The organism is Butyrivibrio sp. ob235 (genome assembly GCF_900109475.1).
Classification (GTDB): domain Bacteria; phylum Bacillota; class Clostridia; order Lachnospirales; family Lachnospiraceae; genus Butyrivibrio.
Map to the genome: position 1 here is coordinate 57,672 of NZ_FOBE01000002.1, position 230,686 is coordinate 288,357.

At 42.8% G+C, this 230,686-nt stretch carries 191 protein-coding genes, 6 tRNA genes, 1 riboswitch and 1 other annotated feature (2 of these 199 only partly in view); of the genes, 178 read left to right on the forward strand and 19 right to left on the reverse strand.

Annotation, left to right across the window (positions count from 1 at the left end; genetic code table 11):
* The 25 genes from buk to BMW61_RS02895 all read left to right on the forward strand — a co-directional run.
* On the forward strand, positions 1–283 hold the 3' end of the coding sequence (buk, locus tag BMW61_RS02780) for a butyrate kinase (RefSeq protein ID WP_091819704.1). Its footprint begins 785 nt before the window's first position; 283 of the gene's 1,068 nt are visible here — the last part of the coding sequence; its start codon lies beyond the left edge, outside the window; its stop codon occupies positions 281–283.
* Positions 284–428: 145 nt separating this feature from the next.
* On the forward strand, positions 429–2,033 hold the full coding sequence (locus tag BMW61_RS02785; protein WP_091819705.1) for a response regulator transcription factor: 1,605 nt from the start codon (positions 429–431) through the stop codon (positions 2,031–2,033).
* Between the two features lie 3 nt (positions 2,034–2,036).
* Positions 2,037–3,371, forward strand: coding sequence for a sensor histidine kinase (locus BMW61_RS02790; RefSeq protein ID WP_044959890.1), 1,335 nt, complete (start codon positions 2,037–2,039; stop codon positions 3,369–3,371).
* 150 nt (positions 3,372–3,521) lie between these two features.
* A complete protein-coding gene (locus tag BMW61_RS02795; RefSeq protein WP_026499421.1) occupies positions 3,522–4,625 on the forward strand; it encodes an ABC transporter substrate-binding protein in 1,104 nt (367 codons plus the stop codon).
* 110 nt (positions 4,626–4,735) lie between these two features.
* Entirely contained in the window at positions 4,736–6,220 is a 1,485-nt protein-coding gene (locus BMW61_RS02800) for a sugar ABC transporter ATP-binding protein (RefSeq protein WP_091819972.1), read from the forward strand.
* A 3-nt stretch (positions 6,221–6,223) separates the two neighbouring features.
* Entirely contained in the window at positions 6,224–7,309 is a 1,086-nt protein-coding gene (locus BMW61_RS02805) for an ABC transporter permease (RefSeq protein ID WP_022760808.1), read from the forward strand.
* Positions 7,310–8,344 carry an ABC transporter permease subunit gene (locus BMW61_RS02810; RefSeq protein WP_091819707.1) on the forward strand — a complete coding sequence of 345 codons (1,035 nt, stop codon included), beginning with the start codon at positions 7,310–7,312 and terminating at the stop codon, positions 8,342–8,344.
* Positions 8,341–9,378, forward strand: coding sequence for an ABC transporter substrate-binding protein (locus BMW61_RS02815; RefSeq protein ID WP_091819709.1), 1,038 nt, complete (start codon positions 8,341–8,343; stop codon positions 9,376–9,378). Before BMW61_RS02810 ends, BMW61_RS02815 begins: the two co-directional genes overlap by 4 nt.
* Positions 9,379–9,554: 176 nt before the next feature.
* Positions 9,555–12,122 (forward strand): preprotein translocase subunit SecA, encoded by a 2,568-nt coding sequence (secA, locus tag BMW61_RS02820; RefSeq protein ID WP_022760811.1) that lies wholly within the window; start codon positions 9,555–9,557, stop codon positions 12,120–12,122.
* A gap of 107 nt (positions 12,123–12,229) precedes the next feature.
* Positions 12,230–13,372: a peptide chain release factor 2 gene (gene prfB, locus BMW61_RS02825; RefSeq protein WP_026499424.1), complete on the forward strand. Its 1,143-nt coding sequence runs from the start codon at positions 12,230–12,232 to the stop codon at positions 13,370–13,372.
* Between the two features lie 76 nt (positions 13,373–13,448).
* Positions 13,449–13,579: a sequence feature (ribosomal protein L10 leader region), on the forward strand.
* A gap of 23 nt (positions 13,580–13,602) precedes the next feature.
* Positions 13,603–14,199, forward strand: a complete 597-nt coding sequence (gene rplJ / locus BMW61_RS02830; protein ID WP_022760813.1) for a 50S ribosomal protein L10 — start codon at positions 13,603–13,605, stop codon at positions 14,197–14,199.
* A gap of 47 nt (positions 14,200–14,246) precedes the next feature.
* Entirely contained in the window at positions 14,247–14,624 is a 378-nt protein-coding gene (rplL, locus tag BMW61_RS02835; RefSeq protein WP_026526331.1) for a 50S ribosomal protein L7/L12, read from the forward strand.
* Positions 14,625–14,832: 208 nt separating this feature from the next.
* The gene (gene rpoB, locus BMW61_RS02840) at positions 14,833–18,693 is read left to right on the forward strand and encodes a DNA-directed RNA polymerase subunit beta (RefSeq protein ID WP_022760815.1); all 3,861 of its coding nucleotides are present in this window, start codon (positions 14,833–14,835) and stop codon (positions 18,691–18,693) included.
* Positions 18,694–18,761: 68 nt separating this feature from the next.
* Positions 18,762–22,457 (forward strand): DNA-directed RNA polymerase subunit beta', encoded by a 3,696-nt coding sequence (gene rpoC, locus BMW61_RS02845; protein ID WP_091819974.1) that lies wholly within the window; start codon positions 18,762–18,764, stop codon positions 22,455–22,457.
* Positions 22,458–22,678: 221 nt separating this feature from the next.
* A complete protein-coding gene (gene rpsL / locus BMW61_RS02850; protein WP_022760817.1) occupies positions 22,679–23,098 on the forward strand; it encodes a 30S ribosomal protein S12 in 420 nt (139 codons plus the stop codon).
* Between the two features lie 174 nt (positions 23,099–23,272).
* Positions 23,273–23,743, forward strand: a complete 471-nt coding sequence (rpsG, locus tag BMW61_RS02855) for a 30S ribosomal protein S7 (protein ID WP_022760818.1) — start codon at positions 23,273–23,275, stop codon at positions 23,741–23,743.
* Between the two features lie 48 nt (positions 23,744–23,791).
* Positions 23,792–25,906: an elongation factor G gene (gene fusA / locus BMW61_RS02860; RefSeq protein WP_022760819.1), complete on the forward strand. Its 2,115-nt coding sequence runs from the start codon at positions 23,792–23,794 to the stop codon at positions 25,904–25,906.
* A gap of 168 nt (positions 25,907–26,074) precedes the next feature.
* Entirely contained in the window at positions 26,075–27,265 is a 1,191-nt protein-coding gene (gene tuf / locus BMW61_RS02865; RefSeq protein ID WP_022760820.1) for an elongation factor Tu, read from the forward strand.
* A 28-nt stretch (positions 27,266–27,293) separates the two neighbouring features.
* Positions 27,294–27,551, forward strand: coding sequence for a hypothetical protein (locus BMW61_RS22370; RefSeq protein WP_242876594.1), 258 nt, complete (start codon positions 27,294–27,296; stop codon positions 27,549–27,551).
* A gap of 29 nt (positions 27,552–27,580) precedes the next feature.
* Positions 27,581–27,901, forward strand: a complete 321-nt coding sequence (locus BMW61_RS22375; RefSeq protein ID WP_278295524.1) for a methyl-accepting chemotaxis protein — start codon at positions 27,581–27,583, stop codon at positions 27,899–27,901.
* 235 nt (positions 27,902–28,136) lie between these two features.
* Positions 28,137–29,351 carry an LL-diaminopimelate aminotransferase gene (locus tag BMW61_RS02875; protein ID WP_091819976.1) on the forward strand — a complete coding sequence of 405 codons (1,215 nt, stop codon included), beginning with the start codon at positions 28,137–28,139 and terminating at the stop codon, positions 29,349–29,351.
* Positions 29,352–29,438: 87 nt separating this feature from the next.
* Entirely contained in the window at positions 29,439–31,037 is a 1,599-nt protein-coding gene (locus BMW61_RS02880; protein ID WP_091819710.1) for a CTP synthase, read from the forward strand.
* A 75-nt stretch (positions 31,038–31,112) separates the two neighbouring features.
* Entirely contained in the window at positions 31,113–32,714 is a 1,602-nt protein-coding gene (locus tag BMW61_RS02885) for a glycosyltransferase (RefSeq protein WP_175475077.1), read from the forward strand.
* A gap of 400 nt (positions 32,715–33,114) precedes the next feature.
* Positions 33,115–33,447: a hypothetical protein gene (locus BMW61_RS02890; protein ID WP_022760825.1), complete on the forward strand. Its 333-nt coding sequence runs from the start codon at positions 33,115–33,117 to the stop codon at positions 33,445–33,447.
* Positions 33,448–33,614: 167 nt separating this feature from the next.
* Positions 33,615–34,883: a UDP-galactopyranose/dTDP-fucopyranose mutase family protein gene (locus BMW61_RS02895; RefSeq protein WP_091819714.1), complete on the forward strand. Its 1,269-nt coding sequence runs from the start codon at positions 33,615–33,617 to the stop codon at positions 34,881–34,883.
* Between the two features lie 82 nt (positions 34,884–34,965).
* Here the strand turns inward: BMW61_RS02895 and fliD are convergent, their stop codons facing one another.
* Positions 34,966–36,261, reverse strand: coding sequence for a flagellar filament capping protein FliD (fliD, locus tag BMW61_RS02900; protein ID WP_022760827.1), 1,296 nt, complete (start codon positions 36,259–36,261; stop codon positions 34,966–34,968).
* A gap of 365 nt (positions 36,262–36,626) precedes the next feature.
* Between fliD and rpmG the strand changes: the two genes are divergently transcribed.
* From rpmG to BMW61_RS02980, 16 genes are all read left to right on the forward strand, one after another.
* Positions 36,627–36,776, forward strand: a complete 150-nt coding sequence (rpmG, locus tag BMW61_RS02905; RefSeq protein WP_022760828.1) for a 50S ribosomal protein L33 — start codon at positions 36,627–36,629, stop codon at positions 36,774–36,776.
* 54 nt (positions 36,777–36,830) lie between these two features.
* Positions 36,831–37,052: a preprotein translocase subunit SecE gene (secE, locus tag BMW61_RS02910; protein WP_022760829.1), complete on the forward strand. Its 222-nt coding sequence runs from the start codon at positions 36,831–36,833 to the stop codon at positions 37,050–37,052.
* Positions 37,053–37,061: 9 nt separating this feature from the next.
* Complete coding sequence (nusG, locus tag BMW61_RS02915) at positions 37,062–37,715, forward strand: transcription termination/antitermination protein NusG (protein ID WP_022760830.1); 654 nt, start codon at positions 37,062–37,064, stop codon at positions 37,713–37,715.
* A gap of 173 nt (positions 37,716–37,888) precedes the next feature.
* The gene (gene rplK, locus BMW61_RS02920) at positions 37,889–38,314 is read left to right on the forward strand and encodes a 50S ribosomal protein L11 (protein ID WP_022760831.1); all 426 of its coding nucleotides are present in this window, start codon (positions 37,889–37,891) and stop codon (positions 38,312–38,314) included.
* A 14-nt stretch (positions 38,315–38,328) separates the two neighbouring features.
* Positions 38,329–39,018: a 50S ribosomal protein L1 gene (gene rplA, locus BMW61_RS02925; RefSeq protein WP_022760832.1), complete on the forward strand. Its 690-nt coding sequence runs from the start codon at positions 38,329–38,331 to the stop codon at positions 39,016–39,018.
* Between the two features lie 125 nt (positions 39,019–39,143).
* Entirely contained in the window at positions 39,144–40,574 is a 1,431-nt protein-coding gene (locus BMW61_RS02930) for a CapA family protein (RefSeq protein WP_091819715.1), read from the forward strand.
* A gap of 113 nt (positions 40,575–40,687) precedes the next feature.
* A complete protein-coding gene (locus BMW61_RS02935; RefSeq protein ID WP_091819717.1) occupies positions 40,688–41,716 on the forward strand; it encodes a glycosyltransferase in 1,029 nt (342 codons plus the stop codon).
* A 149-nt stretch (positions 41,717–41,865) separates the two neighbouring features.
* A complete protein-coding gene (locus BMW61_RS02940) occupies positions 41,866–43,005 on the forward strand; it encodes a YncE family protein (protein WP_139176181.1) in 1,140 nt (379 codons plus the stop codon).
* Positions 43,006–43,100: 95 nt separating this feature from the next.
* Positions 43,101–44,168 (forward strand): histidinol-phosphate transaminase, encoded by a 1,068-nt coding sequence (hisC, locus tag BMW61_RS02945; protein ID WP_022760836.1) that lies wholly within the window; start codon positions 43,101–43,103, stop codon positions 44,166–44,168.
* A gap of 193 nt (positions 44,169–44,361) precedes the next feature.
* Positions 44,362–47,784, forward strand: coding sequence for an Ig-like domain-containing protein (locus tag BMW61_RS02950; protein WP_091819720.1), 3,423 nt, complete (start codon positions 44,362–44,364; stop codon positions 47,782–47,784).
* A gap of 90 nt (positions 47,785–47,874) precedes the next feature.
* A complete protein-coding gene (locus BMW61_RS02955; RefSeq protein WP_242876596.1) occupies positions 47,875–48,393 on the forward strand; it encodes a COG2426 family protein in 519 nt (172 codons plus the stop codon).
* 54 nt (positions 48,394–48,447) lie between these two features.
* Positions 48,448–49,356, forward strand: coding sequence for a class I SAM-dependent DNA methyltransferase (locus tag BMW61_RS02960; protein ID WP_022760839.1), 909 nt, complete (start codon positions 48,448–48,450; stop codon positions 49,354–49,356).
* 20 nt (positions 49,357–49,376) lie between these two features.
* On the forward strand, positions 49,377–51,506 hold the full coding sequence (locus BMW61_RS02965; protein WP_026499435.1) for an NAD(+) synthase: 2,130 nt from the start codon (positions 49,377–49,379) through the stop codon (positions 51,504–51,506).
* A 207-nt stretch (positions 51,507–51,713) separates the two neighbouring features.
* Entirely contained in the window at positions 51,714–52,982 is a 1,269-nt protein-coding gene (locus BMW61_RS02970) for a leucine-rich repeat protein (RefSeq protein WP_091819722.1), read from the forward strand.
* A gap of 13 nt (positions 52,983–52,995) precedes the next feature.
* Complete coding sequence (locus tag BMW61_RS02975) at positions 52,996–54,225, forward strand: hypothetical protein (protein ID WP_091819723.1); 1,230 nt, start codon at positions 52,996–52,998, stop codon at positions 54,223–54,225.
* 70 nt (positions 54,226–54,295) lie between these two features.
* Positions 54,296–55,816 carry a hypothetical protein gene (locus BMW61_RS02980; RefSeq protein ID WP_091819725.1) on the forward strand — a complete coding sequence of 507 codons (1,521 nt, stop codon included), beginning with the start codon at positions 54,296–54,298 and terminating at the stop codon, positions 55,814–55,816.
* A 2-nt stretch (positions 55,817–55,818) separates the two neighbouring features.
* Here BMW61_RS02980 and dapF read toward each other — a convergent pair whose 3' ends face one another.
* Positions 55,819–56,682, reverse strand: coding sequence for a diaminopimelate epimerase (gene dapF, locus BMW61_RS02985; RefSeq protein WP_091819726.1), 864 nt, complete (start codon positions 56,680–56,682; stop codon positions 55,819–55,821).
* Positions 56,683–56,874: 192 nt separating this feature from the next.
* On the opposite strand from dapF, the gene BMW61_RS02990 reads away from it, so the two are divergent.
* From BMW61_RS02990 to BMW61_RS03000, 3 genes are all read left to right on the forward strand, one after another.
* Positions 56,875–57,327 (forward strand): ACT domain-containing protein, encoded by a 453-nt coding sequence (locus BMW61_RS02990; RefSeq protein WP_022760845.1) that lies wholly within the window; start codon positions 56,875–56,877, stop codon positions 57,325–57,327.
* A gap of 44 nt (positions 57,328–57,371) precedes the next feature.
* Complete coding sequence (locus BMW61_RS02995; RefSeq protein ID WP_091819728.1) at positions 57,372–58,577, forward strand: homoserine dehydrogenase; 1,206 nt, start codon at positions 57,372–57,374, stop codon at positions 58,575–58,577.
* 138 nt (positions 58,578–58,715) lie between these two features.
* Positions 58,716–60,035, forward strand: coding sequence for an aspartate kinase (locus BMW61_RS03000; RefSeq protein WP_022760847.1), 1,320 nt, complete (start codon positions 58,716–58,718; stop codon positions 60,033–60,035).
* Between the two features lie 171 nt (positions 60,036–60,206).
* On the opposite strand, the gene BMW61_RS03005 is transcribed toward BMW61_RS03000, so the two are convergent.
* A complete protein-coding gene (locus tag BMW61_RS03005; RefSeq protein WP_091819730.1) occupies positions 60,207–60,932 on the reverse strand; it encodes a hypothetical protein in 726 nt (241 codons plus the stop codon).
* 136 nt (positions 60,933–61,068) lie between these two features.
* Here BMW61_RS03005 and BMW61_RS03010 point away from each other — a divergent pair, with 136 nt between their 5' ends.
* The 5 genes from BMW61_RS03010 to BMW61_RS03030 all read left to right on the forward strand — a co-directional run bounded on the left by BMW61_RS03010 (position 61,069) and on the right by BMW61_RS03030 (position 68,509).
* Positions 61,069–61,572, forward strand: coding sequence for a DUF6106 family protein (locus BMW61_RS03010; RefSeq protein ID WP_022760849.1), 504 nt, complete (start codon positions 61,069–61,071; stop codon positions 61,570–61,572).
* Between the two features lie 12 nt (positions 61,573–61,584).
* Positions 61,585–63,039 (forward strand): IMP dehydrogenase, encoded by a 1,455-nt coding sequence (gene guaB / locus BMW61_RS03015; protein WP_091819731.1) that lies wholly within the window; start codon positions 61,585–61,587, stop codon positions 63,037–63,039.
* Between the two features lie 175 nt (positions 63,040–63,214).
* Positions 63,215–65,881, forward strand: coding sequence for a sensor domain-containing phosphodiesterase (locus tag BMW61_RS03020; RefSeq protein WP_091819733.1), 2,667 nt, complete (start codon positions 63,215–63,217; stop codon positions 65,879–65,881).
* Between the two features lie 61 nt (positions 65,882–65,942).
* Positions 65,943–67,604 carry a glutamine--tRNA ligase/YqeY domain fusion protein gene (locus tag BMW61_RS03025; protein WP_022760852.1) on the forward strand — a complete coding sequence of 554 codons (1,662 nt, stop codon included), beginning with the start codon at positions 65,943–65,945 and terminating at the stop codon, positions 67,602–67,604.
* A 35-nt stretch (positions 67,605–67,639) separates the two neighbouring features.
* The gene (locus BMW61_RS03030) at positions 67,640–68,509 is read left to right on the forward strand and encodes a DUF2225 domain-containing protein (RefSeq protein WP_022760853.1); all 870 of its coding nucleotides are present in this window, start codon (positions 67,640–67,642) and stop codon (positions 68,507–68,509) included.
* 81 nt (positions 68,510–68,590) lie between these two features.
* Here BMW61_RS03030 and BMW61_RS03035 read toward each other — a convergent pair whose 3' ends face one another.
* Complete coding sequence (locus BMW61_RS03035) at positions 68,591–68,920, reverse strand: hypothetical protein (protein WP_044959893.1); 330 nt, start codon at positions 68,918–68,920, stop codon at positions 68,591–68,593.
* A 156-nt stretch (positions 68,921–69,076) separates the two neighbouring features.
* On the opposite strand from BMW61_RS03035, the gene BMW61_RS03040 reads away from it, so the two are divergent.
* The 55 genes from BMW61_RS03040 to BMW61_RS03305 all read left to right on the forward strand — a co-directional run bounded on the left by BMW61_RS03040 (position 69,077) and on the right by BMW61_RS03305 (position 132,834).
* Positions 69,077–69,679, forward strand: coding sequence for a TetR/AcrR family transcriptional regulator (locus BMW61_RS03040; RefSeq protein ID WP_022760855.1), 603 nt, complete (start codon positions 69,077–69,079; stop codon positions 69,677–69,679).
* A gap of 79 nt (positions 69,680–69,758) precedes the next feature.
* Complete coding sequence (locus BMW61_RS03045; protein WP_022760856.1) at positions 69,759–70,685, forward strand: carbohydrate kinase family protein; 927 nt, start codon at positions 69,759–69,761, stop codon at positions 70,683–70,685.
* A 78-nt stretch (positions 70,686–70,763) separates the two neighbouring features.
* Positions 70,764–72,296, forward strand: a complete 1,533-nt coding sequence (gene malQ, locus BMW61_RS03050) for a 4-alpha-glucanotransferase (RefSeq protein WP_091819979.1) — start codon at positions 70,764–70,766, stop codon at positions 72,294–72,296.
* A 79-nt stretch (positions 72,297–72,375) separates the two neighbouring features.
* Complete coding sequence (locus tag BMW61_RS03055; protein WP_091819734.1) at positions 72,376–73,956, forward strand: extracellular solute-binding protein; 1,581 nt, start codon at positions 72,376–72,378, stop codon at positions 73,954–73,956.
* Between the two features lie 44 nt (positions 73,957–74,000).
* Positions 74,001–74,552, forward strand: coding sequence for a DJ-1 family glyoxalase III (locus BMW61_RS03060; RefSeq protein ID WP_022760859.1), 552 nt, complete (start codon positions 74,001–74,003; stop codon positions 74,550–74,552).
* 9 nt (positions 74,553–74,561) lie between these two features.
* On the forward strand, positions 74,562–75,146 hold the full coding sequence (locus BMW61_RS03065) for a CYTH domain-containing protein (protein ID WP_091819736.1): 585 nt from the start codon (positions 74,562–74,564) through the stop codon (positions 75,144–75,146).
* A gap of 249 nt (positions 75,147–75,395) precedes the next feature.
* On the forward strand, positions 75,396–76,844 hold the full coding sequence (tig, locus tag BMW61_RS03070; RefSeq protein ID WP_022760861.1) for a trigger factor: 1,449 nt from the start codon (positions 75,396–75,398) through the stop codon (positions 76,842–76,844).
* A gap of 157 nt (positions 76,845–77,001) precedes the next feature.
* Positions 77,002–77,604, forward strand: a complete 603-nt coding sequence (gene clpP, locus BMW61_RS03075) for an ATP-dependent Clp endopeptidase proteolytic subunit ClpP (protein WP_022760862.1) — start codon at positions 77,002–77,004, stop codon at positions 77,602–77,604.
* A gap of 2 nt (positions 77,605–77,606) precedes the next feature.
* Positions 77,607–78,881, forward strand: coding sequence for an ATP-dependent Clp protease ATP-binding subunit ClpX (gene clpX / locus BMW61_RS03080; protein ID WP_091819737.1), 1,275 nt, complete (start codon positions 77,607–77,609; stop codon positions 78,879–78,881).
* Positions 78,882–78,932: 51 nt separating this feature from the next.
* On the forward strand, positions 78,933–79,547 hold the full coding sequence (gene yihA, locus BMW61_RS03085) for a ribosome biogenesis GTP-binding protein YihA/YsxC (RefSeq protein ID WP_022760864.1): 615 nt from the start codon (positions 78,933–78,935) through the stop codon (positions 79,545–79,547).
* Positions 79,548–79,569: 22 nt separating this feature from the next.
* A complete protein-coding gene (locus tag BMW61_RS03090; protein WP_091819739.1) occupies positions 79,570–80,211 on the forward strand; it encodes an HdeD family acid-resistance protein in 642 nt (213 codons plus the stop codon).
* A 22-nt stretch (positions 80,212–80,233) separates the two neighbouring features.
* Positions 80,234–80,530 carry a hypothetical protein gene (locus BMW61_RS03095; protein WP_091819741.1) on the forward strand — a complete coding sequence of 99 codons (297 nt, stop codon included), beginning with the start codon at positions 80,234–80,236 and terminating at the stop codon, positions 80,528–80,530.
* Between the two features lie 183 nt (positions 80,531–80,713).
* Entirely contained in the window at positions 80,714–83,431 is a 2,718-nt protein-coding gene (locus BMW61_RS03100) for a hybrid sensor histidine kinase/response regulator (RefSeq protein ID WP_091819742.1), read from the forward strand.
* Between the two features lie 26 nt (positions 83,432–83,457).
* Positions 83,458–85,107: an ABC transporter substrate-binding protein gene (locus BMW61_RS03105; RefSeq protein ID WP_139176182.1), complete on the forward strand. Its 1,650-nt coding sequence runs from the start codon at positions 83,458–83,460 to the stop codon at positions 85,105–85,107.
* Positions 85,108–85,109: 2 nt separating this feature from the next.
* Positions 85,110–85,421: a metallophosphoesterase family protein gene (locus BMW61_RS22380; protein WP_242876598.1), complete on the forward strand. Its 312-nt coding sequence runs from the start codon at positions 85,110–85,112 to the stop codon at positions 85,419–85,421.
* 17 nt (positions 85,422–85,438) lie between these two features.
* Entirely contained in the window at positions 85,439–85,654 is a 216-nt protein-coding gene (locus BMW61_RS22385) for a hypothetical protein (protein ID WP_242876600.1), read from the forward strand.
* A 127-nt stretch (positions 85,655–85,781) separates the two neighbouring features.
* On the forward strand, positions 85,782–88,370 hold the full coding sequence (gene clpB / locus BMW61_RS03115) for an ATP-dependent chaperone ClpB (RefSeq protein ID WP_022760868.1): 2,589 nt from the start codon (positions 85,782–85,784) through the stop codon (positions 88,368–88,370).
* Between the two features lie 112 nt (positions 88,371–88,482).
* Entirely contained in the window at positions 88,483–88,665 is a 183-nt protein-coding gene (locus tag BMW61_RS03120; RefSeq protein ID WP_022760869.1) for a DUF4250 domain-containing protein, read from the forward strand.
* A gap of 237 nt (positions 88,666–88,902) precedes the next feature.
* Positions 88,903–93,219, forward strand: coding sequence for an endo-1,4-beta-xylanase (locus BMW61_RS03125; RefSeq protein WP_091819746.1), 4,317 nt, complete (start codon positions 88,903–88,905; stop codon positions 93,217–93,219).
* 184 nt (positions 93,220–93,403) lie between these two features.
* Positions 93,404–94,129 (forward strand): CpsB/CapC family capsule biosynthesis tyrosine phosphatase, encoded by a 726-nt coding sequence (locus BMW61_RS03130; protein WP_022760871.1) that lies wholly within the window; start codon positions 93,404–93,406, stop codon positions 94,127–94,129.
* 78 nt (positions 94,130–94,207) lie between these two features.
* Complete coding sequence (locus BMW61_RS03135; protein WP_091819748.1) at positions 94,208–94,933, forward strand: YveK family protein; 726 nt, start codon at positions 94,208–94,210, stop codon at positions 94,931–94,933.
* Between the two features lie 94 nt (positions 94,934–95,027).
* The gene (locus BMW61_RS03140; RefSeq protein ID WP_022760873.1) at positions 95,028–95,891 is read left to right on the forward strand and encodes a polysaccharide biosynthesis tyrosine autokinase; all 864 of its coding nucleotides are present in this window, start codon (positions 95,028–95,030) and stop codon (positions 95,889–95,891) included.
* 10 nt (positions 95,892–95,901) lie between these two features.
* Positions 95,902–96,363, forward strand: coding sequence for a DUF5011 domain-containing protein (locus tag BMW61_RS03145; protein ID WP_139176184.1), 462 nt, complete (start codon positions 95,902–95,904; stop codon positions 96,361–96,363).
* Positions 96,364–96,365: 2 nt separating this feature from the next.
* Positions 96,366–97,442: an LCP family protein gene (locus tag BMW61_RS03150; protein WP_091819749.1), complete on the forward strand. Its 1,077-nt coding sequence runs from the start codon at positions 96,366–96,368 to the stop codon at positions 97,440–97,442.
* A gap of 13 nt (positions 97,443–97,455) precedes the next feature.
* Positions 97,456–98,238: a class B sortase gene (locus BMW61_RS03155; protein ID WP_091819751.1), complete on the forward strand. Its 783-nt coding sequence runs from the start codon at positions 97,456–97,458 to the stop codon at positions 98,236–98,238.
* Between the two features lie 141 nt (positions 98,239–98,379).
* Positions 98,380–99,114, forward strand: a complete 735-nt coding sequence (locus tag BMW61_RS03160) for a hypothetical protein (protein ID WP_091819752.1) — start codon at positions 98,380–98,382, stop codon at positions 99,112–99,114.
* Between the two features lie 101 nt (positions 99,115–99,215).
* Entirely contained in the window at positions 99,216–100,589 is a 1,374-nt protein-coding gene (locus BMW61_RS03165) for a sugar transferase (RefSeq protein ID WP_242876602.1), read from the forward strand.
* A 97-nt stretch (positions 100,590–100,686) separates the two neighbouring features.
* The gene (locus tag BMW61_RS03170; RefSeq protein WP_091819754.1) at positions 100,687–101,895 is read left to right on the forward strand and encodes a UDP-N-acetylglucosamine 4,6-dehydratase; all 1,209 of its coding nucleotides are present in this window, start codon (positions 100,687–100,689) and stop codon (positions 101,893–101,895) included.
* Positions 101,896–101,989: 94 nt separating this feature from the next.
* Entirely contained in the window at positions 101,990–103,027 is a 1,038-nt protein-coding gene (locus tag BMW61_RS03175; RefSeq protein ID WP_091819755.1) for an aldo/keto reductase, read from the forward strand.
* Positions 103,028–103,110: 83 nt separating this feature from the next.
* A complete protein-coding gene (locus BMW61_RS03180) occupies positions 103,111–103,908 on the forward strand; it encodes a hypothetical protein (protein WP_091819757.1) in 798 nt (265 codons plus the stop codon).
* 41 nt (positions 103,909–103,949) lie between these two features.
* Positions 103,950–104,180 (forward strand): hypothetical protein, encoded by a 231-nt coding sequence (locus BMW61_RS03185; protein ID WP_091819759.1) that lies wholly within the window; start codon positions 103,950–103,952, stop codon positions 104,178–104,180.
* 190 nt (positions 104,181–104,370) lie between these two features.
* Positions 104,371–105,243, forward strand: coding sequence for an Rpn family recombination-promoting nuclease/putative transposase (locus BMW61_RS03190; protein ID WP_091819760.1), 873 nt, complete (start codon positions 104,371–104,373; stop codon positions 105,241–105,243).
* Positions 105,244–105,487: 244 nt separating this feature from the next.
* Positions 105,488–106,315, forward strand: coding sequence for a glycosyltransferase (locus tag BMW61_RS03195; RefSeq protein ID WP_139176188.1), 828 nt, complete (start codon positions 105,488–105,490; stop codon positions 106,313–106,315).
* On the forward strand, positions 106,312–107,187 hold the full coding sequence (locus tag BMW61_RS03200; RefSeq protein WP_091819766.1) for an ATP-grasp fold amidoligase family protein: 876 nt from the start codon (positions 106,312–106,314) through the stop codon (positions 107,185–107,187). The genes BMW61_RS03195 and BMW61_RS03200 overlap by 4 nt, the downstream gene beginning before the upstream one ends.
* 114 nt (positions 107,188–107,301) lie before the next feature.
* Positions 107,302–108,180: a WaaS/CpsH family glycosyltransferase gene (locus tag BMW61_RS03205; RefSeq protein WP_175475078.1), complete on the forward strand. Its 879-nt coding sequence runs from the start codon at positions 107,302–107,304 to the stop codon at positions 108,178–108,180.
* A complete protein-coding gene (locus tag BMW61_RS03210) occupies positions 108,177–109,235 on the forward strand; it encodes a CapA family protein (protein ID WP_091819770.1) in 1,059 nt (352 codons plus the stop codon). The genes BMW61_RS03205 and BMW61_RS03210 overlap by 4 nt, the downstream gene beginning before the upstream one ends.
* A gap of 4 nt (positions 109,236–109,239) precedes the next feature.
* Positions 109,240–110,139, forward strand: coding sequence for a glycosyltransferase domain-containing protein (locus tag BMW61_RS03215; protein WP_091819771.1), 900 nt, complete (start codon positions 109,240–109,242; stop codon positions 110,137–110,139).
* 35 nt (positions 110,140–110,174) lie between these two features.
* The gene (locus BMW61_RS03220; RefSeq protein WP_091819773.1) at positions 110,175–111,329 is read left to right on the forward strand and encodes an EpsG family protein; all 1,155 of its coding nucleotides are present in this window, start codon (positions 110,175–110,177) and stop codon (positions 111,327–111,329) included.
* Positions 111,330–111,401: 72 nt separating this feature from the next.
* Positions 111,402–112,553 carry a glycosyltransferase gene (locus tag BMW61_RS03225; RefSeq protein WP_091819775.1) on the forward strand — a complete coding sequence of 384 codons (1,152 nt, stop codon included), beginning with the start codon at positions 111,402–111,404 and terminating at the stop codon, positions 112,551–112,553.
* Positions 112,546–113,961: a lipopolysaccharide biosynthesis protein gene (locus tag BMW61_RS03230; protein ID WP_091819777.1), complete on the forward strand. Its 1,416-nt coding sequence runs from the start codon at positions 112,546–112,548 to the stop codon at positions 113,959–113,961. The genes BMW61_RS03225 and BMW61_RS03230 overlap by 8 nt, the downstream gene beginning before the upstream one ends.
* Before the next feature lie 562 nt (positions 113,962–114,523).
* The gene (locus BMW61_RS03235; RefSeq protein ID WP_091819778.1) at positions 114,524–115,426 is read left to right on the forward strand and encodes an AAA family ATPase; all 903 of its coding nucleotides are present in this window, start codon (positions 114,524–114,526) and stop codon (positions 115,424–115,426) included.
* Positions 115,427–115,516: 90 nt separating this feature from the next.
* A complete protein-coding gene (locus BMW61_RS03240) occupies positions 115,517–116,038 on the forward strand; it encodes a cysteine hydrolase family protein (RefSeq protein WP_091819780.1) in 522 nt (173 codons plus the stop codon).
* 86 nt (positions 116,039–116,124) lie between these two features.
* Entirely contained in the window at positions 116,125–117,276 is a 1,152-nt protein-coding gene (locus BMW61_RS03245) for a FecR domain-containing protein (RefSeq protein ID WP_091819782.1), read from the forward strand.
* A gap of 124 nt (positions 117,277–117,400) precedes the next feature.
* Positions 117,401–118,726 carry an FxLYD domain-containing protein gene (locus BMW61_RS03250; RefSeq protein ID WP_091819783.1) on the forward strand — a complete coding sequence of 442 codons (1,326 nt, stop codon included), beginning with the start codon at positions 117,401–117,403 and terminating at the stop codon, positions 118,724–118,726.
* The gene (locus tag BMW61_RS03255; protein WP_091819784.1) at positions 118,723–119,334 is read left to right on the forward strand and encodes a VanZ family protein; all 612 of its coding nucleotides are present in this window, start codon (positions 118,723–118,725) and stop codon (positions 119,332–119,334) included. Before BMW61_RS03250 ends, BMW61_RS03255 begins: the two co-directional genes overlap by 4 nt.
* A 155-nt stretch (positions 119,335–119,489) precedes the next feature.
* Positions 119,490–120,602, forward strand: coding sequence for an SH3 domain-containing protein (locus BMW61_RS03260; RefSeq protein WP_091819785.1), 1,113 nt, complete (start codon positions 119,490–119,492; stop codon positions 120,600–120,602).
* A 3-nt stretch (positions 120,603–120,605) separates the two neighbouring features.
* On the forward strand, positions 120,606–121,595 hold the full coding sequence (locus BMW61_RS03265) for a LacI family DNA-binding transcriptional regulator (protein ID WP_091819787.1): 990 nt from the start codon (positions 120,606–120,608) through the stop codon (positions 121,593–121,595).
* A 258-nt stretch (positions 121,596–121,853) separates the two neighbouring features.
* Entirely contained in the window at positions 121,854–124,160 is a 2,307-nt protein-coding gene (locus tag BMW61_RS03270; RefSeq protein ID WP_175475079.1) for a glycogen/starch/alpha-glucan phosphorylase, read from the forward strand.
* 101 nt (positions 124,161–124,261) lie between these two features.
* Positions 124,262–125,386, forward strand: coding sequence for a hypothetical protein (locus BMW61_RS03275; protein ID WP_091819788.1), 1,125 nt, complete (start codon positions 124,262–124,264; stop codon positions 125,384–125,386).
* 158 nt (positions 125,387–125,544) lie between these two features.
* Complete coding sequence (locus BMW61_RS03280; RefSeq protein WP_175475080.1) at positions 125,545–127,752, forward strand: RNA polymerase sigma factor; 2,208 nt, start codon at positions 125,545–125,547, stop codon at positions 127,750–127,752.
* Positions 127,753–127,917: 165 nt separating this feature from the next.
* Positions 127,918–129,066, forward strand: a complete 1,149-nt coding sequence (locus tag BMW61_RS03285) for a hypothetical protein (RefSeq protein ID WP_091819791.1) — start codon at positions 127,918–127,920, stop codon at positions 129,064–129,066.
* A gap of 111 nt (positions 129,067–129,177) precedes the next feature.
* Positions 129,178–130,311, forward strand: coding sequence for a hypothetical protein (locus BMW61_RS03290; protein ID WP_091819792.1), 1,134 nt, complete (start codon positions 129,178–129,180; stop codon positions 130,309–130,311).
* Positions 130,312–130,472: 161 nt separating this feature from the next.
* Positions 130,473–131,654, forward strand: coding sequence for an acetyl-CoA C-acetyltransferase (locus BMW61_RS03295; RefSeq protein WP_022760903.1), 1,182 nt, complete (start codon positions 130,473–130,475; stop codon positions 131,652–131,654).
* 60 nt (positions 131,655–131,714) lie between these two features.
* Positions 131,715–132,329, forward strand: a complete 615-nt coding sequence (locus tag BMW61_RS21760; RefSeq protein ID WP_175475081.1) for a hypothetical protein — start codon at positions 131,715–131,717, stop codon at positions 132,327–132,329.
* Positions 132,330–132,474: 145 nt separating this feature from the next.
* The gene (locus tag BMW61_RS03305; protein WP_091819793.1) at positions 132,475–132,834 is read left to right on the forward strand and encodes a hypothetical protein; all 360 of its coding nucleotides are present in this window, start codon (positions 132,475–132,477) and stop codon (positions 132,832–132,834) included.
* Positions 132,835–132,992: 158 nt separating this feature from the next.
* Here BMW61_RS03305 and BMW61_RS03310 read toward each other — a convergent pair whose 3' ends face one another.
* Entirely contained in the window at positions 132,993–133,595 is a 603-nt protein-coding gene (locus BMW61_RS03310; protein WP_091819794.1) for a TetR/AcrR family transcriptional regulator, read from the reverse strand.
* A gap of 166 nt (positions 133,596–133,761) precedes the next feature.
* Here BMW61_RS03310 and BMW61_RS03315 point away from each other — a divergent pair, with 166 nt between their 5' ends.
* Complete coding sequence (locus tag BMW61_RS03315; protein WP_091819796.1) at positions 133,762–135,894, forward strand: efflux RND transporter permease subunit; 2,133 nt, start codon at positions 133,762–133,764, stop codon at positions 135,892–135,894.
* Between the two features lie 98 nt (positions 135,895–135,992).
* Positions 135,993–139,244 carry a hypothetical protein gene (locus tag BMW61_RS03320; protein ID WP_091819797.1) on the forward strand — a complete coding sequence of 1,084 codons (3,252 nt, stop codon included), beginning with the start codon at positions 135,993–135,995 and terminating at the stop codon, positions 139,242–139,244.
* Positions 139,245–139,363: 119 nt separating this feature from the next.
* Here BMW61_RS03320 and BMW61_RS03325 read toward each other — a convergent pair whose 3' ends face one another.
* Positions 139,364–140,227: an ROK family protein gene (locus BMW61_RS03325; RefSeq protein WP_022760908.1), complete on the reverse strand. Its 864-nt coding sequence runs from the start codon at positions 140,225–140,227 to the stop codon at positions 139,364–139,366.
* 95 nt (positions 140,228–140,322) lie between these two features.
* Here BMW61_RS03325 and BMW61_RS03330 point away from each other — a divergent pair, with 95 nt between their 5' ends.
* The 4 genes from BMW61_RS03330 (at position 140,323) to BMW61_RS03345 (ending at position 144,342) form a co-directional block, all read left to right on the forward strand.
* Positions 140,323–141,708 carry a replication-associated recombination protein A gene (locus tag BMW61_RS03330; protein WP_091819799.1) on the forward strand — a complete coding sequence of 462 codons (1,386 nt, stop codon included), beginning with the start codon at positions 140,323–140,325 and terminating at the stop codon, positions 141,706–141,708.
* A 32-nt stretch (positions 141,709–141,740) separates the two neighbouring features.
* Positions 141,741–143,552 (forward strand): DUF5722 domain-containing protein, encoded by a 1,812-nt coding sequence (locus tag BMW61_RS03335; protein WP_091819800.1) that lies wholly within the window; start codon positions 141,741–141,743, stop codon positions 143,550–143,552.
* A gap of 119 nt (positions 143,553–143,671) precedes the next feature.
* Positions 143,672–144,187: a DUF4364 family protein gene (locus tag BMW61_RS03340; protein WP_026499475.1), complete on the forward strand. Its 516-nt coding sequence runs from the start codon at positions 143,672–143,674 to the stop codon at positions 144,185–144,187.
* 82 nt (positions 144,188–144,269) lie between these two features.
* Positions 144,270–144,342 (forward strand) — tRNA-Thr (locus BMW61_RS03345).
* Positions 144,343–144,425: 83 nt separating this feature from the next.
* Here the strand turns inward: BMW61_RS03345 and BMW61_RS03350 are convergent.
* From BMW61_RS03350 to BMW61_RS03360, 3 genes are all read right to left on the reverse strand, one after another.
* Positions 144,426–145,727: a tyrosine-type recombinase/integrase gene (locus BMW61_RS03350; protein ID WP_091819802.1), complete on the reverse strand. Its 1,302-nt coding sequence runs from the start codon at positions 145,725–145,727 to the stop codon at positions 144,426–144,428.
* A 168-nt stretch (positions 145,728–145,895) separates the two neighbouring features.
* A complete protein-coding gene (locus BMW61_RS03355; protein ID WP_091819803.1) occupies positions 145,896–146,732 on the reverse strand; it encodes a toprim domain-containing protein in 837 nt (278 codons plus the stop codon).
* A 119-nt stretch (positions 146,733–146,851) separates the two neighbouring features.
* The gene (locus BMW61_RS03360) at positions 146,852–147,151 is read right to left on the reverse strand and encodes a DUF6291 domain-containing protein (protein WP_091819805.1); all 300 of its coding nucleotides are present in this window, start codon (positions 147,149–147,151) and stop codon (positions 146,852–146,854) included.
* Between the two features lie 208 nt (positions 147,152–147,359).
* On the opposite strand from BMW61_RS03360, the gene BMW61_RS03365 reads away from it, so the two are divergent.
* Complete coding sequence (locus BMW61_RS03365; protein WP_175475082.1) at positions 147,360–147,980, forward strand: helix-turn-helix domain-containing protein; 621 nt, start codon at positions 147,360–147,362, stop codon at positions 147,978–147,980.
* A 49-nt stretch (positions 147,981–148,029) separates the two neighbouring features.
* Here the strand turns inward: BMW61_RS03365 and BMW61_RS03370 are convergent, their stop codons facing one another.
* Positions 148,030–149,262, reverse strand: a complete 1,233-nt coding sequence (locus BMW61_RS03370) for a hypothetical protein (protein ID WP_091819808.1) — start codon at positions 149,260–149,262, stop codon at positions 148,030–148,032.
* Positions 149,263–149,339: 77 nt separating this feature from the next.
* A riboswitch (cyclic di-GMP riboswitch) is annotated at positions 149,340–149,414 on the reverse strand.
* A gap of 132 nt (positions 149,415–149,546) precedes the next feature.
* Between BMW61_RS03370 and BMW61_RS03375 the strand changes: the two genes are divergently transcribed.
* Positions 149,547–149,711, forward strand: a complete 165-nt coding sequence (locus BMW61_RS03375) for a helix-turn-helix domain-containing protein (RefSeq protein WP_175475083.1) — start codon at positions 149,547–149,549, stop codon at positions 149,709–149,711.
* Here BMW61_RS03375 and lepB read toward each other — a convergent pair.
* Positions 149,701–150,360: a signal peptidase I gene (gene lepB / locus BMW61_RS03380; RefSeq protein ID WP_091819809.1), complete on the reverse strand. Its 660-nt coding sequence runs from the start codon at positions 150,358–150,360 to the stop codon at positions 149,701–149,703. The genes BMW61_RS03375 and lepB overlap by 11 nt on opposite strands.
* A 502-nt stretch (positions 150,361–150,862) precedes the next feature.
* On the opposite strand from lepB, the gene BMW61_RS03385 reads away from it, so the two are divergent.
* From BMW61_RS03385 to ltrA, 7 genes are all read left to right on the forward strand, one after another.
* Positions 150,863–152,929 (forward strand): leucine-rich repeat domain-containing protein, encoded by a 2,067-nt coding sequence (locus BMW61_RS03385; protein ID WP_175475084.1) that lies wholly within the window; start codon positions 150,863–150,865, stop codon positions 152,927–152,929.
* A gap of 241 nt (positions 152,930–153,170) precedes the next feature.
* Positions 153,171–154,790: a type IV secretory system conjugative DNA transfer family protein gene (locus tag BMW61_RS03390; protein WP_091819812.1), complete on the forward strand. Its 1,620-nt coding sequence runs from the start codon at positions 153,171–153,173 to the stop codon at positions 154,788–154,790.
* 1 nt (position 154,791) lies between these two features.
* Positions 154,792–155,727, forward strand: a complete 936-nt coding sequence (locus tag BMW61_RS03395) for a DUF5688 family protein (protein WP_091819814.1) — start codon at positions 154,792–154,794, stop codon at positions 155,725–155,727.
* Positions 155,728–155,729: 2 nt separating this feature from the next.
* Positions 155,730–155,963, forward strand: a complete 234-nt coding sequence (locus tag BMW61_RS03400; RefSeq protein WP_091819815.1) for a DUF3847 domain-containing protein — start codon at positions 155,730–155,732, stop codon at positions 155,961–155,963.
* A 107-nt stretch (positions 155,964–156,070) separates the two neighbouring features.
* Positions 156,071–157,711, forward strand: a complete 1,641-nt coding sequence (mobQ, locus tag BMW61_RS03405) for a MobQ family relaxase (RefSeq protein ID WP_091819816.1) — start codon at positions 156,071–156,073, stop codon at positions 157,709–157,711.
* Between the two features lie 2 nt (positions 157,712–157,713).
* The gene (locus tag BMW61_RS03410; protein WP_091819818.1) at positions 157,714–158,682 is read left to right on the forward strand and encodes a PD-(D/E)XK nuclease family transposase; all 969 of its coding nucleotides are present in this window, start codon (positions 157,714–157,716) and stop codon (positions 158,680–158,682) included.
* A 640-nt stretch (positions 158,683–159,322) separates the two neighbouring features.
* Positions 159,323–160,717: a group II intron reverse transcriptase/maturase gene (ltrA, locus tag BMW61_RS03420; RefSeq protein ID WP_091819819.1), complete on the forward strand. Its 1,395-nt coding sequence runs from the start codon at positions 159,323–159,325 to the stop codon at positions 160,715–160,717.
* A gap of 72 nt (positions 160,718–160,789) precedes the next feature.
* Here the strand turns inward: ltrA and BMW61_RS03425 are convergent, their stop codons facing one another.
* Together BMW61_RS03425 and BMW61_RS03430 are read right to left on the reverse strand one after the other, a co-directional pair.
* Positions 160,790–162,049, reverse strand: coding sequence for a type II toxin-antitoxin system HipA family toxin (locus tag BMW61_RS03425; RefSeq protein ID WP_091819821.1), 1,260 nt, complete (start codon positions 162,047–162,049; stop codon positions 160,790–160,792).
* Positions 162,042–162,356, reverse strand: a complete 315-nt coding sequence (locus tag BMW61_RS03430; RefSeq protein WP_022760919.1) for a helix-turn-helix domain-containing protein — start codon at positions 162,354–162,356, stop codon at positions 162,042–162,044. Before BMW61_RS03430 ends, BMW61_RS03425 begins: the two co-directional genes overlap by 8 nt.
* A 108-nt stretch (positions 162,357–162,464) precedes the next feature.
* On the opposite strand from BMW61_RS03430, the gene BMW61_RS22895 reads away from it, so the two are divergent.
* From BMW61_RS22895 to lgt, 24 genes are all read left to right on the forward strand, one after another.
* On the forward strand, positions 162,465–162,626 hold the full coding sequence (locus tag BMW61_RS22895) for a DUF6718 family protein (RefSeq protein WP_334292846.1): 162 nt from the start codon (positions 162,465–162,467) through the stop codon (positions 162,624–162,626).
* A 772-nt stretch (positions 162,627–163,398) separates the two neighbouring features.
* The gene (locus tag BMW61_RS22390) at positions 163,399–164,496 is read left to right on the forward strand and encodes a GNAT family N-acetyltransferase (RefSeq protein WP_242876603.1); all 1,098 of its coding nucleotides are present in this window, start codon (positions 163,399–163,401) and stop codon (positions 164,494–164,496) included.
* 122 nt (positions 164,497–164,618) lie between these two features.
* Positions 164,619–165,173, forward strand: a complete 555-nt coding sequence (locus BMW61_RS03440) for a hypothetical protein (protein WP_091819822.1) — start codon at positions 164,619–164,621, stop codon at positions 165,171–165,173.
* Positions 165,174–165,480: 307 nt separating this feature from the next.
* Positions 165,481–166,551 (forward strand): hypothetical protein, encoded by a 1,071-nt coding sequence (locus BMW61_RS03445; protein WP_175475085.1) that lies wholly within the window; start codon positions 165,481–165,483, stop codon positions 166,549–166,551.
* A gap of 201 nt (positions 166,552–166,752) precedes the next feature.
* The gene (locus BMW61_RS03450) at positions 166,753–167,001 is read left to right on the forward strand and encodes a hypothetical protein (RefSeq protein WP_091819825.1); all 249 of its coding nucleotides are present in this window, start codon (positions 166,753–166,755) and stop codon (positions 166,999–167,001) included.
* Positions 166,937–167,338 carry a hypothetical protein gene (locus BMW61_RS03455; protein WP_139176198.1) on the forward strand — a complete coding sequence of 134 codons (402 nt, stop codon included), beginning with the start codon at positions 166,937–166,939 and terminating at the stop codon, positions 167,336–167,338. The genes BMW61_RS03450 and BMW61_RS03455 overlap by 65 nt, the downstream gene beginning before the upstream one ends.
* Before the next feature lie 157 nt (positions 167,339–167,495).
* Positions 167,496–169,433 (forward strand): RNA polymerase sigma factor, encoded by a 1,938-nt coding sequence (locus tag BMW61_RS03460; protein WP_091819828.1) that lies wholly within the window; start codon positions 167,496–167,498, stop codon positions 169,431–169,433.
* Positions 169,434–169,514: 81 nt separating this feature from the next.
* Positions 169,515–170,201, forward strand: coding sequence for a zinc ribbon domain-containing protein (locus BMW61_RS03465; protein ID WP_091819830.1), 687 nt, complete (start codon positions 169,515–169,517; stop codon positions 170,199–170,201).
* Positions 170,202–170,221: 20 nt separating this feature from the next.
* Positions 170,222–170,749 carry a zinc ribbon domain-containing protein gene (locus BMW61_RS03470; RefSeq protein ID WP_022762744.1) on the forward strand — a complete coding sequence of 176 codons (528 nt, stop codon included), beginning with the start codon at positions 170,222–170,224 and terminating at the stop codon, positions 170,747–170,749.
* Positions 170,750–170,751: 2 nt separating this feature from the next.
* Positions 170,752–172,206 (forward strand): zinc ribbon domain-containing protein, encoded by a 1,455-nt coding sequence (locus tag BMW61_RS03475; protein ID WP_175475086.1) that lies wholly within the window; start codon positions 170,752–170,754, stop codon positions 172,204–172,206.
* A gap of 33 nt (positions 172,207–172,239) precedes the next feature.
* Entirely contained in the window at positions 172,240–173,043 is an 804-nt protein-coding gene (locus BMW61_RS03480) for a YARHG domain-containing protein (protein ID WP_091819986.1), read from the forward strand.
* Between the two features lie 48 nt (positions 173,044–173,091).
* Positions 173,092–173,955: a YitT family protein gene (locus BMW61_RS03485; protein WP_091819833.1), complete on the forward strand. Its 864-nt coding sequence runs from the start codon at positions 173,092–173,094 to the stop codon at positions 173,953–173,955.
* 12 nt (positions 173,956–173,967) lie between these two features.
* A complete protein-coding gene (locus BMW61_RS03490; protein WP_022762748.1) occupies positions 173,968–174,594 on the forward strand; it encodes a flavin reductase family protein in 627 nt (208 codons plus the stop codon).
* Between the two features lie 9 nt (positions 174,595–174,603).
* Positions 174,604–176,037: an MBOAT family O-acyltransferase gene (locus BMW61_RS03495; protein WP_091819834.1), complete on the forward strand. Its 1,434-nt coding sequence runs from the start codon at positions 174,604–174,606 to the stop codon at positions 176,035–176,037.
* A 90-nt stretch (positions 176,038–176,127) separates the two neighbouring features.
* Complete coding sequence (locus BMW61_RS03500) at positions 176,128–177,159, forward strand: hypothetical protein (protein ID WP_091819836.1); 1,032 nt, start codon at positions 176,128–176,130, stop codon at positions 177,157–177,159.
* Between the two features lie 91 nt (positions 177,160–177,250).
* On the forward strand, positions 177,251–179,128 hold the full coding sequence (locus BMW61_RS03505; protein ID WP_091819837.1) for a hypothetical protein: 1,878 nt from the start codon (positions 177,251–177,253) through the stop codon (positions 179,126–179,128).
* Positions 179,125–179,586 (forward strand): hypothetical protein, encoded by a 462-nt coding sequence (locus BMW61_RS03510; RefSeq protein ID WP_091819839.1) that lies wholly within the window; start codon positions 179,125–179,127, stop codon positions 179,584–179,586. Before BMW61_RS03505 ends, BMW61_RS03510 begins: the two co-directional genes overlap by 4 nt.
* Before the next feature lie 66 nt (positions 179,587–179,652).
* The gene (locus BMW61_RS03515) at positions 179,653–180,288 is read left to right on the forward strand and encodes an endonuclease III domain-containing protein (protein ID WP_026671380.1); all 636 of its coding nucleotides are present in this window, start codon (positions 179,653–179,655) and stop codon (positions 180,286–180,288) included.
* Positions 180,289–180,299: 11 nt separating this feature from the next.
* On the forward strand, positions 180,300–181,127 hold the full coding sequence (locus BMW61_RS03520; RefSeq protein ID WP_022762754.1) for a putative ABC transporter permease: 828 nt from the start codon (positions 180,300–180,302) through the stop codon (positions 181,125–181,127).
* 14 nt (positions 181,128–181,141) lie between these two features.
* Complete coding sequence (locus BMW61_RS03525) at positions 181,142–182,428, forward strand: M18 family aminopeptidase (RefSeq protein ID WP_091819840.1); 1,287 nt, start codon at positions 181,142–181,144, stop codon at positions 182,426–182,428.
* Positions 182,428–183,720, forward strand: coding sequence for an SseB family protein (locus BMW61_RS03530; protein ID WP_091819841.1), 1,293 nt, complete (start codon positions 182,428–182,430; stop codon positions 183,718–183,720). Before BMW61_RS03525 ends, BMW61_RS03530 begins: the two co-directional genes overlap by 1 nt.
* A gap of 82 nt (positions 183,721–183,802) precedes the next feature.
* Positions 183,803–184,690, forward strand: a complete 888-nt coding sequence (locus BMW61_RS03535) for a chemotaxis protein CheX (RefSeq protein WP_091819843.1) — start codon at positions 183,803–183,805, stop codon at positions 184,688–184,690.
* Between the two features lie 22 nt (positions 184,691–184,712).
* Entirely contained in the window at positions 184,713–185,075 is a 363-nt protein-coding gene (locus tag BMW61_RS03540; RefSeq protein ID WP_022762758.1) for a response regulator, read from the forward strand.
* Between the two features lie 32 nt (positions 185,076–185,107).
* Positions 185,108–185,860 carry a prolipoprotein diacylglyceryl transferase gene (lgt, locus tag BMW61_RS03545; RefSeq protein ID WP_022762759.1) on the forward strand — a complete coding sequence of 251 codons (753 nt, stop codon included), beginning with the start codon at positions 185,108–185,110 and terminating at the stop codon, positions 185,858–185,860.
* A 1-nt stretch (position 185,861) separates the two neighbouring features.
* On the opposite strand, the gene ymfI is transcribed toward lgt, so the two are convergent.
* Positions 185,862–186,608 (reverse strand): elongation factor P 5-aminopentanone reductase, encoded by a 747-nt coding sequence (gene ymfI, locus BMW61_RS03550; protein ID WP_091819844.1) that lies wholly within the window; start codon positions 186,606–186,608, stop codon positions 185,862–185,864.
* A 135-nt stretch (positions 186,609–186,743) separates the two neighbouring features.
* Here ymfI and trxB point away from each other — a divergent pair, with 135 nt between their 5' ends.
* The 3 genes from trxB to BMW61_RS03565 all read left to right on the forward strand — a co-directional run bounded on the left by trxB (position 186,744) and on the right by BMW61_RS03565 (position 191,607).
* Entirely contained in the window at positions 186,744–187,679 is a 936-nt protein-coding gene (trxB, locus tag BMW61_RS03555; protein WP_022762761.1) for a thioredoxin-disulfide reductase, read from the forward strand.
* 312 nt (positions 187,680–187,991) lie between these two features.
* Complete coding sequence (locus tag BMW61_RS03560; RefSeq protein WP_242876604.1) at positions 187,992–189,311, forward strand: C40 family peptidase; 1,320 nt, start codon at positions 187,992–187,994, stop codon at positions 189,309–189,311.
* A 250-nt stretch (positions 189,312–189,561) separates the two neighbouring features.
* On the forward strand, positions 189,562–191,607 hold the full coding sequence (locus tag BMW61_RS03565; RefSeq protein ID WP_091819846.1) for an alpha-glucuronidase family glycosyl hydrolase: 2,046 nt from the start codon (positions 189,562–189,564) through the stop codon (positions 191,605–191,607).
* 43 nt (positions 191,608–191,650) lie between these two features.
* Here the strand turns inward: BMW61_RS03565 and hpf are convergent, their stop codons facing one another.
* Complete coding sequence (hpf, locus tag BMW61_RS03570) at positions 191,651–192,181, reverse strand: ribosome hibernation-promoting factor, HPF/YfiA family (RefSeq protein WP_022762764.1); 531 nt, start codon at positions 192,179–192,181, stop codon at positions 191,651–191,653.
* A 502-nt stretch (positions 192,182–192,683) separates the two neighbouring features.
* Here hpf and BMW61_RS03575 point away from each other — a divergent pair.
* From BMW61_RS03575 to BMW61_RS03635, 13 genes are all read left to right on the forward strand, one after another.
* Complete coding sequence (locus tag BMW61_RS03575) at positions 192,684–193,862, forward strand: acetyl-CoA C-acetyltransferase (RefSeq protein ID WP_022762765.1); 1,179 nt, start codon at positions 192,684–192,686, stop codon at positions 193,860–193,862.
* A gap of 128 nt (positions 193,863–193,990) precedes the next feature.
* The gene (locus BMW61_RS03580) at positions 193,991–194,785 is read left to right on the forward strand and encodes an enoyl-CoA hydratase-related protein (protein WP_022762766.1); all 795 of its coding nucleotides are present in this window, start codon (positions 193,991–193,993) and stop codon (positions 194,783–194,785) included.
* Positions 194,786–194,804: 19 nt separating this feature from the next.
* The gene (locus tag BMW61_RS03585) at positions 194,805–195,680 is read left to right on the forward strand and encodes a 3-hydroxyacyl-CoA dehydrogenase family protein (RefSeq protein WP_022762767.1); all 876 of its coding nucleotides are present in this window, start codon (positions 194,805–194,807) and stop codon (positions 195,678–195,680) included.
* A gap of 115 nt (positions 195,681–195,795) precedes the next feature.
* Entirely contained in the window at positions 195,796–196,956 is a 1,161-nt protein-coding gene (locus BMW61_RS03590) for an acyl-CoA dehydrogenase (RefSeq protein WP_022762768.1), read from the forward strand.
* A 54-nt stretch (positions 196,957–197,010) separates the two neighbouring features.
* Positions 197,011–197,802 carry an electron transfer flavoprotein subunit beta/FixA family protein gene (locus BMW61_RS03595; protein WP_022762769.1) on the forward strand — a complete coding sequence of 264 codons (792 nt, stop codon included), beginning with the start codon at positions 197,011–197,013 and terminating at the stop codon, positions 197,800–197,802.
* 46 nt (positions 197,803–197,848) lie between these two features.
* On the forward strand, positions 197,849–198,895 hold the full coding sequence (locus BMW61_RS03600; protein ID WP_022762770.1) for an electron transfer flavoprotein subunit alpha/FixB family protein: 1,047 nt from the start codon (positions 197,849–197,851) through the stop codon (positions 198,893–198,895).
* A gap of 597 nt (positions 198,896–199,492) precedes the next feature.
* A complete protein-coding gene (locus tag BMW61_RS03605) occupies positions 199,493–199,672 on the forward strand; it encodes a hypothetical protein (RefSeq protein ID WP_091819847.1) in 180 nt (59 codons plus the stop codon).
* Between the two features lie 173 nt (positions 199,673–199,845).
* Positions 199,846–204,276, forward strand: coding sequence for a hybrid sensor histidine kinase/response regulator (locus BMW61_RS03610; protein ID WP_091819849.1), 4,431 nt, complete (start codon positions 199,846–199,848; stop codon positions 204,274–204,276).
* Positions 204,277–204,279: 3 nt separating this feature from the next.
* A complete protein-coding gene (locus BMW61_RS03615; RefSeq protein WP_091819850.1) occupies positions 204,280–205,041 on the forward strand; it encodes a response regulator in 762 nt (253 codons plus the stop codon).
* Positions 205,042–205,073: 32 nt separating this feature from the next.
* Entirely contained in the window at positions 205,074–206,174 is a 1,101-nt protein-coding gene (gene mtnA, locus BMW61_RS03620; RefSeq protein ID WP_091819852.1) for an S-methyl-5-thioribose-1-phosphate isomerase, read from the forward strand.
* Between the two features lie 133 nt (positions 206,175–206,307).
* Positions 206,308–208,830: a DUF342 domain-containing protein gene (locus BMW61_RS03625; protein WP_091819854.1), complete on the forward strand. Its 2,523-nt coding sequence runs from the start codon at positions 206,308–206,310 to the stop codon at positions 208,828–208,830.
* Between the two features lie 3 nt (positions 208,831–208,833).
* Entirely contained in the window at positions 208,834–209,976 is a 1,143-nt protein-coding gene (locus BMW61_RS03630) for an HD domain-containing phosphohydrolase (protein WP_022762776.1), read from the forward strand.
* 103 nt (positions 209,977–210,079) lie between these two features.
* On the forward strand, positions 210,080–210,322 hold the full coding sequence (locus BMW61_RS03635; RefSeq protein WP_022762777.1) for a hypothetical protein: 243 nt from the start codon (positions 210,080–210,082) through the stop codon (positions 210,320–210,322).
* Positions 210,323–210,411: 89 nt separating this feature from the next.
* Here BMW61_RS03635 and BMW61_RS03640 read toward each other — a convergent pair.
* Positions 210,412–210,485, reverse strand: a tRNA-Arg gene (locus BMW61_RS03640).
* 324 nt (positions 210,486–210,809) lie between these two features.
* Here BMW61_RS03640 and BMW61_RS03645 point away from each other — a divergent pair.
* The 10 genes from BMW61_RS03645 to BMW61_RS03690 all read left to right on the forward strand — a co-directional run bounded on the left by BMW61_RS03645 (position 210,810) and on the right by BMW61_RS03690 (position 218,469).
* Entirely contained in the window at positions 210,810–211,967 is a 1,158-nt protein-coding gene (locus BMW61_RS03645; RefSeq protein WP_091819855.1) for a THUMP domain-containing class I SAM-dependent RNA methyltransferase, read from the forward strand.
* Positions 211,960–213,009 carry an N-acetylmuramoyl-L-alanine amidase gene (locus BMW61_RS03650; protein WP_091819856.1) on the forward strand — a complete coding sequence of 350 codons (1,050 nt, stop codon included), beginning with the start codon at positions 211,960–211,962 and terminating at the stop codon, positions 213,007–213,009. The genes BMW61_RS03645 and BMW61_RS03650 overlap by 8 nt, the downstream gene beginning before the upstream one ends.
* Positions 213,010–213,041: 32 nt before the next feature.
* On the forward strand, positions 213,042–213,641 hold the full coding sequence (rdgB, locus tag BMW61_RS03655; RefSeq protein ID WP_330363845.1) for an RdgB/HAM1 family non-canonical purine NTP pyrophosphatase: 600 nt from the start codon (positions 213,042–213,044) through the stop codon (positions 213,639–213,641).
* Between the two features lie 25 nt (positions 213,642–213,666).
* On the forward strand, positions 213,667–214,158 hold the full coding sequence (locus tag BMW61_RS03660; protein ID WP_091819858.1) for a metallophosphoesterase family protein: 492 nt from the start codon (positions 213,667–213,669) through the stop codon (positions 214,156–214,158).
* Between the two features lie 414 nt (positions 214,159–214,572).
* Positions 214,573–215,100, forward strand: a complete 528-nt coding sequence (locus BMW61_RS03665; protein WP_091819859.1) for a nitroreductase — start codon at positions 214,573–214,575, stop codon at positions 215,098–215,100.
* Positions 215,101–215,308: 208 nt separating this feature from the next.
* Positions 215,309–217,870, forward strand: coding sequence for a hypothetical protein (locus tag BMW61_RS03670; protein ID WP_091819860.1), 2,562 nt, complete (start codon positions 215,309–215,311; stop codon positions 217,868–217,870).
* Between the two features lie 178 nt (positions 217,871–218,048).
* Positions 218,049–218,122: transfer RNA gene (locus BMW61_RS03675), tRNA-Arg, on the forward strand.
* A gap of 7 nt (positions 218,123–218,129) precedes the next feature.
* Positions 218,130–218,203, forward strand: a tRNA-His gene (locus BMW61_RS03680).
* An 83-nt stretch (positions 218,204–218,286) separates the two neighbouring features.
* Positions 218,287–218,358 (forward strand) — tRNA-Gln (locus BMW61_RS03685).
* 38 nt (positions 218,359–218,396) lie between these two features.
* Positions 218,397–218,469 (forward strand) — tRNA-Lys (locus tag BMW61_RS03690).
* A gap of 136 nt (positions 218,470–218,605) precedes the next feature.
* On the opposite strand, the gene BMW61_RS03695 is transcribed toward BMW61_RS03690, so the two are convergent.
* Positions 218,606–219,043, reverse strand: a complete 438-nt coding sequence (locus BMW61_RS03695; protein WP_091819862.1) for a tyrosine-type recombinase/integrase — start codon at positions 219,041–219,043, stop codon at positions 218,606–218,608.
* Between the two features lie 161 nt (positions 219,044–219,204).
* Between BMW61_RS03695 and BMW61_RS03700 the strand changes: the two genes are divergently transcribed.
* The 5 genes from BMW61_RS03700 to BMW61_RS03720 all read left to right on the forward strand — a co-directional run bounded on the left by BMW61_RS03700 (position 219,205) and on the right by BMW61_RS03720 (position 223,892).
* On the forward strand, positions 219,205–219,579 hold the full coding sequence (locus BMW61_RS03700) for a nucleotidyltransferase domain-containing protein (protein WP_091819863.1): 375 nt from the start codon (positions 219,205–219,207) through the stop codon (positions 219,577–219,579).
* Positions 219,560–219,997: a HEPN domain-containing protein gene (locus tag BMW61_RS03705; protein WP_091819865.1), complete on the forward strand. Its 438-nt coding sequence runs from the start codon at positions 219,560–219,562 to the stop codon at positions 219,995–219,997. The genes BMW61_RS03700 and BMW61_RS03705 overlap by 20 nt, the downstream gene beginning before the upstream one ends.
* A 382-nt stretch (positions 219,998–220,379) precedes the next feature.
* A complete protein-coding gene (locus BMW61_RS03710) occupies positions 220,380–221,762 on the forward strand; it encodes a hypothetical protein (protein ID WP_091819867.1) in 1,383 nt (460 codons plus the stop codon).
* 134 nt (positions 221,763–221,896) lie between these two features.
* The gene (gene pgeF / locus BMW61_RS03715; RefSeq protein WP_175475087.1) at positions 221,897–222,673 is read left to right on the forward strand and encodes a peptidoglycan editing factor PgeF; all 777 of its coding nucleotides are present in this window, start codon (positions 221,897–221,899) and stop codon (positions 222,671–222,673) included.
* Between the two features lie 49 nt (positions 222,674–222,722).
* Positions 222,723–223,892: an acyltransferase family protein gene (locus BMW61_RS03720; protein ID WP_091819870.1), complete on the forward strand. Its 1,170-nt coding sequence runs from the start codon at positions 222,723–222,725 to the stop codon at positions 223,890–223,892.
* Between the two features lie 30 nt (positions 223,893–223,922).
* Here the strand turns inward: BMW61_RS03720 and BMW61_RS03725 are convergent, their stop codons facing one another.
* Positions 223,923–224,267: a winged helix-turn-helix transcriptional regulator gene (locus BMW61_RS03725; protein ID WP_022762520.1), complete on the reverse strand. Its 345-nt coding sequence runs from the start codon at positions 224,265–224,267 to the stop codon at positions 223,923–223,925.
* A 217-nt stretch (positions 224,268–224,484) separates the two neighbouring features.
* Here BMW61_RS03725 and BMW61_RS03730 point away from each other — a divergent pair, with 217 nt between their 5' ends.
* Both BMW61_RS03730 and BMW61_RS03735 read left to right on the forward strand, forming a co-directional pair.
* Positions 224,485–225,225 carry a class I SAM-dependent methyltransferase gene (locus tag BMW61_RS03730; RefSeq protein WP_091819872.1) on the forward strand — a complete coding sequence of 247 codons (741 nt, stop codon included), beginning with the start codon at positions 224,485–224,487 and terminating at the stop codon, positions 225,223–225,225.
* Between the two features lie 57 nt (positions 225,226–225,282).
* Positions 225,283–226,050: a YdcF family protein gene (locus BMW61_RS03735; RefSeq protein WP_022762518.1), complete on the forward strand. Its 768-nt coding sequence runs from the start codon at positions 225,283–225,285 to the stop codon at positions 226,048–226,050.
* A 56-nt stretch (positions 226,051–226,106) separates the two neighbouring features.
* Here BMW61_RS03735 and BMW61_RS03740 read toward each other — a convergent pair whose 3' ends face one another.
* Positions 226,107–227,420, reverse strand: a complete 1,314-nt coding sequence (locus BMW61_RS03740) for a 1-acyl-sn-glycerol-3-phosphate acyltransferase (RefSeq protein ID WP_091819873.1) — start codon at positions 227,418–227,420, stop codon at positions 226,107–226,109.
* A gap of 158 nt (positions 227,421–227,578) precedes the next feature.
* Here BMW61_RS03740 and BMW61_RS03745 point away from each other — a divergent pair, with 158 nt between their 5' ends.
* Both BMW61_RS03745 and BMW61_RS03750 read left to right on the forward strand, forming a co-directional pair.
* Positions 227,579–228,865 carry an alpha-amylase family glycosyl hydrolase gene (locus BMW61_RS03745; RefSeq protein WP_091819875.1) on the forward strand — a complete coding sequence of 429 codons (1,287 nt, stop codon included), beginning with the start codon at positions 227,579–227,581 and terminating at the stop codon, positions 228,863–228,865.
* 122 nt (positions 228,866–228,987) lie between these two features.
* Positions 228,988–230,686: the 5' portion of an InlB B-repeat-containing protein gene (locus BMW61_RS03750; RefSeq protein WP_091819876.1), read on the forward strand. Its footprint extends 1,343 nt past the window's final position; the window shows 1,699 of its 3,042 coding nt (coding positions 1–1,699); its start codon is at positions 228,988–228,990; its stop codon lies beyond the right edge, outside the window.

Consider the following 230,686-nt stretch of genomic DNA (forward strand, 5'->3'; position numbering starts at 1 on the left):
GAGAGATGAGGGCAATGAGAAGGCAAAGCTCGTTATCGATGCATTCCTTTTCCAGCTTGCTAAGAACATCGGATCCGAAGCAGCTGTTCTCGACGGTAAGGTTGATCAGATCATCATCACAGGTGGTATTGCATACAATGCTGCACTTATGGATAGATTGACAGATAAGGTTAAGTTTATTGCACCTGTTACTGTTTATCCCGGAGAGGATGAGCTTCTTGCACTTGCTCAGGGCGCCCTTCGCGTTATGAACGGTGAGGAAAAGGCTAAGATCTACGAGTAAAACGAGCCCTCATAGCCTTCCCCTGGGGGGAAGGTGTCAGCGAAGCTGACGGAAGAGGGGTGAATTGACCCTTCCGGGTGTCACACCTGGAAGGGTTTTTATCTTATAGGAAATGTCTCCGAAATTCCTATTTTTTGGAGGAAACATGAAAGTTTTTTTGGTGGAAGACGAGTTTGTCGTCAGAGAAGGAATTAAAAATAATATAGACTGGGAAGTACATGGCTACGAATTCTGCGGCGAAGCGGGAGACGGTGAAGTGGCCTATCCCATGATTCAGAAACTCCAGCCGGATATCGTGATCACAGATATCAAGATGCCCTTTATGGATGGGCTGACTCTTAGCAGAATGATAAAGGAGCAGTTTCCCTGGATAGAGATAATTCTTCTTACGGGTTACGAAGATTTCCAGTTTGCCCAGGAAGCTATAAGGATAGGTGTGTCCAGCTACCTTAGTAAGCCCATAAGCGGTGAAAATCTATTAAAAGAGATTGATAATCTTGCTGAGAAAACAAGAGAAAAGCGCCGTGAGCGTGAAGTGAAAAAGCGCTATGAAGAAGAAATGCTGGAGCGCACTGAGTACGACAGACAGGAACTTTTCGCAGATCTTGTGGCAGGCACCAAGGGACTGTCTGAGATTCTTGACAGAGCTAAAAAGCTTTCACTCGACCTTACTTCCATAAGATATAACGTGATTCGTCTAAAGGTTTGGTCTACCCGCCATGATGCCTACGAGTATTCCCAGAGTGTTGTGGAAATTGAGAAGGGTGTAAGGGGCATTGCGGAAGAGGCAGGTGCTATTTTCTTTGATCTTGGAATCGAGGGTGCGGCACTCTTGTTCAAGGGTGATGACGATGAATCCATTGGTGCGAAAATCGAAGAAAGCATGCTCAAAATGAAGAAGCTTTTCGAGAAGTACCATCATATAAAATATTTTGGAGGTGTTGGACAGTGCGTAGGACGAGTTTCGGATATCCCGATATCTTTTTCCTGGGCCAGCAGAGCCTTCGCTCACATGTATTTGACAGATGACAACGGCTTTTTGATAGGTCAGGAGGACATGCTCCATCCCCAGCAGGAGGATGTGGTTTTGTCGGAAATTGACCCGAGACATATAGACAGAAGGCTGATAAGAGAGTTCCTCAGAAGAGGCGATACCACTGAGGCTGAATTTTTCATAGAAGAGTTCATTAACGGAATGGGAAAAGGTGCGATTCGCTCAACTCTTCTTCGTCAGTATATTGCGATGGATGTCTATTTCTGTGTTACGGACTTTATGGAAAATGAGCTTCACTGTGAGGAGAAGCCGGAGATACCCGTTCCCGATGTCCTTGCGGATGAGGAAAAGACGCAGCAGTATATGGTCCGCATAGTAAAAAATGCTGCGGCTTTAAGGGAAAATGATAACAAGGGACATTATCGCGACGTTGTAAACGAAGTGATGAATTATATAGAGGAGCATTACACGGAGGAGGATCTGTCGCTTAATACACTTGCCGCGCACGTTAACTTTTCACCTAATCATTTAAGTGCAGTTTTCAGGCAGCAGACAGGTCAGCCGTTTATCAAATATCTCACCGACTATCGTATGAATGCTGCGAAGGAGCTTCTCAGCAGTACATCCAAAAAGAGCAACGAGATAGGGCTCATGGTGGGATATAAGGATCCTCATTATTTTTCGTATTTATTTAAAAAGACTCAGGGGGTTACACCTACTCAGTACAGAGGCGGTAATCGCACGGAGGAGAATTAGTTGATGGAAAACGGATTGAGCAGACGGTCGGTTAGCGGAAAATCCAAGCTGGCCAATCAGATAAGAATTTCATATGTGATACTGCTCCTTCCGAGCATCATTTTCATGGCGTACGCTTTTTATAATATGTGGACGATCAATGAGCGATACAAAGACATGCTAAGTTCGGTGGTGGCGGCCAGTGAATTCAGTCTTGATTTCAAAGAGGACTTTGATTACGAGACCTATTTGCTCATTGTTGGAAACGTAGCGCTTGCGGATTCCAAGATACCGGAGTATTTGTCCGATGCCAGGGAAGTTGTTGAGAGGCTCGAGGATTACACTGATACCAAGGATAACAGGAAGCGTCTTGAGAGCGCACAGAAATACCTTAACAACCTCGAGACTTATATTGATCGAATCGAAGATAATATGAACTACGAGGACAGGTACGAGGCAAATATCACGATCTGGGAGAATGATGTCCAGATTGTAACGTCGCTTTTGCAGGAAACCATCAATGAGTACGTCTACTATGAAAACAGACAGCTTCAAACGGCTCAGCAGGAGACCAGTCAGTTCTATTTTGATATCGTAAAAATCTCAACCGGTTTGTTTGCATTTATCGTTATCTTCATTATGGTTATGTCTTTCTGGGGGCCTTTGTGGATTACAAGGCCTATCGAGGAGCAGGTAAAAAATGAGCAGAAGCAGCTGAGAAAAGCGGAGTTTGAGCTTTTGCAGGCGCAGATAAATCCTCACTTTTTGTATAATACGCTCGATGCTATTGTATGGTCCGCGGAGGCCGGTAATCAGAAGCAGGTTGTGAGCATGGTCGGAAGTCTTTCCGACTTTTTCAGAAGCTCACTAAATAAAGGTAAAGAAATTGTTACCATCAGGGAGGATCTGCAGCACGTCAGGAGTTATCTTGAGATTCAGCAGATAAGGTATCAGGATATCCTTTCGTATGAGATAGATGTTCCGGAGACGATTTATGACTATGTGATTCCGAAAATCACAATTCAGCCGGTGGTAGAAAATGCGCTCTATCACGGAATTAAGAACAGGCGAGGCGGCGGCAAGATAATAGTTACCGGCGGAGATCTGGGTGAGTTTATCCAGATCACTGTAAAGGACGATGGTATGGGCATCTCCGATGAGAGACTTGTATCGATCAGGGAAAATCTGAAAAGTGACAAGCCCGAGGATAATACAATTTACGGTCTCTACAATATAAATGAGAGAATCAGGCTGTCGTTTGGTGATGAGTACGGTGTGGGAATTGATTCCACGGAAGGTGTCGGGACTATTGTAAATATTCGCCTCCCGAAAATCTTAACCGAAATCATAAAAAAATGAACTTAAATAAAATTTACATAAAAAAATCAACTTCAATGCATTTTTTATTCAATGGCTTTTTTTACTAAAAAAATTAGAATAATACTTGTCGGGGACATAAGGGTTCCCACAGCTATTAACTTTCATATTTTTTTAGGAGGAAAAAAAGTTATGAAAAGAAAAGTATTGTCAATGGTAATGGCATCAGCAATGGCACTTAGCCTTGTTGCATGCGGTGGCGGCGCAAAACAGGAAGCTCCTGCAGAGTCTGCAGCAACAGAGACTCCCGCAGCTGAAGAGACAACAACAGAAGAGCCCGCAGCTGAAGAGACAACAGCTGAAGAGACAACTACAGAAGAGCCCGCAGCTGAAGAGACAACAGCAGCATCTGGCGACCTTATCAAGGTTGGTATCATCAACAACGATCCTAACGAGTCCGGTTATCGTACAGCTAACGATGCTGACTTAAAGGCAATGTTCAATGAGGCAAACGGCTATGATGCTAAGTTTGCTTACAGCTTAAAGAATGATGAGCAGATCACAGCAGCTCAGGGCTTTATCCAGGACGAAGTTGATTATCTTCTTCTTTCCGCAGCTGACACAGCAGGCTGGGATTCAGTTCTTCAGGATGCACAGGCAGCAGGTGTAAAGGTTATTCTTTTCGACCGTACAATCGATGCAGATCCTTCACTCTATGAGGCTTCTATCGTTTCTGATATGGCTAAGGAAGGTGAGATGGCAGTTGAGTGGCTCGCAGGTCAGGGACTTGATGAGTACAACATCATCCACATTCAGGGTGTTATGGGCTCAGCAGCTCAGCAGGGACGTTCCGGAGCTCTTAGCGACAAGGTTGACGCAGAGGCATCATGGAACCTCGTTACACAGCAGACAGCTGAGTGGAATGCAGAGAAAGCTCAGCAGATCGTTCAGTCAGTTATCGATGCAGGCACACCTTTCAACGTAATCTATGCAGAGAACGACGATATGGCTAAGGGTGCAGTTGCAGCTCTTGACGCAGCTGGTATCTCTCACGGCGTTGGCAAAGACGTAATCGTTATGGGTTATGACTGCAACAAGTGGGCACTTGAAGAGCTTCTTGCTCAGAACTGGAACTACGACGGACAGTGCAATCCTTTCCAGGCTAGTTACATCGATGAGATCATCAAGACTCTTGAGAGCGGCGGCACACTTTCAGAGAAGACAATCATCATGGATGAGAAGGGCTTCGATGCTACAACAATTACACAGGATGACGTAGACAAGTACGGAATCTAATAGTTGATTTATTGAGCGGTGCGGAATGTCCGCACCGCTCTTTCTTTTGAAATGGAGTAAGTAGAAAAAAGGAAAGAGGTAAGTCAGTGGAAGATAACAGAGTTTTGGAAATGCGAGGCATAGTAAAAACCTTCCCGGGTGTTAAGGCTTTGCAGAATGTGGACTTTTCTCTGAATAAAGGTGAGATTCATGCGCTTATGGGAGAAAACGGCGCAGGAAAATCAACCCTGATAAAGGTTCTCACGGGTGTTTACAGTAAGGATGCAGGTACCATCACTCTTGAAGGAAAGGGTGAAGTAGCAATTCACTCACCCCAGGATGCCCAGAAAAATGGCATCAGTACAGTGTATCAGGAGATCACACTTTGCCCTAATCTTACTGTTGCCGAGAACATGTTCATAGGGCGCGGAGAAGGTAAGATAACAAATTGGAAAAAAATGAATGAGGAGGCGGACAAGCTTCTTCAGTCACTGGAAATACCTGCCAAGGCAAAGCAGCAGCTTTCAAACTGCTCCATCGCGGTTCAGCAGATGGTTGCAATTGCAAGGGCGGTAGATATGGATTGTAAGGTGCTTATCCTCGATGAGCCTACATCATCACTTGATGAGCAGGAGGTTGAAAAGCTTTTCGGTCTCATGAGAGATCTTAAAGCCAGAGGCGTAGGTATCATTTTCGTAACCCACTTCCTTGATCAGGTTTACGAAGTTTGTGACAAGATAACGGTTCTTCGTGACGGTCAGCTTGTCGGGGAATATGAGATCAAGGATCTGCCCAGAGTTCAGCTGGTTGCCAAGATGCTTGGTAAAGAGATGGATGACCTCTCGGATATTAAGGGAGAGGGCGGAAGCTATGAAGGTGCGGATGCCGATGAACGTGTATTTGAGGCATCGGAGCTTCAGAGTAATGCAGGAATCAAGCCCTTTGATTTCTATATTAAAAAGGGTGAGGTCAACGGATTTACCGGACTTCTCGGTTCCGGAAGAAGTGAGTGCGTAAGAGCTATTTTCGGAGCAGACAGAGTTCTTAACGGAACTGTAAAGATGCACGGAAAAGAGGTTAAGATCAGCAAGCCGCTCGATGCCATGAAGCATGGAATTGCTTACCTTCCTGAGGACAGAAAAGGTGACGGTATAATCGGTGATCTGTCTGTTAAGGAAAACATAATCCTGGCACTTCAGGTGCTTACCGGATTTTTCAAGCCCTTCAGCAAGGCTCAGGTAAATGCGTTTGCTGAGGAGTACATAAAGAAGCTGAACATAAAGACAGCTTCGGTAGACACACCTATAAAGTCTCTCTCCGGAGGAAATCAGCAGAAGGTTATCCTTGCGAGATGGCTGCTTATGCATCCTGAGTATCTTATTCTTGATGAGCCTACGAGAGGTATCGATGTAGGAACCAAGGTTGATATTCAGAAGCTTGTTCTTGAGCTTGCAAAAGAGGGTATGAGTGTTACTTTCATTTCTTCGGAAACAGACGAGATGCTCAGAACCTGCTCAAGACTTGTGGTTATGAGAGACAGAAAGGTTGTAGGGGAACTCAGTGGCGGTGACCTTACACAGAATAAGATAATGAGTACAATCGCGGGGGATAAGTAAGATATGAGTAAAACAGCAAATAAAGATGAGAGCTTTTTCAAAAAGCTCGTTGGAAATCAGTTGTTTATACCGATCCTGGCACTTCTTCTCCTGGCGGTAATAAACCTGATCAATGATCCGGGATTTTTCAAAATAACTCTCGGAACTAACAATGCAGGTAATCCGGTTCTCTCCGGATACCTTATAACAATTCTGGACTACGGCTCAGAGCTTGGTATTCTGGCTATAGGCATGACACTGGTTACAGCTGCTTCAGGCGGACAGGATATTTCTGTCGGCGCTACAATCGCTATTGCTGGTTCTGCTATGCTGAGAGTTCTGTGCGGCGGTACTTCAAGACCTACAGAGCTTGCGGCACCAATCATTGTTGCATTCCTTGTAGCTTGTGTAGTAGGAATGCTCTGTGGAGCTTTTAACGGAATGTTGGTTGCGGTATTCAAGATTCAGCCCATGATAGCGACGCTTATACTGTTTACGGCCGGACGCTCCATCGCAGCGTGGATCAACAACAATGAGCTTCCTATTGTTCCGGATCCCAAGTTCGCATACTTTGGAAGTTTCATTCCCGGAATTCCGGTTCCGACAACAGTTTTCATTGTTATTGCATGCATCATTGTAATCGCACTTGTGCTTAAGTTTACAAACCTCGGTCTTTATACCCAGGCAGTTGGTATCAACGAGAATTCTTCAAGACTCAACGGTATCAATCCTACATTTATAAAGTTCCTCAGTTTTGTTATTCTTGGACTCTGCGTGGCAGTTGCAGCACTTATCAAGGTCAGCAGACTTTCAACCATCAATTATTCCGTTATTGCAAAGGACATAGAGATGGATGCAATCCTTGCGGTTGCACTTGGCGGAAATGCACTTTCCGGCGGTAAGTTTAATATGTGGGCTTCTATTTTGGGAGCATATGTAATTCAGTTCCTTACAACAACTCTCTATAAATTCAACGTTCAGTCGGATGCTCTTGCAGCATACAAGGCAGTAGTCGTTATCGTACTTGTTGTGTTCTCTGCTCCGACAGTGAGAGATTATATGAAGCAGCTTACCAAGAAGGTCGCGCCTGCGAAGAAGGAGGTGGCCTGAATGAGCGGTTCAAAGAAAAATATTTTCGGGAAGATGAATGATACTTCTCTTCTCCTTACTATTACTATAGTGATTTTCTTCCTTATGTATATCGGAGCTATTGTGTTCCAGGGGGGTGCTTTCACAAAGCCCCAGATGTTCTTTAACATCCTGAATGCAAATGCGGCTCTCATTATTACAGCATGCGGAATGAGCGTGGTTATGATCTCCGGCGGAATCGATATTTCAGTCGGCGGTGTCGTTGCTCTTGTATCCATGTGCTGCGCGGTTTATCTTGATTATCACGACGGAAGCATCATCGGATCAATACTTATAGCTCTTGGCATCGGTATTGCTTACGGCTTAGTTCAGGGCTTCCTTGTAGCTTATCTTGATATCCAGCCTTTCATCGTTTCCCTTGCAGGTATGTTCTTTGCAAGAGGTATGACAACTATTGTTAACACAGCTCCTTTCAATGTTGCTGATGATGAGTTTACAGCCCTTAAGCTTACAAGAATTATTATTCCCGGAATGGGAACCACGAACAAAAAGGGCATTTATGTACCTGCCTATGTAGAAATCGGTGTAATCGTTGCGCTGATAGTTGTAGCCGTTTTGTTTATTGCTCTTCGCTGGACAAAACTAGGCCGCAGTTTTTACGCAGTGGGCGGCAACAAGCAGAGCGCACTTATGCTTGGCATCAATGTAAAGAGAACAAAGTTCCTTTCACACATGATCTGCAGCGTTCTCGCAGGTATCGGCGGTTATGTTTATTTCCTCCATGTTGGTTCAGGTTCAGCCAGCCATGCGATGGGTATGGAAATGAACGCTATCGCATCATCAATCATCGGTGGCACAATGCTTACCGGTGGTGTGGGAAATATTATCGGAACACTTTTCGGAGTGCTCTCACTTAGTACAATTCAGAACATCGTTTCGTCAGCAGGTCTTGACCAGGCTTGGTGGACCGGTATCACAATCGCAGCGATGCTCTGCATATTCCTTCTGATCCAGAGCGTGGTTATGGCTCAGAAAAAGAAAGCATTAAAAGCATGAAAAAGATTGCCACACTACTTACCTTACTGCTCCTCCTGCCGGCTCTTGCAGCCGGCTGCGGGAGCAGTGCCATTAAAGAAGAAAGCACAGATGAAACCGTTGAAGAAGATCTCATAACTGTGGGATTTTCACAGCTTGGCGCGGAATCCGACTGGAGAAATACCAATACAATCTCCATGCAGGAGGCCTTCACCAGGGATAACGGTTTTAATCTTGTATATAAAAACGGACAGCAAAAACAGGCTAACCAGATAACTGCAGTCAGGATGTTTATTCAGCAGGGCGTCGATTATATCGTGCTTGCTCCCGCAACAGAGACAGGATGGGAATCAGTTCTGACGGAAGCCAGAGACGCAGGAATACCTGTTATTCTAGTGGACAGAAGAGTTGATGTAGCAGATAAAACACTCTTTTCCTGCTGGGTTGGTTCGGACTTCGAGCTTGAAAGTAAGAAGATGACCGAATGGCTAAGGAAATTAACTGAAGTACGAAACATCTCACCTGAGGAGCTTCATATAGTAAATATCCAGGGGACGATGGGATCCACCGCTCAGATCGGAAGAACCAGGGGACTGGCCAATGCAGCAAGGGAGAACGGCTGGGATCTCATAACAGAGGTCAGCGGTGACTTTACTGAAAATAAAGGCAGAGAAGTTATGGCTGCAATGCTCAAGGGGTATGACAACATCAACGTGGTTTACTGCGAGAACGACAATATGGCTATAGGTGCAATAGACGCCTTGGAAGCGGCAGGAAAACGCGTGGGACCCAATATAAAAAACGGAGAAGTAATGGTGGTCTCTTTTGATGGCGTGAATGAAAAGTCCCTTGAATATTGCAGAGAAGGAAAGATATCCTGCATAGCAGAGTGCAACCCGCTCCACGGTCCCAGAGTCCGGGCGCTTATTGAGGCTCTGGACAAAGGAGAGACTCCGGAAACCTTCAACTATGTTGATGAGAAGATATTCAGTTCTCTTAACACGGTAAAGAGTGTTACTGTGGATGGCATAGAGTATTCGGTTGAGGAGCCCTGAGAGGGCGTTCCCAAAGGATGACGGAGCCTGTTTTGGCGTTGCTGTCATGTTTTATGTTGATAATATTTTTGTTATTTGTTAGAATGTCATGTGAGATTTTGTCTTTATTAAAGTAGGAGGCGAATCAGAGGCCTCCTACTTTTTTACATGTAATTATTTAAACGGAGTGTTAAGAAATGAGCATTATTGATAAGATCATCGGTACACACAGCGAGAGAGAGCTTAAGAGAATCCAGGGAACTGTAGATAAGATCGAGAGTCTGCAGCCTGAGATGAAGAAGCTTTCTGATGAAGAGCTGAAGGCTAAGACCGATGAATTCAAGAAGAGACTTGAGAGTGGGGAGACGCTGGACGACATTTTGCCCGAGGCATATGCCACTGTTCGTGAGGCAGCATGCAGAGTACTCGGTATGGAACATTTCCGCGTTCAGCTTATAGGTGGAGTTATTCTTCATCAGGGTCGTATCGCAGAGATGCGTACCGGTGAAGGTAAGACCCTTGTGGCTACCCTTCCTTCATATCTTGATGCACTTGCAGGTAAGGGTGTTCATGTTGTAACGGTCAACGATTACCTTGCTAAGCGTGATGCTGAGTGGATGGGAAAAGTTCATGAGTTTCTCGGATTGACTGTCGGTGTTGTTCTTAACAGCATGAACAGTGAGGAGAGACAGGCAGCTTATAACTGCGACATCACTTACGTTACCAATAATGAACTTGGTTTCGACTATCTTCGTGATAATATGGCTATTTACAAAGAGCAGTGCGTTCTTCGCGGACTTAATTACGCCATCATCGATGAGATTGACTCAATTCTTATTGACGAAGCCCGTACACCTCTTATTATTTCCGGTCAGAGCGACAAGTCCACAAAGCTCTACGAGGCTTGCGACATCCTCGCTAAGCAGATGACTCGCGGTGCTGATATGGAAGAGTTCTCCAAGATGGATGCCATCATGGGTATCGAGCAGGAGGAGTCCGGAGATTTCATAGTTAATGAGAAGGATAAGCTTGTAAACCTTACTGCACAGGGTGTTGCTAAGGTTGAGAACTTCTTCAGAATAGATAACCTTGCTGATCCCGAAAACCTCGAGATCCAGCACAACATAATCCTTGCTCTTCGCGCAAACAACCTTATGGCGAAGGATCACGACTACATTGTTAAAGATGATGAAGTACTTATCGTCGATGAGTTTACCGGTCGTGTAATGCCCGGACGTCGTTATTCAGATGGTCTCCACCAGGCTATCGAGGCTAAGGAGCATGTAAAGGTTAAGAGAGAATCCAAGACACTTGCTACCATTACTTTCCAGAACTTCTTTAACAAGTTCGAGAAAAAGTGTGGTATGACAGGTACTGCTCTTACAGAGGAGCGCGAGTTCCGTGATATCTACGGAATGGACGTTATAGAGATTCCTACCAACAGACCTGTTATCCGTAAGGACCTTCAGGATGCTGTTTACAAAACAAAGAAGGAGAAACTCAATGCTGTAGCTGATGCTGTTCAGGCAGCTCATGAAAAGGGACAGCCTGTTCTGGTTGGTACCATAACAATTGAGTCTTCAGAGGAAGTAAGTAAGCTCCTTAAAAAGAGAGGAATCCCGCACAACGTATTGAATGCGAAGTTCCATGAGATGGAAGCACAGATTGTCGCAGAGGCAGGAAAACACGGCGCTGTTACAATCGCTACCAACATGGCAGGACGTGGTACCGATATTAAGCTTGATGACGAGGCACTTGCAGCCGGCGGTCTTAAGATTGTGGGTACAGAGCGTCATGAGAGTAGACGTATAGATAATCAGCTTCGTGGACGTTCAGGACGTCAGGGAGATCCCGGTGAATCAAAGTTCTATCTTTCACTTGAGGATAACCTTCTTAGACTGTTTGGTTCAGAGAGACTTATCTCCATGTTTAATTCCCTTGGTATTCCGGAGGGACAGGAGATTGAGCATAAGGCTTTGTCAAAAGCAATCGAGTCAGCTCAGAAGAAGATCGAGGATAACAACTTCGGTATTCGTAAAAATCTTCTTGAGTATGACCAGGTTAACAATGAGCAGAGAGAGATCATCTATGACGAGCGCAGACGTGTTCTTAACGGTGACAGCATGCGTGATACTGTTTATAAGATGATTACGGATATAGTTGAGGAGGCTGTGGAGACAGTAGTAGGAGAGGTGACCGATTCCGATGAGTGGAATCTTACAGAGCTCAATGAGCTTCTGCTTCCTACGATTCCGCTTAAGAAGATCAATCGCGGACGAATCAACAAGCTTACCAAGAACGGCCTTAAGCAGCAGCTCAAGGAAGAGGCAGTTAAGCTCTATGAGGAAAAAGAAGCGGAGTTCCCGGAACCCGAGACAATCCGTGAGATCGAGCGTGTAATTCTCCTTAAGGTTATCGACAGAAAGTGGATGGACCACATTGACGATATGGATCAGCTTCGTCAGGGTATCGGCCTTCAGGCTTTCGCTCAGAGAGATCCTAAGATTGAGTATAAGCTTGCCGGTTTTGAGATGTTCGATGAGATGACACGTAACATCAAGGAAGATACCGTAAGACTTCTCTTCCACGTTCACATCGAAGAGAAGGTAGAGCGTGAGCAGGTTGCAAAGGTAACAGGTACCAATAAAGACGATAGCGCTGCGAAGGAACCCGTTAAGCGTATGGAAGCCAAGGTTTATCCCAACGATCCATGCCCTTGCGGAAGCGGTAAGAAATTTAAAAACTGCCACGGCAGAATGCAGTAACAATTACTGCCTTCCCCTTTTTAAGGGGAAGGTGGCCGCGAAGCGGCCGGATGAGGTTTATCTTGGATGGAATTATAATCCAAGTTTTTTTATGGAAGGATTCAAGTATGGTAATTTTAGATCAGATGAAGGTTGAACTCTCAAACCTGAGGGGGACTCTCGACGAGGTGACAGGTTCACTTGACCTTGATTCAAAGAAGAAAATGATCGAAGAGCTTTCCCGTGAGATGGAAGAGCCTACCTTCTGGGATGATGCTGAGAAGGCCAACAAGAAGACAAGAAATCTTAAGAACATGCAGGATCTTGTTGCAGAGGTAGAAGGTCTTCACAAACAGTACGACGATATGATGGATCTCATCGACCTTCAGAATGAAGAGGGTGTTGATGATGACGATATGGCTGCAGAGATCAGGTCAGAGCTTGATCAGTTTGAAGATACTCTTGAGAAAATCCGTATCAGTAACCTTTTGAACGGACCTTATGACAAATATGATGTAATCCTCAGACTTAATGCAGGTGCAGGTGGAACAGAGGCTTGCGACTGGGCATCAATGCTCTACAGAATGTACACCAGATGGGCTGAGAGAAAGGGCTTCTCAACAGAAGTTCTTGACTATCTCGATGGTGATGAAGCCGGAATCAAGTCGGTTACATTCCAGATTTCAGGAACTAATGCTTACGGACTTCTTAAGTCAGAGCACGGTGTTCACAGACTTGTTCGTATCAGCCCGTTCAATGCACAGGCTAAGAGACAGACATCATTCGTTTCCTGTGATATCATGCCTGATATTGAGGAAGATGTAGATATCGACATTAACCCTGATGACCTTAGAATTGATACATATCGTTCAAGTGGTGCGGGTGGACAGCACATCAATAAGACATCATCTGCTGTGCGTATCACACATATTCCTACAGGTGTTGTAGTTGCTTGTCAGAATGAGCGTTCTCAGTTCCAGAACAAGGACAAGGCAATGCAGATGCTGAAAGCAAAGCTCTTCATTATGAAACAGGAAGAGCAGGCAGCGAAGCTTGCAGGTATCAGAGGTGAGGTAATGGATAACGCATGGGGAAGTCAGATCAGATCCTATGTCCTTCAGCCTTACACAATGGTTAATGATACTCGAACAGGTTTTAAGGCGTCTAATGCTGACGGAGTTCTTGATGGGGATCTTGATCCGTTCATCAATGCGTATCTTAAGTGGCTCGCAACCGGTGGTAAGCCTGTTGGAGACACAGAAGAAGAGTAACATCAAATATTAAGAAACTGATTATAAACTTTTGAAAAAAGTTGTTGACACAGTTGTATTATTGTGTTAATCTACTCAAGGTCGTTATGACCAGCCGAAGACAGTAGGTGTCATTTGATGACGTAAGCACAGCGCCTACCGAGGAAAAAGTTTTAATATGACTTTTATGCCTCTTGTCTTTGTGATAAGAGGTTTTTCTTTGGCGGTAAATTCTATAAGGAGGTAAAAAGATGGCAAAGGTTGAATTAAAACAGCCCGTAGTAAAAGAGATTTCTGAGAAAATTCAGAACGCTCAGGCACTCGTACTTGTAGATCACCGTGGTTTAACTGTTGCTGAGGACACAGAGCTTCGTAGAAAGCTTCGTGCTGAGAACGTCAGCTACAAGGTTTACAAAAATACGATGATGAACTTCGCATTCAAGGGCACAGATTTTGAGCAGCTTTCAGATCTTCTTAACGGACCCAGCGCACTCGCTATTTCCGAGACAGATCCTGCAGCTCCTGCACGTGTGCTCTGCGATTTCGCAAAGAAGGCAAAGGCACTTGAGATCAAAGGTGGTGTGATCGAGGGCAAGCTGTATGATGCAGAGGCACTCAAGGAGATCGCAAACATCCTTCCCAAGGATCAGTTGCTTTCCAAGTTGCTTGGTTCTATGCAGTCACCTATCACAAACTTCGCTCGCGTTATTAAGCAGATCGCTGAGAAGAAGGCTGAGGGCGGTGAAGAAGCAGCACCTGCAGCAGAAGCAGCTCCTGCAGAGGAGGCTCCCGCAGCAGAGACAGCTGAGGCTCCTGCTGAAGAGGCAGCAGCAACAACAGCTGAGTAATATTTTAATTTTGAAAACAAACTTATTTTTAATGGAGGTAAATAATAATGGCAAAGTTATCTACAGCAGAGATTATCGATGCAATCAAAGAGTTATCAGTTCTTGAGCTTAACGATCTCGTTAAGGCTTGTGAGGAAGAGTTCGGCGTATCAGCAGCAGCAGGTGTTGTTGTAGCAGCAGCAGGCGGCGCAGCAGCAGGTGCTGAGGAAGAGAAGACTGAGTTCAACGTAGAGCTTACAGAAGTAGGTCCTAACAAGGTTAAGGTTATCAAGGTTGTTCGTGAGATCACAGGTCTTGGTCTTAAGGAAGCAAAGGATCTTGTAGACAATGCTCCTAAGATGATCAAGGAAGGCGCTTCTAAGGAAGAGGCTGATGACATCAAGGCTAAGGTTGAGGCTGAGGGTGCTAAGGTTACTCTTAAGTAATCCATCACTTATGAATTTACTGAAGGGAAGATACGTAGGTATCTTCCCTTTTTCGTTTCAAAAAAATAGATAAAAAAATTACTTGACGCGCGAAAAAGCTTGTTGTACAATGGATGATGCACTATTGTGGAGTGGTGGGCTTTTGCGCGCTTTTTTAGAGTACAACAGCTCAGCAGCCAAATAAAAAATAAGAACGGGGTGAATGTCAATGGAAAAAAACAGATTGCATCCTAGTGGTACTGGTAAGAATGTACGTATGAGTTTCCAGCGCCAGAAGGAAGTCCTGGAGATGCCGAACCTGATCGAAGTTCAGAAGAACTCCTATCAATGGTTCCTTGACGAGGGCCTTAAAGAGGTCTTTGACGATATCTCTCCTATTGAAGATTACAGCGGTAAGCTGAGTCTTGAGTTTGTTGATTTCAAGCTTTGTGAAGATGAAATCGATAAAAACAAGAACACAATCGAGAAATGTAAAGAGAGAGATGCAACTTTTGCAGCACCGCTTAAGGTTATGGTCCGTCTTAACAATAAGGAGAGCGGAGAGATCGCAGAGCATGAGATTTTTATGGGTGATCTTCCTCTTATGACAGCAACCGGAACCTTCGTTATCAACGGAGCAGAGCGTGTAATCGTCAGCCAGCTTGTACGTTCCCCCGGTATCTATTACGATATTACTCGCGATAAGATCGGTAAAAAGCTTATCGCATGCACCGTTATTCCTAACCGTGGTGCATGGCTCGAGTATGAGACCGATTCCTATGACGTATTTTATGTAAGAGTAGACAGAACCAGAAAAGTACCGGTTACTGTCCTGATTCGTGCGCTTGGAATCGGATCCAACGAAGAAATTTTAGACCTGTTTGGTGATGAGCCCAAGATCCAGGCTTCATTTACAAAGGATCCCTCGACTGATTACCAGAGTGGTCTTCTTGAGTTGTATAAAAAGATTCGTCCCGGCGAGCCTCTTAGCGTAGAAAGTGCAGAGAGCCTTATTACAGCTATGTTCTTTGATGCAAGAAGATATGATCTTGCAAAGGTTGGACGTTATAAGTTCAATAAGAAGCTTCACTTCAAGAACAGAATTAATAAGCAGATTCTTGCAGAGGATGTTATCGATGAGAACACAGGCGAGATGATTGCAGCTGCAGGCACAAAGGTTGATCGTGCTCTTGCAACTGACATTCAGAATGCAGGTATTCCTTATGTTCTTATTCAGGGCGAGGAGCGTAATATCAAGGTTCTTTCTAATATGATGGTTGATATTACAAGCTTTATCGATTGTAATCCTGAAGAGCTCGGAATTACTGAGGATGTTTATTATCCTGCACTCAGAGATATTCTTACAGAGTATGCTGATAAGGATCCTGAGAGCCTTGCTGACGTTATCAGAAAGAATGTAAACGAGCTTATTCCTAAGCACATTACTAAGGAAGATATTCTTGCTTCCATTAACTATAATATGCACCTTGAATATGGTATTGGCCATGACGATGATATCGATCACCTTGGTAATCGTCGTATCCGTTGTGTTGGTGAGCTTTTACAGAACCAGTACAGAATTGGTCTTTCCAGACTTGAGCGTGTTGTTCGTGAGCGCATGACAACTCATGACGCAGATGAGATCTCAGCACAGAGCCTTATCAACATCAAGCCTGTACAGGCTGCTGTTAAGGAGTTCTTCGGATCTTCACAGCTGTCACAGTTCATGGATCAGAACAACCCTCTTGGTGAGCTTACACATAAGCGTCGTCTTTCAGCACTTGGTCCCGGCGGTCTTTCAAGAGACAGAGCAGGATTCGAGGTTCGAGACGTACACTATACTCACTACGGACGTATGTGCCCTATTGAGACTCCTGAAGGACCCAACATCGGTCTTATCAACTCACTTGCAAGTTATGCAAGAGTTAACCAGTATGGTTTCGTGGAGGCTCCTTATCGTAAGGTAGATCGCACGGATCCTCAGAACCCTCGTGTAACTGATGAGGTTGAGTATCTTACAGCGGATGAAGAAGATAATTTCCATGTAGCTCAGGCTAACACACCTCTTGATGAGAACGGCTATTTCAAGAAGAATAATGCTTCAGGCCGTTACAGAGAGGAGACTTCCGAGTATCCGAAGACAATGTTTGAGTACATGGACGTATCACCGAGAATGGTATTCTCAGTTGCTACAGCGCTTATTCCTTTCCTTGAGAATGACGATGCTAACCGTGCTCTTATGGGATCAAACATGCAGCGTCAGGCAGTACCGCTTCTTACAACAGAGGCACCTGCAGTAGGAACAGGCATGGAGCAGAAGGCAGCTGTTGACTCAGGTGTTTGCGTAGTTGCTAAAAAAGATGGTGTTATCGACTTTGTTGACAGCAAACTTATTCAGATGACTTATGATGACGGTGAGAAGGAAGAGTATCACCTTATCAAGTTCCAGAGAAGTAACCAGAGTAACTGCTATAACCAGAGACCTATAGTATTCAAGGGTGACCATGTTAAAGCTGGTCAGGTTATCGCTGATGGTCCTTCCACTTACATGGGTGAGCTTGGTCTTGGTAAGAACCCTCTTATCGGATTTATGACATGGGAAGGTTATAACTACGAGGACGCTGTTCTTCTTAGTGAGAGACTTGTTCGTGACGATGTATTCACTTCTATTCATATTGAAGAGTATGAAGCAGAAGCTCGTGAGACAAAGCTCGGACCTGAAGAAATAACAAGAGATGTTCCCGGTGTCGGCGATGAAGCACTTAAGGATCTTGACGATCGCGGAATTATTCGTATCGGTGCAGAGGTTCGTGCGGGTGATATCCTTGTAGGTAAGGTTACTCCTAAGGGAGAGACAGAGCTTACAGCAGAAGAGAGACTCCTTCGTGCCATCTTCGGTGAGAAGGCACGTGAGGTAAGAGATACATCACTTAAGGTTCCTCACGGTGAGTATGGTATCGTTGTTGATGCCAAGGTATTCACAAGAGAGAATGGTGATGAACTCAGCCCTGGTGTAAACCAGGCAGTTCGTATTTATATAGCACAGAAGAGAAAGATTTCAGTCGGAGATAAGATGGCTGGTCGTCACGGTAACAAGGGTGTCGTTTCCCGCGTGCTTCCTATTGAAGATATGCCGTACCTGCCTAACGGACGTCCGCTGGATATCGTGCTTAATCCTCTTGGCGTGCCTTCTCGTATGAATATCGGACAGGTCCTTGAGATTCACCTTTCACTTGCTGCTAAGGCTCTTGGATTCAATATTGCAACACCTATTTTTGATGGTGCTAACGAGAAAGATATACAGGCTACTCTGACCATGGCTAACGATTATGTAAACAGCTCATGGGAAGAGTTTGAAGAGAAATATAAAGATTCTGTTGATCCCGAGATCATGAAGTATCTATATGACAACAGAGATCACAGAGAGCTTTGGAAGGGTGTTCCGATCCACACAGATGGTAAGGTGCAGCTTCGCGACGGACGCACAGGTATTCCGTTCGATTCACCGACCACTATCGGACACATGCATTACCTTAAGCTCCATCACCTTGTTGATGATAAGATCCATGCACGTTCAACCGGCCCTTACTCACTGGTTACACAGCAGCCTCTTGGCGGTAAGGCTCAGTTCGGTGGACAGCGTTTCGGAGAGATGGAAGTTTGGGCTCTTGAGGCTTATGGCGCAGCTTATACACTTCAGGAGATCCTTACAGTTAAGTCTGATGACGTTGTTGGTCGTGTTAAGACTTACGAAGCTATCATTAAGGGTGATAATATCCCTGAACCCGGAGTACCTGAATCCTTCAAGGTTCTTTTGAAGGAACTCCAGTCACTTGGTCTGGATGTACGCGTACTTCGCGAGGATAATACAGAGGTTGAGATCATGGAGTCAGTTGATTACAGTGATTCTGACTACCGCTATGAGATCGAAGGTGAGGTTAACCGAGATTACGATCGTGAGAATCTTGCTGAGAACGGTTATCAGACACAGGCTTTTGATGAAGACGGAGAGCTTGTGACTGAAGATGAAGACGGAGCAGCTTTCGAGGAAGAATTTGATGCTGCAGACGGTCTTGATGACAACTTTTAATATGCGGTAATAAAGTAACTGCAATCATGTAAACAACAGAAAAGAGGTTACGAATGTCTGATTCTACAATGAATAAAGCAATAAACGATGCTTCAAGCGGAAGATCTTCAGCAGCACCGACATATCAGCCAATGACTTTTGACGCAATTAAGATTGGTCTCGCTTCTCCTGAGAAGATCAGAGAGTGGTCACATGGCGAAGTATTAAAGCCTGAGACAATCAACTATCGTACACTTAAGCCTGAGAGAGACGGTCTCTTCTGTGAGAAGATTTTCGGACCCACAAAGGATTGGGAGTGTCACTGCGGAAAGTATAAGAAGATTCGTTACAGAGGTGTTATCTGCGACCGTTGCGGCGTTGAGGTAACAAAGAGCAGTGTTCGTCGTGAGCGTATGGGCCACATCGAGCTTGCTGCTCCTGTATCACATATCTGGTATTTCAAGGGTATTCCCAGCCGTATGGGCCTTATCCTTGATCTTTCACCCAGAGTACTTGAGAAGGTTCTCTATTTCGCATCATATATAGTTCTTGATGCAGGTGAGACTAACCTTGAGTACAAGCAGGTTCTTTCAGAAAAAGAGTATCAGGATGCTCGTGAAGAGTGGGGCGGAAAATTCCGTGCCGGCATTGGTGCAGAGGCTGTAAAAGAGCTTCTTATGAGCATCGATCTTGAGGCAGAGTATCAGGAACTCAAGGAAGGCCTTGATACTTCAAGCGGACAGAAGAAACAGCGTATCATCAAGAGACTTGAGGTTGTTGAGTCTTTCCGTGAGTCAGGTAATGATCCGTCATGGATGATTCTTGACTGCATACCGGTAATTCCTCCGGATCTTCGTCCTATGGTTCAGCTTGATGGTGGACGTTTTGCAACATCAGATCTTAATGATCTGTATCGTCGTATCATCAACCGTAATAACCGTTTGAAGAGACTCCTTGACCTTGGAGCTCCGGATATTATCGTAAGAAACGAGAAGCGTATGCTTCAGGAGGCAGTTGATGCCCTTATAGATAACGGTAGACGTGGAAGACCTGTAACAGGCCCCGGAAACCGTGCGCTTAAGTCACTTTCAGACATGCTTAAAGGTAAGGGCGGTCGTTTCCGTCAGAACCTCCTTGGTAAGCGTGTTGACTATTCAGGACGTTCAGTTATCGTCGTAGGCCCTGAACTTAAGATATATCAGTGCGGACTTCCTAAGGAAATGGCTATTGAGCTTTTCAAGCCCTTCGTTATGAAAGAACTTGTTTCCAGAGGAATCTCACAGAATATAAAGAATGCCAAGAAGCTTGTTGAGAGACTTGATGAGCAGGTATGGGATGTGCTTGAGGATGTAATCAAAGAGCACCCTGTAATGCTTAACCGTGCTCCCACACTTCACAGACTTGGTATTCAGGCGTTTGAGCCCATCCTTGTAGAAGGTAAAGCTATTAAGCTTCATCCACTCGTATGTACGCCTTTCAATGCGGACTTCGACGGTGACCAGATGGCTGTACATCTTCCGCTGTCAGTTGAGGCACAGGCAGAGAGCAGATTCCTTATGCTTGCTCCCAATAACCTGCTTAAGCCTTCAGATGGTGGCCCTGTAAACGTTCCTACTCAGGATATGGTCCTTGGTATCTACTATCTTACACAGGAGCGTGAAGGTGCTAAGGGCGAGGGTAAGTTCTTCAAGAGCATTGATGAAGCTATCCTTGCATATGAAAATGATTACATTACACTTCAGTCAAAGATTACTATCCGTGTAAGCCGTAAGAACGAGAACGGTGAGGAAGAATCAGGACTTGTTGAATCTACACTCGGAAGATTCCTGTTTAATGAGTTCATTCCTCAGGATCTTGGATTTGTAGATCGTTCCGTACCGGAGAACAAGTATAAGCTTGAGATCGACTTCATGGTTGGTAAGAAGCAGCTGAAGAAGATTGTTACAAATATGATCAATACTCATGGAACATTTGCTACAGCAGAGGTTCTTGATAAGATCAAGTCTACAGGTTATCACTACTCAACAAGAGCTGCCATGACTGTATCAATCGCAGATATGACAGTGCCTCCGCAGAAGCAGGAGATGCTTGATAAGGCTCAGGCAGTAGTTGATGAGATTGCAACAAATTACCGTCGTGGTCTTATGACAGACGAAGAGCGTTATCGTCTTGTAGTTGAGACTTGGATGGAGACAGATAAACAGCTTACAGATGTACTTCTTAAGGGACTTGATAAGTACAACAACATCCACATGATGGCTGATTCCGGAGCCCGTGGTAGTGATCAGCAGATCAAGCAGCTCGCAGGTATGCGTGGACTTATGGCTGATACAACAGGTCGTACAATCGAACTTCCTATCAAGTCAAACTTCCGTGAAGGTCTGGATGTTCTGGAGTACTTCATGTCAGCGCATGGTGCTCGTAAGGGTCTGTCAGATACAGCTCTTCGTACAGCCGATTCCGGATACCTGACACGTCGAATGGTTGACGTATCTCAGGAGCTTATCATTCGTGAGCTTGACTGTAGTGAAGGAAAGGCTACTATCCCCGGAATTACCGTTAAGGAATTCAAGGATGGTAAGGCTATGATTGAGCCTTTAGAGGATCGTATCACAGGAAGATATACATGTGAGGATATCAAGGATAAGGATGGCAATATCATTGTTAAGAAGAATCACATCATTACTCCCAGCCGTGCTAAGAGAATTCTCAGTGAGGGTGTTAACAGTAATGGTGATCCTGTAACAAAGGTTAAGATTCGTACAATCCTTACCTGCCGTTCACACATCGGTATCTGTGCTAAGTGCTACGGAGCAAACATGGCAACAGGTGAGCCTGTTCAGGTTGGTGAGACAGTTGGTATTATCGCTGCTCAGTCAATCGGTGAGCCCGGTACACAGCTTACCATGAGAACCTTCCATACCGGTGGTGTTGCCGGTGGCGATATCACACAGGGTCTTCCCCGTGTTGAGGAACTTTTCGAGGCAAGAAAACCTAAGGGACTTGCTATTATTTCAGAGCTTGATGGTACAGCTACCATTAAGGATACAAAGAAAAAGCGCGAGGTTATCATCACAAACAATGAGACCGGAGAGTCCAAGGCATATCTCATTCCTTACGGATCCAGAATCAAGGTTATGGATAACGAGCAGGTTGAGGCCGGTGACGAGCTTACAGAAGGTAGTGTAAATCCTCATGATCTTCTTAAGATCAAGGGAATCCGTGCAGTTCAGGATTATCTGCTCCGCGAGGTTCAGAGAGTTTATCGTCTGCAGGGTGTTGATATCTGCGATAAGCATATCGAGGTTATCGTTCGTCAGATGCTCAAGAAGGTTCGTATTGAGGAGAGCGGAGATACAAACTTCCTTCCCGGAACACTTGTTGACGTACTCGACTTTGAGGATGACAACGAAAGACTTATCAGCGAAGGCAAAAAGCCCGCTGAAGGCAAGCAGGTTATTCTTGGTATCACCAAGGCAGCGCTTGCAACCAACTCATTCCTGTCAGCAGCTTCATTCCAGGAGACCACAAAGGTTCTTACAGATGCAGCTATTAAGGGTAAGGTTGATCCGCTTATCGGACTTAAGGAAAATGTTATTATCGGTAAGCTGATTCCTGCAGGTACAGGTATGAAGCGTTATCGCAACACAGCGCTCAATACAGATGCAAACTTCAAGGATCCCGAGAAGCTCATCTTAAAGAAGCGTTTTGATGATGACGATGAGATTATTACTGACCTCGACACAGATGCAGAAGAAGTAGTTGTAGCTGATGATGAGGAGTAAGTACTTTTCGAAATTATGAAAAGTATATAAAATAGTGCAATTTTAATTAGATTGTGCTTGACAAGGTAAATTTATATATTTATACTTAAAAACTGTGCGACGAGCGAGAGGGTAACTATGCCCTTTCGCTTGATGCATGTCGGTGATTGCGGGTTTTCTCATGTCAGGAGATAACTTGTTTATCATAAATGTTTTACCAATTAATACAGGAGGTGAAAGGAATGCCAACATTTAACCAGTTAGTTCGTAAAGGTCGTCAGACTTCCGAGAAGAAGTCTACAGCTCCTGCGCTTCAGAGAGGTTTCAATTCTCTTCACAAGAAGGCAATTGATACATCTTCTCCTCAGAAGAGAGGCGTATGCACAGCAGTTAAGACCGCTACACCTAAGAAGCCTAACTCTGCTCTTAGAAAGATCGCCAGAGTACGTCTTTCAAACGGTATCGAGGTAACAAGCTATATCCCCGGAGAAGGTCACAACCTTCAGGAGCATAGCGTAGTTCTCATCCGTGGCGGAAGAGTTAAGGACCTGCCTGGTACAAGATATCACATTATCCGTGGAACTCTTGACACAGCAGGTGTTGCAGACCGTAAGCAGGCTCGCTCCAAGTACGGCGCAAAGAGACCTAAGGCTGCAAAGTAATCTAAGTAACTATCATAACAAGATCTAATTTTTATTAAGTGTTGGTACTTTTTTTCATATTTAATATATAGAATTAAGAGAACCGCACGTACACTAAAATTAGTGAGTACCTATGATCTATAGTAAACAGATGAAGACTGACACTCATCTGCGATTCTAAAGGAGGGAAGAACCGTGCCGCGTAAAGGACATATTGTAAAACGTGACGTATTAGCGGATCCTTTATACGATAACAAGGTTGTAACCAAGCTTATCAACACAGTTATGCTTGATGGTAAGAAGGGTGTTGCACAGAAGATCGTATATGGTGCATTCGCACAGGTAGAGGAGAAGGCTGGTAAGCCTGCTCTTGAAGTATTCGAGGGTGCTATGAACAACATCATGCCCGCTCTCGAGGTAAAAGCTAGACGTATCGGTGGTGCTACATATCAGGTACCGATCGAGGTTCGTCCGGACAGACGTCAGGCTCTTGCACTTCGCTGGCTTGTAACATTTTCTCGTAACAGAGGCGAGAAGACCATGGTTGACAGACTTGCATCAGAGATTCTTGATGCATTCAACAACACTGGTGCATCTGTAAAGAGAAAAGAGGATATGCACAAGATGGCAGAAGCAAACAAGGCATTCTCACACTACAGATTCTAATAGAATTTTGGTGTCGGAAACGTCGATTATTATTAGGAGGATAAACCTTTGGCTGAAAGACAATATCCATTGGAGAGAACCAGAAACATCGGTATTATGGCTCATATTGATGCCGGTAAGACTACTCTTACAGAGCGTATTCTTTATTACACCGGTGTTAACTATAAGATTGGTGAGACCTACGAAGGTACTGCTACCATGGACTGGATGGAACAGGAGCAGGAGAGAGGTATCACAATCACATCTGCAGCTACAACATGCCATTGGACACTTCAGGAAAACGGAAAGGTTAAGCCCGGTGCTCAGGAGCATCGTATCAACATTATCGATACTCCCGGCCACGTTGACTTTACCGTTGAGGTTGAGCGTTCACTTCGTGTACTTGATGGCGCTGTAGGCGTATTCAGTGCAAAAGAAGGCGTTGAGCCTCAGTCTGAGAACGTTTGGCGTCAGGCTGATGGATTTAATGTTCCTCGTATGGCATTCATCAACAAGATGGATATCATTGGAGCAAACTATTTCGGAGCTGTTGAGCAGATCAGAAATAGACTTAAGAAAAATGCTATCATGATCGAGATCCCAATCGGAGCTGAGGATCAGTTCCAGGGTATAATCGACCTTTTTGAGATGCAGGCTTATATCTATAATGATGATAAGGGTGAAGATGTAACAATCGGAGAGATTCCTGCAGATCTTAAAGATGATGCTGAGCTTTATCATGGTGAGCTTGTTGAGAAGATCTGTGATCTTGATGACGAGCTTATGATGAAGTATCTCGAAGGTGAAGAGCCTACTAAGGAGGAGCTTAAGGCTGCTCTTCGTAAGGCTACTTGTGAGTGTAAGGCTTTCCCTGTATGCTGTGGTTCTGCACACAGAAACCGTGGTATCCAGAAGCTTATCGATGCTGTTATCGAGTTCATGCCTTCACCTGTTGATATCCCTGCTTGTAAGGGTACTGACATGGATGGCAACGAGGTTGAGGTTGAGTCAACAGATGATGGCCCGTTCGCAGCTCTTGCATTCAAGATTGTCAGCGATCCTTTCGTAGGAAAGCTTGCATTCTTCCGCGTATATCGTGGTACAGCAAATTCAGGTTCTTATGTACTTAACAGTACTAAGGATAACAAGGAACGTCTTGGACGTATCCTTCAGATGCACGCTAACAAGCGTTCAGACCTTGATAAGGTTTACTCAGGTGATATCGCTGCAGCTGTTGGTCTTAAGAACACAACTACAGGTGATACACTCTGTGATGAGAAGAACCCCGTAATCCTTGAGTCTATGGAGTTCCCGGATCCCGTTATCGAGCTTGCTATCGAGCCTAAGACCAAGGCTGGTCAGCAGAAGCTTGACGAAGCTCTTATGAAGCTTGCTGAAGAGGATCCTACATTCAGAGCACATACAAACTCTGAGACAGGTCAGACTATCATCGCTGGTATGGGTGAGCTTCACCTTGATATCATCGTTGACAGACTTCTTCGTGAGTATAAAGTAGAGGCTAACGTTGGTGCACCTCAGGTTGCATACAGAGAAGCTCTTCTTAATGCTTGCGATATTGAAAGTAAGTATGCTAAGCAGTCCGGTGGACGTGGTCAGTATGGTCACTGTAAGGTTCGTTTCGAGCCTATGGATGCCAACGGAGAGAACCTTTACCAGTTCGATAGCGAAGTTGTCGGTGGATCTATTCCTAAGGAATACATCCAGCCTATCAGCGAGGGTATCGAAGAGGCTATGAAGGCAGGCTCTCTCGGCGGATTCCCGGTTGTTGGTGTACATGCAACAGTTTATGATGGATCATACCATGAAGTCGATTCTTCAGAAATGGCATTCCACATTGCCGGATCTATGGCATTCAAGGATGCTATGGCTAAGGGCGGAATGGTTCTTCTTGAGCCCATCATGAAGGTTGAAGTTACAATGCCCGAAGAGTACATGGGTGATGTTATCGGTGACGTTAACTCACGTCGTGGACAGGTTGAAGGTATGGACGACATGGGCGGTGGAAAGATTGTCAGAGCACATGTTCCGCTTGCTGAGATGTTCGGATATGCTACAGACCTTCGTTCAAGAACTCAGGGTCGTGGTAACTACTCTATGTTCTTCGAGAAGTATGCTCCTGTTCCGAAGAACATCCAGGAGAAAGTACTTTCTAACAAAAATTAATAAATAAATTAAGGGCGGCAACGATTTCTAACGAAATCGTGCCACAAAGCCCTTGTTTATACTATTTTATGCTTGATTTCAAGTGTAAATTTTAATATAATCGATATAGTCGGTTATTATGAGAAAAAATGTTGAAGTAACATTTTTATTTAAGGAGGATATTTAAAAATGGCAAAAGCTAAGTTTGACAGAAGTAAGCCGCACGTAAACATTGGTACAATCGGACACGTTGACCATGGTAAGACAACTCTTACAGCAGCTATCACAACTGTTCTTGCAGACAGAGGATTCAGCCCTGCTGTTGCTTTCGATCAGATCGATAAAGCACCCGAGGAAAAAGAGCGTGGTATCACAATCAACTCAGCTCACATCGAGTATGAGACAGCTACAAGACACTACGCACACGTTGACTGCCCTGGCCACGCTGACTATGTAAAGAACATGATCACAGGTGCTGCACAGATGGATGGTTCTATCCTCGTTGTTGCTGCTACTGATGGTGTTATGGCTCAGACAAGAGAGCACGTTCTTCTTGCTCGTCAGGTAGGTGTTCCTTACATCATCGTATTCATGAACAAGTGCGATATGGTTGATGATCCTGAACTTCTTGACCTTGTTGAGATGGAGATCAGAGACCTTCTTACAGAGTATGAGTTCCCTGGAGATGATATTCCGATCATCCGTGGTTCTGCACTTAAGGCTCTTGAGGATCCTAAGTGTGAGTGGGGCGATAAGATCATGGAGCTTATGGATACAGTTGATTCTTACATCCCTGAACCTACTCGTGAAACAGATAAGCCTTTCCTTATGCCTGTTGAGGACGTATTCACAATCACAGGTCGTGGAACAGTTGCTACAGGTCGTGTAGAGAGAGGTCACCTCAACCTTAACGACGAAATCGAAATCGTTGGTATCAAGGAAGAGTCTTCTAAGTCTGTATGTACTGGTATCGAGATGTTCCGTAAGACTATGGATTACTGTGAAGCTGGTGACAACGTAGGTCTTCTTCTTCGTGGTGTAGACCGTGACGGTATCCAGAGAGGTCAGTGTATCACAAAGCCCGGTTCTGTAACTTGCCACAAGAAGTTCACAGCAGAGGTTTACGTTCTTACTAAGGACGAGGGTGGACGTCATACACCTTTCTTCAACAACTATAGACCTCAGTTCTACTTCAGAACAACTGACGTTACAGGTGTTTGCAATCTTCCCGAGGGTACAGAGATGTGCATGCCTGGTGACCACGTAACAATGTCTATCGAGCTTATTCACCCCATCGCTATGGAGCAGGGTCTTAAGTTCGCTATCCGTGAGGGTGGACGTACAGTTGGATCAGGTAAGGTTGCTACAATCGTTGAGTAATTACATAGCCTTGAGCTAACCGCATAAAATGCAAATAGAGCAGTCCTTCGTGTTCGCACGAAGGACTGTTTTCTATGTGAGGCTTAACAGCAAGCAAAACAAAGAAACGATAGATGAGATTCAGGATGCTGCAAAAAAGCAGCAGGAAGATGCAGAAACAATCAAAAAAATCGGAGAACAGATAGCCGACAAACTTGTAGATGCAAACGAATCTATGGAAGCGCTTTCTGAGAAGGTAATATCTACTGCTGAATCCTCAGGCAGATTTCACAATCTGTCACTTTAACAGCGGAAGCAATACAGACTCAGACGGAGATGAACTCGAATATTACCGCGGCGCTTGAAAATATTGAGCACCAGTCAAGACAAATGCGCAAGAATTCAGATGATGTTTCAGAGAATGTCAGTGATGGTAACAGACTTGTAAAACAGCTTCGTGCAAAGTCCGATGAATCCTCGACAATAAATGCAGAAACAGCGGAAATGACATCAAACCTTCAGCAGTCAGCAGGAACGGTTAAGGATATAGTAGATACCATTCTTAGCATTTCAGGACAGACCAATCTACTGGCACTCAATGCTTCCATAGAAGCGGCCAGGGCAGGAGCGACAGGAAAAGGATATGGAGACCACTAAAGATATCCTTCATGAGATTTTGAAAATCAGCAAATCGGGAAAATAAATAGCCGTAGGGAGTGATAGATATAACCTCAAAATGGGCGTAATAAGTGTCTTGACAATCGCTCTAAACAGTTGTAAATTAAATCGGTAAAGGCAAAGGCGTCTTGGAAGTGTGTTCCGAGACGCCTTTTTTCTGTTTAATGAAAAGAAGAGCAGTCAGCACTTCATTATTATTGTAGAAAGGTTTATCATGGCGAGCATAAATAATAATTATCTTAAGCTTCCCGGAAGCTATCTGTTTTCAACAATCGGAAAAAAGGTAAAGGAGTATTCGGAGAATAATCCGCATGCTGAGATTATAAGACTTGGAATAGGCGATGTTACACAGCCTCTTGCACCTGCAATTATTTCAGCACTTCACAGTGCAGTTGATGAAATGGGAAATGCAGACACTTTCAGAGGTTATGCTCCGGATCTGGGATATGATTTCCTGCGAAATGCGATATCTGAGAAGGATTATAAGGCTCGTGGATGTAACATAGAGCCGGATGAGATTTTTGTATCAGACGGTGCTAAGAGCGACTGCGGAAATATTCAGGAGATTTTCAGTACGGATAATAAGATCGCTGTATGTGATCCGGTTTATCCTGTCTATGTTGATTCCAATGTTATGGCTGGAAGGACAGGGGAGTATGATCCTCAGGCAGAGCGCTTTAAAGATGTTATTTATATGAAGTGCACCAAAGAAAATGGCTTTGTGCCGGAACTTCCTGAGGAGGTGCCAGATCTCATTTATTTGTGTTTCCCCAATAATCCTACGGGTATGGTGATGAATAAAACTCAGCTGCAGGAATGGGTTGATTATGCACGTAAAAATGATTCAATTATCCTATACGATTCTGCATATGAGGCGTATATATTGGAGGACGATGTTCCGCACAGTATTTATGAGTGTGATGGGGCAAAAGAGTGTGCGATCGAGTTCAGGTCATTTTCCAAGACAGCAGGCTTTACAGGCTTAAGACTTGGCTACACAGTTGTTCCGAAGGAACTGACTGCAGGCGGTGAAAAGCTATGGCCGCTCTGGGCAAGGAGACACGGGACAAAGTTTAACGGAGCTCCTTATATTGTTCAGAGGGCCGGCGAAGCAGTATATTCAGCTGAAGGAAGAAGTCAGGTAAAAGAGCAGATAGCTTATTATATGGAAAATGCGAGAATAATAAAGGATGGACTGGTGGAGGCCGGATACGAAGTTTACGGAGGAATAAATGCTCCTTACATCTGGCTTAGGACACCTGATGAAATGACCAGCTGGGAATTCTTCGACTACCTCCTTGAAAAGGCAAATGTTGTAGGGACACCCGGATCGGGATTTGGTCCTTCCGGAGAGCATTATTTCAGACTGACAGCATTTGGTAGCAGAGAAAATACAAGAAGAGCGATAGAGCGTTTTAAGAAGCTTTGATTATTTGAATAATATTGACCATACACCGAGGATACAGCCTAAACTGATACTTCGGTGTAATGTTTTTTATGATAGAAGGGAGAGGATATGGCTAAGTACATTTTTGTAACAGGGGGAGTTGTTTCAGGACTTGGAAAGGGAATTACTGCGGCATCGCTGGGAAGACTATTGAAAGCAAGAGGCCTTAAGGTGGCAGCACAGAAGCTGGATCCATATATTAATGTGGATCCGGGAACCATGAGCCCTTATCAGCACGGTGAGGTTTATGTCACGGAAGACGGTGCCGAGACAGACCTTGATCTTGGACATTATGAGAGATTTATCGATGAGGATTTAAATAAATATTCCAACCTTACTTCGGGAAAAGTTTACTGGAATGTGCTTAATAAAGAGAGACGTGGTGAATACCTTGGATCTACAGTTCAGGTTATTCCTCACATCACAAATGAAATCAAGAATTTTGTGTACCGCGTAGGCAGAGAGACTGATGCGGATATAGTAATCACCGAGATTGGTGGTACAATTGGTGACATTGAGTCACAGCCTTTCCTTGAAGCTGTAAGACAAATATCTTTGGAAGTAGGAAGAGAGAACAGTCTCTTCATACATGTTACGCTTGTTCCTTATCTTCACGGCTCTGATGAGCACAAATCAAAGCCCACCCAGCACTCTGTTAAGGAACTGCAGGGAATGGGCATAAATCCTGACATTATTGTACTTAGATGCGATGAACCGCTTGAGGACAGCATTTTTCAGAAGATATCACTGTTCTGCAACGTCAAGGAGGACTGCGTAATTGAAAATCGTACCCTTGGCAGTCTGTATGAAGCGCCGCTCATGCTGGAACAATCGAAGTTCTCAGAGGTAGTTTGCAGAGAACTCGGACTTGATGTTCCCAAACCCGAACTTGATGAGTGGAAACAGATGGTCAGCATGATAAAAAACAGGAACAAGGAAGTAAACATAGGACTTGTAGGAAAATATGTAAAGCTTCACGACGCATATCTCTCCGTTGCCGAGGCTCTTACTCATGCGGGATTTGCATTTAATGCGCATATAAACATCGAGTGGATTGACTCGGAAGAGCTCGATGAGAATAACTACGAGGAAAGGTTGAAGAATCTCCATGGAATTATTGTGCCGGGAGGTTTCGGGGACAGAGGCATAGGTGGAATGATACTTGCGGCAAAATATGCAAGAACGCACAATGTTCCTTACTTTGGAATATGTCTTGGAATGCAGATCGCCGTAATAGAATATGCAAGAAATGTTGCGGGAATTGAAGATGCTTGCTCGGGAGAGTTTTCACATGCATCGGAGCATAAAGTCATTGATTTCATGCCGGGGCAGTCAGATGAAGTAGATAAGGGCGGTACACTCAGACTTGGCAGCTATCCTTGCTGTATCGTAGAGGGTACTCTTATGGAAAGATGCTATAAAGAGAGCCTCATCAATGAGAGACATCGTCACAGATACGAGTTTAACAATGATTACAGAGAAGTGCTCTCGGGAGCCGGTCTTTGCCTATCCGGATTTTCACCGGATGAAAAACTCGTTGAAACTGTGGAAGTAAAGAATCATCCATTTTATATTGGTGTTCAGTATCATCCTGAGTTTAAGTCCAGACCCAACAGACCTCATCCGATTTTCAGAGAATTTATAAGAGCATCACTTGAGACAAAGTAAATCTCTTGAAAAAAGCTTATCACTTTAATATAATTATTTTGACTATTTATCGTGATTTGCTTTTTGGAGATGTATATGGAAGCTCATGCTAAACAAGTTGAACGTGAATCAGCGGAATCATATATTTTGCGTGCGGGCGTCTTCGAGCAGGAAGGCAGCAGCGTGGATGAGTATGCGGTTTTGATAGAAGGACTCAGGGCTCACTATGACAACTATGAGCTGTATTTTATGCTTGGTCTGTATTACAGGTATCGTAATGCAGATCAGGCATTTTTGTGTTTTGAGAACGCTATCAGATATTGCGATGAACCTGAGGATGAAAAAATAATCCGTGACGCTATTGAAGGAATAAAGGACAGGGCCAGGGTTCGTGGGACTTCGATAGTAATTGTATCCTATAATGATTTTGAACTTTGCAGGGAGTGCATAAGAGCCATTAGGAGATATTATCACAAGGATGATATAGAGATAGTTGTAGTGGATAATGCCTCGACAGATGAAGCTCTTCTTAGATATTTGCGGGAGCAGAAGGAAAAAAACAAGAAATTTATTTTGATCGAAAATGATAAAAATGAAGGTTTTCCTGCCGGGTGCAACAAGGGACTGGAAGCTGCTAATTCGGAAAATGATGTATTGTTCTTAAACAACGATGCAGTACTTATGCCCAATGCACTATTCTGGATGAAAATGGGACTCTATGCCGATAAGAGAAACGGAGCATCCGGGGCGGTTACAAACTGTGCGCCTTCTCAGGAAGTGTCAATGGAATCACTACAACCTTATCTGCAAAATGCTCCGATGGATGAGACAAGACCAATAACCAGTATATCTTCGGATGTCAAAGAACACCGATGGTGGCGTACAATAAGCCTGGATTCGGCTCTTGAAACCGCAAAAAGTTATGCGAAGGATCACAATGTTCCGATGTGGAATCCGTTTGAGGTAAGGTGCAGACTTACAGGATTTGCCGTGCTGCTTCGAAGAGAAGCTCTGAATAATGTGATGATGAAGGATTCAGAGGAAAGGAAATGGCTCTTTGATGAGCGCTTTTCTCCCGGGTACTTTGAAGATGATGATCTCGGGATACGTCTTTGCCTTGCGGGTTACAGACAGATTCTGTGTCATAACGCATTTATATATCATCATGGCGGAAGCGGTTTTGCTGATAAAACAGATGCGATGGAGGCTTCCAGGGAGAAGTTCAAGGAAAAGTGGGGCTTTGATATATGGAATTATACCCTCCTTGAGGAAGATAAGATGAATGCGCTTATGTCTGCGATTGCTGAGAGTGATAAAAGAGTTTCAATTGATGAAGATGCCGGTGCAAGCAGAAGTCAGACGGATCTAAAGCTTTATAACCGTGTGCTTAGAATATTGGATATCAGTGCCGGGATGGGAACTACGTTGTCTGCGATAAAGTATCAGATGCCTGACAGCTTTACCGCCGGAATAACTAACGTAGATGTTTTTGCCGGACTCTCTAAATATATGGCTGATGACATGATTTCAGGAAACCCTGAACTGGTGACTTTCCCATGGCCTGAACACAGCTTTGATTTCATTATTCTGGGAGATATTCCGGCGTCTGCTTCTGATCCGGAGAAGCTTCTTAGGAAACTACATGTTTATCTAAAGGAAAATGGCCAGCTAATAAATGTTGTTGGGGAAACTGATTGATTTTGGCGTTATTTTACACACGAAAAAACGAAATAATAATTCGAAATATTTTTGAAAATTTGTATGTAATTTCGTTAAATATTTTGAAAATTACAAATTTTTCTAAAAATATATTTCAAATATTGTCGGATGAGTGAAATCTCAAAGACGAAAAAATGTGCATGGGTTTTGAAATAGTTATAAAAAATTCAGAATCCATGCACTTTTTGGCAACATGACCAAAAAACGCAGATAAATTTATTGAATATTATCACAAAATTTAAGAAAAAAATAAGTGACGAAAAAACGTTCATACGTTATACTTGTAAATGCTACAGAAGTATCTGATTGCATTTTATTATTACTATTGTGGCCAGGTAAGGAGACCTGAAATAAATATTACGGATAGGAGGTATATGTAATGACAAAAGCTGAGATACTTAAGAGAGAAATTTTAGCACAGTATAAGAGTGTCAGACAATTCGCGATTGATATGTCGATTCCATATAGCACATTGGTAACAGCACTTGACAGAGGTATTGAGGGCATGGCCTATGGTACCGTTATTCGTATGTGCGACAAGCTCAACCTTAATCCTGTTGATTTCAGCACACTGGAGAAGGGAACAGATCTTGGAAACAAGATTGTAGAGAATCGTGTGATGCAGCAGTATGTTAAGCTCAACAAGGTTGGCCGCAAAAAGGTGCTTGATTATATGAGCGACATGACAGCCCTTGAAAAATACCAGGCATAAGATTTACCGTTTATATTATGAAGATTACCGGCCCGGAAGGAAATCCTTCCGGGTTTCTATTTGCCCTGAAATATGATACTATTTCAAGTGTCCTGTCATGATGGTGGGATTGTGCCGCATACTTAGTTATCTTCTGCGGTATTATGTACATGGTTTTGGAGGGAAAAATGAAATACGATTATTTGATAGTTGGAGCAGGACTTTTCGGCTGCGTTTTTGCACATGAGATGGCAAGAGAAGGCAAGAATGTTCTTGTAATAGATAAAAGAGACCATATCGGCGGCAATATTTATACTGAAAACAGAATGGGAATTAACGTCCATAAGTACGGAGCCCACATTTTTCATACATCCGACAAGAAGGTATGGGAATACATAAACCGCTTTGCTGAGTTTAACCAGTATATAAACTCACCTGTGGCGGTATATCACGACGAACTTTATAACCTTCCTTTTAACATGAATACTTTCAGCAAGCTCTGGGGAATCAGAACACCTGATGAAGCCCGTGCCATTATTGATGAGCAGGCAAAGAAGGAAGTGAAACGTATCTTGAAGGAGCGCGCTGCAAATGGCGATGAGGCAGCAGCAGAACAGCTCGATGTGGCAGCGGCCAGTGGAGAGGATATTCGCGAAGGCTTTGAAGCAGCTAATCTAGAGGAGCAGGGACTTTCTCTTGCCGGCAGAGATGTATTTGAGAAGCTTGTTAAGGGCTATACTGAGAAACAGTGGGGTAAGGACTGCAAGGAACTTCCTGCATTTATTATAAGAAGACTTCCATTCAGATTTATCTATGATAACAACTATTTTAATGACAGATATCAGGGAATCCCAATGGGAGGCTATACCGGCGCTATTAAGAAGCTTCTTCTTTTGGAGCCTTCAGATGTTGCATCTGAAAATAACCTGACCGGAAGCATAACTGTAAAGACTGAAACTGAATTCAAGAATTTCGTGAAAATGGATGGAGATGTACCTGCAAAACCTTTCGAATCGACTGATGGGGATACTTTTGACAGGATCCTATACACAGGTATGATAGATGAATTCTTTGGATATAAGCTGGGTAATCTCGAGTACAGATCTCTCAGATTTGAGACAAAGGATCTTCCCGATAATGATAACTATCAGGGAAATGCAGTTGTAAACTATACAGAGCGTGAAGTGCCCTATACCAGAATTATTGAGCACAAGCACTTTGAATTCGGTACCGGCAAAGGAACCATCATCACAAAAGAGTATCCTGCGGACTGGAAGCCCGGTGATGAGCCTTACTATCCGATGAACGACGAGAAAAACAACAAGCTTTTTGAAGATTATAAAAAGCTCGCTGATGATTTCGGTGACGTTCTCTTTGGAGGCCGCCTTGGTCAGTACAAATACTACAATATGGATCAGGTCATCGCCGCCGCATTGGAAATGGTAGAAGGAATGTGAAAATAAAAATAGGTGCACAATAAATCGATTATGCGTAAGCAACGAGATTTATTGTGCACCTATTTGTTATTTGAACGGACTGTTAACAATAATTGTTAAACATCATACCACTGTATTCGCTTGTGATATATGGCGACGGTGTGTTGCTGCCGTGCGGATCCTTGTAATTGAATACGGGTCTCTCTACATACTTCATTGGATCTATAGATATTTCATCGGTCTTTTGGATAAGCGCTTTTGCAAAATCCATGAGTGGATGTAGGACTTCCTTGGGAGGACCTTTTGCGGATTTTTCTCTCAAAAGCCCTGAATCGTAATCGATTCGTCCGTTTTCATTTAGGGAAATACCATAATTATCCATCTTTGTCAGATGCTTTTCGGCAATTGCTATGGTTTCTCCGACCAGCTTGGTGCTCTTGAATCCGGCATCGTGAACATCACTGACACTGTCTATAAATCCGTTGTATCCGTTTATAAGGGAGCGGACATTTTCTACGAGAGCATCATTCTCATCCTCTATACTGATCGAGACGGGAGATGCGGGATCTGTTGCGCCTCTAAGAGTGATATCAAATTCATTTCCAACCGTAAATCTGTTGGAAGAGGAACTGTGCTCCGTGCCATTCAGATAAAAATGTGCGTTTGTAGGTTCCTGTGCTATCAGGTTAAGCCCAAAATAGGATACACTGTGCGGATTCTCTGAGATTTGAGATTCGCTTACTTCGAAGCGATGCGTATGTCCGGGCTTAAGACCGGTATCGCTCGAACCGATAATCAATGTGGTTCTTCCTTGTGCATCCTCCTGCATACCGGCAATAAGTCCGATGCCTGCTTTATTAATAAGACGGGAAAGCTTAGCCTGAATATCATGATTGGTGTTGCCATCCCGAATGCTATATTGGAATTCGTAGTCATGACCGTTTATGCTTACATTAAATGCGTAGCTTCCTTTGGGGAGAGCAACCTCTTCATCGGGTACTAGGAAATGACCGGCATTGATCTGATTCGTTGCGAGGTGATCAACACCGATTGTAAATTCGGATGTGTTTCCTTGGCCTTTTCCTACATATTCAACAGCTACCTTATCAGGATTTGATGAAATAGCTGATTTTTTGCTAAGAGCTGCATCTTCTTCGCCGCTGATTGCATCCAGCTGACTTCTAAGAGTCCGGGCATGCTCTTTAATGCCCACGGCCTCAGCCTGAGCATTATCATCCTGTTTTAAAACATGAAGAGGGGATTTTCTGTTGATCCGTGCGATGGATTTGTAGACACTCTGCAGTTCGCTTTTCTTATGCTTGTCTACATTCGCATTCTCTTTTGCGACGTATGTTGACGCGAAATGATTATAAGCTTCATTAACACTAATGCCTGCCATGCTGCCCCTCCTTTCTTCCTTGATGTCGTGCGAGTGCTTCTGCCATTCCTTTGGCAACCGACACGAGGGCATACAAAGACATGTTTTATTACCTTAACATTATCATCCCCTAGTCAATAGCGTCAATTAAATAAGTATAAACATATTCTTAAAATAGAAGAAAGTCGGTTAAGAATATTTACTAATTGACCGATTACGTTAACGGTTGTATTATAAGTAGGTGCATATAGCAGATAATTTATAAAAAGATGTTGACTCAGCAGGAGACCTATGCTATATTATACAAGCGACAGAAATTTAGGTCTTTTTTTTATGCCTTAAAATAGGCGGTAAACCTTTTAGAATAACGCACGGAGGAATGAACAATGCGTACAAGAATCACACTTGCTTGCACAGAGTGCAAAAACCGTAACTACGACACAACAAAGGATAAGAAGACACATCCTGACAGAATGGAGATCAAGAAGTACTGCCCTTTCTGCAAGAAGCACACACCGCACAAGGAGACAAAGTAATTCTACTATAATATAGGTAGAGGAAGTCCTTGAGTTGAAGGGAGTTTAGTTGATATGAGCGAAAATAATGCTGCAAAGAATGCACAGGAGAGCAAAGTATCTGCTTTTATTAGAGGTATTAAGGCTGAGTTCAATAAGATCATGTGGCCTACAAGAGAGGATATTTACAAGCAGACAACTGCTGTAGTTATCATTTCTGTTATTATTGGTGCTCTTATAGCTGTGTTTGACTATGCTTTTGGTTATTTGATTAACTTCATCACCAAGATTGGATAAAGGAGTGTTATGGCAGAAGAGATGCAGAATGAAAATGAACTCGATCTGACTATGGGATCAGCAGAGGAGAGCACTAACGAGGCTGCTGAAGCTGTAAACGAGACTGCTGAAGGCAGTGAGGAATCCGCAGAGGCTCCTGCTCATGAGAATGCCCATTGGTATGTTGTTCATACATATTCAGGCTATGAGATGAAGGTTAAGGCTAACCTTGAGAAGACTATTGAGAACCGTCATCTTGAGAATCAGATATTTGAGGTTCGTGTACCGCTTCAGGATGTTGTTGAGATGAAGAATGGCGCACGTAAGACAGTAAGCCGTAAGATGTTCCCCGGCTATGTTCTTGTAAACATGGACATGAATGACGAGACATGGTATGTGGTTCGTAATACCCGAGGTGTTACAGGCTTTGTAGGACCCGGAAGTAAGCCGGTGCCGCTGTCAGATGCAGAGATCAAGCCGCTTGGAATCAAGACAGAGAATATGACTGTCGATTTCGGTGTAGGCGACGAGATTGCTGTTGTTGCCGGCGTATGGAACGGTACAGTTGGTATCGTACAGCGTATGGACTTCGGTAAACAGAGTGCTACAATCAATGTTAATCTGTTTGGCAGAGAGACTCCTGTTGAGATTGGTTTCTCAGAAGTTCGTAAGGTGACAAGCTAATATATAATAATTTTGGTATATTGTAGAGCAATCTACTATATATAGATGAGTTGAAATTAAGATATTTCAATTCATGGGAACTGGAGTGGGAGCATTTGTGTATTGCTTTCATATGAGAGCGCGGAAATGCACATGGAATGCGCCTGACCACATTATTTCTAGGAGGTGCCATTATGGCAAAGAAAGTCGAAGGATACATTAAGTTACAGATCCAGGCTGGTAAAGCAACACCAGCACCCCCGGTTGGACCGGCACTTGGTCAGCATGGTGTAAACATCGTTGAGTTCACAAAGCAGTTCAACGCTAAGACAGCTGACAAGGGTGATGTCATCATTCCTGTTGTCATCACAGTTTATGCAGACAGAAGTTTCACATTCATCACAAAGACTCCGCCTGCAGCAGTTCTTATCAAGAAGGCATGCAACATCCAGAAGGCTTCTGGTGTTCCGAACAAGAACAAGGTTGCAACAATTTCTAAGGATAAGATCAGAGAAATTGCAGAGACAAAGATGCCTGACCTGAATGCAGTTGATATCGAAGGTGCTATGAGCATGATCGCTGGAACTGCACGCAGCATGGGTGTTGTAGTAGAAGACTGATGGAGGACTGAGAGATGAAACACGGAAAGAAGTATGTTGAAGCTGCTAAGCTCATCGACAGAGCACAGCAGTATGAAGCTGCAGAAGCAATCTCTTTAGTAAAGAAGTCTGCTACTGCAAAATTTGATGAGACTGTTGAAGTACACATTCGTACAAGCTGCGACGGTCGTCATGCGGATCAGCAGATCCGTGGTGCGGTTGTTCTTCCGCACGGAACAGGTAAAACTGTTAAGGTTCTTGTATTTGCTAAGGGAACAAAGCTTGACGAGGCACAGGCTGCCGGCGCTGACCATGTAGGTGGCGAGGAGCTTATTCCTAAGATTCAGAACGAAGGTTGGCTTGACTTTGACGTTGTAGTTGCTACACCTGATATGATGGGTGTTGTAGGACGTCTTGGTAAGGTTCTTGGACCTAAGGGTCTCATGCCTAACCCGAAGGCTGGTACAGTAACAATGGATGTTACAAAGGCTATCAACGATATCAAGGCTGGTAAGATTGAGTACCGTCTTGACAAGGCTAACATCATCCACTGCCCTATCGGAAAGGCATCTTTCACAGAAGAGCAGCTTGAGCAGAACTACACAGCTCTTATGGATGCTATTGTTAAGGCTAAGCCTTCAACAGTTAAGGGTCAGTACCTTAAGAGCATCTCACTTGCTACAACAATGGGCCCTGGTGTCAAGGTTGTATCAAACAAGTATTGATAAGTTATATACCAATATGATGTTATCAGAAAGCACAAAATCGCAAGATTTTGTGCTTTTTCTTTGCAAATATGCTATTCTAGAAGCGAGGAGACGAACAGGGAGTTATTCTCTGCGCTATAGGTATGAAAAAAGAACAATTAGACTATCAAAATGAGAAAACCGGATTTTTTGCAGGTGCAAACAAGGCTGTAATAGCTTTTGTATGCGCTTTTTTAGTTACTGTTTCAATTGGTGGAGTCGCACTTCTTAGCATGAAAGCAGGGAAGACTACAAAAACTGTAGAAGCGGATGTTTTTGAAGAGGAGACAGTAGCTGCAAGGCTTCCGTTTTCAGAGAAGCGTTCGGATGATATAGGTGGAACTGCTGATGTTAGTCTGCAGGGTGAGGCTACCGCAGCGGATAACGCTCTTGCTGATGGTGAAAATGATACTGAGATTGTTGCGAGTGAAGAAACAGCGGAAGGTTCCGGAGAGAGTGGAGATGAATCCCAGAATGATGAGAGCAGCGAAGGAGCAGATGACGCTGGAGAGGCTGTGGAGAGTACAGGAGAAACTTATATTTCAGGAGCAAATTGGGAGTACAATATAACGCCTGCCAACTCGGATTATGTCTCCCTTGCTTTTGCAGGAGATATCCTCTTTGACCCGGGGTATGCAATTATGAACAAAATCCGCCAGAATGGAGGCGGAATAGAGGGTGTGATAGGTGGAAGCCTTCTTTCATATATGCGCGGTGCCGATATTATGGTAGTAAATAACGAGTTTCCATATTCCAACAGAGGAACTCCGATAGAAGGAAAGACCTTTACCTTTAGGGCTGATCCGTCATCGGCAGCGCTGCTTAACCAGATGGGAGTTGATGTAGCTACACTCGCAAACAACCACGCATATGACCATGGGGAGCAGGCGCTTCTTGATACACTTTCCACCTTAGATAGTGTCGGGGTTGCCAGAATAGGCGCAGGCGCCAATCTTGAGGAGGCTTCACATCCTGTTTACTACACGTCGAGTAATGGTATAAAAATAGCTATTATATCCGCTACAGAGATTGAAAGGATAGACAATCCTGACACAAGAGGTGCCACAGATACATCGCCCGGAGTTTTCAGATGTCTTGATATAACAAAGCTCCTTAGTCGAATTAAGGAGGCAAAGGCTGCCGGTGCATATACGATAGTATGTATCCACTGGGGAACTGAGAATGATGAAACTATTGACTGGTGGCAACAGAAACAGGGACCGGAGATTGTTGCAGCAGGGGCGGATCTGATAGTTGGAGCTCATCCGCATATATTACAGAAAATAGGATATATAGATGGCGTTCCGGTTATATATAGTCTTGGTAATTTTTTATTTAATTCCAAGGATCTTAATACAGGACTTCTACGCGTTAATATCTATACCGACGGACACACAGGTCTGCAATTCGTGCCCTGTGTGCAAAGCGGCTGTACAGTTAACGAAGCCACAGGCGAACGGAAAACCGCAATCCTTAACCACATGCGTGAAATGTCACCTGGTGTTGCCTTGGATGAAAACGGCTTTATTCAATAGACAGGTTTTGGATATATATTCCTAGGCAACCGTTATCATTGACATAAAATGGCTTTTTGAGTAATATATAAGTGAAATATTGTCGGTATTTCGCAGATTATGAGGGATAATTTATGATTACTGTAAGCTTGTGTATGATCGTTAAGAACGAAGAGGATAAACTGGCTACCTGTCTGGATTGTCTGAAAGATCTTGTTGATGAGATGATCATCGTTGATACCGGTTCAACTGATAGGACCAAAGAGATTGCGGAATCTTATGGGGCCAAGGTGTTTGATTTTGAATGGACCGGCAGCTTTTCGGATGCCAGGAACTATTCCTTTGAGCAGGCTACATGTGATTTCATCTATTCTGCGGATGCTGATGAGACGATAGACGAGGAAAACCAGGAACGCTTCAGACAGCTCAAAGAGGATATTGATGAGCTGAATATTGATGTTGTTCAGATGTATTATTGCAATCAGCTTAGCCATAATACTGTATATAATTATGACAGAGAGCTTAGACCTAAGCTTTTCAGAAGAATTCGTAAATATGTGTGGCACGATCCGATCCATGAGATGATAAAGCTCGATTCCACTGTCTGCAACAGTGAAGTTGAGATTAAGCACAATCCGACAGAAGATCATGGACAGAGAGATCTGGCTGCTTTCAGAAGGGCTATCAGAGAAGGTGAGTACATCAGTAAGCGCCTTCACAACATGTATGCTAGAGAACTTTACATGGTTGGAACGAATGAGGACTTCATGCTTGCCAAGGAGTTCTTCGAGGAGTCGATTGAGGACAATGGTCGCGACCTTGACCAGATAAAGGAGGCGGCATGTGTCCTTGCACACATAGCGGTTATTGATGGGAAAGCTGAGGAGATACTGAAGTACTCCTTGAAGGATCTCACGACCATTCCTTCAAGTGAGATGTGCTATGAACTTGGAAGTTATTACAGAAACAAGGGAGATCTCGTAGAGGCAATAGTTTGGTATTATAATGCTGCGTATGAGACCTCACCGATTCTTGATATTCACCGCGGAGGAGATATGGCTCTCCATAAGATTGCTGAGTGCTACCGTGAGATGGGTAATCTGGAGCAGGCGGAGGATTATGAAAATGAAGCTAATCACTGGGTAGTTCCGGATCCCGGTTGAATAAGCTCATAAGAGGTTATTTTGGGGAAAAGATATTTCTTTTTCATCGAGTTATATTTGTTATTAAAAAAGCTGCTGAAAAAAAGCAGCTTTTTATCTTATGGGAAATTACACCGTAATTCCTAATAAATATGTTTTTGGGTGTAAGTATGGAAATAAAGAAGAATTTTATAAAAGCTGAATTATATAAGGCACTTTCTGTTATAGTGCTGATTCCTTCTATTTTTCTGGGTACAGGTCTTGCTGCAGGATGCAGTAAAACGGGAAATGGACAGGTGACGATAACGAATACTGAGAAAGATTATGACACTGTTGAAACTGCGGATTTTAGGCCTGAAGACGGCTACTTAAAAGAATCTGAGGAAGTTTTGATGCAAAGCGGAGATGTAGAAAGCGATCAGAGTTTGCAGGAGGGTGAGAATGCTTTCAATACAGAATTTTCATTAAGTGTTCCGACCTTTGTTACTAGGATTGACGATAAATGGTTTATTGTGGATTGCTATCACGATCAAATTATATATAACGACAATATGACAGCGCCGCTAAATGAGTGGCGGGTTCTGACTAAAGAAGCAAAGCAGCCTCATACGATTGCAGGAGATGGCAGCGTTATTCTGGTTGATGATACAGAGAATAACAGAGTCCTTGTGTATGAAAAGAGAGGCGATTCCTATGTGAATACTCAGCTTTTTAATGATATTGGGAAAAGACCTCATTATACAGTTTATGATGAAGAGGATAAAGCCTTTTATGTATGGAGCTCGACAACCGGTGAGATGTACATTTTCAGGCATGCTGCGGACGATACGAAGATGTACCTGACAGAGATAAGGGATGCGGGTACAAAGGACACCTATATCAGGTCATTTTACATTGATGGCGGAGAGATTTATTTTGTTTCCGGAATAGGCTCTGACGGACAGGCATCGGGGATACTGGTGTGTGATAAGCATAGCTTTGAGATTAAGGAAAAGATAGAGGTCCCGGATGATATGGCGGGAATGGTGGCTCTTAGAAAGGATGGAGGATACTTCTACATAACAGTTTCGACCGATATAACAGGCAATCAGGATGCAGCCACCATGATAAGGACCAAGGATCTTCACGGGCTTTTAAGCGGCGATTACGAGGAGATTTACAGTGAGTATTTTGTTGGCGGAGGGACTCCATATAATATCACCAGGGTTGGGGATACTTTGTATCTAACGGAGCACAGGGTTCCGGGGCATTCTGTGTGGAGCTATAAGATTGAAAATGATGAAATAACGGATGTTCAGGCGTTGTACTAAAAGTACGGAAGTAAAAGAAAAATTTTGGCTTGCACTTTTATGCTTTAGCGTGATAATATGTTAAAGTATCATAAACAACAGAAATGGAGCGAGTTATGAGCTGGGAAAAATCCGTAAGAAGAGTAAATCCGTATGTTCCGGGCGAACAGCCCAAGAATAAAAACATAATAAAGCTAAACACAAATGAGTGTCCATATCCGCCGGCACCGGCTGTCAACACTCTTATTGAGAATATGAAATATGAGGATATGAGACTTTATCCGGATCCGGAGGCCGAGGTACTTGTGGAGGCACTCTCAAGATATTATGACGTTCCTGAGGATCAGATATTTGTAGGCGTTGGATCGGACGATGTGTTATCGATGGCGTATCTTACGTTCTTTAACTCGGATAAGCCGGTTTTGTTCCCGGATATCACTTATTCGTTCTATGATGTCTGGGCGGAGCTATACAAGGTGCCCTACGAGCAGATTCCGCTTGATGAGAACTTTAAGATACGATTCGAAGACTATTATGAGGAAAATCATCCCAATGGAGGAGTGATTATTGCAAATCCAAATGCACCGGTGGGAATATTTGAACCTGTGTCTGAGATTGAGAAGGTAATAGCTCACAATCCTAATTCTGTCTGCATAGTTGACGAGGCATATATCGATTTTGGCGGAGTGAGCGCACTTCCGCTTATTGAAAAATATGACAATGTTCTTGTGGTGCAGACTTTTTCCAAATCCAGGGCTATGGCGGGAATGAGAATAGGATATGCCTTCGGTTCGAAGAAACTCATAGGATATCTGAAGGATGCGAAATTTTCCTTCAATTCTTACACCATGAACAGACCATCACTGGAGCTGGGCGTAGCTGCAATCAAGGATGATGTATACTTCAAGGAGACCTGCGCGAAAATCATTAATACCAGAGAGCGGGTAAAGAAGGAACTTGCAGAGCTGGGATTTACATTCCCTGATTCCAAGGCCAATTTCATCTTCGCTAAGCATGATAAGGTGAGCGGTGAAGAGTTATTCCTTGCCCTAAAAGAAGCAGGAATTTACGTAAGACACTGGAATGCCGAAAGGATAGCTGATTATCTCAGAATCACCATCGGAACGGATGAAGAGATGGATAAGCTTGTAGCATTTTTGAAGGATTATCTCTCAGAAAAATAGCATATTGCAAATAAGGACTGCCGGTATAAAAGCCGGCAGTTTTTTATTACATAGAAAACACCTATGTAATAAAAAATCGTTTACTAAAATCTAATAGAAAGTTTAGTCCTAATTAATTGAAAAGCCGCCCGGGGTTTGCGAAGATTAATATGAAGTATGCTAACCAAACTATACCCTAAAGGACTGACATGATATGAAAAAACGTTCGTTTTTTAACAACTTAATAAGTAAAATAATGATTCCGATTTTGTGTCTGACGAGCTTTACAGGTACTTTTCTAACCCAAAATGTGACTGCACAGGCAGCGGATAAAGGATTTACCTGTTTTGGAACAAGGCTTATAGGAAATCCGGGTGTAGGAAAATCATGGGCATATCTTTATTATGGGAAATATGATGGTCAGCCTGTAAAATATCGCGTACTTCGAATGGACACAACTGATTTTGGTGGCAGGACTATGCTTCTGGACTGTGACAGCATACTTTATAAAGAATCATTTAGTCATCCTACGCGTTCATATCATGATTTAAACAGTGATTATTTTTTACACAATCGAAGTGTGTTTACAGCTATGGAAGAATCAGCAATAGCTGCAAGTGTGAAGGCAAATACGACTACAGGTGACACGGTGATAACATCAAGACAATTTACACCGTTAAATGGAGAGCATATATTTAAGCTCGATGTGGCTGAGTTAAATAATAGTTTATATGGTTTCAATTCGTCATCTTCAGGTAATGCGGATGTTAAAAGAGCAAAAAGCGGAGCAGGACAAACTCAATGGTTAACAAGATCCATATGCATAGCTACAAGAAATAGTGCTACTTGTGGCTATGATATGTTGGTTACATCTAGCGGATCTTTTTCACATTTTGATGGTAGCTATGCGGGGGTAAGTCCTGCATTTAATATTGACCTGAATTCTGTATTATTTACATCTCGTTGTAACAGCTCTGGCGGATTATCAGGACCATATGAGTATAAACTCACACTTAGAGACAGTGACATTGGTATTGAATTTCCTACCACTGGTACGATAACTCAAAACGGTGATATTCTTTCAATTCCATATAGACTTACAGGAAGTAAGGCCGGGGATGTAAACCAAATATCAATTCTTATAACTAGTTCAGAGCTGCCATCAAGTGGTGTATTAAATGATTATACCGGAACCTGCAAATACTATGGCAAATTAGAGCCGGTAGGTGGTGTTGTTTCGACAAATGGAAGAGTTACTTTTGATACAAACAATTTACCAAGTACTTATGATAGCAGTACAGATAAAATATATTATTTGGCGGAGATTGTAAAAGGAGATCATGAGACAGATTACGCCGGCACTCCTCGTTTAATTGATGGGCCAATACATGCTCATAATTGGGTGATTAACAAGGCACCTGAGGATACTGCAAAAGTAAAATGTACTGTGGCTGGCTGCCCATACACTCAAGGCAGTGAATATACCGCAACTATAAGTGTTTCAGATGAAAGTAAACCCTATGATGGAACGCTTGTTACGGCTCAGGTCACTAAAGATAGCGATTTTCCTGATGAAATAGAAGTAAGTGAACCCAAGTACAAGATTCGAGGGGCGACATCTGATCTTGCCGGGCCGCCCAGTGATGCCGGTGAATATACAGCATATGCCACTGTTTCTGATGGGACTAGTGCGAATACTGTGACGATCACTAAGGACTTTGAAATAAATCAGGTCACTATTACGAGTGATGATCTGGCTCTATCCCCAACCCATTTTGATTATGATGGAAGCAGTAAGGCACCCAGAGTGATTGTTACAAAAGGGAATAAAGTTCTTACTGAAGGTACAGATTATACTGTGACCGGCGAACGAAGTGCAACCGATATAAACGAATCACCGGGATATGAAATAACTGTAACCGGGAGCGGCAATTATACGGGGACAGGTAGTAAGTCATGGATTATACTCAAAGGAGTTCCAATCATAACAACTCCTCCTGTGGCATCTGAAATTGAGTATGGGCAGTCACTGGCAGATAGTGTGCTTTCAGGCGGCGTAGGAAATGTTCCCGGAACTTTTACATGGGCTGAGCCTACGATAAAACCCGCTGTTTCTGACAGCGAGGTGACGGAATATATGGTTATTTTTACACCTGATGATACAGTCAGTTATGTTGGGACAGCTACAACATATTTAAAGGTTAAGGTAAATAAAGCGCCTTCCAACTATATAACCAGACCTACAGGAAAACATCAGGATAGCAGCGAAAGGGAGGTAGAACTTGCAAATCCGGGAAACACCTCCGATGGAACCCTTTTGTACGCACTGGGGACAGATGCAGTTACCGCGCCTGCTGCAAGTGATTTTTCTACTACTATACCCAAGGCTAAAAATCCGGGAACGTATTATGTATGGTACAAGATCGTGGGCAATTCTAATCACAGAGACAGTGCTCCGGAATATGTTACTACAGTTTTAATAGGTAATGCCCCGAGGATTATAACTCCTCCTGTGGCATCAGAGATTGATTACGGGCAGTCACTTGCAAGCAGTGTACTTTCAGGCGGAGTCGCTAATGTTCAGGGAACGTTTGCATGGGCAGAACCTACGACAAGACCTGAAGTTTCAGATAGTAACTACACTGAATATCTGGTGATTTTTACTCCTAATGATAGGATCAGCTATATAGGAACTGATACTGCCCGCGTCAGGGTTAAGGTCAATAAAGTACCATCGAATTATATAACCAGGCCTACAGGGAATCAGTTGATCAGCGGCGACCTTGATGTAGCACTTGCTAATCTTGGGAGTAGTGCCGAGGGCACAATTCTGTATGCGCTTGGTACGGATGATACCACACCTCCGGATAGCAGTGCTTTTTCGACAAATGTTCCAAAGGCCAAGGGGGCAGGGACTTACTATATCTGGTACAAGATAGTGGGAGATGCGAACCATAAGGATAGTGCCCCGGAGTGCATAACCACAACCTTAGTAGAAAAAGTGGACCCGGAGAACGCGGTCAATAAACCTGCAATAGATAAGGAAATTGCCGAGACCAATACAGATAAAACAGATGTAAAGGATACCAAGTATTATATCCTTGCAGCAAAGCTTAAACCTAAGGGAAAGACGCTGAAGCTTTCATGGAACAAGATTCCGGAAGCGGAAGGGTACATGATATACGGGTCACCATGCGGAATACAGATGGAATATATCACCACCATCAAGAACAATAAAAAGACTTCATGGTCTCCGAAGAAGGTCAAGAAGGATAGGTATTATAAATACCTGGTTATTGCTTATAAGATGGAAGGAGACACGATAAATAGGATCAGTACCTCCAAGTCCGTTCATGCGCTGACATGCTCAAAGAGGCGTGGCAATCCGACCAGTGTCCAGGTGAAAAAAAGGAAGTACAAGATAGAAAAGAATGAAATAGTAAAGATTTCGGCATCCTTCAAGTATGATAAAAAGGTAAATATTCACATAGCGAAGTTCAGGTATGAGACCGACAGACCGGACGTAGTAAGAGTGGATAAAAAAGGCTTTATTCAGGGGCTTAAACCCGGTAAAGCCTGGGTATATGTATATGCCCAGAACGGAGTGGGTAAGAGAATAAGAGTAACTGTAAAGTGAAATAAAACTTGATGATAAAGCAGCCTTTTGGTAAAATTGTGCCTTGGAGTGTTTTGATTTAAGGTGATTTTTATCGGAAAGGCTGTTTGTATGCTTAGTTTTTTTAAAACATCGTTAGTTGGTCAGTATATTTTTGTATTTTTGCTTTCAATGGTTCCGCTTGTTGAACTTCGTGGTGCGGTACCGGTAGCGCATGGCTTTACGCTTACATCAACAGGTTTTAATCTTATCCTTGGATATATCATTATAGCTGTTGGAAATATGATCCCTATGCCTTTTATCTTCTTCTTTGCAAGAAGACTTCTTGAGTGGGGAAAGGACAAGCCTGTAATCGGTGGATTCTTTAACTTCTGCCTCACGAAGGGTGAAAAGGGTGGAATGAAACTTCAGGAAAAAGCAGGCGGCGGACTTTACTGGGCTCTTCTACTTTTCGTAGGAATCCCGGTTCCGGGAACAGGAGCATGGACAGGTACTCTTGCAGCTTCTATCCTTGACATGGATTTTAAAAAGAGCGTTCTTGCGGTTATAGGTGGAATAGCTTTAGCAGGAATAATTATGAGCCTGGTTAGCTTCCTCAGCATTGGAGCAATATTGGGATTTGCAGGTTGATAATGGCAGAACGTATTTGCTAGAATAAGGTGTAGCACATAATAGGAGATAATTATGGAAGCCTATACCGATTTTGCAAAAGTATATGATGAGTTTATGGACGAGACCCCATATCACGATTGGGCTGCGTATATATCGCGGCTTATTTCGGGATATGGGATTTCTGTTCCTTACAAGAAAAAAAGTGAGGACCCCACGCAGGAAGACGGGGCAGAAAGTCAGGATATTGACGCCCCCACCTCACAGCCGGGAGAAGAGGAAGAAGAGGACAAAGAGGCACTACTTCTGCAGGAGCAGAACCTGGTGGTAGAGCTTGGCTGCGGCACCGGCAGCTTTACCGAGGAGATGGCTAAACTTGGCTATGATATGATAGGCATAGATAACTCCGGAGAAATGCTGGGAATAGCCAGAAACAAGATGGAAAAGGCGGGACTTGATATCATGTACCTTGAGCAGGATATGTGCGAGCTTGATCTTTTCTGCACCGCAGGGACGATAGTCAGCGTTTGCGACAGCATAAACTATCTCATTGAGGACGAGCAGATACGGAAGGCATTCACGAAGGTGAATAATTATCTGTATCCAGGCGGACTGTTTTTATTCGATTTCAATACCCTGCACAAATACAGAGATGTTATCGGAAACGTGACAATTGCGGAGAACCGTGAGGACTGCAGTTTTATCTGGGAAAACTTCTTCGACATCGATACAAATATAAATGAATATGATCTCACACTTTTCGTGAAAAAAGATAAGAGTGGCGACAAGGAAGAGGAACTCTTTGAGAGATCTATAGAGACGCACCTTCAGAGAGGGTACACTTTAGATGAGATGAAAGCATTTATCGAACAGGCGGGGATGAGCTTCATAACCGCAATAGATGCGGATACGCACGATCAGCCAACAGAGGATAGCGAACGAATCTACGTGCTTGCGAGAGAGCATGGTAAGTTAATGAACTAATAGAGGAGAATACATAAACTATGAAAGACGGATTTATTAAGGTGGCAGCAGCCACTCCGAAGATCAGGGTCGCTGACCCTTTTTATAACGCTGACAGAATAATGGAGCAGATGGATGAAGCGGTGAAAAAGGGTGCAAAGATAGTTGTTTTCCCTGAACTTTGTGTGACAGGATATACCTGTGGAGATTTGTTCCTGCAGGATGCATTACTCAAGGGAGCAATGAAGGCACTTGGCAAAATTGTAAGCCATTCCGAAGACCTTGACGCCGTATTTTTTGTGGGAGTTCCTTTTGAATACGACGGCAAGCTCTACAATTGCGCTGCCGTTATCAATCAGGGCGAGATATGCGCGATGATCCCCAAAATAAACATTCCTAATCACGGGGAATTCTATGAGAGAAGATATTTTGAGAGTGGGGCTGATTTTAATGAGACAGTCTACGTGTCCGCAGAGAATCTTTTTAATGATTATGTCGGAGGTTCTAAATATTCCGACTATGACGGGGATGATGAAGACGACGATGAGGATGAGGACGATATCGACAGCTTCGACTTTGGAAGAGAGATAATTGATCTGTCAGAAGTGATGCACGGACTGAAGATAGGCTGCGAGATATGTGAGGATCTGTGGGTGCCGGACACACCTTCCACAGCCTATGCGCAGCAGGGAGCGACCATAATTGTGAATCTCTCGGCGTCGAATGATCTTATCGGAAAAGACTCCTACAGAAGAAGCCTCGTGCAGGCTACGAGCGGACGACTTATCGCAGGCTATGTATATGCTTCTGCAGGTGAGGGAGAGTCGACCCAGGATCTTGTTTTCGGCGGACATAATATCATAGCCGAGAACGGAACAATTCTTGCCGAGCAGACACTTTTTGAAAACGGAATCACTTACGCTGACATTGATATAAACAGAATCCTTCATGAGAGACAAAAGACCACAACCTTTGTTACAAAGCATAGTGAAGATGATTTTGAGACAGCTGAGTGTGATATAGAATTTACAAAGACAAAGCTGGATAGAAAATTCCCCAGAAAGCCCTTTGTGCCTTCATCTGAATTCGAGCGTGCAAAGAGATGCGAGCAGATTCTTTCCATACAGGCAATGGGACTTAAAAAGCGTCTGGAGCATACAGGCTGCAAAACAGCTGTAATTGGTGTTTCCGGCGGACTTGATTCTACACTGGCACTCCTTGTCACAGCGAGAGCATTTGATTCGCTTGGTCTTAAGAGAAGCGGAATTATTGCAGTTACAATGCCCTGTTTTGGGACAACAGACAGAACTTATAACAATGCATGCAGCCTTGCGAAGGCTCTCGGAGCAACACTTCAGGAGGTAAATATCAAGAAGGCTGTGACCCAGCATTTCAAGGATATAGGACAGGATCCAGATAAGCACGATGTCACCTATGAAAACAGCCAGGCGAGAGAGCGCACACAGGTGCTTATGGATATTGCGAACATGAAGGGCGGAATGGTCATTGGAACCGGTGATCTTTCCGAACTTGCTCTTGGATGGGCGACCTATAACGGCGACCACATGTCAATGTACGGTGTTAACGCCGGTGTTCCGAAGACGCTTGTAAGGCATCTGGTTAAATACTACGCAGATACCTGCCCGTTTGTGATTTCTGTTCCAAATAAGAAAGGTGAGAAGACAGCAGCTAAAACCTCAAAGAAGACTTCAGCAAAAGAAGCAAAGACTTCGGAAGTAAAGACAGTAAGAGAGGTTCTTCTTGATGTCCTTGATACGCCTGTAAGCCCCGAGCTTCTTCCGCCTACTGACGGTAAAATCTCACAGGAGACAGAGTCCATTGTGGGCCCTTACGAGCTGCATGACTTTTTCCTGTATTACATGTTGAGGTGGGGATATTCCAAGGAGAAAATCAGAAGAATTGCTTATCTCGCTTTTTCAGAGGGTAAAAAGAAGAGCTCAAAGAAGAGTGCGGGAGAGGTGGAAGACGGTGAGGAGATATACGATCATGCCACAATAAACAAGTGGCTTGATATATTCTGCAAGCGCTTCTTCACGCAGCAGTTTAAGAGAAGCTGTCTGCCTGACGGACCGAAGGTCGGATCGGTGGCTGTTTCTCCGAGAGGCGATCTCAGAATGCCATCCGATGCAAGTTTTGCGCTGTGGATGTGAGATAAAGAAGGCTTTAGAAATATCTTATAAATACTTCGAATAGAAACTTTTTAAAGCCTTAATAAAAAATTAAATAAGTCTGAAAAATGATGGCATGAACCGTGACAAAAAAATTGTCATTGTCAATGCAACTATAAGTAATGAAAAAATCCCTGCAATCTGAAAAAATAAGATTGCAGGGATTTTTTGTAATGGAGGGCGCAATCCATGATAAGAAAAGTGTTAGGGAAATATATTGCGGCTGTACTTTGTGCGTCAGTAATACTGAATTCATTTGGGATGGAGACGGCAGCTGCCGTGCCATCATCTTATGCTGATTATGTAAAGACAGATGGTAATTATGCAAGTCATTTGACGGGTATTTACAAAGAAGGATATAACCAGGTAAAAGTACTGGCAGGCGGAGAACTATGGGATTGCGGAACTAAATATATTCCGGGGGCCTATGCCTATGCCTTCGATCATCCGGCGACATTTGTTGATTATAACAAGGGAATATCTGCGGATAAAGGCGCGAAGACCCTTTCTAAGGCGGTGTCAATTGCTGCAAGTGTATCCGGAAGTACTAGATTTGAGATAGCGCTGGGACTCTATGACAAGGTAATGGCAGCTGTCTCCTATGACAGAAACGGGGTTAACGGAGCACAGTCAGCTTATGAGGCTCTTGTCCTCGGAAAAGCGGCATGCACAGGCTATGCTGCATCCTACAAGCTTTTGTGCGATTTAAGAGATATTCCATGCTATATGGTTACGGGAACTGCAAGTAATGCAGGAGGAAGCGAAAGACATGCCTGGAACATTATCCAGCTCGATGATGGAGAATGGTATGAGGTAGATGCTACCTGGGATGACAGCCTTGGAAGACATGACTTCTTTGGTCTTACAACCAAGCAGATGAAGAGCTACAAGGTAGCGAATCAACATACCACACATATCAGAGATACTGTTGCTACAGCAGATGTAAGCGGTTCCGATATGGAGACCTTCAAGAAAGAACTGGAAGTAATCTATGGAACCATTCCAACAGCCAATGGCACGCAGTATAGATATGGCAATGTTTTTGTAGAAAAAGACGGACTGACTTATTACATAACCAGCAAATCGAAAAAGACAGCAAGACTTATCGGGATAAGTGATAAGAAAAAGAATAAGAAGGCAGAAATAAAGCTGGAGACCGTAACATTTAAAGGGAAAAAATACAAGATTACAGAAATTGGGAAAGGTGCTTTAAAGGGTGCCAAAGCTAAATCGGTAACACTTGGTGCAAATCTTAAATCAATAGGAGATGAGGCTTTCAGTGAGTGCAGAAATCTTAAGGTTATAAAAGTAAAGTCAAAGAAAATTACATATGTCGGCGAGAATGCATTTTATGGTACACCTGAAAAAGCAAAATATAATTTCCCTGGGGGTAAGAAAAAGAAGTACAGGGAACTGTTTATAGCAGCGGGTGCTTCGGAGAATGCAAAATTTGAATAAGGGGGATCTGCTCATGAAGAAAAGACTCACAGGTGCGCTGATAATTTGTGCGATGTGTCTGCTTTTACCGTTTTCCGCAAAGGCTAAGACGAAAGAAGCGGATGTAAAGGATGCGCTTTATACTGACGGTTTTGAAAAGGTAAGCGACTACGAAAAGTACGCTAATGAAGATGCATCCGTTAAGGATAGTCTTGTGTGGATTGAGGGAAGAGGCATTTCCTATAATGAGAAGGCAAAATCCATTATTATAAGAACAGTGAATGGTGAATGGGCAGCTTATTGCGGCGAAAGCGGAACGTCAAGCTTCTATGCGCTTGCAGCACAGGCAGTTGACAAGGATCTTCGCGTTTTCGGAAAATACACCGGGACTTCTCAAAATCTCGGCATCCCTGAAGTTAGCTTCATAAATTCGGATATTTATGCGGGCTTTTACAGAATGGAAAGCACCGATAATTCCTACAGACTTTCATTTTGCGACTATGCTGTGGAAAAAAACGCTCTGGACAGTGAATACACATATGGGGAAGCTACATTTAAGACCTCATCAGCTTTTAAAACCGAGGAGTCAACGGATACACTTTATATATATTACTCCGATAAAATTCCTGCCTTTCTGCTTGCTCATACCGATGACTTGACGGATTCTGCTTTCGATAAAATTTCCGATGATGAGCTTCTGGAGACCTTTGCGGATGTTTATCTTGAGAGCTCCGAAAAACTTATCAGCAGAAAAGAAGTGCAGATTGGTGGAAGAAAGGGGCTGATTTGTGAGTCGACCTTCACAGTTGAGGATGTGTCCTGTCCGATGAATCTGTACAGTTATATGACCGTCATTGACAGACGCTTTTATTACTTTGGCAACACCGAACCCTACCTTTCAACCGAGACTTTTAAGAACATTCTTATGGAGGTTGTAAGTGATATCACAATCAAAGGCGATAGTAATTCGGTATCAGGAGCTGTAAATAAGATTCCAACGAAGGAAGATCTGGTGGGCGATTATCTTATGACCTATGAGACAGTGACAGCTTCCGGTGAGACAAACACAAATACCGCTGACAATAAGATGACGATGGCAGATCTTGAGGATTATGATGAGAGCACCGGTGTCTATGCATATTCGGGTGATGGCTTTGCTATAGTCCTTACCTTTGAATTCGATCAGAAAGGAAAGGTTGTGTGTCACGGCACAGTAACCTATGATGATGCTGTTTCTTCAATTCTAGGAAAAAAGAAAGACTGATTGGCACATTTCATGACAAAAATGTTATACTTTACATTAAGAAGATTGGTTTTCTTGTGGGGTATAACAAATGAATATTTCTGAAAAGCTTGATTTTCTAATGAACATCACAAATACGCGCAATTCAGCGCTTGGCAAGGCTCTCTCGTTTGATCCTTCTTACATTAGCAGGATCAGATCAGGGAGCCGTGGCATTCCCAAGAGCCAGCCTTTTTCAAGGCCTGTGGCGGCTTACTTTTCCAGAAACATAAAAGACAGGTACCAGCTCGAGACACTCTCAAAAATGATCAGGGGAGATGAGTATGTGCCCATCGACGAGGATGAGCTTGAGAAACTGATCTATAACTGGCTTCAGGATGATCTTAGCAAGGATGAACGCGGCGGTTCCATGTCCGGACTAATCGACGATATTACGCAGATGCTGGAAAGTTATGACAAGGCCAGACCGGATATGTTTGATGCGCCGGCTTCTTTTGGAGCGTCTGCGGAGAGCGACGAGAGAGTCATCCCGGTGGGAGTGTTCTATGGGAACCAGGGGAAACGTGACAGTGTAAAAAGATTCCTCTCATCGCTTCTTATGCAAAAAAGGCCATTCCTGCTTTATCTGTATTCGGATGAGGATATGAGCTGGCTCTACGAAAATCCTGTTTTTGCCAGAGAGTGGACGGGGCTTCTGGTAAGCCTTATTAAAAGCGGCTCACATATACAGATAATACATACGATAGGACGCGAATTTACGGAGATGATGGAAGCGATAAGAAAGTGGCTTCCTCTATATGCAATGGGTGCCATTGAGCCCTATTACTGTCCTAAAATGCGTGACAAGATATACAGACGATCTCTGTTTATAGCCAAGGGATATTCTGCACTTATTTCGACCTCTGTGGGTGACAAAACAGAGGGGATGGTAAATTTCCTCGTGAGAAATACAGAGGCGGTATCTGCGCTTGAAGCAGAGTATCAGAATTATCTTGGCATGTGCAGACCTCTTATGAAGATGTACGTTTCTAAGGACAGGGAAAGGTTTACGGATATTCTGCTTGGTGAAAATGCAGTGGCGGGGAAATTTTTCCTGTCAAGTCCCGCGCCGTCACTCTGGACCATGCCTAAAGATATAGCAGCAGCCATAGCTAAGAGGGCAAAGAGCATTGATGTTATAAATGTCTCCAAGGCACTAAACGAAAATATGATAAGAGTGCTGGAAGGGGGAGGGGAGATTACCGAAATGATCGCGCTCCCCGATAAGGACAAGCTGATGGCGAATGGTGCACCGCTGCCGCTTGCCGATATGTACGGAAGCGCGGATTACAGATATACCGGTGATGAATACTTAAGACATTTAAAGCATGCAGCTGAGTTGTCGGAAAAATACGAGGGCTACAGAATTATAGCTGTGAATCAGATTCCATCTTCAATTATCATGATGACTCATCTCGATTCGGATACGATAATAGCAGGTGCAAGTGCGCCTACGACGGTATTCCATATATCGCACCAGCAGTTTTCCTATGCCTTCTATGAGTACCTTGAGCGCATAGAAAAAGACAGCCCTCATCATAACGACAAAGCACTGTCTTCATATCTTGAATAGTTTTAGACGTCTCCTTCAAAAACTGTGGTGGCGGGACCTGTCATGTAGACTACATTTTCTTCTCTGTCCCACTTGCAGTTTATCTCGCCGCCTCTTACGTGAACGGTGATATTATCGGAGGTGTGATCGTTTAAAACGCAGGCAACAACTGTTGCGCAGCAGCCTGTACCGCAGGCGAGAGTCTCACCTGTGCCGCGCTCCCATACACGCATATGGACGTTCTCTCTGTCATCGATGGTTACGAATTCAGTGTTGATGCAGTTGGGGAAGAACGCGTGGTGCTCAAATCTGGGGCCGATTTTTTCAAGATCGAGTGAATCAAGATCGGTGCCTCTGTTCAGGAAAACTACGGCATGAGGATTACCCATGGAAACACAGGTTATGTTGTAATCCTTATCAAGAACTTTAATGGGGTAGTTTACAACCTGCTTACCTGCCATGACCTTCTCATCGGGAAGAGCTACCGGAATTTCAGCAGGTGCGAGGATAGGCGCACCCATGTTGACGCGAACCTTTGTGACCATGCCATCTTCGGTCTTGAGATCAAGATATTTAATCTTTCCACCGCTGATGATGCGAAGCTTTTTCTTATCGGTAAGACCTTTGTCATAGACGAACTTGGCAACGCATCTGATGCCGTTACCGCACATCTCGGAGTAGGAGCCGTCTGCGTTATACATCTCCATCTCGAAGTCAGCAAGGTCACCTGCTTTGTTTATAAAAATAACTCCGTCTCCGCCGATACCGAAGTGTCTGTCGCTGAGGAGTCTCACAAGCTCGGGTTTTTCTTTTTTGGGAATGTCCTCACGGCTTCCGTCAATATAGATGTAATCGTTGCCGCAGCCGTGCATTTTAGTAAAGTGCATATATGAAAATCTCCATTTCTTAAGCAATAAATACAACATTGATTATACGCTTGATTTTTTTATGATGTCAAAAAACTTTTTCGATTTAATTCGCGAAAGTACTTGCTATTAAAATTCTTCTGTGATAATATCGTTCGAGGGCGCACAAATGTCCGCGCCACAAAAACACCATAAAGCAAGGAAATATCGCTTATGAGAGAAGAAACAGGATACTACGTGCTCAAAAAGCAGGCAGTTCCGGAGGTTTTGCTAAAGGTTCTCGAGGCTAAGAAGCTGATAGATACCGGTAAATGCAAGACAGTCAACGAGGCAGCAGAACGCCTGGGAATCAGCCGTAGTTCATTTTATAAGTACAAAGATGATATCTATGAATTTCATGACAGTCTTCAGGGTACCACTCTTACACTAAATCTGCAGATGGATGATGAGCTCGGAGTTTTATCCGAAGTGCTCCGGATAATCTCAAAGTGCGGAGCAAACATTCTGACAATACATCAGGCGATACCGTATAACGGAGTTGCAGCGCTGTCTGTAGGTATTCAGGTTTTACCCACCACAGGGAATATAACGGATATGCTTACTAAGCTCGAGAAGCAGAGCCGTGTACATAAGGTGCAGATAATCGGCAGAAGCACCGAAGTCTAGCAGCCTACATTTGAAAAAATTTATCTATTTAGGAGGAAGTCGAAATGGCAAAGATTGCAGTATTAGGATACGGCACGGTTGGAAGCGGTGTCGCAGAGGTTCTGGATGTAAACGGAGCCTGCGTTGAGGATAGTGCCGGTGAAAAAGTTGAGATCAAATATATACTGGATCTTAGGGATTTTCCGGGAGATAAGCATGAGAGTCAGGTAGTACACGATTTTGATGTAATCTTAAATGATCCTGAGATTGAAGTTGTTTGTGAGACAATGGGAGGCATTGAGCCTGCTTTCACTTTTGAGAAGAAGGCACTTGAGAGTGGCAAGAGCGTATGCACTTCCAACAAGGAACTCGTTGCAGCGCACGGACCTGAGCTCGTAGAGCTTGCAAAAAAGAACAATGTAAGCTATCTGTTTGAAGCCAGTGTTGGCGGCGGAATACCGGTTCTTCGTTCCATGAATGATTCCATTCGCCACGAGAGACTTGATTCCATCACAGGTATCTTAAACGGAACAACCAATTATATCCTGACCAAGATGGATCAGGAGGGAGCCGATTTTGATGCAGTGCTTAAGGTGGCTCAGGATAAGGGCTATGCTGAGAGAAATCCCGAGGCTGACATCGAGGGACATGATGCCTGCAGAAAGACCGCAATTCTTGCTTCCATTATGAGCGGTCAGTTTGTAAAGCACGACGATATTTATACAGAGGGAATTACAAAGATTACAGGTGAAGATTTCGAGTATGCGAGAGAGCTCAACATGGCTATCAAGCTTCTCGGAAGCTGCAAGAGAGAGGACGGCAAGTTCTTTGCGATGGTTGCTCCTTTCCTTATTCCTTTTGACAATTCACTTTCAATGGTAAACGGTGTATTCAATGCCATTGATGTTCACGGAAATATGCTCGGCGATGTAATGTACTACGGTAAGGGAGCAGGAAAAAAGGCTACTGCTTCCGCAGTTGTAGCAGATGTAATTGACATTGTCCGTCACAAGGGTAAGCACATCGACTGGAACCTCAGAAATGTTCCCGCAGAGGTTGCACCGATAAATGATGATATCAGGAATTTCTTTGTGAGATGCGATGCTTCGGCAGAGGCCGGCGCAAAAGAGCTTTTCGGAGATGTAAAGCAGGTTAAGTCAGATAAGGTTAGCGGCGAGTTCGCATTTATTACACCTGAGATGACTGAGAAGGACTTCAAGGAAAAGTATGAGAAGCTCAGAGGAGTGAGGAGCTATTTGAGATTGTTGTAATTAAAACCCCTCATCCGGCGCTGCGCGCCACCTTCCCCCAGAGGGGGAAGGCAAGAACAATAAGCCTTCCCCTTGGGGGGAAGGTGTCAGCGAAGCTGACGGATGAGGGGGAATATAAACAGAGGAGTGAGTGAAGAAATGAGCAAGGTAGTGAAATTCGGCGGCAGTTCCTGCGCCGACGCAAAGCAGTTTCAGAAGGTAGCAGATATCGTAAAGAGTGACAAGGAGCGCAAATATGTTGTTGTATCTGCGCCCGGTAAGAGAACCAACCTTGATACCAAGGTTACGGATATGCTCTATCAGACCTATGAACTTGCTGAGAACGGAAAAGACTTTTCAAAGGAACTTGCAGCAATCGAGGCAAGATTCAATGAGATCATAAAGGGACTTAAGCTTAAGATGTCCTTAAAGGAAGAGTTTGCCGAGATCGAGAAGCAGTTCAAGAAGAAGGCAGGAAGTGATTATGCCGCTTCAAGAGGTGAGTACTTAAACGGTAAGATCATGGCACAGTACCTGGGCTTTGAATATATTGATCCCGCTGAAGTTGTTCTTTTTGATGAGGATGGTTCCTTTGATGCAGAGATAACTAACAGAAGAATGCAGAAGCGTCTGGCTAATATCGAGTATGCTGTTGTATCCGGTTTTTACGGTGCTTATGAAGACGGCAGAATCAAGACCTTCTCAAGAGGTGGTTCAGATATCACAGGTTCCATCATCGCACGTGCTATTCACGCTGACGTATATGAGAACTGGACAGATGTATCCGGATTCCTTGTTGCGGATCCCCGAATCATCGACAGACCTGCTCCGATCCAGACAATTACTTATACAGAGCTTCGAGAGCTCGCATACATGGGTGCTTCCGTCCTTCACGAGGATGCGATTTTCCCCGTAAGAAAAGAGGGCATTCCGATCAATATCAGAAACACCAACAGACCTGAGGACAGCGGCACCTGGATCGTTGAATCCACTGCTAAGAAGTCCAAGTTCACAATCACAGGTGTTGCCGGAAAGAAAGGCTTCTGCTGTGTGAACATCTCTAAGGATATGATGAACTCAGAGGTTGGATTTGTGAGAAAAGTTCTTCAGGCATTTGAAGATCAGAATATTTCAATCGAGCATGTTCCTTCAGGAATCGACACTATGACAGTGTTCGTTGCCCAGGATGAGTTCATCGACAAGGAACAGGCTGTTGTTTCAGAGATCCACCGCCTGGCTAAGCCTGATCTTCTTGAGATTGAGTCAGACCTTGCGCTTATCGCAGTCGTTGGTAGGGGAATGAAGAGACAGCGCGGAACCGCTGCAAGAATTTTCTCCGCACTTGCACATGTCAATGTAAACTGCCGAATGATCGATCAGGGTTCATCCGAGCTTAACATTATCATCGGTGTTGAGAACAGAGATTTTGAGAAAGCCATCAAGGCTATTTATGATATCTTTGTAGTAACACAGCTGTAATATAATCCCCTCATCCGTCAGCTTCGCTGCCACCTTCCCCCCCAAGGGGAAGGCAATAAAAAACCTTCCCCCCCAAGGGGAAGGCAATAAAAAACCTTCCCCCCAAGGGGAAGGCAATAAAAAAGCCTTCCCCCTCTGGGGGAAGGTGGCGCGAAGCGCCGGATGAGGGGGTTATTGCATCAAAAATCTTATGAAGTCCGCACCTACATCCGTTCTCTCACTTGAAACCGCAAGCCCCACGATGGGTGAAACTCCCGGGTAAAAGCCCATTGCGGTAAGGTGAGGATTATCATTCAAAACAATTCCTACAGGAATCAATTCGGATTTAACATTCTCATTTTTCACATACTCGCCGGTATCCATGTCATATTCACCGTTGCTGTTATAATCAGCTGTATCAAAGTAATAAACGGCGTCACCGAAACTCTTTAATTCTTCTTCACTGAAACATTCCCTAAGATCCAAAAACAGTTCGCTCTTTGCATAGTTATCGAATACGTCCTTATCGGCCATGAGCACATCGAGATCATGAGCTGCTATCATTGCGTAGAGTCTCTCTGAATTAGCTACTGTGTAACTGTCCGGATTCTCGATGTTTATGACTGAAGATGAATCTATAAGTACGTTATATTGTGATGTGTCGATTTTTTCATACTCAGCAAATTCGTCATGCAGAAGCGTTGCATCCTGAGTGTTTGCCGCATTTACTATGGTGACGGATATGGCATCGGGTTTTCTTGTAAGGATTTCCTTTGCAAAGGAAGCAATACCGATAATCACTATCAAAGCTACGATGACGTGAATTTTGTAGTAATCCCAAAAATAATCCCAGTGAGCCTTAAAGCCCATGCCTTTCAAGGCTTGCCACTGGTGTCTCTTCTCTTCGTTGATATTCATTTTTTCATATACTCCATCCAAATTTAATTAGGTCACCCGCAATATTTTTTTAAATATGTTTAAAACTATTATTGACGGGAGAATACACTTAATATATCATAACGTTTAAAAAATATGGAAGGAAAAGTGCAATATCATGATGAATGACAACAGTTATGTGGAATGTATGATTGCGGGAAAACCCAGACCGTTAGTGGTTTTTCTTAAATATCTTATGATTATTATGGCTGTTTTTTCTTTTATTATCAGCTTTCTTGGTGGCGGTATACTTTTCATGATAGTATTCATTGGATGCGCCGTCGGAGCATATTTCGCGACTCTGAATGCATCAATAGAGTATGAATATCAGTATTGTGAGCGTGAAGTTACCGTGGACAAAATTCTCAATAAGAGCAGAAGAAAAAGAATAGCAACTTTCGCTACAGAGCGTATCGATGCGCTTGCTCCGTCTAAGTCTTATCATCTTGACGAATATCGCAGACAGGACAAATACAGAACACTTGATTATTCATCCGGTGCGGGTGAAGATTCAACTTACACAATGTACTATGATGGCAGGGAGAAGGTAATTCTCGAGCCTAACAGAGAACTAGTAGACGCTATTAAAAACGTAGCACCCCGTAAAGTATTCATGGATTAAAAGGAGAGAAAAATGGGACAGATTATTGGCGAAGGAATTACTTTTGATGACGTACTTTTGGTTCCTGCATATTCGCAGGTAGTGCCTAACATGATTGATGTAAGCACAAACCTTACTAAGAAGATCAGACTCAACATTCCTATGATGAGTGCAGGAATGGATACCGTAACAGAACACCGCATGGCTATTGCAATGGCACGTCAGGGCGGTATCGGTATTATCCATAAAAATATGTCAATCGAAGATCAGGCCGATGAAGTTGATAAGGTTAAGAGATCTGAAAACGGCGTCATCACTGATCCATTTTCTCTTTCTCCCGATCACACACTTGCTGATGCAGACGCTCTTATGGCTAAGTTCAGAATTTCCGGTGTGCCGATCACAGAGGGCAGAAAGCTTGTTGGAATCATAACCAACCGCGATCTTAAATTCGAGCAGAACTTTGATCAGAAGATCAGAGACATCATGACAAGTGAGAATCTTGTAACTGCCAAGGAAGGAATCACTCTTGAGGAAGCAAAGCAGATCCTTGCGAAGTCCAAGAAGGAAAAGCTTCCTATCGTTGACGATGATTACAATCTCGTTGGACTAATCACTATAAAAGATATTGAAAAGACAATAAAATATCCTCTTTCAGCAAAGGACGATCAGGGTCGTCTTCTCTGCGGCGCAGGTGTTGGAATCAGTGCCAATGTTCTTGACAGAGTAGGTGCTCTTGTAGACGCTAAGGTTGATTGTGTTGTTCTTGATTCAGCTCACGGCCATTCAGAGAACGTTCTTAAATGCCTCAGAATGATTAAGGAAAAGTTCCCGGATCTTCAGGTTATTGCTGGTAACGTTGCAACTGCGGCAGCTACCAAGGCTCTTATCGAGTCAGGCGCAGATGCTGTTAAGGTAGGTATCGGACCCGGTTCCATCTGCACAACTCGTGTTGTTGCTGGTATCGGTGTTCCTCAGGTTTCAGCTATTATGGATTGCTACTCAATAGCTAAGGATTATGGTATTCCGATCATCGCAGACGGAGGTATCAAGTACTCAGGAGATATCACAAAGGCAATCGCAGCAGGCGGCAGTCTTGTAATGATGGGTTCAATGTTTGCAGGCTGTGATGAGGCTCCCGGTGAGTTCGAGCTTTTCCAGGGAAGAAAATACAAGGTTTACCGCGGAATGGGTTCTATCTCAGCTATGGAGAACGGTTCAAAGGATCGTTACTTCCAGGAAGGCGCAAAGAAGCTTGTTCCCGAGGGTGTTGAAGGACGTGTTGCTTACAAGGGAACAGTTGAGGACACAGTATTCCAGCTTATCGGCGGTCTCCGTGCAGGTATGGGTTACTGCGGATGCGAGACAATCAAGGAACTTAATGAGAACGGTAAATTTATAAAGATGACAAGCGCTGCACTTAAGGAGAGTCATCCTCATGATATTCATATCACGAAGGAAGCTCCGAACTATAGCGTGGATGAATAAACCTATACCACTTAGCGAGGTTCTTTCGAGCTTAGTGGGATGGAGTTGTTCTGGCGAACGTAGTGAGAGCAGAACTTCCTATGTCTTCCCCCAAAAAATGGGGGAAGGCTTTTTTTATGTTCTCTTTATAGAATAGTGATATAATAGAATTTACAAATATCTGAAGGAGACAGCTTTGGATCGAGATACCAGGAAAAATCCCGGCAATTTCATAAGGCTTAAGGATAAAGAACTCCGCAGGTGGCAGGACAGCTTCGCAGCTATGGCAGGAGTGTATTTATGCTGCCTCGATTCCTCGGGAGAGAAGATTACCGATTTTTCGGGTGATCTTCTTGAACTTCCGACAATAAAAAAGGCTGTTGATGAAATTCATATAAGGAACATTTTTCAGAGAGTTACGGAGGGTGAGCTTGAGGATCAGGCGGTTGAGCGAACCATGATTCCAAATCTCCGAGTGGCGGCGGTTGCAGCCAAGCTCGACGGACAGCCGCAGCTCGTCTGGATAGTATGTGCCATCTTAAAGGATGCCGAGTATGAGCCCGATCTCTACACAGAGCAGCCTATTACAGATTTTTCCTATATTACAAGTGAAAAGAAATTCTATAATTCCCTGGATTTCCTTAGGGTTACTTCGGTTGCACTTGTCGGCGCACTCAAATCCGAGAATCAGGCTGCCGCTTCGACAGCTGAGAATTTCAAGCGCTCGGAGGATTTCAAGCTATCGTTCCACAGAGCGGAACTGATGACAGAGATAGTATCACTTCTCGACAGTGATGATGAAATAGAAGATATCATGCTGAATATCTTAAAGAAGATATGCGAATATCTTGATATCAGCAATTCTTTCATTTGCCGCATGCATTCCGAGGACGACCTCATGGATATCGTTGTGCAGTGGACGGGGCAGGGTGTTTTCAGGCTCTTCGAAGAGGAAAAGGATTTGGATCCCTGCTGGTTTATCGGCCATCCTCAGATGATAGCGGTTTCTTCAAGTACGACAATGAACTCCGGTGAAAAGGAACAGCTGCAGGACCTTGGAATCAAGGCCGTTGTTTCCGTACCGATCATGATTTCGGATCAGACTCCTTTCTATGCATGTTTTGCAGAGACGAGGGAGGATAACCGTGGTAAAGACTGGCTTGTAGACGACATCAAATTCATAAATGATTCAATAAAAATTCTTCAGAATATCATTACAAAGAGAATTCAGAAGAACTCTATCGCCAGTTCTTTCCAGTCGCTGGAGGCGGTTCTTGATAATGTGGGAAGTTCGATCTATGTGCGCTGTATGAAGACCGATGAACTTCTATTTGCAAACAGAAGTCTTCGCAAGCACTTTGCAAAGGAGCTTCAGAAGAATAAGCTCAAGGATCTGTTTGAAGGCAATATTCCTCCGCGTTCCCACAGCGGAAATTATGAAATCTATTACGATGAGAAGGACAGATGGTACGACCTTTACTATACAAGGATCAAGTGGGTTGATGACAGACTTGTTTCACTTTGTGCCATCTATGAGATAACCGAGAAAAAGATTTATCAGAAACGTATAGAACAGCAGGCATACACTGACTTCCTTACAGGACTTTTTAACAGATTGTGCTGTGAGAGAGATCTGGTCACATATATCGAACAGGCTAAGAAAAAGGGCACTAAGGGTATGCTGATGTACCTCGATCTCGATGATTTCAAGAAAATCAATGACGGTTTGGGACACCAGTATGGCGATATTTTGCTTCAGGATATTTCCACCGCAATAAAGAATATCGATGGTGTGCAGAATTCCTGCTACCGCATGGGTGGAGATGAGTTTGTAATTATCGTTCCTCCTGAAAGCTACGATAAACTGGACAGTATTCTGGAAGAGATACGCCGCGCTTTTGCCACACCCTGGTACCTAAAGGACGGCGACTACTACTGCACCATGAGTATGGGTACCGTCGAGTTTCCGACTGCCGGAGATACGGTGGAGGAACTTATAAGAAAATCGGATATAGCGATGTACGAAGCTAAGAAATCAGGAAAGAACAGGATTTCTCAGTATTCGGAAAGCATAGATGCTTCCACCATAAGGCGCCTTGATATGGAAAAAGCTATGTACAAGGCTGTGGAGGACGGATGCAAGGAGTTCTCGGTGCATTTCCAGCCGCTTATGGATATCAAGGGTAAGAATCCCAAAGTTGTTGGGGCGGAAGCTTTTGTCAGATGGAACAGTGCCATACTTGGCGCGGTTAGCCCGTCGGAGTTTATTTCCCTTGCGGAATATCTGGGACTTATAAATCCCATCGGAGAACACGTATTTAGAGAGGCAGCGAAGTGCTGCGGAAAATGGAGTAAGAAGCTTCGAAGGAAGATCAGCATCCATGTGAATATGTCCGTGGTTCAGCTGATGCAGCCTGACATCGCCGGCAAGCTTAAGACGGCAGTTGAAGAGGCAGGGATAGAGCCTTCGCAGATGGTCCTTGATGTGACAGAGGCTCTCACTATGAATAACACGGAGCGTACAAAAGGAGCGATGGAAAAGATAAGCGAGATGGGAGTTCGGCTATCTCTTGATGATTTCGGAACGGGCTACAGCTCCATAAACGGACTTCGCGCGCTTCCTTTTGCCACGGTCAAGGTCGACAGAACCATATCTTCACAGCTTGAAAAAGAGGAGTATGCTAAGTCGCTTATTGTCTCACTCATGGATCTCTCCGGGGCAATCGGTGCCAGTGTATGTGTCGAGGGTGTTGAAGAGAAGACTCAGATCGACATCTTAAAAGGACTTAAGGTTCCGCTTGTGCAGGGTGAGTATTTCGGAAAACCCATGCCCGCGGAGGAGTTTGAGAAAAAGTATATTTGATGATAAAATGAACTATGTATAGTCTGAGGGGAAACATTATTAGAAAGTTGGAAATAGAAACATGTCAGAAGAATCAAGAAATTTTATTGAGCAGGAAATCGATAAGGACTTAAAGGAAGGGGTATACGACCACGTTGTTACCAGATTTCCTCCGGAGCCAAACGGCTTTTTACATATAGGACACGCTAAGAGTATTCTCTTAAACTACGGACTTGCCAAGGAATACGGCGGTAAGTTCAACATGAGATTTGACGATACTAACCCCACCAAGGAGAAATCCGAGTTCATGGATGCCATTATCGAGGACGTGAACTGGCTTGGGGCTGATTATGAGGACAGACTTTTCCATGCATCCGACTATTTTGACAAGATGTATGAGAACGCAGTTAAGCTTATAAAAAAAGGCAAGGCATACGTATCTGAGCTCACAGCAGAAGAGATGCGTGAGTACAGAGGAACTCTCACAGAGCCCGGAAAAGATGATCCCAACAGGGACAGAAGTGTTGAAGAGAACCTTCGTCTTTTCGAGGAGATGAAGAGCGGAAGCGTGCCGGATGGTGCGATGACACTCAGAGCCAAGATTGATATGGCATCACCTAACATCAACATGCGTGATCCGATCATCTACAGAGTTGCGCACATGACTCATGCGCGTACAGGCGACAAGTGGTGTATCTACCCTATGTACGATTTTGCTCATCCCATCGAGGACGCTGAGGAAGGAATCACACATTCCATATGTACACTTGAGTTTGAGGACCACAGACCTTTATATGACTGGGTGAAAATCGAGTGCGAATATGAGAATCCTCCGCGTCAGATTGAGTTTGCAAAGCTTTATCTGCAGAACGTTGTTACTGGTAAGAGATATATCAAGAAGCTGGTAGAGGACGGAATTGTAGACGGATGGGACGATCCGAGACTTGTTTCCATCGCAGCTCTGAGAAGACGCGGATTCACACCCGAGTCAATTCAGAAGTTTGTAGAGCTTTGCGGTATAAGTAAGGCTAATTCCACAGCTGATTATGCGATGCTTGAGTACTGTATCCGTGAGGACTTGAAGCCTAAGGCTAAGAGAATGATGGCGATCCTCGATCCGGTTAAGCTTATCATTGATAACTATCCGGAGGGACAGGTTGAGATGCTTCCTATCGAGAACAACAAGGAAGCACCCGAGCTCGGAAACAGAGAGATTCCGTTTGGAAAAGAGCTTTGGATTGAGCGTGAAGATTTCATGGAGGAGCCTCCGAAGAAGTACTTCAGACTTTTCCCCGGAAACGAAGTTCGTCTGATGAATGCGTATTTTGTAACCTGCACCGGATGCGTCAAGGATGAAAACGGAGTGGTGACTGAAATTCACTGCACCTATGATCCCGAGACAAAGGGCGGAGACAGCCCGGACGGCAGAAAGGTTAAGGGTACTATTCACTGGGTATCAGCTGAGAAGTGCGGAGAGGCAGAGGTTCGCCTTTATGAAAATATCATAGATGAGGAAAAGGGTGTATATAACGAGGACGGATCACTTAACCTCAATCCCAATTCCATCACCGTGATTAAAAATGCGAAGCTGGAGCCTGAGCTTATGGAAGCCAAGGCTTATGATAAATTCCAGTTTGTGAGAAACGGATTCTTCTGTGTGGACAGCAAGGATTCCAAAGACGGGGCACCTGTTTTCAACCGTATAGTTTCTCTTAAGAGTTCTTTTGTTTTACCTAAAGCGTAACTTTTTAATTTTTTCTATTGATGAGGGGTAATATCATGGGATTTTTGGATGGATTAAAGAAGTTTGGTCTTGGTGCATTAGAGGATGAAGAACTATATGAGGATCCCAAAAAGAAGGTTGCAGCCAAGAAGGAAGAACCCAAGAAGGCTCCGGTAGTAATAAACGAAGAGACTCTTCTTTTTGATAAAGGCTATACCTGCCCTATCTGTGAGGCTAAGTTCAATGTAAAGACGCTTCGCTCGGGTAAGGTAAGGATGAAGAGCCAGGATGTGGATCTTCGCCCGGTTTACGATGAAATGGATCCCAGTAAGTATGAGATCGTAACCTGCCCTGAATGCGGTTATTCGGTAATGGCAAGGTACTTCGGCAATCTTACAAAGTTCCAGATTGATGAAGTAAAAAGTAAGATAAGTGCAAATTATAAAAAGCAGCAATTCAGTGAAACAACTTACACTTATGAAGAAGCACGCATGCGCTATGAACTTGCCATAGCAACAGCCATGGTCAAGAAGTCCAAGAATTCGGAGAAGGCATATCTATGCCTTAAGATGGCATGGCTTATAAGAGGCGAGACAGAGCATCTTGATCCTGCAGCTCCCGATTATGAGGCGAAAAAGAAGAAGAATGAGGCAGAGGAGAAGGAACTCCTTAAGAAGGCTCTCGATGGTTTCGTAATTGCAAGGCAGAGCGAAACTCAGATCGCCGGAATGGATGCGACCACTACCGATTATCTCATGGCAGCCATTGCTATGGAGGTTGAAGATTTTGATCTTGCGAACAGAATGATATCTAATATTATCGGTTCCAGGGTTGCTAATTCCCGTATCAAGGAAAAGGCAAAGGATCTTAAAGACCTTGTGGCAGAAGCAAAGAAAAAAGCAGAAGCAGCCGCTCCCGCTGAATAAGCTGTGCCACTTTGGCAGATATACTGATAAAAAATACCCTCCGCTACGAACATGTAGCGGAGGGTTTATTGCTGCAGTAGTTTACAGAGCACCGTCCATCTTCTTGAGGTCGTTAATGTCGTCATCCTCATCATCATCGAAGAATTCCTCAGTTTTATCGGGAACACTTTCTTCCTCTGAAGAAGCTTCCTCTTCAGATTCCTCCTCTGAATCGCCGAGATTTACATAGCGACGTTTAAACGGGCTTCCGGTATCATCATCTTCGAAATCATCGATATCTTCGAAGTCGTCAAATTCATCAAAATCATCAGTAAGAACGCTGTCCTTCTGAGTAAGATAGTAATAAACACCGGCTGCTGCAGCTCCCAGAGCAGCTGCAAATAATACTACTTTTCCGAAATGCTTAGCCATTGTACCCTCCTCGTAAGAGAATTTCATATTGCAAAATTTATTTTAATACAAATCGTCAGATAAGAAAAGCATTTGTCAGCAAAATGTTGTAAAAAGAGACGTGAAATGCTATATTGAAATGGACTAGTCCGGTCAATTTTAGGAGACGCGTTTTTAATGAACGAGAAATTTTTTGATCTTAAGAAGGAAAAACAGGATCGTATCATCAACGCTGCGCTTAGAGCCTTTGCTCTCGGCGGTTATCTCCATGCCAGTACGGACGATATCGTTAAGCTGGCAGGAATCAGCAAGGGGCTGATTTTTCATTATTTTGAGACCAAGCTGGGACTTTACCAGTTTGTGTACGATTACAGCATCCGCGTTATCAATTTGGAGATACGCGCCGCTGTATCAGGTGATATCACCGACTTTTTCACTATAAGAGAGGAAATTGAAAAGGTATTATCTGTCTGCATGCAGCAGTATCCGTATATTCAGCTGTTTTTATACAAAGCGGAAGCCGAAGATACACCGGAGGCAGCATCTGCGATTCTTCAGACCAGAGAAGGTTACGAAGCAATGATACAGAGCATTTTGGACAGAGGTGACATCACAAGATTTAAGCCGGGCGCCAACTATCAGCTTGTCGGTGACATGATTCAGATGATAAATAAAGAGATTTTGGAGAGAATGTTCAGAGAGGGAATTTTTCAGCCGGAGGATTATTTTGAAGAGGTTATGAAACATATGAACATGCTTAGAGCAGTTACATATGATTAATCATAAAAATTTTGCCTGTTAGGAAATCGTTTTTCTGACACTCCTATCAGGTACATTATCCTATACAAAGGAGGCACACATGGGAAAATTCGTCGTAGCAGGTATCACGCAGGTTGAGACAATTGTCAGAGTTAATAAGGTCCCAATTGAGTATGCGCCGCTCACAACAGAGGTCAATTCCATTTATACCGGACTTGGCGGCGATGCTTATAATGAGTCCCTGGCGCTCAGATGGCTTGGTGATGAGGTTGAATTCATGTCCATCATCGGAAGGGATAAGTCCGTTGAAGATCTTAACCCTCCGGGGAGCAAGATTGAACTCTCTACAAAATATGTTGTGCAGATGATGGAGGAAACTCCGAACTGTGTAATTCTCTATGACAAGGAACGCAGAAGACAGATATTCGAGGATATCAAGGATCTGCGCGACAAAGTTTATGACATGTCAATGTTTGCACCTCTTGCGGGTTGGGCAGACATGGTAGTTCTTGCGAATGCGAATTTCTGCAGACCTTTTGCCGTAGCTGCAGCTGAGTGCGGGAAAAAGGTAGCGGTTAACATCCGTAATTTCTGCAGGGAAAAGGAAAAATACAACAGAGATTTCCTGGATGCGGCTACTATTCTGTATTTCTCGGATGATCAGCTCGAGGAAGATCCTTATGATTTCATCCGCGGAATAAGTAAGACCTACGGTACCGAGATCATCATCATGGGCCGCGGTTCCAAGGGTGTTATCCTGTTTGATAAAAAGGGTGAATTCATTGCCGATTACAAGACCGTTAAGACAAATGAAATCGTCAATACGGTGGGTGCCGGTAATGCGCTGTTTTCGTGCTTTTTGCACTATTACCAGGAGACCGAGGATTCGGTCAACTCCATCAAGAATGCGCTTTTGTTCTCATCCTACAAGATCGGATATATGGGAACTTCAAACGGCTTCATGACAACCGAACAGATGGAGCAGTGGCGTAATCTTATCTGGGGAATCAGAGACAACGGACTATGATAATAACTCTTGCCTTCTCCTTTGGAGAAGGTGTCAGCGGAGCTGACGGATGAGGGAAAAAAGAAAAGGATAGAAAAAATGGCAAAAAAAGTAAAAAACAAAAGAAGGTGCGGCGTACTGATGCCTGTATTCAGCCTTCCTTCTAAGTACGGCATCGGAACATTTTCCAAGGAAGCATATGAATTTGTGGATTTTCTTGAAAAATCCGGACAGAGCTATTGGCAGATACTGCCGCTTGGTCCCACAAGCTACGGAGACTCTCCGTATCAGTCTTTCTCAACCTTTGCGGGAAATCCGTATTTTATCGATCTTGAGAAGCTGATAGAGATGGGCTTTTTGAAGAAGGACGAGGTTGATAAGGTAAACTTCGGAAACAGCGAGGAGTTTGTGGATTATGAGAGACTTTTCAAGGCTCGTGATCTTACACTTTACACCGCTTATGTTAACAGCGGTCTCTCCGAAAACAGCAAGAAAAAAGCGAAGCCTGCGCTTAAAAAAGAGTTTGAAGCCTTTGTGAAGAAGAATTCGGATTGGCTTTCTGACTATGCTCTTTATATGGCACTTAAGAAGCGCTATGACGGCCTTAGCTGGAATGAGTGGCCGGAGGATATCAGGCTCAGAAAAAAGGAAGCACTGGAGACTGCAAGAGAAAAGTATGCTGACAGAATCGGACTCTATGAGTTTGAACAGTATATTTTCATGAAGCAGTGGTTTGAACTAAAAGCCTATGCTAATTCGAAGAATATAGACATTATCGGTGATATCCCGATTTATGTCGCCTTTGATTCGGCTGACACCTGGGCAAATCCCAAGCTTTTCCAGCTGGATAAGAAGAACCTTCCGATAGCGGTTGCCGGTTGCCCTCCGGATTCTTTTTCAAGAACAGGACAGCTTTGGGGCAATCCCTTATATAAGTGGGATTATCACGAGAAGACCGGCTTTAAATGGTGGATTAAGCGCATAAAGAGCTGCTATGAGCTTTATGATGTAGTCAGAATTGATCATTTCCGCGGTTTTGATGAATACTATTCCATCCCGTTCGGCGAGCCTACTGCTGAGAACGGAACTTGGGTGAAGGGCCCGGGTTACAAGCTCTTTGATGTTATGAAAAAAGAGCTCGGTAACTGCAGAGTGATTGCGGAGGATCTGGGATACCTGACTCCTTCTGTTATTGCGCTGGTTAAGAGAACCGGATTCCCGGGAATGAAGATTCTGCAATTTGCATTTGACGCCAGAGAAGAGAGTGATTATCTGCCGCATAACTATGTGCAAAACAGCATAGTATATACGGGAACGCATGATAATGATACAACTCTCGGTTGGTTTAATACGATACCAAGGGAAGACAAGCGTTTTGCCAAGAAGTATCTGAATATTAAGAGTAACAAGGGCGTTGTTTGGGAGTTTATTCGTGCTACTTTTGCAAGTGTATCCGAAACAGCGATAATTCCCATGCAGGATTATCTCGAACTCGGAAGTGAGGCGAGAATAAATATTCCCTCGACTCTCGGTAAGAACTGGACCTGGCGCATGAAGAACGGTGTGCTTACCGATGAACTTGCGGAAAAGATGCTTGATATGGCAAAGACTTACGGAAGAAGTGCTTTATAAAAGTATAGCGAAATTGTTTTGACTGTAGATGATAAATGCTCCGAGCTAAGGTGAATGTGACTTAATGTGAGGACTTACTATGAGTAGATTATCCCGGGCAATAAGCGTATTTTTAACGGTATCATTTTTGACTGTTACTGTGGGCTGTGGTGCACTTGGTGAGCAGCAGACGGTTGAAAACGATGATAATCAGGTAGACGTTAATTCCATAACCTGTATGGTGTGGGATCGTGACAACATGCCTGAAGGTTACACAGCTGATGATAATACGCTCGCTAACTGGATAAGAGCCAAGGTAAAGGATGAGTGTGGCATAGATGTTCATTTTGTAAGCGTGGGAAGATCCACTTCTGATGAAACCATCAAGAAGATGGTCGATGAGAACATAGCGCCGGACATTGTTTTCACATATTCATCCTCTGTGTTCGGATATATGACAAAGCAGGGCAAGGTTGCGGATCTAACCGAATCACTGTCAAAGTACGGTCAGAATATTGAGAAATACATCGGTGATATTCAGTATATGGGTTCCTATAATGATCTTCAGGTTGCTGTAATGAAAAGGAGAGGCTTTAAGTCCCCAAGGCATACCGCCTATATCAGAAAAGACTGGTGTGATGCGCTGGGAATCAGTGTGCCTAAGACCAAGAAGGAACTTATATCTTATTTGTATGCTGTAAAAGAGCAAAATCCCGGAGGAGTGGATGGCGTAATTCCCTGGGCTATGGGCGGAGATGTTCATTCTGAACGTTTTTATCAGGGCTTTGTCGGTTCCTATGTGGAGAATCTTTCGGAGAGGGATGCATTCATCTATTCCGAGAGATATATGGTTGTGGCTGAAGGGGCAGTAGAAGGACTGAGAGTACTAAACAAGCTCTACAATGATGGGATTATCTCTCTGGATTTTACTGCAGATTCGGATAATTCAAAATATGTTGCGGATGCAGAGGCGGGAAAGGTCGGCTTTTTGGTGGATGATTCGGCCAGCCCTTTTACTTATGTATCTATTTTGAAGGAAAAGGATCCTACTATAGAACTTGATCCGATTCTGTGTTTTGATCTTCCCGGGGGAGGGTACAGAAATGTGGCGGAGCCGGATTACGGAATGTATGTGATGGTTCCTGCTACCAGTAAGGATAAGACAGATGCGGTTGTGAAATATCTCAACTGGCTTGCAGATCCTGCTAATGCCGAGATGGTAAACTTTACACCGGATCATGAAGATACTGAATCTGGCGCAGCTATGACCATGTCAAAGGAGCATCTGTTCTCGCGCGGCTATTCCGGGACGCCAGGTGATTACTGCATAGTAAATGAACATTTTGATTTTGTTGATGACAAGGAAGCTCAGGTGTCTCTGTGGACGGAAAATTGCGGATGGGAAACACCGGACTGGTTTGAGAATTACTATGATGTATGTGTGACGGATCAGTTTACATTCCCTACCTGCAGCAGTGTGCTTGAATCCGAGGTGAAATATCAGGTTGATCTCGATGTGGCGCTGGTGGAATATGCGTATAATCTGATATGTTGTCCCACAAGTGAATTTGACAGGACACAGCATGAGGAGTACTCGAGATTGCTGGATCTTGGGCTAAAAGAAGTTCTTGATGAGAGAGCATCAAGCTATGACAGCGGTGAGCTGAGGCTTGGTAAGTGATAGAAGTTTTTGAAAATGTTTTTTGACAGTTGGAGGATATGAGAATGGCTGATATTGCAATTTTTCTTGCAGACGGATTTGAGGAGATAGAGGCTCTTACAGTGGTTGACCTGTGCAGACGAGCCGGACTTAATATTGACATGGTATCAGTTATGGAGGGGCTCTCCGTTACCGGATCCCACGGAATTGAGGTGAAAGCTGATAAGCTTTTGTCTGATGTTAAGTTTGATGCTATGGATATGTTAGTTCTTCCCGGAGGAATGCCCGGAACCACAAACCTTGAAAAGACAGAAAAGCTTATGGAACAGGTTCGCGTTTTTGATGCGGCGGGCAAGTATATCAGCGCTATATGCGCAGCACCCGGCGTGTTCGGAAGAGCAGGACTTTTAAACGGCAGGAAGGCATGTGTTTTCCCGGGACTTGAGGGAGAACTTAAAGGTGCCGATGTGCAGATGACGGAGACTACAGTCGATGGACATATTTTGACAAGCAGGGGAATGGGAACAGCTATTCCTTTCGGACTCGCTATTGTTGAGCGCTTCTGCGGCAAAGAGGCAGCAGACGAACTCGGAAAAAAGGTTGTATTCAGGCTGTAGGATTAGAATATGGGACTTGAGATTGAAAGAAAATTTACAGTTAAGAAATTGCCCGAGAATCTGGAAAAATATCCTGTACATATTATTGAACAGGGGTATCTTAGTGTTGTGCCCGCAATTAGGGTAAGACGCGAGGATGATAGATATTATATGACCTATAAAAGTTACAAGGGATTCGGAATATCCGGGCAAAACGATCCGGAAAGCGTAGCTTGTGACAATACCGACGTTCAAAAGGACATAGGCAAAATTGAATATAACCTTCCGCTTGATAAAGACTCATATGATCATCTTGTGGAAAAGGCAGACGGTAATGTAATCAGGAAAAAGAGGTATATTATCCCTGTAAATGAGGATGCGTTTGAAGATGGTTTTTTGAGGAGGAATTCCGAAACAAGAGAAGCATTTGAAAGCGGAGATATTAAGATCGAACTGGATGTTTTCGGAGCACCATTCGATGGCAGAATTCTGGCTGAAGTGGAGTTTCCAAGCGAAGAAGCGGCAGCAGCCTATTGTATGGCGGACTGGTTTGATGAGGATGTTACCGGTGACGTCAGATTCAGCAATGCACATATGAGTACGGAGAAGGTGTGAGACTATTCTGAAACACCTCAAAAATCAAGCATTTGAGACTCTTTTTGTGAATTGCAAATTAATATGGAAAATAAATCAGACCTGTGCTATAATCTTTAGGCGACTGTGCCGAGGTAAGTAGCACAGGTCGTTTTATATATCACAATCTGAGTTGTGTACATTAATTTGTAGCTATTTTAAATCATTCGATTTGTAGATACGGATAGTTACAACGATTTTATATGTAGTAATAGGAGGAATTACGTAAAGATGAGCGTATCAGTAGAAAAGCTCGAGAAGAGCATGGCTAAGCTTACAATCGAAGTTGCAGCTGAGAATTTCGACAAGGCAATCGACAAGGTTTACAACAAGCAGAAGAACAAGATCCAGATTCCCGGATTCCGTAAGGGTAAGGCACCCCGTCATATGATCGAGCGTATGTACGGTAAGGAAGTATTCTTCGAGGATGCTGCTAACGAGGTTATCAACGAGGAGTATCCCAAGGCTGTTGATGAGTGTGGTGAGGACGTTGTTTCCAATCCCGATATCGAAGTATCACAGCTTGAGGCAGGCAAGCCTTTCATCTTCACAGCAACTGTTGCTCTTAAGCCTGAAGTTAAGCTTGGCAAGTACAAGGGTGTTGAGGTTGAGAAGATGGATCTTGACGTAACCGAGGACGAGATCAATGCTGAGATCGATCAGGAGCGTAATAGAAACGCAAGAACAATCGAGGTTACAGACCGCAAGGTTGAGGATGGCGATATTGTAACTCTTGATTTCGAGGGATTTGTTGACGGAACTGCTTTCGAGGGCGGTAAGGGTACAGATTATCCTCTTACAATCGGTTCAGGTTCTTTCATCCCCGGATTCGAGGAACAGCTTGTAGGCTTCGAGATCGGTACAGAGGGTGAAGTTAATGTTAAGTTCCCTGAGGATTATCATTCAGAGGATCTTGCAGGAAAAGATGCTACCTTCAAGTGTACAGTTAAGGCTATCAAGACCAGAGAGCTTCCTGAGCTTAACGATGAGTTCGCAAGCGATGTTTCTGAGTTCGAGACAGTAGCTGAGTACAAGGAAGATGTTAAGAAGAAGCTTGCAGAGCGCAAGGAAAACGAAGCTAAGGCTAAGCGTGAGGATGAGGCAGTTAAGGCTGTTATCGAGGACGCTGAGATGGAGCTTCCTGAGAAGATGATCGAAACACAGCAGAGACAGATCGTTAATGACTTTGCTCAGAGACTTCAGTATCAGGGCATGAACATGCAGCAGTACATGCAGTACACAGGCAACACTGTTGATCAGATGATGGAGCAGGTTAAGCCTCAGGCTGTAGAGCGTATCCAGTCAAGACTTGTTCTTGAGGCTGTAGCTGCAGCTGAGAAGTTCGAGATCTCAGAGGATGAGATTCAGGAAGAACTTGAGAAGATGGCTAAGCAGTACAACATGGAAGCTGACAAGGTTAAGGAGCTCATGGGCGAGCGCGAGATCAAGACTCTTAAGGATGATCTTCTTGTTCAGAAGGCAGCTAAGTTCCTTGTAGAGAACGCTAAGGAAGTTGGTGCTAAGAAGACTACTAAGAAGGCAGCAGCTAAGAAGAGCGAAGATGCAGGCGAAGAGAAGCCGAAGCGTACTCGCAAGACTGCAGCTAAGAAGGACGACGATGCAGCTGAGGAGAAGCCGAAGCGCACACGTAAGACTGCAGCAAAGAAGACAGAGGAATAATTCTTTCTCTAAATAAATAAAATATTCACCTCCCTGAATTACAATATTCAGGGAGGTTTTTTGTGGGCGTATTTTACTAAGGTTGCGCAAAATGAATAAAATGGGGTATAATAATTTGGTATTATATTCTAAATATAACAGAGAGGAAGCGATTTAAATGAGTTTAATACCTTATGTCATAGAACAGACGAGCCGCGGTGAGCGCTCATACGATATTTATTCAAGACTTTTGAAGGAGCGTATTGTGTTCCTGGGTGAGGAGGTTAATTCCGTATCAGCCAGCGTTGTAGTAGCTCAGCTCCTGTTCCTCGAAGCAGAGGATCCCAGTAAGGATATTCACATGTACATCAATAGCCCCGGCGGTGAGATCACATCCGGAATGGCTATCTACGATACAATGCATTACATCAAGTGCGATGTCAGCACAATCTGCATCGGTATGGCAGCAAGTATGGGAGCATTCCTTCTTGCAGGCGGCGCTAAGGGCAAGCGTATGGCTCTTCCCAATGCGGAGATCATGATTCATCAACCCCTCGGAGGAACTCAGGGTCAGGCAACTGAGATTGAGATTGCGGCTAAGCACATCATTCGTACAAAGGAAAAACTGAATACTCTTTTATCAGAGAATACAGGAAAGCCCTATGAGCAGATCGCAGCAGATACTGAGCGCGATAACTGGATGACAGCTCAGGAGGCTCTTGAGTATGGACTTATCGATTCAGTAATTGAATCAAGACCAAAGGAAGAAAAGGATAAGTAATTATGGCAGGTAAAAACAACGGTGAGATTCGTTGCTCATTTTGTAACAAGACACAGAACCAGGTCAAGAAGCTGATTGCAGGACCTGCAGGCGTTTACATCTGTGATGAGTGTGTAGACATCTGTGCCGATATCATTGAAGAGGAATTTGAAGATGAGCCCACGCAGCATGATGACAGGGACATTAATCTTCTTAAGCCCGTTGAGATTAAGAGCTTCCTTGATGACTATGTAATCGGTCAGGACGAGGCTAAAAAGGTTCTCTCTGTAGCGGTTTATAACCACTATAAGCGTGTTATGGCTCCCAAGGCTCGGGGTGTTGACGATGAAGTTGAGCTTCAGAAGAGCAATATTATCATGGTTGGTCCCACCGGTTCAGGTAAGACCTACCTTGCACAGACACTGGCAAAGATTATAAACGTTCCTTTTGCAATTGCCGATGCTACAACTCTTACAGAGGCCGGCTATGTAGGTGAGGATGTTGAGAACATTCTCTTGAAGCTCATTCAGGCAGCTGATTATGATGTTGAGAGAGCACAGTACGGTATTGTTTATATTGATGAGATTGATAAGATAACCAAGAAGAGTGAGAACGTTTCAATCACCCGTGATGTTTCCGGTGAGGGTGTTCAGCAGGCACTTCTTAAGATAATCGAGGGTACAACAGCAAGCGTTCCTCCGCAGGGTGGACGTAAGCATCCTCATCAGGAACTTATCCAGATTGATACTTCAAATATTCTTTTCATCTGCGGTGGTGCTTTTGATGGACTTGATAAGATTGTTGAGGCCAGACTTGATCGCAATTCTATCGGTTTCAATGCAGAGATTGCAGATAAGACGGAGAGAGAGATCGGAGAAGTATTAAAAGAGGTTACTCCTCAGGATCTGACTAAGTTCGGACTTATTCCTGAATTCGTAGGACGTGTACCGATTTGTGTTACTCTTGAAGGCCTTAACAAGGAGGCACTTGTAAGAATTCTTACAGAGCCCAGAAATGCTCTTGTTAAGCAGTATCAGAAACTCTTCGATTTTGATGATGTTAAGCTCTCCTTCGAGGATGACGCTATTGATAAGATCGCAGAGATGGCTCACGAGAGGAAGACCGGTGCCAGAGGCTTAAGATCCATTATGGAAAAGGCTATGATGGATGTTATGTACGAGATTCCTTCAGATGACAACATTTCAGAGTGCGTTGTTACCGAGGAAGCAGTCAGCGGTTCTTCAAGTCCTCTGATTGTTTACAAGGATGAGGCTAAGAGACTTAAACCGGCGAAGTGATTTTTGAGGCAGAGATGCAGAGCATTTCTGCCTTTTTTAAAGAGGTTTTTTATGGTAATTAAAAATGTAAATCTTGAAACTGTAATAGGTGTTACGAGTAAGCTTCCCCAGAATGATAAACCGGAGTTTGCATTTGCGGGGAAAAGTAATGTAGGAAAATCGTCTTTGATCAACGGACTTATGAACCGCAAGCATTATGCCAGAGTGAGTCAGGAACCGGGAAAGACTCAGACAATAAACTATTACAACATTAACAATGAGTTTTATCTGGTGGATCTTCCGGGATATGGTTTTGCGAAGGTTCCGGAGTCTGTGAAAAAGCAATGGGGAAAGATGATAGAGAATTATCTGAATAAATCCCGAATGCTTAAACAGGTTTTTCTGCTGATAGACATAAGGCATGAGCCCTCGGCAAATGATAAGCTGATGTATGAATGGATTGTCTCGCAGGGTGTAAGCCCGATTATCATTGCTACTAAGTCTGATAAGATAAAGAACAGTCAGCTTGAGAAGCATCTGAATATGATAAAGACGACCCTTGGAATGCCTGAGGATGGAATGATTCTTCCTTTTTCGGCGCAGAGTAAGGCCGGAAGAGAAGAAATCTATGAGCTGATGGACAGACTCCTTGAGGAGTGCAGACCACAGGAGTCTCAGGAAGAATAAGAACAGATGAAGGAGGTCCCATATGGGATTTTTCGTAAGGCTTAAAAAGAATATTCTGGTAGATGCAATAGCGCTTATCGTGGTTGGACTGGTTCTTATATTCCTTCCCGGAACCTCACTCAATATCCTTACGAAGGTTATTGGAGCAGTAGTACTTGCCGCCGGAGTGATATCTGTGGTGACAGGACTTGCATCGAAAAATCAGAACGTACTAACAAAGAACGGTTCACTCGGATTTGGGCTTGTTATCGCGGTAGTGGGCGTTTGGATTTTGATTAATCCGGAATTTTTTGAGGCTATAATTCCCGTTATTGCCGGTGTGATCATGCTTTTTAGCGGAATCATGAATCTGGGTGAGACTCTCAGTCTTGGAAAAAACAGTTATAAAAACTGGTGGGTTGCGCTTATTCTTGCGGCGCTTACGATTGCGGCAGGAGCGTTTCTTGTTTTCAATCCTATAACCATGGTTAAATATGTGGTGCAGATAATCGGTGCAGCACTTGCGTACAACGGTGCTTCAAACCTTTGGATCATCTCAAGAATTCACAAGGTTGACAAGGTCAACAGGAAAGAGATTGTCGACGTGGAGAGCGTGGAAGTGGAGCCAAAGGCAGAGGCGAAGCAGGAAATCATAGATGTGGAAAGCAAGGATTTAGATAATTAGAGCTAATCCGTGAGAAGGAGTTATGGATAACAGAGTGGAATGGGCGAGGGCCCATGATGAGCTGGTTCATGTTGTGGAACAGCTAGGGTTTCCGGGAGAACTGGGAGATCAGGTGGCAAGGCAGCTTGGAAGCCCCAAAGCTATGCAGCGTATGTTGGCGTATTTGTATAATGTGAAACCAAGAAGTGCTGAGCTTATAGTGGACGAGATGCTGGCTATTTGCAGTGATGTGAGCAGATGGAAAGATAAGAAAGCCAGTGAGGAAGCCAATGCCAGATATAATGAAATTCTCTGCTACGGACTTGGAGATGGTGAGTAAAACCTGTAAGACAACAATTGTTTGTCTTGCAGGTTTTTTGATGTTATTGTAATTGTTTTTTTATAGTGCATTAATATTCATTTTATTCTTCATTGTTACAATTATTATTGGAGAATTGGGATTTTCTAACCTTGTTGACGTTTTTATTTGACGATAGATGCATTCCGGAAAGGATAAAATGGCATGAAGTCAATACGAACAAAATTTACTCTGCTGACGGTGTGTACCATTGTCATTGCAGTTATTATAGTTGCCGCAATTGCTGTTTATTCAATCAATAAACTTGGAAACAGCGATGCGGATGAAATGCTGTTGCACCTCTGTGAGGCCGGCCAGAAGAATCTGAATGCATATTTTGACAGTGCAGAGCATTCAGTGACCAAGCTTGCAGGTATTGTTGAAGAGGATCTTGAGAAAACTTCGGATGATCAGCTGGGAGATCATGTAGAACGTATGCGCACCGCCTTCGAGAAGGTTATGTATCAGACAAATGGCGTTTTAACATATTACTACAGGATTGACCCTGCAGTATCGAAAAAGATCAAAGGGTTCTGGTATTCAAATCCTGACGGAGAGGGATTTAGAGAGCACGAGATGATTGACATGACTCTCTATGATACCAACGATACCAGTGAGCTTCCGTGGTTCACTGTTCCGAAGGTTACCGGAGAACCGGTGTGGATTTCTCCCTACATCACCGATATCGATGAGGCGCGAGTCATTTCCTACAATGTTCCTGTTTATTGGAAAAACGAGTTCATCTGCGTTATAGGGGCTGAGATTGACTACTCACTTATGTCTTCAGAGGTAAGAAATATTACATTGTATGACAATGGGTATGCCTTTATCGCAGATGAAGCAGGTAATCTGATATACCATCCGCATATTGATGCTACCATACTGACGGATATGAGCATACCGGATGTTCCGCCGGAGCTTCTGACAGCAGAAAGACATTATCATTATACAGTCGACGGAAAAGAAAAGATGGGCGTATGGCTACCGCTGGATAACGGGATGCGACTGCATGTAACGGTACCTACATCTGAAATCAACAGAACACTTAGAAAAATGGTAGTGCAGATAATGATTGCTTCCGTTTTTCTGCTGATTGTTCTAAGTCACATAAATCGCAGGTTTGCACTGCGTCTTACTAAACCGCTCAATGATCTTACAAAAGCCACTGAACAGATAAATAGCGGAAATTACGACGTTGAACTTAATTACAGCGGAGATGATGAGGTCGGCATCCTTACAAAGACCTTTTCTAATCTGGCAAAGAACCTTCAGACTGAAATTCATGCACTTGCTGAATCTGAGCAGGCAAGCCGGGCAAAGTCTTCATTCCTGTCCAATATGAGTCATGAGATTAGGACTCCTATTACGACTGTTCTTGGAATGAATGAGATTATCAGTAGAGAAACAAATGACGAGACCATACTCGGGTATTGCGATAACATTCGCATAGCAGGGAACAATCTTCTGGGAATAATTAACGACATCCTCGATTTTTCCAAGATTGAAGCAGGCAAAATGGAACTCGTTCCAGCATCCTATTCTCTGAAAGACCTTATCGGAGATTTATATTCTATGCTGCAGATAAGGGCCGGTGATAAGGGTCTGAGCCTGCAGCTGGATGTAGATCCGCATCTTCCGAAAGAGCTTGTCGGTGATGCGCTTCGTATCAAGCAGGTAATCACCAATCTGCTGACCAATGCCATAAAGTATACAGAGAAAGGCTCTGTGACATTTAAGGTATCTCTTAAGGAAAAAGATGAAAAGAAAGCAACGATATATGTTGCGGTTATCGATACCGGTATTGGAATTAAAGAGGAGGAGATGTACAAGCTCTTTGAAAAGTTTGACAGGCTTGATACAAAAAGAACAAAGACGATAGAAGGAACCGGTCTGGGGCTCGCCATTACAAGAAAGCTTCTTGTGATGATGGGAACCGATATCGATGTTAAAAGCACCTATAATGTGGGATCGACGTTCTCATTTAATCTTGAGCAGGAGATTTCGGATCCTGCTGAAATAGGACAGCTTGATGAGAAAACGGTATCCATCAAAGATCATATGCGCCTTCAAAGCTTTTCATTTGTTGCTCCGGACAGTCATATCCTGATCGTGGATGATACACAAATGAATCTGGAAGTAATCAAGGGACTCCTTAAGCCGACGCAGATACAGATTACTACAGCGATCAGCGGAGCAGAATGCATTGAATTGTTCAGTGCTAATTCCTATGATCTGGTATTCCTGGATTACAGAATGCCGAATATGAACGGAGTGGAGACTCTGAACATCCTGAAGGAGAAGGAGCCGGAGAAGGTAGCTAATACCCCGATTATCTCGCTTACTGCGAATGCAATTCAGGGAGACCGGGAACGTATGATAGCAGCAGGTTTTACAGATTATCTGACTAAGCCTGTGAATATCGCAGACATGGATGATGTACTTCTAAAATATCTGCCGGAAAATTTGATCTCCCAGGCGACCGGTGATGAGGCTGAGGCCGAGGATCCTTACGAGGGTATTCCGGAGGAGGCATTTGCATGTTCCTGGCTTGATCCGAAGGAAGGCGTTGAATATTGCGGAAGCGGACCTATGTACATGGACGCACTTGAGTTTTTTGCTAATGCGACAGAGAGAAATGCTAGCGTAATTGAGAGAAGCCTTGCCGATGGGGATATAGAACTGTATACAACCAAGGTTCATGCATTAAAGAGCTCTTCTCTATCCATTGGTATGAAAGATTTTTCTGCAAGGGCAAAAGCGCTTGAACTGGCAGGAAAAAGTAATGATATAGAAACAATTAAACGCGATACACCTGATTTTCTTAAGTCTTACCGTGAGTTCCGGGAGGACTTGTTGGCTATAGTGGCAAAAGCGGCGAAGTAGTGATTTTTCGCAGAAAGGTGTGGAAAATGACAAAACACAAAATTGTGAAACCGGTATACCTGTTGACAGCATTTTTTCTAATGGGTTCTCTGTTGTCTGGATGTGCGACAGCACCGGGGAGCACGTCAGGAAAAAACAGTGCGGAAAATGCCGAGCCGGACGTATCTGAGTTTGTAGTTGCTATCGAAGAAGAGCCGGATACAGTGGATTTTCAGTGCACGTCCATTCACTACACAGTTGCACAGAATGTATTCGACCGTCTGGTAGAGATGGAAAACAATGCCCATGGAAGCGCGGTTGTTCTGCCATCTCTGGCAAAGGACTGGGAAGTGTCTGATGACGGTATGACCTACACATTTCACCTTCGCGAGGGTGTAACCTTCAGTAACGGATCACCGCTTACGGCTTCGGATGTGCTGTATTCATTTACCCGTCTTCTGACTCATCCTGATTCCTGCAATCAGGATATCATTGATAATATTGCAGGTGCCGCTAAATTAGAAGCCGGTGAGACTGATCAGCTGGAAGGCTTTAAGATTTTGGGAGATCTTGATTTTTCCATTACCTTAGAGGAACCTTTTGCGGCATTTTTGCCATGCCTATCCATGCCCGGTGCATCTATTATGGATGAAGCGACAACTATTGAGGCAGGGGACCGTTTTGGGACGGAGCCCGAATGGACAGTCGGAACCGGCTCCTTCGTTCTATGGAAATGGAATAAGGGAGAAGGTATGCTGCTCAAAGCAAATAAGAATTGCTGGAACGGAGTACCTAAGTGCGAAGGACTGGATCTGAGATTCCTGTCAGAGGCAGAAGATATTGAGGCATTATTTGAAAAGGGTGAACTGGATATCCTGGATCTGGATAGCCTTGGCAGCGATGCTGATAAATATCTGAATGATAGTTCGTATAAAGATCGTTTGTTCCGCGCGCACCCGGTAGGAATCACCTATATCGCGCTTAATGAGTCCATAGAACCATTAAATAATGTGGCTGTACGTAAGGCACTGCAGATGGCGCTGGACAGACAGGCGCTTCTGGACAGTAGCCGGAATGGAAGGGGAGAGATTGAGCAGGGAATATTCCCCCATGGCCTTAGCGGTTACAATGAGGATCTTCCCGAGATTGCCTATGATCCTGATGCAGCGGCGGCGCTCCTTGCTGATGCGGGGTATGGGGACGGATTTGAAATGACAATCAGTGTCAAATCTTCTGTAGCCGATTGGGAAAAGTCTATGATGGAATCAGTAGCATCCATGTGGGAAAAGATAGGAGTTAAAGCTACTGTGGAGGTAATCGATGACTCCGAATGGATGACCCTTCGAAAGAGCGGACAGCTTACCTGCTACGAGGCAACCTGGACAGCAGATTTTAACGATCCCGATAATTTCATTTATACATTTTTCGGAAATAAGGAGAACACAACCTTCAGGAGCCTTTGCTACCCGCGTGAGGACATCATGAAACGGGTTACCGATGCCCGTGCCATTACGGATAAGGATGAGCGCATCAAGGAATACAGAGACTTGGAGAAGACGATTATTCAGGATGAAGCTGCGTGGATACCGCTGTTTTCACGAATCCGATACTATGTGAAGAGTGAAAAGCTGGATGGCATTAAGGCATCCTGGAATGGCTCAGTGAAGAATAATTATAGAAACATGTCGAAAAAGTAATTTTGGTATATGCACTAAAGTGTTTAGGCAGATGTGAAAAGGAGAAGGATAATGAGACTGCGTCTGAAGGTAGGGCAAAGTGGACTGTACTCGCTTATGTCTGTGGCACCGATCTGGAGACAGAGGGTGGCTATGCAACATACAACGTGGCATATATGGCTGAGTGTATTCCTGCCACTGCCACAGAGCCGGGAGTATTTCGCTGGGATGATATGGATAAAATAAAAGAGCGAATACTTGAAATGAAATCGAAATGCCGATGGTGTATAGTGGTTGCTCATGGCGGCGAAGAATTTGCTGCCATGCCTTCATAGAAGAAGAGCGGAAAAAGATGATATATCTTGAACCGGAGCGCTTCGGGAATGCATCAGAGGATACCTGGAATGCCTACTTTTATAGTGAAGAGCCCGACGGATATTTCAAAGATGCTCATATGGATTTGTCGCTGATAGTTCCTCTTTCAGAAAAGGCCGAGCGCAGGGAATGGGAAAAATCAAAGCTGGAAATAGTTAAAGACTATATATTGACCATGACATCACTTCGATGAACCGGAAAGAATTATTAGCACTCTCTATTGACGAGTGCTAATAATCGTGTTATAACAGTTGTAGAACAGAATATAATACAAAATTTCAATCAGGAAGAACTACTAACCGGTAAAAGAGGTGATAGTTATGAAGATAGACAGATTTACACAAAAATCAATTGAGGCTGTCCAGAACATGGAGAAGGTTGCGGTTGACTACGGCAATCAGGAAATCGAGCAGGAGCATCTTTTATACAGCCTGCTGACCATAGAGGATAGCATTATTCCGAAACTCATTGAGAAGATGGGTATCGATAATAAGGTGTTCCTGGCAAGAGTTGATGAAGCTCTGAAAAAGAGAACCAAGGTGCAGGGAGGAAGCCCGTATGTGGGTGCCGGCCTTAACAAGGTACTCCTTAAGAGTGAGGATGAGATGAAGGCGATGGGCGATGAATATGTGTCCGTTGAGCACATATTCCTTGCTATGCTTCACTATCCTAACAAAGAGATTATCAATATATTCCAGGCATTCGGAATCGACAGGAACAGATTCCTTAAGGCACTGTCCGAGGTGAGAGGCAATCAGAAGGTGACCTCCGACAATCCTGAGGCCACCTACGATACGCTTGAAAAATACGGAACAGAGCTTGTGGCCAAGGCAAAGGCGCAGAAGCTTGAGCCCGTTATCGGAAGAGACGCCGAGATAAGAAATGTCGTAAGAATTTTGTCCAGAAAGACCAAGAACAATCCTGTTCTCATCGGTGAGCCCGGTGTAGGTAAGACGGCAGTGGTTGAGGCATTGGCTCAGAGAATTGCAGAGGGCGACGTGCCTGAGAACCTGAAGGATAAGAAAATCTTTTCACTTGATATGGGTTCACTTGTTGCTGGTGCAAAGTACCGCGGTGAGTTCGAGGAGAGACTTAAGGCAGTTCTACAGGACGTCAAGGAATCCGACGGCGAGATAATTCTTTTCATAGATGAGCTTCATACAATAGTGGGTGCGGGAAAAACAGATGGCGCGCTTGATGCGGGCAATATGCTTAAGCCCATGCTTGCAAGAGGCGAACTTCACTGTATCGGTGCGACAACGCTTAATGAATACAGACAGTACATTGAGAAGGATGCTGCTCTTGAGAGACGTTTCCAGCCTGTAATGGTTTCGGAGCCTACAGTTGAAGATACCATAAGCATCCTCAGAGGACTTAAGGACCGCTATGAGGTTTATCACGGTGTTAAGATCATGGACTCAGCGCTCGTTAGTGCAGCGACACTCAGCAACAGATATATCTCCGACAGATTCCTTCCCGATAAGGCAATCGACCTCGTGGATGAGGCCTGTGCACTTATTAAGACCGAGATGGATTCTATGCCTGCAGAGCTTGATGAGATGAACAGGAAGATCATGCAGATGCAGATTGAGGAGACAGCTCTGAAAAAAGAGGATGATTCCTTAAGTAAGGAGAGACTCGAAAATCTTCAAAAAGAACTGGCAGAATTAAAGGACAGTTTTGATACACAGAAGGCACAGTGGACCAATGAAAAAGAAGCTGTGGACAGGCTTGCGGTAATTCGTGAAGAGATTGAGAGCGCGAACAGCGAGCTGATGATTGCCCAGAGAAGGGGCGATTTTGAGAAGGCCAGTGAACTTCAGTACGGCAGAATTCCCGAACTTAAGAAACAGCTCGAAGAGGAAGAGCAGAAGGTTGGATCGAAGGACATGTCTCTTGTCCATGAGAGAGTATCCGATGAAGAGATAGCCCGGATTATTTCAAGATGGACAGGCATTCCTGTTGCCAAGCTGACTGAGAGTGAGAGAAATAAGACTCTTCACCTTGAGGATGAACTTCATAAGAGAGTCATCGGACAGGATGAAGCTGTGACCAAGGTTTCCGAAGCTATCATGCGTTCGAAGGCAGGTATCAAGGATCCCGGCAAACCGATCGGCTCGTTTATGTTCCTCGGACCCACAGGTGTAGGTAAGACGGAATTGGCTAAGAGCCTTGCGGCTTCGCTTTTCGATGATGAGAACAATATCGTCAGAATTGATATGAGTGAGTACATGGAGAAGTTCAGCGTGTCCAGGCTAATCGGAGCACCTCCCGGATATGTTGGATATGAGGAGGGCGGTCAGCTCACTGAGGCGGTTCGCAGGAAGCCCTATGCGGTTGTACTTTTTGATGAAGTGGAAAAAGCGCACCCCGATGTATTCAATGTACTTCTGCAGATACTTGATGATGGACGTGTTACCGATTCTCAGGGAAGGACTGTGGACTTTAAGAATACAATTCTCATCATGACTTCCAATATCGGTGCGCCTTACCTTCTTGACGGAATTCAGGAGGATGGCAGCATAAGCAAGGAAGCAGAGGACCTTACGATGAACGAGCTGCATGCGCGCTTCAGACCGGAGTTCCTTAACAGACTTGATGAGATGATTCTGTTTAAGCCGCTGACCAAGGACAATATCAGCGGAATCGTTAAACTGATCGTTGACGATCTTAACAGGAGACTTTCGGACAGAGAGATTAGCATTCGTCTTACACCTGCAGCTGAGCAGTTTGTTGCGGACAATGCCTATGATGCAAATTACGGTGCAAGACCCGTTAAGAGATTTGTGCAAAAGCATGTTGAAACTCTCTCCGCAAAGCTTATACTTGAAGATAAGGTTATGCCGCACGATGTAATTGAAATCGATGTGGAAGGTGATGCGCTTGTCGCACGTGCAATAAAAGTTTGATAAATATTATTGCCTTCTCCGAGGGGGCGCTCGACGTCCGGGGGACGTCGGTTTAGCGCGGACCGAAGCGGAGCGAAGACAGGTGGCGCGAAGCGCCGGATGAGGGGGCCGCATGATACCGAAAGATCCAATAATGCTACTTAGTTACATAAACACCCAGCTCAGGGACAATTACAGCAGTCTCGACGCACTTGCGGAAGGGCTTGATATAGGAAAAGATGAGCTGGATGGGATTGTAGCAAAACTTAATGGGATTGGATATGTTTATAATCCGGATTCCAATAAGTTTGCCTGAAATTTTATATATAAAAAACCGCATGAATTCGAGGTTTATTACGTATTGAGCAAGAGGATGTCAAATATTGGCATCCTCTTTTCATATATTGCGAATTTATTGACAAAATGTGATAAAGGCAAGCGCACTTTCTGGTAAGCGTTTGGGCAATATTTCCCCTTATAATTAATCAACTTGCTGTGTAATATAGGGGGATTGCACAACGTCGACAAAAATTTAAAGGAGGATGTGTAAGGTATGCACAAAAGGTATTGGGGTATGTCATCTGTTTTGATGGCAGCAGTCCTCGCTGTATCATCTGTCAATGTAAGTACGCTACCGGTTAATGCGGCTACAGAAGAAGCAGTAGTACAGGCGGAAGAGACTACTGGATCTGAGCAGGAGACAGCAGAGAAAGCTGAGTCTGAAACAAAAGAGGAAGTAAAAGAGGAAGCGGTAGAAACCAAAGAAGAAACCAAAGCTGAAGCTCCCGAAGAGAAGAAGGAAGAGGCAGCTGAGGAAAAAGTGGAAGAACCCAAGGTTGAAGAACCCAAGGCTGAAGAACCCAAGGCTGAAGAACCCAAGGCTGAAGAACCCAAGGCTGAAGAAACCAAGGCTAATGAGAGCGAAACTGTTGGAACAGCAGAGGAGACTAAGGAAGTAGCCGAAGAGGCCGCACCTGCAGTTGCCGAGGAGGAAGCTGAAACTGAAGGACTTGAATTCAGAGGCAGATGGAATCCGAATGATGTTGTAAAAGGAAAACTTACATTCTCAGAGATATATCAGGAGTATGTTTATGATCTCGGAGAAGAGATTCCTACAGATGAGATTGAGAAGATTTCTGTAAAGGTAAAAGATCAGGGTGGAAACCTTTGCATTAAGTTTTATGCTTCACTTAGTCAGCAAGAAGAAGATTTCCATGAATACAACTGCAGCGGAAAGGATGAGTATTCCTTTACTCCAAACTATGACGGAGCAGTAAGATACGTTGCTGTTATGAGTAACGATAATGCCGACGTGTATCCTTTGAGCGTCACAGTTACAGACATATCTGTTGAGCGTAAGAATGCTGCAGGATCAGAGGAAAATACTGAAGCTCCGGTATTTATGGGCAGATGGGATCAGAGCATCTCAGCACAGGGAACACTTACATTCAATGCTCAGTATGAGGAGTTCGTTTATGATCTGGGAGAGGATATCCCTACAGATCAGGTAGATAAGATCTCGGTTAAAGTTAAGGATCAGGGTGACAACCTTTGCATCAAGCTATACTCCGAACTGTCAGAAGCCGGCGAGAAATTCCAGGACTATAACGCAAACGGCAGTAGCGAGTATTCATATACCCCTGACTTTGATGGTACTGTAAGATATGTTGGTATCATGTCCATGGCTGAGGGTAACTATCCTTACAGCGTGACCGTCACAAGCATCAAGGTAAATAAAAAGGATGCATCATCTTCCGAGAAGAATGAATACGAAGAGACAATCGTTTTCGAAGGTGATGATCTTAAGTTCAGCAATAAGAATACAGGCGAGGATGTTGAGGGACAAACTCTTTCATACGCTGAACAGTGGGATGAATATTGGATGTCCATTGGCAAGACCTATGCAATAGATGATATCAAGGAAATAAAGTTCTATTTCACTGAAGCAACAAATATTCTTTGCTTTAAGTTATATGATGAGCAGGATACTGAGGTAACTCAGGTTTACGGACAGAGTGGACAGAGCACATATACTTATCGTCCTTCTTCAACAGGAGATGCATGCAGAATTGCTATCATGGCTATGAATAACCAGGATGAGGCATTCCCGTTTGATGTTACAGTGAAAAAGATAGAACTTACAGTTGATAACACACCTGAAGCACTTCGTCCCAAGAAGGAAGTTGAGCAGGATATCGTGGATCTTCGCGATCCCGTAACAGCTCTTATGGGTGATGATTTCATCATCGGTACAGCAGCAAGTTATGATGAGTTCCGTGATCCTCTTGATATGGAGCTTGCAACAAAGCATTTCAATGGCGTAACACTTGGTAACGAGCTTAAGCCTGAGTCAATGCTTAAGGCAAATGCAGAGATCACAACAAAAGTTCTTGATGGCGAGGAGATCGCATTCCCGGTACTTGATTTCTCATTACCTGAGAGCCGTCTCGACTTCTTTGTTGACTGGAATGAACAGCATCCCGAGAAACCGATCAAGATCAGAGGCCACGTTCTTGTATGGCACTCACAGACACCGGATTTCTTCTTCCGTGAGGATTATGATACTTCAAAGCCTTATGTAACACCTGAGGTTATGAACAAGCGTCTCGAGGTATACATCAGAGAAGTTGCTGAGCACTTCACAGGTGAGGGCAGCAAATATGCAGGAATGTTCTATGGCTGGGATGTTGTTAATGAGGCAGTCAGTGACGGAACAGGTACATACAGAAATGCAAGCGAGAACTCGACATGGTGGAGAGTATATGAGTCACCCGAGTTCATCAACAATGCATTCGTATATGCAAACAAATATATGCCTGCAGATGTTGACCTCTTCTACAACGACTACAACGAGACAGTTACTAACAAGATGGAAGGTATCTGCAAGCTTATCGAAAATGTTAAGGCTACACCCGGCGCAAGAATCGACGGTATGGGCATGCAGGCTCATTATCAGGTTGCAGCTAACTCTCCTACAATGGAGCAGTTCAAGATTGCTGCAAGAAGATATGCAGAACTCGTTGATCAGGTTCAGGTTACCGAGCTTGACTTCAAGGGAGCTGCAAGTGCAACGGACGAGAAGCTCGCTGAGAGATACAAAGCAGTTTATGACACAATCAGAAGACTTAGAAATGAAGGCGTGAACTTCACAGGTATGACTATCTGGGGAATCACAGATAAGCATTCATGGCTCCAGACAGCAAACAACAACGGTGGCGGATCAAACGGAAGCTCAAGACAGTATCCTCTTCTGTTCGATGATAACTACCATGCAAAGAATGCGTTCTATGCTCTTGCCGAAGCAGGTGAGCTTGAGCCCGAGATCAGAAGCATTACTCTTGTGCAGAAAGTAAATGATGACTTCTCAGTAGGAGAATCTTACAAGGTTACAGGCGACGATTTCGATGCTACATTTATTCCTGTTTGGGATGAGAACGGAATCACTGTAAAGGTAACCGTAAACGACTCAACAGTGAATGAAACAGATGGCTTCATGGTTCTTGCAGATGACGGAACAGGAGAACTTAAATTTGTAAATGTTACAAGAGAAGAGGCAAAAGTAACAGATACAGGTTATGAGGCAGTAGTAAATCTTGAGGTTGATCAGGAAGCACTTGAAACAAATAAAGTAAAGATGGATTTTGTTGCATCAGATAAATGCAATGCAGTTGTATTTGGTGATACAACTCTGGTTAAGGCACTTGATGAACTTCCGAATCCCAGCGATCTGAATAAGCTCGATACCAAGTATTTCGCAGTAACAGTAGTTAAGCCTCTTCTTGCAGTTGCAAGCGGCAGCGTAGTAGTTGACGGTAAGGTTGATGATGCATGGAATGATGTTAAAGCAGTTCCGCTTACAATTAACCTTGGTTCAGAGGTAGAGGCATCAGCTAAGCTCCTTTGGGATTCTAAGTACCTCTATGTTCTTGCAGATGTTAAGGACGCAGTTTTAAACAAGGATTCATCTGATGAGTACCAGCAGGATTCACTTGAAGTATTCATCGACGAGAACAATGCAAAGACAAGTTCCTATCAGGATGATGATAAGCAGTACAGAATTAACTATCTGAACGAGCACAGCTTCAACGGCACAAAGTGTATTGAGGATAATGTAAAGTCTGCGGCAGTTCTTACAGAGGGTGGCTATCAGATCGAAGCAGCATTCAAGTGGACAGACATCACACCTAATACAGGTGCTCAGGTTGGCCTTGAACTTCAGATCAACGATGCTAACGCATCAGGAAAGAGAAGCGGAACACTCAGCTGGGCAGATAACACAGGTAACGGCTGGTCTTCAACAGAGGTATTCGGAACTATCGTTCTTACAGGTGAGGCAGTTGATCCTGTAGAAGAGCCTGCTACAGAAGAGCCCACTACACAGGAGCCTGCTGTAGAGGAGCCTGCAGAGACACCCGCAGAAACACCTTCAGAGGAACCTGAAGCAAAAACTGAGGAGAAGACTGAAGAGAAGACAAAGCCCGCAGAGGAGAAAGCATCTTCAGTAGAAACAAAGGAAGAAGCAAAGACTGCTACAGCTACTACTCCTGCAGAAAGTGTTAAGGAGAAGGAAGAGAATACTCTTACAGTTAAGGGTAAGACAGTAGCCATCAAGGCTTCTAAGGTTAGCAAAAAGACTCAGAAGATAAAGATTTCCAAACTGGTTAAAGTCAGCAAGGCAAAGGGTGATGTAACCTATACTAAGGTAAGCGGCAACAAGAAGATCAAGATCGACAGTGAGACAGGTAAGGTAACTGTTAAGAAGGGTCTTAAGAAGGGCACTTATAAGGTTAAGGTTGAAGTTAAGGCAGCCGGCGACGATACACACAAGGAAGCAACAACAGAAGTGACCTTCAAGATTAAGGTTAAATAATCAATAATTTGATATTGCTACTAATTAGTAATTTAAAGCTAATTTAAGTATCCCTTTCTGCCCCGGATGAGAGCGCTCTCATCCGGGGCCTTTGTTTATCTTATTTTATTGCGATACAAAACCACATGAAGTATAATATATAGTGTATAAGTACAAGTTATAGTAGGTTGGGGAGCTATTTTTCGTGGTACCTTCAATTGATATTCATTGTCATATATTGCCCGGTGTGGATGATGGATCTCCTGATATGGAGACCAGTCTTGCAATGCTGAAAACCGCTTATTCAGAGGGCACTAAGGGCATGATACTGACTCCGCATCATAAGCCGATGCATCACAATGTAAGCCCGGAACATCTTCCGATATATACGGGTGAGCTTATGGAGAGAGCACATCAGGCAGGTATTAACGTTCAGCTTTTTCCCGGAAATGAGATATACTACAGTGATCAGACTCTTAGGGAGCTCGAGAGTGGAAGAGCATCAACTCTTGCCCAGTCGGATTATGTACTTATAGAGTTTCATCCAACGGATATGTATAAGACTATACATAATGCCCTGTACGCAGTTCAGTCAGCAGGATACATGCCGATTCTTGCGCATGTTGAACGCTATGCGGATATGGCTAAGCATGTGAAGTATGTGGATGAACTGTTAGATATGGGAATATATATACAGGTTAATGCTAATAGCGTAATGGGAAAATATGGCCTTGGAATAAGGCATTTTACCAGAGAGTTATTAAAACAACAGATGGTTCATTTTGTTGCAACCGATGCACATGACAATGGTTCGCGGGCGCCGCACCTCCTGGATTGTCGGGATTATGTGGAGGGGAAGCTCGGCGAAGATTATGCGCTTAAGATTTTTCATGATAATGCCATGAAAGTGCTAAGAAATGAAGTTATCTGACAAACAAATTTGATCCTTTAACCGATTTTTGGGGAAGGATTATTTACTTGATTCTGTGACCGGACGAATGAGGGGCGTATGGGAAAAGATGATGTAATTGAAATTAATCTGGGGGAATTGTTCGCAGTCTTACTTGGAAGAGCATGGCTCATCCTGAGTGCGGGAGTGTTCTTTGCGCTCCTTTGTCTATTTGTCAGTAAATTCGTACTGACTCCATTGTATTCCTCAACTACAAAAATATACATATTGAACAAGGAAGAAGGCGCGACCGTAACCTATTCGGACGTGCAGATATCCACGCAGCTGACGCAGGATTATGCACAGCTGATAAAAAGTCGCTATGTGCTTGAAGAGGTTATTCAGACACTCAGACTCGACATGGATTACGACGAGCTGAGCAATCTCGTATCCATCAGCACTCCTGATGATACGCGTATTGTAGCAATCACTGTCAGGGACTCCGATCCTATGATGGCGATGAAGGAAGCCAACTGCGTGCGTGAGGTTGCTTCAAAACACATTCAGAACGTTATGGATATCGATGCCATTAACATAGCAGAGCTTGCAAACATGCCGACTGAAAAGTACAGCCCCAGTGCAAAGAGGTGGACTATGATCGGCGGCGTTGCAGCTGTTGTTGTGGTATCCGCAGTTATCATTCTCAATTACCTTATGGATGACACTATAAAATCAAGTGATGACGTAGAGGCATACCTGGGACTCAGCACCCTTGCCATGATACCTGCGATATCCGATGAGCAGAAAAATAAGAAAAAGAGAAAATCAAAATCAAGTAAGACGTAATAGCTACCTTTCTGGAAAAGGTGGTATGTAGAAATTTATTTATGCCTTCCCCTCGGGGGGGGAAGGTGGCGCGCAGCGCCGGATGAGGGGCAATATGCAACAAACCACATTACATTTCAGCGAATCCGAAAATAACTACCAGATAAAGGAAGCCTATAAAACTCTTCGAAGTAATGTTGAGTTCAGTGGGCAGGATGTGCGCGCAGTTTCGGTGACCAGCTGCACACCCGGCGAGGGCAAATCCAGTGTATCCATGGCACTTGCGAGAGCTTTTGCGGAGGCAGGAAAGAAGACGGTTCTTGTGGATGCGGACATGAGAAAATCCGTAATGGTAGGCCGCTATAAGACAGGCTCCGTAAGACTTGGTCTTACGCATTGTCTTGTGGGCCGCGAGAAGCTCTCCAATGTTATATGCGAGACCGATACTCCGAACCTTTATGTTATTTTTTCTGGACCTATTCCGCCCAATCCCAGTGAGCTTCTTGGAGGTCAGATTTTCAGCAAGATTCTTGATAACATGAAGAATGTTTTCGACTATATAATAATCGACACTCCTCCTCTTGGAAGTGTTATTGATGCAGCCGTTATCGCGAAGCAGTGTGACGGCACAATAATGGTCATTGAGGATAATGCCATAAGCTACCGCTTTGCTCAGAAGGTAAAAAGTCAGCTTGATAAAGCGGGTGCAAAGGTTATAGGTGCAGTGCTCAATAAGGTTGATATGACCGGCGGCGTTTACGGTCATTATGGTAGATATTACGGCAGATATTATGGCAAGTATTACGGGAAATATTACGGAAAAAATGATTCATACAGTGATGGCAGTATGACCGGAGGAAAACCGGGAAGAATCATGCAGCCGCAGGTAAAGTCGGAGAGACCTGCACCTTCAAGTGCAGCGGCTAAGGGCAATCTTGATGAACTTGATTACATTGAAGGCGTAGTCAGAAAGGATTGAGGAACTATAAGTGAAAAGTAATATACTTGCATTCTTTTTCACAATAGGAAGTATAGTGATGGCTGTTTTCATAGTCTGGTTTTACAACATGACTGATAGAATTCAGCCTGAGATGAGGTTCTCCTCATATGAGCTCACTTACGATGAAAATACGAAGGAAGCAGATCTTCTTAACGGAGTGGTAGCTTATGATGCTATTGACGGGGACATCACAGACAGGATAGTTGTTGAGAAGACAATTCTGAACGAAGAGCAGGAAACTGCTGTTGTTTACTATGCTGTGAGTGATAAGTCCGGTAATGTGACTAAACAGTCCAGAGTTTTTCCGGCAAATATCGACAGTATTAAAAGTAACGGCAATGTGCTGTTTTCAAGCGACCAGAGCTACAACGCTTATCCGGAGGGTGTAGTAACAGACGGATTTAACACAGAGGGATTTGGAACGGGAGAATCAGAAACCGTAGGTAATTAGTTATGAGTAGGCATGAAAGAAGAAAAAATGGATTAAATAAATTCCTGCTTATATGGTGTATAGTGGTCACACTGATTTTGGTGGGCCTTGGAGCTTTTCAGGCTACAAGGGTCATTGGTAAGTCCGGCCTTTTTTCAAAAAATGCTGTAAGTGCGCCTGTAACTAAGAGCACTGAGGTGCTGACCCAGGCAGAGAGTGCCATGAAATGGGAGGACGACTGGGTAAAGCATAACGGCGAAATATACGATTATAACGATGATATAATGACATTTCTTGTGATGGGAATTGACAAGAAGGACGAGGAGGTCAGCCCTGTGTACGGCGAGATAAACGGCGGTCAGGCAGATGCACTTTTTCTTATTGTTTTCAATCCTCATGATAAAACGACCAAGGTCATCGGTATTAACAGAAATACCATGACGGATATTGAAATGTACGATGAATATGGCAATTTTGTAAATACGATAAAGGCACAGATTGCGCTTCAGCACGGCTTCGGAGATGGCGTTGAAGGTTCCTGTGAGCTCCAGAAGAGAGCTGTGAGCGATCTGTTTTACAAACTGCCCATACATGGTTATGCGGCTATCAATATGAGTGCAATCACTACGATAAATGATGCTGTCGGAGGTGTGGATGTGACGCCCACAGCTGATTTCGAGAGCGGTGATTACAACTTTAAAGCGGGAGAAACCGTTCATCTTGACGGTGAAGCCGCTTTTGCTTTTTTGCGTGGAAGAAATATGGCTCAGATAGGATCAGCAGACAGAAGACTTGAGAGACAAAAAATATATCTGACTGCATTTATTTCACAGGTTATTGATAGGGCGGAGAGTCAGCCTACGCTCGCAGTGGATATTTACAAAGAAATAAGCAAGCAAATGGTAACAGATGTTTCGGCTGATCAGCTGTCCTATATAGCATCCACTGTTTCCGGATATAAGTTTGATGCTGACAGTCTGATGCTTCTTAAAGGTGAAACGAGACTTGGAGATGAGTTCGAAGAGTTCTATCCGGACGAGGATGCTAAATACGAAATGTTTCTTGATACTTTTTATGAAAAAATCGATGTGCAGGGGTAAAGGATTATAAACAATGAACCGATATAAAGAATGGACAGTTTATAAATTACTTGAAAAAGGGGGGCTATTTCTGATTGGTATGAGTGTGGCGGCAGTTCTTGCGTCATGCGGTAATCAGACAGTAACCGAAGAGGAAAAGACAAAGAAATCTCAGGAACTTATAGATCAGAATCCTGATATTTTCGGGTGGCTTGTCGTACCTGATACGAATATCGATTATCCGATCGCCCAGAATCTAGATGGTGATGATACCTATTACAAGACTCATGATATCACCGGAACCAAGGAGAGTGAAAAGGGCGGAATTTATATTGAGTCGTTCAATATGAATGACATGTGCGATTTTAACACCGTGATATACGGATCCACCACGAAGGACGGAGACATGTTCTCGGAGCTCTGGAATTTCGCAGATGAAGACTTTTTTAACAGCCACGAGACATTCATGATTGCCATCGCGGATAACATACTGACATACGAAGTCTGGACAGCCTACGCGAGAGATAATAATGATGTGATGCATCAATATGATTTCACGGAAGCAGAGGGCTGTCAGCAGTACCTCGATGATATGAAAAAGGATTGGACCTCGGCAACTAACATTCGAAGCGAATGGGAACAGGGGGCAACACCTGATAATTTCCTTGTTAGTTTGGTTACAGTGGATCCCGAGCATCCGGATAAACAGTGGGTGGTTGTAGGATGTCTTATAGATGATCAAAACGGCACTATTGACAGGAATGATGAGATACCGGATATAGGTGATACGCAGACACCTGAGCTTCCATCGGATTAATCGTAATTAAGTAAAAATAAAGCTAGTGTTCATGCAGAGTTTATAGTTTTTTAAGTAGTATATTAGTCGTATTTTTGATAATATTAATTTAGGTTATCTTATGAGTATCATACGCTGAAAGGCGTAGAAAGGGGAACTGTTATGAAAAAGATAATGGCTTTATTGTTGGCGGGAGCAATGATTATGTCAACCCCGATTATGGCAGGGGCTACTGTTATCCGATCACCCAGAGCCGAAGAAGCTTACCAGCGCGGTCTGGCAGAAGGCAGATATCAGGAAGCAAAAGCACATGGTGAATATCTTGAGAGAGAAATCGCTGACCTCAAAGCGCAGGTGCAGAACCTTTACAATAAAGTTATTGAGCTTGCAAATAAAAAGACCAACGTAGAAGTAAAGGTTACGGTTAAAAACGGCAAAGCATCAAAACCGAAGGTGGTTGTTAAGAATAACACAGTTGGAAGCGGTTATTCACCGGCATCAGAGCCTTTTGTAAATACAGTTCTTAAAGCCCCGGGACTTGATTGCCCGATCCCTGTAGGACAGGGTGGAAAGCTCGTTATCTGCGGAGTTAAGACCAGAGCAACTTTCGTTATGAGAGAGACCACATCTGCCAAGGTTGATTCCGCAAAGATCCTTGCAGCACAGATCGGTGGATCGGTTAAGAACGTGGTTGAGACCTACGCACCCGGTGTTCGCTTCAGTACAGCACAGGTTGATTTCAAGGTTTACGGTGCCCACGACGGCGATATCTATAGAGTATTCCAGATGTGCTCCAAGGGCAACTGGCAGGAAGTGCAGGTTGACGAAGTACGCGAAGGACATGTGATCTGCACGGTTAACAGAGCCGGAACATTTGCATTTCTTAAAATGAATTAATTTTTTGGACAGAATAATTATTACTTGCGATCGGATGGTATGAATTAAAGCCTTTCCGTTTGTGATAGGTGTCAGCGAAGCTGACGGATGAGGGGAAGTACTTGAAAAGCAAAAAGGTGACACATACAGCCAAGTTCATCGTAATGCTTTGGAACATTGGATTGTTCGCATATATTTGGTATGCGTTCTACAATCGCAATGCTTTTCAGACATACTATGTGCTTGGCGGTTTTATTTCTGTAATTATATATGTGTTTATCTATAACGGATTATGCAACCTGTATAATGCGTTTAGAATTGCGTCTTCCTCGATATCCGAGATGGTTCTGTCGCAGTCTATTTCCTTTGGAATTGCTGATCTGATACTTTACGTTGAATGTAACCTTATCAGAAACAGATATACAAGCTTTATACCGGGAGCAATCATAGTAGTTATGCAGGTGGTCGGGACGGCAATTATCATCATGGCTGCCAAGAGATACTTTATGAACTGTGTAACTCCTCAGAAGACGCTGCTTCTTATCGGAAGCTGGGTTTCAAGGGATGAAGCAGAGAGATTTGAACAGAGAATTCTTAAGAAGTACAGCCATCTGTTTGATTTCAGATATGTTGAGTATGAGTCGATAAATCCCCTTTCCTTCGAAGAAAAACTATCTGAATGCTGTACGGTAATAATGTTTGGACTGTCGGTAGAACAGAGACGAGTTTATATGCAGAAGTGCATAGATGAGCATAAGAATTTCTACTTTACACCAAGAGTTGAAGATATTATTCTCCAGGGATGTTCTACAAGACATCTCCTTGATACACCTCTTATGAAGTATGATTACGTCTATGAAGATCATAAGAGATTAAATGCGAAGAGAATATTTGATGTATTTTTCGGAATAGTGTTTACTATAGCATTTTCTCCTGTCATGCTTCTCATTGCTCTTGCTATTAAAATTGAGGACGGTGGGCCGGTTTTCTTCAAACAGAAGAGATGTACAAAGGATGGAGAGGTATTTGAAATCCTGAAATTCCGAAGTATGATAGTTGATGCCGAAGCAAAGGGACTGCAGCCGACAATTAACTTTGATCCCAGGATTACCAAGGTTGGCTCTGTCATCAGAAAGTACAGGCTGGATGAGCTTCCGCAGGTATTTAATATCCTTATGGGTGACATGAGCTTTGTCGGACCAAGGCCTGAAAGAGTCGAGCATGTAGAGCTCTATACCAAGGAACTTCCCGAATTCAAATATCGAATGAAAGTTAAAGCCGGACTAACAGGCTATGCTCAGATTTTCGGAAAATACAATACATCTGCATTCGATAAGTTACGACTCGATATGCTCTATATTGAAAATCAGTCTCTCAGTCTTGATATCAGACTTATCATGCTGACGGTTAAAGTTATGTTCCGGGGTGAGAGTACAGAGGGATTCGAAAAAGAGATGGTTCGCCTTATGAACAGAAAAGCGAGAAGAGCTGGTTGATATTATTAAGTGAGTTTTATGAGGCTCCTTTGCCCAGGCAAAGGAGTTTCGTTTTAGTTGTGGCAAAGGTTTTATGCAGCCTGTGGTGAGGTGAAAAATGGCGAAGGACAATATACTTGAACTGATTGGAAGAACAGAACCGCTTTTTGTTAATGATATTCAAAACAGGGAAGCTGAGCTTAAAGATATAATTTCATCCTCAAGATTCCTGGTAGTCGGCGGCGCAGGAACAATAGGCTCTGCTATTTGCCGCGAACTTTTTGCAAGGGATCCGAAGGTTTTGCATGTAGTTGATATAAGTGAAAATAACATGGTTGAACTTGTCCGTGATATCAGATCCTCTGTGGGCTATGGAAGCGGAGAGTTTGCTACCTTCGCGTTAGACTGCGGAAGCGAGATTTTTGAAGCCTTTATTGAAACTCAGATGAAACGCATCGGTGGTTATGACTATATTTTCAACACCTCTGCGCTTAAGCATGTGCGCTCGGAGAAAGACCCGTTTACTCTTATGCGAATGGTAGATACCAACATTTTTTATACGGAAAAACTCATGAGAATAGCAGAGGATATGGGGGCTAAGAAATACTTCTGTGTATCCACAGACAAAGCTGCAAATCCCGTAAATATGATGGGAGCATCCAAGCGAATCATGGAGATGTTCCTAAGTAGGAGAAGTGAAAATATGCCGCTTTCAATGGCGAGATTTGCAAACGTGGCATTTTCGGACGGAAGTTTGCTGTACGGGTTCAACAGAAGAATAGAGAAAAATCAGCCGATTGCTGCACCTTGTGACGTCAGGAGATACTTTGTGACTCCGAAGGAATCCGGTGAACTCTGCCTGTTGTCTTGTCTTACAGGAGAGAACAGAGATATCTATTTTCCTAAACTGAGTGAAGAATTAAACCTCATCACTTTCGGCAGCATTGCGGAGAAATATCTTGCAAACCTGGGGTATGAGCCGGTGCAGTGTGCTACAGAGCAGGAGGCAAGGGACAGAGTCAGTGAACTCAAAGCGCAGCACAAGTACCCTGTGTATTTCTTTACCAGTGACACAACCGGTGAGAAGGACTTCGAGGAATTCTATACAGATAACGAAGTTCTTGATATGGATAAATTCGAATCCATTGGAATCATCAAAAATGAGCTTGATTTTAATTCTGATTTGTTGGATGATTTTGTAAATGAAATTGCTGACATGAAGAAAAGGCGAACTTGGGAGAGGGCGGATCTTATTGATCTGTTTAACAGGATGATTCCCAATTTCAACCATAAAGAAACCGGCAAATTTCTTGATGGTAGAATGTAACCGTGTCAGCGTAGCTTACGGAGATTATTAAAGCCTTCCCCCCACAGGGGGAAGGTGTCAGCGTAGCTGACGGATGAGGGGAAGGAGAATGACTATGAAAAATGTAACACTCGGCCGCACCGGCATAACAGTTCCGCAAAATGGTTTTGGCGCACTTCCGATTCAGAGAATACCGCTTGAAGATGCAGTAAAGCTCCTTCGCAAAGCCTATGACGGAGGCATGCGATTTTTTGATACCGCAAGAGCCTATAGTGACAGTGAAGAGAAGGTGGGCGCTGCCTTCGGTGACGGCTATGTAAAAAGAGAAGACATCGTCATCGCAACAAAGACAGGCTCTAAAACTCCCGAAGAATTTTGGGAGCATCTTGAGACCTCACTTGATAAACTTAAAACTTCATACATTGATATTTACCAGTTCCATCTGATGAATCAGTGCTGGAAGCCTGACGACGGCACGGGTATGTATGAGTGCATGATCAAGGCGAAGGAACAGGGGAAGATAAAGCATATCGGCGGAACTGCTCACAAAATCGGAATAGCGAAAGAACTCGCCGAGTCCGGATTGTATGAGTCTGTGCAGTATCCGATGAGCTACCTTGCAACAGATCAGGAGATAGATTTAATACATCTTTGTAATGAGAATAACGTAGGATTCATCTGCATGAAGGGGCTTGCCGGCGGACTTATCACTAATTCGAAGGCTGCAATGGCCTTTGCAAATCAGTTTGACGGACTTGTTCCTATCTGGGGAATTCAGAGAGAGACCGAGCTTAACGAATGGCTCTCCTACATGGACGAAACGCCTCAGATGGATGCGGAGATTCGAGAGTTTATTGAGAGTGAGAGAAAAGAGCTCATGGGCGACTTTTGCCGTGGCTGTGGATACTGCATGCCTTGCACTGTGGGTATACAGATAAACCAGTGTAACCGCATGACGCTTATGCTTCGCCGTGCGCCCAGTGACGGCTGGCTCTCTGAGTACTGGCAGGCAGAAATGAACAAGATAGAGGAATGCGTAAACTGCGGAGCATGCCTTTCAAAGTGCCCGTATGAGCTGCAGATTCCGGAGCTTCTTAAGAAGAATCTCGTGGATTACCGAGAGGTTCTTGCAGGGAACAGAAAAGTGAAATGAGAACAGTGCATGATATTATGCAATGATTCTTGCGCGGATTAAGAGATTAGACAGGATTGGTTTAGATTTTTATGAGTAAGATTATGAGAAAGGTTCCGGCTTTTATTCTGGCCGGAACCATAGTTTTGTCAGGGATTCTGACAGGATGTGGCGGAAATAATGATACATCGGAGAATGGAGGAGAGGTTGCTTCCGAGCTTTTCACGAAGATTGAGGAAGATAATGCCGAAGTGGTACAGGAGGACGATGGGGCAGACGATGCTTCTGCGCTTGAAAGTAGTTCTGAACGTGGTGAATTAGCCAATAGTGATGAATCTGAGAAAACTCAGGATATAACTGAATCTTCTGAGCCAGATGCGACTGCTAAGTCAGCTACATCTGCTGAGGATAGCGATGATGACAATGCCACTGAATCTGACAATGCCGCGGGGAACAATGGTAGGAATTCAAACGAGGACGACGGAATCTTGTCTTCTTCGGCAGACATTAATCTCCACGACGATGGCTCCGGCAAAAACTACACCTTCACTTACAATGGCGAAGACTTCTCGGCAATTTATATCGAGGACAATTGGAAAATAATAGACTCGTACAAAATAAACAGTGTTAGCGATATGCTTTATATCTGTCAGGCTCTCATAGATGAGAAACCTGTCCATGGAAGAGACATGCAATCTTACAGAGATGCTGAGGACATGGCCTACGAATGGGTTCAGCACAACATGGCTTATCAGATACTTCCCGATGGCAACGACATGAAAGCACACGCAAAAGATGTCGACTTCGATCCTCAGGATCAGAACAAGGACTTCGACGAGATATACAAGGACAGAACGGGAAAAGAATTATCGCTGGATGATATTTTGGATAAGTTGAATTGAAAAATGGTATTTATATTATTTGAAGGTAGGAGGTTGATTAAATGAGCGATGATCAGAGAATAAAGTATATTTTAGATACCCTTGTCAGAATTGATAAGAAGCTTGGAAGCATAGATGAAAGACTGTATAGAATCGAGAGGATAATCAATAGTAATAATAACGGTGAAACTACTGATTACCTTTTTGAAGAAGAAAGTGAACTGACACGTGATATTATAAGAATTGCAGATGGATATGTAGGTCAATATAGTATAAAAAGAGATACAGAATAAGCAAGTCCTTAAATCGTAGTTTACATAAGAGGTACTTTATGTTAAATTAGCTCTTGTTGTTTGATTTGTATTAATTATTTATTCGCTTCGTCGAAGCAATCATTACAGGGTTTGTAACGATTTTTCCGGATTATAAATAATGACTTGAAAAGAAAATATGAAGAATTTTATAATTTAAGGAGAAGAATAATTGAAGAGATACGAAGATTTATGTTTCACTGATGACTTTATGTTTTGCAAGATTTTGCAGGAGAATGAAGATCTGTGTAAAGAACTTACGGAATTAGTTCTGGGCCGTAAGATAGGAAGAATTGTAAAAGCAGAGAAACAAAAATCCATCCAGATAGCACCGGATGGACATGGTGTGAGGTTTGATGTATATTTCGCAGATGATGAAAAGAATGTCTACGATATTGAAATGCAGAAGAACGACACAAAGGAAATACCGCTAAGAAGCAGATATTACCAAGGGATGATTGATCTTGATTATCTGGCTACAGGCAAAGAGTATAAGGAATTACCGCATACATATGTCATTTTTCTTTGCAAATTTGATTTGTTTGCACGAGGTTATCACAAGTATTCATTTGTTCCAAAATGCAAAGAAGTAGATGATTTATTACTGAAGGATGGAACAGATAGAATATTTATCTGTGCAGGTGGTAATAAGAATGATGTATCCGAGGATATGAATAATTTTATCGATTATCTTGCAGGAAACGTAGCGAATAGTGATCTTACTTCCAAGCTTGAGGGCAAGGTTAAGGAAGCAATCGAGAAAAACAGATGGAGGAAAGAATATATGACACTCCAGGAAATGATGAAAGACGAATTCGAAGAAGGCGTAAAACATGGAATAGAACAAGGAACAGATAGACACCTAATCGAACAGATATGCAAGAAATTGTCAAAGGGAAAGGATACAGCAACTATTGCAGACGAGGTCGAGGAAGATGTTTCTGTTGTTCAGAAGATTTGTGATGTCGCCAATCAGTATGCTCCGGACTATGATGTTGATGATATATTTAACGAATTGGAAGCTACAAAAAAGGCGTCTGTATGATTTGGCTTTTGGCTATTTAAGGTGGATTTTTAGGCCAATGACAAAACCCCATATTTAGCGTATAATATCCCTATAGAACTGCGTGTTCTATGGGGATTTTCTTATGTGGTTAACTTGATGAAAAAAGTTATTATTCGGGGGCATTTTATAATTTGATTAATCAGCGGCAGCGCGCCCGAATATTCGGCGTGGCTGCCGATTTTGACATTTTGTGGTTTTAATTATCTCTTGTAGGGTAAAAGATGTGGAAAAGTACAGCGTTTTGATGTCGGTTTATACAAACGAAAAATCGGCATTTTTAAAAGAAAGTATAGATAGTATGCTGAGGCAAACCGCTTTTCCGGATCAGTTTGTGCTTGTAAAAGATGGACCACTCACTACAGAACTAGAAGCAGTGATTAATGACTATTGTGAAAAATATCCCGGGCTGTTTACAATCATAGAATTGCCAGAAAATAAAGGCCTTGGAGTGGCATTGAACGAGGGGCTTAAGGTTTGCAGAAACGAGCTTGTTGCAAGGATGGACTCAGATGATATTTCTCTTTCTGATAGGTGTGAAAAAGAATTAAGGATTTTTGAAAAAAATCCGGAACTATCAATAGTCAGCGGACATATTGGAGAGTTTTCAAATGATCCTAAAAAAATAGTATCAGTACGTGATGTGCCTGAAAAAATGGAAGAAATAAAAAGAAGAATGCGAACGAGGAGTGCTTTTAACCATCCGGCAGTTATGTATAGAAAATCGCAAGTTGAAATAAATGGTGGATATGGTACTCAGAAAAGAAAGCAGGATCATGATTTGTTTTCAAGGATGATAAATCACGGGTGCTTGGCTTATAACATTCAGGAAATCATTCTTCTTTTTAGAGCAGGTGAAGATAATCTAAAAAGAAGAAAAAGCTGGGATAATTGCAAAAACTACATGATTGTGCAATGGGGTATTTTTAGAAGGCACGAATGTAGTTTATGGGATTTTTTATTTGTAATAATGGCACAAATGTTTTTTAGTTTGGCCCCAATCTTTGTAATTGATTATCTGACAAAGACTATGCTTAGAAAGAGTGTAAAGTGAAGAACGTTTTTACAAGAGTAGTAAAAGCTAAAATAGCAACTATGTTAAGCTTTGTTCCGGATGAAGTATATATAGAGTTGGTTTATTTTATAAAACTGAAAAAGATATTGAATATTAGAAATGCAACATCATTTAATGAGAAGATTCAATATAAAAAAATATATGATCATAATCCGGTATATACAACGTTGGTAGATAAATACAAGGTAAGAAATTATGTCAGTGATCGAGTTGGTGACAAATACCTAATTCCGTTACTTGGCGTTTGGGATAGTCCAATGCTCATAGATGTTAATGAATTACCGGAGGCATTTGTATTGAAGTGCAATCATGATTCTGGAACGGCTATCATTTGTGAAGATAAGACTAAGATTGATTTTGAAGACTGTAAAAGAAAGTTGAATAGCTATTTAAAAATAAACTACTATTACAAATCACGTGAATGGGCATATAAAAATGTAAAACCATGTATTCTGGCTGAAAAGCTAATTAGGGATGATAAAGGGGATTTGAGAGATTACAAATTCTTTTGTTTTGGAGGAACGGTGTTTTACATACAAGTAGATTTTGACCGTCAGACTAATCACACCAGGAAAATATATACGAGGAATTGGGAACCGCTGGATGTAAAAATAGAATATCCTATAAGCAAAATTGAGGCAGAAAGACCTAGAAATTTGGATGAGATGATCCATATTGCCGAGAGATTATCGGCAGGCCTTTCGGATGCACGTATTGACTTATATTCAGTCACAAATGGTGGTCAGGATTATGTCTATTTTGGGGAAATAACACTATATCATGGGTCAGGACTTGAGCACATAGTTCCAGAGACTTTTAATACCAGAATGGGGCAATTAATTAAGACGTAATTGATGGGGGATTTAATGTGGAAATATGTGATGGTTGGATTTGACTCCGACTATTTTAAATATAGCTTTGCTAATATGCGGAAAAGGGATAATTTCCTTTTTTTGGATAATTCGATGGGCAATGGTGTTTTATCAAAGATACAAGATGTTTGTGTTAGCGAATTAGTAAATAAGTATATCAATATTCCCTTAAAGCATATATGGATGAATGATTACTCAAAGTGGCTAAAATATTGTGAATATGATATTTGTTTTGTGTTTAGTAAAACTCAGTCATGGCTTTTATATTATAGTAACGGCATCTATATAGATTATTTAAGAAAAAAATACCCTACATGTAAAATAGTTTTGTACCTTGGCGATTTGATTTCTTCATATTACAAATTTGATGTGAATTTCTTTATAAATAAATGTGATTATGTAATTTCGTATGATTCAGAAGACGCTAGAAAGTACCATTTATTATATGCGCCTTTGCCATATAGCGAAGTAGATATTTCGAATGATGACGGTATACCAGAGTTTGATGTCTTTTTTTGCGGGAAAGCTAAGGATAGGTTGGATAAGATATATGAATTATATGATTATTTGATTAGTAGTGGTATGACAGTGCGTTTTTTTGTTACTGGCGTTGATAATAAATGTCAATGCAGAACTGATATAGTATTCAATAAAAAAATGAATTATTCCAGATATCTACAATACATGAAGAAAAGTAAAGCTATTGTAGAAATAAGACAGAGAGAAAGTGTTGGGGATACTCTCAGAGTTAAAGAAGCTCTCACGTATGGGAAACTATTGATAACTGATAATATAGAGATAAACACAAGAGAATATTATAACCCGAATCAGATATATATATATACCAGGAAAACTGGTATTAATCTAGAAAAGTTTAAAGATAATAAAAAATTAAATTTTGAAACTGTAATATTTGATGAACTATATATGATGCTTCATGAGATTTGTTACAAGGAAAATATAACAACATGAATACAAGGATTGCATTTCTTGGGGATATAGCTGTATTTGACCATGGCTTGTTGCAGAAAGATTGGAAGAAAATATTGTATGATGTACATGCTTATCTGGCTGGATATGATGTAGTTGTGGCTAATTTAGAAACGCCGATAACAGATAATACAAATACCAGAGTTATTAAAGGAATTCATCTTCGGACTGATAAACGTATAGTTGAAGTGCTTAAGTATTTGCATATTACACATGTTAATCTCGGTAATAATCACATTTATGATTTCGGTGAAAAAGGTGTAGCAGATACAGTTGATGTGCTTAGGGAAAATGGAATCCATTATTTTGGAATAGGGACAATGCCAAGCTATCTAGATTTGGATAGAAATATATCATTTCATTCATTTTGCTGTTATAGTGCAAATGGTGGGGGATATGGGAAAGTTGGAGGTGAGATACCGTTAACTGAGGAAGCGATAAATAAAGCATTAACAGAGGATTCTAATAATGATAGACTAAGTGTTTTGTGCTTGCATTGGGGTGATGAGTATTCTTGTTATCCGAACGCTAGACAAGTGGATTTGTTCCATCGAATAGCTAAACAATATAGGGTATTTATTCATGGGAGTCACACACATGTAATTCAAGGCATAGAAGAAGTAAGAAATTCCATGTGTATATATTCAGCTGGTAATTTTCTGATGGATAGGTGTATTTCTGCAAAAGACAAAAGTATTCAAATTTCACAAATTGAAGATAACAAGTTTTCTTTTATTGTTTCGCTAATGATTTCTGACAAAAGTATCAATGATTATACAACTGTAGGAACTTATTATGATGGTATAAGATTTGACTTAGTAGATAATAGTGAAAGGATTAAGAGACTATCTAATGAAATTCATAATTGTCATAATAAAGAATATATTTTGAAGTCACGGAATATGGCAAATAAAATGAAAAGACAGAATCTTGGGAAAAGAGATATTAAGTGGCTGCTTCAAAAGATGAATTACAATTCGCTGTTTGCAAAAATATTTTCGTATATTAACAGATGGAAATATATGAGGGCATATTAGTATAATGTTTAACCCATTGTCAGATGAAGAAAAATCTAGAATATCATACTTATTGAAAAATCTAGAATGTGAAAATGAAAATTACTTGCGGCTATTATACAATAGCCAGTATTACAAAACCAAAGTGTTATCAAATTATATTAGTACTGGTCAATTTTTATATTTGGCTAAACGTTTCTTTAGGCGAGATAAAAAGATAGAAGGAGCACAATTAAATGTAGATTATTTCTCTGATGAAAGAATCGCTATATATTCATGTGTGACTGGAAAATATGATTCTATCCAAAAACCAATAATATTACCAGATAATTGCGATTTTTATATGGTGACAGATGATCCTGAATCTGTAGAAAACTGCTGGAACTATATAGATGTTGATGAAATAGTTCCGGACAAAAGTATGTCACCTAAAGATAAGAATAGATTTGTCAAGATGCATCCGGATTATGTATTTAAAGATTATAAATATTCGATATACATAGATGGTAATATAAAACCAATTTCTGATTTTACTAAATATATAAATATGGTGGGACAATGTGGAATAGCAACATTTATGCATCCACACAATAGATGCGTTTATAAAGAGTGTAGAACGGTTTTAGAGAACAAAAAAGCATCTCGAGAAGAGATAGATAAGCATTTACAATTTTTTAAAAAGGAGGGGATGCCTAAAAACTTTGGATTTGCTGATTGTGGACTAATAGTAAGACGACATAATGATAAGATGTGTCGTACTTTTATGGATGAGTGGTGGGAACAGTACTGCCAATATTCGAAAAGAGATCAGATTTCATTTGCATATACTGCATTTAAGCAAGGAATACAAATGAGCGAGATAACAGTGCTAGGTAAAAATATGTACAAAGATTATGCGATTAGAAGATTACCACATTTTTTATAGATAAAATAATAAAGTTAAACATAGGTATGAAGTAAATGAAAGGAAAGTATGGCCTTTTATTACTAAGATGTCATACAAGGCTGGGCATGTTGTATGTTTATTCTTACCTTTTTATAGGGTTATTAGGAGTTCTGGTATACTATTTACCATCTGAAATTGTAGTAAATGGTGCATACAAAAAACATTCTTTAAAATCAATTTATATATATTATTTCATTATATTATTTATCCTAGGGCTTATCGCAGGGTTCAGGGCAGATACAGTAGGTGATGATACGCATGTTTATTCGGATGTTTTTCGTAGGGCGGTCTATGGACAATCTGTAAAAACCATCAGCGCGCATCATTTGAATATGGAGTCTGGATTTATTTGGCTGGCAAAATGTGTTTCAAAATTTACAGATAGCAGAGTCTTATTTTTCTTTATGGTTGCGTTCATAACGAATGCCGGTATTATATATTTTTTTCATAACAATTTTGATTTTCCTATGTTGCCGATACAAACATATATTGCTTTGCAATACTTAACAACTTTGAATGTCATGAGGCAATATTTAGCGATATCTATTGTATTAGTTTCTTTTGTACTTTATGAAAAGAAGAAATATTTAAAATTCTGTATAGTATTTTGGATTGCTTTTATGTTTCATAAGAGTAGTTTTTTGCTTTTGCCATATTTAGCAATTTCCAAAGCTAAGAATAAGAGAAAAATAGTACTATGGTTTGAAGCTATATTGATTACTGGCGGAGTATTGTTATTAAATAAGGATAATCTATATACTGTATTGAAATTTGTTAGATATGGAAGACTTATTTATTCCAAATATCTTCGCCCGTCAGAGAATGGATTAGGCATAATTAAATACATTTATCTAATAATTCTATTGGGGGGAGTATTGGTTTTCTTTATTTTTCCAAAGGATTTAGATGATAAATTTTATGTATTCTATTTCATGTCAGTATTTGCGACTATTTTTGCATTTTTGGCGCAAAGATACACAATAGTATCACGTGTTGCTGAAAGCTATTTGATATTTATAGACTTGCTTTTTGCATATATCTTTTGCGTCTTGTTTAAGAAGGTAAAAGGTAAACAATTAGCATATTTGGTAGTATATATAATACTTTTGATTCCTTTAATTCGATACTCATATGGATACACATATCAGGTTTATGACAGGTTTTGGTGAGTTTTATGAATAAAGATAATTGTAGTATTGGAAAATTACTATAATAGCAAAGTGCAATTGGGATGGAAATAAATGAAAAAAGTGTTATTTGACTTATATTCTTCTCAGCCTATAGATGATTCGAAGTTCCATGGCGGTGGAGAATACATAAAAGCCATTTTTAGACATGCAATAGAAGTAGCATACCATAATCAAACGAGTATATCTGTATTTTTTGATAATACAATATTTATAGATGAGTGGATTTTGGAAAGTATAGAGTCTGCTAAAATCAAGGTACATAATATTAGTAATATTAATGATGTGCAGAAAATATTGAATGAAAATGGGTTTGATATTTTTTTTTCCGGGTTACCAACTCGTTACTATAAGCTCATTATTCCACCAAAGACAAGATTTATAGGCACAATACATGGTCTGAGACCGATAGAATTATTAGCAGATAGATATTCTTATAAGTATTATTCGGGGATTCAATCTTATAAGATGAGATTACTTTATTGTTTAAAACGAATAAGAGTCAAAAAGGCTCTGGATAAATATGGAAAAACATTAGCTATATTAGATCAAATAATGACAGATTCTTTTCATAGTTTGTATTCGATAAAATGTTTTTTCCCAAATATAAATAAAGACATTAAGGTTCTTTATCCTCCTATCAAATATTATCAAAACAGTTCGCATAACAAGATCGATTTAGATTCGAGATACATATTGATATTAGGGATGAATAGATGGGAAAAAAATAGTTATAGAGCTATTTTGGCATTTGAGGATTTGTTTAGTAAGGGATTTCTTAAAGATTATAAGGTTGTAACTGTTGGTAGAATTTCTGACCAAGTGCAGAAGAAAATGCAATACAAGGAAAAGTATTATCAGTATGATTACGTTGAACCAGAATTTTTAGAAGAACTATATCGAAACTGCGATTTGTTTATCTATCCATCTATAAATGAGGGCTTTGGATATCCTCCGTTAGAGGCTATGAAGTATGGAATTACTTGTGCGGTCTCTGCTGTTTGTTCTATTCCTGAAGTATGTGGAGATGCTGTATACTATTTTAACCCATATGACATTAATGAAATTAAGAATAGAATATTGCAGTCTTTGGAAATGAAAAAAAATCCTGAATTGGTAAAGCGTCGATTTGATATGATATATGCAAAGCAAGAAGAAGACTTAGATAAATTGTGTAAATTAGTCTTTGTGGAGGAAAATGTCTAGAATAAATTCATTGATTAAAAATACAGGAATTTTATTCTTTGCAAGGATGTGTACGCAATTAGTGTCTTTTTTACTATTGCCATTTTACACGTCTCTTTTATCTACTGAAGAGTATGGACAGGCTGATATATATATAACCTTATCCATGATAATAATTCCATTTCTTACTATGCAACTGGAAATGGCATTATTTAGATATTATATCTCTTCAAAAAATGATGACGAAAAGAAAGGCGTTGTAAGCTGCGTATTTACTATGGTTGCGGCAGTTCTTTTTGTTGTTATTTGTATATATTCCATTATATTTAGATTTGTTTCCATTGATTATAAGTGGTATTTGATGGGATACTATTTATCACTTGCAATTTATAATGTGCTTGTTCAGCTATGTAGAGCACAAGGCAAGAACAAAGTATATGGAATGGCGAGCTTCTTAGTATCATTCATTGCAATTGTATTGAATATTCTTTTGATAGGCTATGTAGGACTGCGAGTTTCGGGCATTATATTATCATATATTATTGCATATATGATTTCTTGTATTTACATGGTTTTCAGAACAAATGCAATCGGGCATTTTGATTTGACTAAGGTTAAGACTAGACAATGTAAAAAATATCTTTCGTATTCCTCACCACTGATTGCAAATCAGATTTCCAGCTGGATAATTAACTATTCGGACAGGATTATTGTAACAAAAGTTTGGGGCGTAGGAGTAAATGGAATTTATGCTGTTGCAAATAAGTTTTCAAATGCTACAAACTCATTTTGGGGAACATATAATGTTGCATGGACAGAAAATGCAGTTAGGTGTATTGATGATCCGGATGCTAATGACTATATTTCATCGGTGCTAACAGTATCATTTAATTTATATTTAGTTGCCATAACCGGCATTTTGAGTATATTGCCGTTTGTTTTTTCTTTGCTTGTAAAACATGCATATTTGGAATCATATAATTATATTCCAATGCTACTTTTAGCCAGTTTTTTTTCGGGGATGGCTGCAATGGTAGGTAGTATTTATATTGCGATGGAAAAAACTAAAATGGTTAGTGTAACAACTTTTTTTGCTGCGATTTGTAATATAACCGTTCATATAGTTCTCCTAAGAACGTGTTATTTATACGCGGCAGCAATATCTTCTTTTGTAGCTTTTCTATTATTGTTTTTGTATAGGCTGATTTTTATTCGTAGATATAGAGATATAACTATTAAAATGAGCAAGGTGATTCTGCAAGGAATTATACTCTCTGTAGTATGGTATGCATATGTTACTAACAATAGAATCATTCTTGGATTAGGGATAGTTATTTCATTATGTAATGCTATCAGAATATGTCATATTTTAAAGAAAGAAACATTGGGGAAATCGAATCTGGATGATGGCACTATAGATGTTTTGTGAACAATAATATGGTGGATTGATTTTGCAGATAAATAATAATCAAATAAAAAACATGAATTCGTAGACCGCAGCACGAAATAAGAATTATTGCCACACGAACAAATGTGCGATAAAATAACTTGGGTGCTGCCAACAACGGTAGGCGGTTGGCTCTTTGCCGGAGTATATCATTCCGAGAACTCTCAGTATTGGGAGGGATGCGTATGAGAAATTTTGACGGGAGCAAACTTGGTGATAGAAATTGCGATTACTCTTGTGAGTATTGTAGTTACGATAGTAAGTATTATCGTGACGATCATCAGTATTTACAAAGAATCAAAAAAGTAAGCATCAAAAAAGACCGCCACGACTCCAAACGCTGCGGTCTTTTTTGATCTGTAGTAATTAACGGAGCCAACCGTCTATCGGTAGCACCTTTTATATGTATATAATATCATAACGAATTCTTTTTTCAAGCAAATACACAAGTACAACAGATAAAGGAGACAAACTATAGAAAACGCAGCAAGCTCACATTTTGCCGGATAGTAATATTCGAGATTCTTAGTATTGGGGGATACGTATGAGTAAGGAATCGAATGCATTAACAACTGATCAGCAGCGGGCAATGGAAGTCATGAGGACCGGAGCGAACATTTTTCTTTCCGGGATATCAGGAACGGGCAAATCCTTCCTGATAAATAAGTTTATCTCTGAGAGAAGAAACAGCAACATTGTGATTTGTGCGCCTACGGAGAAGAAGGCGACCGCAATCTGCGGAGATACGCTTCAGAGAATATTTGATATTCCGGGCAGAATCATCAAGGTGGGTGAGTATAACCACAAACCGGGAAGCATTCTGAATGATGCAGACATAATAATAATTGATGATATAAACAGCTGCAGGGTGGATGAGTTTGAGTATGTGATTCGGACTCTGCGCGATATTATTAAGAGAAAGAGCCTTGCGGAGAAACCTGATCATTACAATAAGCAGCTGATTCTGATCGGAGATTTCTATCAAAAACCGCCGAAGGTGAATGTTGAGGATAGGTCGGATTTCGTGACAGAATGGGGCTATAAGAGAGGTGAGGACCGCTTTGCGTTCAACTCATCTCTTTGGGATGACCTCTCACTCGTAAATGTCATTTTGAAAACGCCTGTAGGAAGCACGAAGACTCCTGAGTATATGGAGAGACTAAACAGGATCAGAATGAGCCGGGAGTCGGATGTGACCTTCGATATGCGTGAGACACTGCTTAGAACCACTAAGGCAGTTTTCGATTTTTATGTAAAAATCGCGGGCGAAGCGGTGTCAGATCTGTATGAAAGCAGAAAGATAGTTGCACGTGCATATTCCGGATGGAACGATGAGGAGGACAGAAAGGTTCAGGACGAGTGGGCGATGGGAATGGGCCTTGATGAAATAGCAAGAAGACATGGAAGAACTGTCGGAGCGATAAGATCGAGGCTTATGCAAATCTAGAGTTTTATGCTTTTCATGGAATTAAAAAAGTAAAATCTGCTATAATCATAGAGTTGATATCTACTGAATTCTATGGAAGGTGTATGAAAAATGAGAAAAATACTTGTAGTTGTAGACATGCAGAAGGACTTTGTTGATGGGGCGCTCGGAACAAAGGAAGCGGTAAGCATTGTTCCGAAGGTTGTAGAGAAAATTAAAAGCTATGACAAAAATGATGTGATTTTCACAAGGGATACTCATCAGACTGACTACATGCAGACTCAGGAGGGGGCGAATCTTCCGGTGGAGCACTGCATAGAAGGAACTCCCGGGTGGGAAATTGATGAGAATATAAAGGCACTCTCAGAAGGCGCAACAATTGTGGATAAGCCGACCTTTGGAAGCACGAAGCTTGCAGAGATGATAAAGGACATTGCAGCGAAGGAAGATATCGAGATTGAACTTATCGGTTTATGTACTGATATATGCGTGGTTTCAAATGCGCTCATGCTCAAAGCTTTTATGCCGGAAGTACCGATAAGTGTGGATTCATCCTGCTGCGCCGGAGTAACTCCGGATAAGCATGATGCGGCTCTCGAGACAATGAGATCCTGCCAGATAAAGGTGTACTAATTCATAAAAATATTACACTTATTTTATTTCAATTCTTATCAAAATATCGTATTATTTTCATATAGGCCTATGAGAAAGGTGGCGCTATGAGGGGAGAATACGATTATACGATTTATAGAGCAGCTCAGGCGGGCAAGAAATTGCTCGCGATTGCGGTTGCTCTTTTTTTGATTATAAGCTTTTCAGGAGATGCTATAGCTGCTGAAGTGAAGTCCGAGACTGAGAATGCAATAAGACTTACCTCCGGTAAGGGAACAATAACCATTACAGACAGCAGGGGCAAAAAGACAAAAGCCACAACCAAGATGCGACTTGATAACGGCAGCATGGTTACAACATCTTCAAAAAGCTTTGCGACTGTGAAAATCGACAGCACAAAGTACATTAAATTGGACAGCTTATCTAAGGCGGAAGTAAGAAAGAAGGAAGGCAAGGCAGAGGTTCTGCTGGACGCCGGTAATCTTTTTTTCAATGTGACATCAGCGCTTTCGGAAAATGAGATTTTCAATATTCGTACTTCAAATATGGTTATGTCTGTTCGTGGAACCTGCGCACAAGTGGAGATTCTGGATTCGAAGCATACCAGGGTGTCTCTTCTTGAGGGTAGTCTCCATTGTAAGATCACAAGCCTTAAGTCAGGGGAGAGCAAGACAGTGATCCTCCTTGCCGGGCAGGCAGCGGATTTTTATCTTTCGGGAAAAGGTGAGGGTGACTGCAAAATTGTCACAGAGGATGTGAATCCTGATGCTATAAGGGGATTCGTGCTTGAGGAACTCTTAAATGATAAGAGTCTTGCAAACAAGGTATTTCAGCAGAGCGGACTTGATTTCAGGAGTCTCACAAGTGATGTCGTAGAGTCTAGAATCAAAAAGGATCAGAGCACAGCTGTAAATACATCGGCAAAGGCAAAGGATGACTCTAAAAAAGCTATACAGATGGACTTTTTCAGAGAGCATGAGGAAGGAAAAATACTCTATACCACAGAGGGTGATGTTGTTATAATTCCGGAGCCTGTAAGTGAGGAGCAGATAGCAAAGGAGGCACCTCCGGCAGATCAGGCCTCTGCAGATAATTCATCCGATAATAATAGCGGCAGAGGACGCACTGTGATCAGAGAGATTTCAGCAAAATCGGGTCCGTCAGGTAGCGAGAGCGCACATTACAGAATTATTCCCAGTCCCACAGCAGTAGTTCTGTTTCATGCGTATGAGGGCGTAGGAACCTCCGCCAAGGATTAAATACTTTAGATGTCTCATAGGATATCCTCTCATCTGTCGAGAATCATTCTGGCATTAAAAGATTGAAACAGCCTCGGATGTTTATTACAATAAAATCGGAAGAATATTTTTTGAGGGGAACATTATGAAATATGCTTTTACTACATTTGCATTAATAGTGACGCTGCTTGGGGGATTTATTTTCGGCGCATATTATATGTATAGAAAGAACAACCCTCTTCCCGCCCAGCAGGTTAATGAGGCGCCCTCACAGGAGGAGGCCTTGGATAATTCGGCCTACTATGACAGTGACGGAAACTGGATTTTTAAGTACGGCGAGAGTGAGAGCGGCTATGGTGGAAGTGGCGATTCAGTTTCCACAGGCGCTGATGCTTCTGAGAACATCGATTATCGAATCACCGGAACTACCTTTGTCTATGAGGATGATGGTCTTTATTCCGGTTTTCACGCAGTAGTTACTATTGAGAATATTGGTAAGAGTAATCTCTATCTCGGCTCGGAATCGGTGTTTGATATAGAGGACAGAAACCTTGAGGTTGTGGATTCCTATGATTATGTCAGAGCAGTTCCTGATGTCATCGCACCGGGTGAGAAGGGCTATTTCTACGTTCCTTACGGTCAGATAAAAACGAGAGAGGACAGCGTAACCATTGAAGAGGGAGATCTTTCCGGAGATTCACCTGATCCTTCAGAGGCCAACAGTGCTCCCGCAAATGTAAACGGTGAGGATTTTAACGCTATAGATATAGATGAGCTTGAAAAAGCTCTTAAGGAGGAGGGACTGACCTCTTCTTCAATAAAGGATGTTGAAAAGATAGCAGTAAGCGCAGATAAGCTCATGGCAGCCGCAGATTCTGCCGGAGGAACTACTGTCGATGAAGCTGATCAGAGTAGTGGCGGCACAGAGCTTCTTCCCGCTGATGAGAATGGCGAAGAGATACCGCCTGAGGGACAGGCACCTGCTGAAGGAGCACCGGAGGGTACAGAGGAAGTTACCTCCGGCGATGCAGCTATTTCAGAGGACGGTCCAGCTTCTTCAGCAGCTGAGAGCTCATCCAAAGAAGAACAAAAGCCAAGTTATCCCGGACTCTCACTTTACAGAGTGCATGAGTACTTTATAATGCCCAACCTTGATGTTGAAAAGTGCGCGAATGATCCTCGCAGCGACTTCGATATAAGTAATATAATGTATGGAAGTAATACAAGCGGCTATTTCACTCTGTCTGCAGATGTTACCAATCTCTCCGACAGAAATGTTGATTATATTCCGGTTACGGTTGTTGCGCTTGATCGCAGGGGTAATGCGATCGCTGTAGGAAAGGATTCCATCACGGATTTTTATACCGGCGCAGTAAGAAGCTTCGGAGTAAGCTATATTCTCACAAGAGAGGAGCGCTCCAACATAGTTCAATGTGTTGTCTATGCAAGGGAAGCAGTTAGCAAGCAATGATAAGCGAATTAATTAGTAATTACGGTACACTCATCAAACAGGTACTATCGGATTTGGTGAGTGTAACTAAATATATGAATATAGGCATAGGGATCGCCCTGATGTACGGGGCGGTCTATTTGTTGTACGTTGTAATATGTAAGCTTTTGGGAAAAGAGAGAAAGCTTACCACCGGACATGCAGTTGCGGTTTTCGCTCTGCTGATTTATTTAACGGCAACTCTTTTCATAGTATTCATGAGCAGAGAACCCGGGCAATATGAGGGTGTAAATCTGGAACTGTGGTCCTCCTGGGGCACGACGACTTTAAAGAGAGCGATGTTTATTGAAAATATCATCATGTTCATTCCGATGGGAATACTGTTGCCGAGTGCTTTTAGGAGGTTAAGGAATCCTTTTGTGTGTGTATTCACCTGCGCTGTTCTCTCTGTTTTTATCGAGCTGATTCAGTTTGTAAAAGGGCTTGGAATCGCAGAGTTGGACGATGTTGTGACTAATACAGCAGGAGGTGCCATAGGATGGCTTATTTGGGGCATTTTCTGCGTGATAGGGCTGATTGTCACGCGTATTTTCGGGAAAAAAGAGGAAGAAGAGAAAAAGAAAAGCTAAAGAAAAATATTACAAAAACTTGACGAATGTGTAAAATTGGAGTAATATCTCGAACTATGGGGAGCAGTATCGCTCCCTATGTCTGTATTTAAGCACATTTTGCAACCTTTAAACTTGTTTCTCATAGGAATTTCAAGGAGTTTAACAGTATTTTTATGAAAAGAACAGGTAACAGGAACAAAAACGTCAGGAAATTTATCCCGGCAGCACGAATCGTGTTTGCCGCTTCCATACTTCTTATAATAGTACTTCTTGTTCAATTTGGTGCGAAGGCCATTGATGAGAAGGGTGCTATCGAAACTAAACAGGAGACTATCCACGTGCCGGCCGATAATACGGCAAGCGCTGCAGATAGCAGTTCCCTGACCGTGGGAATATTCACCGCTCTCAATGCCAAGGCAGCCGATACCCAGACTATTGTGAAGGAAGGTATTACAGGAAAAGAGATTGAGGAGACAGAAACTCCAAAGGCAGATACTATAAAGGAAGAAACTGTAGAGGCAGAATCTGAGGAGACAGACGCATCGGATATCGACTATATGGTAACCGACTATGCGATAACCGTTTATGAAAATGTAAAGAATTACTATTCAAATGATCGTGTCAACATCAGAACAGGTGCGGGCATTATGTTTGACAGACTGGATACAATTTCCAGAGATTCAAAGGTAGAAGTTCTCGGAGAGACCGATAACGGATGGTATCAGGTAAAGCATGATGATGAAGTCGGATATATCAAGATGGATTATCTTCAGGAAGAGGAGCCGGGTACCGAGTACATTTTTGCCGGCGATTCCAGAACAGTTCAGATGAGTCAGGCCGTTGATAAGGATGACTACGAATGGATTGCCAAGGTGGGTGAGGGCTTCTCATTTTTCTCTAATGAAGCGGTTCCGAAGATCGATGCTGAGGCAGGAAGCGGAAGCACAATTATCATCAACTATGGCGTAAATGACCTTTACAACGCCGAAAAATATATTAAACTTATAAATAAGAAGGTAGATTCATGGATAGCTGCAGGCGCCACTGTTTACTACGCGGCGGTTACTCCTGTAAGTGATTATCCCACTATCACCAATTCAGATATCGAAGAATTCAACAGTGAGATGAAAAGCGGGCTTGATAGCAGAATTGGATGGCTCGATGGGTATTCATATCTCCAGAATAAGGGATTTTCATCAGGTGATGGCCTTCATTATAATTCAGATACTTATAAGACGCTGTATACATACTATATGAATCAGGTTGCAGCGCAGAAGGAAGCATGATACATGGTATCCATTAAGGATGTGGCAAGAGAAGCGGGAGTTGCCATTTCAACAGTTTCTAAGGTTTTAAATCATTATCCGAACATAAGTGAATCAACTCAGAAGAAGGTTATGGAGGCAGTTGACCATTTAAACTTCGTCCCTAACCAGGTTGCGGCTGCGCTGTCCTCGAAGAGATCGGGAAGGATAGCGCTTCTTTTGAAGTTAAATATGAAGACGCAGGCGATAGATGAGATAGATATGCAGTATATCTCAGGTGCTCTCGCCATGGCTCAGGAGAAAAAGCTCGATGTCATAACTGTGTTCTATTCTGTTATTGCTGAGATGAATTTAGAGGAGATGATCAGATACTTTGCGTCTCAGAGTATCAGCGGAATAGTCATTTTCGGAATGAACAACGATGATAAGGTTCTTCATCAGCTGGTTGATTCACAGAAATTCAAGATAGTTGTGGTGGACGGCGCCAATATAAATGAAAACACATCAGTTGTGGGCGTTGATCATTATCAGGCTCAGTATGATGTAGCTGAGAAGACTATACGCGAGAATAAGTGTAAGAAGATTCTCTACATAGCCGGTATGAGAGACAGTTTCGTTACTGACGAGAAGATAAGAGCAATGGAGGATCTTGCGAAAAAGAAGAAGCTTAAGCTTTTCATCCGCAATGGCGACTTCTCCGAATTAAAGGCGCGAAATCTTACTCTTAAGTATGCAAAGAACAGGGATGTGGTTGTCTGCGGTTCCGACTTAATGGCAATTGGTGCGATGAAAGCCCTTATCGATATGGATATTTTCAGACCGGTCTGCGGTTTCGACGGTATCATTCTGATGGGGTACGTTGGTAAGCAGATGAATACGGTTAAGCAGAATTTCAACAATGTTTCAGCCGAGGCAGTCTGCGAATTGAACCGCCTCCTCAACGGCTCCGCCGGCAGGAAGGTCCGCCTACCTCATACATTAGTTAGACTTAAATATGAAGACATCATCTGTTAAACCTATTGCAGTGCGAAGAATATAAAAATGATCAGGCTGTGCTTGCACAAAGCTTGATCATTTTTATTTTCTTCATAGGGCGGTAGCCCTACAACGAGGAATCATTGATTCCGAGTCTGCAATAGGTTCTGTTATTCAAAGAATACAACAGTCAAAAAAAATTTCGAAAAAATTAATATTGCGGAAAACGTTTTCGCATGATATGATATATTCAGTTTTGGAGAAAACGTTTTCTCCAAAAAGGCGAAAGGAGGAATTATGAGTCAGCACAGTAATTTACAGCAGGACGTTTTAGTAACCAATATGGAGGAGTCACTTAGCGGCATTGCGAACGAGAAGTTCGGCAAGAGCCTTAAAGATTTGAGCGATAAGGAGACCTATGTTGTTCTTCTTGAGTACTCAAATCGTCTTATGGATGTAGCGCAGATTACAGGCGGCGAGAAGAAGATATATTATATTTCAATGGAGTTCCTTATCGGAAAGCTCCTTTCAAATAACCTTATCAACCTCAGAATCTATGATAAGGTAAGCGAGATTCTTGAAAAGAACGACAAGAGCCTTGCAGCCATCGAGGAGTGCGAGCCCGAGCCTTCACTTGGTAACGGCGGTCTCGGAAGACTTGCAGCATGTTTCCTTGATTCCATTGCAACTCTTGGACTTTCAGGAGAGGGTATCGGCCTTAATTACCACTATGGTCTCTTTAAGCAGGTGTTCAAGGACAATCTTCAGACTGCAGAGAAGGATGCGTGGATTGAGAAGGAATCCTGGCTTGAGAAGACAGACACCACCTTTGAGGTAGCTTTTGGTAAAAAGAAAGTCGTTTCAAGACTTTATAACATGAATGTTGTCGGCTATGACACAGGCGTTAACAAGCTCAGATTATTCGATGTTGAGACAGTTGACGAGAGCCTTGTAAAGAAAGGCATCACTTTTGATAAGGAAGAGATCGAGAAGAATCTTACACTTTTCCTCTATCCCGATGATTCCGATGAGGCGGGCAACCTCCTTAGAATTTATCAGGAGTACTTCCTTGTAAGTAATGCAGCTCAGCTCATCCTGAAGGAGCAGAAGGAGCATCAGTATGACCTTCGCGAGCTCAATAAGCATGCAGTTATCCAGATCAACGATACGCACCCCACAATGATTATTCCCGAACTCATCAGAATTCTTGTTGAGGATAAGGCATTTTCAATGGATGATGCCATCGATGTTGTATCTAAGACCTGCGCTTATACAAACCATACAATCCTCGCAGAGGCACTTGAGACATGGCCTCTTAAGTATATTGAGAAGGCTGTTCCGCAGCTCGTTCCTTATATAAAGGAGCTTGATAAGAGAATCCGCGCTAAGGTTAAGGATCCTGCAGTTCAGATCATTGACAAGGATAAGAAGGTACACATGGCATTTATTGACATCCACTACGGTTTCTCCGTAAATGGTGTTGCTGCCATCCACACTGAGATTCTGAAAAACTCAGAGCTTAATGATTTTTACAAGCTATATCCTGAGAAGTTCAATAACAAGACAAACGGCGTAACCTTCAGAAGATGGCTTATGTCCTGTAACCATCCTCTTACTGAGTTCATCTCTGATAAGATCGGTGACGGATTCAAGAAGGATGCTGATAAGCTTGAGGATCTCCTTAAGTTCATCGACGATCAGGAGACTCTGGATAAGCTTGATGCCATCAAGCATCAGAAGAAGGAAGAGCTCGCTGATTACCTTAAGAAGAAGGAGAATGTTGAGGTTGATCCTAACTCCATCTTCGACATTCAGGTTAAGAGACTTCATGAGTACAAGCGTCAGCAGATGAATGCCCTTTACATCATCCACAAGTATCTGGAGATCAAGGGCGGCAAGAAGCCCGCGCGTCCCATCACATTCATTTTTGGTGCGAAGGCTGCTCCCGCTTATGTAATTGCGCAGGATATTATTCACCTGCTTCTCTGCCTTCAGGAGATCGTTAACAATGATCCCGATGTAAAGGATTACATGAAGGTTGTTATGGTAGAGAACTATAACGTAAGCTATGCTGAGAAGCTTATCCCCGCTTGTGATGTATCCGAGCAGATCTCACTTGCAAGTAAGGAAGCTTCAGGAACAGGTAACATGAAGTTCATGCTTAACGGTGCAGTTACTCTTGGAACCGATGACGGTGCAAACGTAGAGATTCACAATCTCGTAGGTGATGATAACATTTACATCTTCGGTATAAGCGCGGATGAAGTTATCACTCATTACAAGAAGGCAGACTACGTTTCAAAGGATTACTACAAGAAGAGCAAGGTCATCAAGGAAGCAGTTGATTTCATCACATCCAAGCAGTGCCTTGCAGTGGGCCACAAGGAGAACTTGAAGCGTCTCCAGGATGAGCTCCTTAAGAAGGACTGGTTCATGACTCTTATCGATCTCGAGGATTATATCCGTGAAAAGGATTTGATTTTCGCAGACTACGAGAACCGTGATAAGTGGAAGAGAATGATGCTTACCAACATTGCAAAGGCCGGCTTCTTCTCATCAGACAGAACAATTGAAGAGTATAACAGAGACATCTGGAAACTTTAATAATCACCCCGCCTCAAAAGCTTGAGGCGGGATTTTTTTAGGGAAAATGTGATAAAATAGAGCAATGTGCAGGGGAACATAAGATTAGGAGGAATTTGGGTTTGAAAAAAAGTTTTGCTAAAAGTATTATTACTCGTTCACTTTCAATATTGATGGCGGCCATGATTTTATTGATGGCGCCAATCACGTCTTACGCAGAGGGCTCCGATCCAGTTTATGATTCCATGACGCTTCGCTCCGAATCGATGAGTGATTTCATGATCAAGGCGAATAGATATTACGGACACATTCTTAGTGATACTTCATCCCCTGAATCAAAGAGAGTGCTCTCAATGGGGGCGGTTTATCTGACAAGCGGGGAGACACTTCCTGAGAAGTTCACGGTTTATCTGGGTAAAATAAAACTCTTTGCATATTCGCTTTCAAAAAGAAAATGGATTGTCATCGACTCACAGCCATATCCCAGTGGAATTCGAGTTTATACTCTTCCGTGGAAAAATTCCAAGTCTAAAAAATGTAACAGCATAACCTATACTGACAGCTATGCGAAGGTAGACCTTACTGCGGATGAGATGAAGAACTGCGTGCTGCACTTTTGGGGAAAAACGGCATCGATTGATAAGTCGGATTACCTCTTCTATGCATGCGGCTTTGAATTCTGGACTGATGAAGCTGCTGCAGGCAAATTCACGGCAACCAGCGGAATTGATACCAAGAATGCATCGGGTTCGCAGACTGTAACCCAGCTCTACTCATCACGCGGACTTACGACGCAGACTTATAAGAGAATCCAGTGGGGACACACTGTTCCTAACGACGTTTATTCGAAATACAAAACCTCTACGCTTAATGCTCTTTTCGAAAACGGACAGCTTGAACCCGGACTTTATACGGGAACAGAGCCCAAGGGGACGGTACCTGTCGATCCCTATATGAAAAAGACAAAGCTAAACGATGTCATCACCGGAAAATCGGCACTAAAGCTCAAATGGAAAAAAGTGAAATCCGGAATCGATGGCTATGAAATTCAGTTCAGCACTAACAAGAAATTCAGAAACAAGGTGGGTTCGATTTTTATAGATAAACCGAATGCCACGGCCAAGAAATTTAAGCACATAAAATATGGTAAGAAATTCTATGTGCGCATACGTACTTATAAAAATGTTGGAAGGCAGAAAGTTTATTCCAAGTGGAGCAAAAAAGTAGGGGTAAAATTAAAGAAATGACAACAAAATAGGGCACCCTCTGCTTATCATAAACAATATTAGAATTTTTTTATAGATGTAAAACCAAACGACTTTTCAAGGGTACTAATAAGTAGAACCAGGGAAAGGAGGAGAGCGGTTTCGACAACTATAAGATAATAAATATGGAGATGTGTAGAATGGATGAAAAGCTTATAAGAGCCATTGAGGATATGGCGGCGGGAAAAGAAGAGGGCTTCAATGCGGTATATTCAACAACCTACAATCACGTTTATTTCCGTGCAAAGGCATACATGAAGGATGAGGCTGATGCGCAGGATCTGACGCAGATTGTTTATATTGAGGCCTACAAAAACATAAAGAGCCTGCAGAATGCGGAGTCTCTTTTCGGATGGTTGGACGGAATCTGCCATAATCAGGGAATGAAAATCTTTCGCAAGAAAAAAGATGTGCTTCTAAATGGCGATGAGGAAGGAAATGATATCTTCGAGACACTTGAGAGTAATGACCTCACGTCACTGCCTGAGCTGTCGGCAGATCAGAAGGAAACAAGCAGGATAATTCAGGAGTTCATCGATGAGCTTCCGGAGGTTCAGAAAGCTGCGGTTATCGCTTATTATTTTGATGGTTTTTCAGTCGGAGAAATTGCGCAGATGCAGGATTGCTCGGAGGGAACGGTTAAGAGCCGCCTGAACTATGCGCGCAAATTCCTCAAGGATAAGGTTGAGGGAACAGAAAAGCGAGACGGTATCAGACTTCACGTTGTTGCACTTCCTACTTTGTACTATGCTATCAGGCTTATGTCAGAGAATACGAAGCTCTCCGCAAAGGCTGCAGAGGGCATCTATGCGGGAAGCTGTGCGCAGGTCGGACTTACACCCGGAGCTATCGCACTTGGAAACGCAGGAGCAGGAATGTCAGCAAATATGGCTGCTGCAGGTTTTGCAAAAGCGGCAGCAACCGGATCAGTTGCAGGAGTTAATGCCGGTGTGGAAGCTTCTTCGGGAGCAGCAGCCGGAACAGCAGGAGCTGCGGTCGCAGGTACAGCAGGTGCTGCTACAGGTGCCGGAATATCAATGGGCGTGAAAGCTCTGATAATCGCCGGAGCAATTCTGGTCGGAGCTGGCGCAGGTGCCGGAGCAACTTATTATGTTGTAGAGCAGAACGCTGCAAAAACAGAGAAATCAGCAGATGCGAGTGATGAGGATCTGGATGGGTTAGCGGAAGCGGTTAATCAGGGGGATTCTGAAGGACAATCCAATGATTCTCAGAATCAAGATGGCACAATACCATCAGGAAGTGGAGAAAACAATGATGGAAATAATGATGAAAGCCCGGATAATACATCTGATGATGTAACCCTTACAGAAGATGAGAAAATTCAGATTGTTGATGCCATCGGCTTTTATTCACAGGATTGGCTGGACGCAGGGAACTTTGTATTTTGTGCAAGATTGTATGCTGTATATACATTATGGAATAACCCTGAAGGAAAAAAGGCCTTCCCTTGGAAAAAGGATGATAAACTGGACGTTCCTTTTGTAAAGGATTTCTATAATGCCCTTGGTATAGAAATACCCGTTGATTACGATTTTGATGATAATGGCGTCACTGTCGACTCTGACAATCTGCTCGGAGAAGGCGAATTGGCAATGGACTATTATGCCTATGAAGGACTTGATATAAAAAATAATGGCGACGGAACATATACGTTGACCGGACAGTACAGTTGGAAATCATTGGATGATGAACCCGGGGCAGCACCCAGTTTGTTTCCCTTCACCGCAACAGCTGTAAAGGGTGGAAATCCGGATATTTTCGGTGGCCTTATCATTAAGGATTGCAGCACTTTTGACTATTCGAAATGGAAAGTAAGCAGTTCGAAAGTATCAATGAATTCGGAGCTTATGGCGAAAAAGGCAGCTGAGCTTATAAAGCAAAAGCAGGCGGAAGGAATAATTGATAGCTATTATCCACTTTACTTTGTGTATGATGTTACGGCTGATGGTATTCCGGAGTTTATAGTCCAGCAGGGAACCTGTGAGGCTGATTACATGATGAACATTTACACCTGGGTGGATGCTAAATCCGATTGGATTAAAATGGGAGAAACTCTGGGAGCTCATGTTGGTGATTACTGGGGAAAGAATTCACATGATGGCTTCTACGGATCTTCGGTGCACATGGGATATGAATTCGTATATGATTATGATGGTAAAAGTAATACCACAAATCAGATATATGAAGGCGAAGTTGAATGGATAGACTATCCAAATGGTGATTCGGATATTAAAACCCTGTATCAACCAACGGATGCTACATTACTCACGTTTTATTCAGACACCTCAGCCGGTGTGATTAAGTCTGTAATTGAAAGCGCAAAATAAATTAAGCAGAGTTAAAGGAGGCAGTTGTAGTTTAGTCTACAGCCACTTTTTTCGTGCAAAAAAAATTTTTTTAAAAATTTTTCAAAAATATAAAACCAAATCAAAACCCGCCGGTACTTATAGATAGAACAACAAAAATAAGATAAGGAAAAGAGGGAAACGAAGATGAAGAAAAATGGATTATTAAAAAGGACAGGAGCTCTGCTTCTTGCAATGTTTATGTCAGTTGCATCTTTTAGCACATTTGCTCCTGAGACAAAGCTTACAGTTAAGGCAGCAGGTGAGACACAGGATACGGCAACTGTGCTAACGCCTAATTCAGAATGGACAGCATGGACACCACTTGTTGATGGAGGAACACACTTCTACAAAGTGGTTTTGGCTGAAGATGGGGAGCTTACATTAAGTGCTGCATTTAAGAATTGTTATGGCGTGAACGCATTTCTTCGTAAAGAGAAGAACACTGATATCTTGTGTCATGTACAAACTATTTTCGGGACAGAAGAAGATGCTCCTGTTACAGAATCCGATAAACGTGTTTTGTCAGCGGGAACTTACTACATTGAAGTTACTGGAAAGGGTGTCAGAAATAAAGATAAGGGTAATGGTTATCAGAACTATAAGATAAAGACCAGTTTTAATAGTTACGGAACATCTGAAAGTGTCGAAGATAGCTATGATAATCCTAAGGAATATACAATCAATACTGTAGCTACAGATGCATTTACTTGGACAGAGAACATGGATTGGTACAGATTTAATGTAGATAAAGAAGGAAAGTATATTTTTAGCATTACCAGTTATGGTTTTGAAGGTGGATCAATAACCTGTAATGCTAAAATAATGAATTCTGATTTGACAGAAGAAAAGCTTTCGCTTGAAAGAAATGGAGGATATACTCAGGAGATTAAAACAGGAGATGCTTATCTTACTCCCGGAGTGTATTACATAAAGCTTGAAGGCAAAAACACAAAATATTCTTTTTCTGTAAAGGGTTCTACAATCAAAAAGAGTAAAATAACAAAAGTAAAGTCACCCAAGAAGAAAAAGGTAGAGGTTACCTTCAAGGAAGCAAAAGATGCTAATGGCTATCAGATTCAGTACTCAACTGACAAGAATTTCAAAAAAAATGTAAAATCAAAATCTTTTGAGAATGATAAGGCTGAGAGCATTGGAAACGGTTACAGAAAAATCACCATTGGCAAGCTTAAGAGACATAAGAAATACTATTTTAGAATCAGAGGCTATGTAGAATCAAACAAGTCAAGATTTTACTCAGACTGGTCAAACGTAAAGAATACAAAAATAAAATAAATGTAATAAACATTCAAAATCCGGGAAGCTTTAAGGTTCTCGGATTTTTTTCATATTTTGTGGTATACTTGTAAAGTTGTATGACATTTCGAAGAAAAGAGGGAAAAGAGGATGAAAAAAGAAAAATTACTAAAAAATATTGGGGGAGTGCTGTTAGCATTAACTGTGGCAGTTAGTCCAATCAGTGCGTTTAATACGGGGAATATAATTGTTGCCGAAGCTGCGGGCGGAAGCACTTTTGATACAACTGTAGAATTACCGGCAAATATGGAGTGGACCGGATGGAATGAAATAGGTGTTGCCAGCCAGGATTTCTATAAAGTTACATTACCATCAGATGGTATATTCAAGATTGGTCTTATGTTAAAAAACACAAGCCATATAGGTTTAGATGTTTTTAATAGCTCTGATACGTCATATAGAGTAATGACTACAGGTCAGATGAATGTAGATGATTCAGCATGGACAGGAACGGATTCCAAGGCTCTTTCAGCAGGCACATATTACATCAGAGTATCAAGTGAAAGTCCCCGTAATAGAAGCCAAAAACAGAGCTATAGATTAAAGACAGTATTTGAGAGCTATGGAGTATCAGAAAATGGGAAGGATAGCTACGACAATCCAAAGGAATATACTCTGAACACTTCTGTGACGGATTCTTTTACAGCCACTGATGCAGAGGATTGGTATAAGGTGAACATCACCCAGGAAGGTAAGTATCATTATACGGCTGTGGCTGAAAGCGAGGTCGTTTCCGGATACAATTATGCGGACGCAACTTTATATAATCAAGACCTGTTTGAGAAACAACATTTGGGAAAAGCGTGTTCAGGATCACCGGCATCCAGCGATATTTATTTAGCACCGGGTACATATTACTTAAAAATTGAGGGTAATCAGGTAAAATATACCTTCTCATTAAACAATGCCAAAATTGAAAACGGAAAAGTAACCAAGGTAAAATCTCCCGGTAAGAAAAAGGCAGAGATAACCATTAAGGACGTTACAGGCGTTAACGGTTACGAAATCCAGTTCTCGACTAACAAGAATTTTTCGAAGAATGTAAAAACAAAATCTTTCGAAATTGCAAAGACACAAATTGCGGGAAATAATAAAAGGAAGATAAAAATAAACAAGCTTAAGAGACATAAGAAATATTACTTCAGAGTCAGAACTTATATCGAGCATAATAATGTCAAATACTATTCAGACTGGTCAGACGCAAAGAGTGTAAAAATAAAATAATCATTCAGAATCCGGGAAGCTTTTGGGTTTCCCGGATTTTTACTAATCATGGAGCTTTTGATATAATATTATTGTATTTCGTTTTGTAATTCATCCGGAATTATCATCACGAATTCCGGAAAAAATAAAACAATTTTCATTATAAGGAGGAAAAGAAAGGCATGGCACGAAAAGTAGTTTTAGCAGGAGCTTGTAGAACAGCAATAGGTGTTATGGGGGGTGCTCTTAAGGACATCCCGGCTCCGGATCTTGGAACAATCGTAATTAAGGAAGCATTGAAGCGTTCAGGTGTAAAGCCTGAGCAGGTAGATGAAGTATATATGGGCTGCGTAATTCAGGCAGGTACAGGCCAGAACGTAGCACGTCAGGCAGCAGTTAATGCAGGAATACCGGTTGAGGTTCCTGCAACTACAATTAACGTACTTTGCGGATCAGGTCTTCACTGTGTAAACCTTGCAGCAAAGCTTATCTCTATGGGAGATGCAGATATTATCGTAGCAGGTGGTACAGAGAGTATGTCTCGTGCACCTTATGCACTTCAGAATGCAAGATTTGGTTACCGTATGAACAACGGTGAGCTCATCGATACAATGATCAAGGATGCACTTACAGATGCGTTCGGAGGCTTCCACATGGGTATCACAGCTGAGAATATCTGTGAGCAGTGGGGACTTACAAGAGAAGAGCTCGACGAGTTTGCTGCAAATTCTCAGCAGAAGTGCGAGAAGGCACAGGCTAATGGCGTATTTGATGAGGAGATCGTTCCCGTTCCTGTAAAGGTTAAGAAGGAAACTGTTATGTTTGCTAAGGATGAAGGCCCCAGAGCAGGTGTAACAAAGGAGAGCATCTCTAAGCTCCGTCCCGCTTTCAAACCTGATGGAATGGTAACAGCAGCTAACTCTTCAGGTATCAACGACGGCGCAGCAGCTATCGTAGTTATGAGTGAAGAGAAGGCTAAGGAGCTTGGCATCAAGCCCATGGCTACATGGATTGCCGGTGAGCTTGCAGGCGTTGAGCCCCGCATCATGGGTATCGGTCCTGTTGCTGCAACCAAGAAGACAATGGCTAAGGCTGGCTATCAGATTTCTGACTTTGATCTTATCGAGGCTAACGAGGCATTCGCTGCTCAGTCAGTTGCAGTTGGTAAGGATCTCGGTTTTGACCTTAACAAGCTCAATGTAAACGGCGGCGCTATCGCCCTTGGACACCCGGTAGGATGCTCAGGCTGCCGTATTCTTGTAACACTTCTCTATGAGATGCAGAGACGCGACGCCAAGAAGGGACTCGCTACTCTTTGCGTAGGCGGCGGAATGGGAGCTGCGGCTATAGTTGAACGAGACTAAGATATTATGCCTTCCCCCTAAGGGGGAAGGTGTCAGCTTTAGCTGACGGATGAGGGTTATATGAACGTAAACCTTGGTAAAGGCTTCGGCCCTTTAGACTTTGATGAAAACGGAAAAATGTTTTCTCTTTTTCCTGAAAATCTCCCCTATGTGGATGACGACTTCGACGGCAATGATGCGGACTTCACAGTATACGTGGACGCTGAACTCGTAGAAGCTGTCTGCAATGCGGGACTGGATTTTGAGGAATTCCTTCGCGCGGAAGAAGATGAGCGCCGAGAGATGCTTGAGGATGCTGGACTTAATCCGAATGATTACGAGCTTGATTTCGACCGCGATGTCAGAGAACGTCTTGAAGAAGAGGGGTACTACGACATGGAGTACGACGGCGACTTTGAGGAAGCCGAAGATGATGAGTACGATTTCGAAGAAGACGATGATGACGAGGACGACGAAGACGAGTACGATGAGGAAGATGAATCCGACGAAGACTATGATGAGGATGAGGAAGACTTCGAGGATGATTCCGAAGATAACTATCCGGATGAGGACGACGAAGACGATGATTATCCGGATGAAGAATACGGCTCAGACGACGACTTTGGAGGAGACGGCCGGGGCGGCAATAAACATGGTGACTCGGGAGATGCCTTTTTTGGCAACCTGGGAAGATAAGTGATCATAGACTTTGGTATCCATGCAATTTATGGATACCAAAGCTATTTATTGTATAGGTAATTCCTATGAAATAAAAAAGTAATTAGAGGGAACGGTATGAACCAAGACAGAGGCGTTCGATTATGCAAAGACTTATGTAAGCGTGATTTTTGCAGGTGCGGCCCTTGGTACTATTCTTTCAGAAGCTCTAGTGATGATTGTTTGCGGATATAACGTCTACGGGATGCTGCATGAAAAGAAAGCCGATGATGATATTGCCCGTGACAACAATGAGTATATTAGCAGCGATGTGGTGAGAAGGCTTATAGTTGTCGGACTTCCAATGGCGTTGCAGAGCGTGATCACGGGCTTTGTCGGCTGTCGCGGAATCTATTATGGTGAGATAACTGCCTGGATTTTTGCGAATCTTATTCTTATTTCGGCATATTACTATGAGTTGCACTTCAGGGTTTCATCCAGAGAAATTCTGCAAGATAGCGCAGATTCACCTGTGCAAAATTAAAAAATGGAAATAAGTACTTGCAATGAATGTTAGTCTGTGCTAATATAACCGTGTTAGCAAAAGCTAACTAAATGACATACATAGTCATAAGAAATCTCCTACCTGAAAAACCCGCGTCTTGCCAACGCGGGTTATTTCGATTAAAGGATATTTGCAATTTACTTTATTTCATAGGTTTTAATAATGCCGCGAACAGCGTATTCGAGTTCGGGCATCAGTTCATCAAGTGGCTGTGGCTGCTTGTAGATAATAGAACTGTAGCCTGCGGAGCTGACCATCTCGACTATCAGAAACATCATGAGCTCGGGATTTCGATATTTCACCTCGGATTCCTCAAACATCTCGGTGATTATCCTCAGGAAGTCAGTCTCGGAGTCATCAATGTTCGTGGTCATGGCCTCCTTAAACAGAGCCCAGCTGAGATCCTTATAAATAAGGGATAGGAGCATATGATTATTTGAAAGCTCAATGAGAATATGCTTCATCATGAAAATAATCTTATCCTCAACCGAATGAAGGTCTTCCTTTAGAAGTTCTTCGTAAGCGACACCAAAGAGCTGATTTGATTTACGCGCAATCAAACGGTTCCTTATATCATATTTGTCTTTGAAATACAGATAAAAGGTTCCCTTCGCAACTCCGGCCTTCTTAACAATGTCGGAAATTGACGTCTGATTGATTCCCTGCGAAGTGAACAACTCAAAGGAGGTGTTTAAGAGAGAATCAAATTTCAATTTTTTGTTTTCGTCCCATTTTCCCATAAATAAATCCTACCACATATATTGAGAAAAGGCTCGAAAAACCCTACGGGTTTTCCTCGCTTTTTACATCTTAAAAATAAATATTGACCATCGGTCATTTTTGGAGTATAACATAAAGTGTAAAAAATGACCAGCGGTCATAAAATATTTTTGTGAGGAAATGGTTATGAAATTTTTTTCTAAGGCAATTGTAAAATCCAGATTCATAATACTGATTGCCAGCATCGCACTGATGATTCCGTGCCTTGCGGGAATGGCAGCCACGAGAGTTAATTACGATATCCTCTCATATCTGCCCGGGGAGATTGAGACCATGAAAGGTCAGGACATCCTCATGGATCAGTTCGGAACCGGAGCGTATTCGCTTTTCGTAGTTGAGGGTATGGCTGATAAAGACATAGCCGAGTTGAAGGCGAATATTGAGACAGTTAATCATGTAAAGAAGGTTATCTGGTATGACACCTTCATGGACTATTCCATTCCGAAGGAGATGCTTCCGGATAAGGTAACCGAGGCACTCGGAACCGGAGACACACAGCTGATGTTTATCATCTTTGATGATACGACCTCGAGCGACGGCACGATGGAGGCCATAACAGAGATCAGGAAGATAGCCAATGAAAAATGCTTCCTTTCGGGAATGGCGGCAATCGTTCTTGATACCAAGAATCTTACGGAAAAAGAAACACCTATATATGTAGGAATGGCAGTACTTCTTGCTGTAATTGTTCTTTCACTGACAATGGATTCCTACCTTATACCTTTCTTCTTCCTTATAAGTATAGGAATTGCAATCATGTTCAACATGGGAACAAACATATTCCTGGGACAGATTTCATTCCTTACAAAATCGCTTAGTGCGGTTCTTCAGCTCGGTGTTACACTGGATTATTCAATTTTCCTGTGGCACAGTTACCAGGAGGAACTTGAAAAGGGTATAGATGATAAAAAGGAAGCAATGGCAAACGCTATCACCGCAACGTTCCAGTCGGTGCTTGGTTCATCAATTACAACCATCGCAGGTTTCGTGGCACTTTGCTTCATGAGCTTCACAATCGGCCTTGACCTTGGAATCGTCATGGCGAAGGGCGTTATCTTCGGCGTTGTTGCCTGCGTAACAGTTCTTCCCGCAATGATTCTGATATTTGATAAAATAATAGAGAAGACAAAACATAAACCGGTTATTCAGGAATTTGTAAAAACACCCAGATGGATATCCAAGCATGCCATCATATTCGGAGTGCTTTTCCTGTGTCTCCTTCCTCCGGCAATCTGGGGATACAGACACGCAGCTGTTTACTACGATCTGTCAGAGACACTGCCCGTTAAGCTTTCGAGCAGACAGGCGATGATAGAGCTTGAAAAGAATTTTGAAACAAATACAACCTACATGATCCTTGTGGATGCAAACCTTGATACAGCTACAATGCAGGGCATGGTGAATGAACTTAAGAGTGTTGATGGAGTTGATGGAGTACTCGGACTTGAATCACTGATGGGACCGCTTCTTCCCAGGGACATGATTCCCACTGAGCTTAAGGATGAGCTTTCAAGTGATGAGTATCAGATGCTAATGGTTACAAGTCAGTATAAAACAGCATCCGATGAAGTTAACGCTCAGATTGATAAGGTAAACGAAATTGTGAAAAAGTACAGTCCTACAGCAATGGTCGTCGGTGAGGCACCTTGTACTAAGGATTTGATCACGATTACCGATAAAGATTTTAAGACAGTCAGTATTGTTTCTATTGGCTGTGTATTCCTTATCATTGCATTTGTAATGAAATCTATATCTCTTCCTTTTATACTGGTTGCAGTTATAGAATTTGCTATTTTCATCAACATGGGTATCCCCGGATTTACGGGAACCGTAATACCTTTCATATCATCGGTTGTTATCGGAACAATTCAGCTCGGTGCAACTGTTGACTATGCAATCCTTATGACAACTCGTTATTGTAAGGAGAGAAAAGATGGCCAGAGCAAGAAGCAGGCTACGAGAATCGCACTTTCAACAAGTATGAAGTCGGTTATCGTAAGTGCGCTAAGCTTCTTCGCAGCAACCTTCGGCGTAGGACTCGTATCCAGCGTCGACATGATCGGATCTCTTTGCTTCCTCATGGCAAGAGGTGCGCTGATCAGTATGGCAGTAGTTATTTTTGTTCTCCCTTCTATGTACATGATATTCGATGGACTTATCATTAGAACTACATGGGGTATGCATGATTGCATTAAAAGAGATGCAGACAGAAAGAAAAATAAAGACGTTGCAGTCCTTGATCAGGTAGGACTTGGTTGAAACAGTAATAAAACATCAATTTGAAATAGAGTTTTCGCAAACACTTAGTCAGAGAAAAAGGTTATATATCTGACGAGAAAAGGAAAAGAGGAATTGGTATGTATAAGAGAAATTTACTTAAAGCTACATCAGTTTTAACAGCGTTTGCACTTGCATTCGGTACAATGACAGGCTGCGGACTTGGTAAAAAAGCAGAAGATACAGTACAAGTTCAGGACATTACCGAGGAGAGCCCCGAAGCCGAAGAGCTTGTGGAGACAATGACACAAGCAGCTTTTACCGGAAATAAAGAGAATTCTGAGAGCGGAAAAGAAGAGACTGTATATGTTATGACTGATGCCAATGGTACAGTTGATGAAGTTGTGGTAAGCAACTGGTTAAAGAACGCAAACGGCGACAAGTCACTTACAGATACAACAAACCTGAAGGACATCGTAAATGTTAAGGGCGATGAGTCCTTCAAGGACAACGGCGACGGAACTGTTACCTGGGATGCCGAAGGACAGGACATCTACTATCAGGGAACACCCACACAGGAAGTTCCGGTCGGCGTAAAGGTTACCTACGAACTTGACGGAAAGCAGATGAAGGCCGAGGATATCGCAGGCAAGAGCGGAAGAGTAAGAATCCGCTTTGACTATACAAACTCACTTAAGAAGGAAGTTGAGATTGATGGACAGACAGAGGACATCGATGTTCCTTTCACAATGATCTCCGGAACAATGCTTGATAACGCGAAGTTTGCCAACGTCAAGGTTTCAAACGGTAAGGTAATCTCCGATGCCAACAACTACGTTGTAGTCGGTGTTGCAATGCCCGGACTCAAGGAGTCACTCAAGATTGATGATGAAAAATTAAAAGAGAACGATATTGACGAGGATGAGGTTGATATCCCCGATTTCGTAGAGATCACTGCAGACGTTCAGGATTTTGAGCTTCCCATGACAGTATCAATGGCAAGCGCAAACGTAGTATCAGACCTCGGACTTGATAAGATTTACAATTCAGATAAACTCGATGACTTAAACGGCGATATGGACAAGCTTTCCGATGCTTCCACAGAGCTTAGAGACGGAACAGGTGAGCTTGCAGACGGAACACAGAAGTTTGAGGACGGAACATCAGAGCTTTACGACGGAACTGTGGAGCTTGCAGATGGAACAAAAGAGTTAAAGGACGGAACCGGCGAACTTAAGAACGGCGCAGGTGAGCTTAAGGATGGCACAAGCCAGCTTGCAAGCGGAACAGGTGAGCTTAAGAACGGAACCGGTGAACTCAGAAACGGAACCGGCGAACTTAAGGACGGTACAGGCCAGCTTAAGGATGGCGCAGGAGAGCTTGCAAAGGGAAGTAAATCACTTGCAGATGGTGCAACGACACTTAGCACAGGAATTGGAACATATACAGATGCTGTGGGTCAGATATCTTCAGGTGCTACAAGCCTTGATACAGGTATCGGTCAGCTTAAGGACGGTGCTACAACACTCACAGGCGGAATCACTTCTGCCAAAGATGGTGCTAAGAGCGTTGCAGATGGCGCAGCACAGCTTAGTACAGGTATAAATACTGCTGCGGATGGAGTAAAACAGCAGCTTGAGGTGCTCACTGTAGCGCAGTCTGCTTTTGAAGCAGAGTTTGGAGATGCTTTAGCTTTTGCTGCAAACCAGCAGGCAGGCGTTAATGTAAGAAATGCTGCTTCTCCTGCAGATGATAAAGATGTGGCAAAACTTGTAAAGGAGATTACTGAGAAACTTGCTGATACATATGCGGATGAGGTAAAGGCTGAAACACAGAAGGCAAAGGATGCTGAGAAGAAGACAGCGGAAGCAGAGCAGAAGGCAGAGGAGTCCGAAAAGAGAGCAGAAGAAGCAGAGCAGAAGGCTGAGGAAGCTACTAAGAGGGCAGAAGCGGCAGAGAAAGCTCTTCAGGAAGCCCTGAATGATCAGCAGAACAGTTCTTCAGATCAGAGTCAGTCACAGGATGATTCCGATAGTGATAAGAAAGAGAAAGCATCCGATACAGAGGATAAGAGTCAGGAAACACCCGAGGAGAATCAGGAAGCTACTGAAGAAAACAGCTCGAATGAAAATGCAGAGAATACTCAGGTGACACCTGAGGAGAGCTCAAATCAGGAGAGTACTGAACAGACAGAGCAGGCTACTGAAAACACTGAGAGTAGCGAAGCTGAACAGAATACCGAGAACACTGAAGCTCAGAGAGAAGAATCTGTAAGTCTTGGGACAGAGACTGTCGAAGAGAGTCAGGAAGCTTATGAGGGAGAGATTGAACAATATGCTGATGAAACCGGAATTGCAGCAATTTGTGCCGCAACAGGTATGACAGCTCAGGATATCCAGAACCTTCGTGCAGGTGCAGATGTTGCTATAGCAGCTGCTTCTGCCGAGGGACAGCAGCAGGCCAGTGCCCAACTTTATGCTGCATTACAGCAGGCACTTACAGCTGCAGCGGCAGAATCAGATCCTGCTAAAAAGCAGCAGATATATGTAAACGCTCTTTCTCAGATTGCAACAGGAGTAAAAACTCCCACACAGACAGGAACACAGGCAATTACAACCATTGCAGCAACATATAAAACAATTGTTGCATCAAAGGAAGCTATGCAGAAGCTCTATGGTACAGATACAACCCAGGGCCTCAAGGACATTCAGGCAGGTGCTTCACAGCTGGCAGTTGGTGCTAACAGTCTCTACGATGGAATGAAGAAACTTGATGCAGGCGGAACAACTCTTGGACAGGGACTTGTTTCACTTAAGGGCGGTTCCAAGCAGCTTGCAGATGGCGCTAAGAAGCTTAATGACAATAGTAAGTCACTTAAGGATGGCGGAACAAAGCTTGCAAACGGTGCTTCAAGTCTTAAGGACGGAGCAGGCAAGCTCAGAGACGGAGTAGGCAAACTTGATGATGGTGTAGGCAAGCTTAATGATGGTGCTGTAAAGCTTGATGACGGTGCGGGTAAGCTCGACGATGGAGCAAAGAAGCTTGATGACGGAGCAGGTAAGCTCTACGACGGAACTGTAAAACTTGATGACGGTGTAGGCGAGCTCAACGATGGAGCAGGCAAGCTCAGAGACGGAGCAGGCGAACTCAAGGATGGTGCTGTAGAACTTAACGACGGCGCAAGAAAGCTTGCAGACGGTATGGTTGAGTTTGACGAAGATGGTATCCAGAAGCTCACAGGCACAGTTGATGAGGATCTTCTTTCAGTAAAAGACAGACTCAGAGCAGTTGATGAAGCTTCTCAGAGTTACACTTCCTTCTCAGGCGCAAACGAGGATGAACCCAGCACAGTACAGTTCATCATTCGTACAGCACCCGTAAAGGCGGACTAATTATTCTAAATAATACGCCCCTGAGGTATGTATATTCAGCCCCAACCTCATTGCAAAGAACGCAAGAATCGGTTGGGGTTGAACACACATATCTCAGGGGCTGTTTTTTTTGGAATAACTTACGCATCAATGGCGAGCTTAATTGCGCCCATGATGCCTTGGTCGTCGTTGAGGCTGGCAGGAACGATGTAATCATCAAGATGATTCATTTCATCAGTTAAGATGTAGCCGTTCATGAGCTCGGCGAACTTCTTTCGAACAAGCGGGAAGAGCTGCTCCTGATGCATTACTCCGCCGCCGAGGATTATCTTCTTGGGGCTAAGGATAAGTGCATAGCTCATAAGAGCGGTGGCAATATATTCACTTTCAATCTCCCATACTTCGCTCTTATCGGACAGTTCTACAGCAGGCTTGCCCCAGCGAGCCATGATTGAAGGACCTGCAGCGAGACCTTCAAAGCAGTTGTCATGGAAAGGGCAGACACTTTTGCCTGGATCACCCTTCACAATGGGAAGTCGGATGTGTCCAACCTCAGGATGAAGCATGCCATGAAGCAGTTTTCCGTTGGACATTACTCCACCGCCGACGCCGGTTCCGATGGTGAGATAGATGGCATCAGAGAGTCCTTTGGCGCAGCCCCAGGTAACTTCTCCGAGAAGAGAGCCGTTTACGTCAGTATCAAAACCGATCGGGATTCCAAGGGCCTCCTTAGCAGCGTTAACGATATTGTAGCCGGACCACCCCTTCTTAGGTGTGGAAGTAATGCTTCCATAGGTGGGCGAATCCGTCTTAAGATCAATTGGACCAAAGCACGCAATTCCAAGTGCTTTGATATCTTTTCCTTTAAAATACTCAAAAATCTGAGGCATTGTAGTCTCAGGTGTTTCTGTGGGGAATTTGACCTGTTCGAGAATCTCCCCGTTTTCATTGCCGACAGCGCAGACCATCTTGGTTCCGCCGGCTTCAAGTGCTCCAAATAACATAGCGTCCTCCTTGAATACATAAAAAATAAAAGCTTTATAAAAATGCTATACGCACGTTGGAATAATTATAGCATTTATAGTAGAATACTAATACTATGGATTTATTTGAGTATGCACGTGAAAAGAACATGAAGAGCGAGTCTCCGCTTGCAGCCAGGATGCGTCCGAAGACCCTTGACGAGGTAGTTGGACAACAGCACATCATCGGTAAGGATAAGCTTCTTTACCGCGCAATCAAGGCGGATAAGATAAGCTCGATAATATTATACGGACCGCCCGGAACAGGCAAGACGACTCTTGCAAAGGTCATCGCGAACACCACCAAGGCAGATTTTGTTCAGCTTAATGCCACCGTGTCAGGAAAAAAGGACATGGAAGAGGTTGTGGCTAAGGCCAAAGAGAATTTAGGCGGTTTTGGAAGAAAAACCATCCTTTTCATAGACGAGATACACCGCTTCAACAAGGGACAGCAGGACTACCTTCTTCCGTTTGTTGAGGACGGCACGGTTATTCTGATCGGAGCCACGACGGAGAATCCTTACTTCGAGGTGAACGGGGCTCTTATTTCAAGATCCGTTATCTTCGAACTTCAGCCGCTTTCAGAGGACGATATCAAGACCCTTATGAAAAGAGCGGTGACAGACACTGTGAATGGAATGGGCTCTTTTGATGCAGTTTTGGAGCCTGAGGCAGAGGAATTTCTGGCTGACATAGCGGGCGGGGATGCGAGACACGCGCTCAATGCTATTGAGCTAGGAATACTGACTACAGAGCGAAGTGAAGACGGTAAGATACATATCACGAGAGAGGTTGCCGAGGAGTGCATCCAGAAGCGTGTTGCGAGATATGATAAGGACGGCGACAACCACTACGATACAATTTCAGCTTTTATAAAAAGTATGAGAGGATCTGATCCCGACGCAGCGGTTTACTATCTTGCAAGGATGCTCAATGCAGGAGAGGACCCCAAATTTATAGCAAGAAGAATGGTGATCTGTGCCTCCGAGGATGTCGGGAATGCCGATCCGCAGGCGCTTCAGGTTGCGGTAGCGGCTTTTCTTGCAACAGAGAGAATAGGTATGCCGGAGTGTCAGATTAACCTGTCACAGGCGGCCAGTTACATAGCGACAGCGCCTAAGAGCAATGCCGCAGTGGAGGCGATTTTCAGCGCAATGGACACAGTGAAGAATACGGGAAATCTCCCGATACCGTCGCATCTTCAGGATGCACATTACAAATCCGCAGGTAAGCTCGGACATGGAATAGGCTACAAATATGCTCATGACTATCCGAACAACTATGTGGAGCAGCAATATCTTCCTTATGAATTAAACGGTAAGGAATTTTACAGCCCGTCCGGAAACGGCTACGAGGTGAAGATCAAGGAGCATATGAAGTTCCTCAAAGAACACGCCTCCGATTCGGGAGCAGAAGCTACGAAGGCAGAGGATGCCGCACAAACGGACGAGAATAAGCAGTAAATCAATAGATATGTAGTAACGCGAGGTTAGAGTTGAAGAAACCCTTTAAGAAACTAAAAGAGTTTATAGATAATAAAATACTGTATTCAAGAAAAGGAACGCTGGCTGTGCTGATAGGCTCAGTACTGGCGGTTCTTTTTGTGGTAGGGATACTGTTATATACGGAAGGCGCTTTTGATAAGAAGGAAGAGGTGGTAGTGACCACCGAGGAAAAACCGGTAACGGAAGTTAAGGAGACACCCAAGGAAAAGAGCTACCTTGACGAGGATATTCTGAAAGCCATAACAAATTCAGGTGATAAGGTTAAGCGCGCACTCGGTGAGAGGCCGGCAACGGTTGATGTGCCTGATGATCAGCTTGCGGAATATGTTAAGCTCGACAGCTGTATCATAGGAGAGAGCGGCGGAGTTGAGGTTAAGGGCTCAGCTGAGGGGATTCCCACCTCCGATGACAAGTACTATTATCTGTTCGATGCTGCGATGTATGAAGATGGCCTTAGCACAGATGCGGAGCCAATCTCGAAGATATATAAGGACAGCGAAGTTACACTTAAGGCAGCTCTGAACAAGGCTGCTGCGAATTCCAGATTATACAGGAAGTTTTTCATTGCGGTGAAAAAGGACGACGAGTTTAAACCGGTTTCCCATGCAAGCTATATCACAAATCCGGAGGCGGTTGCATCGCATAATTACGGCGGATTACAGCACAGCTCTAAGAAGGGTCTTTTGGTTGATCCTTCTCATCTGGATGCCGTTGGCGACCTCGGAGTTAATTATGCAACTTACAATATTCCGCTGAACAGACTCCTTGCGACAAGTGCGGGAGGTTCCGTTGCTTACACCTATAACGGTGTTACCTACTATTTTAACGGAGCTATTCTCCATGAATACGATTATCTGTTCACAACCCTCAATTCGAAGGGGGTGGATGTTGCTGCTATCATACTTAATAACGTATCGCCCTCCACTTTTCCTGAGGTGACTCATCCCAATGCGAGAAGCGGATCCACGGCTCCTTACTATATGTTCAATGCCTCCGACGAGGCCGGCGTCAATGCGCTTGCAGCCATCGGATCATTCCTGGCAGAGAGATATTCCGGCTCGGGTCACGGCAATGTTGCGATGTGGATTATCGGAAACGAAGTCAATGCGCGAAAAGAGTGGAATTACATGGCATCCACCGACCTTGGAACATATGCCGCTGCTTATGCAAGGGCATTCAGAGTATTCTACAATGCGATTAAGAGTAACAATGCCGGCGCACATGTATACATCTCACTCGACCAGCAGTGGGACAGAAATATGAAGGGCAATCCCGACTACGACGGAAGAGACCTTCTGGACAGCTTTGCAGCTTCACTTAGAAGCTATGGCGACATCGGCTGGGGACTTGCTCAGCACCCTTACACCGTGCCGCTTACCGACGTGGCATTCTGGAACGGGCACAAGCTTGTGACCGACTCCGCGGACACATCTTTTATCACAATGAAAAACATAGGTGTCCTCACAAACTATATGAGCAGCGAAGCGATGTTGTATAATGGTGGTGTCCGGTCCATAATCCTTAGCGAGGTGGGATACACTTCCACAAAGGGTGACGCACTCCAGGCAGCAGCTATCGCCTACGCCTACAGCAAGGTTGCAGCGAACGGTAACCTTCACGCGATCATGTTTTCCAGACAGACCGATGCTCCTGAGGAGATTGCTCACGACGGCCTTGCCATGGGACTTTGCACCACAGGCGGCGGACACAAATTATCGTACGACGTATTTAAATACATGGATACCCCGCAGCGGGAGGAACACATCGCTTTCGCCAGAGACATTGTCGGGGTGAATTTCTAACAATAATTTGCCTTCTCCCAGAGGGGGAGATTGAAATTGTCTCTGAGAGAAGATGACGGAAAAAATTTGCCTTCTCCCTCTGGGAGAAGGTGTCAGCGTAGCTGACGGATGAGGGCTTCATGAGTTCACAATACCTAACCTTATACAAAATGATCGTGCTCTACATGCTGAGAAAATCCGACGGACGCCTCAGCAAGGCACAGATTTACGACTTTATATTGGAAAAAGAATACACGAATTTTCTCACCCTGCAGGAAGTATTCGGCGAGCTTGCGGAGTCTGAGCTCATCACCGAGAACATCGAGGGCAGCAGGACATTCCTGAAACTCACCGATGCAGGAAGTGAGACACTGGACTTTTTCGGCAACCGCATCAATCCCTCAATCAGGGAGCAGATTGATACATTTTTCCGGGAAAACGGGCTCAAGATGCGCGACGAGACTTCCATCGGTGCCTATTACAAGAAGACCGGAGAAAATGAGTACATGACATACCTCTCCGCAGCGGAGTTCGGAGAAACACTGGTAGAGCTCCATGTCCCCGCGATCACGGAGGATATGGCAGAGACAATCTGCGAGAACTGGAAGAAGAAAAACCAGAACATCTACAGGACTATCATGACTGAACTTATGTGAGAAATCTTGTTGAAAAATGCATGTTGACAAGCTACTATCTGCTTGTTAAAATAACCTTTGTGACTTGCGAAAGTCACGGATTGCTGGCATAGCACAGTCGGTAGTGCGTCGCATTGGTAGTGCGGAGGTCACGGGTCCGATTCCCGTTGCCAGCTCGCCCTTAAATCCAGTATTTATCTGGGTTTAAGGGTTTTTTGATGCCTGGAATGGTGGTCGTAGAGTGGTCGTAACGCCTTTCTTAACTGAAACATGCCTTAATATCGTTCATTTTTGTGTCCTGCTGAACTGCTCGGATATAATGAAGAGTAGTATTTTTGTCCACATGTCCAGCGGCGTACATTACAGTCTGCAAATCGCCACCGGTTGCTCGTGCTAGCGCTGTTACGCTCCAAAAACGAATTTTATGAGATGACATATAAGTAACACCGGCTTTTGCTGTGATACGCTTTAAATGGTCATTAAAATGCCCAGTATTGAGTGGATTGCCTTCAGCAGTACAAACGATATGCTCATACACGATAGGTTGCTCTCTGAGGCATTTTAGGATGTGTAAGACTCTGTCAGATAACGGCAGGATTCGTTCACCATGTTCACCACCTTTAGTATGGTTAAGCTCAACCGGGCGATTTATACCATCACTGTCTTTACGGAGGACAACCTCACGTGAAATTTTTATGGTATTTTTTCTGAAATCTATATCGCTCCATTTAAGAGCCTTCAGTTCACCGATACGAATGCAGAGACAGAACATAAGCTCAATGCCATATTCATACCCTGATTTATGCTTCATCGCTTTCAAAACTTCAAGAATGGCATCTCTGTCTTCATCTGTATAACGCTTATTACTGTTATCAACAGCTTTGAACTTTAAATCCTTACAGTTAAGAGAACGACTGAGATTATCAGTTAGGATGTCAGATTCTACAGCAAGGTCATAGACCATATTCATTATGCTTTTGACATTATTAAATGCCTTTCGGCTTAGTGTACGTCCTGCGCAGATTTTCTTAAAGAACAACTTCAACTCGGATGCTTTTATGTCTTTGATAGATTGTTCAGCAATAGTGGAATGATCATAATATTTGTTCCAGAGCTGTTGATACCTATCTATAGTTAGTGATGAGATATCAAGATCTGTGCGTTTAGATTCAAGCGCAGTGTCATATAGTGCGCGGATGGTATGATTATTTTCTCCAAATAGGTATGCGTACATCCTGTCATATGTTTCCTGTTCTGAACTTGCGGTGATTTTACTGCGGTTATCTTTACGCAGGGCTGAAGGTATTCTTATCTTGTATTGTTTGTTCTTGGTGTCATATGTGACAAATTTACTGCCTTTCTTTTTGTGGGGTAATAACGCCTCCTGTACTTTCAATTTTCGTTCTTTTTCAAAACACTGTTTTTTCAATTGCTCATTTTCAGCACTCTCTGTGATTATAGCATTTTTTTGCAGAAAATCTGAAGCCTTTAATTTTTGCGGAAATGATTTATGTATCCTCTCACTACAGGAGGCGTTTATTGATATTTGTTTCTTATTCATAATGCCTCCTGTAAAGGCTATAATTGGAGTGCGTTTATACTCTACTTTTGATTATCCTATGATGTTTTTGTTTTAAGATAAAACAATTCCAATTGGTGAGGGATATTGGATTACAATAATTAAAGGGATAAAATAGAAGAAAACAGTAATGAGTAATAATAATCTCCATTAATTCATACGAGCAATTAGATCGTCATTCCAGTCCTTGTGTGAAGGGATGATGAATTCCATATCCTGATTACGAATACGGCAGGCATCTCCTGCAGAATCGTTGTCAACAGCTAGGATGACTTGGATATTTAGCTGTTTGATAGAGTCTATAGTTCTCTGATTGCCCACCCCGCCTATGCTTATATAAAAGGCATTTTCACATAAAAGCATAAAAAGTGAGATAGCATCTATGGCGGATTCGCATATGTAACACTTATGGGGTTTAGTATTGATAAATGGTTTGTTGAAATACCAAGCGACATTTGAGTCCTTTGGTTTTCTGATGCTCTTAAACGGGACTTCTGAAGTCCCCCGTATTTCAGCATAATTGCATTCGCGATTAATGAATACAACGTTATTATGCTCATCCTGATATATGAGGTTTGCCTTTATCAGACTTCTGACAAGACTTTCAGAAAGACCACGGCTAACAAGATAATCTATTGCTTTACGCGAATTCGGATCACCTTTTTTGGGAAAGTCTGCTTTAATTAAATGCACTTCTGCTGAAGGTATAACTGGTTCTGCAGTTTTGTTATTATAGTTAGCAAGTGACAAAACTGCTTCAGGTATGGAATATCCTAAGTACTTAACTAAAAAATCAATACTATTTCCTTTATCTCCAGTTGAAAAATCGTAATATCCAGAATATCCAAGCTTGATGCTGAGGCTATGATTAGCTATTAATCGCAGGCTTGATCCTTCTTTGACTATTGCATTTGCGTGATTCGTGAGTAGATAATTATATAGGTCAGTTATACGTGCCTTTCTCATTTGTTCTCGAGTAAAAAACATATGAGTCTCCTAAAGAATATTCTTTTCATTACCGTAGTGGGTTTGTATGTATGTGTCTGCAATGCTAAAGTATCATTTACTATCTTTGGCTATGGTTAACAATTCCTAAGCATACTTTCTCATTCCTTTGTTTTTTTGGAACCGCCTCTTTTTTGTCCTCCTTTTTTTCCACCTTCCCTTTTGGCAGTGAAAGCTTTTTGGCTGGCTTCAATTTCAGCCTTAATCGGAATAAATGCAAAATCTAATAATGTGTTTTCAAACTCTGGACAAATTCCAGAATTCAGATAATTAAGAGCTGCTTTGAATAATTTTCCTACATCCTCGTCGGAGAGTACGGTTAACTGTGATTGCCACTGTCCTTGCGTTGGGAACCATTTTGCCGGAATATACAACGCGTTGTTTTGAATATTGTTCTCCATAATCGTCTATCCTTTCGTAATATAAATTTATTGTTGTGTTAAATATTTTATACCGCAATGCTCAATAAAAGTCAAACGATATCAAATATATTTGCGGAATATTAAGAATTATACGTATATATATCAAATAAAAGCAAATTATGCAGAGATAATAATTGACATAGCGTGGTTAGGAATGTATAATTATAATTATCAAGGAGGTATTATAATGGTTACAACTATTGATACAGGCAAAAGAATAAAAAGAACCTTGCAAGTACAAGGAATAAAGATGATAGAATTTGCGCCTATTGCAGGAGTTACACTCGAAACTTTAAGTCGTTATGTAAACGGTAAGAGAGAGATACCAGAACCATTTATTGTCAGAGTGGCAAAACTCTTAAATGTTACTCCAGAGTATCTTAAGTGTGAAACAGATGATGAAACACCTCCACAGTATACTATGTACAATGAAGAAATGGATGAGCTTCAGCGTGCAGACGCAAGACAAGCTAGAAGACGGGGGGCTATACAAAACATTTTTGAACATTTTGGGGTAAAGATAGTAGAAAATCTTGAATTGGATACAGAAGTATATACAAGGCAAAGTGATCTCACATGGCGAAAGACAAAAGGTTGTAATAATGATTATAAAAATAGATTATTCGATGAAGAAATAGATATTGTTTCAGAACAGCACCAAGTAGAGGGAAAAATCATATTTGAGATTGAATATTGTGGAAAACTTGTACAAATGGGGAAAAATGAGTTTTTTGATTGGCTAGATAAAGAAGCTGATTTGATTGAGTCAAGCCTCCACTTAAGGCTTGATATGCCGAGAAATGCCTAAATTCACCCTCCCCAAAGCAACGAGACTTCTTTGGGAAGGGGCACAACTTTTATTTACTTTTCTTTTTATATATAAGAATTCCTGCGACAATACCTGCGCATGCAATTATGCCACAAATAACCCATTTCAAGTTATCATTAGCAGCACTCTCTACTTGCTTCTCAACAGGCATAGCTTCTACAGGTGCTTTAACTTCTTCCTTTACAGGCTCTACTTCTTCTACGGGTTCACTTACTGATTCCTCTACGGATTCCTCTGCTACTTCCTTAGCTTCCTCCGTCTTCACAAGCAAGTCCTTAGAGATATAATAATTCTGCAGGATATTTATAGGAAGTATTACATTTCCATTCTCATCAGCTGTAGCCTTCATGAATTCCTCATAGTCTTTTCCTGCCTTGCTAGACTTTGTGTACAGATTAAATTCTGCATATTTTTCATCTTTCCCCATAGGTACTTTAATCCAGAGCGTGTATCCAAGATCTGTAAATGAATTTTTTTGGGATACTGGGGATACGACCATGATATTATCCTCAGCTGCGATATCTATGCCAAGTTCAATATCTTCATCAGTTTCTACCTGCGGAAAGATTACTGAATAAACAATATTCCCATTATCATCTACGAACTGAATTTCGCCATTTTCCTTACCTGTTGCGGTTCTCTCTATTTCCCATGCAGGCATTGTCTTATTCTCTGCAGAATTTTTCACCTGAATATAACAACTGTCGGCAATTCCGTCATATAAAAAGTGATCGAAAGCATCAAGAGCATCTTTATTGATTTCATCGTAAACACCGTGACTGTATTCCTTTTCGGGCTGTGTTTCCACCTTGGTTTCTTCCTTGACTTCTTCAGGCTGCGTTTCTTCTGTCTGTGGCTGCTCGGCTACCGGCTCTTCCTGCTTCTGACTTTCAGTTGCCGTTGCTTCTGCTGCCGTTTTTGCACCGCTAGGAATAACACCTCTAGCTTCAGCAATTTCGCGTAATTTATCGTAGTCATTTCCGCCTGGACCTGCCGCCACCCATGCTTCGGTATATAATGCTGGATCAATAGCAACTGTATAGCCCATGGCTGCGTATTTCGCATTCATTTCAGCAATTTTTGCCTGTTCTTGTTCGGCCGGGCATTCTATCTGTACTACTATGATTTCGCCTGTTGAAGGATTGTAATAGGGGTGATCTGCAGTATAATACATTTCCATATAATTAGGCACATATAATAGCACCACTAAACATAATGCCACACCTAAAACACTTAATATACGAACTACTCTGTTTTTCATTATATCTACTCCTTTGACATCAAAAATAACTATTTCCGCAATCAAAAAAGCACCGTATTTCTACGATGCATCATGTTGTCTGCAACTGGCTATCTCGTAGAGATCCTATAGTTTTGCGTCGCCGAATTGCTTCGGTTTTGCCTTTGAATATTTATCTGTAATTTAATAACAACATATCATATTGTGATTATCTCCACAATGTTTATTTTCACAATCCACTCTTAAAATTTTCTAAAGAGAGGAGCGTGATTATCATTATTTCTTATCAGCCATTATGGAAGACAATGCAAGAAAAAGGCATATCACAGTATGCCCTTATTAAGGCTGGAATAGATAATAAGACACTTGATTCTCTTAAGAAAAGCAAGAATATTACACTCTTAACACTTGAAAAGCTGTGCAATATTTTGGAATGTACACCAAATGATGTAATAGAATTTATTCCATAACAGTTTCACTGAGCTGTGAATTATTCTTTTTTACTAGCGGAATAATAATCGAAGTAATGTATTTTCCACCGATATCATCTTTTGAGACATATGGATTATCCCAGTATCTGGAATCAAAGCTATATTCCCTATTATCTCCTAATAAAAAATATGAATCAGCAGGAACTTTAAACTCCTTATCACAATATGTCAAAACATCTTCTGAAAGATAATCTTCTGCAAGTAGTAGTCCGTTTATGTATACATTCCCGTCTGTGAATGATACATTATCTCCCGGCAGACCAATAATCCTTTTAACAAATACCTTATGTTCTGTTTGTTCATTTGAAAAATAAATGATGTCACCTCTTTGTGGTTCATGAGTAATATACGCTAATCCATTTGAAAAGGTAATACTGCCAGTCATGATAGTAGGTTCCATAGAACCGCTCTGACATCCTCCGATTATGATAACCTTTGACAAAACTATATATAAAATGAAAAAAGGAAGTATTGTCAATCCAAGATCAGTAAGAAGGGTTCTATCAAATTTTATTCCTGCGCTTTGTGAATGGTTATTACTAATAAGTCTTTCTTTTCTGCGCGAGTAAAAAATAAAACTCATGAGAATGCAGATGATTATTGTCAGGATATATTTATATGGTTTCATAACAAATCCCTTATTTTATGATGAATGTCATTATCCTTTAAGAATTTAAAATTCTTTTATAAACACGTTGATTACCTTCACGAAATCAGCCTCTATGCTTGATTTGACTGAATTATAGCATAAAAACAAAAAAAGTATTGTGCATATATTCACAATGTGATATATTAAGCGATGCATGAATAAATCATAAAAAGGCATTAAAATGCCAATGATGCAATGCATTATGATTTTTAATAATAGTTATAATACGATTACAGTCAAGGAAGTTGTTATTATTTGCCAATTCCCAATTATATTTTTTAATTTTACACTTAAAGTATTAAAATCAGTGTATAGTAACGTGATGGATAAATGATAAATAATGTCAACATATGATTGAGAACTTATTTTTAAATATTTGAAATATATAAGGAGATAATCAAGAGTGAGAATTTTATCAAAAAGCATCAAAAAAACTATTATTGCTATGTCATTAGTGACAGGAATCTTATCGGGGAGTATTATGCCTAATACTTCTAGCAGCATCATTACAGCTTCTGCTAATACAGGAAGCGTAGAACATAGGCTCCATTATTATTTCCTTCAGACGGATGCAGAGCGTGCTTGCTATGATGCAATAATTGAATCAGCAAAAAATCCGCTTCCAATAGGGACAAACATATATAGGATGTCTAACGAAGATAAGATCAAATATGGTATCGAATTACCGGAGGGGGCCGACAGCCCTACGCCGATAGGTATTGCGCACAATGCAGTAGAGGCTGATTATCCGGAAATCATGGAATATATAAGATATGGTTTTGAAGCTGTTGATGTATGGCATGACGACGAAAACTACACGAGTTATATGGTTGCTAAAATTCGGGATAATAACAATTATTCCATATGGGACAACCAAATCAAAAGCAAAATTGCAACTATGAAATCGGCCATTGTCAGCGCTGGTTTATACGATCCGCAAGATATTCCTAAGTCGGTCTTAAACATTCATGATTATTATGTCAAGCAGCTTGAATATGATACCGCAGGACAGTTTAACGGAGATTGGGGAGCTGACTGCAGGACAGCATACGGTGCATTAGTACAGGGCAAGGCTGTATGCGTAGGATATTCCCGTGGCTATAAGTGCCTTCTTGATGCATTCGGGATTGACTGCGCTATTGTTAGCGGAACCAGCAACGGGGCAGGACACGAATGGAATGTCGTAAAGATTGGCGATGACTGGTACGAGCAAGATCTTACCTGGGCAGATACAGAAGATTTAACAGGCTCAGTTGATCATAGTTATTTCAATAGGACCACTTCTGATTATGCTAATAAACTAAAGAAAAAGCACGTCAGAAACAGTACAGGTCTTGATTCATACATTCCTCTCGCAACCGGCACAACCTATACCTATACATATATTGCCAAGGGCGTTTCAGATGCAGATTATGTCGAGGCAACTGATGTCAGATTTAATGAAACAAGTGGAATTTTACTTTACGTTGGCGATAGCATGAAACTTGACGTCACTGTTACTCCTGCCAATGCTACCGAAAGCCCTGAGTTTAGAATACTTGGCGATGACTATTCTACATTGTCAGATTTCTGTACCGTAGAAAATGGCGTTATCACAGCACATCGCGCAGGAGAAGGCTCTATCGAAGTTCATATAGGCCGCACCTGGGGAAATCATAGACTTTTGGAAGTAAGAGAGCGCCCTGTTACAACAGACAATATCTCTGACGCAGAGCAGGGTAATACATCCAATTCCTCAACCTCAACCGATAACAGTGGCAATACATCAACACCTGCAACGGGTGATAGCACAACCACACCTTCATCTGATAATGGCAATTCAGGTAGCAGTACTGCTCCCGCACCCTCAACCGGTGGTTCAGGTTCAGTTCAGCCCTCATCAGGCGGTAACGGCGGTTCATCAAACGGTCCAGGCACAACAGGCGGTTCCGAACAGCCATCAGGCAACGCCCAGCAGGGAAGCGGTTTATCAGCGGGAAATCAGACTTCCGGCAATAGCGGAAAGGTGACACCTTCCGATATAACAGACGCTACAAATAATACAGATACAGCAGAAGTATCAAAGAACAAAGAGCCTGAAAAAACTGTCGCAGAGAAAACAGCCGTAGTCGCAAGAGCATCAGAGTTTACCGTAAATAATCTCATGTTTAAGGTTACTTCGGATAGCACTGCTGAATTTGAATCTTCTACAGGTAGCAGCACAAAAACAGTGTCAGTACCTTCAAATGTAACAGATGAAAATGGCAATTCCTATGTTATTACAAGAATCTCATCTGGTGCGTTCAAGAACAACCGAAAACTTACAAAGGTAACTATTCCCAGTACCGTAAAGCAGATCGGTGCAGGAGCCTTTTATGGATGCACGAACCTTAAGACAGTCACAATCAATGTCTCAGCAGATGGAGACATCAAGATTGACAAGAATGCCTTTAAAAAGCTCAAGAAGGGTTCGGTCATCAAAGTAAAGGGCTGCAAGGGCAAGGTTAAGAAGAAGGTAGTAAAGGCTATCGAGAAGAGAATTGACAAGAAGAGAACTAAAGTAAAGTAAATAAAAGCTAAGGCGTCATAGATATAGCTCTATGGCGCTTTTTTGAAGGAACTAATCCTCCAAAGTCGTCTATGGCTTTGGAGGATTTTCTATGTCAAAAAAAGGCACAAACGAAATGATACAGCAAGTCAAGTAAAAATACTTGACTCTGAAAATGATTTTCATTTATCTTTAAATAAGTTGCAACAAAATTATGTAAACCAATGTAAATGCATTTACCCACTACTACGAGGAAAAAATAATGACAATAAAAAGTAAATTGATTGCATCCGGCATTTGGGTATATCCAGTGAGCCTGATAGCAATGTATATCATTTTGGATCTTTTGTTCTGGGGCAGAAGCATTACCCCTGCTGGACATTTATTAGCATGGGGAATGGCGCTTATACCTTCATTGATTATATGCGGACAGAATATAGTCAAATATTGCTTTCAGAACAAAAGAGATTTCAATTTTATTGATTATGAAATTGAAAAGGCGCATCCAATGACACCTGAAAAGCTGGCATGTATGTATCCATCTGTTAAGGATAAGTTTTTAGCAAAATCACCAGATGGATTCATTCTTGGAAAAAAGGGGAACTCTTATGTCAGGATACCGCTTGTGGATGATGAAACACGTTTTGGAGCAATTGTGGGAGAACCGGGTTCCGGAAAGAGTGCAAATCTGATCATTCCATCACTTCTTGCAAATTTTTATGATGTGGGTGACAACCTGGCAGCATTTGTTGTGGATATCAAACCGGAACTGGCATATAAAAGTGTCGATATGCATAATCGTAGATCGATTAGAATAGTCAATCCAACTGATCGTACTACTTGGGGATGGGATGTCTATTATGATATCGATGAGAATTCTTCTGATGATGAGGTGGTAAAGACACTTACAGCTCTCTCTCATGCGCTAATTGTGTCAAATAATAATTCGGATATATTTTTCGTGAACAAAGCGCGTGATGCATTTTGCGGAATGATGCTTTTCTATTTTAGGGAAGGATATGGATTCATAGATTCTGTAAAGAAGCTATTGGCTTGTAATCCTTCTGAAGAAATACCGTATATCATCTCTGTGACGGGAAAAGATAAGAGAGTATATCAGTACCTTAAGCAGTTTGAAGGTGATGAAACTAATGCAATGAAGGATGCCATTAGTACAATGAGGGAACATCTGACAGTGTTCTTGTTTTCAGAAGTGCAGTATGCCCTTCGTGATAATCCGTTAAAGTGTGATCCGCAGGATCTGAATAAGGGCAAGTCAATTTTTTTATCTTTGCCGGAAAATTTATTGGATGAATATAAGGATTTGTTTCGGCTCATTCTTGCGCAGACGCTCAAAGCAATGGAATCCAGACCGGATGATTCTGAGCCGGTATTGTTCATTTTTGATGAATTCGGACGCATTGGAAAGGTAGACAGAATAAAGCATAGTCTTGCGACGCTCAGATCAAGAAAGTGCCATATTTACATGGCTTTCCAGAATATCAGTCAGATAAGGGAAATATATGGCAATGAAGGAGCTGACGGGATTCTTGGAATGTGCAGAGTGAAGGTGTTTACAGGAACTACAGACATTAACACTATACGCAGTATAAAGGAATTGGCAGGATCATTTCAGCAGAAAAAAAGGACATACAAAAGCAGCAACGAAATCTTTTCCCGAGATGGAGATAGTATTTCCTTTGAAACTGTGAATGTTTTGGATACTGAGGATGTACTAAGCCTTGAGGAAAAGGATGAAATCATAGCCTTTATTGATGGGAAATATTATCGATTCAAGAAGAATCCATACTATATGGATCCTGTTTTAAAGGAAATCAATGAAGAAGTTATTAGTGAGAACAATTTGTATAAGGAGATGTAAAATGTACGATTTTGAAACTTTCACCGAAGAACTCAAGACCAGATTAGAGGACGAGTTAGGTGACAACTATAATATTACTGTTCAGCCGATGGTTAAGACTAATCGGAGGGAAACAGGAATAGTAATTAAGAATAAATATTCTGATACAGCCCCGGTTCTTTCAGCTGAAAATCTTTATGAGGATTATAAGAACGGTACTGTAGAGGATGAGATTGTAGGAATAGTCAAAGGTGCGATAGAGAACACACCTGATTTTAGTTTATCAGATATTGATAAAGAATCTGCAAAAGAGCATATACGCTTATCACTTATGTCATACGATAGGAATGCTCAGCTTCTGAAGGATGTTCCACATGAGAGAATAGCAGATCTTGCTGCAATTCCTCGCTGGTATATAGAGGATGGAATGTCTTTTATTGTTAATGATAAGGTTTGCCGGAATCTTAGGCTGACTAAGGAAGAAGTCCTGGATATGGCACATTCTAACCTGGAATCAGGAAATTATACTGTAAGGTCTATGGGAGCAGTATTAAATAATGCGCTGAATTCTGAACATGGTATGGGAGCTTCTTTTTTTCCGGAAAGTGAATTTAAGATGTTTGTTGTCTCGAATGAGCAGGGAATAGATGGCAGCAGTGAAATCCTTAACCCTAGGGCGATGAAGGAAACAAGGGAAAAAATAGGAGAAGATTTTGTTATTCTCCCATCTTCCAGACATGAAGTGATATGTATTCCTAAATCTACTGCAAGCGATATCAGTTATTTCAAAGATATGGTACGTACTGTAAATAGAACTACTGTGGATATCAGAGACCAGCTTTCTGATAGTGTCTATGAATATAACGATAAAACAAGAACTATTTCTATCGCTGGACAGGAACACACTATTAAGAGAGCTGTTCCTATGAGGCAGCAGGCTATGTCAAGAGGTCGATGATCATGGATGATAAAACATATGAAAAGGCATTACAGGAAAAGCATCGCACAGCACTACAAAGAAACCGTGACAAGGTTATGGAACGAAAACGCAGAACACGGAGGCTTATTATTCGCGGCGCTATTTCGGAAACTGCATTATCAAAAATAGTTGATAATGCTGACCAGCTTACAGATGAGGAGTTCAAGGTGGCACTGGAAGCTGCCTTGAATCCTAAATCAAATGAATGCAGCTGAACCCTCGGAGAGCGCACTCATCATACCAAAGGTGTGATGTATAAGTGCGCCCTTCTCACGAAGGGAGACTGGTGCCGGCAGGCATATGTTAAAAATGGTGAATTTTTATGGGCATATATCACTTATCAGTAAATATAATAAAACGATCAGAAGGAAGGAGCAGTATTGCTGCTGCAGCATATATTTCAGGTTCCAAATTGACAAACTCCTATGATGGGCTCACACATGACTATACAAGAAAAGAACACATTCAATACTCGAATATATTACTTCCACAAAATGCTCCGATAGAATATCGGAAAAGAGAAACATTATGGAATGCAGTTGAAAAATCTGAAAAAAGCTCTAAGTCACAGCTTGCAAGGAGTATCGTCATAGCTCTGCCTAAGGAACTATCATTTGAACAGCAAAAAGAACTTTTGGAGCAATATGTTCAGGATAACTTCGTTTCAAAGGGTATGTGTGCTGATTTGGCTATACATAACCCTCCAAAGACAAACCATGTTGGAATTCCCATAGATGAAAATGGTAATCTTACACATGATCCGGCGCAGATGAACTACAATAATCCTCATGCGCATATTCTTCTTACCATGCGTCCAATAGATGAAAAAGGAAAATGGGAGTCAAAGTCACAGGTTGTATATATGTGCAAAAAAGGAATGGAAGAGAAAGGTTTTACTGCTAAGGAATATAAAGAATGTGCTTCTGAAGGATGGGAAAAACTGTACTCATATATAGATGGCAAAAAGAAAAGGTGGCTAACAGCTTCTGAGGGAGAACAGTTTGGACTGAAAAGAGCAAATCGTTCACCAAAAACTGCACCTTTTGGAAAAGTGAATCCAATAATAGAAGAATGGAATTCATTGGATACACTAAAAGCTTGGCGTAAGAATTGGGAAATTGCAGCCAATGAAGCATACAAAGCTTATGGATTAGATGAAAGAATTGATTCCAGATCTTTTGCTGATCAGGGAAGAACCGATGAAATACCATCTATACATATCGGGCCTGCTGCCTCTCATATCATGATGATTGATAATTCTATTCCGGATAGAGTAAGTTTGAATCAGTATATTGGAAAATATAATAATTGGCTAAACCGGGCGGCAGAAAGATATCATGAGACTATCGAGAAGATAAATACATATATTTATAATACTGCGCTTAATATTCTGAATGCGAAAAATATGCTTGCTAAGCTGAAAAAGAAAAAATCAAAATTAGAATCATATAATGACAAGCTGGATAATGAAATATCTTCCTACTCATCCATTATAAATTTGGTTAAAAACGAATTTAATTATGCAAAGCAGGCAAATATAGTTTCGAAGAAGAAAATTGAAAAATGGCAAAAAGAATACTTAGCCTCTCCAATGTTTAATACTATTCACAGAAAAAAGCTACAGGAAAAAATCAGTAGGGAAGAAAAAAAGATAGTAAACCGTGAAGAAAATCTTTTGCTACTTGAAGCAAACTGTAATATTTCAGATGAAAAAGATATTGAGACAGTTGAGGCAGCAGTACTTGAATTGACAGATAAACATGAAAAAATCCGGGAGCAAATTGAAAAAACAGACGCCTCGATCAGAGAATACATGGAAAAGGCTGATATGGCAGCAGGTATTACTGATCCAATGATACGACAGGCAGTGCAGGAAGAGGTTGATAGTATATTAGAAGCTAATATATCACAAAACAAGCTATATATGATATACTCGACTAAAGAAAAACAAAGAGGTTTGTAACATTGGAAACAAGTATTTCAAATGCAATTAGTACTGCTGATCAGAAGGCTCAGTATGATGAGGCAGTTAAGCGGCTTTTGTCTGAAAAGATTGTGCTTGCATGGATTTTGAAGGAGTGCGTATCAGAATTTAAGGTGTACACCGTTCAACAGATCATGAAGGATTGTATCGAGGGTGAACCCAAGGTTTCAGTGGTAGCTGTACACCAGGATGAACTTGATGCTGATGAAGAATTAGCCGATAAAAGAATTGAAGGCAGTAATAATGAGGATAGCTCCATAAAAGAGGGTAAAGTATATTATGATATCAGGTTTAATGCAATTGTACCTGACACAAAGGAGCCAATTCATCTTATAATAAATATAGAGGCTCAGAAAAGTGATAATACAGTATATCCTATTATCAAAAGGGCTATATATTATTGCAGCAGAATGATATCTTCACAGAAGAATACAGTATTTACGAAAAGTCATTATGAAAAGATTCGCAAAGTGTATTCTATCTGGATTGAGATGAATGTTAGTGAAGAGGATAAGAATTCTATAACAAAGTACAGTATTTCTGAGGATACTATCGTCGGAAATGCAAAAGAAGAAGTAAAGAATTACGATCTTTTATCAGTACTTCTTGTACGCTTAGGAGATCCCGACAAGGCTGACGAGAAATCAATTTTAAGATTGCTTGATGTGTTATTATCAGCAGAAAAGAAACCCGACGAAAAGAAAGAACTCCTTGAAAAGGATTTTGATATACCTATGTCAGCTACCATGAGTAAGGAGGTAAACAGTATGTGCAATTTAGGTGAAGGATTAGTTGAACAGACATCTATAAAGAATAAAGCGGATTTTGTACTCAGATTAATGCAAAAGAAGCATTATGATATCAATGAGGCATTTGACCTTGCAAATGTTTTAGAATCTGAGAAGGCAGAAGTTACAAAATTGGTTGATGAGCAACTTGCTGTGAAATAAATTTGGCATAAAAGGAAGTGGTCGTAGTAGTGGTCGTAATGAAATAAGAGTGCTGAAAAACCTCCTTTCTATGCGGTTTTTAAGTGGTGGTCATTGCTCCGATTCCCGTTGCCAGCTCGAAAAAGAAAAAACCTCAAGGCTTTTATGGCCTTGAGGTTTTTTGCTGCTGTGCGCCTAGCGGCGCACGTTTCTAACGGGTTCAAGTCCCGAATCCGCCCGGTAGTGGGAAGGATATAGCCGAAGGCAAGGGTGTCCGCCGCGAGGCGGAATCTGAAGGAAGCTGGATGTGGGGAACATACTAACCTACGGGCAAATCTCTGGTCTGACGTACAGAAATCTCATACAAGGTTATGCATGAGGGTAAGGCTGCAGCCCAAGTCGAAGCCCAATAACTACACGGAATCATGCATGATAAATGAGGCAGATGGATGGAGAGGAAGAAACGTGTGGTACCTAGGGAGATCTGCGTGAAATGCTCTGTAAGGAGTAACCACCGTACAAGGAAACGAGGCGGTGCTGAACACGCAGAAGTCAGCAGAGGTCATAGTAGGGACATGGACATGGAAACATGGACATGCTAACCGAAGGACCGAATCAGTAGGAGTCTTAAGTATGACCGAGAAAGGAGGAATGACCGCTAATGGCAGAAAACATAGATAAAAATGGCTGTTCGCAAAGAGATAGTGCGGAACACGAAGGGTATGCGAAAGCGCTTAGGTCATTCAATCGGATATGGAAGGAAAGAGACAGTGCACAGCCGAAGCTCTTGGAAGCGATACTGTATAAGGATAACTTTAACAGAGCGTACAAAAGAGTTAAGGCAAACAAGGGAGCGCCAGGTATTGATGGTATGACCATTGAAGAGGCACTTCCGTACCTTAAGGAACATCAACAGGAGTTAACTGACCGCATATACCGCGGCAAGTATACCCCATCGCCAGTCAGGCGAGTTGAGATTCCAAAACCAGATGGTGGTGTGCGCAAGCTTGGCATACCCACCGTGATAGACCGAATACTCCAACAGGCAATAACTCAACGGTTAGCGCCAATCTATGAACCATTGTTCGCGGATGGAAGCTACGGCTATCGTCCAAACAGAAGCGCAAAGGATGCTATGCAGAAGGTAAAGGAATACGCAGAACAAGGTTACACTTTTGCGGTAGTCTTGGACTTATCAAAGTATTTCGACACCTTGAATCATGAAATCCTTATCACTCTCCTCAGAAAGAATGTGAAGGATGAACGTGTAGTTCAACTAATAAAGCGTTATCTGAAAAGTGGGGTAATGGAAAACGGAGTGGTCATTGATACAGAGGAAGGTTCACCGCAAGGTGGAAATCTATCTCCGCTTCTTGCGAATATCTACCTCAATGAGTTCGACCAAGAGTTTCTGAAAAGAGGTGTGCCCTGTATAAGATATGCAGATGACATCGTTCTTCTTGCGAAAAGCAAAAGAGCATCAGAGAGACTCTTGGAAAGCAGTACTAAATATCTCGAAGAGAAACTGAAATTGACAGTTAACCGAGAGAAAAGTCGTACTGTTAGCGTGTTTGCTATCCGAAATTTTAAGTTTCTTGGCTTTGCATTGGGAAGGAACGCAAGTGGCATTTATGTCAGGGTTCATCCAAAGTCATGGAAGAAGTTCAAGTCAAAGCTGAAAGATTTATCTTCCCGTAAGTCTGTGCAGTCCATCAAGCCAAGCCTTGAGAAAATCAAGGTATATGTGAGAGGTTGGCTTAACTATTACGGCATAGCAAGCATGAAGAACAACATAGATGACATCAATGGATGGCTCTATCACAGAATTCGTATGTGTATATGGAAACAATGGAAGAAACCCAAAACCAAGATGAGGAATCTTACCAAAATGGGCGTTCCAGAATACTATGCGCACATGGCGGCTAACAGTCGCAGAGGACATTGGTTCAATGCAAATTTAACAACCGTAAAAAGAGCAATGTCAAAAGAAAGACTGATAAACAGTGGCTTCTATGATTTAGCCACAGCCTATCAGTCTGTGCATGTCAACTATTGAAAGCGCCGTATACCGAACGGTACGTACGGTGCTGTGAGAGGACGGGAGCTAATCACTCCCTCCTACTCGATTCTACAGACCTAAATAGTATTCTTTTGCCAGCTCAAATGCAGAAGCCATATATTTTTGTTCACTCTTTTTTATGCCGTTTTTTGAGGCGGTGTGTTCCCAAGAAATTGTGATAGTTCCGGCAATATTATTAACACACTTTTTGGCTTCATCTTTGCTTAAGTGATAAAACTCACAAGTATCGAGAGCTTTATCAAATGATCTGTAACCATTATCCATATCAATATTCATAGATAAGAATTCCTCACCTGCTACAGGGTTAATGTCAAAAACAGGAGATAGTTCCCATCTTGTGCCGTTCAAAATAAAACCATGATTTCTTAGGTGGTCGTCGTGATTAGAAATAGCTATATTAAAAACCATGCGGTTAAACAGTTCATGAAGATCTTTGTCAACTTCTGACGCAATATTACAGATAACTTCAGTGAGATCCAAATAACCTAATCCATCTGTTTCACCGTCTCTTGCTCCAAGCATTGTCATAGCAGAAGTGTAGTGGATGCGAAATTCTTTGCTATTTTCATACTTTCTGTCAAATCTTTTTGTTAAAAAAGTACTGCCAAGTTCACTAATATTCATGAGTTTTGTTTCGGGTACATTAAGACCACACATTAGAGCGAGGTCATTCGCAGTCTTTTCCCACGCACCAATATCATAATCGTCATTCTTGGATGGAAACTTTGCTATCCACAATGAACCATCAATGTCAGCCACATTTGCTTTAGGACGGGCACCACCAAGGGAAGAACCGGGGTTTACTAGTTGTTTTAACCATTTTTCGTCGGTATCTTTTTCATAGCCAAGAGAAATCTGTTCAAGTTCTCTTATCGCAGTTATAGGAGGAATAGAGTAGTTTTCGTCATTATCCAGAAAATCACCGTAAGGATCTGTCTTGTATCTAAAACCTCCGCTACGAAAACAATCCTGGACAGCTAAAAGATAGTCAGTCTCAAAAAACTTCTTGGGACGGCGTTTCTCTTTGGCTGCATATTTTGCTTCCCGTCTTTCGATGAGCTTACGTCCCCACCTATCAGGGCAGGAATCCTCAAATGCTCCAAAAAGTTTCTTGTCCTCAGAATACGTCCTATAAGGTGTCTGAGGTATAGTGGGATCAAGCATAAGGTTTGAATGAGATCCTAACCAGTTATTATCGTATTCAAAAGAAACCACCTCGCCTCCGCTAATGATTCCTCGGTGGATTATTCCTATAAGTTCATTATTAAGCCATCCGGCATAAACAAATATATCTTTATTGTCACTCATGTTTCCTTACCCTCCGGGGTACTTTTATATCAAGATCCTGAATGGTCCGTCCTAAGACATCGTCTTTGGCAATTAGAAGAATGTCATCAGAGAGCCCCAGAACATTAAGAACAGCCAGGTACATTCCCATTGATACAGAAGGAGAGCCCTTTTCTATCTGTACAACAGTAGATCTGCCAACACGTGCTCTCTCAGCAACATCTTCCGCGGTAAGATGCCTTCTTAATCTGGCGAGTTTTATCTGTTCACCGACAGTCTGTAGTTTCTTTTGTGTTTTAGGTAATAATAAAGCAGTTCTTCTACCCATAAAATGCTCCTAATGTTTTTATTTAAATATATTATATGCTTAAATGTGTTTAAATACAAACATTATAAAGATAGATAACTTTAATTAACGATAACTTTAATTTGGTAAATAGCGGCATTTGTTGCTTTAAAAAAGGTATTGATCTCAAAAGTGGGATCGGAAAGAATACAGCTTGTTACTATAAGCAGGCCTTCTGCGCATGTAGAATACGAGCCGTATAGCTTTGTAAAAACAGAGGAAGAGTTAAAAGAAGCAGTAATGAACATGTAAATATGTTTTCGCAACTCACTATTATCCGATTTCCGTTGCCAGATTGCCCTTAAATCCAGATGTGTTCTGGGCTTAAGGGTTTTTTATTGCTTGAAAATAGTGGTCGTAACTCTTCCGTTTAACTAACATTACTTTATTATGTTCATTTTTTAGTATCCTATTGAACTGTCCTTATGTAGTGAAGAGCAGTACTTTTGTCTGCATACCCTGGAACAAGTCTCAAATAAGTCGGACTATTACAGAACACTACTGCTAGTGTACTGGGAATGTTTTTATGGGGATTAAGAAATATTTATGTTATATTTTGCGTTTGGAAGTCATATGCAACAAATATTGAAGGATAGGTCAGGGTTGTTGTGCTTGAAAAAAATGAATGCAACAAATAAGGAATAAACAGTTGAATTTATTGTGCTCACAGAAAAAGCAAACAACAAATATAGAAGAGGTGTTTAGGTTTATTGTACGTTCAGAAAAAGCACGCAATAAATATAGAAGAATCCATTAGATTTGTTGTTCCCAAAGTAAAATGCAATCGCAAAGAATAAAATAAAAGAGTTCAGCCAGATTATAAAAAGAGTAAAAAATAATGCAGATAATCATTCTTAAATAAGGTATAATACATAAAGTTATAAACTTTCCAAGGAGGAACAAAGACATGGTGATGTTTTTAAAGCTTAGAAGTATCTGATAAGCATGGAACCTTATCAGAATAGTTTCATGCTTGTTTATCGTGACCGGAAAACAAACTATTTGAAATAAGGAGATAACTATTATGATACTTCAGGACAATATAATTAAAGAATATTTACGTAACGTTTATTTTATTACAGGAACACCTTGCGGAGGAAAGACGACAATATCGAGGGCACTGGGTGAAAAGTACGGAATTCCGGTGTATGACATCGATGAGCAGTTTCCTTTTCATCAGGCAATATCGGACAGCGAGCATCAGCCGAATATGAATAAGCAGTTCAGGGATGCTGATGAATTCTTCGGACGAAGCGTGGAGGAATATAAAGCGTGGCTTCTGGGGAATCTGAAGGAACAGCTGGATTTCATAATCCTTGATCTGATTAAGCTTTCTCAGAACGGAAGAGTTATTTGCGATTGTCACCTTACAATGGAGCAGATTGAACAGTTATCCGATCCTTCCAGGGCGGCGTTTATGATAACCGATCCGACGGATTTGGTTGAGACTTACTGTGACAGGCCTGATCATCAGGACTTTAGCGACTTCATTCACAGTGCAACTGATTATGAGAAGGCAAAGAAGACCTGTACGCAGACACTGTACGAGCTCAATATGGAGAAATATCAGGAGATTAAACGCAGTAATTTCTTCTGGCTTGAGCGAGACTACAACAGAAGTGTTGCAGATACGGTAGCTTTGGTGGAAAAGCACTTTGGATGGCATAAGCTTCAAGACTTTGAAATTGTTAAGGTTGAGAAAGGTACGCAGCTTGCGGATGAACTGCTTTCATTTGTCAAAGACAGCTCCTGGGATGAGGTAAAGGATCACATATCAGAGATGATAACAAACTGGAATTTTTCGGACTGGGAAGCAATGTTTGTTGCCAGAGAAGGCGGAAGGATCATAGGAATGACCTCGGTTTTAAAGGAGGATTATTATCCGCTTCCGGAGTACTATCCATGGGTATCCTGTGTGTATGTGTCTGAGGAATACCGCGGACAGAGAGTCAGTGAGAAGCTGATTTCTCATGCAAATGTGTATTTGATGGAGCAGGGCTTTAAGAAAAGTTATATTCCATCAGAATTCACAGGCTTATATGAACGGTACGGATATCATTATATAAAAGAAATAACCAATTATGGTGGAACAACCGATCATTTGTATGCAAAGGAATTATGATCAGTTTGTTAAAAAAGATTTTCTATAAAAAACGTGGGGCATGCTATAGCATGCCCTGATTTTATGTTATCATCAACTGGTGAACATCACATATTATATGAAAAAAGTTAGGGGACTATATCATGGGGAAAATATCAAAATTGTTAGTGACGGGATTTCTGTCCGTCATCTTGTTATCCGGCTGCGCGCAGCCTCCATTTGTGTCAAAAATGACTTCAGACAAATCTTATCTTGAATATGAATTCAGACGCGGTACCAGGGAAGAAGAGGAAGCAGGTAAATTTCTCGGCAGTGAGACCTGCAGTATTTATGATGAAATTGATGAGAATCTGTTTGCGTTGGCCTATGGACAGCTGAGGACACTTTTTGGTGAGCCTGACTATGAAACGGAAGACCTGGAAAATATGTATGATTATAACGTAGTCGCCACTGATAAGGATGGCAATGAATACTATATGTATGCTTACAGCGGCCCTACAGGACCTGCAATAGGCACGCGTGAGGATGATGAAAAAACTGAAAAAGCTGCAAGGGCTCTCGCTGAGAAAATCAAATCCGTGGAGCCTACTGATTACGACTACGTAGGTTACTACTTTGACTTTGGACTCACTGTCAAAATGGGTGTGAAAAATGGCAAGCCGTACTGCACCGAAAGCGGCGGCGATGGTGAGTTTTGAGAAACTGAAATGTTAAGAAAAACAATCTCCCTACAGCGGAGCCTGAGAAGTCTTTTTTGTAGGATGAAAGCATGTTTTCAAAAAAAGTGAAACCTTTTGTGGCTACCAATCCTCTTTATATTGTAACGATGAAAAGACAACGATTTTAAAATATGAAAAGGAGGAATAAGGCATTTTTTTGTGATAGGCAACTGATGGAAGTAGTGATAAAATGTTTAAGTGCGTATTCAGCTGCAAACGCGATGGATGATACGCAGGAGGGGACATATTTGTCGCTATCAAATATTGTATGAAGAGAGGAATTGAAATGAAGAAAACGATGAAAAAACTTTTAACACTGGTACTCACTTTATGTTGTTGTGCTTCAGTACTCTGTGGACACAGCATTACCGGTAAGGCACACGAAGGAAAATTTGCCGACAAAACAAATGTAAAACCGATTGCACTTAACACTCCGGTTTCAGGGGATATTCAGACAGAAAATGGTAATTGCTGGTATACATTTACCTCAAACGCGAGCAAAGATTTTTGGTATGTAATGGAGATGAAAAGTACCGGCCTTAATTCTTGTTGCCGTTTGTATGATGCAGACGGAGCAAATATTGAAACTGTATATGCAGGAAAAAATGAGACGAGATCCAAGTATGTAAAGCTCGAGCCTTCATCTGTATATTATGTACAGGTGCATGGTGTTTATTATGATAGTTACGGAAGTTTTGTGCTTACTATGAAAGCAGAGAATGATGAGGGGGATACTCTTGCTACTGCAACTCCGATACCAAACGAATACGCAGGAACAATTAAAACGGAAAATGATGTGGACTGGCTTAGCTTTAACTCAGGTGCTAATACCGCTGTTACGGTAACAGTTAAGAATATTGATGGAAGCGGTGTGACTGCTCAGGTGTTTAAGGCAGATGAGACAAGTGTGAGCGACTCTTATTATGCAGGTAAGGCGCAGTCAAATGAGAGAACTGTTTTAGTAAACGCCGGAACAACATATTATATAAAGGTGACAGGCTACTACGATGATGTGAGATATAAAATCTCTATTTCCGGAAGAGTAGATGAACCCAGCAAGGCTAAAAAGGCTAAGAGCATAAAGCTTAAGAAAAATGTAAACGGTATTCTTGATACTGATGATGATCATGACTGGTTTAAGGTAAAAGCCAACAAGAAGGGCAACTATAAATTCATCATTAAGAACACAGACTCCAGCAGTTTATTTTTGTCTGTATACAAGGGAAATAAGAAAATTGACAGTATCTACGCAGGAAAAGCAGATTCAAAGGTGCTTAAGTTAAAACTGAAAAAAGGCACATATAGAATAGAAGTGAACGGTAATGCCGGAAAATACGCTGTAAAGGTAAAAAGATAATCCGCCATTTGCTTATGAACTAAGAAAAATAGGTTATTGAATTACAAAAGGAATGCACAAGTATTAAAAAACTTGTCGCATTCCTTTTTTGTGCTCCAAAATCAACCGCCAAAACTTTTTTAATATTTTTCCCAAAAAAGTGAAACCTTTTTGATACTGCCTCCCTCTAAGTATTAAAGGGCAGGAAAAACGGAGGCGGTTATGCTTAGAGAAATTGATGAAAGCTGGATGAAGCTTATAAAGATGGGAAGAATACACAGGGGTAACAGATTACTTGCACAAATAAATTTTTTTAAAAAATGTGAAACCTTTTGTGAACATGCACCCTCTTTATATTGTAACGATAACCAACAATTTTTTAATGAAGAAAAGGGAGAAAAAAATTATGAGTACAATGAACAACGCAGCAGAGACAACAATGATGGATCAGGGAATGGTAAATGCAAATGAAGCACTGTTAAATAAGAAAAAGATTGGACTGATGATTTCTGCAGCGGCTATTATTCCTTTTATAATTAGTGCATCTTTAGGGGCAAAATATGAATGGGCAGATAATATGATTCTTGTGAATATTGTAATGGCAATTATATCGTATATCGTAAGCGGTGGAATCAGGAATATTCTTTCAATTGCGAAAAAGTGGGCGATTTTTGGATGGTTCGTATTTCCGTTTCCGTATGACCTGGCTACAGGAGCCGGTATGCTGGCACTGGCGATAATCTGCTTTATATATTTCCCATTTGCATTTGTTCTGTATGACTATATTAAAACACGAAAAAGCATGTAAAAATAAATGCTTATTAGTAATATGCAACTACTGATATGGATGGTAAAATTGAGAAGTGCGATTTGGTTAAATCTTGGCTGAATTTGCATGTAAGGGTGGCTTAAAATATGCCACATAGTTTGTTTGAGGGAATAAAAATGAAGAAAGAGGGAATAAAATGGCAGAAATGATGACAGAAAGTCAGGAAGCGCTGGTCCGGGCGGTGAAAGGTTTTGCGGCCGGCAGGGATGAAGTTTCATTTGAGAAGCTTTATAAACTGACGTACAAGAAGCTTTTTGCGTACATCCAGATGATGTCCAAGGACAAGGAAAAGACAGAGGATGTTCTGCAAAACGGCTATCTCATTTGTTACAGGAAAATTGATCAGCTTAGTGATCCCACTAAGTTCATGTCATGGATGAAGAATATCTGCTATCACGAGCTGGCGCACAGCTATGATGACAGGGTTACACTCCTTACAAATACGCAGAGCGCGGATGAGGATGTGGATGTTTTCGATACCATCCGGGACGATAAGATGGAGATGCCTGAGAAAGCAGCAGAGGATGCGAACCTCAAGAAGCTCCTTCTGAAAAATATAAATATGCTTCCTGAGAAGCAGAGAATGGCGCTTATCGCTTTTTACTTCGAGGACAGATCCATAAAAGAGATTGCGGAGTCCATGGGTGTTCCTGAGAACACAGTCAAGACCTACCTTAACAGGGCCAGGAAAAGCATGAACGATTCCATGAAATCCTATGCGGATGCAAACGGACTCAAGCTCGTTCCTTTTGCAGTTGTTCCGTTTATGGCTATGCTCTTTGGCGAGCATGCAAGTGCTTGCGAACTGCTTGCAGGAACAGGAAGCGCTCTATGGAACAAGCTTAGACCGTTGCTGTGGAAAGGCATAGCAAATGGTGCAGGCGCTTCAGGCGGAGCGGCAGGAACTGCCGGAACAGGCGGAGCCGGGGCAGCAGGTGTAAACGGCGTGGCCGGAGGCATAGGAGTTGGCGTAGGAGCAGCAGGTGCTACATCCGTAGGCCTTGGAATAAAAATAGCTATCTGCGGACTAATCGCCGTTTTAGTTGGCGGAAGCGTAGGAGCATTTGCTACCTATAAATATGTCGATAATAAGCGCAAGGCAGAACAGTCTGAACAATCCGATTTTTCAGAGAATCCAATGGATGATGCGAAAAAGATTATTCAGCTGGAAGAGGATCCGGTGCAAGTTGATGATACCGAGAATCCTTCTGACAGCGCAGATGGGGCAGAGGCTGAAAATAAAAAGGCAGAAGAGAATGAAAAGCCGGAAGAGAATCAGATTCCCGATCCTCATGAAATATGGGGAGATACTGAGATAACAGAGTACTATGACAGCAATCTCGGCGTTCATTTCTACCTTCCCACCGAGCTTAGTGTATCCCTTGAAACTCCCGAGTACTGGGGAGATGCCGGATCACTGGTTTATGTCACCGGTATGGGGATGAATAATGAGTATTTATTTGCCACAACCTATGTAACAAGAGAAGTGGCTGCCGGCGGTGATGCGGCAGTGGCGGATTACAGGATGGTTTCTGACGCCGGTGGCAGGATATATGAACTGGGATTTATTTCCGAATATGAAGATCCCGAACCTACAAGTGCTGCACTTTCATTCAGGGAGTCATACGCTGACAAAATTGCTGAGTCTGCGTACATTGACCCTAACGTAGAACCACGCTATATCAGTTTTTCGGTTGCAGATACAACCTGTGAAAAGAGCGACGGAAGTTATTGGTATGAGCACCATGCGCCGGACTGGCTTGAGGGTAGCCCTTCAGGTGTTAAAGAGTTAACCGTAGGCACAGATCTGCTCGCCGGAAGCTATTCTATCTATGGTACATTCGGCGCCGGATCAATAACTGTTACCGGTGCTGATGGCAGCGAAAAATACAGCTTCCATGACGATTTCAGCAATTGGGAGTCATGCGAAACCCTTGGGCACTGGCCGACAATAGTTGTAGAAGACGGCGATAAGATAAAACTTGATGCCGATGATGCTGACTGTTATGCGATCACTTTCTCGGATCACAAAGGCGCCGGAGCTTCTGCGCAAGGGGGCGGCCTTCCTTCCTGAAATAGCCGTGTATTAACTATATGAACGGGAAACTCTAAGTGATACAATAAAAATTATTACATAAGAAAAGGGGACAAAATAATGGACGAAAAAATCGAGTTAAAACTCACAAAGGGCAACATTTTAAGATTTCTGAATGCATGTTTTATTTTGCTGTTTTTCATGCCAACCATGGTGGTATCCTGCAGCGGTGAGACAGTTAAAATCAGTGCAAGCAAGATCACCTTCGGTTTTGAGGTTTTGGGGCAAAAAATCGATGGACATATAGCGGGAATCCTTATGCTGATTCTTCCCATTGCATGTCTGGTACTGCTGTGCCTTGCTCAGACAAGAGCTAATAAGAAGACAATCATAGTAATCAAGGTTTTAAATTTTATCAATTTTATTGCATGGGTAAGCTATTTCAATGGAGTAGATAAAGAGGCAAAGGAAAATTACTGCGAGTCAGAGATGACAGGATGGATGATTCTTCTGATGCTGTTCATGGTGATACACTGTGTGATCACATTCATGTGTCTGTTCCAGTCAAACGCTTCACTTCAGCAGCAGATTGAGCTTGCAGCAACAGGCGGAAATCCTGCGCAGATGCAGTATAACGGCTTTGGATCAAAATCAAAATGTCCGACCTGTGGTGCGGATGTTAAGGGCGGTGACATGTTCTGTTTGAAGTGCGGAACCAAGCTTAAAAAGACATGCCCGACTTGCGGGGCTGAGATGGATGGCGATTCAAGATTCTGTTCAAAGTGTGGAACGGAAGTTACGGAATAATTTTGGGAGGATATTTAAAAATGGCATTTTTTGAAGAGCTAGGATCAAAGATTTCCAAGGGAAGTCAGGACGCGGTTCAGAAGACAAAGGATATGGCGAGTGTTGTTAACCTCACAAACGAGAACAACAGCCTTGATAAGAAAAATGTGACAATTAAGAATCAGATGGGCATCAGCCTTTATGATGCAATTTTTGAAAAGATGAGTCTCGAAGACACTGCTAATACGGAAAGTCCCGTGCAGCTTCCTGCAGAGCTGTGGTCAAACCTTTGCCAGATGGCAGCTGAGATAAAAAAGAATGAGCAGACAAAGCTCGATAACAATGAAAAAATCAGAGACCTCAAGGGGGAGAGACTCTGCCCTAAGTGCGGTAAGCTTCTTCCTAGGGAAGCTGCCTTTTGTACTGCCTGCGGCGAAAAACTTCCTATGCCTGAACCCGCGCAGGCGCCTGTACCTGCAGGAAAGGTATGTCCGAACTGCGGCAAACAACTTAGCGATGATGCGGTTTTCTGCACTTCATGCGGAACACGTATAGAGGGAGAAGAGTAATTATGTTTTGCGCAAAGTGTGGAAATCAAATTGAGGACGGTGCTGCTTTTTGCCCCAAGTGCGGTGCGAAAATTTCAGGCAGCGACTATGCGAATGCGGCTTCCGGGCAGCCATGGAACCAGGCTCAGCCCGCGCAGCCTGACTTTATGGACAAAATAGAAAAAGAGTCAGCGAAGCAGAGAAACACCATAATAGGTATCGGAGTAGTAGCGGTACTGGCTGTTATCGCAGTGGTTTTCTTCTTTTCGGTAAGAAAACACACTATAAATCTGAATAAGTATGTAGAGATCACCTACTCAGGCTACAACACTTGTGGAACCGCTTCCTATACCATAGATAAGGATAAGTTCAACAAGGATTTCGGCAACAAGATCAAGTTTACGAAGAGCGGCAAAAAGTCTCTTATGAAGGACCTTGAAGGAGTACTTTCCGATAGCGAACTTGATCAGGCAAAAAAGTATGCCGGAAATCTGGATAAGCTTCTCGAGCAGTTCGGATATACTCCGGCGCAGATGGTTTCCGAAAGCCTTTACGGATCTGTTGATAATAACAGAGGCCTCTCCAACGGAGACAAGGTCACCTTTACATGGAACATCTCTGATAGCGACAAAGAGCAGATGGAAAAATACCTGAATATCAAGCTTAAGTACAGCGATATTGATGGAAAGGTTAAGGGACTTGAGGATGCCACAACCTTTGATCCATTTGAAGGCATTACCGTGTCCTTCACAGGTATAGCACCCGATGGACGCGCTGAATATACTCTCAATTCTTCAGGTGGTGAGTATAGCGCACTCTCATACAATTTTGACAAGAGAGACGGGCTTAGTAACGGCGACGAGGTAACTCTTTCCGTCAGCTCATCCTATGGCAGTGATAACATGGACTACTTTGTGGAGAACTATGGGAAAATTCCGAGCCCTACAGAGAAGACCTACACTGTAGAAGGTCTGAGTTCCTATATAACAGCGATGAGTGAGCTTGATCAGGATACACTTGCCAAGATGAATGCGCAGGCACAGGATGCACTCAAGGCCTACGCTGCCCAGAGCTGGAACAACGAGGTAGTTAAGCTTCTTAGTGCGGATTATATCGGAGCATATTTCCTTGCGGAAAAGCCCGGTACAGAGATGTATGACAAGAACTATGTCAGCCTTGTGTATAAGGTTAAGGCCAGTGTTTCAATACCCGAAGAGGGATATTATAATGAAATCAGCTTTTACTATTTCACCAGATTTAAGAATGTGATGAAGCTTGATGACGGAACACTCTCTTTTGATCTGAATAATTATGATACACCTTCCGACAGCTTCTCATTCGATACAGGCATAAACGACGGATGGTGGGGAACCTACAGCTACTCATTCCGCGGTTATGATAATACAGATACCATGTTCAACAAGCTCGTAACACAGTATGTTGAAAACTATTCATATGAGAGCACTGTAGCTGAATAATTTGATTTTATTTTATATTTAGAGGGAAAAAGTATGTTTTGTAAATATTGCGGAGCACAGATTGATGATTCGGCAGCATTTTGTCCCAAGTGTGGGAAAAAACTGGCAGAGGCGTCTAATGACTTTTATATGGGAGATGGTCTGCAGAAGAAAAAGTCGAACCTGCCCTTGTTTGCTGCAGTTGTGACGCTTTGCCTGGTTCTTGGAATAGGAGCAGGTGTGCTGGCGGTTCTTCATTTTACAAAGAGTAAGGATGCTGCGCAGACTGAGGAGACAGCGGCAGAAGTAAACGGAGAGGAAACGGATGACGGTCTTTTGTCAGCGCTTCCTTTGGGAGGAAATGATTCCGGAGAAGCCGGTGACGAGGCGGTTCAGGCAGACGTCCAGGAACAGACAGCTCAGGCTGAAGGCGAGGCTGCAGGATCAGGAAATGTCGACGATTTCCTTAAAGGTTCCGGTTCAGGTGATGCGACGGCTCAGCCTGCAGATACTGGTTTGCAGACAGATATAAACGCAGCTGCGGACTCCGGAATGGACGGTGCTGACCAGATGCCGAATAATGATTATATTCTTCCGGAAAGCAGCACAAGGCTTTATACCGAGAGCGAGCTTATGGGCTTTACAGCCGAGGAACTTCGAATTGCCAGAAACGAAATTTATGCAAGATACGGAAGACGCTTCCAGGATCCCGAGCTCCAGAGCTATTTTGATAGCAAAGCCTGGTATGTGGGACGTTTCGATCCCGATGAGTTCGATAAGTTCGGAAATGATATGCTCTCTGACATAGAGAAGAAAAATACTGATATAATAAAGAAGGTTGAAGATTTTAAATCTTAAGGATATTGCTTCATTGTAAAAACGAGTGGACTTTGATTTGAGGTGCGTATGACACGAGCTAACAGGTTATACAATGCAACGCTTTCAGAGAAAATAATAAGCTATATTCTGATCGCGATAGGTGCGACCATTGCGGCTTTTTCCATCGAGGATTTCCTTGCACCAAACAGGATCTTCGATGGCGGAATAGTCGGCGTATCCATGATCACAGCAAATTTCACGGGCTTTAAGCTGAGTATTCTGACCTGGGTGTTAAACGTTCCGTTTCTGATATTCGGCTGGAAGAAAAAGGGACACCATTTTGTAATAAGGTCCATCTATGCGATGACGGTATTTGCGATAGCTGTGGCCTTCTTTGAGACGACACCTGCAGTTACAGAGGACTATCTTCTTGCGGTGACGTTCGGTGGACTTATCCTCGGCGTGGGAGTTGGCATCATACTCCGGCATGGCGGCTGCCTCGATGGCACGGAGATTGTGGCTTCGATACTAAGCCCCAAGATTCATATGTCCATCGGAAAACAGGTTCTGTGCTTTAATATTGTTTTGTACCTGATCGTAGGTTTCATTTACGGATGGAACAGAGGGCTTTACTCGATTCTTACTTACGTGCTTGTATCAGTCGTTATGACGAGAGTCGAGGAAGGCTTTGACGCGCAGAGAGCATGCCTTATTTTCACACATGATGATGTCGATGCGATAAAAAATCGTATCTATCAGGAGCTTGGAAGAACCTGTACCGAGTGGAATACCGAAGGATATATCGGCGGTGAGAACAAGGCCCTGTATGTTGTTGTCAGCCAGTATGAGCTTAGGCAGATCCGCGATATTCTCGCAGATTTTAACTGCTTTGCAACGATCAGTAATATAGATGAGATCATAGGTAAAAACGTCAAATTGACGCTTAGATAGAATGGAGTTTTTATGGCAAAAGTAGTATGGCAGCCGGGAAATATGCTCTATCCCATTCCTGCAGTGATGGTGAGCTGCGGGAGAGAAGGAGAAGTCCCGAATATCATAACTGCCGCATGGGTTGGGAATGTATGCAGCTCTCCGGCCATGCTTTCAATTTCTGTTAGAAAAGAGAGATACTCTTACGATATAATCAAGGAGACCGGTGAGTTTGTGGTTAATCTGACAAACAAGGAACTCCTTAAAGCCACCGACTGGTGTGGTGTCAGATCGGGAAGAGACTACGATAAATTTAAGGAGATGAAACTTACTCCGCAAAAATCCAATAAGATAAGTGCGCCCGGTATTGCCGAGAGCCCTGTAAACATCGAGTGTAAGGTTAAGCAGATTCTTGAGCTCGGAAGCCATGACATGTTTGTTGCAGAGGTTATGTGTGTCGACGTGGACGATAAGTACATGGACGACAAGGGACGCTTTGACCTTGGTAAAGCTGACCTGATAACCTATTCTCATGGCGAGTATTTTGATCTTGGGAAAAAGCTTGGAAAGTTTGGCTACAGCGTAGCTAAAAAGCCTTACAATAAGAAAACTTCCGGCAAGAAGCCTTCCCAAAAGAAATCGAAGAAGAAAAAACAGTAGGGGGACTGAATGACATTCGAGTTTACAACACTTGTGTTTTTGGTGGGCACGCTGGTGCTCTTTTATCTGGCGCCTCCGAAACTAAGGCCGCCGGTGCTTGCACTGGTAAGTCTTTTTTATGTGGCACACCTCAGCAGATTTGCTGCGATGGTGCTGCTTGTAACTTCAGCATTTGTCTATGTTTTAGGCGCTATAATCCATAAAAAAAGAGAAGAAAACAGAAGGCTTGCAAAGGCGCTCACAGTAGTGGGAGTGCTTGTTTGCGTGCTTTCTCTGTCTGCTTTTAAGCTTGGAGACCTGCTTAGTTCAAGGGAAAAGCTCCCCGGAAGTCTTTCGTGGATGCTGCTGCCTCTTGGTTTTTCTTATTATATTTTCCAATCCATCAGTTTCATAGCTGATATAAATAAGGGAAAGGTGGAACATTTTCCGAATCCCATAGATTTTATAGTTTATCAGTCGCTTTACATGAAGTTTATCAGTGGTCCCATAGAGAGGGCCGAGGACTTCTTTTCGCAAAAAGAGAAGGCTGTGACCGGTAAATTTTTAAATGAGATGAACATTACCGGGGCTTTTTCATACATTCTTTACGGCTTTTGTTTAAAGCTGCTTCTTGCAAACAGATTTGCAAAATATACAGATATACTTATCGGAAATCCCGATTTTCATTCCAGAGGCGCGCTGATTGTGGGAAGCCTCATGTACACTTTGCAGATATATACAGATTTTGCAGGGTATTCCTCAATCGCAATCGGCTTTGCGAAACTCTTTGGAATTAAGCTGACACAGAATTTCAAGGCGCCTTACACAGCAAAGAGCATGTCGGATTTTTGGCGAAGATGGCATATCTCGCTCAGTAACTGGCTTAAGGATTACATCTATATCCCGCTTGGCGGAAACAGGAAGGGTGTTTTCAGAAAGCACTTGAATACAGTCATTGTATTTCTGGTATGCGGACTCTGGCACGGGAACGGGCTGAACTTTGTGGCCTGGGGACTTGCGCACGGCTTCCTTTCAGTTGTTGATGATATACTTGCAAGACTCCATGTGTGGGATGCAAAGCTTATGCAGATCGTTAGAAGAGTACTGACCTTCTGCAGTGTATCGCTTGCGTGGGTGCTGTTTGGCTCAGGGAGCCTTAGCAGTGCGCTTCGCTACATAAAGTACATGTTCCTCGGAACAGAGATAGATTATTCGTGGGCAAAGGAGATGGAACTCCTTGAGATGAGCAGTTACCAGCTTTGGATAATGCTCATTGCAATAGTTGTCCTGATTGTGATGGATGTATATTCAAGTGTTAAGGAAAAAGACCTTCCGGAGCTGATAACCGAGAAGGCACTTCCTGTAAGACTTTTAGTGTTCTATGTTCTTCTGGTGCTTCTTCTTGTATACGGAGTTTACGGCCCGAAGGAACAGGTAATCGGCTTTATGTACATGGATTTCTAAGCCAAAACACTTGGTGAAGTCTTTTTGAACTTAGTGTTTTGGCTTGTTCTGGCGAACGAAGTGAGAGCAGAACTTCCTTAAGGAGTTTTTATGAAAAAAATATTAACCTATGCAGCATTCTGCATCCTTTTTATCATAACCATGATAGGACTGGACAGGCTGCTTTCCGAAAAATCTATACACGGAATAGATCAGGCGAGGAGCTTTTATGCACAGCCAAAGGATTCCATAGATGTGCTGATGCTCGGTTCAAGCCATATTCACTGCGACGTCAATACAGCGCTTTTGTGGGAAAAATATGGGATGGCCGCTTACGATTACAGCGCGGCAGAGCAGACTATGTGGCAGACCTATTACTACTTTAAGGAAGCTTTGAAAACTCAGAAGCCCAAGGTAGCTGTGATGGATTTTTACTCAGTCAGCCGCTATAAGGATGACTATCAGTACGATTTTTTATATGAAAATCTCCAGGGATTAAAGCCTTCGATAAATAAGCTCGCTCTCTTTGTGAGTAGCTGCGCGGTGGGGAGAATGGACGATTATTATCCGGACTTTTTCACCTATCATGGACGGTACGAGGATCTGACAAAGCAGGATTTTGACTACCTGCTCGGAAAAGAAAACCTTGCAAGCTTTAAGGGCTACACTCCCTACTGCGCGGTAAAGCCGCAGGTTCGACCTGTTCTTGAAGAGGTAGAGGCTCCAGGACTTACGGATAAACAGAAAAAATATCTGGAAAAAATAATAGGTCTTGCAAAGAAAAATAATATCACAATGCTTTTTATTGTTGCTCCGTATATCATCGATGAAAAGGATTTACAGACCTATGAGGATATCGCTGAGATCGCAGAGCAGAACGGAATTGAGTTTCTTGACATGAATTATTCCTATGACGAGATAGGACTTGATTTTGATAAGGATTTCAACGACTATTCGCATCTTAACTATGAGGGCAGTTGTAAGTTTACGGAATATTTTGCCGGAGAACTACTTGGCAGATATGGCGACAAGATAGCTGATCACAGAGGTGACAAGCGCTATGAGTCCTGGGATGAGAGCATTAAGGTGACCGAGGAAATGCGCCTGGAGGCTATTGAGAAAAATCGCGAGAAAAAAGAATGAAAGAAGCCCTTGAGGTTGCTTTTAGGGCTAAAAACCTTTAAAATTAAAGTGTTTTAGTATTTGTTTTTTTCTTTATGCAGAGGGTTACGTTTTGAAGGGGATTTTTTTCAAAAAGATTTGTAACACGGTAGTTGCTGTCAGCGTTATGGCGGCTGCCATAAATGTGAACATGGCGGATTCTTTATCCGTATGCGCACAGGAGGTGTCATCAGGGGATTCCTTTGAGATATCCGATAATTCTGATATGACGCAGATACCTGAGGCAGTGCAGATACCTGAAATAGTACAGGAACCTGAAACAGTTCAGGATACTGATCCTGCGACACTGTCCGAGAAGCCTGACGGAGCATCCGAAGACACCGGTGAAGAGGCTGCGGAATTATTTATAGTTCCCGAGCCCACACCGCTTTCCGAGACAGGTGAGAATGTGTCTTCTCTTACGGTGCAGGGCACGGCTGATGCTACGTTTGTTTATGACGGAGCGGAGCATACCGTTACTGTGAGCCTTGCCGGATCGGCGAGTGATGAACAGGGCAATACCTACACCATAGAAGGCGCGGGCGGAGCAGCAACCGTTACGGTTACAGCTAAAAATGTGAAGGACAATAGCTTTGCAATTACTGACCTCACAGGAATTACCGTTACTACGAACGGGGCCACAGTGGTCACTCCTTCATCACTTACGGTTAATGCCGCTGTTATTACTAAGAAGGACGTTACACTGCGGTCCATGAATCTTTTGAAAACCTATGACGGGAAGCCTTTGGAAAACGGCGAAACACCTCTTGCTGAGGAGACCGGATGGGCTGACGGAGAAGGTGCTTATTACTCCTTTACAGGCAGCAGGACTGCAATAGGAACCGGAATAAATGAGTTCACCATAACTCCAAAAGACGGAACTGATTTTGATAACTACAATATCACCAGAGTATTCGGAGATATTTCAGTTGTAGAGAGGACTGAAGATCAGAAGTACATAATTACCGTTGAGGCCGGCAGCAGCACGGTGAAGTATAACGGCAGTCTGCAGAGCGTATCAGGGTATGTCCTTGAAGGCAGAAGCAGTTCCGATTTTCAGGTAAACGGGACAGGAGATCCGTCCCAGGTTATTACTGTTACTATAGGTGATTCGACTTTTAATGTGACAGGAATTGCAGCATCCGCTGCAGGCAAGAACGCCGGAGAGTATTCAGTGGATATCACCGGTTCACCTGTTGTAAGGGATGCGGAAGGCAGTGATGTAACAAGCCAGTTCCGATTCGAGTTTAAGCCCGGAAAGCTCACCATAGAGAAAAGGTATGTGGTACTTACTTCTGCAAGTGCAAAGAAAAAGTACAATAATAAGACGTTAAAGAAGCACAAGGTTACTGTATCGGGTGACGGTTTTGCAGAGGGCGAAGGCGCAACCTATGAGTTTACCGGTAAGCAGAAGGAAATAGGCGAGAGTTACAACTACTTTACTTATAAGCTTAATGACGGCACACTTGCCGAGAATTATGACATAGAAAAGGTTCCCGGAGTTCTGAAGGTTAAAAAGCCCGATGATGTGGCTATAAACGAGGAACCTAAGTATTACGATGACGATGATAACGACAGTACTTCTTCCGAAGATACAAGTAGTTCGGGGGAGGCGCAGAATACTGCAAGTAATGCACAAAGCGCTCCTGCAAGTGGACAGAGTGCATCAGGCGAGCAGGCAGGGGCAAATATAAATCCTGCTGAAGCTGCTCCAGCGGATACCGCTAATGCGGGTGTGAACGACCCGAATGTTCTCGGAGCTAAGAGAGGCTCGGTAACTGTCGATATCGCCAATCCCACAAATACCGGGAATAAGAAGAACGTTCTTGGAGCAAGAAGAGGTGCCACGGACGACAGCACCGGTATGGAAAGGCATATAATAGTATTTGCAGCTGCGGTTGTACTGATGGCAGCTCTAAAAATAAAAAGGGACAAGAGACTTAAAAAATGACTGATTCAGAATCACGTATTTATGGAAAAAATTTAATCTGTGTATGTGTTAATGAGGCATCCGAGAGAGATATAAACGGAGTTCTATGGACACCCTACGAGGAGGAACCGCTCACCTTTAACAGCGGCTATGAGATGATCATGCTGATGGACAGGCTCTATGATAACTGGGATTTCCCTCAGCGCACGACCTCCTACAGAACCTTCGGACAGAAGGATAAGACGAGGGATTATCACAATCCCAATTCTATAAGGAAGAGAGAGCCGATAAGAAGCCTTAAGACCTACAGAGGTGAGAAGGCAACATTCCTTGTACAGGTGAAATTCAGACAGAACAGTTCCTGGCAGGGGCAGGTACTTTGGTCTGAGAAGAAAAAGACTGTACATTTCAGAAGTACGCTCGAGCTGCTTAAACTTATGAACAGCGCACTTGAGCAGGGTAGTTTATCAGAAGAGTAATGAAAAAAGTCCGGGAGGCTGTTGCTTTTCGGACTTTCTTATGCATACCCTTTTAGCAGGTTTGATATGAATAAAAAACAGTTGGCACTTGAGGTCATAGAGAGACTGAAAAAAGAATATCCCGATGCGGACTGCACCCTTGATTACAGCGAAGCCTGGCAGCTTCTTGTGAGCGTAAGGCTTGCTGCGCAGTGTACAGATGCCAGAGTCGATCAGACTACACCGCTTTTATATGCAAAATTCCCGACAGTGGAGGCTCTTGCAGCTGCGGATCCTGATGAGATAGAAGAGATAGTTCGTCCCTGTGGACTCGGCAAGTCCAAGGCGAGGGATATCAGTGCGTGTATGAAGGTTCTTCACGAGAAGTATAACGACAACGTGCCGGACAATATGGAGGAGCTTCTTGCACTTCCCGGAGTAGGCAGAAAGAGTGCTAACCTTGTGCTCGGAGATGTTTTCGGAAAACCGGCGATTGTCACGGATACTCATTGCATAAGGCTTTCGAACATGATAGGCCTGGTGAATGACATAAAGGATCCTGCCAAGGTTGAGAAAGAACTGTGGAAAATCGTACCTCCCGAAGAGGGCAACAGCCTTTGCCACAGATTTGTTTGGCACGGAAGGGCAGTCTGCATTGCCAGAAGACCGCAGTGTACATCCTGTTGTCTTAAGGATATCTGTAAATACGGAAAAAAGATTTAGGAGCATGATTTATGCTGATAAGTAAGCTATTTATTGAGTTTATGATATACAGCTTCGTTGGATGGATATATGAGTGTATCTACTGCACAGTCAAGGAAGGACACTGGAGAAACAGGGGGTTTCTCTTTGGACCCTTGTGTCCGATTTATGGTACAGGTGCTGTAGCGTGTGAAGTGGTATTCGGGTATCTTCCCTTTTTCAGAGGAATACCCTACAACATGATCCCTCTCTGGAAAATATTCGTGATCTGCGCACTTGGAAGTGTCGTGCTTGAATACAGCACATCATATTTTCTCGAGAAGAGATTCCACGCAGTCTGGTGGGAATACAATGATATTCCGCTCAACATCAACGGACGTGTATGCGTTCCGGCGACCCTGGGCTTTGGAGTAGCAGGAATACTTGTTACAAGATTTGTTCTTCCGTTTTCGGAAAACATAAAGGCTATGATTCATCCATTTGTTGCAGAGATTGTGGCACTTTTACTTATGGCTTATCTCGCGGCGGACCTTGTGCTTACGGTTTCGAGTTTGATACATCTTTTGGATATCGTAGAAGGCGCTATGGCTCAGTTTGATGATAAGATGGAGGGTGTCTATATGACTGCGGCATCAACTCCTGCCAAGGCCAAGGAAGCAATATCTACGGTTCCGCAAAGAGCGATGGAAGCTATTTCCACAGCGGCAGAATCGTTGGACTTCAGACAGAAGTATCTGCTTAACAATATTAAGAATTTCAGGTTCAAGAGACCGGTACTTCGCGGCGGAAAGAGCCTCAATACAGAAAGAATGTCAGAGTTCTATAAAGGACTTCAGGATAGAATAAGAACAGGAAAATAAGAAGGTAGTAAGTTATGAAAAAAACAGTAAAAGGATTGACGGATTTTATTAAGAAAAGTCCCACCGCTTTTCATGCGGTAGCAGAGCTTAAGGAGAGACTTCTCGCAGACGGTTTTACTGAGCTGTCCGAGAATGAAAAGTGGAAGCTTAAAAAAGGCGGAAAATATTTTGTGACAAGAAGCGAATCTTCCATTATTTCATTCAAACTTCCAAAGAGCGATTTCAAGGGCTTTTACATGATCGCAAGTCACAGCGATTCACCCTCCTTCAAGATCAAGGAGAATCCCGAGATCGATGCAGTCGGAGCTTATGTCACTCTCAATGTTGAAAAGTATGGCGGAATGCTCTGTGCGCCCTGGTTTGACAGACCGCTCTCCGTTGCGGGACGAGTTATGGTAAGAAAATCAGCAGGTTCCATAGGCGTGGAATCAAAGCTTGTGAATGTTGATAGGGATCTTGTGATGCTTCCTTCTCTTGCAATCCACATGGACAGAGAAGCAAACGATGGTCACAAATTCAATGCACAAAAGGACATGCTTCCGATTTTCGGAGATGAAAAGAGCAAGGACAAGTTCATGTCTGTAATTGCAAAGGCAGCAGGCGTTAAGGAGAAGGATATCGTATCGCACGATCTTTTCCTCTATAACAGAGTAGAGCCCAGTGTCTGGGGAGCTTCCGAAGAGTATGTATCAGCCGGAAGACTTGATGATCTTGAGTGCTGTTATGGTTCTTTTGAAGGATTTATGAGCGCTGAGAACAAAAAGAATGTTATAATGCATGTTGTATTTGATAACGAGGAGGTTGGAAGTACCACAAGACAAGGTGCAGCTTCCACATTCCTTAAGGATACTCTTGAAAGGATAAATGACAGCTTTTCAAAGACAAGAGAGGATTATCTTGTTTCTATAGCAAACAGCTTCATGGTATCTGCGGACAACGCGCATGCGGTTCATCCCAATTATGCGGAGAAAGCGGATCCGGTCAACAGACCTCAGATGAACAAGGGCATCGTAATTAAGTACAATGCAAATCAGAAGTATACAACGGATGCAGTATCCGGAGCTATCTGCAAGATGGTTTGCGAAAAGGCAAAGGTTCCTTATCAGACCTTTACCAACAGATCCGATGTGGCAGGAGGTTCAACTCTCGGCAATATTTCGGGTACACAGGTTGCGGTCAGAACAGTGGATATAGGTATGGCGCAGCTAGCTATGCATTCTCCCTATGAGACGGCAGGCGTACTTGATGTGGATTACCTCATCGGATTTTCAAGGACATTTTTTGAGAACGGAGATTTTTAATGGGCATTTTTAATTTTTTAGGTGGTAAGAAGAATAAAGAAGAGGAAGAGGCACTCTTAGAGCAGCAGGAAGCTGAGAGAAAAGAGCAGGCGATTTCAGAGCTTAAGGAAAAGCATAAGGAGCTCGGATGGCCTACTCCCGGAAAGCTCAATCCCGTAAAGACAGAGGGAATGGAAGAGGTTTCCTTCGAGGATCCTCTTACCGATGAGCGAAAGGATGAGATCGGAGAGCTTGTATATGAAGAGGATTTAAATCCCGAGACCATAAAGTTTTTCTCTCTTCAGGAGCTTTTATTCCTTCTGACTGTGCAGGAGAAATTCAATAAGGTTGCTCCTCTTCCGGGCTACGAGGCAAATCACAGGAAAGTTTACAACGAGATACTCGGAAGAGTCCGCGATGCGAGAACTCTGTATGTTCTTTTTGATAAGACTACAGGCTATCCCTTCATTGATCACGGATACATAAATATCTATTCAAGTGAAGAGTACGCTGAGGAAGCTGTAAAAGTATTTGCAAAGCAGTTCAGACAGCTAGCCGTTCGTCCCTGCAAGGCAGACAATGAAGCCGAGTCAGCCAGCGAGAGAAGAACCTTCTTCGATTATCTGTACTATCTCGGAATCGAGAATTTTATCGTGGATAACGGCTATTACAGAGCACACTTTAAGAGAAACGAGATTGTTGCAGCACCCGATGACTGGGGCGGAAATGGTGACAAATCACCCAAGAACCCTGCGCTTGTATTTGCGATCCTTGATTTCCTCGGAGAGGCGAGATGGCCCGTTAAGTATGAAAAGAGAGAAGAAGTACTTAAGGCCAAGGAGATGCGCATGGCAACTGCTGCACAGGCTGCCAAGTATATCGTTCCCATGCAGCATGAGGGACCTGTCGAGGTGCTTGATGACGGAAGATTCAAGTTTACCGCAGACACCAAGATTCGTTTCCCTGAGATCAAGAGTACTGATGAAAAGCACTTCCTTCCGGTTTTCACTGACGGAATCGAGTTTTCAAAGATGTTCAGAAACACCGAATACAGAGGAGCTGTATTTGGGTTTGCAGATATTCTCAAGTTTGTGGGAGATAAGGCCGGAGTTATTATCAATCCCGCCGGCGAGAAGATAATGATCCCGAGAGAGAGAATGCTTGCGCTTCACCTTGTGGGCCAGGCTGCAGAAGCTAAGAAGGGCGGCAGTAAGCCCGCAAAGAAAAAGCTTTCCGAGACAGAGGCAGCTATCCAGTCTGCTATGAGCGGAAAGGGAATAGCTTCGAAAAACACTGACGAAGAGCAAGACTAATATGTACCTTGAAGGTACGAATTGTGGTATCATGTATATAACTTAATTTTGCTTGATTCTTTACAGAACATGGAGGGGTGTTATGTTTGATCGAATCATGGGAAAATATCTGCTTGAGAAGGGCAGACTTACCAAAGAGCAGTTGTCTGCAGTTTACCAGATTCATGAGTCAAAGCGAGCAAAGCTCGGGGTTATAGCAGTAAGTGAGAAGCTTATGACTGTTGCTCAGGCTGAGGAGATTAACGCTCTTCAGGCGACAATGGATAAACGTTTCGGCGATCTTGCGGTGGAGAGAGGTTATCTGACCGAGATGCAGCTTGGATATCTTCTTTCTCTTCAGGGCAACGAGTTTCTTACCTTCACGTCGGCGCTTGTGGAGAAAGGACATATGACGCTTGAGGATGTTGATGCTATTTTGAAAGAGTATCAGCAGGAAAAGCAGATGTCGGATGAACAGATGACAGCGCTTAAGAATTGTGATGTTGATTTCATTGTACCGATTTTCACAGGTACGGATGATGCCGAATATAATGATATTTTCAGATATGGAATAAAGAATATCTACAGGCTTGTGGATGCTCATCTTGCAATAGATAATGCATATACTGCCGGGAATGTTAAGGGTGAGTGCATTGCTTACCAGGTATTCTCCGGCGATATCAGTGCTACGGTGGCGCTTGTCGGGAAAAATGAGGAACTTCAGAAAATGGCGAAGGGCTATACCAAGGAGGAATTCATTGAGACCGAGGAAGATGCGCTTGATGCAATGTGTGAGCTGATCAATTGTATAAATGGTTTGTATGCTACCGACAGAAGTAAAAAGGGCAAGAAGATTGATCTTGATCCGCCTTACTTTATAACAAAGTTTGGTGAGATTGCGGGAGACCAGTTCAGAGTTATGCCGGTTTACTGCTGCGGTGCACAGGGACTTCTTGTTGTTGCGTTAGGCGGTAATGTTACTGTTAAGTAATGTTTTATAGAGGAGAGGGGCTATGGCAAACATTCTTATAGTTGATGATTCCAGAACATCCAGACGTGTTTTAAAGGATATGCTTGAGAGAAACGGGCATGTTGTTGTTGCTGAAGCTACGAATGGGCAGGAAGGGTTTAACGACTACGGCAAATACAATCCCGACATTGTTACGATGGATATTACCATGCCGGTTATGGATGGTATTGAGGGCTTGAAGCTGATCCACAAGTCATACCCGGATGCAAAGGTTGTTATGATTACTGCCGCAGGGCAGAATGAAAAGGTCAAAGAGTCGCTGGAGAATGGCGCGATTGAGTTTATCACCAAACCTCTTGATGAGGATAAGGTGATCGCAGCGATTGATAAAGTGATGAAAAAATAATTGCTTTAGATCAATACCGGAAATGAGGAATTATGTTTAATGACATTAAGATAGGTCCTGTTACATTACACATGTACGGCCTTATGATAGCTGTAGGATTTCTTGCAGCGCTCATGATTGTACTGAAAAGGGGAAAAAAGAAGGGCCTGTCTGAGGATACCATTTATGGTATTTTCTACTGCGCAATTATCGGAGGCCTGCTTGGATGCAGGCTTCTGTTTTATATTGTGGAATTCCCGAATATCCTCAAGAATCCTTCTATACTATGGGATTTTGCAAACGGCTATGTCGTATACGGAGGAATAATCGGAGGAACCCTAACCAGCCTTATCTATGTGAAAACAAGGCACGAGGAATTCTTAAGATACTTTGATGTGGTAATGCCGGCTGTTGCGATTGCACAGGGCTTTGGAAGAATCGGATGCTTCTGCGCTGGCTGCTGCTATGGCGCAGAGACCACAAGTCCTTTTCATGTAGTATTTACACACTCGGACTTTGCACCCAACGGAGTACAGCTGATTCCTACACAGCTTATGTCCTCCGCAGGCGATTTCCTTATAGGTCTTTTCCTTATATGGTATTCCGGCAAGACTGATGTAAAGGGAAGAACGGCATCGATGTACCTTATCCTTTACGGTGTCGGAAGATTTATCATCGAATTTTTCCGCGCAGATTACAGAGGAAGTCTTGGAGTATTTTCAACCTCCCAGATTATCTCCTTCGTAATCGTTGCGATTGGAGCAGGCATGTACGCCCTCGCTCCCAAACTGGAGATGCGGTTTTAAATTAAATCCATCCCCCATCAATAGTAATAACTTGCCCGGTCATATACTTTGGCGCGGTAGCAAGGTTAACCGCAAGTTCAGCGACTTCTTCCGGTTTTCCGAGCCTGTCCGCAGGTATCTCCGAGGCAAGATCCATAAGCTCCTCCTCTGACAGATGGGAGGAATTCATCTCGGTATCAATTACTCCGCAGGAGATTGCATTTACCGGAATATTGCTGGGAGCAAGCTCCTTGGCAAGTGCTTTTGTGAAGGAATTGACGCCTCCCTTAGAGGCTGAATACGCAACTTCGCAGGAAGCACCGACATTTCCCCACACGGAAGAAATATTTATTATGCGACCTTCGCCGCTCTGCAGCATGTGCGGAACGGCGTTTTTACATATATAAAAGACAGAATCAAGATTGGTACCTATGATATCGTGCCACTCATCCGAGGTCATATCGGTCAGAAGACCATACCAGGCAATCCCTGCATTGTTAACAACAATCTGAGGGGAGCCGGTCTTCATGGTATTCATTTTTTCAAACATTAAGCTTACGCTTTTTTCATCCGAGACATCACAGCGAAATGTTTCCGCGATGATCCCGCATGTCGAAGCAAGAGATTCGGCGAAAGCGGTAAGTGAATCTATATTGTTTTTACAGCAAAGGAAGAGATTATAGCCTTCTTTTGCGAAAGCTTCGGCTATGGCTTTTCCTATTCCTCTTGAAGCACCTGTGATAAGCACAGTACCTTTATTTGAATGCATGGCAGTCTCCTAAAACCATTTTTTTATATAATAACACAAAAAGGTATTTACAAATTTAGGAGATGGTATTATTATTTGGATAAACAAAAGATTGTACACAATGTAATTGCAAAATATTTATAGGAGGCTTTTAACATGAAAGATCTTATTATCATAGGTTCGGGCCCGGCAGGCCTTTCAGCAGCAGTTTATGCAAAGAGAGCAGGACTTGATACTCTCGTTATTGAAAAAGATCCCGTATCGGGCGGACAGATTTTAATTACATATGAAGTAGATAATTACCTGGGACTTCCCGGAATCAACGGTTTTGATATGGGAATGAAGTTCCGCGAGCATGCCGATAAGCTCGGAGTTGAGTTCGCTGAAGGATGTGTTTCTTCTATACTAATGGAAAAAGAAGGCACCGATACCCAGGCACCTGTTTTCAAAGTTGTTACGGATCTCGGTGAATATGAAACAAAGTCTGTTATTCTTGCAACAGGAGCTTCTCATAATAAGCTTGGTATCAAGGGAGAAGAGGAGTTCACCGGAAGAGGCGTATCTTATTGCGCAACCTGCGATGGCGCATTTTTCAGAAATAAGGTAGCTGTTGTTAATGGCGGCGGAGATGTTGCGGTTGAGGATGCTATTTTCCTGGCAAGAGGCTGCAGCAAGGTTTATCTGGTGCACAGAAGAGATGAGCTTAGGGCTGCCAAGATCCTTCAGGATGAGCTTCTGGCACTTCCCAATGTTGAAGTCATTTGGGACAGCGTTATAGAAGAAGTTAAGGGAGACAACAAAGTTACTGCGGTTTCCGTTAAGAATGTTAAGACAGGTGAAACACAGGATGTTGCCACCGATGCATTATTTGTTGCAATCGGTATCCATCCGCTTACAGAGAGCTTCAGCGGCCTCTGCGATATGGATGAGAGCGGATATATAATTGCCGATGAGAGCGGTGCTACTTCAACACCCGGTATTTTTGTGGCAGGCGACTCCAGGAAAAAGCGCCTTCGCCAGATTGTTACCGCTGTTGCAGACGGTGCAAATGCCGTTACATCGGTTCAGGATTTCTTTGTGGGTAAAAAGTAAGGAAAATATTATTTGGGAAAAGTTTTCCAAGCCGCTAGTTTATTACCTAAAAAGGAAACTGATTCGGTCAATTTACAATTTCTTGTATCTGGAAAAAATTTATCCACAATATATTGAAATTCCCGCAAGCCGCATGGATACTGGGCTTGCGGGCGTTTTAAATTGAGTTAATAGATTCGTCAATTTGAAAAATGGCTTATTTAAGCCTTGCAATTTTACGCGAAAATGTTTAAGAAAGGTTGACAAATCGAACGAGACAGAGTATATTGTTAAAAGATGTAACAAATTTGTAACAAATTTTGGAGGTTTGTTTTGCGAAAGACTAGAATGCAGCTTATAGCGATGGGGGTCGCTGCAGCCGTAACAGTTGGAGGAACTGGTATGAATGCTAGCGCTTCGTCATCTAAGGTGACAAATGTACTGCCTTCCGCAGGAATAAGCTATGCGCTTACAGGAGATTCAGTATCTCTCTCTAATCTCGCTGATGAGAATTCGGATGAAGCAGCAGAGCCCGATATTCAGGAATCTGCTGTTACTATAACAGAAACTACTCCTCTTGCATCAACTTTGCAGGAGAACATCCTTAATGATATTCAGAAGGCTACAGGTGCCACAATTCCCGCAGAGGAGCCCGGAACAGGTACAGAGGACAACTCTGAGGAAGAGATGACAGCTGAGGAGAAGGAAGAGGAGCGTTTTAAGTCCCTCGTAATTGCTAACGTTAATGATTATGTTAATGTTCGTGATAACCCGAGCGAAGAAGATGGCGAGATCATCGGTAAACTTTACGATGATTCCGTTGGTACTTTTATTGAAGAAGCAGACGGCTGGTACAAGATTAAGTCCGGTCGTGTTGAAGGATATGTTAAAGCTGAGTACTGTGTAACAGGTGAAGACGCTGTTGAACTTGCTAAGGAAGTTGGTAAGCGAATCGCTACAGTTACAACTACTACTCTTAAAGTTAGAAGTGGCCCCAGCACTGATGATGAAGTGCTTGGTCTTGTTCCTATCGAGGACGAACTTGTTGTAACCGAAGAGCTTGATGGCTGGGTTAAGGTCAGCATCGAGGAAGGTGAAGGTTATGTATCAATGGATTATGTAGAGCTTTCTACAGAGTTCGTTGAGGCTGAGTCCAAGGAAGAAGAGGAAGCTCGTCTTAAGAAGGAAGAGGAGGCTCGTAAGGCTGCTCTTGCTCAGGCTAAGAAGAATACTAAGAGTTCTTCATCCAATGATGGCGGAAGCTCTAAGAGCTACAATTCAGCTGCAAGCTACACAACACAGTCAAGTTCAATCGGATCTGCAGTTGCATCTTATGCACAGCAGTTCGTTGGTAATCCGTATGTATATGGTGGAACCAGTCTTACAAACGGTGCAGACTGCTCAGGTTTCGTTATGAGTGTATATGCTAACTTCGGTGTTAGCCTTCCTCACTCAAGTGGTGCGGACAGAAGTGTCGGCGCAGCAGTTGATGGTCTTGGAAATGCACAGCCCGGTGATATTGTATGTTACTCAGGTCACGTAGGTATCTACATTGGTGGCGGACAGATCGTACATGCTTCATCAGCTAAGACAGGTATCAAGATTTCAAACGCAAGCTACAGACAGGTTCTTTCAGTAAGAAGAATCTTCTAAAACATAAAAACAGAATTTCAAATACCGGTGGAATCATCCACCGGTATTTTTTTTGCCTTCCCTTTCCTTTGGGGCGCACGACACAAAGGAAAAAGCTTTGGCAGTAACGGCTCCGCAAAAATAGATACCGACAAAGCAATAAATGAGTTGAAGGATATACGAGCTATTGTTATATACTATATTGAGCGATGAAAGTATAGTACCTTTTGTATCGCAATATCTTTTGAGTTTGGAAAGGAATGTGGTTTCTATGTGGACACAATGCTGGCTTGATTATAAAGAAGATAAAGACCGGGTGGCCGGTTTTGATAAATATTTCGAAGGAGTGTATCTGCCATCTGAGACTGATGCGGCAGCTGCTTTTGAAGAGATAAAAAGAGCTGCGGATATCTGGTTTGGAAAAACAGTAAAAACTTCAGAAGAAGAGTCTGCGGGTATTGTTCTTAAGATTATTTCCGCAGATGAATTCCTTGGTTATGTGGAAAACGAGGGCACAGAACTTCAGAAAAAGAGTGCAGAAGATTCTGATATTTTAAGAGATTCTTATAGAATATCAAGAAGTGAGGATAAACTCGTCATAGAGGCTACAGCGAGAGAAGGACTTATCTTTGGTGCTTTTCGTCTGCTGGAGCTTATTAGACTTGGGAAGATAGATGAAGGAAGGCGCGTTACAGAGGTCCCGTCCAACCCCATCCGAATGCTTGATCACTGGGATAATATGGATGGCTCCATTGAGAGAGGATACTCAGGCAATTCATTCTTCTATGAAAAAAATGAAATAATAATAGATGACAGGACAAGAGACTATGCCCGCCTTCTTGCATCAATGGGCATAAATGCCGTTGCAATCAATAACGTCAATGTTAAGGATGCTGCTACAGAGCTCATCGGAGACAGATATATTGCGAAGGTTAAGGAGCTTTCGGATCTCTTTAATTCTTACGGCGTAAAGATGTATGTGTGTATCAATTTTGCAAGCCCTATAGATACTCCTATAGGCTCAGCTGATCCTTTAAAGCCCGAGGTTCAGGAGTGGTGGAACAAGAAGGCTAAGGAAGTGTATGAGAAGGTTCCTACGCTTGGTGGATTCCTTGTTAAAGCTGATTCTGAGGGCAGACCCGGTCCCATGACCTATGGAAGGACTCAGGCCGACGGTGCGAATATGCTCGCGAAGGCTTTGGCTCCCTTTGGTGCTACGGTCATCTGGAGATGCTTTGTTTACAACTGCCAGCAGGATTGGAGAGATCTGACTGTAGACCGCGCAAAGGCAGGATATGACTACTTTAGTCAATTGGATGGAGGCTTTGCTGATAACGTCATTTTGCAGATAAAAAACGGACCGATGGATTTCCAGGTAAGAGAACCTGTATCTCCACTTTTCGGCGGGTTATCAAAGACACGCCAGATGCTGGAGGTTCAGATTGCACAGGAGTACACCGGCCATCAGATAGATCTGTGTTATCTTATGCCCTGGTTCAAGGAGATACTCTCTTTTGATACATACCTTCCTGATGTGAAAGACTCCACTGTTGCGGGCATAATAAGCGGAAGAGCGGATAAGGCGCTTCGCGGCGGAATGGTAGCCGTAACAAATACGGGTAATGATGAGAACTGGACAGGAAATGATCTTGCAGCAGCAAACTTGTACGGCTTCGGACGCCTTGCATGGAATACGGAGCTTTCAGCTGAGGAGATTGTGGCAGAGTGGACAGCCCTTACTTATCCTATGCTTAAGGATGAAGACAAGAAGGTTATCTGCGAGCTTGAACTTGGCTCCTGGAGAACTTATGAGAATTATACATCGCCTCTTGGCATCGGCTGGATGGTAACACCTCATGACCATTATGGTCCCAGTGTCGAAGGTTATGAATATGACAGATGGGGAACCTATCACCGTGCAGACTGGCAGGGAATAGGCGTAGAGCGTGGACCTGAGGGCACTGGCTATGCACTTCAGTACAGATCTCCCAACAAGGAGAATTTCTCTAAGCCGGAGACTACCCCCGAAGAACTCTTGCTGTTTTTCCATAAGACACCCTATAAACACGTCTTAAAGTCAGGAAAAACGGTTATTCAGCATATCTACGATACACACTTTGAGGGCTACGAAGAAGCTCTTGCAATGCAGAAAAAGTGGCAGAGTCTTGAAGGTAAAGTGCCTGCACGCGTTTTTGATAATGTATCCGAGAGATTTGAGAGACAGGTCAGAAATGCACGTGAATGGTGCGACATCGTGAACAGTTACTTCTTCCGCAGATGCGGAATTCCTGATGAAAAGGGAAGAAAAATATACTAAAATCAAAAATCCCCCAGCTTTGCCGGGGGATTTATAAGTTTTCTCAAACTTCTGGCTCGATTAAGCCATATGTATTTCCTTTTCTCTTATAGACTACATTTGGCTGGTCTGTCTCGGCGTTTATGAATACGAAGAAGCTGTGTCCCAGAAGCTCCATCTGAATAGCTGCGTCCTCAACGTACATGGGCTTAAGATCAAACTTCTTTACACGCTCGATTCTGATTTCCTCATCATCGAAATCATCATTTTCAATGTATTCCTTCTTGAAATTACTGATCTCAGTCTGATGCTTGTTAACTAGTTTGCTTCTGTATTTTTTGAGCTGACGTTCTATGATCTCCTCCACAAGATCTATTGAAACGTACATGTCGTTACTGACTTGCTCGGATCTGATGATCTTACCCTTAACGGGAATGGTAACTTCGATCTTATGGCGATCCTTGTCAGCGGTTAATGTTACATTGATGTTGGTCTCCGGGGTGAAGTACTTTTCAAGCTTTCCGATTTTTTCCTCCACGGCGGATCTCAGTCCGGGTGTTACATCGATGTTTTTTCCAATAATAGTGAATTTCATGCGATCATCCCCTTTGCAGTGTATTATGGGTTAGAATTCTGTCAGACAAAATCCTAAATTTATAAACAAATTATAGCATTCTTACAATCGAATGTGCAATTTAATAAAAGATAGTTTACAAATCTTTAATTTTTGTGGATGTCGCACAAAAAATATGTTCGCTTCAAAATTGTGTAAACCTGATTTTTAATGTGGATTAATGTGGATGGTGTGGATAACTTCGTGTATAAGTCGAAAAATAGGCATTTCTATTTCAAAAATTGTGGATAACTTTTTAAGACTTTCTTAAATTTAATCCAATATTTTATATTGACTTTTCGATTTATGGGCAAATAGAACATCTTAACAAAAAATTTACAAAAAAAGAGTGTATTGTCTGTCCTTTTCCTTGCATAGAAAATCGCATGCATGCTATAATATATTCGTTGTGACAAAAAAATAACAAGCAACAAAAAATACAATTAAATGCGGACAAAATAGTCCCGAAACGGAGGTATCATCTATGGCACAGAAGGTAGTATTAGCAGGTGCTTGCAGAACTGCAATCGGTAAAATGGGCGGCGCCCTTTCAAACACACCGGCTGCAGATCTTGGTTCAATTGTTATTAAGGAAGCTCTTAACAGAGCAGGAGTTAAACCGGAGCAGGTTGACGAGGTACTTATGGGATGTGTTATCCAGGCTGGTCTTGGCCAGAACGTAGCTCGCCAGGCTTCAATCAAGGCAGGTCTTCCTGTTGAGGTACCGGCTGTTACTATCAATGTTGTTTGCGGTTCAGGTCTTAACTGCGTAAACATGGCAGCTGAGAAGATTTTATCAGGTGATGCTGATATCGTTGTTGCAGGTGGTATGGAGAACATGTCAATGGCTCCTTTCGCACTTGACAAGGCTCGTTTCGGTTATCGTATGAATAACGGCGTATTAAAGGATTGCATGGTAAATGATGCTCTTTGGGATGCATTCAATGATTACCACATGATCCAGACTGCTGATAACGTAGCAGAGCAGTGGAAGCTTACAAGAGAAGAGCTCGATGAGTTCGCACTTAACAGCCAGCAGAAGACTGAGGCAGCTCAGAAGGCAGGCAAGTTCAAGGATGAGATCGTTCCTGTAGAAGTTAAGGTTAAGAAGGACACAGTTGTATTTGATACAGATGAAGGCCCTCGTCCGGGATCTACAATGGAAGGTCTTGCAAAGCTTCGTCCTATCAACAAGGATGGCGTTACAACAGCAGGTAATGCTTCAGGTATCAACGACGGCGCAGCAGCTATCGTTGTTATGAGCGAAGAGAAGGCTAAGGAGCTCGGCGTTAAGCCTATGGCTACTTGGGTAGCAGGAGCTCTTGGCGGTGTTGATCCTTCTATCATGGGTGTTGGCCCTGTAGCAGCTACAAAGAAGGTTCTTGCTCGCACAGGTCTTACAATTGATGATATCGATATTTATGAGGCAAACGAGGCTTTCGCAGCTCAGTCTGTAGCTGTTGGAAAGGATCTTAATTTTGACCTTTCAAAGCTTAACGTTAACGGTGGTGCAATTGCACTCGGACACCCTGTTGGAGCATCAGGATGCCGTATTCTTGTTACTCTTCTTCATGAGATGCAGAGATCTGACAAGAAGCGTGGTCTTGCTACTCTTTGCATCGGTGGCGGCATGGGTTGTGCAACTATCGTTGAGAGAGACTAATTAAATGCTAAAAGGAAACGGATTTTTCCGTTTCCTTTTTATACGAAAAAAGAATTTACGGTATTTAGGCAGGCTTAAGGTTCTGCTGATATACCTAAATTATAGAAACGAACAAGGAGGCAAAGAAAATGGGATTTGTAAATGTTGAAGTTAAGGACAAAATCGCTGTTCTTACAATCAACCGTCCTGAAGCACTCAATGCTCTTAACAGCCAGGTTCTTGATGACCTTAATGCTGCTCTTGATAGCATTGATGTGAACACAGTAAGAGCTCTCGTTCTTACAGGTGCAGGCGAAAAGTCATTTGTAGCAGGTGCTGACATCGGCGAGATGAGCACTCTTACAAAGGCAGAAGGTGAAGCATTCGGTAAGAAAGGAAATGATGTTTTCAGAAAGTTGGAGACATTCCCCATTCCTACAATCGCAGCAGTTAACGGCTTTGCTCTTGGTGGCGGCTGCGAGATTTCAATGAGCTGTGATATTCGTATCTGCTCAGACAACGCTATGTTTGGTCAGCCCGAGGTTGGTCTTGGAATCACTCCCGGATTCGGCGGCACACAGAGACTTGCTCGTCTCATCGGTGCAGGTATGGCTAAGCAGCTTATCTATACAGCACGCAACATCAAGGCTGACGAGGCATACAGAATCGGTCTTGTAAATGCAGTTTATACACAGGAAGAGCTTCTTCCTGCGGCTGAGAAGATGGCAAACACAATTGCAGCACAGGCTCCTATCGCAGTTCGTGCATGCAAGAAGGCTATCAACGATGGACTTCAGCTTGATATCGATAAGGCAATTGAGCTCGAGGAGAAGATCTTCGGCGATTGCTTCGAGACAGAAGATCAGCGTGAAGGTATGGCTAACTTCCTTCGTAAGAAGGACGACCCGAAGAAGGTTAAAGTGGTTGATTTCCAGAATAAATAACTTTTAGGAGGATATATAAATGAAAGTAGCAGTAATTGGCGCAGGTACAATGGGAGCAGGTATTGCTCAGACATTTGCACAGGCAGACACAGTAGATAAGGTTTATCTTTGTGACATTAAGACAGAGTTCGCTGAGGGCGGCTTTGCTAAGATTAAGAAGAGCATCGACAAGATGGTATCTAAGGGAAAGATCGATCAGGCTAAGGCTGATGCTATCATCGGCAAGATCCAGACAGGTCTTAACGACATCTGCACAGACGCTGATCTCGTAGTTGAGGCAGCTCTTGAGGTTATGGATATCAAGAAGAACCTCTTCAAGGAACTTGAGGAGAACATCGTAAAGAATCCTGATTGCATTTTTGCATCTAACACATCATCTCTTTCAATCACAGAGATCGGTGCAGGACTTCCGAAGCCCGTTATCGGCATGCACTTCTTCAATCCCGCTCCTGTTATGAAGCTGGTTGAGGTTATCCAGGGTGCTAACACACCTGAGTCTGACGTTGAGAAGATCAAGAAAATCTCTGAGGATCTTGGCAAGACTCCCGTTCAGGTTAACGAGGCAGCTGGTTTCGTAGTAAACCGTATCCTTGTTCCTATGATCAACGAAGGTATCTTCGTATATTCAGAAGGCGTTTCCGATATCCAGGGCGTAGACACAGCTATGAAGCTTGGCTGCAACCATCCTATGGGACCCCTTGAACTCGGTGACTACATCGGACTTGATATCGTTCTTGCAATCATGGACGTTCTCTACAAGGAGACAGGTGATTCCAAGTATCGTGCTTGCCCTCTTCTTCGTAAGATGGTTCGTGGTAAGAAGCTTGGTGTTAAGACTGGTATCGGTTTCTACGATTACAGCGACGGCGGCAAGGTTCCCACTGATAAAAAGTAAAAGTAATCACTTGGCGCCGTCCTTTGGCGCCTAGTGTACTACTTTGTTCTGGCGAAGGGCTTTGCCCTGAGAGCAGAATTTTCTTAGACAACAATTCATTTAGGAGGATATTTTCATGGATTTTCAGTTAGATCAGCAACATGAAATGGCGAGAGCTCTTTTCAAAGAGTTTGCAGAAAAAGAAGTTAAGCCACACGCTATAGATGTGGATGAGACAGAGGTATTCCCTATGGAGACCGTTAAGAAGATGCAGAAGTACGGTTTCATGGGTATCCCGATTCCGAAGGAATATGGCGGACAGGGATGTGATCCTCTTACATACGCTATGTGCGTAGAGGAGCTTGCAAAGGTTTGCGGTACAACAGCAGTTATCGTTTCCGCACACACATCACTTTGCTGCGATCCTATCATGACATACGGTACAGAAGAGCAGAAGCAGAAGTACCTTGTTCCCCTTGCAAAGGGTGAGAAGCTCGGTGCTTTCGGTCTTACAGAGCCCATGGCTGGTACAGATGCTCAGGGCGTTCAGACCAAGGCTGTTCTTTCAGAAGACGGTAAAGAGTGGATCCTTGATGGTTCTAAGTGCTTCATCACAAACGGTGAGGTTGCTGACGTTTATATCATCATCGCTTACACAGATATCGTTGAGGATAAGAGAGGCAGAAAGACAAAGAAATTCTCAGCATTTATCGTTGAGAAGGGAACACCCGGGTTTACATTCGGTACTAAGGAAAACAAGATGGGTATCCGTGGATCATCCACATACGAGCTCATTTTCCAGGATTGCCACATTCCTGCTGAGAACCTTCTTGGCGCTAGAGGAAAGGGCTTCCCGATCGCTATGCACACACTTGACGGTGGACGTATCGGTATCGCTGCACAGGCTCTTGGTATTGCTGAGGGCGCTCTTGATCGTACAATTGAGTACGTTAAGGAGAGAAAGCAGTTTGGTCGTTCAATCGGTCAGTTCCAGAATACACAGTTCCAGCTTGCTAACATGGCTACACAGTGTGAAGCAGCTAAGATGCTTGTTTACGCAGCAGCAGATGCTAAGAAGAACAAGGATCGTTACTCTGTAGAAGCTGCTAAGGCTAAGCTTTTCGCTGCAGAGGTTGCTATGGATGTTACAACCAAGGCTGTTCAGCTTCACGGTGGTTATGGTTACATCAGAGAGTACGAAGTAGAGAGAATGATGCGTGATGCTAAGATCACAGAGATCTACGAGGGTACATCTGAGGTTCAGAGAATGGTTATCAGTGGAGCATTACTTTCCTAATATCCGGAACCATTCACAAAGGACTATTTACAATTTTTAATAAGGAGAAAACAAATGAAAGTTGTAGTTTGCATAAAGCAGGTGCCCGATACAAAGGGCGGGGTTAAGTTTAAACCCGATGGAACACTCGACAGAGGAGCAATGCTTGCAATCATGAACCCTGATGACAAAGCAGGTCTTGAGGCAGCTCTTCGTCTTAAGGATGAATATGGCGCAGAAGTTACTGTTGTAACCATGGGTCTTCCCAAGGCTGAGGCAGTTCTTCGTGAGGCTATGGCAATGGGTGCTGACAAGGCAGTTCTTGTTACAGACCGCGTACTTGGTGGCGCTGACACATGGGCAACATCTTCAACAATCGCAGGCGCACTCAGAAACCTTGAGTATGATCTCGTAATCACAGGCCGTCAGGCTATCGATGGAGATACAGCTCAGGTTGGACCTCAGATTTCTGAGCACCTTGGACTTCCTGTAATCTCTTACGCTGAGGAGATCAAGGTTGACGAGAAGGCAAAGACTGTTGTTGTTAAGCGTCAGTTCGAGGATCGTTATCACATGGTAGAGGCTAAGATGCCTTGCCTTATTACAGCTCTTGCAGAGCTTGGCGAGCCCAGATACATGACTCCCGGCGGAATCTTCGATGCTTTCGAGAAGGAAGTAACTGTTTGGGGAAGAGCAGATCTTAAGGATGTTGAGGATTCTAACCTCGGTCTTAAGGGATCACCTACTCAGATCGCTAAGGCTTCCGATAAGGTTAAGAAGGGTGCCGGCGAGAAGATCGTTGCTGATTCAGCTGATGAAGCAGTTGATTATCTGTTCGGAAAACTCGAAGAGAAGCACGTTATATAATACCTGCGTAATAGCAGCAAATTAGTTATAAAAAGGAGAACAAAACATGTCTTTAGAAGAATATAAGGGTGTATTTATATTTGCTCAGCAGGTAGACAATGAGCTTTCAGGCATTGCATTAGAGCTTCTGGGCAAAGCAAAAGATCTTGCTAATGATCTTGATGAGAAAAAAGTAACAGCAGTCCTTCTTGGTGACAAGGTAGGCAATCTTGTAGATACTCTTGCAGAGTACGGCGCTGACCGTGTAATCGTTGTTGACGATCCTGAACTTAAGGATTATCGTACAGAGCCTTACACACACGCGCTTGCATCTGTAATCAACGAGTACAAGCCGGAGATCCTTCTTGTTGGTGCTACAGCAATCGGACGTGACCTTGGTCCTCGCGTATCTTCACGTGTTCACACAGGTCTTACAGCTGACTGTACACAGCTTGATATCGGTGATTTCCCGCTTAACCCTGTAGAGGGTCAGGAGCAGAAGCATAAGCAGCTCCTTATGACTCGTCCAGCATTCGGTGGTAACACAATCGCTACTATCGCTTGCCCTGACTTCCGTCCTCAGATGGCTACAGTACGTCCTGGCGTTATGCAGAAGATTGCTCCTGTAAAGGGCGCTAAGGCTGAGGTTGTTGAGTACAATCCCGGATTTACAGAGAATGCATGCTATACAAAGATCCTTGAGATCGTTAAGGCAGTTTCAGAGGTTGAGGATATCCAGGAAGCTAAGATCCTTGTATCTGGCGGACGTGGAGTTGGAAGCCCTGAGAACTTCAAGATCCTTGAGGACCTTGCAAAGGTTCTTCACGGAACAGTATCTTGCTCACGTGCAGTTGTAGATTCAGGCTGGAAGCCGAAGGATCTTCAGGTAGGTCAGACAGGTAAGACTGTTCGTCCTAAGGTTTACTTCGCAATCGGTATCAGCGGAGCTATCCAGCACGTTGCAGGTATGGAAGAGTCAGATCTCATCATCGCTATCAACAAGGATGAGAACGCTCCTATCTTCGATGTAGCAGATTACGGTGTAGTAGGCGACCTTAACAAGATCGTTCCTGCACTTACAAAGAAGCTTGAGGCTGCACTCGCTGAAAAGTAATCACTTGGCGAGGGCTTTAGCCCGAGGGCAGAACTTTCATATTATATGACTTTAAGAGGGCTGTGGATTATCCACAGCCCTTTATCATTTTGTCTGGATTTATGTGTGGGTATATTGGGATGTCTTTTGGCGTGGTGGCGGTAATTACCAGGATAGAAACTAAATGGCAGAAATCTGGGTATGGTTGTAAAAATATAATACCAAAATATATATGAAATAAGAGATATATTGGCTTAAGGGAAAGTTTGTGTTACCAAGATGGAAGTAAAATGGGAGATATCAGGGTATTGTAGTTGAGATTTATTACCAAGAAAGATGGGAAATAAGAGATATCTTGGTTTATTGAGAGGTTTTTACTACCAAGATGTAAACAAAATGAAAGATATATAGGTTGAGATAGTAGGATTCTTCTTCAAACTTTATGCGGAACAGAGTGATATGTATACAACACACTGATATGTATACAACACAGATACCAGATGTCGATGATCTCTGTGAAATAAAAGAAAAGTATAAAAACACAGAAGCAATTATCACATGAATCTGTGGAATAGAAAGGACATAGCAAAACACAGATGTCTTTATATGAGGTAATCTGTGTTTTGGAAAATAAGGGTAAAAACACAGACAATGGTTTTAAAAAGAATCTGTGAAATAAGAAGAAATGGAAAAAACACAGATGACAGACAAAAGTCCATCTGTGAAGCGTGTGAAAATGCAAAAATCACAGATGGGAAGTGGTATAAATGGATGAAGATGAGTCAAACAGCTAAATAAAGGGTAAATGTTATCGAATTTTTATATATTATAAATTTCCCCTTTATAATCTGAAAAAAGCTATATGATAGAATAGAATTTAAGTAAGAATGATGTTTTCTGAACCTATGTAAGACAAAGAATTTTAGGAAAAACAAAAGCCACGCAATTAATAAAATCTCAGGAAAAGCTGAATGGCTGAAAACAATAGAATAATAGGTAATAATAGAATAATAGGTAATAGCATGATACCGTTAAACAAATTAAGCAATACGTCGCAAAGAAAGCGGCAGATCCATCACAGAAAATCTGTCGCCTTGATATTTGCGGCGCTTTTTATTGCTCTGGGGGTTGGCTATATTTTGCAGGGGGTATCATCGGATTATAAATCTGGGGACATAGGGAATCATGCGATAACAGCTAAGATCAATAATACAATAGTAGCGAAGGCCAAAAGCGCAATAATGGCAGATAACGGCGGTAAAACGTCAACTCAGGCGGCTGCCGGGTATAACAGGCAAAGAGACTATCTGGCTGAATATGCATCCATAAGCTATGACACCAGTAAAGGGCTTGTATCCAATGAGATAAATGCGCTGGCACAGTCTTCTGATGGATATATCTGGGTTGGGACGTATTCGGGACTGTACAGATATAACGGAATAAAATTCGAAGCTGCTGATATAGATGACAATATCTGCAACGTAATGGTCATGTACGTTGATTCGAAGAGAAGGCTATGGATAGGCACAAACGATACGGGGCTTGTGTGCTATAACCCTGAAACTGAGGAGAAGAGCAGGTTTACCTCTGAGGACGGACTGAGTGCTGATTCCATAAGATCAATATGTGAGGATGACAGCGGAAACATTTATGTCGGGACAGTTTCAAGCATAACAGTTATACATGAGGATATGACGCTGGAAAAACTGGATGATTTGACGGGTATCACCTCAGTAAGATCTATGAGTTATGTGACAGACGGCATCATTGCCGGAGTCACTAACGGTGGAACGCTGTTTTTCCTGAAAGGTAGTGACCTTCTTCAGGAACTGGAATTTGAGGAGACAGGCATTACCTATACGACAGTGGCCTGTACAGACGGAGATACACTCCATCTCGGAACCTCGGACAACATACTTCAGCGCTGCAGTTACAATGGCGGAAACATTGAGATAACAGGACAGGTCGAAACAGAAAACATAAATTACTACAACAAGCTTGTGCCGGAGCAGAATGGAACAGGCTGCTTTTTCTGCGCAGAGAACGGACTCGGTATCATTGATGAAAACGGTAATGTCACGAGACTTATGAAAAACGGCTTTGGAAGCTCTGTTTCAGACTGTATCTATGATTACCAGGGCAATGTGTGGTTTTCGTCAAATAAACAGGGAATGCTGGAGTTTTCCAAGAATCCCTTCTACAACGTCTTTGTGAAAGCCGGACTTGATGAAGCGGTCGTAAACAGCGTCCTCGTTGATCATGGAGAGATATACATCGGCATGGACAAGGGCCTTGCAATTCTTGATGAAGAGACTTGTACAGCGAAGGATTACGACTATATTAAGTACTTCGAAGGAGTCCGTATAAGGCATCAGATGGTCGACAGCAAGCATAATATATGGCTGTCAACTTATGGCAAGGACGGACTTATAAGAGTAAGCGCAGACGGAGAGGCTAAGTCTTTTAATGAGACGAGTGGAACGCTTGGCGGAAGATTCAGGTATTGCCTTGAACTGTCTAACGGAGAAGTTGTAGCAGCCAGCAATATGGGTATTAACTTCATAGACGGAGATGAGATAGTCTGTACTATCGGAGAAGAGGAGGGCATGGAATCCCCGCAGATGCTTACAATTGTGGAGGATAAGGACGGAAGCATACTCGCCGGTTCGGACGGCGAAGGAATATATATTATAAAGGATCACAAAATAATCGGCCATAAGGGTCCCGAGGAAGGCTTGGGAACACAGGTGGTCCTTCGCATCGTGCCCTATAATGACGGCTTCATCTATGTCACAAGTAATGCGATGTACTATGACGACAGAAGCACTATAAGAAAGCTGGATGCATTTCCCTATACCAACTGCTATGACGTTTATATCACGCCCGATAAGGTGGCCTGGATAAGCTCCAGCGCCGGAATTTTCATTGCTAAAGCAGATAACGTGATTGAAAACGAAGAATATACACTGGATTTGCTGGATTACTCCAGAGGTTTTAACACATCACTTACAGCTAATGCGTGGAACAGCATTACAGGTGAGGAGGGTGACCTTCTCCTATGCTGTACTGACGGTGTAAGAAAAGTCTCGACCACATCCTATGATGCCTTTGACAATGGCTATCTCATTGATCTGGACAAGGTTACTGCAGACGACGAGCCGGTTGTGCAAGGTGAGAACGGAGTGTATGAGATCCCTGCCGGAGCAAGACGTATACAGTTCGAAGTATCTATTTTGAATTACCTGCTGTCGAATCCTCTCATCAAATTCTACCTTGATGGTGCAAAGGACGACGGTGTCAGTGTATATCAGGATGAACTGTCTTCTTTATCGTACACCAATTTGCCCTATGGAGATTATACGATGCACATTCAGGTGCTCGATAAGAATACAAGAAAAGTCCTGAGGGACGAAGTCTATCCTATATACAAAAAGGCTCATTTTACGGAGCTTCCGATATTCAGAATAGGTATGGTTGTCCTTGTAGCAGGCTCGGTCGGATTTCTGGTTTGGTGGTTCCTCAGATCGACAATTATCAGAAGACAGTATGAGGAAATTCGTGTTGCAAAAGAGGAGGCAGACAGAGCTAACAGCGCTAAATCGCGATTCCTTGCAAACATGTCGCATGAAATCAGAACTCCTATCAATACAATAATCGGAATGGATGAGATGATCCTGAGAGAGGATAAGAGTCTCTCCATGCCGCAGTACTCAGGGCAGGTAACGGGTTATGCCGTATCGATAAAAAGGGCTTCAGAGACGCTTTTGTCACTTGTAAACGATATCCTTGACCTCTCCAAGATAGAGTCGGGGAAGATGAATCTTGTGGAGAAAAGTTATGACCTCTGGGAATTCCTGAAGACCATAACAACCATGATCCGAGTGAGGAGTAACGAAAAGGATCTTCTTTTTGAAACGGAAATAGATCCTGAGATACCGCGCTATCTCTACGGCGATGACGGCAAGATAAAACAGGTTCTCGTGAACCTTCTGACAAACGCTGTTAAGTACACGAGGGAGGGATCCTTCAAACTGGTTCTCGAGCTTGTGAAGAAGGAAGGAGATACCTGTACTATAAATTACAGCGTATCCGATACCGGAATCGGAATAAGACCCGAGGATATGGACAAGCTGTTCTCAGCCTTTGAGAGACTTGAGGAGCAGAAAAACAGCGGCATCCAGGGAACCGGTCTGGGACTTGATATTTCCAGGCAGTTTGTTGAACTTATGGGAGATGAGCTTAAGTGTGAGAGTACCTATGGCGAGGGATCGAAGTTCTTCTTTACACTGGTACAGAAGGTGGAAAAGGACGAACCCATAGGTGAGTTCAAGGAAGATGAAACTGCTGCATATGACGAGGAGAACTACGTTCCCGGCTTCATCGCACCTGACGCTAGAATCCTTGTTGTTGATGACAACGAGATGAATCTGCAGGTATTAAAGGGACTTCTTAAGGCAACAAAGCTTATGGTGGACACTGCGCTAAGCGGAAAGGAATGCCTTAAAAAGCTGGCAAAGGAGCACTATGAACTGGTACTTCTTGATCACATGATGCCTGAGATGGACGGAATTGAAACACTTAAAAGGATAAGGGAAGAAGGGTACGAGCTTCCTGTATTTGCGTTGACTGCAAATGCAGCTCACAGCGGCGAGCACTACTATGTAAAGAAGGGATTTAACGGATATCTTGAGAAGCCCGTGAATGTTAAAAAGCTTGAGGAAACACTTAAGAGCAACATCCCCGAGGAATTATTGCAGGAGCCGGATCCCACTGATTTTGCATCCGAAGAAAATTCCGGAGAGAACGAAAATCCCATGGAGGGCATGGAGTGGCTGTTCTCCGTTAACGGAATTGATGTGACTGAGGGGATTAAAAACTGCGGAAACGGCAAGGCTTTTCTTGATGCACTTCATACCTTCTATTTCACTGTGGAACAAAAAGCGGATGAGATTGAAAAGGCCTATGATGAAGGGAATTACGATTTTTACACCATAAAGGTACATGCCCTTAAGAGCTCCGCCAGAATTATCGGAGCGTCGAAATTGTCCGAACTTTCTGCTAAAATGGAAGAAGCAGGAAAGACCGGAAATATTGAAGAAATAAAAGAAAACACGACTTCACTTCTTGAAATGTACAGAGAGTACAAAAACAGCCTTTCAAAGCTGTCCGAAAAAGAGGACAGTGAAGAGAAGGAGAAATGCGACGAAGCCACCATTGAAGAGGCCTATGGGGCACTTAAGGAATTCGCTCCGGTGATGGACTATGATTCCTTCGAAATGGTACTTCTCGACATGAAGGAGTATGATTGCGGAAGCGAAAACAATGAGAGATTCGAGCGGCTTTTCAGATTACTCAAGGAACTGAACTGGGATGAAATCACAAAGGTTTTGGAAGAGGTTTAAGCGATGAGTATGGGAAATCAGGAATTGATGCTTATAGGAATTAAGGAGACCTTCGTCATACGTGCTCTTGAGAATAAACTCAGGGAGGCAGGTATAGACTTCTTCTTTGTTACGCCCGATATCGATGTGGTGAGCAAAAAATGGGATAATGCATCAGCAATTGCATACTATCTTGATCAGTCTGAGAAGATTGAGAAATCGTTTCTTCACTATCTGAACGAGCACCTGACAGAGGATGATAAGCAGATTATTATCATCGGCGAAAAGGTAGACACCGATATCGCCAAGGGAAAGCTGCCCAGTGGAATGATTCTGAAGACGTTCCTTCGGCCACTGGATGTTGAGGACTTCATCGAAACGGTCAAGAACCAGTTTTCGGAACTTCTGAATCCTTCGAAAAAAAGCATCATGGTAGTGGACGACGATGCCACCTACATAGGTCTGATCAGGGACTGGCTTCGTGAAAAATACACGGTATCCATGGCTGTGTCCGGGCTTCAGGCGATCAGGATTCTTGGAAGGACGCAGGTGGACCTCATACTTCTGGACTATGAGATGCCGATAACAAGCGGACCGCAGGTTCTTGAGATGCTCAGAAACGACCCCTCAACCAGGGATATTCCGGTTATTTTCCTTACGGGTAAAAGTGACAAGGAAAGTGTTATGAAGGTTGTAAACTTAAAGCCCGAAGGCTATCTTTTAAAGTCCATAAAGCGTGAAGAGCTTATGGCAGATCTGCAGAGATTCTTCGCTGAGAGAAAATAGCAGATAAAAAATGTAAGAGGAGATTTTTGGTAATGAAAAGTATTTTGGACTATGAGACAGTAGCGCTTGTCGATGAGGATGATGCGATCGAGATAATAGATCAGACGCTTCTTCCCGGAAAAACAGAGATGATAAGGCTGCGCACGGGGGAGGAAATCTGGAATGCGATTTATCTTCTTCAGGTTCGCGGCGCACCGGCTATCGGAGTAGCTGCGGGCTTTGGTCTTTATATTCTTATGAAACATTCGAAGGCAGAGACTTTTTCGGAGTTCATGACAGAACTCAAGGAAAAGAGTGACTACCTCAATTCTTCAAGACCCACAGCGGTGAACCTTTCCTGGGCATTAAAGCGCATGGAAGCACATGTGATGAGCATGGCTAAGGAGCGCGGAATGACAGAGGAAGACGGGGCAGGCTCTTTTGACAGGGACGCTCTTATAACAGAGATGAGAGAGGAATCCGAGCGCATTAAGACGGAGGACATCGATGTTTGCAGAAGGATCGGAGAGAACGGCCTCACTCTTATAAAGGACGGCTACGGCCTTCTGACACACTGCAACGCGGGACAGCTTGCGACCTGCAAGTATGGCACAGCCACAGCGCCTATGTATCTTGCTCATGAAAAGGGCATGAATATACGCGTTTACTGCGATGAGACAAGACCTCTCCTTCAGGGGGCAAGACTCACCGCATTTGAGCTGCAGTCAGCCGGAATAGATACAACTCTTTTGTGCGATAACATGTCAGCATCTCTTATGAAAACCGGTGCAATAGACGCTATTTTCGTGGGGTGCGACAGAGTTGCCGCTAACGGAGATGCCGCCAATAAGATCGGAACCAGTGTGGTGGCGACTGTGGCAAAACGCTACGGAATCCCTTTTTACGTATGTGCGCCAACCTCAACAATTGACATAAATACGAAGACCGGTGACGACATAAAAATCGAACAGAGAAAGCCCGAAGAGGTTACCGAAATGTGGTATAAGGAGCGCATGGCTCCCGAGGGCGTGAAGGTTTATAATCCCGCTTTTGATGTTACGGATAACGAGCTTATAACAGGCATTGTGACTGAGTTTGGAGTGCTTCGTGCGCCGTACGATGTTAGCATAGCTGAACTGTTTGAGAGTATGTAATCGTGTTTTAAGAAAACGGAAAAAGAGTATTAAATATTCATAAATTCGTGCAATTTCATTGAGCGTTATTTTTTTCGGTGATAGAATATTTTTGGAAGATTATATGCCGAAATAATACGCGAGGGCACTGATAATGGCTGTTGTTACCGCCGATGAGGATAAAAGTTTATATCAGCCTGATTTGATAGCTAACGAGCTGCTGCTCATAAAGAAACAGGGCGGAGATGTTGAAAAGTACAAGGAACAGAATTTCAACATTTATCAGCTTGCGGAAATCCGAAAGGGACTTTCGACCGGGGTCAACGTAGATACCTATGCCAAACCTGATGTGCCCTGGAATGAGATGGAAGAGATACGGCTTGAGCTTCAGAGCGGAATCGATATGTCTGCTTATCGTGAGGCGGGCTTTGATATAATGCAGCTTGCCGAGATCAGAGAGGGGCTCTCGGAAAATCTTGATGTTTCCGAGTATGCAAGGCCGGAGTTTTTTTCAGACCAGATGAAACAGATCAGACTCGGACTTATGGCGGGTGTGCCTGTTATCTTCTATCAGGATGAGAGATTCAACTGGCTGCAGATGCAAGAAATCCGGATTGGTCTCGAGCACGGCACAGACATATCTCAGTATGCGCGAATAGATATGCCCTACATGAAAATGAGGGTGATAAGAGAGAGCCTCGAGGATGGCCTCGAGCTTGACGAGAGATTGATTCGCAATAAGGATGCATCCACATTGGAGCAGATCCACATTGCTTTTAAGGAGAAGATAGATATCTCCGAATATGTAAAAAGAAATTTTGATGCCGAGCAGCTGGAACAGATCAGAAAGGCAAAACAGGAAGGAATCGAGGATATTGACCGTTACTTCCTTTTTGGCATGCGCGGCGAATGTATGCATGAGGTCAGGAAAGGTCTGGAGCAGAACCTCGATGTTTCCATTTATGCCGATGAGAAATACGGTTGGAAGCAGATGAGAGAGCTGCGCCTCGGACTTGAACATCAGATTGATGTTACGCCCTATGCAAAGTCCCTTTATCGCGCAGATCAGATGTACGAGATAAGAAGGGGACTTGAGAACAATGTAGATGTAGATTTGTATAAGAGCATGGTTCATCCCGCGCAGGAGATGCGAATCATGCGTAAATGGCTTGAGGAGGGTAAAACTCTTCCCAGCAATTTGAGCAAGCTCTTTACGGGACAGCTCCAGGAAGAGCTGGAGAAGCCTGCGGATGAAGAGGTTAAGGCATGGCAGTTCCTTCAGACTGAGGAAGGACGCCTTATCGATATTTCGGAAGATAAAATGAAGTGCTATTTTACTCTTCCTCTCGGAGCCAAGGGAACAACATATACTCTTGAGAAGGTGATTAAGCTGCTGTACAGCGCCCGTGTACGAAGGGGCGTCAGCAGGAAGGCCATCGAAGAGATGATACTGAATAAGAAGTTCGGCGTTAAGACTCTTGTGGCTCAGGGGAAATTACCTGTGAACGGGACCGACGGATACTATGAATTCCTTATGAATTTGAACGAGGACATTCAGCCGGATTTAAGCAGCGGAGACGTGGCGGATTTTTCCAGGGTAAAAGTGTTCCAGGAGGTCAAGCTCGGAGATAAGCTTGCAATCTATCATCCCGCAACTGTCGGTGAGGACGGCTTCGATGTCAACGGAAAACTGTTAAAGGCAAAGCCTGGAAAAGGAAAGCCGATACTAAAAGGACAGGGATTCATGATGCTGGCCGATAAGCAGACGTATGTGTCCTCGCTTGCGGGTGTCGGAAGAATCCTAAACGGCGAGATAAGAATTGATAAGGCTAAGACCTACGAATCACTTATAAATGTCAAAGATAAGATAGTCTACGACGGAACCATCTGGGTAAAAGGAGATGTAGACAATGTTTACATCCAGGCAAAAGGTGATGTTGTGGTGGACGGAAGCGTTTCGTGTTCCGATATACATGCCGGCGGCCGCGTGTTTGTCAAAAAAAGTATTGTCGGAAATGTAAACGACCGTGTTTCGATAACGGCCGGAGGCATGGTGGCAGCAGCTCATCTTGATACGGCAAACATCAAGTGCAAGGGTGATCTTATTTCCAACGACTGCCTGAACTGCGATGTATCAGCTGACGGAAAAGTCGTTATGCTTGGCGAAAAAGGACTTGTGAGCGGAGGTGTCGTTACCTCACTAAGGGGCGTTGAAACAGCGGTTCTTGGAAGCAAAACAGTAAAGGAAACAGTTGTCAGAACGGGAATCACAGAGGAACTCGATTACGAGTATCAGATGCTTCTTAAGAATGTCAGTCGTTTGTATGCGGAGCTTAAAACCTACGAACAACAAAGAGGAAAGCTGCAGTCCTTTAACGATAATACCAATAAACAGGCTTTGCAGATAAAAATCAAAATCAATGCAGAATCTGCGATAAAGGAAGCTGAGCTTGAAAAACTGAACGAGAGAAAGCGAGTTATAGAGAAAGAGATGGAATCGGTAAGGGATGCCAAAGTCATAGTCTCAAGACTTGTATTTAGCGGAACTACCGTGAAACTTGGAAACAGAGTGCTGCGAGTGCATGATATAGTCGAAACATCCAGGGGAATAACCTTTACAGGGAAAGATGGCGGACTGGTAATGCTTGACGGTGAGAAACCGATAGCAAGGAGCTAAAAAGTGGCTGACAAGAGTATTCTAATTGTAGATGACACAGAAATAAATAGAGGTATCCTGGCTGAAATTTTCAAGGATAAGTATGATATTCTGGAGGCTGAAAACGGAAAGAAGGCTCTTGGAATTATTGCGCAGAAAAAGGACGAGATCGCCGCGATTCTGCTTGATATAGTTATGCCTGAAATGGATGGGTTCAGACTTTTGGAGGAACTATTCAAGCACAAGATTCCGGACAAGATTCCGGTTTTGATGATTACTGCGGACACTTCAGCAGAGACCGAGAGAAAGTGCTACCAGACAGGCGCTACCGACGTTATTCATAAACCCTTTGATTCATTTATAGTCCAACACAGGGTTAAGAGGGCTATCGAGCTCAATATGAACCGCAAGGTTCTTGAACAGAAGGTTAACGATCAGACCAAGGTTCTTAAAAAGCAGTACCTGGTTCTTAAAAAGCAGGAGGAACGCTTAAGGGAGACCAACAGCAGAATTATCGATACAATCTGTACGATAGTTGAGTTCCGTAATCTTGAATCCGGATATCACTTAAAGAGAATCAAGGGCTTTGTTCAGATTCTGGCAAATGTGGCGATGAGAAACTATCCCGAATTCGGGTTAACACCGCACAAGATAGAGGTTATTACAAATGCCAGTGCCATGCACGACATCGGAAAAATTACCGTTCCCGATGCTATTTTGCTAAAGCCCGGACGTCTTACGCCCGATGAATTCGACATCATGAAGTCGCATACCACAAGAGGTTGCGAGATTGTTAAGATGCTGGCAGACCTGCAGGATAAGGAGTATCTTGAGGTCAGCTACGATATATGCAGACACCATCATGAAAAATACGACGGCAAGGGTTATCCCGACGGCTTAAAGGGAGAGGAAATCTCCATCGCTGCGCAGCTAACCTCCCTTGCGGATGTCTATGATGCGCTTGTAAGTGACCGTGTATATAAATCAGCTTATTCGCCCAGCAAGGCCTATGAGATGATCAAAAATGGTGAGAGCGGAATCTTCTCCACAAAGATGCTCGCCTGCTTCGATATTGCAAGACCCGAGATGGAGGCCATGGTTGCAAGAACCAAGGCAGAGGAGGAAGCAAATCTGGCCGCCGGTGGCGGAGGCTTGCTTAGCCAGTGATAGTACTGTACTATAATATAAGTCTATAAAGATAAAGTATGGGATGAATTTTAATTTATAAAAATTCATCCTTTTATTATATGAAAAAAGGAAACTTGAACAGATGGAAAAGAACCCGTATGAATCACTGATTTTAATACCGGCAACGCTGGTTATGAATTTGTTTGTTTTTAAGATAGCACCCTTAATGGATGTGTATCTGATCCCATGGGATCCCGATATGATAGGAACTCCATTTCCGGTTATTACTTTAGTGCTGATGATGGCAATGCCGATTTTCGACGTAATAATAGCTATCATCGCCGTGGTGATTATGGTAGTACGACTGATACGACAGAAAAAGTGACGCCGAGCGGAGATCGAACCCGTTCGAGTCCTCCGGACTCGAACAAAATAAGAGCCATAGCTAATTGCTATGGCTCTTATTTTAATCGACGTGTGTGAAAGGATTCGAACCCTCGACCTTCTGGTCCGTAGCCAGACGCTCTATCCAGCTGAGCTACACACACATGCCTGCACAACTTGTGCAGCAAAAATTATTATAACATCGAATAAGTAATTGTCAATACTGTTTTTAAATTTCTTTTCCCTATTTTCCAATCTCCGGATCTGAGACACACAAAAATCCCCTATTAATGGGAGGAGACCGGCATGGGTGGGGACTCCATACCGGTCATTAAGAAAAGGAGATTGTCCTTTTTGTTCTGCAATAAGTATATCGACAAAAGTTCCCGGAACTTTATAGTGAAATAAAAAATTTTTTAAAACTACAAACTGTGATAAAATAAAACGGATTTAATTAGTCACCCGCAGATTATTATAAAAGGATAACTATGCAGAGATTTGATTTGATTGCGCCATGCCATTTCGGTCTGGAAGCGGTTTTGAAAAAAGAAATAATTAACCTTGGTTATGAGATACGCGAGGTTGCGGACGGAAGAGTGACCTTCATCGGTGACGCGGACGCCGTTGTCCGTGCTAATATCGGACTGAGGACGGCCGAGAGAGTACTCATCAAGGTCGGTTCTTTTCATGCGATAACCTTCGAGGAGCTGTATCAGGGAACCAGAGCGCTTCCCTGGGAACAATACATTCCGAAGGACGGCAAGTTCTGGGTTAAGAAGGCCAGCAGTGTTAAAAGTAAGCTTTTTAGCCCGTCTGACATACAGTCCATTATGAAAAAAGCGATGGTTGACAGACTTTCCGATATCTACGGAATCATGCGTTTTGAGGAAAGCGGCGAGAGCTTCCCGGTGAGGGTTTTCCTTATGAAGGATGAGGTCACCGTGGCCCTTGATACGACAGGCGAGTCACTCCACAAGAGAGGCTACAGAAAGCTTGAGGCCAAGGCTCCGATTGCCGAGAACCTGGCGGCCGCTCTTTTGATGCTGACACCCTGGAAACCCGACAGGATACTTGTGGACCCCTTCTGCGGAAGCGGAACCTTCCCCATTGAAGCGGCGATGATCGCGGCGAACGTGGCACCCGGAATGCACAGACATTTCACAGCGGAGAAATGGACACATATCATTACTCCCCAGAACTGGAAGGATGTGCGCGAGGAGTGCGCTGATGAGATTCACTTTGGCGTCGATACCGATATTCAGGGCTACGACATCGATCCTGAGGTTATTGACATTGCCAGGATAAATGCCGAGAAGGCCGGTGTCGATAAAATGATACATTTTCAGGCGAGACCTGTCGCTGACTTAAGTCACAGGAAGAAATACGGCTTCATCATCACCAATCCGCCCTACGGCGAGAGAATCGGTGAGCAGAAGGAGCTTCCTAAGCTTTACAAGACGCTTGGCGAGAGATATAAGGCGCTGGATTCCTGGTCTATGTACCTTATCACCGCATATGACAAGGCGGAGCGCGATATCGGCAAAAAGGCCGACAAAAACCGTAAGATTTACAACGGTATGATAAAGACCTATTTTTACCAATACATGGGACCTAAACCTCCCAGAAGGAATATAAGTAATGATTGAAAACAGACTACGGAAAACCGCGATCATGACCGGTATATTTGTGGTGCTGTCGCTCGGAGTCATGTTCTTTAGAGCTGCTACCAAGGATGTCATAATCGCTGAAGCGGGTGAGGAGGTTGCAGCCAAAATCGAAGATGCCCGCGAATATGAATTAAAAATTCAGGCTCCCACGACTTCTAAAGGAAACGGAAGCCTAGTGATACCGCTTGAGAGCGGGGTATCTTCAGACAGCATCACCTTTGAGGAGAGGCACGGACTTCATCAGTTTGTGCTCTATGTTAAGGGCAAAGACCCTGAATTTTATGCGAAAAACGGTGTGGTGACAGATCTCATCTGTATCCAGAAGGCTACCTTCAGCCCGCTTGGAGATAGCGGTCTTGTTTGCCTTAAATTCTGGCTTGACGGCCTATACGAGAATTCAACTTCGCTCGGAGACGGCGAGATTGTGGTGAATTTTAACGCACCTTCGGGTGACTATGAAAATGTAGTAGTAATCGATCCTGTGGATGAGCTCGGACTTAAGATGATCCCTTATATCAAGAACGCTTTTCAGGGAGATGAGAGCGTGAAGCTGTATTTTACCACGCTCGATGACGCTGAGGTTGGAGCGGAGGCGCTTGCATCACTTATAAATGATTCCGGTGCGGATTTCTATGTACAGCTTGGAATCGACGAGACAGTCGAGAGCGACGCAGGTGTAAGGACATATTTCAATGACAGATTTTTCATAAGAGGCTTCGGAAATGTGGAGCTCGCCGACAAGCTTGAGATGAGCGTTGCGGAGAACTCAGGTAACAAGGCTCTTGGCCTATCTTCTTCCTATAAGGAGAATGAAAAGCTGACCACTTCAAAGATTCCGTCTGCCTTTGTGACAATCGGCAATCTCAACAACAGAGTCGATCACGACAAGCTTTCCAAGGACAGCTATATAGAGAAGTGCGCTAAGGGCGTTGCAGAGGGAATTCGCAATGCTTTTGAGGCAGTAAATCCCGCAGATGCTTCAGCGGAGGATGATGCCCTGCAGGGAATTATAAATGGCTAATCGATACAATTTATTTGTAATGGAGATATATTATGAAAATAATTTTTGCTACCGGTAATGAAAACAAGATGAGAGAAATCAGAGAGATTCTGGGCGGAGTTGCATCCGAGATCAATTCCATGAAGGATGAGGGAATCGACCTTGATATAGTCGAGGACGGCACCACTTTTGAGGAAAACTCCATGATCAAGGCAAGAGCTGTCGCTGATTACTGCAAAGAGAAGGGGATGACCGATTTTTGCATCATGGCTGATGACTCAGGACTTGAGATTGATTACCTGGACAAGGCGCCCGGCATATATTCCGCCAGATTCCTTGGACATGACACACCATATTCCGAGAAGAACAAGCAGATCCTCGAGAAACTTGAAGGCGTTCCGGATGAAAAGCGCACTGCCAGATTCGTATGTGCCATAGGAGCAGTTCGTTCAAACGGCGAGGAGCTTGTAGTCAGGGCTACAATGGAAGGAATAATCGGCCATGAGATTGCAGGTGAAAACGGCTTTGGCTATGATCCGATCTTCTTCCTGCCCGAATACGGCAAGACTTCCGCAGAGATCAGCCCTGAGGAGAAGAACGCAATAAGCCACAGAGGCAAAGCGCTCAGAATGATGGCTGAGAAGCTTAAGTAATCACTTAGTAAGGTAATATTTTTGTATGCATAAAATTTTGATTGTTAGTGACACACATAGAAAAGATGAGAATTTTTATAAGGCTGTAGAGGCGGAAAGCCCTGTCAGCCTTATCATTCATTGCGGCGACACGGAGGGAAGTGAAACGCAGATGCAGCAGCTTGCAGGCGCTCCCATGCGGATTGTGAGAGGCAATAACGATTTCTTTTGTAGTCTTCCCGATGAGCAGGTTTTTGAAGTTTGGCCGCACACATTTTTCCTTACTCACGGACACAGATATCTTGTGAATATGGGCAGCGATGAGATCATGCGCGAGGCATTCTCAAGAGGCGCCGATGTCGTGATCTACGGCCACACCCACAAGCCTGTGGCGGCGGAGATAGACGGCATGTACGTGTTTAACCCCGGAAGCCTCTCCTACCCCAGACAGGAGGGCAGAAAACCTTCATATCTCGTGCTTACTATTGATGATGAAGGCGAGCTGACTTATGAGATTAAGTATTTGGATGTGCTGTAAGAGTGTGTATTTAGTATTGGGAAGTTTTTGGAATCAAGTTTTTTGCATGTGTTGCAGGAACTGATTTTGAGGATATTATCTTGGTTGAATTGGAGGAGTCTGACGTTTGTCGGGCTCTTTTTTCTATTGTAGCATGTCAGGCTGGAGCTAGAGATATAGCTTGAATGCATATTAGAGATAGTAGTCTGGTTTGTTGAAAAAGTGGATGAAAAGTGACATTTATTGACGCAATATCGATAATGGTAAATCTATTTCTGGATTTTTCAAAAATGGATTTATGGAATTTGTGGTGACATAATGTTAATTGCACACAATTGAATAAAGGGAAATACAAAACAAAATGTCTATGAAGATATATCAAGTAATATGCGCATATCTTCAGGGCATATAAAATGATTCAGAGGAGGTATGATTATGAACGAAACACTGAAGGTTTTGGAGACAAGGCGTAGCTGCAGAAAATTCAAGCCGGACATGGTTAAGAAAGAAGAGCTTGATGCCATCATTAAAGCGGGAACTTATGCGGCAACAGGGATGGGCAAGCAGAGTCCTATCATCATCGCAGTTACCGGGAAGGAGCTGCGCGATGCGGTTTCAGAGGAAAACAGGAAAATCGGTGGATGGGATGAAGGGTTTGATCCTTTTTACGGGGCACCGGTTATTCTGATAGTTCTTGCAGATAAAAGTGTTCCCACGCATGTGTACGATGGCTCACTCGTTATGGGGAACCTTATGAATGCCGCAGAGAGCCTTGGGGTTGCCAGCATTTGGATTCACAGAGCGAAGGAAGAGTTTGAGTCAGAGTTTGGAAAAAATCTTCTGAGTAAGCTTGGAATTAGTGGTGATTATGAAGGAATCGGCCACTGCGCACTTGGATATGCGGCTGAGCCTCCTAAGGATGCAGCTCCAAGAAAAGAGAACTATGTTTATTATGCTGAATAAATGATGCTTGATGAGGAGAGTACCGGCAAGGTGCTCTCTTTTTTATTTTATAGAAAATTGCAAGTGAATATTTATTTTAAAATGAGAAACTTTTTTGTAACAAAATGTTTAGTCTTTTTATAAGAAGTTAATTTCTCATTTTGACAATTATAAAAGATAATATATATGTAGGATTGTACGTAGTTCTCTTTTAAAAAGGAGATTAATTATGGCAAATACAAAAGCAGCGACACCTGAAACAGCAGCACCGGCACCGGAAAAGAAGCCAAGAGCAACCAGAAAGAAAGCGGCTCCGGAAGCAGTAGTAACTCCTGAAGCAGCGGCAGCGCCTGAAGTTCCGGCAGCTCCTGAAGCAGCGGCAGCGCCTGAAGTTACAGAAGCTCCTGCGCCAGCACCGGCACCGGAAGTTGCGCCTGAGGCAGAGGTTCCTGAAGCAGCACCAGCTCCGGAAGTAGCACCTGAGGCAGAGGTTCCTGAAGCAGCACCGGCTCCGGAAGTTGCGGCAGCACCTGAGGCAGCACCGGTTCCTGAGGTTGAAGTTGCTCCTGAGGCAGCAGCTCCGGCACCTGAGGCTCCTGCTGAGGAGGCGGATAAAAACCTCGAGAAAATTGCATTTGCAGAAGAGGTTGCTGCTTTTGAAGCGCAGGAAGCAGCAAAGGCGGAAGCTGAGGCAGCTGCGGCGGCAATGGCAGCAGAAGCTGCGGCACCAGTGGTAGAGGAAGCACCTGCGCCTGAGATCGAGATTCCTGCAGTAGAGGAAGCGCCTGCAGCAGAGGTAGAGATCCCTGTAGTAGAGGAAGCACCTGCAGCAGAAGTAGAAATTCCTGCAGTAGAAGAAGCCCCCGCGCCTGAGATAGAGATCCCTGCGGTAGAAGAGGCACCTGCGGCTGAGGTAGAGATACCTGCAGTAGAAGAAGTGCCTGCAGCAGAGGTGGAGATTTCTGCAGTAGAAGAAGCACCTGCAACAGAGGTAGAGATACCTGTGGTTGAAGAAGCCCCCGCACCTGAGATAGAGATTCCTACAATGGAAGCAGCACCTGCAGTAGAAGCGGAGATTCCTGTGGTTGAAGAAGCACCTGCAGCAGAAGTTGAGATACCTGCAGTTGAGGAAGCACCAGCACCTGAGATTGAGATACCTGCAGTGGAAGAAGCGCCTGCAGCAGAGGTGGAGATTCCTGTGGCAGAGGAAGCACCTGCAGCAGAGGTAGAGATACCTATAGTTGAAGAAGCACCTGCAGTAGAAGAAGCACCAGCAGCGGAAGTTGAGATTCCTGCTGCAGAAGCAGCGCCTGCACCTGAAATAGAAATGCCTGTAGCAGAGGAAGCCCCTGCAGCAGAGGCAGAGATTCCTGTAGTAGAGGAAGCCCCTGCAGCAGAGATAGAGATTCCTGCGGTTGAAGAGGCTACTGCAGCTGAGATTGAGATACCTGCAGTAGAAGAAGCCCCTGCAGTAGAGGCAGAGATTCCTGTAGTAGAGGAAGCCCCTGCAGCAGAGATAGAGATTCCTGCGGTTGAAGAGGCTACTGCAGCTGAGATTGAGATACCTGCAGTAGAAGAAGCCCCTGCAGTAGAGGCAGAGATTCCTGTAGTAGAGGAAGCCCCTGCAGCAGAGATAGAGATTCCTGTGGTTGAAGAGGCGCCTGCAGCAGAGATAGAAATTCCTGCGGTAGAGGAAGCACCTGCAGCAGAGGTGGAGATTCCCGCAGCAGATATAGAAATACCGGCTGATATAGAGATGCCTGCAGATATAGAAATACCTGCAGCAGAAGAAGCCCCTGCAGCAGAGATTGAGATCCCTGTAGCAGAAGAAGCACCAGCAGCAGAAGCAGAGATTCCCGCAGCAGATATAGAAATACCGGCCGATATAGAGATGCCTGCAGATATAGAAATTCCTGCGGCTGAGGAAGCCCCTGCAGCAGAGATAGAGATTCCTGTGGTTGAAGAGGCGCCTGCAGCAGAGATAGAAATTCCTGCGGCTGAGGAAGCCCCTGCACCAGAAATTGAGATCCCTGTAGCAGAGGAAGTACCAGCAGAAGCAGAGATTCCCGCAGTAGATATAGAAATGCCTGTAGATATAGAGATGCCTGCAGATATAGAGGTCCCTGTAGCAGAAGAAGCATCCGCAGTAGAGGAAACTCCCGAAGCTATGGATTCTGACATATCTCTGATGGATATAGAAGGTTCTGCTGAGGAGCAAGCAGAGGAAGCGCCTGAACTTTCTCCTGAAGAAGAGCTTGCAAGGCTTAGCGAGCCAATTGTTGATGAAAGCATGAGTGAAGAGGCAGCGTCGGAAGGAACTGAAGAAGAACTTCAGATCGATTTGCCGGAGCTTGACCTTGATATACCTGAGATTATTATTCCTGAAGAGGAGATGCTGCAAACTGAGGAAGACAGAGCACTTGAAGAAGAGCCCGAGCAGGCAGAAGATTTTGTTCCCGAAATCATGGATGACATGGACCAGGCGACAGAATCAATGGTTGGAACAGCCGGCGACATCAAGGACTTCCTCAAGGAAGAAGATTTCGAGTTCACAGAGATCACATCCGATGGCAGCGTTGAAATCATACTTATAAAAATGGAAGATGACGACGTACTTTACATCGAGTACGAAGATGATGAATTCCTTTCACTCATATCTCATTATGAGAAAGATGGAAATTGCAGCTACAAAGACGTGCTGGATTCATTTATTAAGGATTCTATCAGCAAAGGTATAAGCTATAAAATTACCCGTTCAAAAGGAAGCAGAATCGTTAGCAGATATAATTAAGTACGGCCATTAGGAAAAACGGTTGCCATACAATATCGGAAGAATTCGCAATTTATGCGGCTTTCATCTATGAAATATAAAATAAAAACAATTAATTAGAAAAAATGCATTTTTTATATTGACATTGATTGGACTCTACTTTATACTTTATAGATGTCGCCGCGTGGTTGCGATATATGTGTCCGTAGCTCAGCTGGATAGAGCAACGGCCTTCTAAGCCGTGGGTCGGGGGTTCGAATCCCTTCGGGCACATTTTGTGGTGGCTATAGCGTAGTTGGTTAACGCGCCAGATTGTGGTTCTGGAGACCGAGGGTTCGAGTCCCTCTAGCCACCCTTTTATATTTTAGGGCGATAACTTCTAGATTAAATATTTAATCTGAGTTATTATTTTAGTAAGGCACATCTGCTGTGTATGATGGGCTATCGCCAAGCGGTAAGGCACAGCACTTTGACTGCTGCACTCGTGGGTTCGAATCCCGCTAGCCCAGTTTTTTGATATATCACTGCTTTTGCAGTTCATATATATGAGATACTAGCTCAGTTGGTAGAGCACTTGACTTTTAATCAAGTTGTCGTGGGTTCGATTCCCACGTGTCTCATTGAAAGAAACCCCTGAAACGTAGATGTTTCAAGGGTTTTTCTTATTTCTGCAAAAATCCAAAAATCGTTTAAATAACTCTAGATATTTTATCGTAGCATACAAGTAGCATACAAATTTTGATTAAAAAAAAGAAGTCAAATGAGGTCAATGTCCTCTACTAATTGTTCAAGTGCTACATGAGTATAACGGTCCGTAACATCCCCGGAAGAATGACCGAGAATTAATTTGCGGTGCAATAAAGGAACCTCCGCTTTTTCAAGAAGGGTGGCTGTTGTATGTCTGGTATCGTGAAATTCATGATCCATGCCGAGATTTTCCATGTGTTCTGATAAAAGGTCATAAGCATAACGGTATTTTAACTGTTTGCCGTTAAGCTCTATCAGATATTCTCCGGAAACATCCAGAAGAGGTAGGATCTTTTTTGCGATAGGAACGGTTCTGTTCTTACCAGCGGCAGTTTTAAGTCCGCCTATCATGTATCGTTCTTCTATTCGGACATCTTCTGTTTTCATAAGTAATAATTCTCTTACGCGGAATCCCGTGTAAATGAGTATCAAAAGTAAACGTGCCATAAAATCGCTTTTATTGGCCCATTAGTGTTTGGTCACAACTCCAAAAAAGGAGATGTTGACCAAACACTATATATGAAAAATTTTCGACAAAATTAATTGCTTTTTTCATTTAAGAGAGTAACATTAAAAGTGCAAAGAGAGTATATTGACGGAGATGATATATGTGCAAAGTAACTGAAATGGTATTAGACAACAGAATAGTCAATGTTGCAGACATCAAGCATAAATACATCAATAATATAGTTGATTCAGCTAAGAAATGTAGTTTTATCGATAAGATTATTCTTTTTGGATCAAGTATAGATGAGCGTTGCACAGAGGACTCAGATATAGATCTTGCCATCTTCGGAAATCAGACAAAATATAAATGCTTAAATTCTAAAGAGTATAGGCAGTTCGCGGAGAATCTGTATTCTTTTGATGATTTTAGTCAATCGTATGATTTATTGTATTTCAAGACAGGAAATACATATTCTGGTCTTATTATAAATGATATCAATAATGGGGAGGTCCTTTATGTCAGGGAAGATGATTAATTCTCCGGATCTTTCTATGAATCAGGTAAAGGCAGATATTTTGATGGCGCGGTCCGCTTTAGAAAAATCTAAAGAGAGTCCTAACAAGATTGCTAAGTATCTTCGTGGGCAGTGTGGATATCATTTACAGCAGGCTGCTGAGAAAATGATTAAAATTCAACTTTATGCTGCTGTAACAACTGTTGATCAGAGAAAAATTTATAAGCATGATCTAGTTGAAATAATAACGTATGCTAAGTCACTGGGCGTGAATCTTGATATACCCAAGTACATTGATGAAAGAGCTATGACAATATCATCTTGGGAAGCCGAGGGAAGATATGATGTTCATGTTGTCGTGAAATCAAATACCCTTGCTAAGTGCCTATCTGTAATAGAAGAGTGGCATGCAGATATGCTGAGGAATGGCTTTAAATAGGACAAATAAAATTTGATCTTGATTACTAAATTGATTACCAGAGACACGACCGATGTGCGGAAACCTCCTTCCTTACTGGATTTCTTAAAAAAGATTAACTGGGTTCGATTCCCACGTGTCTCATTAGAAGCGCTTAACTATTATGGTTGAGCGCTTTTTTGTATTTTTGTATATGAAAAAGGTCTGACATCATCAAAGTACAGCAATCTATGGAACATCTGTATGCAGAACCAATAAAGATGTCTGCTGCGTAGAAAAAGCATCTGGATCAAACGCACCCGTGATTAAAAAAATGGTGTTTATGCCGATAAAATATATATTGGAAATATGAATTCGGAACAAAGGCTAATATAAAAATCCAGTATACTTTGGAGGTAATGCAATGAAATTTAGAAAGTTTATTGCTTTAGTGGTATTGCTTGCACTCTTTTCACAGAATACTTTCAATGTTTGTGCTTATTTTACAATAGAGAATTTTATAATAGGAGAAGAAAATAAAGATCAAACAAAATTAAATGTATTTAGAGATTACAGGATAAATGGTAGTGATTCAGAGGAATTGAAGTACGCAAGACATATCAATGTAAATGCTCTGACAGATAAAGGCTTAGATTATGTTTTGTCTAATAAAAACTTAATCTCAATAGAGATAAAGGATATTTCCAACTTGGATATAGATAAAGTTTCTAAGTTATATCCATATTTGTGCAAAGGCAATATTGAATACAGCGCCATATTATTGGCTTATGAACATATAAAAGATAGTATTGGTAATGATGGTACAGATACGTACATTTATGCGGTGGATACTTATGCGCCTGATAGTTCCAACTATTATAGGTCTTGTGCCACAACTGTATCTGCTATTCTAAACGCTGCAGGGTATATGGATGATTATTCCAGTGCGTCAGTTACTGGTCTTGTAAATTATTTTGAAAATAAACCGGATGATTGGGAATGCATGGGCAGGCTTGGTGAATCTGAAATGCGGGAAGGTGATGTTATATTCATCGATAGACGTTCTCATAAATCGGATTATATAAAAGGTATATTATCAGACCCGGACTTTGATTTAGAGAAGCTTGTAAATGAACTTGAGAACTTGGATAATGGTAATGCCAAACAGGTATTAGATGAAACATTAGACTTTGGTGCTGATGGTGATGGTTATTATGATGAAGAAGGCAATTACTACGAATTTGGGACCGAGGAATTTGGTTATTATGATCCTGATGGAAACTGGTGTGGCTATGAAACTCCTGATGGACGGTTTGATCATGATGGTTCTTTCCATGAGTTCAATGAAGAAGAATTAAGAGAAAATGAAGGCACTAGCAAGTTGGCTACTCCTAAAGGTGGATACAATAATGTGTTTAATCCCGATCAAAATGGTGATGGTACGATAGATGACACAGAAGATAGGGCATGGTCTGACCATTGGCTGAGGCTTACGGATGATGTTCCGGATTATTCTTACTATGAAACTTGGAAAAAAGAGTCTGATGAATACAAAGAAAAGTTGAATGAAACTTTAGACAAGTTAGATGAAAGTAACCTACAAAAAATAAATGGTAAAGAAATAAGGATACATGATCATATAATACTTTGGCTGGGAAACGATGTTATTACACAGTATTATGCAGATTCTACCGGGAATATCATTTCGGGTTCTTATTCTGATATATACAGTAGGGCTAGAAGCGCAGCAGTTAGTAAATTTACTTTTACAGGTGATTACAAAATATATAGATATAAAGGATTTTAAAGAAAGGCGTTTAAATGAACGTACTCGAAAGATTTAAGATGAATCATCTGATCAGGTCCTATAGTGATCATTTCCTTTGAACCAATATTGTGTTTTTGATATATTGAGGGGCTTACATGAATTGGGGGAATAATATGTCAGAGATAAATACAGTAAAATCACAAATAATTTCATATCCTCACGGTTTCTCCACCAGGACCGGAGGAGTGAGTGAAGGGATATTTGAATCACTCAATCTGGGCATGAACAGGGGTGATGATCCTGAGAATGTTAAAGAGAATTATCATAGATTTCTGAAATCCTGCGGCATAGAAGCTGAGGAGTTCGTCTGCGGGCAGCAGGTGCATGGGAATAACGTGATGATAGTAGGAAAAGAGCATGCGAGAAAGCCCTACGGCTATGATGAGCTTTTTCAGGCTGACGGGTATGTAACTGCCGGGTCAGGTGTACCGTTGGTTATTTTTATCGCGGACTGCATTCCACTCTTGATGGCAGATGAGGAGGCAGGTGTCGTTGCTGCGGTACACAGCGGATGGCGCAGTACTGTACAGGACATCGAGAGAGAAGCCGTTAACAAAATGTTAAGCCTTGGTGCCACGAAGGACCATATCAAGGCATGCATAGGTCCTGCTATAGGCAGATGCTGTTTCGAAGTTGGAGAGGAAGTTATTGAGGAAGTAAACAGCTTGCTGGAAGGCGATGCCGCTGATCTATATAACCGAAAAGATAACGGGAAATTCATGCTTGACCTGAAAGGCGTTGTAAAAAGGAGTATGATTAATACCGGCTTATCCGAAGAAAACATTGATATCATCGAAGATTGTACTATGTGTATGCCGCATAAATACTGGTCTCACAGATATACCGGTGGCAACCGCGGAAGTCAGGCTGCTATAATAATGAAAAGATAAAGGTCTTTTTGGGAAGGAAAAAGGCTGTACTTGGTAAGGAGGGATAAGATTGAATTATTTCTCAGATAAAACAGTAAATCCTGGCAGACAACCTGAAATTGACATTTCGAAGGCTATTTGTATTGTTTTAATGATTTTAATTCATGCATATATGGCGAGTTCAGGAGGTTATCATGGTATTATAACCGGATTGCTTGGGTATGGTGCAGGCTTTTTGGGGGCAGGCACATTCATGATATGCATGGGAATCGGTATGCGCTACTCCCAAAAACAGGATGCCTCAAGTAATCTTTATCGTGGTATTTTATTGCTTACGATCGGTCAGGTTTTGAATCTTCTACGTGCAGGTATTCCGGGGCTGATAGCTTATAAGGCAACAGGGAATCAGAACTTCATCCCATACATGTTGGGGGTAATAGATAGTGACATCATCACTTTTGCCGGCCTTGCATTTATCTTAATGGCTCTGCTCAAAATGTTAAAGCTTGGCGATGGAGTGATTTTTTTAATAGGAATTATACTCAACTTTCTCATGGTACCATTTTATTCAATAATCGGGACTCCTAAAGATTTTTGGATAAACAAGCTCATTAACTTATTTTTTTTGACTGATAACGCTCTATTTCCGATGTGTACACATTTTGTATTCGTTGCATTTGGCTATCTGGTAGGTGGATATTATAGACGTATTATTGATAAAACAATTCTGTCAAAACGTGTATTATTCATTTGTATCCCAATTGTAGTAGTTTACTTTGCGCTTCGGTTTACAGTCCCATTTCCGTTTATGCCAAAGTACGTTCCGGAAGATGAACCTGTATTAGCTACAGACGCCTTGGCTGTATGTCTGGATACTCTGATTACTTTTGCTGCCATGTACAAGCTGGTGACTTTACAAAAAATAAAAGTACCGACTATCGTTTTCCATCTATCTAAGCATATAAACGCTTACTATTGCATCAGTGACATCATATTATACGTGTGGGGTATACTGCTTATCGCAACCAGGGGGAGTCTGCTGCCTGCTTCTTTGGTGCATTTTGTCATCGGAATAATAGTAATTGCGGTATGTTATCTTGTTATCGAGATTAATAACAAGATAATCCATTTCTCACCGGGAAAAATGAATAAGGCGGTGCAAATTATCGCATTTTTTGTAATCTGGCTGGCATCTGCTGCTTTATCATTTTATGCTTATCATATATATCAATTGTATTAAGCACCGTTTAGTAGCGGTAACCATTCCAAACTACAAATTCTCCTCTCCCCATTTCTTCAGGTCAAGAAGGATGGGGATGAGGCTTTTTGTTTTTGGGGTGAGGTTGTACTCAACCCGAACTGGCATCTCATCATATTGCTTTCTCTCAACGAGGCCGTCTGCTTCAAGTTCCTTCAGTGAATTGGCCAGCATTGTGTTAGTGATTCCGTGGATAGAACGATTTAATTCTCCGTATCTGACAACCTCGTTTTTATCGATGACGCAGAGGATCATGATCTTCCACTTGCCGCCAACGGTATCGATAACCTTTTTTAGGCCACAACCTTTTCCTGCTATATCTTCACATAAGAGCTCTTTGTTTTCTTTTTTTCTCATGATATTTATTCCTTTATTCAATCAAATTCAAACTATATACTTGGTACAAAAACTATACCACATATAATACATTCATCGCTTTAGAAAAACAAGTGAATAATTAAGTGTAGAATGGGCTCAAATCAGTGTATCCGGGTATTATGTTTATAATTGTGATAGACTGTAATGAGTGGGAAACCGCCTTCTACTCTATACGGTTCTAAGTACGGAGGTGTAAATGGCAAAGCAAAATATCTACGACAATGAAACATTCTTCAATGAGTACAGTAAACTTCGAGAGCGCGAGGTGAACGCCAACAACCTGTTTGAGATCCCTACGCTTTACGCGCTTATGCCTGATCTTGAAGGAAAAAGAGTTCTGGACCTTGGCTGCGGAACCGGTGAGCGCTGCATCGATTACTTAAATCGCGGGGCGATTCAGGTTACGGGAATAGATATTTCGGAAAAAATGCTTGCCGTGGCGAAGAGCCAAAACAGCGATCCCCGGATTACATATATAAAAATGCCGATGGAAGATATCGGAACAATCGACGGGGAATTCGACGTTGTGATAAGTTCGCTGGCACTTCATTATGTTGAGGATTTCCAGGGAGTTGTAGCGAATGTTTACAGGCTTTTAAGTGATGGGGGAATCTTTCTCTTTTCACAGGAGCATCCGATTAACACATGCTTTTCAGGAGAGTTTGACAGATGGACCTGCGATGAAAATGGGACGAAGATCTATGCAAATATAGCGAATTACTGCGTGGAAAAAAGATATGAATCGACCTGGTTTGTCGAAGGAATCCAGAGATATCACAGGATGTTTTCAACTACAATAAATACGCTTGCGGACGCTGGATTTAAGATCCTCAGGATTGAGGAGCCTCATGCGACAGAGGAGATCGTGCAGAAGTATCCGGATTACTATGATCTCTACCACAAGCCCGATTTCCTATTTGTGAAAGCGTGCAAGTGAGCACTTTGGTTTGCACATTTTTAATTTACTAAACATGAAAGACTTACATAAAAAACTATGACTAAGAAGAACACTTTTATCAGAATTATTTTCCTTACTTTGACAGCAATTTGTCTCATATATTCCGTGAGCATTTATCTGGTAGCAAGCGGGACTTTTTCTTTTGTAATATGGCTTGCAGGCGCAGCATTTTTTGCACTGCTATGGTTTTTATCAGGAAAAGAGCGGTGGAACAAAATCCCCAAAGCGCTACGGATTATAATGACTTCATTAGTTGCTATAGGAGCCGTGGTTTTTATTATCTGCGAGGGCATGATACTAAGCCATTTTAACGACAAGGGCGAAGAGAATCTTGATTACATCATCGTCCTCGGGGCTCAGATGAGGGACTTTGGACCCAGCATCATTTTCAAATACAGACTCGATGCTGCGCGTGATTATCTTGAGAAAAATCCGAATACGATATGTATTGTCTCGGGAGCGCAGGCTGCGAATGAGCCTGTAAGTGAGGGCGAAGGCGGAAGGGACTACCTGATATCGCTGGGAATCCCGGAGAACCGGGTTATCGCTGAAACAAAGGCTGTTGATACAACAGAGAACATAGCCTACTCACTGGAAATGATCGGAGATGAGGCTTTGGAAAAAGATCTGAAAATCGGGATAGTTACGAACAACTTCCATGTTTTCAGAGGTGTACAACTTGCAAAATCAATGTGTGATGAGGAGATATGCGGAATCGCGGCGTACACGAGACCGTGGTATCTCCCCAACAACATGGTCAGAGAGTGCTTCGGGATAATAAGAGATTTTAGAATCATGTTCTAAAAATAACGATATTACGACAATGGTTATCGCAGAACTCGCCGACATGCCATTTGCGATTAAATCGCCGCACTCGCTGACTTCACATTCTGAGGAATGTTCAATTTATATATTTCTTCTGCGGCGAGGCGCACCTTGGCCACATTGATGCTCTTATCCTTGGGGAAGCAGTAGTACTGCTCGTTCATGTTGCCGATGCTGATCATGTCACCGATTTCGTACCAGTAATAGTCTGCATAGAGCGAATAGGAAATCTTTGCAGACTGCTGATAGTCAAGCTCTCCGCCGCAGCCTGTGAGGGAGAAGCCGTTCTTGTTATGTATAAGACGTCCCTCTCCGACGCGGTAAGCCGCGTTGGTATCTTTCACAACAATGATGTCTACGGGAATGTCCAGATAGTATCTGCCATCTGTGACTTCCTTTTTTATGCAATCACGTTCCCACCTGTACCAGTCTGATACATATGAAAAATCGTAGCCTCCCTGCGGCATAGATACGCCAAGAGTTTGGCATTCAAGCTCGCCGCTTTCCGCAAGCTCCCAGTTTGTATGGCATGAGCTGCAGACAAGCGTGATACCGCTTCCTTTCAGAACGCGCTCTTTTCCGCAAACAGGGCATCTGAAAAGGACTCTTTCAAGACCGTCGGCCCTGAAAGGCTCTGTGATTTTGATCCCATTTTCACGCTGCCAGCGCCAGTGGTCGAAGGAAAATTCTTTTTTTATAATGTCGCCCAACTCGCCGGCACTCATGCTCTCGATTTCAGAAGGTGAGAGCAGATACTTCACTTTGGCGGTGACCGTCACACCGCGCTTTTGCAGTCCGTTATATAGAGGATCACGATGAAAAGCGCCGGTGGTTGTAACCATGATAACAGGCACCTTGAAGAGCTTCAGACTTTTGCCGATGCTCGAAGGAAGGCCGGTTGCTGTGCCGTCGAAGCTATAGCTAGCCTCAGGGTACATGAGGACAGACTCTTTCAGATCCCTGAAGCAGTACATCATATCCTTCACCAGCGGAAGATCCGTGATAAACTTTCGGGCGGGTATGCATCCCAGACGCCTAAGAAGCCACTCTTTTCCCACGAAGCCGTCCAGCGTCGTTACGATATGGAACGGCCTGTCTGCGAAAATCGTCGCTGCAATCTCAAGGTCAGTACTCGATGAATGGTTCATCAGAATCAGGCAGGGCTCGTCTTTTCCGAGCTTCTCCATGCCCTCTGAAGTATAGGAAAAACGGCAATCCTCGAGATCCTTTTTGGATACGGTTTTCATAAGAAATTTCCAGAAGGCAGTCTGCCTGCAGGGCTTCTTGTTCTTGTATGGATTAAGTGCGGAGACCTCCGCGTAGCTCTTGGATTTGGTCTTGATCTTCATTGAAAACTCCCCCAACAAAACAATACATTTTAATATAGTAATAATAACACATTTGACAGATGAATCTTGTATAATTGATTTATGTGAATTCGATATATGTGAGTTCAGCTTAGACGCTTTGAATGCGTAGCTGAATGGAAAGAACAGGGGGATACATAATGGCTTCAAATACTTCAAAAAGTCTCAGAAATTCAGTGCTTTATCAGATTTTTGTTCGTAATTACAGCAAGGAGGGAACCTTTGCACAGGTGGAAGCGGATCTTGACCGTATCAAGTCGCTTGGCACAGACATAATTTACCTGATGCCGATTCATCCTATCGGAGAAAAGGCAAGGAAGGGTTCACTCGGCTCACCCTATGCGATCAGCGATTACCGCGCGGTGAATCCGGAGTTCGGAACACTGGAGGATTTTAAGAGCCTCGTGGATGCAATCCATAAGAAGGGAATGAAGTGCATCATCGACGTTGTCTATAATCACACGTCACCTGATTCTGTTCTGGTAAAAGAGCACCCCGAGTGGTTTTTCCATAAAGAGGACGGCTCCTTTGGCAATCATGTGGGCGACTGGAGCGACATCATAGATCTCGACTACACCAATGAGCAGCTCTGGGATTACCAGATAGAGACGCTGATGTACTGGGCGAAAATCGTCGACGGCTTCCGCTGCGACGTGGCGCCGATGGTTCCGATAGAATTCTGGGAGAGGGCAAGAAAAGAGGTGGCACAGGTCTGTCCCGACTGCATCTGGCTTGCTGAGTCGGTGGAATATTCCTTTTTGACTTACCTCAGGGGCTGCGGCATAACTGCGCTCAGCGACGGTGAGATTTTCAGAGCCTTCGATCTTAGCTATGACTACGACGTATATCCAAGTCTTGCAGGATACTTATGCGGTGAGAAGGAGCTGAAGGACTACCTTGAGGGACTTAATCGCCAGGAGGTCATCTATCCCGCGAATTATATTAAGCTCCATTTCCTTGAAAACCACGATCAGACCAGAGCGCATTTCCTGATTCCGGATGAAAAGGCGCTCAGGAATTTCACGGCGTTCCTGTTCTTCCAGAAGGGAATCCCGTTCATCTACGCGGGCCAGGAGTTTGGCGCATCCCACCTGCCAAGCCTCTTTGATAAGGATACGATTTCACTTAGACCTGAAGACGGCATAGATATGACTGATTTCATACGCACGCTCAGCTTTATTAAAAAGGACGCGATTTTCGCAGATGGAATATTTGAGTGCAAAGCATCCGAGAATGATACAGTAGTTGCAACCCTCACACATGGTGAGAAGAAGGCTGTAGGTGTGTTCGCACTTAAGGCACAGACCTCAAACGTCCGCGTGCCGCTTCCAGACGGAATTTACAAGAACCTCATAGACGGCAGCGATGTGGAAGTATTCCGCGGCGGACTGCAGTGCTATGGGGAGCCGATGATAATATTAAAATGATTATTTGATTTTTCTTATAAAACCGCTTGTGGCATATTCTTTTTATTGACGCAATCATATAAAAGATGTAAAATGATGCACGGTGCGTTAAGTGTGATTATGCCACGAGGGGTTTATATTAGATGAATATAAATACATTCAAAAGGAAATCGATTATTCTCGCAGCAGCAGTATGTGCTGCATCACTTTTTTTACCCATAAACGATTATAAAATAGAAGCAAAAGCCGAAACGAATATTTCTGCAAATTTTCCGACCAATGATATTCCGGAGCTTCCTGAGCCTGAGGTAAAACAGCTTGAAACCGTTGATAAAGGCGCACTGGGGATTAGACCGCGTAACATGCCTAATCTCAATAGCGGAGTAAAGACCGGACTTCACTATACATACCTTGATGACACAGAGAAAAAACTATACAGAGCACTTATTGCAGCCTGTGATCATGTTGCTCCATATGAGACAGAGAACATATCGATAGATAGTGAATATGTAATACCGCTGGTTCTGAACTCATCAAGCAAGTTTAGTTATACAACACTTCAATATCATAGGGCAGTATATGCGGCCAAATATGATCACTGCGATCTGGTTCAGTTGCAGCTATGCAGTATTCATTTCTATTGGCAGATCACATCATATGGGTCTTCTACAAAGCTGTATAACCACTATGTTTATCTTAAGTCAGAAGTACCTTCTTATGATCAGGCAAAATTTAATCAGATGACTGCTGAGCTTCAGGCAAAAAGGAGAAATATCCTTTCCGATAGCTCTGTACAAAATGCTGCCGGAATTATTGGAAAAGAGCTGGCAGTTCACGATAAACTCATAGACATTAATACATATGATTATGAATGTGCTAATACGGACAATCATTATGATATCGGGCAGACTGCGTATGGAGCGCTGGTAAAGGGAACTTCTGTCTGTGAAGGTTACGCTATGGGGCTTGTCTATCTCCTTGAAGGGATAGATGTTGACTCAATGGTTGTAATAGGAAATGCAGGAGGTTTACATGCCTGGAATATTGTGAAAATCGACGGCGCCTGGTATGAAACCGATCCGACCTGGGATGATTATGAACCTGAATCATCGCGTCCTGAGGAATTTGTAAGAGAAAGATCACATGCTTATTATCATCTTACAACAGTGCAGATAACTGCTTATAAAAAAACAATCTCAGCAGGTGGTTACAGAACCGTAATAGATAACACGCATATCAGGACTTCAGAATCGGAAAATTATCCGGAGGCGACAGCTACAAAGTACTCATATGAAAATGTTAAGAAAATAGTTGGCGGCGAGGGTACCGAAGTCAGCAATGTTCCTGTAACGGGAGTAAACTTTTTATCAGATAAATTGAAGATATCAAAGGGAACGACAGGAACGCTTGATGTACAGATAATACCTTCAAATGCAACAGATAAAACTCTTTTCTATGAAAGCTCCGATGATGAAGTTATTACTGTGGACCAAAGCGGAAATTATACAGCATTAGTGCCGGGATATGCAACGATAACAGTAAGGACACCCGATGGTAAGAACAGCTCAAGTATTGAGGTTGCTGTATCTGATGAATCAGGAAAATATCCGGTAAAGTCACTTCAGTTATCTGCAAATTCAGTAAAAGGATATGTTGGCGATCAGGGTATATTGACCTGCACTTTTGAGTCAGAGGATCCTTCAAAGAATAGTCTGATATGGACTACGTCGGACAGCGACGTTGTGAGCATTGAGGATTTAGGCGAAGGAAAAGCGAGATATACCATAAATAATAGTGGCTATTCTACAGTAGAAGTTAAGTCTGATGATGGAAAATGTAAGG

Bases quoted from the DNA above. Each gene is read 5' to 3' on its own strand.
- BMW61_RS02785 (WP_091819705.1), top strand. From the start codon at position 429: ATGAAAGTTTTTTTGGTGGAAGACGAGTTTGTCGTCAGAGAAGGAATT.
- BMW61_RS02790 (WP_044959890.1), top strand. From the start codon at position 2,037: ATGGAAAACGGATTGAGCAGACGGTCGGTTAGCGGAAAATCCAAGCTG.
- BMW61_RS02795 (WP_026499421.1), top strand. From the start codon at position 3,522: ATGAAAAGAAAAGTATTGTCAATGGTAATGGCATCAGCAATGGCACTT.
- BMW61_RS02800 (WP_091819972.1), top strand. From the start codon at position 4,736: ATGCGAGGCATAGTAAAAACCTTCCCGGGTGTTAAGGCTTTGCAGAAT.
- BMW61_RS02805 (WP_022760808.1), top strand. From the start codon at position 6,224: ATGAGTAAAACAGCAAATAAAGATGAGAGCTTTTTCAAAAAGCTCGTT.
- BMW61_RS02810 (WP_091819707.1), top strand. From the start codon at position 7,310: ATGAGCGGTTCAAAGAAAAATATTTTCGGGAAGATGAATGATACTTCT.
- BMW61_RS02815 (WP_091819709.1), top strand. From the start codon at position 8,341: ATGAAAAAGATTGCCACACTACTTACCTTACTGCTCCTCCTGCCGGCT.
- secA (WP_022760811.1), top strand. From the start codon at position 9,555: ATGAGCATTATTGATAAGATCATCGGTACACACAGCGAGAGAGAGCTT.
- prfB (WP_026499424.1), top strand. From the start codon at position 12,230: ATGGTAATTTTAGATCAGATGAAGGTTGAACTCTCAAACCTGAGGGGG.
- rplJ (WP_022760813.1), top strand. From the start codon at position 13,603: ATGGCAAAGGTTGAATTAAAACAGCCCGTAGTAAAAGAGATTTCTGAG.
- rplL (WP_026526331.1), top strand. From the start codon at position 14,247: ATGGCAAAGTTATCTACAGCAGAGATTATCGATGCAATCAAAGAGTTA.
- rpoB (WP_022760815.1), top strand. From the start codon at position 14,833: ATGGAAAAAAACAGATTGCATCCTAGTGGTACTGGTAAGAATGTACGT.
- rpoC (WP_091819974.1), top strand. From the start codon at position 18,762: ATGAATAAAGCAATAAACGATGCTTCAAGCGGAAGATCTTCAGCAGCA.
- rpsL (WP_022760817.1), top strand. From the start codon at position 22,679: ATGCCAACATTTAACCAGTTAGTTCGTAAAGGTCGTCAGACTTCCGAG.
- tuf (WP_022760820.1), top strand. From the start codon at position 26,075: ATGGCAAAAGCTAAGTTTGACAGAAGTAAGCCGCACGTAAACATTGGT.
- BMW61_RS22370 (WP_242876594.1), top strand. From the start codon at position 27,294: ATGCAAATAGAGCAGTCCTTCGTGTTCGCACGAAGGACTGTTTTCTAT.
- BMW61_RS22375 (WP_278295524.1), top strand. From the start codon at position 27,581: ATGAACTCGAATATTACCGCGGCGCTTGAAAATATTGAGCACCAGTCA.
- BMW61_RS02875 (WP_091819976.1), top strand. From the start codon at position 28,137: ATGGCGAGCATAAATAATAATTATCTTAAGCTTCCCGGAAGCTATCTG.
- BMW61_RS02880 (WP_091819710.1), top strand. From the start codon at position 29,439: ATGGCTAAGTACATTTTTGTAACAGGGGGAGTTGTTTCAGGACTTGGA.
- BMW61_RS02885 (WP_175475077.1), top strand. From the start codon at position 31,113: ATGGAAGCTCATGCTAAACAAGTTGAACGTGAATCAGCGGAATCATAT.
- BMW61_RS02890 (WP_022760825.1), top strand. From the start codon at position 33,115: ATGACAAAAGCTGAGATACTTAAGAGAGAAATTTTAGCACAGTATAAG.
- BMW61_RS02895 (WP_091819714.1), top strand. From the start codon at position 33,615: ATGAAATACGATTATTTGATAGTTGGAGCAGGACTTTTCGGCTGCGTT.
- fliD (WP_022760827.1), bottom strand. From the start codon at position 36,261: ATGGCAGGCATTAGTGTTAATGAAGCTTATAATCATTTCGCGTCAACA.
- rpmG (WP_022760828.1), top strand. From the start codon at position 36,627: ATGCGTACAAGAATCACACTTGCTTGCACAGAGTGCAAAAACCGTAAC.
- secE (WP_022760829.1), top strand. From the start codon at position 36,831: ATGAGCGAAAATAATGCTGCAAAGAATGCACAGGAGAGCAAAGTATCT.
- nusG (WP_022760830.1), top strand. From the start codon at position 37,062: ATGGCAGAAGAGATGCAGAATGAAAATGAACTCGATCTGACTATGGGA.
- rplK (WP_022760831.1), top strand. From the start codon at position 37,889: ATGGCAAAGAAAGTCGAAGGATACATTAAGTTACAGATCCAGGCTGGT.
- rplA (WP_022760832.1), top strand. From the start codon at position 38,329: ATGAAACACGGAAAGAAGTATGTTGAAGCTGCTAAGCTCATCGACAGA.
- BMW61_RS02930 (WP_091819715.1), top strand. From the start codon at position 39,144: ATGAAAAAAGAACAATTAGACTATCAAAATGAGAAAACCGGATTTTTT.
- BMW61_RS02935 (WP_091819717.1), top strand. From the start codon at position 40,688: ATGATTACTGTAAGCTTGTGTATGATCGTTAAGAACGAAGAGGATAAA.
- BMW61_RS02940 (WP_139176181.1), top strand. From the start codon at position 41,866: ATGGAAATAAAGAAGAATTTTATAAAAGCTGAATTATATAAGGCACTT.
- hisC (WP_022760836.1), top strand. From the start codon at position 43,101: ATGAGCTGGGAAAAATCCGTAAGAAGAGTAAATCCGTATGTTCCGGGC.
- BMW61_RS02950 (WP_091819720.1), top strand. From the start codon at position 44,362: ATGAAAAAACGTTCGTTTTTTAACAACTTAATAAGTAAAATAATGATT.
- BMW61_RS02955 (WP_242876596.1), top strand. From the start codon at position 47,875: ATGCTTAGTTTTTTTAAAACATCGTTAGTTGGTCAGTATATTTTTGTA.
- BMW61_RS02960 (WP_022760839.1), top strand. From the start codon at position 48,448: ATGGAAGCCTATACCGATTTTGCAAAAGTATATGATGAGTTTATGGAC.
- BMW61_RS02965 (WP_026499435.1), top strand. From the start codon at position 49,377: ATGAAAGACGGATTTATTAAGGTGGCAGCAGCCACTCCGAAGATCAGG.
- BMW61_RS02970 (WP_091819722.1), top strand. From the start codon at position 51,714: ATGATAAGAAAAGTGTTAGGGAAATATATTGCGGCTGTACTTTGTGCG.
- BMW61_RS02975 (WP_091819723.1), top strand. From the start codon at position 52,996: ATGAAGAAAAGACTCACAGGTGCGCTGATAATTTGTGCGATGTGTCTG.
- BMW61_RS02980 (WP_091819725.1), top strand. From the start codon at position 54,296: ATGAATATTTCTGAAAAGCTTGATTTTCTAATGAACATCACAAATACG.
- dapF (WP_091819726.1), bottom strand. From the start codon at position 56,682: ATGCACTTTACTAAAATGCACGGCTGCGGCAACGATTACATCTATATT.
- BMW61_RS02990 (WP_022760845.1), top strand. From the start codon at position 56,875: ATGAGAGAAGAAACAGGATACTACGTGCTCAAAAAGCAGGCAGTTCCG.
- BMW61_RS02995 (WP_091819728.1), top strand. From the start codon at position 57,372: ATGGCAAAGATTGCAGTATTAGGATACGGCACGGTTGGAAGCGGTGTC.
- BMW61_RS03000 (WP_022760847.1), top strand. From the start codon at position 58,716: ATGAGCAAGGTAGTGAAATTCGGCGGCAGTTCCTGCGCCGACGCAAAG.
- BMW61_RS03005 (WP_091819730.1), bottom strand. From the start codon at position 60,932: ATGAATATCAACGAAGAGAAGAGACACCAGTGGCAAGCCTTGAAAGGC.
- BMW61_RS03010 (WP_022760849.1), top strand. From the start codon at position 61,069: ATGATGAATGACAACAGTTATGTGGAATGTATGATTGCGGGAAAACCC.
- guaB (WP_091819731.1), top strand. From the start codon at position 61,585: ATGGGACAGATTATTGGCGAAGGAATTACTTTTGATGACGTACTTTTG.
- BMW61_RS03025 (WP_022760852.1), top strand. From the start codon at position 65,943: ATGTCAGAAGAATCAAGAAATTTTATTGAGCAGGAAATCGATAAGGAC.
- BMW61_RS03030 (WP_022760853.1), top strand. From the start codon at position 67,640: ATGGGATTTTTGGATGGATTAAAGAAGTTTGGTCTTGGTGCATTAGAG.
- BMW61_RS03035 (WP_044959893.1), bottom strand. From the start codon at position 68,920: ATGGCTAAGCATTTCGGAAAAGTAGTATTATTTGCAGCTGCTCTGGGA.
- BMW61_RS03040 (WP_022760855.1), top strand. From the start codon at position 69,077: ATGAACGAGAAATTTTTTGATCTTAAGAAGGAAAAACAGGATCGTATC.
- BMW61_RS03045 (WP_022760856.1), top strand. From the start codon at position 69,759: ATGGGAAAATTCGTCGTAGCAGGTATCACGCAGGTTGAGACAATTGTC.
- malQ (WP_091819979.1), top strand. From the start codon at position 70,764: ATGGCAAAAAAAGTAAAAAACAAAAGAAGGTGCGGCGTACTGATGCCT.
- BMW61_RS03055 (WP_091819734.1), top strand. From the start codon at position 72,376: ATGAGTAGATTATCCCGGGCAATAAGCGTATTTTTAACGGTATCATTT.
- BMW61_RS03060 (WP_022760859.1), top strand. From the start codon at position 74,001: ATGGCTGATATTGCAATTTTTCTTGCAGACGGATTTGAGGAGATAGAG.
- BMW61_RS03065 (WP_091819736.1), top strand. From the start codon at position 74,562: ATGGGACTTGAGATTGAAAGAAAATTTACAGTTAAGAAATTGCCCGAG.
- tig (WP_022760861.1), top strand. From the start codon at position 75,396: ATGAGCGTATCAGTAGAAAAGCTCGAGAAGAGCATGGCTAAGCTTACA.
- clpP (WP_022760862.1), top strand. From the start codon at position 77,002: ATGAGTTTAATACCTTATGTCATAGAACAGACGAGCCGCGGTGAGCGC.
- clpX (WP_091819737.1), top strand. From the start codon at position 77,607: ATGGCAGGTAAAAACAACGGTGAGATTCGTTGCTCATTTTGTAACAAG.
- yihA (WP_022760864.1), top strand. From the start codon at position 78,933: ATGGTAATTAAAAATGTAAATCTTGAAACTGTAATAGGTGTTACGAGT.
- BMW61_RS03090 (WP_091819739.1), top strand. From the start codon at position 79,570: ATGGGATTTTTCGTAAGGCTTAAAAAGAATATTCTGGTAGATGCAATA.
- BMW61_RS03095 (WP_091819741.1), top strand. From the start codon at position 80,234: ATGGATAACAGAGTGGAATGGGCGAGGGCCCATGATGAGCTGGTTCAT.
- BMW61_RS03100 (WP_091819742.1), top strand. From the start codon at position 80,714: ATGAAGTCAATACGAACAAAATTTACTCTGCTGACGGTGTGTACCATT.
- BMW61_RS03105 (WP_139176182.1), top strand. From the start codon at position 83,458: ATGACAAAACACAAAATTGTGAAACCGGTATACCTGTTGACAGCATTT.
- BMW61_RS22385 (WP_242876600.1), top strand. From the start codon at position 85,439: ATGATATATCTTGAACCGGAGCGCTTCGGGAATGCATCAGAGGATACC.
- clpB (WP_022760868.1), top strand. From the start codon at position 85,782: ATGAAGATAGACAGATTTACACAAAAATCAATTGAGGCTGTCCAGAAC.
- BMW61_RS03120 (WP_022760869.1), top strand. From the start codon at position 88,483: ATGATACCGAAAGATCCAATAATGCTACTTAGTTACATAAACACCCAG.
- BMW61_RS03125 (WP_091819746.1), top strand. From the start codon at position 88,903: ATGCACAAAAGGTATTGGGGTATGTCATCTGTTTTGATGGCAGCAGTC.
- BMW61_RS03135 (WP_091819748.1), top strand. From the start codon at position 94,208: ATGGGAAAAGATGATGTAATTGAAATTAATCTGGGGGAATTGTTCGCA.
- BMW61_RS03140 (WP_022760873.1), top strand. From the start codon at position 95,028: ATGCAACAAACCACATTACATTTCAGCGAATCCGAAAATAACTACCAG.
- BMW61_RS03150 (WP_091819749.1), top strand. From the start codon at position 96,366: ATGAGTAGGCATGAAAGAAGAAAAAATGGATTAAATAAATTCCTGCTT.
- BMW61_RS03155 (WP_091819751.1), top strand. From the start codon at position 97,456: ATGAACCGATATAAAGAATGGACAGTTTATAAATTACTTGAAAAAGGG.
- BMW61_RS03160 (WP_091819752.1), top strand. From the start codon at position 98,380: ATGAAAAAGATAATGGCTTTATTGTTGGCGGGAGCAATGATTATGTCA.
- BMW61_RS03170 (WP_091819754.1), top strand. From the start codon at position 100,687: ATGGCGAAGGACAATATACTTGAACTGATTGGAAGAACAGAACCGCTT.
- BMW61_RS03175 (WP_091819755.1), top strand. From the start codon at position 101,990: ATGAAAAATGTAACACTCGGCCGCACCGGCATAACAGTTCCGCAAAAT.
- BMW61_RS03180 (WP_091819757.1), top strand. From the start codon at position 103,111: ATGAGAAAGGTTCCGGCTTTTATTCTGGCCGGAACCATAGTTTTGTCA.
- BMW61_RS03185 (WP_091819759.1), top strand. From the start codon at position 103,950: ATGAGCGATGATCAGAGAATAAAGTATATTTTAGATACCCTTGTCAGA.
- BMW61_RS03205 (WP_175475078.1), top strand. From the start codon at position 107,302: ATGGGCAATGGTGTTTTATCAAAGATACAAGATGTTTGTGTTAGCGAA.
- BMW61_RS03210 (WP_091819770.1), top strand. From the start codon at position 108,177: ATGAATACAAGGATTGCATTTCTTGGGGATATAGCTGTATTTGACCAT.
- BMW61_RS03215 (WP_091819771.1), top strand. From the start codon at position 109,240: ATGTTTAACCCATTGTCAGATGAAGAAAAATCTAGAATATCATACTTA.
- BMW61_RS03220 (WP_091819773.1), top strand. From the start codon at position 110,175: ATGAAAGGAAAGTATGGCCTTTTATTACTAAGATGTCATACAAGGCTG.
- BMW61_RS03225 (WP_091819775.1), top strand. From the start codon at position 111,402: ATGAAAAAAGTGTTATTTGACTTATATTCTTCTCAGCCTATAGATGAT.
- BMW61_RS03230 (WP_091819777.1), top strand. From the start codon at position 112,546: ATGTCTAGAATAAATTCATTGATTAAAAATACAGGAATTTTATTCTTT.
- BMW61_RS03235 (WP_091819778.1), top strand. From the start codon at position 114,524: ATGAGTAAGGAATCGAATGCATTAACAACTGATCAGCAGCGGGCAATG.
- BMW61_RS03240 (WP_091819780.1), top strand. From the start codon at position 115,517: ATGAGAAAAATACTTGTAGTTGTAGACATGCAGAAGGACTTTGTTGAT.
- BMW61_RS03245 (WP_091819782.1), top strand. From the start codon at position 116,125: ATGAGGGGAGAATACGATTATACGATTTATAGAGCAGCTCAGGCGGGC.
- BMW61_RS03250 (WP_091819783.1), top strand. From the start codon at position 117,401: ATGAAATATGCTTTTACTACATTTGCATTAATAGTGACGCTGCTTGGG.
- BMW61_RS03255 (WP_091819784.1), top strand. From the start codon at position 118,723: ATGATAAGCGAATTAATTAGTAATTACGGTACACTCATCAAACAGGTA.
- BMW61_RS03260 (WP_091819785.1), top strand. From the start codon at position 119,490: ATGAAAAGAACAGGTAACAGGAACAAAAACGTCAGGAAATTTATCCCG.
- BMW61_RS03265 (WP_091819787.1), top strand. From the start codon at position 120,606: ATGGTATCCATTAAGGATGTGGCAAGAGAAGCGGGAGTTGCCATTTCA.
- BMW61_RS03270 (WP_175475079.1), top strand. From the start codon at position 121,854: ATGAGTCAGCACAGTAATTTACAGCAGGACGTTTTAGTAACCAATATG.
- BMW61_RS03280 (WP_175475080.1), top strand. From the start codon at position 125,545: ATGGATGAAAAGCTTATAAGAGCCATTGAGGATATGGCGGCGGGAAAA.
- BMW61_RS03285 (WP_091819791.1), top strand. From the start codon at position 127,918: ATGAAGAAAAATGGATTATTAAAAAGGACAGGAGCTCTGCTTCTTGCA.
- BMW61_RS03290 (WP_091819792.1), top strand. From the start codon at position 129,178: ATGAAAAAAGAAAAATTACTAAAAAATATTGGGGGAGTGCTGTTAGCA.
- BMW61_RS03295 (WP_022760903.1), top strand. From the start codon at position 130,473: ATGGCACGAAAAGTAGTTTTAGCAGGAGCTTGTAGAACAGCAATAGGT.
- BMW61_RS21760 (WP_175475081.1), top strand. From the start codon at position 131,715: ATGAACGTAAACCTTGGTAAAGGCTTCGGCCCTTTAGACTTTGATGAA.
- BMW61_RS03310 (WP_091819794.1), bottom strand. From the start codon at position 133,595: ATGGGAAAATGGGACGAAAACAAAAAATTGAAATTTGATTCTCTCTTA.
- BMW61_RS03315 (WP_091819796.1), top strand. From the start codon at position 133,762: ATGAAATTTTTTTCTAAGGCAATTGTAAAATCCAGATTCATAATACTG.
- BMW61_RS03320 (WP_091819797.1), top strand. From the start codon at position 135,993: ATGTATAAGAGAAATTTACTTAAAGCTACATCAGTTTTAACAGCGTTT.
- BMW61_RS03325 (WP_022760908.1), bottom strand. From the start codon at position 140,227: ATGTTATTTGGAGCACTTGAAGCCGGCGGAACCAAGATGGTCTGCGCT.
- BMW61_RS03330 (WP_091819799.1), top strand. From the start codon at position 140,323: ATGGATTTATTTGAGTATGCACGTGAAAAGAACATGAAGAGCGAGTCT.
- BMW61_RS03340 (WP_026499475.1), top strand. From the start codon at position 143,672: ATGAGTTCACAATACCTAACCTTATACAAAATGATCGTGCTCTACATG.
- BMW61_RS03350 (WP_091819802.1), bottom strand. From the start codon at position 145,727: ATGAATAAGAAACAAATATCAATAAACGCCTCCTGTAGTGAGAGGATA.
- BMW61_RS03355 (WP_091819803.1), bottom strand. From the start codon at position 146,732: ATGTTTTTTACTCGAGAACAAATGAGAAAGGCACGTATAACTGACCTA.
- BMW61_RS03360 (WP_091819805.1), bottom strand. From the start codon at position 147,151: ATGGAGAACAATATTCAAAACAACGCGTTGTATATTCCGGCAAAATGG.
- BMW61_RS03365 (WP_175475082.1), top strand. From the start codon at position 147,360: ATGGTTACAACTATTGATACAGGCAAAAGAATAAAAAGAACCTTGCAA.
- BMW61_RS03370 (WP_091819808.1), bottom strand. From the start codon at position 149,262: ATGAAAAACAGAGTAGTTCGTATATTAAGTGTTTTAGGTGTGGCATTA.
- BMW61_RS03375 (WP_175475083.1), top strand. From the start codon at position 149,547: ATGCAAGAAAAAGGCATATCACAGTATGCCCTTATTAAGGCTGGAATA.
- lepB (WP_091819809.1), bottom strand. From the start codon at position 150,360: ATGAAACCATATAAATATATCCTGACAATAATCATCTGCATTCTCATG.
- BMW61_RS03385 (WP_175475084.1), top strand. From the start codon at position 150,863: ATGCCTAATACTTCTAGCAGCATCATTACAGCTTCTGCTAATACAGGA.
- BMW61_RS03390 (WP_091819812.1), top strand. From the start codon at position 153,171: ATGACAATAAAAAGTAAATTGATTGCATCCGGCATTTGGGTATATCCA.
- BMW61_RS03395 (WP_091819814.1), top strand. From the start codon at position 154,792: ATGTACGATTTTGAAACTTTCACCGAAGAACTCAAGACCAGATTAGAG.
- BMW61_RS03400 (WP_091819815.1), top strand. From the start codon at position 155,730: ATGGATGATAAAACATATGAAAAGGCATTACAGGAAAAGCATCGCACA.
- mobQ (WP_091819816.1), top strand. From the start codon at position 156,071: ATGGGCATATATCACTTATCAGTAAATATAATAAAACGATCAGAAGGA.
- ltrA (WP_091819819.1), top strand. From the start codon at position 159,323: ATGGCAGAAAACATAGATAAAAATGGCTGTTCGCAAAGAGATAGTGCG.
- BMW61_RS03425 (WP_091819821.1), bottom strand. From the start codon at position 162,049: ATGAGTGACAATAAAGATATATTTGTTTATGCCGGATGGCTTAATAAT.
- BMW61_RS03430 (WP_022760919.1), bottom strand. From the start codon at position 162,356: ATGGGTAGAAGAACTGCTTTATTATTACCTAAAACACAAAAGAAACTA.
- BMW61_RS22390 (WP_242876603.1), top strand. From the start codon at position 163,399: ATGATACTTCAGGACAATATAATTAAAGAATATTTACGTAACGTTTAT.
- BMW61_RS03440 (WP_091819822.1), top strand. From the start codon at position 164,619: ATGGGGAAAATATCAAAATTGTTAGTGACGGGATTTCTGTCCGTCATC.
- BMW61_RS03445 (WP_175475085.1), top strand. From the start codon at position 165,481: ATGAAGAAAACGATGAAAAAACTTTTAACACTGGTACTCACTTTATGT.
- BMW61_RS03450 (WP_091819825.1), top strand. From the start codon at position 166,753: ATGCTTAGAGAAATTGATGAAAGCTGGATGAAGCTTATAAAGATGGGA.
- BMW61_RS03455 (WP_139176198.1), top strand. From the start codon at position 166,937: ATGAGTACAATGAACAACGCAGCAGAGACAACAATGATGGATCAGGGA.
- BMW61_RS03460 (WP_091819828.1), top strand. From the start codon at position 167,496: ATGGCAGAAATGATGACAGAAAGTCAGGAAGCGCTGGTCCGGGCGGTG.
- BMW61_RS03465 (WP_091819830.1), top strand. From the start codon at position 169,515: ATGGACGAAAAAATCGAGTTAAAACTCACAAAGGGCAACATTTTAAGA.
- BMW61_RS03470 (WP_022762744.1), top strand. From the start codon at position 170,222: ATGGCATTTTTTGAAGAGCTAGGATCAAAGATTTCCAAGGGAAGTCAG.
- BMW61_RS03475 (WP_175475086.1), top strand. From the start codon at position 170,752: ATGTTTTGCGCAAAGTGTGGAAATCAAATTGAGGACGGTGCTGCTTTT.
- BMW61_RS03480 (WP_091819986.1), top strand. From the start codon at position 172,240: ATGTTTTGTAAATATTGCGGAGCACAGATTGATGATTCGGCAGCATTT.
- BMW61_RS03485 (WP_091819833.1), top strand. From the start codon at position 173,092: ATGACACGAGCTAACAGGTTATACAATGCAACGCTTTCAGAGAAAATA.
- BMW61_RS03490 (WP_022762748.1), top strand. From the start codon at position 173,968: ATGGCAAAAGTAGTATGGCAGCCGGGAAATATGCTCTATCCCATTCCT.
- BMW61_RS03495 (WP_091819834.1), top strand. From the start codon at position 174,604: ATGACATTCGAGTTTACAACACTTGTGTTTTTGGTGGGCACGCTGGTG.
- BMW61_RS03500 (WP_091819836.1), top strand. From the start codon at position 176,128: ATGAAAAAAATATTAACCTATGCAGCATTCTGCATCCTTTTTATCATA.
- BMW61_RS03510 (WP_091819839.1), top strand. From the start codon at position 179,125: ATGACTGATTCAGAATCACGTATTTATGGAAAAAATTTAATCTGTGTA.
- BMW61_RS03515 (WP_026671380.1), top strand. From the start codon at position 179,653: ATGAATAAAAAACAGTTGGCACTTGAGGTCATAGAGAGACTGAAAAAA.
- BMW61_RS03520 (WP_022762754.1), top strand. From the start codon at position 180,300: ATGCTGATAAGTAAGCTATTTATTGAGTTTATGATATACAGCTTCGTT.
- BMW61_RS03525 (WP_091819840.1), top strand. From the start codon at position 181,142: ATGAAAAAAACAGTAAAAGGATTGACGGATTTTATTAAGAAAAGTCCC.
- BMW61_RS03530 (WP_091819841.1), top strand. From the start codon at position 182,428: ATGGGCATTTTTAATTTTTTAGGTGGTAAGAAGAATAAAGAAGAGGAA.
- BMW61_RS03535 (WP_091819843.1), top strand. From the start codon at position 183,803: ATGTTTGATCGAATCATGGGAAAATATCTGCTTGAGAAGGGCAGACTT.
- BMW61_RS03540 (WP_022762758.1), top strand. From the start codon at position 184,713: ATGGCAAACATTCTTATAGTTGATGATTCCAGAACATCCAGACGTGTT.
- lgt (WP_022762759.1), top strand. From the start codon at position 185,108: ATGTTTAATGACATTAAGATAGGTCCTGTTACATTACACATGTACGGC.
- ymfI (WP_091819844.1), bottom strand. From the start codon at position 186,608: ATGCATTCAAATAAAGGTACTGTGCTTATCACAGGTGCTTCAAGAGGA.
- trxB (WP_022762761.1), top strand. From the start codon at position 186,744: ATGAAAGATCTTATTATCATAGGTTCGGGCCCGGCAGGCCTTTCAGCA.
- BMW61_RS03565 (WP_091819846.1), top strand. From the start codon at position 189,562: ATGTGGACACAATGCTGGCTTGATTATAAAGAAGATAAAGACCGGGTG.
- hpf (WP_022762764.1), bottom strand. From the start codon at position 192,181: ATGAAATTCACTATTATTGGAAAAAACATCGATGTAACACCCGGACTG.
- BMW61_RS03575 (WP_022762765.1), top strand. From the start codon at position 192,684: ATGGCACAGAAGGTAGTATTAGCAGGTGCTTGCAGAACTGCAATCGGT.
- BMW61_RS03580 (WP_022762766.1), top strand. From the start codon at position 193,991: ATGGGATTTGTAAATGTTGAAGTTAAGGACAAAATCGCTGTTCTTACA.
- BMW61_RS03585 (WP_022762767.1), top strand. From the start codon at position 194,805: ATGAAAGTAGCAGTAATTGGCGCAGGTACAATGGGAGCAGGTATTGCT.
- BMW61_RS03590 (WP_022762768.1), top strand. From the start codon at position 195,796: ATGGATTTTCAGTTAGATCAGCAACATGAAATGGCGAGAGCTCTTTTC.
- BMW61_RS03595 (WP_022762769.1), top strand. From the start codon at position 197,011: ATGAAAGTTGTAGTTTGCATAAAGCAGGTGCCCGATACAAAGGGCGGG.
- BMW61_RS03600 (WP_022762770.1), top strand. From the start codon at position 197,849: ATGTCTTTAGAAGAATATAAGGGTGTATTTATATTTGCTCAGCAGGTA.
- BMW61_RS03610 (WP_091819849.1), top strand. From the start codon at position 199,846: ATGGCTGAAAACAATAGAATAATAGGTAATAATAGAATAATAGGTAAT.
- BMW61_RS03615 (WP_091819850.1), top strand. From the start codon at position 204,280: ATGAGTATGGGAAATCAGGAATTGATGCTTATAGGAATTAAGGAGACC.
- mtnA (WP_091819852.1), top strand. From the start codon at position 205,074: ATGAAAAGTATTTTGGACTATGAGACAGTAGCGCTTGTCGATGAGGAT.
- BMW61_RS03625 (WP_091819854.1), top strand. From the start codon at position 206,308: ATGGCTGTTGTTACCGCCGATGAGGATAAAAGTTTATATCAGCCTGAT.
- BMW61_RS03635 (WP_022762777.1), top strand. From the start codon at position 210,080: ATGGAAAAGAACCCGTATGAATCACTGATTTTAATACCGGCAACGCTG.
- BMW61_RS03645 (WP_091819855.1), top strand. From the start codon at position 210,810: ATGCAGAGATTTGATTTGATTGCGCCATGCCATTTCGGTCTGGAAGCG.
- BMW61_RS03650 (WP_091819856.1), top strand. From the start codon at position 211,960: ATGATTGAAAACAGACTACGGAAAACCGCGATCATGACCGGTATATTT.
- rdgB (WP_330363845.1), top strand. From the start codon at position 213,042: ATGAAAATAATTTTTGCTACCGGTAATGAAAACAAGATGAGAGAAATC.
- BMW61_RS03660 (WP_091819858.1), top strand. From the start codon at position 213,667: ATGCATAAAATTTTGATTGTTAGTGACACACATAGAAAAGATGAGAAT.
- BMW61_RS03665 (WP_091819859.1), top strand. From the start codon at position 214,573: ATGAACGAAACACTGAAGGTTTTGGAGACAAGGCGTAGCTGCAGAAAA.
- BMW61_RS03670 (WP_091819860.1), top strand. From the start codon at position 215,309: ATGGCAAATACAAAAGCAGCGACACCTGAAACAGCAGCACCGGCACCG.
- BMW61_RS03695 (WP_091819862.1), bottom strand. From the start codon at position 219,043: ATGGCACGTTTACTTTTGATACTCATTTACACGGGATTCCGCGTAAGA.
- BMW61_RS03700 (WP_091819863.1), top strand. From the start codon at position 219,205: ATGTGCAAAGTAACTGAAATGGTATTAGACAACAGAATAGTCAATGTT.
- BMW61_RS03705 (WP_091819865.1), top strand. From the start codon at position 219,560: ATGTCAGGGAAGATGATTAATTCTCCGGATCTTTCTATGAATCAGGTA.
- BMW61_RS03710 (WP_091819867.1), top strand. From the start codon at position 220,380: ATGAAATTTAGAAAGTTTATTGCTTTAGTGGTATTGCTTGCACTCTTT.
- pgeF (WP_175475087.1), top strand. From the start codon at position 221,897: ATGTCAGAGATAAATACAGTAAAATCACAAATAATTTCATATCCTCAC.
- BMW61_RS03725 (WP_022762520.1), bottom strand. From the start codon at position 224,267: ATGAGAAAAAAAGAAAACAAAGAGCTCTTATGTGAAGATATAGCAGGA.
- BMW61_RS03730 (WP_091819872.1), top strand. From the start codon at position 224,485: ATGGCAAAGCAAAATATCTACGACAATGAAACATTCTTCAATGAGTAC.
- BMW61_RS03735 (WP_022762518.1), top strand. From the start codon at position 225,283: ATGACTAAGAAGAACACTTTTATCAGAATTATTTTCCTTACTTTGACA.
- BMW61_RS03740 (WP_091819873.1), bottom strand. From the start codon at position 227,420: ATGAAGATCAAGACCAAATCCAAGAGCTACGCGGAGGTCTCCGCACTT.
- BMW61_RS03745 (WP_091819875.1), top strand. From the start codon at position 227,579: ATGGCTTCAAATACTTCAAAAAGTCTCAGAAATTCAGTGCTTTATCAG.